This window comes from Corynebacterium sp. MSK071 (assembly GCF_030232125.1).
GTDB classification, from domain to species: Bacteria; Actinomycetota; Actinomycetes; order Mycobacteriales; family Mycobacteriaceae; genus Corynebacterium; species Corynebacterium kefirresidentii.
Genome location: NZ_JASPJA010000002.1, coordinates 1 through 230686 on the forward strand (window position 1 = coordinate 1; position 230686 = coordinate 230686).

Sequence of the window (230686 nt, forward strand, 5' to 3'; positions counted from 1 at the left end):
CGCATCCTGGTCAAATTTTCTTGGCATATTCCAGATTTTCCCATCTACTCAGACGGAACAAAACCTGGGACACTTCAATACGCAGTCGTCAGGCCTGCCGTATGGCGCAACATATGTCCCGCCATATGCCTCAACATATGCTTTAGCATATGTTTAATTACATATAGTTCTACCTGCATTTATATAGTCCTACCGAGAAATAAGAATCACTCCGCGAGAGGGATACGAGCGTTCTCCACTACGCGCATAAAGTAGAAAAGCAGGTCCCTGAGGGCGCTTTTAGGATTGGAGGAGATTTCTTCGAAAACGGGAAAACTTCCCGCGCGGTTGGTTTTATTTTGAATAATGGCGCTATGGACATGGACAAGGTACAGAAGATAAAAATCGGAGTTTTGCTCGCCTTGGCGGTTGCCTCTTTAGTACTCCTCGTTTTGTGGCTGACTGATGTAATAGGGCTCGGCTTAGCGGTTGTTCTCGTTATTGTTCTGACTGCTGCTTCTGTGGGAGTGCGTGTGCGGGCAGAAAACGCAGGGCGCAAGCCGGAGTAAGCGAGATACCGCAGTGGTAGTAGATGCGCCCCCTTTTTTCTTCTACAACTACCACAAGACGCGGGGCATGGGCGCGGCTCCTTCACCGGTACCGCCTACCCGCACCGGCCCGCGTGACATATCTCGCCATATGGCGGGACGTATGTTTAGGCATATGTTATAGCGTATGTTCCGCCATAGGGCCTAACCCTGACGTGTCCACTGTCCGGGGGTTAGGCCCGCGTTCACAACGTCGCGGGAAGTACGCGCCCGAACCATCGATAGGCTCGAGACGAATGCTAGTAGAGCACGGCAGTCATCGGGGAGTTGTTAATTATGGCTGTCTTGGCTTCTAACTCAGCATGTGAAGGGGAAACCTCGATAGGGGAGCTCTTACATCTAATTTTCGTATCATGGAAAATACGATAACTAAATCCAACCGTAACCGTCCCACCATCCCTCACTAACGCTTTGTTTCTTCCCCAGTGACAATTGCTTACGATCCCATCGCACTCAACACGCGGGAACGTAAAAATCTTGTGGAACCACCAGCTCACCCAAGTTGGTTTGAAAACCGTGCGGATTTCGCGGCAGTCCACAAAGTTCTCTACGTTTTTATCGTCTTTCAACTCTAGGTACCCTTTCTCAACAGGAATGGTCGAAGCACTCACATCAGCTACACTGACCAAAGCAGCATAGCTAACCCCCGATGTGTCCACTGTCCGGGGTCAGGCCCGTGGTTGTTGTGGGGTGTTTTGGTGGCAACCAAATCTATTGATTTGGGCGGCAGCCCAACGAGCCGCAAGGCGAGGCGGGAGCAAGAACCGCACCCCGTAGTGAACGGTTTGTTGGTTGATCGACTGAGGATATAGATCTACAGGGATATAGTTATAAGCCACCTGGGAAAATAGATAAACCCGCAGGTGAACCCCTGTGGATAACTAGCTCTGTATGCGTAAATCTGCGCACGCGTGAGGGTAAATATGCGCAGCCCGACCAGCAAGAGGGAAAGCACCCCGAGGGGTGCTGCCTTTGTTTGTCTTGTTTGGGGTTAGTCGTTGAGAACGATCGAGACTGGAGGGCCGTAGAGCGATGCTTGACGTAGGTCGATCGTGGAGTAAAACTCGTATTCCTTGTTCAGCGTGGCGTCTGCGAGGTTGCCTCTTACTGCGGCGTCCTGCTCCCCGCTATAGCGTGCCAAGATGAACCCGGTTGCGCATGCCCAGGCTTCGGCGCGAGTCCTGAAGCATGGAGTGGTGAAGTACTCCTCATTGGTGGTGGGGTTGAAAATAACTGCTGTCGTCACAGTGATCCTTTCTCTCGGTGTGACTCTTTTAGTGTATGAGCGCTGTGTGCATACCCCGGTGGGCTGAGGAGCATAGGTGACTACGAAAAGGGACTGCTCTCTTTTGCGCGTGCGCGCCCTAACGTTTTGAGCGCGCTCTGTTGCTCATACTGGTCAGACAATGCGCCGGCGCATTGCCTGACACAAGCGACCTGCTATCTGGTCACCGGTGTTCATACTCTCTGACCATGGCCTATGGTCGCTGGCGCGCCTAGTTTCATGGTACAAAGCCCTAGGCGACTGTCCTCAGGGCTACAAGCCTTGCAGCGCGCCTCGGCTGCCTATGCATGAGAACGAAACTCCTGGAGCGTCCAGGAAAGACGCACTCCGGAGCGTTCCTCGCCGAGACAGACCCGTACAGTGTCATTAGTTCGCCGGTGGTTTGCCCCAGTCAGGGCGCTTGGTTAGGTGCCACGACCCGCACGAGGGCATTCGTAGATCCGCAGCGGCCCTGCCCGTCGCGACCGTTTCAGTGCTACATGCACGGCGTCATCATAGTGCTCGTGTTCGCGTTTACCAGTTTCGGAGCACAGTACGCGTTCGACTGGCGGCTTCTTCGACCTCCTCCGATGGTGCTTCATCACACAATGATTCTAAACTTCAGGTGTAACTGGCTCCTGTAGGTGACTGATGATGGTGGCAGCAACTACGAGCGCTGCGGCACCGAAGACTCCACCGGCGACCGCGACGGCTGTGTGGAAGCCTGTGAGGAACGCTCCACTGGCGACCATTCCGCCGAGGACTGCGACGCCGACGACGCTGCCGGTCTGGCGGGCGGCATTGATGACTCCTCCTGCGATGCCGACATGTTCCGGCGGGGCCGAGTCCACCGCGGCCGAGGTCGCGGCCGGCATCGCGAAGGCCATCCCGAATCCAGCCGTGAAGGTCAACACCGCGACCACCACGTAAGGGGTTTCTGCGGTGAGCAGCACGAGGCTGCTGAAGCCGATCGTGCCGACTACCAGGCCGGTGAGCATGGTGGGGAACGCGCCCCACCGGGCGACGGCACGGCCGCCCAGCGGTGACGCGACCACGGCGCTGCACGCCTGTGGTGCCAGCGCGAGGCCTGCCAGCCACGGCTCGTATCCCAGGTACTGCTGGAAGAAGAGGGAGAGCACGAAGAGTTGTCCGAAGAAGCTGATGTTGAGCGCGAGCCCTACCATTGCGGCCACGGAGAACCGGGCACGAGTGAACAAGGCCATCGGCAGCATCGGGTCCGGGTGTCGTCGCTCTGCGATGATGAACAGGGCGAGGAAGACGCCCCCGGCGATCAGCACGGCTACCTGCCAGGGTGACCATCCGTGTTCGCCTGCGGTGATGACTGCATAGGTTACTGCCACCAGCGTGAGCATGGAGAGCACCTGTCCGGGTAGGTCCACCCGTCTCGCGCGACTGCCCGTGAGCGCGGGAATTGCCCACAAGGTGAGCAGACAGCCGATAGCGACGATGGGGAGGTTGACCCAGAACACCGCCCGCCACCCGATCGTCGACACCAGCGCTCCGCCCAGGACCGGTCCGATCGCGGCGGCAACACCTCCTGCGCCGCCCCACAGCCCGATGGCGCGTGCTCGTTCCTTCGGATCGTCGTACACAGCCGACAGCAATGCCAGAGAGCCCGGCACGATTGCTGCCGCGCCCACGCCCTGGACGGCGCGACCAGCGACGAGGAACCCGCCTGTGGGAGCCAGGGCGCACACGGCCGAGAGCACAGCAAAGACCACCAGGCCAGCGAGGTAGACCCTGCGGGCCCCGAGACGGTCGCATGCGGCCCCAGCTGTGAGAAGGAACGCGGCGAACACGAGGGTGTAAGCGTCGACGACCCACTGCAGTGAGCCCACCGTCGTGTCGAGGTCAGTGCCGATCTCGGCGAGGGCGACATTGACGATGGTCGTATCGAGCATGACGATGAAGAAACCGAGGAGGGTCGCGACCAGCGCCGTGCGCCGATGCGCGGTCATACGCGAGACTCCAGCGAAGCCTCGGCGGGCGGGTGGCCGAAGTAGGTGCGCTTGCTCAGGTCTTGATCCCAGGTCCGGTAGGACCGGTCCAGCAGTGTCGGCAGCACCAGATCGAACAGGCGCCAGGACGCGGCGAAGTGCATGTCCCGGATCTCCCTGGCCGTCTCTCCCCCGGTGAGCGCGAGGAGTTGCTGGGCGACGAGGGGGCCCTCGTCGAGCCAACCCAGGTTGCGGTCAACGCGTTCCCAGTAGAAGTCCTCATCGTAGTGCCCGCGTAGCCGTTGGCGGTCCCCGTTCATCGCGATCGCTCCCTTCGTCTCCTGATGCAATGAATCTGGTGAGTTCAGACTATGCCTGCGATTGTTCGGTCGTCACCGAACAGTTCCGGGTGCATACTGGAGGCATGGTTGCGCGCGTGTTTCCTGAAGCGGTCCCGGATATCTCGACAGTCGCGTCGGCTCTGGCTGACTCGTCGCGGGCGGCCATGTGTGCTGCGCTCATGGACGGGCGGGCCTGGACGGTTGGTGAACTGGGCAGGTACGCGGGCCTGGCCCGGTCGACGGCGAGCGAGCATGTTGACGTGCTCGTCACCCACGGTCTCGTCCACGACATTCGGCAGGGCCGGCACCGCTACATTCGCCTGGCCGGGGAAGACATCGCACGAGTGGTCGAGAGTCTTGGCGTGGTCGCCCGCTCGCCCCTGCCCACTCCTCACAGCCTCAGCGCGTCACGGGCGAATGCGAACCTACGTGAAGGCCGCACCTGTTATCAGCACCTCGCCGGTAAGCTCGGGGTGCGCCTGGCTGAACAACTAGAAGAGCACGAGTTCATCGACTCGCACTGTCAGGTCACTAATCAAGGTCATCGCTTGTTCATACAGTGGGGTGTGCCCCCGAAGATGCTCGACACGGGCAGGTCGTGCATGGACTCCACCGAACGCCGCTTCCACCTCGCCGGCCCTCTCGGCACGGGAATCTGCAAGACTCTGCTGGATAAGGAATGGCTTTCCCGCAGGGGTCGTACTCGGGCCGTGCGTCTCACTCCCGCCGGGCGGGCAGCGCTCAACGACGCGGGGATCTCCCTCAATTGCCCGACAGCCGTCCCTGAGGGCTGAAGTCGTTCTTTGGCACCGACGTGACCTTTCGGACGATCGAAAGCCGGTCGGAACAGCACCAGAGAGAGCATAAAAGAAGCGTAGCGGTTAACCGCTACGCTGTGTGTGGGAGTCTTTTAGCTTTTTTACAGTGCATGTGTTCGAGTTAGTGGTTCGTTTCTTTCCTCGGGTGGCTGCGACGGTATTCCTCGACCAAATGAGCAATACCTGGCACAGCCTGGGATAGCATCCAGGTCATAAGCGCTATAAGGATGCCTATGGTGATAAGGGTTAGCACCAACCATCCCAGTGTCGGGCCGATGCCGTTAGCCTCCTGGACGTGGCTCCACAGAGCACCCATGCCTTCAGGTATGCCGAGCATACTTAGCAGCCCTTTCCCCAAGGCGCCGACAGCAACGAGTGCAATAGTAACGAAGAGAACACTGGCTGCAATCCACGAGGCAGACATGCAGGCCTTAATGAAGTGAGTGTTTGATTTTGCCATGTCCTCGTTATACTGCTTGCGCTCTGCGCGTATCTCCTCCAGCAGCTTTTCGTTGGATTCCTTCTCCTGGAGCAAGGCGCTGCGGGCCTTCTTAGAGGCTTCTGCTGCCTTGTGCAGGCTTTCTGACTCTTTCGACATTGCCTCAGAGACCGCTACTGCTACCAGTGGCTCCAGGTCAGTAGTCAGGCTGGCCGTCATCTGGTTGTTGAGGCTCTGGGCTACTGCTTGGCTGGAAGCCCGGTCGAGCTGGATGGGGCTTTGTGCTGCCCTGATTACCTCCCGTTGCAGCTTTACGAGCTGCGACATCTGCTGATTTAGCTCGAGTAGAGTTCCCTTGACCCCGTCCATGCCGCTGGGCAGTGCCTCGATATTCCTTATCAGGCCGGTGATCATCTGTTGCACTCCCATCATCGTTACCTGGAAGTGACTGCTGCTCACGTAGTTCTTGTTCTCGGCGAGCTTGCCCCTTACGCTTCCTAATTCGGTCTCCACTTTCGCTAATCGCGTTGAGAAGTCGCTGGGCAGACTGTTGATAATCTCCCCCGCGTTCTCCGGCAGACTCTTCAGTTTCTCCTGCGTCGCCTTGATAGCCCTCTCCGCCTTGTCCAGGCGCGGGCTGACGATCTTCAAGACGCTTTCCGCCTTGCCCTTGGCTGCTGCCTGGGCCATCTGTTTCATCTCGGTCACTGAGACCATAATTAAATCCCTCCTGGGAGTAGTAGTTATCCTCTTCCTCCTCGTCATCGAGAAGGCTGGAGCCGTATTTCGCCTCCAGGTCATCGTCAATTGCATCAGCTTGGAGTTCCACCTCCTGTCGCGCAACGAGAGCTGCCTGAGCTTCGTTAACGCGCTCGGTCACACCCTCTAGCGAATAGCTGCGGCCTAATTTCGAGCCGGCCTTAGCTGCTTTACGCTTTCGGGTACGCCCGGCCTTAGTGGTGTTCGTAAAATAGGCCTCCTCTCCGTCGTCATCGACCAGGGCCACGGTTAACGACTCGCCCTCGGTCTTTGAGTTAGGCTGCCCTTTCAGGGACAGGTTGTAGTCGCCAGCAACCTCTAGCGCCTTGACCAGCGGGTCCTCAGCATCGGCTACTCGTTCATCAGCACACAGCGCGTCTATGCGCTTGCGAGCGAAATCAGCCCAGGTGATTGCTGTTAATTCATCCACGCCCAGGCCCGTCGAGTCGGTGGACTGGCCCTCTTTGCGTGCCCTGCGCTCGGCAGGAAGTAGCGATATTTCCGGCTTTATCGGCTTGCTTCCATTGCCTCCCTGCCGGCCTCCCGGCTTGCCCAGGACACGCATCCCCAACTCGCGCATCAACTCATCGTTGACGTTGCGCAACTTAAACCAGTTACGCATGTCCCTCGGCGCAGCCTTCTTTGTCTGCGGGTCGTGATTGGCAAAGACGATGTGGTTGTGGACGCAGCCGCTTTTACTGTCGGTGTGCGTGGCAACGGTAAACGGAACTCCCGTGCCTTTAGTCAGCCGCATCGCCAGCTCTGAACCGGCTGCATTAGCCCGAGCTACATCAGCCGGGTCATCCTTATCCAGCTCGTCTTTCGCCCACGACTGGATATAAATAATTGCTTGGTCAGTGCGCTGAGCCGGAGCATAACGCTCCATCTCGTCCACACTGGCCTCCATGAAGTCCACTCCAGACCAGCGGCCAGATGTCGCCGACGGCGAGAACGATTCAGCATTAGGTTGAACCGTGCATAAAGCATCAGCTCGCACCCGACCCTTGCGGGCATTGTCTGCCGTTCCGTAGACGGCATACACCGTCGCCGCGCGGAGGTTCTGACTGTAGCTAATCTTGATTGTGGACAAAGTCTTTCACCTCCTGGCGGAGAGAATCGACTTTATCAGCGATGCCTTCTACCAACTCGGACACCGATTCAGTCCCGTCGATATTGGCGCGCCGAGCCAGCTGGTTCAGATTGATGCCAATCCGACGCAGCTGCTCGTTCATCTCGTCCCACCGGCGCAGCGTCTCCGGGGCCAAACGCTTCTGCGTTAGCACGCTCTCCTCCTCTGCGAGGACATAGAGAGCTTCCCGGAACACGACTGCTTTTTGCACACCTGCGAACCGTGCGACCTCCTCGACAAATTTGTCCAAATCCTTGTCGAGGCGCACGGTTGTCCGCGAATATGTCGAGAACTTGTCTCGCATATCCACCTCCTACATTCCATACTTACTGTGGCAGGGTGGCCCCGACTGCTGACGCAGCCAGGGCCACAGTCTGTTAGTGAGGGTCACGCTTCTCCGGTGTCGGCCCCCTGAATCTGCTGCGCATCTTCAGGCGTACTCGCCACCGTCAAAGACGGCCCTCCCTAACAGGCGGCCAGCAAGCCACTCGGGCACCTCCGGTGCCTCGTGGCGCTGGCGAGGGAGATTCTCTCCCTCGACCCTCTGGCCCTACGCTCACTGACCGTAGTAGTCAGTTTGCTCCGGGCCTGCGGGGGATTCCTCCAGCTCTGGGGAGCCTTCGGAATCTGCCTCAGAGGCTTCGTCAGCCTCTTCGTATTCCCCGCCGTGGGAGTCCTCAGAACCCTCCGACTCCTCCGACTCTGTAGAGTCATCGGAGCCTTCATCGGCTTCTTCGTCCTCCGACTCCTCCGGCTCGGTAGAGCCTTCGGAATCGACTTCGGAGCCTTTATCAGCTCCTTCGTCCTCCCCGCGATGAGCGCCCTCGTCCTCCTCGGACGCTTCGCGGGAGGGGGCCACCTGTGCGCCGCATTCCACGAGCAGTTCCCAGACAGAACGGTCGAGAAATGCGGCCCATTTGCTCGACGGTTCATAAACGCAGGCGGCGAGAACTTTGCCTAACCTACGCTCAATTTCCTCGAACTCCGCAGCCAATTCGGCTTCCTCTCGCTTCTGCTTCTCCAGGCGAGCTTCAAACTTTTTTATCGCAGAAGCGGTCTGAGACTTCGTAATCATAGTTCTGGTTCCCATCCTTTATCTGTGTCGTTTTCTTCTGGTTCATTCTGGAAAAGAGGGGCAAATCGCGGGTCTTTAACCGTGACGTTACGGGGCTTGCGCTCGGGCTGGCCCGGGGGATTGCCGTTGGGCTTGCCCTGCATTTTCCTGTCGCGTTCGTCAAGCTCTCGTGACAGCTGGTCTATTTCGGCATCGACCTTTTTCCTCTCCTCCCTAAGCTGCTCCAGGGACACGCCCTCTGCGGGAGCGTGTTGGGCAAGATCCTCGAGAATCTCCTGGACGCGATTAGAACGACGAATGATGTCGGCGCAGTCTAGGCCGACTAAACCTGCGATAAGACCTTTTGCAGATTCCTCGGCTTCGTAGCGTTCCTTCGACCCGCCGCGAGGTGTCCGGGGTGGCTGCGGTGATTGTGGCTCCATGGCCAACTCCTTTCTTTAGGTTGCGGTATTTCGGTGCCATCGGGCACTTGGGTTAAGCGCCCGATGGTTCAAGGCTTCCCCGGGGTACTGTGTTTCCTGCGTTGTTAACGTCTCTGTGACGATAAAAGTGCCTAGGGGAGGGCTGCGAGAGAGCTGCATGCAAACCGCCTACTTACACTCAGACCAGTTGTCGCCAGGGCCAGCTGAATCCGAGAGCACAGGGACAGAGACCCCACCAGAGGAAGGCAGCTCGACAGCCTTAAAGGCGGCTACCACACACTCCTTAATCCCCTCAGCACGCTCGCGTGGCACCGAGAGAATAATCTCGTCATGGACGAAAATGCGTACCATCTCCAGGACTTCCCTCGGGAGATTGAGAACGCCCTCCAGGAATACGTCTCGGGCCGTGCCTTGACCGTATGCAGCCGGTGCTTGGGTATAAGCCCTATCTCGTGCGACAGCTACACGGCGACCGAAGCCGGTGGAAACCCAGCCACGAGTCTCGGCGCTTTTACGCAGAGACTCTTTGAAGGACTCCAGCTCCGGGAACTCACGATGCAGGCGATCAAGCTGAGACCGAGCCTCAACAACAGAGATGCCAGCATGGTCGGCAAACGACTTTGGCCCCATGCCGTAGTTTGCCGCATGGCCGAGAGCTTTAGCCTCAGACCTGCGGGACTTATCGCCAAATACACGGACAGCCATCTCTGTATGTGCGTCACGACCAAGCGCGAATAGCTCTGAGTAGCGCTCGTCACCGCTGCCAGCAGCCATGCACCTAGCATCAATCTGGCTCAAATCCACGCTGATAAGAACCTCGTCAGCACTATCCGAGAGGATCATCTCGCGTTGACGGATAAGCCTTTTATCACGAGAACCGAAAACCGTCATACCTGGATCTTTGGTGCTCAAGCGTCCAGTGTTCTGACTGGACTTAATAGACGGGTACACACGGTCACCGTGCAGATACTTTTTAATCGTCGCAGCAGGCGTCGAGGCTTGCAGCAGTGTTTGCATCCTGGTCGCCAGCTCGACTACCTCGGGGGTGCCTGCATGTTGCTTAGCAAGCTCCTGCATCGCCTTACCGCTAATCGAGATTCCACCTTTCTTTGTACGCGGCACTTCGGCACCGAATCGGCCAAAGTAGTCTGCAATAGCCTGCTTGCCATCTACCGAAGCCCATGGCGACGTACCTTCGTCGGGCATACCGACAGTGTCTACTAGCCACTGTCGGATATTGCTTTTCGTCTGTTCTTCCTCCGCGAAAAAAGCCTCGACCTTACCGGTGTCTACACGGATACCTTTCGCTTCCACGACGGATAGAGCGTACGTCTTTTCGTGCTCACGCTGGAGATATTCCTCGCTCACTGCGTCGATGGTCTCAGGCAGAAGCTTGCTGTATACGGCAGTGTTCGCCCGCACGTCCTGGAGCGCGTACTTGACATAGTCAGGGTGATCGGTGGGTATCTTGTCGAAGCCACCAAACTGCTCCGCCTGCGCGTCAAGTACTGTTTTCCCATCTTTGAGCAACTTTCCACCAACGCTGTAACGCGACGCGACAGCATTGAGGTCGTACTTTAAGTTCTTAGCACCACCTGCAGCCAGCCGCGCCATGACGAGAGTGTCATGCACACGGTTAGACTTCACCAGAGCCTCAACATCGAGACCATAAAGACGCTGTAGCGCAGCCAGGTCGTATTGGACGATGTTGTGGCCTACGACCACGCCTGCACGCTCGATTAGAGGTAGCAGCTCACCTGCAATATCGGTTGTAGCTACAGGTTCTGCACCATTGATGGAGTAAGTAGCCAGCCGGACAAAGCCAGGGTCATCCGTCACGTGCAGGTCATCGGCACTGCCGGTCTCCAAGTCGAATACCAGCGTGTCAACACTATCTGTATCCGAAGGCTCAGGTGTTGCAGGCGTAGAAGGCTCTGGCGGCACACTGTTATCGGGACCAGCACCAGGGCCGGGGCCACCACCCCAGTCATCCTCGCACACCACATGAAAAAGCTTCGTGTGGTGCTTTACACCAGCGCTTTCAAGACAGTATCCACCAATCCACGCGCCTTGCAGACGGGAGTAGACACGCCCGAGGCGGCGTGCTGAGACCTCGTCCAAAGAAACCAGACCCTCAGGCAGAGGGACATAGTCGCGGGAGTCAGCGATCTTGCATTCTGCGTCGAAGGCGCGAAAATCGTCGCCCTCCATTGCTTCATAGAGCCACGCTAGGTGCTCAGCGTTTTCCTGCTCAGAAGCGTTATACCGTGCTCGGATCTCCTCCAAGTCTGTCGTGAGATCGGCATACCCGACGTGCTCCAAGGTGCCACCGACCACGTGATACCAGCCCTCGAAAGAGCCGAACGGGCCGGCCACATTAGGCGATGGCCTGCCAGCCACAGCCCATGCACGGATTAGTGTCAGTGCCGCTGCCAGCAGTTCACGCCGGTGAGCACGCACATATCGGCGCAGGTGAGGATGCCGGAAACCGCTGCGAGATTCAGGCCTGGAGCACTTCGGGTCGAGAAGAATAGGAACGACACGGCGGGCCAGGTCGCCGTCAACAGCGATATTATTTCCGGCTGCGTACACGCACAGGTTGTTTTGTACCGAAATCATGCGCGACTCACCAAGGATGCGGTCGGTATAAGACTCGGCTGTCAGCAGGGCAGATAGAGCTTTACTATCCACACCGACGCTACATTCGTCGAGGAAAAGTGTTGCAGCACCAGCAAAAAGCTTCGACGCAATTACCTTCCGCATCTCTGTCTCAGTACCAGGCAAGTCCTGCACCGCAGCAGTCTCGCCTGTTGCGATCAGATGGAAAACATCTGTGAGCAGACCTTTTCCAGAGGATCGGCGCACGGCAGAAATCACGTGCATGGGTGCTGTAGTAAGCATCGGGCGCGCCAAGGGAGTTAGCAGAGCACCGAGAGCACGGGTGCGATCAGCAGGAGTTACCCACGGAAAATCGTAGAGAACATTCTCAAGCAGCACCTTTGCATTCTCCACGTCCTGATCACTTGGTTTATCTGGCACAGAGATACCGGTAAGGGAATCGTCGAGGTCTACATAGACACCCGTGCCCTTGTGGTAACCCGAGCGCGTGATAATTTCGCCAGTCTCTGTAACCAGCGGCGACCGCGTCACGCTGTGCAGCGGCGGCAGACTATCGGTATAGAAAGGAGTGAAAATCACGTCGATATCTTTGTCCATCGGTGCCACGACAGTGGTGGAATCGTCAGTTTCACGCACCAAATCGAAAGCAGCAGCAGCCAGACGCCGCCCCGTTGCACGGTCTACCGGCACCAGGACAGCCTGGCCATCACGCCGAGAAATCATTACAGGACGAGAATCCTGGCGAAACAGTGTCACACCTGCATGTTTACTCTCAATTGCCTCCCAAGCTCGATCCCATAGCGTTTCAGGCGGCAAGTCGGTATGAAGCTTCGGACGCGAGTCGTTGCGAGTCTCGTCAGTGTTGCTGCGCTGCTTCTTGCTAGCACGCTTCGGCATCTTGCTGGCAGGCTTAGCCTGCGCCTGGCGAATCCACAGCTCAAGCATCTCCGAGCGCTCGCCATCGTCCACAGTGGCAAGGACATCATCTAACCCTTGCGACCCGTGGCCTGGCATACGCACGAAACGGACAGGGGATGCACCCCACGCCTTACAGTGTTCACCAAGGCCTTGCGCACCGTCGTAGACAGCACGGTTAGAGCCAGCATCAGCATCAGGGATGATGTAGACAGACTGCCCTTTAAGACGGGCAAAAGCAGGGTTAGGCCCGTCCTCGCCACCCATCCATGTCTGAATACCAGGGATGCAGTACACAGCAGTCGTGTCATCAGTCCAGGTCATCGCAGCAAGAGCCTGCTTCGTACCCTCGACCACCAGCACGCGACGTGTGGCACTCGTAATCGGTCGCCGCTCGATAAACGACGGCGAGATATTCGACCCTTCTTTCTTCGGGCAGATGTATTTACGGGGTCGCCCCTCCTCGTCCACCAAAGAACCAGGTTGTGGCTTTACTTGCCACGTCACACCGCGCCCGGCCTCAACCATTGGATAGACCAAAGCCGGAAGGGTGTCGTTTCTATCTGCAATCCAGCGCAACGGCTCAGGCAGCTCGTCACGGGTGGAGGCAGTATAGACACCAGTTGCAGCGATTGTTTCATCGCTAATAGCAGAGGCATGAAGCTCAGCTAGATGGTCTGAATTAAGGTCAATGTCTGGACTTATGACAGTCGAGGCAGTAGAATCAGAGTTGTTCAGATTATGAGAGGCGCTCTCCGGGGCGCTTTTCTTATGTGTCACGCCGCTGCACCCCCAGACAGAACAGTTGTAAGGCGGCAACGTTGCTCCTCACTTAAAGCAGGCGCAACAGCTACAATGGCATCGACGAAATCCTCGACAGTCGCCGGGCGGTGACATGCCGCTAAGTAAGCATCGAGATCGGCGCGGCTTACTCGGTACGTGCCGCCGATAAGATGTGCTCCCAGCTCGCCACGCTTAATCCTGTCGCGCAGAACGTCAGCGCTGCCGAGACCCATGTCGGTGAGGTCAGCGAGGGTATAAAACGAAAGACGGGGGTTGACCGCAGGAGCGGTAACAGAGGAAGACAAAGCGTACTCCAGACAGCATTAATCGCTATCCGGAGAGGGGTGCGTTCCCGGCTTATATCTGGGCGGTCTGAGAGCACCGTGCGCAGCTTCGCTTTACGGGAGCGCTAACTCCCTACCCAACCTCTGTCCCCAGCCTGGCTTGCCGTTCCAGGACTTACGCGGATGTATCTTTTATCGTCGGAGAAACGGCATGCTCGTGCCGTCGGGGCTACCCATTTTAAGCATTGTTCTCGGGGTTATCCCTGCCGACTCCCTCGCATAACGGAAAATCGACACTGATGACAAGTATAGGGAGCAACCCGCCAGCCGTCAAGAAAAAAGAGCACTTTTTCGGCACAGGTCGCCGCCGTTAGGTACGGGACATGTAGGGGTTGGCGCGGCCTAGGTACCGTCCGAGATTGCTCCGGTGCTATCAGTCTTACTGCGTGCTTTTTGGTGGGGGTTATGGGGCTTATGGGGCTTGGATTTCGGCCCTCTATGCAAAACATGAAAAAATGGAAGCTTAGGTACACAAAACCTTTTAAATTTTCCTATTTTCTAGCGCAGGGTTAAAAGTAGGCCCCCTAACCCCCACCTGCTGCTGTACCGTGCTGCTGTGCTGCCGTGCTGCTGTGTATGGAAATGCTATATAGTACCCACAACCCACATTCATTTAAGTCGGAGCTCCTACGCACCCTCGTCACCGCGCTTGCAGCTACCCATAGTCCGGACGAGCTGAACCTCGTACTGGTGGATTTCAAAGGCGGCGCTACTTTCTTAGGATGTGACCACCTGCCGCATACCTCTGCAGTGATTACTAACTTGGAAGAGGAATCTACGCTGGTAGAGCGCATGTACGATGCCATCTCCGGCGAGATGAACCGCCGCCAAGAGTTGTTGCGCACCGCCGGAAACTTCGCCAACGTCAGCGAGTACAACGCTTCCGCCGCTGCAGTACGCGAGCACGGGCCACTGCCCGCCTTGGTCATTGTTGTTGACGAGTTCTCGGAGCTTTTGGGCCAGCACCCTGATTTTGCGGAACTTTTCGTTGCCGTTGGCCGCTTGGGGCGCAGTCTCCACGTGCACCTGCTTTTAGCCTCTCAAAGACTTGAAGAAGGCCGGTTGCGGGGGCTGGATTCCCACCTGTCCTACCGAATCGGGCTAAAAACCTTCTCTTCGGCGGAATCCCGTCAAGTATTGGGCGTGGCCGATGCCTACCATTTGCCCGGCCAACCCGGCGCGGGCTACCTCAAGTCTGATGCCGAGGCGTTGATTCGTTTCCAAGCCTCCTATGTTTCTGGGCCCGTGCCGCGCCGGGCGATAGCTGAAGCTCATGGGGACGGACCCGCCGTAGCCCGCGGCCGCGTGCAGTTCTTTCGAGGTTGGGCAGAGGAGGAAGAAAGCACTAGCCCTGTGGTTGTTCTCGATGACACCACCACTGTGCTTAGCGAGGTCGTGCGTGCCGCGGCAGAAGAAGCCCGATTGCGTGATCAATCGGCGCACCGTATCTGGCTGCCGCCGCTACCACCGGTCATTGAGCTATCTGCATTACCCGGACTGTCTAGCGGAGCGGACGTGGGCGCCTCGTCGTTTGTTGCAGGTAACGGGACGCTGCTGGCTCCCGTCGGCATTATCGATAGGCCGTATTATCAACGTCAAGATGAACTGATAATTGATTTCCACCAGCACGGCGGGCACATGGCCCTATGCGGCGGCCCGCAGTCAGGAAAATCAAGTGCGCTGCGCACCATCGTCTCGGCTCTGGCGCTACGGCATAGCCCCAAGGCGGCACGCTTCTACGTCATCGATTTGGGTGGCGGTCAGCTAGCGTCTTTGGAGAGACTTCCCCACGTTGCCGGAGTTGCTGGACGAGATGAAGGGGAAAAGGTGCGGCGAATCGTGGACGAAGTAGCCGGCTTTATTCGCCGCCCGGAACAGTGCGCAACCTTCCTCGTTATCGATGGCTGGCACCACATTGGCACCTCCAATGCAGAGTTTGAAGACATAGCGGAGAAAGTTACAGAGATCGTCGCCGATGGCGCCTCTGCCCACGTACATGTCATCATTGCCACCTCGCGGTGGACCACGATGCGCCCCGCCATTCGCGATCTCATAGCCAACCGACTTGAGCTGCGTCTTGGTGAGTCCTTGGATTCGCTAATTGACCGCAAGTTGCAGCAGAAGCTACCCAGCGCGCCGGGCCGCGGGCTTACCTTGGCCGGAGAGAATATGCTTTTGGCTCGCACATCAAACCAGGACATCGCCCACATTTGCCGCGTTCATGCCGCAGCCGATCCAGTTCCGCAACTCAAGATGCTGCCCGCGGTACTCACCCCGTCTGCCCTTGCTACTCAAGGGAACGTTCCCGACGGCGAGATCGCCTGGGGTATCGGCGGACGGGATCTCGATCCGCTGACGTGGAATCCATCGCGCGAGCCGCATCTAGTGGCCATAGGAGCGCAGGGTTGCGGCAAGTCCACCTTCTTGGCGCAGATAATGCGCGGCATCTGCGCCTTCGCGCGGGAAGACGCTCGCCTTGTGGTCATCGACCAGCGGCGGGCTCACTTAGGAACCTTGAACCAAGACATGGTTGCCGCTTATGCCGCAACGCAGACAAGTGCACAAGAGACCATTCTCGATACTGTCCGGACACTGGAATCCCGCCTGCCGGGCCCGGATATTACCCCAGCGCAGCTCGCCGCACGAGACTGGTGGGAGGGCCCAGATATCTACTTAGTCATCGACGATGCGGACCTGCTGAGCGATATTGCCCTTTCACCGCTCCTGGAGCTACTCCCGCACGCCCGCGACATTGGCTTGCATCTCATCGTCGCTCGCAAGTCTGGTGGCATTGGCCGCGCCCTTTTCGGCCAATTCTTCTCTGCAGTGCGCGATCTTCAACCAGCGTTGCTGCTTTTCGACGCCGACCGGGACGAAGGCACCATCTTTGGCCTTAAACCCAGCCAACAACCACCCGGTCGCGGTCAGTGGAGCATCCGCGGTGAAAACCTTGGCGTCGCCCAAGTGGTGTACCCAGAAGGAGAGAAGTAAATGACCACCAACCTCAGCGCGAATTCGCACACCGACGCCCCAATCACTGACGGTGGGGAGACTAACGCCGTACCAATTACCGTCACGATCCTGGACGCGGTCACCATTTTTGAAGGGCCTGATTCGGTATACCGCTACGACCTGCCGGGTACCGGCATCGTGGAAGGTTGGGCTTTGGGCCAGGTCATGGATCAGATTTCAAAGTTGGCCGGACCGTCCTGGCCCGACGTGGAAGCTTGCGTGGTGGCAGACTCGTCCGGCACGGACATTGCGCAGGAAGCCACCACCATCGTCAGCCGGCAATTGGAAGTCACCGGGGTGCGGCTCATTGACCCAGAACCAGCTATCTCCTCGTTAGCTACGTCAACCTCATTTGGAACTCCTACTCATCCGGCTACGGAGATTGCGGAACCAGCTTCTCCCACCAGAGTGATGGAAGCGCCAGCCTATGATGAGCCAGTAACACCAAGCTGGTCCGACCGGCTGCGCGGTTGGCTCGGGGCTATTGATATCTTCCACCTCGCAATTGCAGTGGTCATTATTGCCGTTGCCGGAGCTTCCTGGTGGGCTATCGGCGCACGAGATTCAGCAGACAGTGATGCCGCCTCAGGTGATTCCCGCCCACAACCACGCGCTGCAGAGCCGAGCCGCGATACCGCGGTGGAATCCGTACCCAACTCGCCAGAGTCTGGTGCCACGGGTGCTGCAGAACCGGGTGGTGATGAATTACATCCGGGAGAAAAGCGCTTAGATATTGAGGGAATGTCTGTGGTCGTTCCCACCGGGTTTCATACCAAGGTAGAAGATGGGTTGGTTACCGCCACCGGGGAGGATCCGAACCTGCGTATCCTATTGGCGGCGGATGAAATGTTTAACGTTCCGGCGGATGCACTTTTTAAAGAAATCCGCGCGCAGGTCGACGAAGACCCGGCGCTACGCGATGCTACCGATAAGGCCGGGCGCCTGAGCTATACCGAAGACCCAGGGGACGGCTCTTTGGTGGAGTGGACTACCTGGGAAGACCGTGGGCATCAGATGTCTGTGGGGTGCCATACCCGCCACAATTCCAATGCTGTCCAAAAGGCAGCCTGCCGCATGGCTACGGAAAGCCTGGTCAAAAAATAGTCTTAAAAACTTTGTCCCAGACGGGAACCGTTTGGCAGAAAGTTCAGTCCAATAAAGGTGAGAAAGCACAGATGCTTTTTCGGGGGAATATACACAATCTCATCCGCCCTAAGGAGGGGCGCACTCTTATGTCTCAGACTTTCAAGACACAAGCCGATGTCATGGTTGCCACCGCCGGCAAAGTCGATAACACCAATGATGAAGTCCAAGGCGAGCTCACCCGCCTGCAGGGAGTCGTCGACTCTGTGCGCGGAAGCTGGGTAGGCCAAGCCCAGGTCTCATTCGATGACCTGATGCAGCGCTACAACACCTCTGCACAACAGCTGCGCGAGGCATTGGCCTCTATCTCTGACAATATCCGCAGCAACGCCCACAACTTCGACAACGTGGAAGCAGAAAACGCCCAGGCATTCTCCAATGTTGGTGGCGGCCTCGCCCTCTAAACCGCACTGCACAGTTCTCTAGTCCACTGACCAAAACCTATAGATTCACAGAAGGGAATCCACCACCACATGTCCGAGATCAAGTACGAATTCGGTGCCATTTCTTCCGCCGCAGCTGATATCAACGCCACCTCAGGTCGCATCAACAGCACCTTGGCAGACCTGAAGGCGCGGCTGCAGCCGATGGTGAGCACTTGGGAGGGCGAGTCCGCAGTGGCTTATAACCAGGCACAGGCCAAGTGGGACAAGGCATCTCAGGAACTCAATACCGTGCTCGCGACCATCTCCAAGACCGTCTCTCAGGGCAATGATGCAATGAGTGACGTTAATCGTCGCGCCGCCGCAAGCTGGGGTTAGATCCGCGCCTCGCCTGCACTGTTTCAGGCTGTCTTGGCCGAGCTTGCGGTGCCACTGACCACACCCGAGTGGCAGGAGGCGGACGCAGCCGCAGTCTTGGCAAAAGATTGCAGCGTGAGCACTTTTTGACCAATACCTCTTTTCCTCTCTTCCACCTTTTCAAGTCGTACCTTTCTAGTCCACACCCACGAGCCGGTACCTTCCGTTTGAGCCGCGGAAGGTACCGGTTTCGGCGTTTTGGTTTTCGAGCAGGTGAGCAAGTAGGGTAGGAGACCTATGTGTTCGCTCGTCGGTTAGCAGCTGGCGAAGCGCTCCCTGCAGGTCTCCACCGGCCGCTGTACGGGAGTGGATGGATGCTTAGCGCTGGCCGGCAGTTCCGAGACAGACTTTCAAGGAGTCAAATTGTCTACTTTCCACCCAAAGAGCGGTGACATCACCCGCAAGTGGTACGTCATCGACGCTACTGATGTGGTGCTGGGCAAGCTCGCTTCCACCGTTGCAGACCTGCTGCGCGGCAAGCACAAGCCACAGTTTGCACCGAACGTTGACGCTGGTGACCACGTCATCATCCTCAACGCTGACAAGATCCACGTTTCTTCCGTTAAGCGCGGCCGCGAGATGCGCTACCGTCACTCCGGCTACCCGGGCGGCCTGAAGTCCATGACCCTGGGTCAGTCTTTGGACGCCAACCCGGTTCGCGTTATCGAAGAAGCCGTTGCCGGCATGATGCCGCACAACAAGCTCTCCCGCGCTTCCATCAAGAAGCTGCACGTCTTCGCAGGCGAAGAGCACCCGTACGCCGGCCAGAAGCCGGAAACCTTCGAGTTTAAGCAGGTGGCACAGTAATGTCTGAGCAGAACATCGACAACAACGTAGCCGACGCTGCTGACATCGCTGCAGCAAGCGCCGCTACCGAAGAGTTCACCAACACCATCGGTGATTCCATCGCACCGGCCGAGACCGAAGAGGTTGAGGCTGCCGCTCCGGTACACGAGGGCCCGATCCAGACCGTCGGACGCCGTAAGCGCGCCGTCGCTCGTGTTCGCCTTGTTGCTGGCTCCGGCCAGATCGTGGTTAACGGCCGCGAGTTCGGCGAGTACTTCCCGAACAAGCTGCACCAGCAGGACATCCTGTTGCCGCTTACCCTGCTGGAGCGCGAGAACCAGTTCGACCTCAAGGTCACCGTCAACGGCGGCGGCCCAACCGGTCAGGCTGGCGCCCTGCGTCTGGCTATCGCTCGTGCACTGAACATCTACAACCCAGGTGACCGCACCGCCCTCAAGAAGGCTGGTCTGCTCACCCGAGATGCTCGTGCAGTTGAGCGTAAGAAGGCTGGTCTGCACAAGGCACGTCGCGCACCGCAGTACTCCAAGCGTTAATCTCGCTTCTACTGCGCGCGCAAGCGCTACGAAAGCCGCTGCTTCCTTTTGGAGGCGGCGGCTTTTGTCATTTCGAGTTTCAGTCGTGTTGCTTCTTGGGGCCCTAGGAGGAAGGTCTAGGTAGGAATAACAGAGCCCGTCTGCCACCGCGGACGTTATGGGAATCGGGGTGGGCCAGACGGGCTTAGCGGTGAAAGTGAAAGTGAAAGTGGATGAGACTATTCCTCGTGTGCCGAATCCTTTTGATGCTTCTCTTCGAATTCTTCGAGCTCAGCTCGTTGCCGATCCCGCACGGATGCTTGGTCTGCTAGGTACTCGTCCGTTGCGGATTCGGTGTACCATTCGTGGAGGTACGGATCATCGCTTTCGATCTTTGCTCCGGCGCCTTGGCTTTCGGGAACGGCAGACGAGCCGAAAATGAAGTCACCGTTATGCTCTTGCAGACCGTGCTGGACGCCTCGGGCGATGGCGGCAGTGGCGTAATTCCTCCGTAGCATTAGCGGATCTCGTGCTAGATCTTTGCCCCACGCGACCATCACGCCGATGAGGATAAAGGCAAAGGGCAAAGAGCAAGACACCATGATTGACTGCAGACCACTTAGAGCATCTTGGCCAGCGATGAGAAGAAGCGCCAAGGAGATCCCGCCCAGGGCAGCTCCCCAAATGATGGAGATTGGTGTTGCAGGCACGGGGCGGCCGGATTGGGACATCGAGCCCATCACATTGGTGGCGGAATCGGCGGCAGTATTAAAGAATACGACCACTGCTACGAGAACGGCGATTGTACTGATGCTAGAAAGCGGCAGCGTTTTCATGACGTCGAACATGACGTTTTCACCGGAATCTTTGATTTCGATGCCGTGTCCGTCGAGGTGAGTTTTGATAGCTGTGGCCCCAAAAATCACGTACCAGAGCAGCGACAGCGACGTTGGCACGAGCATGATGACCAGTACAAATTCGCGGATAGAGCGGCCGCGCGAGATTTTTGCAATGAACATACCGACGAAGGGCGACCAAGAAATCCACCATGCCCAGTAGAGCATTGTCCAAGCGGTAACAAATTCTTTTTCTGTCTCACCTTGCGAGGGAGCAACGGACATCATGTCAGCGAAGTTGTTGAAAAACTGCAACAGTGACGCTGGAATCAGATCGAGAATATACATCGTCGGTCCCGTAATTAGGACGAATATGCCCAAGCCGATAACGAGGCCCATGTTGATATTCGACAGAATGCGAATACCTCGTTTGATGCCGGACATCGCCGAAATGATGAAGATGACGGTGAGTATGGAAATGATCACAACGATTATTCCGTCGCCTTCCAAAGGCTTTCCGGTGACAATCGATGTTCCAGTACGGATCTGTAGCGCGCCAATTCCTAGCGAGGTCGCTGTACCAAAAAGCGTGACCAGGACAGAAAAGATGTCGACGATCTTTCCTATGACGCGGTTATTGGAGTTGGTTGCGATGGGCTCGAAAAGGGAGGAAATGAGCGGTAGACGCCCGCGACGGTAGGCAGCATAAGCGAGGGACCCGCCGACTAGCGCATACACCATCCACGGCAATGTAGCTTGGTGGAGAATAGCTTGCGAGAAGGCTGGCAGGACTGCTGCCTCGCTGGCTGGTTCCACATCGGAGAGATACGGCGGTGGGGTCAAGAAATGGGATAGCGGCTCCATTGGGCCGTAAAAGACCAGCCCGATTCCCAATCCTGCGGCGAATAGCATTGCGATCCACGAGGAACGGGAGAAGTCAGGTTCCGAATCATCAGAACCTAATTTGATCTTTCCTGTGGGAGCGATTGCAATGGACAGTAGAAAAATCGTAGTCGCGATCATGACAATCGTGAAAAGCCAGCCGAAGTGTTGGACCACCCATGCCTGCAGGTTGGTTCCCGTGCTGGCCAGGTTTTCTGGTGCCACGATCGCCCACACGATGATCGCGATGGTCGCGGCAAGTGCTACTGCGAAGACAGTTTTATTCGTCTTGAAATTGGCACGCGTATCTTCAACGCTGACGCCGGGAATGAGCGCAGGATGGATAGAGCGCTCGCCCGAAGCCGCCTTGGCTATAGCCGATCGTGCCTTCTGCGAAGCAGAATCAAGTGAGTCATCACCTATTGAGCGAGATCTCGTCATGAGAAGTTCCTCTCTAAAGGGTAAGAGCGAAATGTCACTTACTAGATAGTTACATACTTCATCCGAAATGGAACACTTAATTATGTCTTCGGGGTTAACAAGGAAGGACTGGTTGGGGGTTAAACCTGCCTAGGGCCGCCCCAACATGCAATCGCTGGGCACAGGCGTGCATAATTGACTGCATGACTCGACTTTTTGGAACCGATGGCGTTCGCGGCCTCGCGAACAAGAAGCTGACTCCGATTCTGGCCTTGCAACTAGGCCAGGCCGCTGCGGAGGTATTCACCGCCCAGCGGGAATCCTATGAGCGTCGGCCGTTGGCCATTATTGGTCGCGACCCGCGCGTTTCCGGCGAGATGCTGGATGCGGCGATTGCCTCCGGTTTGGCCTCCCGCGGCGTTGACGTGGTGCGCGTGGGCGTGTTGCCGACCCCGGCGATTGCCTACCTGACGGATGATTATGGCGCGGATCTCGGCGTAATGATTTCTGCCTCCCACAACCCTATGCCGGATAACGGCATTAAGTTCTTCTCCGCCGGCGGCAAGAAGCTACCGGACGAAATAGAAGACAAGATTCAGGCCACTATGGAAAACCTCACTGAAGACGGCCCGACTGGCACCAAGTTGGGGCGCATCATTTCGGAGGCGCCAGACGGACGCGAGCGCTACCTCAACCATTTAAAGGAAGTGGTCTCCACGGATTTGAGCGGCATCAAGGTGGTCGTAGATACCGCCAATGGTGCGGCCTCCAAGGTTGCTCCCATCGCCTATGAGGCGGCCGGGGCTGAGGTTATTGCTATCCACAATGAGCCGAACGCCTTTAATATCAATGAGGACTGCGGTTCGACGCATATTGAAAAGGCACAGGCGGCCGTCGTCGAGCATGGCGCCGATTTGGGCCTGGCCCACGATGGTGACGCCGACCGTTGCTTGGCTGTGGACGCCGAGGGCAATGTGATTGACGGCGACCAGATTATGGCGCTGTTGGCCGTGGGCATGAAGGATGATAATGACCTGCGCTATAACACCTTGGTAGCAACCGTGATGTCCAACCTAGGCCTGAAGCTGGCGATGCAGGAACAAGGCATCGAGGTGCGTCACACCGCAGTAGGCGACCGCTATGTTCTAGAAGAGCTCAACCGCGGCGATTTCTCCTTGGGTGGCGAGCAGTCCGGCCACGTGGTGTTGACGGATGATTGCACGACCGGCGACGGCACCCTTACCGGCCTGTCTATCATGGCGCGCATGGCCAAGTCCGGGAAGTCCCTAAAGGAATTAGCATCGGTAATGACCGTGCTACCGCAGGTGCTCATCAACGTGCCGGTTTCTGATAAGGGCGTCATCATGGATGCCCCCGAAGTACAAGAAGCCATCGCTCAGGCCGAGGAAGAACTCGGCGAGACCGGCCGCGTCCTGCTGCGACCTTCCGGCACCGAGGAAGTTTTCCGCGTCATGGTAGAGGCTGCGGACAAGGAGCAGGCCCGCAAGGTTGCAGGGAGGCTTTCCGCCATCGTTTCTTCGGTCTAGAGTCACCGCTTAGTGTGGAAGATTTTTATAATCCGAGGGAACCATTTGGCGCAATCCCCAGTCCAATGAAGGTGAGAACTTTTACCGCATATGGATTTGGGGGAATACACAAGTGTCTGAGGTTTTTCTTCGCCCCTTGGAGGCGATGTCCGCACTACGGCAGGTCGTAGCCGATAACGACGAGCAACGCGATGCCCACCGGGCCGAGGTACCGGATTTTCCGGTGGCCGCGGCTGGACGCAATTTTGGCGGCCACGGTGAGCGCATTCGTGATGTCTTGGCGCGCATCCATGAGCGCGGCGGGCAGAGGTTGGATAATTTATCCGCCACCGCCCACGCCGCTCATGAACAGGTGCGCGCCTTCGCCGATTTTGATGAGTCCTTTGGCAGCTCCTTTGCACGCGGTAGGGAGGCTGGCAGCAAGTGAGTACGCTGACAAAATCCCTGTTGGGGGACTACTCTAACGCTATTTCTCAATTCCAATTCGCCTGCCTGGGCAGCTACTCGGGCCCCAGCATGCCGATGAATCTACTAGGAGAGTTAGTCGGTGCGGTTGATGGCATTGCGCCCGAAAATTTGGTGAAAAATACCGTTGCGGCCGTGGGCGGCAATCGCCCGAAGGGAGGCGGTGCTGAACTAGCGGGCTATTTGCAGCAGGATGATTCCGAGGTTGCTCAGGGCGCCATGCGTGAGCACCTGTGCGGCGTGCAGGAAGACTTCGACATTGACCGCCAAGATGCCGCACATCTGACTAGCTCGGCGGAGCAGTGCTCAGGCGCTATTGCTGACGTCGTTGATGTCTCTGACACGGCCCTTACCGAGCTCGTCTCTGCGGTCATCCCACTGTTAAATATTTTGTCCATGGTCGCCACCAAACACCCTTTAGCCAGGTTCATCATCCCGATTCTTTCCACGATCGGGGGGCAAATTATTGAGGAGACAAATCACAATATCGCCAGCACCTGCCGCGACCGCGATGATGCGATCGAATCCTGTTATAGCGAGTTCGAATCGCGCTGTGAGTGCGTCTGTGAGCGCCCGATGCCGGAAGAATGCCCGACGCCGGCTAAACCTGCAGATGAAGCCTGCCCGGCACCCGTAGAGAAGTGCCCAGACGCTCCACCTCCCACGAATCCGATGCCAAAGGATGAGTGCCCGCCATCGCGGCCCACCGAGCCTGCGCAAGTGGAGTGCCCACCTGTGCCCAAACCGATGCCGGAGCCTGATTCCAAGCCGGAATCACACCACGCCACCTCCGTTCCACCACAACCGACGCCTCTTTCACCAACGCCTACTCCACCTGAGGCATGCCCTGCACCGGAGCCTGCAGCCGAGACGGAAATGCACACGGAGACCTCATCAGAGCATGGTGCTGGGTGCCACTGCTGTGAGTGCACCGAGCAATCAAACACCGAGCGGCCAGTACAGTCGGAGCGCGAAGTAGAGACCACTAGGCCGGCGCAGGCGGAGATCATTCCGCCGCAGGAAGCACCGGAACAGCCGCAGCAGGTAGAAGAGCCGTGCCCGGAACCAGAATCTCATCCAGAGCCGAAGCCCAAGCCAGAAATGGAAACCGAACCCGCTTCTGAAACGGACACAAGCGAAGAACCACTGTGCCCAGAGAATACCGGGGAGAGTACTGAAGAATGTGTCACTACTACCCAGACCAGCTCAGAAGTCTGTGAGATCGAATCCTCCTGTAGCGGTAGCCTCGGCTTGGTCGGAGCCGGAATCGCATTGGTGGGCGTGGGCCTCATTGTGGAAGGCGCTGCACAGTGCTTGGAGAACATGTCCGAACTGGATTGTCCGGTGCAAGAACCCGAACCCGATCCCGTACCTGAGCCAGAACCTGATCCCTGCTCTGAGCCTAAGCCAGAGCCCGAACCGGAGCCTTGCCCTGAACCTGAACCGACTGGTGATGACGGAGTCATAACACCGCCCCCAGAGCTGTCTCAGGTAGAGGAGCCAACGCCGCCACCGGAAAAGGTGGCGCACCTCCAAGCCGCTGGTGCAGCGGAGACACCAGCCCCAGCACCGGCGCCTGAACAGGCACCTGCGCCAGCGCCTCAGCCGGGCCCAGAACCGGCTCCTGAGCCAGCACCAGCTCCCGACCCAGCACCTGCGCCGGCGCCAGCGCCCCAGCCAGAGGCAGGACCCGCGCCAGAAGAACCATCCATTAAGGCACGAAAGGCAGGGCAGTGGTAATGAATAATGATTTCGCAGAGTTTGCGCAGGGCTTTCGAGAAAGGACGGCTAAACGCTTGCTGGAATTTGAAAAAACGCTGGCGAAAGCGCAAGACGAGCTTGAAAAATCCGCGGATAAGGCCATGCAGGAGGCACGGAGGGAGAAGGGGCAAGTGGGGCGTCGACAAGCAGCGGCGCCCAGGCCCCGATATGGCGCTGCCCCGGCGCGTTCACGAAACGCGTCGGGGCAGGTGCAATCAGTGCTGCGGCGGGGCTAAAGCCTTAGGCGTCGCGGGTTACGCCGGCGCGCTCGGCCAGGTCTTCGCCTACCAGGCTTTCTACCTTCTTCGCGCTTGCCTCTGGATCTGCAAAGGCGGCGTAGGTGGAATCATCATTTAGGGTGGCCAGCAGGAAGCCGGTGAGCAAACCGCGGGTGATTTCGGTAGGGCCGGACTGGAAAGCAGCCGTTCCGATGGCCAACTTGCGCAGGCGATCCTCGGTAAAACCAGCCTGGCTGCCCTTGTCGATGGCGCGGAAGCACACCGGGCCACGCCAGTTATAGGCCAGCTTGGCGGGGTTGCCAGCATTGAAGATGTCTTCTTGGCCGGAACCGATGACTAGGCCCGGGGTGTCAATGCGGCGGGCAGCCTGCACCGCAGAGGGGGAGGTGACCGAGGGGTAAATAGCGGCGACGGCGGCGACTTTCTTATTGTCCAAGGCCCCAAGCACGGCGGTGCCACCGCCCATGCCGTGGCCAATCATGCCGAGCTTGCCCGGGGAGACCGTAATGTTTCCGGAGCCTAGCTTTACCCCGGCGGCAATCTGCAACGCGGATTCCATATCCGCAGCTAGGTTGCGGTGGTCGGGGAAGGGGCCGGTCTCAGAATCGGGGGCTACCACGACGATGCCCCAGCTAGCCAGGTGGCGCAGGGTGGCGTGGTAATCCTTAATTTTGTGCATCCAGTCATGGCCAAAAGCCACCGCGGGCAGGCTCTGGCCCTCCGCGGGGGTATAAACCTTGCCGGTGATTCCGGCATAGTCAAGGTCGCCAACCAAAACTCGGTTGCGGCCACGCTTCGACAACGTTGCTAGATGTTTTTTCAAATTCGCAGACACGCATTCCAGGATAGATGAAGATCACCCGCCAGGCGGGAAAGGGTGCGGGTTTATCTGAGAAAAATCTACGCAGTATCCGGCCGAGGAGCGGGTGTGGCGGCGAGCTTTCCTAAGCCCCTCCTAACTTGCGACGCTAAGCGCAGGGGAGTGCAATGTGTGAACAACTACGTACTCTTTTTCTGGGAAGGCAGGCTGCGGTACATGACTACCGGCGTCGTTGATGTGCAAGAACTTTCTACTCGCTATGGGATGGAGGTAAAGACCGAGGTCATTGACCGCGTGGCACATGCCTCCGATGCCTCGCACTACCTGTACACCCCCAAGGCAGTCATCGAGGCTCGCTCCGCCGAGCATGTGGCGGCCATCTTCCGTGCGGGCCGGCAGCAGAATGTTCCGGTAACTCTGCGCTCCGGTGGCACCTCTCTGGCAGGTCAGGCTTCCGGCGATGGATACCTGGTGGATGTGCGCAAGCACTTCCGCGGTATAGAAGTTCTTGATGAGGGCAAGCGCGTGTGCGTTCAGCCCGGCGCGACGGTGCGTCAGGTCAACGCCCGCCTAGGCCTGCGCAACCGCAAACTGGGGCCGGATCCGGCCAGCGAGTCTGCCTGCACCATCGGCGGCGTGGTGGCTAATAACTCCTCCGGCATGGCCTGCGGCACTGAGCTCAATACGTATAACACTCTGGAATCGCTGACCTTTGTGCTGCCTACCGGCACCGTAATTAACACCGCCGATCCGGATGCAGACCGGCAGTTCCAGGAGCAGGAACCGGAGCTGGTGGACACGCTTATCCGCCTGCAGCGCCGTGTGCGCGATAACCAGGAATCCGTGGATATTATCCGCCGTCACTTCCAGCTGAAAAACACGATGGGCTATGGTCTCAATTCCTTCCTCGACTTTGATAGCCCGGTCAAGCTTTTTGAGCACCTGCTTATCGGTTCGGAAGGAACCCTGGCCTTCATTGCGGAAGCGGTTTTCCGCACGGTGCCGATTTCTAAGCTGACCACCACCACGGTGGCCGTATTTGATGATCTCAGCGCTGCCACCAAGTCCCTGCCGGCACTTTTGGAGACCGGAGCGGCCACCCTGGAGCTGATGGACTCTGCCTCTATTCGCGTCGGTCAAGGCTTTGATAAGGTGCCGCAGGCCATTACCGGTTTCGATGTGGATAAGCAGGCCGCGTTGCTCATTGAGTATCACGCTGATGCCCAAGAGGAACTGCAGGAGAAAGAAAGCAAGGGATCGCAGCTCTTGCGCGAATTGCCGCTGCAGTCCCCGGCAGCCTTCTCGGCTGATGCCACAACGCGCACTACCGCTTGGAATTTCCGCAAGGGTCTGTACGCCCAGGTAGCAGAGGCGCGCCCGTCTGGCACGACGGCCCTTTTGGAAGACATCGTCGTGCCTGTCGGCGATCTGGCAGATACTTGTTCTTCGCTGCAGGAACTCTTTGCCCGCTATGGATATGATGATGCCGTCATTTTCGGCCACGCCAAGGACGGCAATATCCACTTCCTGCTTACGGACCGCTTTGAAGGCGATGATGCCATCGGTCGCTATAACGGTTTCAACGAGGGCATGGTGGACTTGGTCCTCTCGGCCGAGGGCAATCTCAAGGCGGAACACGGCACCGGCCGCGCCATGGCGCCGTATGTGCGCCGCCAGTACGGCGATGAGCTCTATGAGGTAATGCAGGAACTCAAGCGGGCCTGCGATCCCACCAACACGATGAACCCCGGCGTCATCTTGGACGATGACCCCGATGCACACATCAAAAACATCAAGCTCAATCCCACCGTGGAAGAGGAAGTAGACCGCTGCGTGGAGTGCGGCTACTGTGAGCCGGTCTGCCCGTCGCGCGACCTCACGCTTACCCCACGCCAACGCATTGTGGTGCGCCGCGCCCGCAAGCGCGCGGAAGAAGCTGGCGATAGCCAACTCGTCGCTGAGCTAGATCGGGCCTACGAGTACATGGGCGTCGAGACCTGCGCCGTGGATTCGATGTGCCGCACTGCTTGCCCAGTAGGCATCGATACCGGCAAGTTCATCAAGCGCTTGCGCCGCGAGGAAGCCCAGCCAGCGCAGCAAAAGCTGTGGGGTGCTGCCGCCAAGAACTGGCAGGTAGTCAGCCAAGGCGCCGGGGTAGCGCTTACCGGCGCGCACCTATTGCCCACCGAGCTAGTCAAAAAGGTTACCGATGTGGGCCGCAGTCTCATCGGTGCCGATAATCTCCCGCAGTACCAGCCAGAGTTGGGCAAGGGCGGCAAGTCCCGCGGCCGCTTGGCCGGCCGCGTAGGTGATCGCTATGCCCAGACCACCGGAATCTATCTGCCCGCCTGCGTGAACACCATGTTCGGCCCGCAAGGCGGCGGCAAGGGTGCTACCGATTCCTTTGTGGCACTCTTGGAGCGCGCCGGGGTCGCGCTGGAGGTTCCGCAGGGCATCGACAAGCTTTGCTGTGGTACACCATGGTCTTCCAAGGGCATGCAGGCCGGCCACGATGCAATGGAGCAGCGCGTGCGGGATATCGTCATGGACGCTACTGATGGTGCGCGCCTGCCGGTTATCGTGGACGCCAGCAGCTGCACCGCTGGCTTTAAAGATATGTTGGAGTCGGTGGGTATCACCGTTATTGACGCCATTAGCTTTACGGCCGATACCTTGCTGCCGCAGCTGGAAGTAAAGAATCCAGTGGCTTCCGTGACTGTGCACCCTACCTGCTCTGCTTTCCAACTGGGCATGATGGATGATGTAGAAAAGGTGGCCCGCGCCGCCGCGGCCGAGGTACACATTCCCACCGAGTGGAATTGCTGTGGCTATGCCGGCGACCGCGGCATGCTTCACCCGGAGCTTACCGCTGCCGCCACCCGCGCCGAAGCGGCACAGGTCAGGGCAATCGGAGCGCAGTATCACGCCTCGACCAACCGCACTTGCGAGCTTGGTCTCACCCGAGCCACCGGCGAGGATTACCACCACATTTTGGAGCTTTTGGAACAGGCATCGCGCTAGTTTTCCCAGCACAGTAGCGGGTGGGGTGCCGTGCCTTGCTTGCCGACGCCCCGCCCGCCTAGAGCTTTGCCCCTTGTGCTGTAAAATCAGCAACCATGTGTGGAATTGTTGGATATATTGGTCACGCTGGTGGTGGCCGTGATTACTTCGCCCTCGACGTAGTTCTAGAAGGGCTGCGCCGTTTGGAATACCGCGGTTATGACTCCGCTGGCGTAGCAATGTACGCCGATGGAGATATCAGCTGGCGCAAGAAGGCCGGTAAGGTCGCTGCGCTGGATGCTGAGATTGCAGCCCGCCCGTTGCCTGACTCCGTGCTGGGTATCGGCCATACCCGCTGGGCTACCCATGGTGGCCCCACCGACCTGAATGCGCACCCGCACGTGGTCGATGGCGGCAAGCTGGCAGTGGTACACAACGGCATCATCGAGAACTTTGCGGAGCTCAAGTCCGAGCTTTTGCACAAGGGCTATAACTTCGTTTCCGAGACCGATACCGAGGTCGCTGCCACCTTGCTGGGAGATGTCTTCCACAACGAGGCAGCCGGTGACCTGACCAAGGCTATGCAGCTAACCTGCGCTCGCCTGGAGGGCGCGTTTACCCTGCTAGCCATCCACGCCGAGCAGGCCGATCGCATTGTTGCCGCTCGCCGCGACTCCCCGCTGGTTATCGGCTTGGGCGAGGGCGAGAACTTCCTCGGCTCCGATGTATCCGGCTTTATTGATTACACCAAGTCTGCCGTGGAGATGGACAACGACCAGGTTGTGACCATCACCGCGGACGAAGTGGAAATTACCGATTATGAGGGCAACCCTGCACAGGGCAAGCCTTTTGAAATCAAGTGGGATGCCGCCGCTGCGGAAAAGGGCGGCTTTGATTCCTTCATGGAAAAGGAAATCCACGACCAGCCTTCCGCCGTGCGCGATACCCTGCTGGGCCGCTTCGATGAGCAAGGCCAACTGACCCTCGATGATCTGCGCATCGATGAGACCGTGCTGAAGTCCATCGACAAGATCATCGTCATTGCCTGCGGTACCGCCGCCTACGCCGGCCACGTGGCGCGCTACGCCATCGAGCACTGGTGCCGCATTCCTACCGAGGTCGAGCTCGCCCACGAGTTCCGCTACCGCGATCCGATCGTGAACGAGAAGACTCTCGTTGTTGCGCTGTCCCAGTCCGGCGAGACCATGGATACCTTGATGGCCGTGCGCCACGCCCGCCAGCAGGGCGCCAAGGTCATTGCCATCTGCAATACCCAGGGCTCGTCCATCCCGCGCGAATCCGATGCCGCGCTCTACACCCACGCCGGCCCGGAAATCGCCGTGGCCTCCACCAAGGCCTTCCTCGCGCAGATTACCGCCACCTACCTGCTTGGCCTCTATCTGGCTCAGCTGCGCGGCAATATGTTCGCCGATGAGATCCAGGGCGTTCTTGCTGAGCTGCGCCACATGCCGGATAAGGTCCAAAGCGTCATCGACGAGGAAGACCAGGTGGCCAACCTGGCCAATTCCATGAAGGACGCGGAATCCGTGCTCTTCTTGGGCCGCCACGTCGGCTTCCCGGTGGCTCTCGAGGGCGCGCTGAAGCTCAAGGAGATCGCTTATCTGCACGCCGAGGGCTTTGCCGCAGGTGAACTCAAGCACGGCCCAATTGCGCTTATTGAGGAGGGCCAGCCGGTCTTCGTTATCGTGCCATCCCCACGTGGCCGCGACTCCCTGCACTCCAAGGTCGTCTCCAATATTCAGGAGATCCGTGCCCGCGGTGCCATCACCATCGTGATCGCGGAAGAAGGCGATACCGCCGTGGAGGATTACGCAAACCACGTCATCCGCATCCCGAAGGCCCCGACCCTCATGCAGCCGCTGCTGGCTACCGTGCCACTGCAGATCTTCGCCGCCCACGTAGCCAAGTCCAAGGGCTACGACGTGGACCAGCCGCGCAACCTGGCCAAGTCCGTGACCGTGGAGTAATCCACTCCAAGCGTCCGCCGTTAGGCCCCCTTACCTGCCGCGTTTCTTGCGTGGTAGGAAAGGGGGCGTCCTTTTTGTTTGTACAAATCTGTGTAGGCACGTTGCTCGCTCACCGGCCGCTACCCGCCCGAATTCAGCAAAAGGGTGAGCAGTGGCACAATGGTGGACATGCTGAAAACCACCATTGATCTCTCCGCCATCGCGCACAACGTCCGCCTCATCAAAGAAAAGGTAGGGCCTGAGGTCAAGCTCATGTGCGTGGTCAAGGCCGATGCCTATGGCCACGGCGCGGCCAAAGTCGTGCCGGTAATGGCGCGTGCAGGCGCGGATAGCTTTGGCGTGGCCACTCTGCGGGAGGCGGTGGATTTGCGCCGCGCGGGTGTGGAGGCACCCATCGTGGCGTGGATTTGGCAGACGGACGAAATCCTCGAAGAGGCACTTGCCTGCGGCATTGAGGTAGCAGTTAACTCTCTTGAACAGGCACATAAGCTGGTTAAAGCCGATTTTCCTGCTGAGATATATGTCAAGGTAGAAACCGGCATGCACCGTTCCGGTGTGGATGAAGAGGATTGGGCGGACACTTTTAAGGTGCTGCGCGACGCCCCACAAATCAAGGTCCTCGGCCTTATGTCGCACTTTGCCTGTGCTGATGAGCCGGATAATCCACACAACGACGCCCAAGAGGAGGCGTTCCGCAAGGCCCTGCGGCTCGCGCGCGAGATTGGGCTGGAGTGCCCAGTCAATCACCTGGCCAATTCACCAGCTGTGCTGACGCGTCCTTCCTCCTATTTTGAGCAGGTACGTGTAGGCGCCGCCTGCTATGGTTTGGAGCCTATTGACGGCCGCGAGCATGGTCTGCACCCAGCCATGACTTGGTCCGGGCAGATTTTTAACGTAAAGCCGATTCAGCCAGGGGAAGGCACCTGTTATGGACTGACCTGGAAGGCGGATAAGCCGGGATTTTTGGCCACCGTGGATTGCGGATACGCCGATGGTCTACCGCGTGGTTATCAAGGCGACTTGCATGTAGGCATCGGCGGGCACCTGTATCCACAGGTAGGCCGAATCTGTATGGATCAGATTGTGGTGGACTTGGGCGACAACCCCCATGGCGTGGACACGGGTCAAGCTGCCGTGATTTTCGGCAACGGGGGAGTATCGGCTACGGATCTCGCCGCGGCGGCAGGAACCATCAACTACGAGGTGGTCTGCTTGCCCGATGGCCGCACCGAACGCGAATACATAGGAGAAGAAGATGCGCAGTAGCTTTCCGGAATCCGGCAGCCGTGACCTATCCACGGTGGAAGAAACCTATGCTTTCGGCGAAGAGCTGGGCGCGGCGCTCGAGGCTGGCGATGTGGTGATCCTGGATGGGCCATTGGGGGCTGGAAAGACGACGCTAACGCAGGGCGTCGCCAAGGGCATGCAGGTCAAGGGGCGGGTAACCTCGCCGACCTTCGTGATTGCCCGGGTGCACCGCTCAACCGTAGGTGGGCCGGACCTCGTTCACGTTGATGCCTACCGTTTGCTCGATGAAGGCGGCGCTAATTCCGGGGATCCGCTAGGGGAGCTCGATGCTTTGGACTTGGACACGGAGCTAGAAAACGCCGTGGTCATCGCCGAATGGGGCGGGGGACTGGTAGAGCAGATTGCGGAACGTTACCTGTTTATTAGCATCGACCGCGAGCCGGCGGAATATGCGGGCGCAGACGAGGATGTTCGCCGCTTCACATGGTCGTGGCGGGGAGGTCTATAACACATATGCCCACCTTAAGGGCGGATAAGTGATGAATATCCTAGGTGGAGAACTTGCTCCGAGTATAACCAGTACGTAATTCTATTGAGGTGTTGAATTTTCTCGCCTCTAGTCCTTTGCTATCTCTCTTCGTCATCATGGCGGTGGGTCTAGCGATTGGCAAGATCAAGATCTTCGGCATCTCCCTCGGTGCCGCGGCTGCGATGTTCGTAGCTTTGGGTCTATCTACCGCTAATCCTGATATCCAAATCCCGCCTTTGGTCTATCAATTTGGCCTGGCGATTTTCGTTTATGCCATTGGCCTAAGCTTTGGGCCTTCCTTCGTCCGCGAGTTTAAGACCCGTGGCTGGAAGCTCACGGTATTCATGCTGGGAATGCTGGTTATCCTGGTCGCCGTAGGCTTTGGCCTCATCCGCGCCTTTGGCCTGAGCGTGCCAGAAGCTACCGGTATGTTCGCTGGTTCGCTTTCCTCCACACCGGGTATGGCCGCCGTGGTGGAAATGGTGGGCGATTCCACCCCGGTTGTCGGTTACTCCCTGGCCTACCCGGGTGCGGTTATCGGCGCGATTCTGGTCGCAGCTATCGGCGCCAAGGTGGTTAAGGTCAACCATGAGGAAGATGCCCGCGCGGAGGGCATGATTCCCGCCGAGCTCGTGGCCAAGGGCGTGCGCTTGACCAAGAACTTTAATGATACCGCTGGTCATATCTACCGTGTAACCGGCCAGACTGTCGTTGCTACTCGTATCGTTTCTGACGAAGAGCGTCACCGCCTCGCCGTCCCAGAAATGCCGCTATGCGAGGGCGAAGCATACCTCCTCAATGGCTCCGAAGAGGCCGTCGATAAGGCCATTGAGATTTTGGGTGAAGAATACCCGGTGGAGCTGACCGAGGAAGCCGGTCTAAAGTACGCCCGCGTTACCGTGTCTAACCCGGACATTGCAGGTAAGTCGCTTCGCGAGATCAAGGCCCTAGACAACGGCTTTATCATCGCTCGTATTCGTAAGGGCGATAAGGACCTCGTCCCGCATCCAGATACGGTGCTTAACTATTCGGATCGTGTTCGCGTAGTAACCAGCCCGAGCCGCTTGTCTTATGTACGCAAGTATCTCGGTGACTCTGAAGCTGCTTTGGGTAACGCGGACCTGCTGTCCATGGCTATCGGCCTGACGCTGGGCATGTTGCTTGGCCTCATTCCGATTCCGATGCCAGGCGGTTCCACCTTGCAGCTAGGCTTCGGTGGCGGCCCCGTGGTCGTCGGCTTGCTGCTGGGCTACCTCAACCGGACAGGTCCGCTTAACTGGCAGATGCCATTCCATACGCGCGAAACCATTTCTAATATGGGACTGACCCTCTTCCTCGCTGGCGTGGGTACTTCGGCCGGCGCTTCCTTCCGCGATGCCCTAACGGATCCGTCCTCCCTGACCATTATGGGCGTGGGTCTCATTATCACCTTGACCTCCGCTATCCTGATTGGCGTCATCGGCATGCTGGTGCTGAAGCTGAAGTGGGACGAGGCCATGGGCTGTGCGGCTGGCATGACCACCAATCCGGCGGTCTTTGCCTATATTCGCGACCAAACCGGCACCGAGCTGGCCGGTCGTGGCTGGGCCACGGTGTATCCCACGACAATCATCGGCAAGATTATCGCCTCGCAGGTGCTGCTTTTGCTATTGCTATAGCGTCAATACATCGCGTTAATTACTCACCCACAGGGGTGCCCGCCTACACTGGCAGGCACTACCCTGTGGGTTTTGTGTTGCGGCTAACCAGGTAGCATCGGTTGCCAGATAAACCGCCCACCGCCTGAAATCTAAAACTTTTCAAGGAGCTTTACTCACCCCATGACTAAATTCGCTCGCAACCTTACCGCCGCCATTATCGCCATCTTTATTGTTGTCATGATGGTTCTCCTCGCCTCGTCTACCTTGCGCGAGGACAATCCATTGGAGGGAAACCTCAGCTCCACGCTGTCTAAGACGCCGAAAAACCTGGAGGCGATGAGCCTTATTCCGTCCGATGTCTACGGCAAGGACTATGCCGCTATTGGCTTCATCTGCCCGGGCATGCAGGAAGAGAAGGTCAAAGAGGCACAGATCGATACCAAGGACATCACTTTTGAAGATGGCAAGGTCCCAGAGGGCAAGAGCTACGCGGTTGCCATCTCCCAGAGCACTGAGCCCTTCATCGAAGAGCTGGACCCGGAAAAGGTCGAAGTCTGTGAAATGATCAATACCCAAATCAAGGCCATGGAGCAGCAGGGCCAGAGCCTGGATGGCGGAGTACCGATGGTCCAGGGTGCTCAGCCTTTGGCGTTCCAGCGTCAGGATGGAACCTGGAAGCTGGTTGGCTAATGCGCGTCCTCGCGATCGACACGGCAACTACCGCCTTGGTCACCGGGGTAGTAGATACCGCCACTGGGCAGACCACCGAGCGCGTATTGGAAGATACCCGCGCTCATAATGAGCTGCTCATCCCCACCATCACCGAGGTCCTCGCCGAGGCGGAAATGGAGTATTCCGACCTCGATGCGGTGGTCACCGGCGTAGGTCCAGGTCCATTCACTGGCTTGCGCGTGGGTATGGCGACGGCCTCCGCGCTTGCCGACGCCCTGTCCATCCCCCTCCACGGCGTATGCACCCACGATGCAATCGCCCATGCTGCCGGCCTCCCCGCGAGCCCCGCAGACGCGGACGGCGAAGCCACCGCCTTGGTGGCTACCGACGCACGCCGCAAAGAGATCTATTGGGCCACCTACCGCGCTACCGGCTCGGGCGTGCAGCGCATCTCTGGTCCTGAGGTAACTAAGCCGGCAGAAGTTGAGGTGGGACTTAACGCTACGGCCGAGGTCATCATCCCCGAGCGCCTCGCCGCACAGCTACCGGAGGAGCTGACCGAGCTGCCACACCGCGCGGCCCATCCCACCGCAGCAGCCCTAGTGGCCGTAGCTGACCTCACTGCGGAACCAGCCCCCGTTGTGCCGCTCTACCTACGCCGCCCGGATGCGGTTCCGCCGAAGCAGCAACAGCTGTCTGCCGCCATCCCCAAGGTGGAACTGTGAAGCTGCGCGAGTTGACCCCGGCCGACGCGCCTCGGTGCGCCGAGCTGGAAAAGGTCCTTTTCCCCGGAGAGACCCCATGGTCCAGCGGAATTTTTTACCAGGAAATGGCCCAACCCTTCAACTTCTATTTCGGGGTAGAAGGCGCGCTAGACCTCGCGCACGAATCTACAGTGCTGCTAGGTTATGCGGGAATCGGCATGATGGGCCCGGCTGCGGACCCGGAATTTGAAATCCACACCATCGGCGTTGACCCCGCCGCACAGCGCCGCGGCATCGCTCGCATGATGATGGACAATATTTGCCATATCGCGGATCTTAAAGACGCCCCGGTCTTCCTCGAGGTACGGGTAGGCAACGAACCTGCTATCGGTCTCTATGAGCGTTATGCCTTTGCCAAGCAGGGGATCCGTAAGAAGTATTACCAACCTTCCGGAGCAGATGCGCACGTGATGGTGCGCCCGCGCCAGTCCGAGCGTTAAAGATAATTAAGGAGCAGTCATGAAGATCATGGGCATCGAGTCCTCCTGCGATGAAACCGGCGTGGGCATCGTCGAGCTTAGCGAGGACGGTCACATGGAGATCCTCGCAAATGCCGTCGCCTCCTCCATGGAGCAGCACGCCCGTTTCGGCGGCGTCGTCCCGGAAATCGCCTCCCGCGCTCACCTTGAAGCCATGCCGCAGGTCATGCAGGCGGCGCTCAAAGAGGCCGGCATCGCCAAGCCAGATGCCATCGCCGCCACCGTGGGGCCCGGCCTGGCCGGCGCGCTGTTGGTGGGGGCCTCGGCAGCTAAGGCCTATGCCGCAGCCTGGGGCGTGCCTTTCTACGGCGTGAACCACCTTGGCGGCCACGTTGCCGTGGCCAACCTGGAAGGCGAAGAGCTGCCGCACTCGGTGGCCCTTTTGGTCTCGGGTGGGCATACACAGCTGTTGGAGGTAGAGGCCGTCGGCAAGCCTATGCGCGAGTTGGGCTCCACGCTTGATGACGCCGCCGGTGAGGCCTACGACAAAGTCTCGCGCCTGCTTGGCCTCGGCTACCCGGGTGGCCCGGTGATTGATAAGCTCGCCGCGCGCGGTAAAGCCACCATCGACTTTCCGCGCGGTATGTCCCGCGCCGAGGACCTGCGCGGCCCTCATCGTCACGATTTTTCCTTCTCTGGGCTAAAGACTTCCGTGGCTCGCTATGTCGAGCGTGCCGAAAAGGCAGGGGAGACCATCAGCGTGGAAGACGTCTGCGCTAGCTTTCAGGAAGCCGTGGCCGATGTTCTGACTGCCAAGGCCGTCCGCGCCTGCGCAGATACTGGCGCCCGCGTCCTGCTGCTGGGAGGAGGGGTGGCCGCAAATTCCCGCCTGCGCGAGCTGGCTAGCGAGCGCTGTGCCGCCGCTGGGGTCGAGCTGCGCGTGCCGCGCTTTTCGCTGTGTACCGACAATGGCGTGATGATCGCGGCCATTGGTGCGCAGCTTATTCATGAAGGTGCCCAGCCCTCTGGCCTCGGAGTTGGCACCGATACCCAGCTGGATGTGGAAGAGCCGCAGTTAACCTAAAGTTCTTCTTTCTCGCTCTGCAGGCGGGGTGCGGGGCCGGTACTCTAAAAGGCGTTCATGCCCTCTCGGCTTTGTGAAGGAGCTTTCTCTCATGACCGTCGGTTTCCTTGTCAACCCTGATCTCACCCGCCGCAAGCTGGAATTCGAGCTGGAGCACGCCAACCAGTTCTTGGGCGGCACCACTGAGGACCGCGTCTCCGTAGTATTCCAAGAAGACGGCACCACCTATGCGGCGCTCTACAACCCCGAAGCCAAGGCTGAAGGCGCCGAGCCCAACCCAGTAGCCTCCTTGGCGCGCAACGCCGCCGCCACCGGCAATGCCGCTTTCTTGCAAGACCCCATCCGCTCCATTTGTGGTCCGGTCATCTTCGTTGATGCCGAGGGCGAAGATAAAACCATTGACGCCGTCATCGAGTCCGTGGAGCAGGGCATTCGCGCCGTCAAGAACTACCGCGAAGATAACCCAGAGGAGTACACGCTCTGGCGCGCGGCCGTTATCAATTCCACCAAGAGCCTTTAAACCTAGCCCCTCACAGGTAGGGTTCAAGCGCTTTTCGCGCGCTCGTAATACGGTGTTCACATTCTTATGGTGTCCTAGGGAGCCGTACTGCTTTTTCTAAGACTCCAAAAGGTGAAAACTGTATGCTTCGATCATCGCGCTTCGTCGCCTCCTTCGTTACCGCCCTTGCCGTGGGCGGTGCCGCCACCATCGTGCCCGCCACCCCGGCGCTGGCCGCTGATTCGCCCATCTACCGCACCATCCTGCAGCCGGGCGAGGATGAATCCCAGGTAATGGTTACGTGGCGCACCAAGTCCAAAGCCGACGAAGTCCTCGAGGTTACCGGCCCGGAAGGCACCAAGACTTTCCGCGCCGAGGAACGCGATTACGGCGCCCTGCTTTATAAATCCCAGTTCGCCACCGCCACCGATCTGCAGCCGGATACCGAGTACTCCTATCGCGTCGGTTCCGAGGAAAGCGGCTGGTCCGAACCAGAAACCTTCAACACCGGCTCCAACGGTGATGAGTGGTCTTTCCTCACCGTTGCGGACCCACAAATCGGCGTGGACCTCAAGGTAGATGACCAAGCGGAGCAATGGCGCAAAACCATCGCTCACGCGGCTTCCCATGTGCCCAATGCCAACATGATCTGGTCCCTAGGGGATCAAGTAGAAGGCTGGGGCGCCCAAGTGCCGCAGTACGATGCCTACTTCTCCGCCCCGGAAATTCGTCACATCCCGACCAATACCGTTCCGGGCAACCACGAGACTTATAACCTCACCATGAAACATCATGATGAGCACTTCTCTAACCCCCACCAGGCCGAAGATATCCGCGACCACTACTTCGAGCGCAATAACGTGCTCTTTATTGGCCTGGACTCCAATGCTTCTTCCGACGCCGATATTGCCCGCCACGAGCAATTCCTGCGCGAGGCCGTGGAATCTCGTGGCGCGGATAATGACTGGATCGTAGTTGGCATGCACCACGGTCCGTATTCACAGGGCTCGCACCACTTTGATAAGGACGTCACCAACCTGCGCGAGAAGCTCACCCCGGTACTCTCTGAGCTCAACGTGGATGCCGTGCTCTCCGGCCACGACCACATCTACACCCGCAGCCACCTGATGAAAAACAACAAGCCAGTCCTGCCAGAAAAGAAGCCGCAGCGCGGCGATGTCCTCGAACCCAAGGATGGTGCGGCCCTGTATCTGACCACCACCACCGCGGGTGGCGGCAAGTACTACGACTTCACTGACGTTAATAATCAGAAGCACAAGGGCGCACGCATGGAGACCATCGATCCGAAGCTCGCCCATGAGTCCACCGCCATGTGGCGCCAGGACTACACCGAGGACTACATGCGCGTGGATGTCTCCGATGACAAGCTCACCTTCGCTACCTTCAACGAAGCCGATAACACCCTGGTAGACAAGGTTTCGCTGAAGAAGAAGGACCGTGGCGCTGCGCCTGCCGACGCCTCTACCGACCCCGACACCCCAGAGGTGCCACAGGATCCGGAAGGCGGCAGCTCCCTGAGCTCCAGCGATGCTTTGAGTGGACTCAGCTCCAAGAAGTAGCTCGCGTCGCCGGCGTTATTAGCGCTCGGTGTGGCGCAGCCACGCCAGCACGGCCTTGACCCGTCGGTTAGAATCCTCGGGCAGGAACCCGAGCTTCGTAAAAACATTGGAGACATGCTTGCTTACCGCGCCAGCGCTAAGAACGAGCGTGCCTTCAATTTCTTTATTGCTCAACCCCTGCGCCATCAGTCCCAGCACCTCCCGTTCGCGGGCGGTGAGTTCGGCGAGGCCAGTGCGCTTTGCAGACAGCAGTGCCGTAACCACCTCTGGGTCCACCACGGTGCCGCCGCGGGCGACCTCGTCGAGCGTGCGCACGAATTCCTCTACATCAGAGACGCGCTCTTTGAGCAGATAGCCAAATCCCCCGTGCTCCAAGAGGCGGTCGAGGTAGCTTGCCGCTACGTATTGGCTTAGCACCACCACTGGTTGGGTAGGGTTTAGCGCTCGCAGGTCATGGACGGCTCGCAGGCCGTCGTCAGTCATGGTGGGCGGCATGCGCACATCGCTGATAATGAGGTCGAAGGCTTCTCGCCCAGCGATTGCGCGCAGTTCTTCGGCATCCGTGGCGGCTGTAACTCTATGGCCCAAAGAGCTGAGTAGCTGCTCGAGCCCGGCGCGCAGCAGCGCGGAATCTTCCGCGAGTAATAGTTTCATTCCGCCTCCTTCAGCGGCAGCTCGACTAGTAGTCGGCCGCCGCGTTCGCCCGCGGCAGTCTCGTGTGCCGCGGCAAGTTTTAGCGTGCCGCCCAGTGCGGCGGCGCGCTCGCGTAGCCCGGCTATGCCGGTACCGGCCCCCGTCGTGGCGTCTGTCGCTGCGCCGGAAGCGGCTGCCTCGGCCGAGGGGCGGTCGGGGCCGGTGCCATTATCAACGATGTCCAAGCGCAACATGTCCTCAAAGGTAACCATTACTGTGGCTTCGGTGGCCGCGCCGTGCTTGGAGGCATTGGTAAGTGCCTCGGCCACCGCATGATAGGCCAGCAGGGCAGTGGTCTCGTCCACGGAGCGTTCCGGCCCGTCCACGTGCAGTTCAGTCTCCAGCCCGGAGTGGGCGAGTAGCTCGTCGAGGGCGGGGATAAGCCCGGCGTCGAAAAGCACCTGCGGGGCAATGCCGCGCACCGTTGCGCGCAGGGAAGCCAGGGCCAAAGAAGCATTATGTTCCGCATCGGCCAAAGCAGGCAGCGCCTCGGACGGGGCCTGCAACTTCGCCGCCGCCAAGTTGAGCTTGAGCGCGGTCAGGTACTGCTGCGGTCCATCGTGCAGCTCGCGCTCGATGCGGCGGCGCTCGCCGGAGAAGGCATCGATAAGCGTGGCGCGCGAGGCCGCCAACTCCTCGGCCGAGGGGCTCAACGCCAGCCGAGTCAACGAGGTCGACGCCAAGACCAACAGGCGGTTGAGCCCCACCAATAAAGCCACCAGCAACGGCGCGGTGAGCCAGCAGGTAAAGAAAATGAGCGGCCGGTTGGTGGTAGACCACTCGCCAAAGGAGAATTCGGTCTTTGGCACGAATGGCGCAATGACCAGCACACCCGCCGTAAAACCCAAGGCAGTCCACGCGGCAAAGCAGGCAGCTGAAAGCAATAGCTGCATAATAAGGTGATAAAACTGCTGCCAATCAAACCACCGGCCCGCACGCCGGGAAGGGATCTCCACGCCCATCCACCGTGCACCCAACCGGCCGACAAATTCCGCGGCGCGTCCCACCAGCGGAACCCACGGCAGCATCAGCACCGAAACCACCAACGCCGGGATAAATAGCGCGCCAAGGACAAGGCTCCACGCGCAGGCTTTGAGGGTTCGCATAACCCAAGAGCCTAGCCGCCTTACCCGGCGTGGAGCAGTAGAGCTAGCTCTACCATTTTCTGGGCAGCCCGCCCCATGTCTTTCTTCTGCGCGGCCGAGTGGAATCAAAGGCATGTTAAAAGCAGAAAATCTCACCAAGCGCTACGGCCGCCGCACTGTGCTCAAGCGGGTCACTGTTTCCATCGCCCCGGGCGAATTCGTCGCCATCATGGGGCCTTCCGGTAGCGGTAAAACCACGCTCCTAAACCTGCTATCCGGGCTGGATAAACCCACTTCCGGACAAGTCAACGCGCCGGGGCGCAGGCAGCGTGCCTTTGTATTCCAGGACTATAACCTCTTGGAATCCCTCAATGCGCAGCGCAATGCCACCTTGACCGCGCGATTTTCCGGCCGGCGCCCGTCACGCAGCCGGGTGGCGGAGGTCTTTGATTCGCTCGGCCTTGCTGGTCTGGAGCGCCGCCTGCCCGCACAGCTTTCCGGTGGTCAGCAACAACGCGTGGCTGTAGCCCGGGCCCTGCTGGCTCAAGCGCCCTATATCTTCGCCGACGAACCCACAGGCGCGCTTGACGACGCCACCGCATCCACCGTCCTTTCCCACCTGCGCACCGCCGCCCGCGATGGCGCCAGCGTGATTATGGTGACCCACTCGCACCTCGCCGCTGAAGCGGCCGACCGCGTTATTTCCCTTGAGGAGGTAGCCCATGCTGGTGTGGCTTAAGGACTTACAGTCCAATTGGTTATCGTGGCTGGCCGTGGCGCTGACGTTGGTGGTCTCTTCCACCTCGTGCACCCTGGCGCTAGCCATGCTGGTCGCCTCCTCCGGGGCCGAAGAAAACCCCGCCGGCCCGGTGGGCGGCACGGTACTCGGCATGGCCCTGTGCGTGGTGGTGTTGGTGACGCTATCGCAAATGCGCCTTATCATCGCCGAGCGCGAGCCGGTCTACCGTTCCTGGCGCATGGTGGGCATGCCGGGGTGGATGATTATTGCCTTCATTCTAGGCCAGGTCGCCGTAGTCAGCGCGGCCGCAGGGCTCCTTGGAGTACTGCCGGCCGGCCCGCTGCTCGCTCCGTGCGTACGCGCGCTACGCAGCGATGGCATCCCCATGCCGGACCTTGCCATTACCGGCCAGGTCACGGTCATTGCGGTCATAGTCTGCATGTCCGCAGCGCTAGTTGGCGCGCTGCCTCCACTGCGCCGAGTCTTCCGGCCGCGCACCACCGCACACCCGGCCTGGACCGTGGTGAAATTCTTGCTCGCGTCCGCGGCCATCGGCAGCACGGTTTACGGGTGCCTGCACATTGCCGATCCCGGCGATCTTCTCTCGGCCGAGATGGGCTTGGTCATCCTCGTCGCCCTCTTTTGGCCCTGGCTTATGCCCGCTATCGACCAATGGACCCGCGCGGCCGGCATCGCTGGGGCCAATGTACGCGTGCGTCGCAACTTTTCTACCCCGCACATCGTGCCGTGGGTCCTCGTCGGCGGATTTATCGTCGCCGTAGGCTCTGGCCTGCGCTTTGAAAGCGCCGCAGGCGCCGGCGGCACCCTATCGTCCTGGCAGGTCTTCGTCGCCCTTTTAGGGCCTGTCTTTGCCCCCAGCATCGTGAGTGCCGTGCTCACCTCGCTGCTCATGCACGGGCGCATTGCCTCCGATATCCGCGGCCTCACCCTCGCCGGCGCTACCCCCGGGGCCTGGGCGCGCATACAAGTGGGGGAGGCGGCCTGCCTCACCCTGACTGCGGCCGGCGTGGTCTGGGCGCTGTGCTTGGCGACGCTCCTCCCACTCCACCACCTGCTCACCCCACAGGTTCCTTTCGGCCAGACGTTGGTGGAGCAGCTGTGGTGGCCGGCCTTCGCCGTAATTTTTGGTGCGATGTCTATCGCCCTGGGCGTCGTCAAGCTGGCGCTTGCCGGCTTTGTACGCGCGGGGAATCGGGAGCGCTGAAAGGATCGCTGAGGGCTTAAGAATGTGGGCCGGGTCATTGTTGAGGGTTAGCAGTCGCGAGGGTAGAGTGCTAATCAGGTTGTTTGACCCACAGTTGTTCACCCGCGACGACGGCTGTGCTGGACATCCACAACCGGCACGCGCGTGCCATACCGGCGCGCATACGAACACTACGGAGGAAACATCATGGCAAACATTAAGCCTCTCGAGGACCGCGTCCTCGTACAGATCGTAGAAGCTGAAACCACCACCGCTTCCGGCCTGGTTATCCCGGATTCCGCTAAGGAAAAGCCGCAGGAAGCTACCGTCGTTGCAGTAGGCCCAGGCCGCACCAACGACAAGGGTGAGGTCACCCCGGTAGGCGTCAACGAGGGCGATACCGTGGTCTTTTCCAAGTACGGCGGCACCGAGCTGAAGTACAACGGTGAGGAGTACCTGCTGCTGTCCTCCCGTGACCTGCTCGCCGTCATCGAGAAGTAGGCCTCACTATGGCAAAGCTTATTGCATTCGACCAAGAAGCCCGCGAGGGAATTCAGCGCGGCGTCGATACGCTGGCTGATGCCGTCAAGGTCACTCTCGGCCCGCGCGGCCGCAACGTCGTGTTGTCCAAGGCTTTTGGCGGCCCCACCGTCACCAATGATGGCGTGACCATCGCCCGCGATATCGACATCGAGGAACCATTCGAGAACCTCGGCGCCCAGCTGGTTAAGTCCGTTGCAGTCAAGACCAACGACATCGCAGGTGACGGCACCACTACCGCCACCTTGCTGGCCCAGGCACTCATCTTCGAAGGCCTGCGCAACGTCGCAGCTGGCGCTAACCCAATCGAGCTTAACCGCGGCATCGCGGCGGCGGCCGAAAAGGCCGTGGAGGAGCTCAAGGCTCGCGCCACCGCGGTCAACTCCTCGTCCGAGATTGCCCAGGTAGCCACCGTCTCTTCCCGCGACCCGGAGGTCGGCGAGATGGTTGCCGGTGCTATGGACAAGGTGGGCAAGGACGGCGTTGTCACCGTCGAAGAATCCCAGACCATCGACTCCGCCGTCGATGTCACCGAGGGAATTTCCTTTGACAAGGGCTACCTTTCCCCGTACTTCGCTACGGAGGAAGAGACCTACCACGCCGTGCTGGACGACGCCGCTGTGCTCCTCGTCCGCAATAAAATCTCCTCCCTGCCGGACTTCCTGCCGCTGCTGGAGAAGATCGCCGAGACCAACCGCCCAACCCTCATCATCGCAGAGGACGTTGAGGGCGAGCCGCTGCAGGCGCTCGTCGTCAACTCCATCCGCAAGGTGCTCAAGGTCGCGGCCGTGAAGGCCCCGTACTTTGGCGAGCGCCGCAAGGGCTTCATGGATGACTTGGCTGTCGTTACCGGCGCCACCGTCATCGACCCAGAGGTGGGCGTTAACCTCAACGAGGCTGGCCTCGACGTTTTGGGTTCCGCTCGCCGCGTGACCATCACCAAGGAAGACACTGTCATCGTCGATGGTGGCGGCACCGCTGAAGCGGTAGAGGAGCGCCGCGAGCAGATCCGCCGCGAAATCGAGCGCACCGACTCCACCTGGGATAAGGAAAAGCTGGAGGAGCGCCTAGCTAAGCTCTCCGGTGGCGTGGCCGTCATCCGCGTCGGCGCCGCCACCGAGACCGAGGTCAACGAGCGCAAGCTGCGCGTCGAAGACGCCATCAACGCGGCCCGCGCGGCCGTTGAAGAAGGCGTCATCGCCGGCGGTGGCTCTGTGCTGGTCCAGATCTCTAAGGAGCTGGAGTCCTTCGCTGAGGGCTTTGAGGGCGAAGCAAAGGTCGGCGTCCTCGCCGTCGCCCGCGCGCTGACCCGCCCGGCGTTCTGGATCGCCGAAAACGCCGGTCTCGACGGTGCTGTCGTCGTCTCCCGCGTTGCCGAGATGTCCAATGGCGAAGGCTTCAATGCCAATACCCTGGAGTACGGAAACCTCATTGATAACGGCATCATTGACCCAGTCAAGGTCACCCACTCGGCCGTGGTCAACGCCACTTCCGTGGCCCGCATGGTTCTTACCACCGAGGCCTCCGTGGTGGAAAAGCCACAGGAAGAGCAGCCAGCTGACACCGGTCACGGCCACCAGCACTAAACTGGCTACCAACATCACCCGCCCCGCTTCCCGCGAGGCGGGTTTTGTTGTACCTGGACTAGGGCCGTGGAATACATCAAGGTCACCGGTGATACCGACCCCGTTCGCAAGGCCTTCGCCAAGGCCAATGGCATCAAACCCGCACTCTTATTCCGCGAGTTTCGAGGGTGCCTGCCTCAAGCGCAACGGCGCGGGTGTGGTCTACGTGGAGCCGGGCGTGATGAGCAGGTGGACTCCGGCCATACCGTCATCCGTATCGACCACAACCTGGCTGTGCTCGCGCACGCGGACTACGCCATCGATTTGGGCCTCGGAGCCGGTTTGGCCGGCGGCCAGGCGGTCTTTAGCGGCACGCCAGCAGACTTAGCCGAACAGCGTGACTCGGTGACGGGGCGTTTTTGCCGACGCCCTCGTCTCCCCCTAACTTTCCTGCCTTAAGCGTTGACCGGCGCGGCGGCGCGGCGACGCTGGCGAAGCTCTACCACGCGTTCGGATTCGCTCATTCCGCCCCAGACACCGTAGGGCTCGGCGGATTGCAAGGCATGCTCGCGGCACAAATCAATGACCGGGCAAGAATTGCAGATGGCTTTGGCGCGATTCTCGCGCTGGGCGCGGGCGCGGCCGCGCTCGCCATCCGGGTGATAAAATACGTCCGAGTTTTCTCCGCGGCAGGCGCCTTGTAGCTGCCAATCCCACAGGTCAGCGGTGGGACCGGGAAGCAAATGAGGCTGAGACACGTTATTAAGCTCCTTTGTAAGGGCGAGAATTCTTGTGTGGCTTCCGCAGCGTCGCGGAAAGCAACCTCACGTAGTGTTTCGCGCGTGGGTAAACGGTGGGTTACCGATTTTTGACTTTTAAGTATTATTCTCGCACTTCCTCTTCCTGCACCATGGTTTACCAGCGCAAACGCCGAAGGTTAACGGTTTGTGAATTTTCTGCCGCTCAGCTTGCATAGGTAATGGGGGTGCGCGTTGCCTTTGCATAAACTCCCCGTGTGCCAATATGGTTAGTTACCGGTCGAAAACATCTCAGAGGGTGCATACGTGAGCGATAGGGAACAGGAGCTAGCGGATCTCGTTCCGCATGCCGTCGACGGCAGCCGTCGAGCGCTGCAAAAAGTCCTGCAGATCATTCACCCGCAGGTCCTGCGTTACTGCCGCGCCCGCATCGGGGGCGGCAGCCAACCCACCGCGGAAGATGTGGCCCAAGAGATTTGCCTAGCAGTGGCTACCTCGATTGGTTCCTATGAGGACAAGGGCCGTCCTTTTATGGCCTATGTTTATGGCATCGCATTTAATAAGGTCACTGATGCTCACCGCGCGATGGGCCGCGATAAGTCCACGCCTACCGAAGAAATTCCGGAAGACTCCGCGCGTGAAGCCACTCCTGAAGAGTGGGCGCTAGAGGCCGACGGTAGTAACAGAATGCGCGCCTTGCTCGATACATTAAGTGATAAGGCGAAAAACATCGTTATTCTGCGCGTGTTCAACGGGTTGTCAGCAGAAGAGACTGCGGAAATTGTGGGTTCCACTCCAGGCGCGGTCCGTGTGGCACAACACCGAGCACTAGCTCAATTGCGAAAGACCCTCCAAGTCGCGCAGGAAACTGCACACTAAGGGGCTTGTGGCCCAATCTCACAGCAGGTATTTCATAACAGAAAGGAAGGGGGAGAGACACCATCATGGCTTCTAAGCACCACGGCGATAACGACGACCTAGCGGACCAGCTCCAGCCCTTGGTCGATGATGATGCATTCCTCACTGAGCTTTCGAAAGGCAACGACCCTTCCGACCGTCAGGATGACCTGGCGGGGTTGCTGCTGGAGTTAAAGGGGGACGTCGACAAGCACATGCCTCCGGCCCCGCTGGTAGAAGGCGCTGAGGCGGAGCCTCAGGTTATTGATCTTGGTAAGGCGCGCAAGCGTCGCCGCGGCGGGCCTTTCGTGCATGGTCTCATTGGCGCGGCCGCTGCAACCCTAGTCATTGCTGGAGCCGGTGGCGCAATGCTGCATGCCGGAACTTTTGATAAAGGGGATAAGACCCGCAATGTAGAGCTGGCCGGAACGCTGGAAGAGATGGAATCTCGCGCGGCCGAAGGCGATATTGAAGGTGCTCGGGAACTGATGAGGGATGCCCGAGCCAAGCTGGACGCGGCCGAAGGCAAGGAAGAAAAGGCCATCGCCGCCAACAGTGAGGCGGAACACAAGCGCTCTGCGCACCCGAAGCCCGCCCCGCACACCGTGACGGAGACCGCCACCGAAACCGTGGCGGAAGAAGCTTCCCAACCGGAACAGCAGCCGGAGCAGGTTACCGTGACCGAAACTCAGTACGCCACCGAAACCGTGGTGGTCACGGAACAAGGGCAGCCAAACCCGCAGCCCAACCCCAACGTTGAGGATGAGCCGACGACCACCATCGAGTTGGGCCAGCAGCAGTAGAAGCTAGCGGCCCTCTAGGCCATCCAAGTAACCCAGGGCGTAGTCCCAGGGAACATAGCGGGAGGGATCCGGCTCGGCGCCTGGCTCATGCACTGGCGCTAGCTCCCCTTCGAGCGTGGCGCGCATATTTGCGGCCATGATATCCCACTCATAAAAGTGATTTTCCTGGCAATCCTCGCAGAGGAAGAAGATGCCGTCGATGCCGCGCGGGCCGAGGATGGACGCGAATTTCTGCACCAGCGCGAGGTCGTGGATGATGGCGATTCGGTCGTCGTCGGTAAGCGGCATGACTTGCTCGTCCTCCTCCAAGAAGGAGGCGGGGTCATTCGGGTCATCGGCGAAAGGATCGCGGGGCATATTGGCGAAGAAGTTCACGCCTGCGAGCCTATTGAACTTACCCTCCCGAGGCAATTTACCCCTGCCCAAATGGTGTCGTCGGCCGGCAAAGCACTACAGTTGTGGTAGCCGCTAAACCTGTTAAGGAGAGACCTCGATGAGCGAGAACCGTATTCATACTGGTGGAGATGACCCGAACAAGGTAGCCCTGCGCGGCCTGACCTTTGACGATGTGCTTCTGTTGCCCGCCGAATCCAATATCGTGCCCTCCGAGGTCGATACCGGCGCGCAGTTTACCCGCAATATTCGCCTCGGCGTCCCGCTTGCCTCGGCCGCCATGGATACCGTGACTGAGGCCCGCATGGCCATTGCCATGGCGCGCCAGGGCGGCATCGGCGTGCTGCACCGTAACCTGTCTACCGAGGACCAGGCCGAGCAGGTAGAAATAGTCAAGCGCTCCGAGTCCGGCATGGTCACCGACCCCATCACTGCCCGCCCGGATATGACCATTGGGGAGGTAGACGCGCTGTGCGCCCGCTTCCGTATCTCCGGCCTGCCGGTGGTAGATGAGGACGGCACTTTAGCCGGTATTTGCACCAACCGCGATATGCGCTTCGAGCCTGACTTTGATCGCAAGGTCAGCGAGGTTATGACGGCCATGCCGCTCGTCGTAGCGCGCGAGGGCGTATCCAAGGAGGAAGCCCTCGAGCTGTTGTCGGCCAATAAGGTGGAAAAGCTGCCCATCGTCGATGCGGATAATAAGCTCACCGGCCTGATTACCGTCAAGGACTTTGTAAAGTCCGAGCAGTACCCTAACGCGTCGAAGGACTCGGCCGGCCGCCTGTTGGTTGCGGCCGGCATCGGTACCGGCGAGGAGTCCTACCAGCGCGCCGCCGCGCTTGTCGACGCCGGCGTGGACGCCCTCGTCGTCGATTCCGCCCATGCCCACAACAACCGCGTGTTGGAAATGGTTTCCCGCGTCCAAAAGGACTTTGGCTCCAAGGTCGATGTCATCGGCGGTAACCTTGCCACCCGTGAGGCCGCCCAGGCAATGATTGATGCCGGCGCGGATGCCATCAAGGTCGGCATTGGCCCGGGCTCCATTTGCACCACCCGCGTCGTCGCTGGCGTGGGAGCGCCGCAGATTACGGCCCTGATGGAAGCCGCCGCGGTAGCTGGCCCGGCCGGTGTACCGGTGATCGGCGATGGCGGCATGCAGTACTCCGGCGACGTCGCCAAGGCCCTAGCGGCCGGCGCCGATACCGTCATGCTGGGTTCCATGTTTGCCGGGACCACTGAGGCGCCCGGTGACATCGTGGTCTACCAGGGCAAGCAGTACAAGCGCTACCGCGGCATGGGCTCCATGGGTGCCATGCAGGGCCGTGGACTTTCCGGCGAAAAGCGCTCCTATTCCAAGGATCGCTACTTCCAGGCCGATGTTCGCAGCGAGGACAAGCTGGTTCCAGAAGGCGTCGAGGGCCGAGTGCCCTTCCGCGGCGATATCGATGCCATCGTGCACCAGATTATCGGCGGCCTGCGCGCTTCCATGGGCTATACCGGCTCCGCCACCCTGGCCGAGCTGAAGACCAAGCGCTTCGTTCAAATCACCGCCGCGGGCCTGAAGGAATCCCACCCGCACCACCTGCAGCAAATCGCAGAAGCACCAAACTACCGCTAGGAATATCATGCGTGAATACGCCGAAATTGGCATCGGCCGCGAGGCCCGCCGCACCTTTGATCTAGAGCAACTATCCATCGTGCCGCAACGCCGTACCCGCTCCTCCAAGGACGTGGATACCACCTGGCACATCGATGCCTATACCTTCGACATCCCTTTCCTGTCCCACCCCACCGATGCGCTCGCCACGCCCGAGTTCATCATCGAGATGGGCAAGCAAGGTGGCCTGGGCGTCATTAATGCTGAGGGGTTGTGGGGCCGCCACGAGGATCTCGAAGGCGCTCTAGCTCGCATTTACTCGCAGCCGGGCGATAACTCCATCATTCAGGAGTTGCACGCCGCCCCGCTTGACGACGCCCTCCTTACCGAACGCATCTCCCAAGTCCGTGACTCCGGCGTCACCGTTGCTGTGCGCGTTTCTCCGCAAAATGCTCGTGAGATGGCCCCGAAGGTGATCGCGGCCGGTGCCGAGCTGCTGTTTATTCAGGGCACCCTGGTCTCGGCCGAGCACGTAGCTACTGGTGGCGAGCCGTTGAACCTCAAGGAGTTCATCGGATCGCTGGATGTGCCGGTCATCGCGGGCGGAGTTACCGACTACACCACCGCGCTGCACCTGATGCGCACTGGCGCGGCCGGCGTTATCGTGGGCGCGGGCGTGACGACCAACGCCGAGACCGTTGGTATCGACTCGGCCATGGCCACCGCTATTGCCGACGCCGCTGCCGCCCGCCGCGACTACCTCGACGAGACTGGCGGCCGCTACGTGCACATCATCGCCGATACCGAGTTTGAAAACTCCGGCAATATTGCCAAGGCTTTTGCTTGTGGCGCCGACAGTGTCGCTCTCGGCCCACTGCTTGCTCAGGCCCGCGAGGCCGGCGGTAAAGGCTGGTACTGGCCCGCCACGGCCGGTCACCCGCGTTTCCCCCGCGGCTTCGTCCAGTTCTCCGGAGCTGATGCCGACTTGGATGTTGATTTCCTCACCGCCGGTACCCCGGCCGAAGCTGCAGAAGAGTCTGCCGCTCCTTCGCTTGAAACGGTGTTGCACGGTCCCTCCAGCGAGCCCTTCGGCCGCACCAACTTGGTCGGCGCGCTACGCCGCTCCATGGCAAAGTGCGGCTACACCGACCTGAAGTCCTTCCAGAAGGTTGAGCTCGCCGTCCGCCACTAATCGGCAATCTCGAACGCGGCTGTGCTTTCTTGGCGCAGCCGCGTTTTGTCTTCAAGCTTTCTTTTCCTCTGGAGAGGTAGAGCGTGGCGGAGAAGGAGGGTGGTCAGGAAACCAACTGCCAACCGCCTTCCCTCCTCCATGTGGTCTCGCGCGACATCGGCCGCCATTGTCCTGCATCGTGGACTGGGCACACGCGTGCTCCCGCAGGATTGAGTTCTACAACCTTCTTTTCCTCTTTCGCGCGCAGCACTACCGAATTATGCGCTACTTCTGGGTATCCCATGCGCTCTGCCTGCTGAGTGCCGCATAAGGGAGCCCACTCGTCCCACTTGCTTCCAAAGACTTCTGCGGCTGGGAGTGTTACCCGTTGTGGACCTTGTTCATCCAGCGCAGACGTCACCTCGGCCGTAGTTGGGGTAGCGTCACAACCGCATAACAATAGCCCGGTGGTGAGCACAATAGCCAAGCGCTTCATAAGCTATCAGTTTAGTGGGTTAGACTATGGGGCGTGACTAAGCCAAACACTACCCCGCGCCCCGTCCTCGTTGTGGACTTTGGCGCTCAGTACGCGCAGCTTATTGCCCGTCGCGTGCGCGAGGCCAAGATTTACTCCGAGGTTGTCCCTCACTCCGCGTCTGTGGAGGAAATCAAAGCTAAAGATCCCGCCGCGCTTATCCTGTCGGGTGGCCCGTCCTCCGTCTATGCTGACGGTGCCCCGGCCCTGAAGCCGGAGCTGCTTGAGCTCGGCATTCCTGTCTTCGGCATCTGCTATGGCTTCCAGGCCATGAACCACGCTCTTGGTGGCACTGTGTCGTCGACTGGCGAGCGTGAGTACGGCCGCACCGATATGAACGTTAAGGGCGGCGTACTGCACGCTGGCCTGGAGACTACCCATAAGGTATGGATGTCCCACGGTGATGCCGTATCTGCCGCTCCCGAGGGCTTTGAAGTTACGGCCACTTCGGCCGGTGCCCCGGTTGCAGCGATGGAGTGCCTGGAAAAGAAGATGGCCGGTGTGCAGTACCACCCTGAGGTGCAGCACTCGCCGCACGGCCAAGAGGTACTTACCCGCTTCCTGACCGAGATTGCCGGCCTAGAGCAGAACTGGACGGCCGATAATATCGCCGAGCAGCTCATCGCGGACGTTCGCGCTCAGGTGGGCGAGGACGGCCGCGCCATCTGTGGCCTATCCGGCGGTGTGGATTCCGCTGTAGCGGCGGCACTGGTGCAACGTGCCATCGGTGATCGCCTCACCTGTGTCTTCGTCGACCACGGCTTGCTGCGTGCTGGCGAGCGGGAGCAGGTGGAAAAGGACTTTGTCGCCTCCACCGGCGCGAAGCTGGTGACTGCGGATGAGCGCAGTGCCTTCTTGGAGAAGTTGGCCGGCGTTGACGACCCAGAAGCAAAGCGCAAGGCCATCGGCGCGGAGTTTATCCGTGCCTTTGAGCGTGCGGTTGCGGGCGTGCTTGACGACGCCCCTGCAGGCTCCACCGTCGACTACCTCGTCCAAGGCACGCTGTACCCGGACGTGGTCGAGTCTGGCGGCGGCGACGGCACGGCGAATATTAAGTCTCACCACAATGTTGGCGGTTTGCCAGATGACGTGGAGTTCGAGCTGGTTGAGCCGCTGCGTCTGCTGTTTAAAGACGAGGTACGCGCCGTTGGCCGCGAGCTGGGATTGCCGGAAGAAATCGTTAACCGCCAGCCATTCCCAGGCCCAGGTTTGGGTATCCGCATTATCGGTGAGGTAACCGAGGAGCGCTTGGAGACGCTGCGTGAGGCGGACCTCATTGCCCGCACCGAGCTGACCAATGCCGGCCTGGATGACCAGATTTGGCAGTGCCCGGTCGTGCTGCTGGCCGACGTCCGTTCCGTTGGTGTGCAAGGTGATGGCCGCACCTATGGCCACCCGATCGTGCTACGCCCAGTGTCCTCGGAGGACGCCATGACTGCGGACTGGACCCGCTTGCCATACGAGGTACTGGAGAAAATTTCTACCCGCATCACCAATGAGGTGAAGGACGTCAACCGCGTGGTCTTGGACTGCACTTCCAAGCCACCGGGAACCATCGAGTGGGAGTAAAACGGCATGCGTAGAAGGCGCTCAGGCTATCTCTGAGCGCCTTTTCGCGCGTTTGAGGAGCGTGTTTACTCGCGCGGGGTAAACGGTGGACGCCACACAATGCGCCCGCCCACCCGCTCGAGGCGGCCGCGCCGGGGCGGAGCGTTGGGGTCATCATCGTTGACGCCGTTATGGTAGGCGCAGCACATGACCAGGTTTTTCATATTCGTCTCCCCACCGTTACTCCACGCCTTGAGGTGGTGGACCTGGGAGAGATCGGCCGGTTGGTTGCAGCCCGGCCAGGCGCAGCGTGGGTTTTCTGCAGCGGCCATGATGCGCTGTTTGTCATTGGCCACGCGCGCCGTGCGGTAGAGGTTGACCGGCCCTTCTTCGGGGTGCACGAGCGTGACGTAGCCGGTTTCTCTATCGCCAGAAAAGCCGACGTCGTTGAGTACGCGCCGCAGATATTCGGTGCCGGTAATGGTGGCGCCATTGGTCAGGTCGAGCTCGATATCGTCGCCGTGGCCGTCGCGGATGCGAATGAATTTGTCTAATGGCACGATGGCATTGGTTATCACCTCTGCCCGCGCGGCCGCTGCCTGGTCAAAGAAAATTTTTTCTACCGCCTCGAGCGATTGCTTCCCGGTCGCGGCCAGCGCGGCGTTGAGATCCGCGATGAAACTAGAGGTTCCGGTGATGGCAAGCGTCCAGTAGTCATTGGGGCGTCGGTAAGTGCGCACACCTGGAGTAACGGTGTTGTCTTTCATCTCGTGCAGGCGCCGGCGGGCGTGCTTGAGAATATGGCTCATCGCGCCGGTCATTGCGCAGCACTCCGCGCGTAGCTCCCAGGCCTGTTTCTTGCTCGGGGCGCGGTTAACAATGCGCTCTAGGGCGGTGAGTGTGGCGATAGAATGGGTGTTGCGACGGGCGTCGGCAATAGCACGGCGCTGTAGCCGGGTAAATTTGGTGCGGCCAAAGTAGCTCTCACACAAAAGAAGCAGATCGGCCGCGATGGCATCGGGCGCGCCGTGGTCCATAAGCTCGGACCCGGACATGCCCTGGCACCCGGCGATGATGTCCATGCCGGGGCCTAAGGCAGTGAGGTAGGTCTCGAGTGCGTTCATGCCTGCAACGCTACGACGCGCACCTACACCGGCGCACGGCCGGCGCAACCGCTGCGGCCAGTTGTGTGGATAACCCGGCCTACATACCCGAGGCGGGGCGGAAAAGCTGTGGATAACCCCGAAAAGTGTCGTATAGATTAGGCAAACGCGAGCCGTCGCGTGCCATCCACGTGGGGGAAGACGAGAAAGCTCAGGCCAAAAACCACCAGCCATACCAGGCCGGCGCCCCACGCGGGTAGGGCCACGATGGGGGCGAGCATCACCATAAGCCACAGAATCATCAGCGGCACGAGCTGTGCGATGCTAGGAACCAGAGTGACATTGCGCTTGGTGGCATAATCGCGCATCGTGTGGCGGTAGGGGTGGGCAAAGACGAGAACGAAAGCCGCCACGAGGCACACGAGCGCCCCGATTAGTGCAGCAAAAATATGTGCGCGGCTGGCCAAAAGCGCCACGGCCGCACCGATGAGGATGGACGAACCCAAACGCACCCATGGCGGAGTGGGAATGGGGGTGGTGTGCTCGCGCATGGCACCGTAGGCAGCGTTGAAGTTCATGCCGCTAAGGCTACCATTCGAACATACACTTGCATGTGTCCGGGTGAGGGTTCATACTATTCGGGTGAATCAAACGAGCGTTCGCCTAGAAAAAGCGGTGGCCGGACTAAGTAGGTCGGACCGTGTGGCGATGCTGCGTACTCGCATGCGCGCTATGGAGCGTGGCCCGGAAGAGGAGCTGGTAGATACGCTTCCTGGCCTGGCACGTCTGCTTCCTGCGGGCGGCTTGGCGCGCCGGCACGTGGTGCACTGTACTAACTGTCCAGCGCTTGTGGTGGAGCTTATCTGTCACCTCACGGCCCGCGGTGGGCATGTGGGTGTAGTGGGGTGGCCAGATCTTCTACTCACACAAGTGGCCGAGGAAGGTGTTATCGAACGTGTGGTAACCGTCCCAGATCCGGGCGTGGATTCCTGGATGGTGACAGGGGTATTGGCGGAAGGACTGGACCTAGTCATCCATCATGGGCCGCCCGGTGAGGTGAGCCCAACCAAGGCCCGGCCGGTGCTGGCGAAGGTGCGCGGCGGGCGCGCGGCGGTGCTGACGGTGGGCACGCGCTTGCCCGGCACGGCGGTGGAGATAGGGGCGCAGGTGAGTGCCTATCGGGGCGTCGGCAAGGGCAGTGGGCGCATTCGCGGCGTGGACATGGACGTTGAGGTGACCTCGAAGCAGGCTAGCGTGCATGGGGTGCTCACGGTGGGCCAACACCGCAGACTGGAGGCCGTATGAGGGTAGCGGCCGTGTGGTTTCCGGATTGGCCCATCCAGGCCGTCGGCGGGCAGGGCCCTATGGTCATTGCGCGCAATCACGCGGTTGCGGTATGCGATAGGACGGCGCGCCGGGCGGGGGTGCGGCGGGGGATGCGCCTGCGTCAGGCCCAAGCGCTGTGCCCCGAGGCGACGGTGGTGGAGGCCAATCCGGATCGGGATGGTGCGGCGTTTGCGGAGGTTGCGGCCGGTTTGGATGCGGTGGCGTCCTCGGTGGAGGTGCTGCGCCCTGGTTTGGCCATTGTGGACGCGGGCGCGGCGCTGCGCTACCACGGGGAGAAAGCATTAGAGATGCTTGTCGACGCCTCTTCGTACGCCGGCTTCGATTCCACCCTCGGCGTCGCCGATGAGATTGCTACGGCTGTCATCGCGGCCCGGCACCGTGGCATGGGTGCGGTGGTGCCAGAGGGCGGCTCGCGAGAGTTTTTGGCCACCCAGCCCATAGGAGTGCTCGCCGCCGATGAGGCCTTGGGCTTTGATGCTGGGTTTGTTGCGCAGCTCGATAAGTTGGGTGTGCGGCGCCTGGGTGACTTAGCGGCGCTGCCGTTTAAGCAGGTAGCCACCCGTTTCGGTGAGACCGGGCGTCGCGCGCACGAGTTGGCCCAAGCCCGTGCGGATAGGCGCGTAGCTCCAGAAATGGCACGCCCAGACCTGGCCGTGGAAATGGAAGAGCGCATCGAGCGCGTGGACGCGGCGGCCTTCGCGGCCCGTCAGCTAGCGTCCCGGCTGCATGCCCGCTTGGAAGAGGCCGGCAAGGTCTGCCTGCGGCTGCGCGTGGTGGCGGAGTTTGGCACCGGCGAGGAGTTGGCGCGGGTGTGGCGCACACAGGAAGCACTGACGGAGCAGGCCACCGCGGACCGCGTGCGCTGGCAGCTCGATGGCTGGCTCTCGCGTGCCACTGGTGGGGGCGCGGCTATCCGCCGCCTCGCACTGGAGCCGGTGGAGGTGGCCACCCCGTCCGCCACCGGGCTCTGGGGCGGAGAGGGATCTCAGGAGCAGGTCAAACGTGTGATCGCTCGCGTGCAATCGCAGCTGGGGGTTGACCGCGTGCTGCAGCCGCGGGCGGTGGGCGGCCGTGGGGTGGCCGAGCGCATCGAGTACGTGCCCTATGGCGAGCAGCGCGACGCACCGCCACAAGGCGAGTGGCCTGGCCGTATTCCGGCACCCCTGCCTGCGCGGCTGGGCGGTGGGCCTAATCATCCGGCCGCGCGCATCCGGCTTATCGACGCCGCTCGTCGCGAAGTATTCGTCACCGCCGAGGCTCTCCTTTCGGGGGCGCCGGTGGCATTGAGCTGGGGCGCTCATCGCTTCCGCGTGCTGGGCTGGGCCGGTCCCTGGCCGGTGGATACGCAGTGGTGGACTAGTAACCCGCAGCACGTAGCGCGCCTGCAGGTGGTGGGCCAAGCCGACCACGAAGAGCACCAGCGGGCCTGGCTTTTGGTATGGTCCGGCGGGCGCTGGCGGGTGGAGGCGACCTATTAATCGCGAATATCGACTACGAGGCGGGTGGGGTTATCGAGCACCTGCACGGAATAGGGCTTGCGCGAGGTCATGCCGATGACGAATTGGCAGCGGCCCTCGTAGGTACCGCCATTGACCACCTGGGTGACGACTCCCTCTACGGGGGCATCCACCACGCCGATGTGGGGATCGTCCTTCCCCGCCTCGAAGGGGTAGACCACGCCGTCGATATTGACATTGAGTGCGGTCTCGCCGGAGTGGTCAATAGTCTTGCCAGAACCCTGCTGCGTGGGCGTGTCGGCATAGTCTACGAACCAGCCGGGAGAGCCGCTGCCGTCGAGTTCGAAGACGACGCGCTCGAAACCCTCGTGCTGGCCGATGCGCACGTTGGTCACCGTGAGCTCGGAGGGGGCCTGCGGCCGGAGGGTTTTCATTTCCATATTGGCCTGGCCTAGTGGATTGAGCCGGGAGTTATCCGCAGATGCAGCCATGGTGGTGCGGTCCGTCTCTTGGGCGGCGCAGCCGCTGAGGGAAGCAGCGACGAGGAGTGTTGCGGCGAGACGGACTTTTAGCATGCCCCCTAGGTTATAGTTTCGGCCGTGAACTGTATAGCCGAGGGGGTATTTCGTGGCCGAATTGTGGCCAAGGGTGTGAGCTGAAATGCAGAAAGGTTAGGCTTAGGTATATGACCGAGTTCTGTTCAGATATCCAGGTAGAGCCGCTGCCAGGCACGGCGAAGAAGGAATCCGTCTATGTGCTTTTTGAGTGGCCGGGCGGATGGTCGCGAGACGTGCTCGATGGCGATACCTTTGGGCCGGATCTCACGGCGCAGCTCAAGGCCAAGCTGAAAGGCGTGGCGGGGCTGCAGCTTATCCGTCGGCCGGGCCGCGACGGCCGCCAGGTAGGCAAGATGCACCGCTGCTACCTGGTGTGGGCCGAGCAGGGAGTGATGGAACTCGTGCTGCTGACAGAGCCAGAGAAAATCCTCGATCTGGATCTGACCGGGCCTGGACGCAATGGAGGCGGCGCAGTGGAAACACCGCTGGTTTTGGTGTGTACGCACGCGAAGCGCGATACCTGCTGTGCGGTCAAGGGGCGGCCGTTGGCCGCGGAGCTGGTGGAGGATTACCCGGATATGGTCTGGGAGACCTCGCACACGAAGGGACACCGGTTCGCGCCATCGGTCATGCTCATGCCGTGGGGCTATTCCTTTGGACGAATGAATAAAGAAGCCGCCGCGCAGATGATTGCGGCGGCGGCGCGGGGAAAGTATTTTTACCCGGTAAATCGCGGGCGCGGTATTTTCGGCCCGCGCGGCCAGGTGGCGGAGTTGGCGGTGGCCCGAGCGCTTATCGACGCCGGCGAGGAGCTCTCCTACGGCCAGCTCACCGCCACTGATAGCGGCGAGGTCAGCCACATTGACGGCCGGCGCTGGCGCGTGACGCTCGAGGAGCGCGAGGTAGAAGGTGTGGTTTCTTCGTGTGGTGACGCCCCGAAGACGGGCCAAGCCATCGTAGCGACCGGCGTGGAGCCGGTCGCGGGGTAGGGCGCCGTCGGCAAGCGGGGGCTAGCGGCGCATGACCTTGGAGGAGAGCCAGTTGCCGAAGAACTGGGCGGCCTGCACCAGCACGATGATGATGAGCGTGGCCACGACGGTGACTTCCCATTCGAAGGCGCGGTAGCCGTAGACGATGGCAAAGTCACCCAAGCCGCCGCCGCCGACGTAGCCGGCCATAGCGGACATGTCCACGATGGCGATAAACAGGAAGGTGTAGCCCAAAATCAGTGGGCCGAGGGCCTCCGGGACGATAACGGAGGTAATGATCTTCCACGGCGAGGCACCCATGGAGCGGGCGGCCTCGATAACGCCGGGGTCGATGGACACGAGGTTTTGTTCCACCACGCGGGCCACGGAGAAGGTCGCGGCGATCACCATGACGAAGGTGGCCGGTCCGCGGCCGATGGACCCGCCCATCACTATGACGGTCAGTGGCTGGGCAAAAGCCAGCAAGATGATGAACGGGATGGGGCGGACGAAGTTAACCAGCAGGTTGACAATGAAATAGACGAACCGGTTTTGCAGGATGCCGCCCGTGCGGGTGGTATAGAGCAGCATGCCTAGGCCAAGGCCGAGGATGCCGGAAACGATGAGGGTAGTCGAGACCATGATGAGGGTATCGACGATGGCATCGGCCAGTGAAGGGCCGAGGCGGTCCCAGTTGGCTTGGGCGAGGGTGGTGACGGTCATCGTGCAATCTCCTCAATCTGGGTGGTGGTAGAAAGCGTGCGGTAGAACTCTTCGATGGCGTTATTGTCGCCGCTAAGTCGCACGGTCAGCTTGCCAAAGGAATGCTGTTGCAGCGTGGTGATGCCGCCGTGGACGACGGCGATGGATACGCCGGCTTCCTTGAGCCGGGCGGCGGCGGTGAAAAAGCCGGATTCCTCGGTGAGGTTGATGGTAAACAGGCGGCCTTCGTGCGCGAGCAGATCGTCGGTTTCAACGACGTCGGGCTCGTTGCGCAGCGAGGTGGCTACGAACTTGGCGGCCACGGAGGTCTGTGGGTTGGAAAAGACCTCGTAGACGCTGCCTTGTTCCACGACGCGGCCGTTTTCCATCACGGCGACCTTATCGGCGATGGAGCGTACGACTTCCATCTCGTGGGTAATAACCACGATGGTGATGCCAAATTCCTTGTTTACCTGACGCAGTAGGTCGAGGACTTCCTGCGTGGTGGTGGGGTCGAGGGCGGAAGTTGCTTCGTCGGCAAGCAGCAGCGAAGGGTTGGTGGCCAGCGCACGGGCAATGCCGACGCGCTGCTTCTGGCCGCCGGAAAGCTGCTCTGGGTAGCTCTTGCCCTTGTCTCCTAGGCCGACGAAATCCAGCAGCTCTTGCACGCGCTTGGCGCGCTCCTGCTTGCCGACGCCCTGCAGCTGCAGCGGGTATTCAATATTGCCGGCTGCGGTGCGCGAGTTCATCAGGTTGAACTGTTGGAAAATCATGCCGATATTGCGGCGAATGCCGCGCAGCTTCTTTTCGGACATGCCAACGATATTGGTGTCATCAAGCAGCAGCTCTCCCGCGGACGGGGTGTCCAAGCCGTTGATCATGCGTACAAGGGTGGACTTGCCGGCGCCGGAGTAGCCAATGATGCCGACAATTTCGCCGGGCTCAATGGTCATGGAGACATGGTCGAGTGCCTTAACTCGCGCCTTTTTCTGCTTAAAGATCTTGGTGATCTCGCGGAACTCGATGCGGGTGCCGCGTTGAGTGGAATCTGCCACGTGTTTGCGTCCTTAGTTAGGAAAGTGCCAAACCCCGCCGGGGGTTCCGGCGGGGTAAAAGCAAGGGTGATTAGTCCAGATCTGCTTCGAGCTTATCTAGGATCTTCTGCAGATCCTCCTGGCTGCGCTCCACCTCGACGGAGGTGCCGGCGGAGTCTTCATCGACGCCCTCCTGGACGGCGTCGGAGTGCCATAGCTCGGCAAGCTTCTTGATGTCTTCGTTATCGGCGTCCTCCTCGCGAACGGCGAAGACGTTGATGTACGGTTCTGCTTCTTCAGAATTTGGATCGTCTTGGAAGATGGCAGTCTTCGGATCGATGCCGGCGCGCTCCAGGAAGGAGTTATTGATGATGGCTGGCGTGCCCTCGCCGTGCGCGGACGTGGTCTGTGCGGCGTCTACCGGGGTGACCTTGACCTTGGACTTCTTTTCATCAATGTCCAGCGGGGTGGGCTCCAAGTTGTCCTTGTCCTTCAGGGTAAGAAGGCCGGCCTGGACTAGCACGTTAATGGCGCGGGCCTGGTTGGTGGAGTCATTCGGGATGGCGACCTCTTCGCCCTCGATGCCGTCGAGGGAGTCGTGGTCCTTCCAAAACAGTGCTAGCGGCACGATTTCGGTGGCCACGATAGGCACCAGGTTGGTGTCATTGCCGTGGTTGTACTCCGCCAAGAACTTCAGGTGCTGGAAGTTATTGGTATCCAACTCGCCTTGATCCAGAGCCTGGTTCGGGGTGTTGTAGTCCGCGAATGGCTGGATATCAATGTCATAGCCAGCGTTTTTCGCTTCCTGCTCGAATGCTACCCACGCCTTCTTGGCGTCGTCGGTGGTGCCCACCTTGATGGACTTGGAATCATCGGAGGAGCAGGCCACCAAGCTGGTGGAAGCGATAGTTACAGCGGCGGCAGCAGCCACTACGCGACGGATCTGCATGGGGGTTCCCCTTCTTGTAGGAGTTGAAATAATTTGTCTGTTTAGCAACTTAGCAATCAGCGAACCGCTTTGTCTATTGTCGGCATCACGTCTTACGGGGTTGTATAGAACAATGATTCGATATTACGCTGTGCGGGGTGGAATTTAATGGCGGAAAAGCACTGTCGTGGTCGCGGGTGGAGCGCATTCTCTCTGGCCGCGAATCTGCCGCGCCCGTGCCGGTTAATCACCTTCATGGGCCAGCCGATTCTGCTCAGCGCGGCCATTCTGCCGTCCCCTTTGCGGAGTTGCACGCGGTAAGTTCGTATAGCTTTCTCGACGGCGCTGCTGAGCCGGAAGAGCTGGTTGGCCGGGCTGTGGAGCTGGGGCTCGAGGGGCTGGCAATCGTGGACCGCGATGGCTTTTATGGGCTCATGAAATTCGCTGAAGCCGCTGCTAAAGCGAATCTTCCGGCCGTATATGGCGCGGAACTATCGCTCGCGGAAGCGCCGGTGACCGTGTTGGCGCGCACCCCGGAAGGCTATCGCCGTTTATCGCGCCTTATTGCACACGCGCGGATGGAAGCTGGGGAGAAGGATCGGGTGGATTATCCGCCACTAGATGAGGTGGCGCGCGAGTTGGAAGGGGAGTGCTTCTTTCTGGTGGGGCCGGAAGCGTTAGCAGAAATCGATAACCTGCTCGAAAGAATAAAAATAGACAGCATAGTTCTCGAATATTCGTGCAGCATGTCCCCTGAGGATGCGGATCGGCACCGGTTCCTCGATAAATACAATAACCTGCGGGCCATCGCAACCGCACGGCCCGCGGCCGCGACTCGTGATCAGGCTCGGCTCGCCGCCGCCAAGCGCGCCTTGGCTCGCCGCGAATCCCTCGCGGCCGCTGCGCCGCACGCCCACCCCATGGGCGCCGGCTGGCTACGATCCGGCGAGCAGATGGCACAACTTTTACCTGACCGGCCGGAGCTTATTGCGGAAACTGTGCGTCTGGCTCGCGAGTGTTCCTTTACCTGGGATGCGCTTGCCCCGAACCTGCCGCACTTTCCCGTTCCGGAGGGGCATACCGAGATGAGCTGGCTGGAGCATGAGGTCTGGCGCCGTGCCAAGGAGCGTTATGCCTCGCGGCCGGCCGAGATTAAGCAGGCGGCGAAGAAGCAGATTAGGCATGAGCTGGGCGTCATCAAGCAACTGGGCTTTCCCGGCTACTTCCTAATTGTGTGCGACCTGGTGGATTTTTGTCGCCAGGAAAATATTTTGTGCCAGGGCCGCGGCTCGGCCGCTAACTCTGCGGTGTGTTTCGCACTGGGTATTACCAACGCCGAGCCCATCTCCGCGCAGCTGCTTTTTGAGCGCTTCCTTTCCCCGGACCGCGATGGCCCGCCCGATATTGATATTGATATTGAGTCCGGCCGCCGCGAGGAGGTAATCCAGTATGTCTATCGCACCCACGGCCGGGAACGCGCAGCACAGGTGGCCAATGTCATTACCTATCGCCGCAAGGGCGCGACCCGCGATGCCGCCCGCGCGCTGGGGTATCCGCAGGGCTCGGCCGATGCGTGGTCGAAGGGTACCTCCGAGCCGCCTGCCGATGTTTCCTCACTGGCTGAGCAATTCCTCGGCCAGCCCCGCCACCTAGGAATCCACTCCGGCGGCATGGTGCTGTGTGACCGCCCCATCGCGGACGTCGTGCCGATGGAATGGGCCCGCATGGAAAACCGCTCCGTGCTGCAATGGGATAAGGACGATTGTGCGGCCGCCGGCCTAGTGAAATTCGACCTGCTCGGCCTTGGCATGTTGGAGGCGCTGCACCACATGATTGACGCCGTGCGCGCTACCACCGGCCGCGAGGTGCACTTGTGGGAGCTCGACCTCGCCGAGCCGGAAGTCTATGACATGCTCTGCCGCGCCGATGCGGTGGGTGTCTTCCAGGTGGAATCTCGCGCGCAGCTAGCCACGCTGCCGCGCCTGAAGCCGCGCCGCTTCTTTGACCTGGTGGTGGAGGTCGCGCTTATTCGGCCCGGCCCCATCCAAGGCGGGTCCGTGCATCCCTACCTGCGCCGCCGCGATGGCTTGGAGGAGGTCACCTATGACCATCCCGTGTTGGAGAAATCCCTGGGCAAAACCCTGGGCATCCCGCTTTTCCAGGAACAGCTGATGCAGATTGCAGTCGATGCCGCCGGCTTTTCCGGCGCCGAGGCCGATGACCTACGCCGCGCCATGGGGTCGAAACGTTCCCCGGAAAAGATGGACGCGCTGCGCAGCCGTTTTTATGCTGGTCTGCGCGAGACTAATGGCATCGAGGGCGAGGTAGCCGATAAGCTCTGGACCAAAATTGTGGCTTTTGCCGCCTATGGTTTCCCGGAATCGCACTCGCAGTCCTTTGCCTCGCTGGTGTATTTCTCTGCGTGGTTTAAGTATCACTACCCGGCGGAATTCTGCGTGGGCCTGCTGCGCGCGCAGCCGATGGGCTTTTATTCCCCGCAGTCGCTCATCCAAGATGCCCGGCGCCACGGTGTGCGGGTGCTGCCGGTGAGTATCAATGATTCTGGTGCGCAGGCCCGGGCGACAAGGTCGGGCGAGATTCGGTTGGGCCTGAACCTCATCAAGGGGCTGGGGGAGTCTGCCGCCGAGCGCGTGGAGGCGGCCGCGCCTTTTGCTAGCGTGTCCGATCTTTCGCGCCGGGCGGATCTCAGCGTGGAGCAGGTGGAAGCGCTGGCCACGGCTGGAGCATTGGAGTGCTTGGGGCTGGATCGTCGTCAAGCGTTGTGGCAGGCCGGAGTTGCCGCCACCGAGCGCGAGGGAATGCTGCCTGGCACTTCCGCGCTGGCTGCACCGCACCTGCCTGGCATGTCCGCCTTCGAGCTTATGGCTACCGACGTCGCCTCCACCGGCGTGACCCATAACCAGCAGCCCATGGAGCTGGTGCGTGCCTCGCTTGCCGACGTCCTACCTGCTTCCCAACTTCCCCATGTTCCCGATGGCACCCGCGTGTGCATTGCCGGCATTATTACCCACCGCCAGCGCCCGCGTACCGCATCTGGCCTGACCTTTTTGGGTGTGGAGGATGAAACCGGCCTGATGAATGTGATGGTTTCACCTGGATTGTGGTCGCGGCACAAGGTGTTGGCCCGCACCGCCCGCGCAATGATTATTCGAGGCATCGTGCAAAATGCCACCGGGGCGGTCAGCGTGGTCGCGGACAAGCTCGAGCCGCTGGACTTTGGCGAATTCCTCTCCCGCGGCTCCCGCGATTTCCGCTAGTTTCCTCCGCTGCGCAGCTCGTCCGCGTTGAGCTTATTGGCCAATTCCTTGGCTACCGCAAAAGGGATCCACAGCAGTTGGGTATAGATGAGCTTGGCAAAGAAGATGGCGATACTAGCCCCCGAGGTCGCCTCCTCCACTGCAACCTGCTCCGCCCCGAGAAAGCGCAGGCCGAATGCGGTGGTGACGGCGACGAGGAAGAGCACTATAGAAATAACCACTGCGGTCTTAAGTCCTGTGTCGCGGGCGTCGGTATGCAGGCGCAGTTCGTACTCATCCATCTCCGTGGTGGGTGCGTCGAGGTGACGGATGGACTGCCGGAGCGACGTGGTGTAGATGGTGGCCGCGATACCGGCAATCGGCCATAGCAAGTTAGACAAGCTGAGCGTGAAGAAGTGCAGGGCCGCAGCCACGATGGCCAGGCCGAGGAAAATGTCGCCGGCCAGGACAAGGCGCTTGCGGCGAGAAACGGAGGCGGGGATTGGGCTAGCCATTAGGAATTCTTCCTATAGATTTCAGTGGACATGGGAGAAAATTCCTGGCGGGAAAAGATAGCCTCCACGGGGAGATCAAAGACCTCGCAGACGCGGAAAGCTAGGTCCAGGCTGGGCGAGTGGTCGCCGCGCTCAAGCGCGCCGACGGTCTGAGGATTGACGTCGATGGCCTCGGCCAACTGTGCGCGCGACATGTCCCGCTCGGCGCGCAGCACACGAACCCGGTTATAAATGGGTGCGGAGGGCTTCTTCTTTGGGGACATAAGTCAAAGTATTGCATAAACCCAACGACCTGGCAAGGGTTACTACTCGACGCCGAAGATATCCCCTGGCTGGCAGTCCAGTGCCGCGCATAATGCTGCCAGAGTGCTAAAGCGTACGGCCTTGGCCCGATTATTCTTCAGAACGGAGAGATTAACTGGAGTGATGCCGCGCTGGATGGCCCACCAATCGATGTCGAGCTGACGAGGGTACCAATGGTTTTCCGTTAAGGAAACGGTAAGTTGCCCAAGGGCTTCTCCTGATTGTTACTGTCAATAACTATGAGCGAAGAAATGAATCCCGTCTCGCCGCGGCTGGTGACCTCGCGCTATATCCACCATTTGAGCTGGATGTTTCTGCTCGCCGCGGCCGCCGCTGCAGCGGGGTTTTGGTGGACCCCGTGGTTCTACTGGGCGGCCGGCATCTTCGTCGGTCTTTTCTTCTGGCTGCTCTGGCTCATTCCCGCTCAAGTGCGCAATATGGGTTGGCTCGAAACCGACGACGAGCTGCTTATCACCCGCGGCAAGCTCTGGTACACCTTCACCGTCGTGCCCTACGGCCGCATCCAATTCGTCGACGTCACCTCCGGGCCCATCGATCGCGCCCTCGGGCTGAAAAAGCTGCAGCTCCACACGGCTTCGGCCAGCACGGATGCCACCATCAAAGGCCTAGAAGCCCCGCTTGCCGACGCCCTCCGCACCCGCCTTGCCCACCAAGCCCGCGAACGGATGAGCGGCCTATGAGCCCCCAGCCGAGCTTCCGTCGCGTCCACCGCCTTACCCCACTGTTGCGTCTGTGGTCGGTCATCCTGGCCCTCATCGCGGGCTTCGCCCTCAACGCCAACATGGAGGCCCTGCGCGATATCTTTGCCTTTATTACCGGCGAACACCGCGGCGAGGCCTTGCGTGATACCGCCCTTGCCCTCGCCGGTTTCATCGCGGTCTGCGCGGTGGTGTGGCTCGCCTCCGGCCTATGGTGGCGCCGCATGGGTTATCAGCTCGGCGCGGAAGAGCTTTCCCTGCGCCGCGGCCTCTTATCTGTCCAATTGCGCACCGCGCGCTATGACCGCACCCAGGCCGTTGACGTCGTGGAACCCGTCATCGCCCGCCTCTTTCGTCTTGCGGCCGTGCGGGTGGAAACCGCAGGCGGCCAATCATCTGTCATCGAAATCGCCTACCTCAAAAAGTCTGACGCCGAGGCCCTCCGTGATGACATCCTCGCCCGCGTTCACGGCGCTCCCACCTCCCAAACCGAGGCGCCGGCCGAGGAATCGGCTGAAGAAACGGCCGAGGAACCAGCTCTCGTGCCCGAGATCCCCATCGCCCGCTCCCTTATTGCTGCCGCGTTGCGCACGTCCACGCTTTTCCTCGTCGGCTTCCTCATCCTGGTTGTGGTTACGCGGCTGCCGCTCTCGGCCGCGCTGCCCATCCTCGTCGGCGCCCTGCCCAACGCCTGGAACGTGCTCGATTCTTCCTGGCGTTATACCGCCCGCACCGACGGCGAGGTACTCAATATCACCTACGGCCTGGCCGATCGCCGCCGCCAAAGCATTCGCCTTGACCGCATCCACGCCGTGCAGATAACTCAGCCCTTCCTCTGGCGGCCACTAGGCTGGTACGAGGTACGGGTCTCGGTGGCGGGGTATGGGGCGTCGGCAAGCGGAAAGGCTTCTGGTTCCACCCGCATCCTGCCGGTGGGCACCCTCGCCCAAGCCCGGCAATTCCTGCCGGCCGACGCCGCGCCCACCTACGCCTCGCCAGCCCGCGCCAAGTGGGTCTCCCCGCTGGACTACCGCCAACAAACCGTGGCACTTACCGGCGGCTACGTCATAGTGCGCAACGGCCGGCTCAATCGCCGCGTCAAAGCCATCCACACCTCCCATATCCAGGAGCTGACCTACCGCCGCGGGCCGATTTCCCAGGCGCTCGGCCTAGCCACCGTCGGCCTCGACCTAGTCCAGGGCCCGGTACGTATGGACGCGCGCAACCTCACGCTTGCCGACGCCACCGCACTCCTTACCCAGCTACGCTCCCGCCAACTGCCGGAGCTTAAACCGCCCCGTTAAATCCCAATTGGCGCCACGCCTCAAATACGGCCGTCGAGGCCGAATTCGACAAGTTCATTGAGCGCCTGGCCGGCACCATCGGAATGCGCACGTGGTCCGTTACGCGCGGATGATTGATGTGCTCCTCTGGCAGGCCGGTCGGCTCCGTGCCAAAGAGTAGGACATCGCCTTCTTGGTATTCGATATCCGTAAACCACTTATCCGTATGCGTGGTAAAAGCGAAGACGCGCGCGCCCGGCACCGCATCCATGCAGGCCTGGAAGTCCTTGTGAATCTGCACATCGGCCAAATCGTGATAATCCAGACCGGCGCGCTTTAAGTGCTTATCGTCGAAATTGAAACCCAGCGGCTCAATCAGGTGCAGGCTCGCACCCGTCACCGCGGCCGTGCGAATCGCGTTGCCCGTATTAGTAGGGATGACTGGGTTATCAAAGACAATGTGCAGCTGGCTCATGCCTTCAGTCTAGGATGGTGGCTATGAGCGCTACCAAACTAGATGGCACACTGTACCGCGACGAGATTTTTTCCGACCTTGCCCAGCGCGTGTCCGCGCTGAAGGAGAAGGGGATTACCCCTGGCCTGGCGACCGTCCTCGTAGGTGAGGATCCGGGCTCCCAATCCTATGTGAAGATGAAACATCGTGACTGTGAAAAGCTTGGCATCAACTCCATCCGCAAGGACCTGCCGGCCGATATCACCCAGGAAGAACTAGAAGCCGTCATCGATGAGCTCAACGCCGATGATGCCTGCACCGGCTACATCGTCCAGTTGCCGCTGCCTAAGCACCTGGATGAAAACGCCATCCTCGAGCGCATTGACCCCGCCAAGGATGCCGATGGCCTGCACCCAGTCAACCTGGGCAAGCTCGTGCTCAACGAGGAGGCGCCCTTGCCGTGCACCCCGAACGGCTGCCTGCATCTGCTGCGCCGCTTCGGCGTCGAGCTCAACGGCGCCAAGACCGTGGTCATCGGCCGTGGTGTTACCGTAGGCCGCCCCATCGGCCTGATGCTTACCCGCCGCAGCGAGAACTCCACCGTCACGCTGTGCCACACCGGCACCAAGGACTTGGCCGCTGAGACCCGCGAGGCCGATATCGTCATTGCCGCCGCCGGCCAGCCCCACATGCTCACCGCGGACATGATTAAGGAAGGCGCCGCGCTTCTCGACGTCGGAGTCTCCCGCGTCGACGGCAAGCTCACCGGCGACATTCACCCAGATTGCTGGGATAAGGCCGGGTTCGTCTCTCCGAACCCAGGTGGCGTCGGCCCGCTGACCCGTGCCTTCCTGGTACGCAATATCGTCGAACGCGCGGAAAAGTTGGCGTGAATCTAGATAATCCGCACGACGCCGAGCTCGCGCCCTCCCCACTGCCGCCTGCCGCGCAGTGGGCAGCAATTGGCATCTTCGTGGCCGGCGTGGTTATCTCCGGCGGCTATGCTGTCTTCGAATACTGGCGCCGGGCCACGTTCCTCCTCGGCCTGGCCTTGCTGTGGCTCACCGTGGTCCGACTGACGTGTGATTCCAGCCGCGTCGGCGTGCTGGCCGTACGCTCGCGCCGCTTTGACGCCTGCTTTACCGGCTTAGTCGGCGCCGTGATGGCCTTTCTGGCCTTTTCTGTGGACGCGCTCGGTAGCTAGTTATCCACAGGTTTTTGTAGAGCCTTCACCTAACTCGGCCCGAAAGGGTGTGGTTCGGGCGGTTATCCACAGGCTCTGGGCCACCACCGCGCGCCGTTATGCACGGCCGGCTTAGGTTCGGTGCCATGATTTCGAACTACCTGGCTGCCGTGAACTCCCCGATGGTGCTCATCGAGGAGTGCGTTGGGCTGTCGGTAGAAGAGCTCGTCGATAAGGGCTTTAGTGATCGCGAGGCCGCCGAGTTTGCCCGCCTGGCCGATACTTACTTCGGCCGCACCGCCTTTGGTGCTAAACAGCGCGCCGCCCGCCGCACTTCGCTGCCGCTCGACGCGCTGAAAATTATCGAGCACTTCGCACAGAAGATGAAAACCCAGCGGGCGGCCTGGGCATTGCGCGAGGAACTATGTGCCCTGCGCCTTTCCACCAGCGAAATTGATAAGCACGCCCGTCGCCTAGTGCGCGAGGAGCGTACCACCAAGCGCTCCGAAGGCGTGCGCCTGACCCGCCGCCGCGATGACCTGTGGACCCTGACAATTACCGCCGAGTCCGAGTTGGTTGCAGAAATTAATAACCACGTCTCCACCGTCGCCGATGCTCGTCGCGTCTTTGCCGAGGGCGCCTCTACCTCCACAATCACCACCAATGTGGTGCTCAACCTGAATGAGATGGTGAAGGTCACCCACGGCGAGGACGTCACCTTGCAGCTGACCAACGGCGCCCAGATATCTGGTGCGGATCTTGTCCGCCGCGCGCTTGCCGACGTCGGCCTTATCACCCTCATTCACCCCGTCACCGGCCCCGTCAACCTTTATCAATCGCGGCGCTTGGCTACATGGAAGCAACGCCAAATGGCGATGGCAGAAAACCCGGTGTGCCCGTGGCCCGACTGCCACACGCCGGCGGATGAATGCCAAGTCCACCATCTCACCCCGTGGCTGCTCGGCGGCGATACGAATCCCGAAAACCTCACCATCGCGTGCAAGTATCACAATGCTGTGAACGACGATGACCCGAATGCGCCGCCGCGTCGCGGCCGGCTCGAGCGCCGTCCTAGAGAAGGCATCGTGTGGCGCCCGCCTTGGGCGAAGCCACCCGACGATCGCTGAGCCGCTTCGTCCCTTCGCCGCCCCAGCGCAGCGCATAGTGCGCGCTGCGCGGCTTTGGCGATCCTTGCTGCCGCGAGTTTTTTAAATCGAGTACTCGGTGGGATCGCCTGCCGCTGCATCAATGCGTGGGTCCGGCTGGGAAAGTCTAAGGAAGTTGCGCAGTTTGCGATCCATTTGGCGTGACTCGGTAAGGAAGGCGTCGTGGCCTACCGGGGAGACCACCTTGGCCATAGCCAATAGATTTCCCAGATTGCGCGAGATATGTTCTTGCTGGTGATACGGGTACAAGATGTCCGTGTCTACTCCTACGACCATTGTAGGTACCTTGGATGATCCCAGCGCGCGGTTGAGCCCACCGCGGTCACGGCCGATATCGTGGCGGTTGAGCGCCTCGGTGAGAGTGACATAGGAGCCGGCATCGAAGCGGTCGGCCAGCTTGATTCCTTGGTAATCCAGGTAGGAGTTAACGGCAAAGCGATTATCGCGGCGACGGTAAGGCCCGAGCGGGTTCTCGCCGGTCTGTGCATGAACGCCGAAGCGCTCGTCAATTTCTTGTTCGCCGCGGTAGGTCAGGTGCGCAATGCGGCGCGCGGCCGCCAGCCCCTCGCGCGGGCGCTGGGCGGAAGCGTAATAATCGCCGCCGTGCCAGAACGAATCTTGCTCGATGGCCGCGATTTGCGCCGACTGGATGCCAATCTGCCAAGCAGAGGCGCGGGCCGAAACGGCAATGACGCAGGCTGCGTCGAGGAAATCGGGGTGCATCAGTGTCCACTCCAGCGTGCGCGCGCCACCCATTGAGCCGCCGATGACGGCATGCACGTGGGTGATGCCAAGTTCATGCAAAGCGGCACGCTCGGCCGCAACGAGGTCGCGCACGGAAAGCGCGGGAAAACGCGAACCCCAAGCACGGCCATCGTCTGGGTGCGGAGAAGCCGGGCCGGTAGAGCCTGCGCAGCCGCCCAGTGCATTGGTAGCGATAATGCACCACTTCGTCGTATCCAGCGCCTTGCCGGGGCCTACTAGGTCGGCCCACCACTCGGCCACATTCGAGTCCCCGGTTAGCGCGTGTTCGACCAGGATGACGTTATTGGCCCCATGCGGATCGCCGAGAAGGTGGCCGAAGCGGTGGTAGGCAATGTGGGCGTCGGCAAGCGTGGCGCCGGCTTCGGTGTGGAAATCGCCGATGCTAACTAGCTTCATACCAGCGCGTTAAAGCCCAGCTCGAGGTCCGCGATGATGTCATCGATGTACTCGATGCCCACGGACAGGCGGATAGTGGATTGAGTAATGCCGGCCGCTGCCAGCGCAGGTTCATCGGATTGCGAGTGCGTGGTGGTTGCCGGATGCACGGCCAGGGAGCGGGTATCGCCGATATTGGCGAGGTTGGAGTGGAGCTTGAGGGCGTCGATAAACGCCCAGGCTTCTTCGCGGCCGCCGTCGATGTCGAAGGAGAGCACGGAGCCGGTATAGGCATAGCCGAGCTTTTCCTTGGTGGCCTTATACGGCGAGGAGTCGAGGCCGGCGTAGTTGACCTTGGTGACCTTGGCGTGGCCTTCCAGGTACTCGGCGACGGCTTGGGCGTTGGCATTGTGCTTTTCGACGCGCAGCCCCACCGTCTCAATTCCATTCAGCGTCAGCCAGGCGTTGAAGGGGGAGATGGCGGCGCCGGTATCGCGCAGCAGGCCGGCGCGGGCCTTGAGCGCGAAGGCCGAAGCGCCGAGGTCGGCGTATTTGAGTCCGTGGTAGGCCTCATCCGGGGTGACGAAGTAGGGGAATACGGGCTCGCCGTTGCGGGTGACGGTCCAGTCGAAGGAGCCGCCGTCGATAATCGCGCCGCCGACGGCCGAGCCATTGCCGGTATAGAACTTGGTGGTGGAGACCACGACGATGTCCGCGCCGAGGTCCAGCGGCCGGGCGAGGGCGGCGGTGGCGATGGTGTTATCCACGATGAGCGGGACCTGGTTATTGTGGGCAACCTCGGCGATGGCGGGAATATCAAGGACATCAGCCACGGGGTTGCCGAAGGTCTCGCCATAGAATGCCTTGGTATTTGGCTGAACGGCGTCTTGCCAGGAGGCCGGGTCGTCCGGGTCCTCGACGAGGGTGACGTCGATGCCTAGGCGCTTGAGCGTGACGGTAAAGAGGGTGGAGGTGCCGCCGTAGAGACGCGGGGAAGTCACGATGTGGTCGCCGGCCGAGGCGAGGTTCAAAATGGCCGCGGTTTCGGCGGCCTGGCCGGAAGCGAAGGCAACGGCCGCGACGCCGCCCTCGAGGGAAGCGAGGCGTTCTTCCAGCGCGTCCTGGGTGGGGTTGGTCAGGCGGGTGTAGATGGGGCCGGCGTCGGAAAGATTAAAGCGGTTGGCCGCGTGCTCGGCATCGTTAAAAACGTAGGAGGTGGTCTGGTAAATCGGCACATTGCGGGCGTTGTGGTGCCCGTCGAGGTTTTGGCCTGCGTGTACAGAGCGGGTAGCGAAGGACCAGTTGGAATTGGAGTTATCGTATTTCGTCGTCATGCTTGGCAAGACTAGACCAAGCGGTATATATAGCGAACGATTTTGTGGAAACGCGCTGGCAGCCGTGAGAATAAAAATAGACCAAGCGGTCGGTGTGGAGCTTGGTCTGGTGGGGTGTCTTTCTTAGCTGCGGCGGTCGTGTTCCTCGAGCTGATTAGCAATGCGGCTAGTATTCGCGCGGGTGTCATTGCTATTGCGCACGAGCTTGACCACGAGGGCGATAATTCCAGCGAGGATAAGGACGAAAACGAGGATGAGAAGGAGCTCAATCGGACCTAAAGACATCTATTACCTTTCGTTTATAAACGTGGGCTTTACGGTATCACCCCTGTAAAGCCGCCGCGACTGCAGAAAGGCTTTCGCGTAGCTCGGTATCGCTGAGGTGGCCGAAGCCGAGTACGACGCCGTCTTCAGCTTCGGCCCCGCCCCAATAATCGCGCAGCGGGGTGAGTTTGATGCCGCGGGCGGCGGCGCGGGGGACAACGGCCGGGTCGCACAGTAGGACCGCGTGGAGTCCACCGTGGATGGGAAGGAGCTGGGTGCCATCAATGGAGCCAAGCGCTTCGGCCACTAGGTTGCGGCGGCGTTTATAGGTGCGGCGCATGCGGCCGGTGTGGCGTCGTAAAGCGCCGCTGGCAAGGTAGTGGGCGAGCGCGGCCTGGGGGATGGAGCCGACGGGTTGGCCGAAGATATCGCGCACACGGTCCACGGCCGGGCGCAAGCGTGGCGGGAGGACGAGGTAACCGCATGCAATCGAGGGGGAAATGACGGAGGAAAAAGTCCCGAGTAGCACGGTGTGTTCTGGGGCGAGCGCGGCCAGGGCGGGAAGTGGCTGGCCGACGTAGCGCAGCTCGGAGTCGAAGTCGTCCTCGATGAGGAGGGCGTCATGTGCGCGGGCCCATTCGACGAGCTCTGCGCGCCGGGCTGCAGGCAGGGAGCCGCCGTAGGGATATTGATGGCTGGGGGTGACGATGAGGGCGTCGAGGTCGGCGGTGGGAACAGTGACGCCGTCGCGGCCGGTGGGGATTTCCAGCAGCGTGTGGCCGAGGGCCTGGGGGACTCGGCGCAGGCTAGGGTAGCCGGGTGATTCCACGCCCACACGTAGCTGGCGGCCGAGGGCGCGCAGGAGTACCGAAAGGCCATCGCGGGCACCGGCTGTGATGAGGATGCGGGTTGGGTCGACGTTAAGCCCGCGCATGTGGCGCAGGTGCGCGGCGACCTCGCGGGGAAGGTCGCCGGAGGGGTCGACGGCCGCAGCGCGCCACGCGGCCCTCCATTCAGGGGTGAGGATTCCCGCGGTGTCGGGCAGTCCGGGCGTCAGTGACACCAGCTCGGGCTCGGCGGCCGGTATGGGGGCCGGCTCCGGGCGCGGGGCGCGGGCGTGGGGGAGCAGCGGGTTGATGACGGTGCCGGAGCCAACCTCGGCCGTAAGGTATCCCTCGGCCGTGAGTTGCTCGTAGGCGGTGACTACGCTGCCTCGGGAAACGCCGAGCTGCGAAGCCAAGTTGCGGGTCGAGGGAACGCGCTCGCCGGGCCGGAGGACGCCGGCGGCAACCTGGGTGCGCAGGGCCGCGGCGATTTGCACGGGCAGCGGCCGCGTATCAGAGGGAACGAGGCGGAGAGGCACTCCTTCATCATAAGTGGTCTAATCCAACACGCTGAAAATGGCTCTTGTCTTGTACCAATTGTGTGGGCCACTATGTGACCTATGACTGAACAGGTAAATGAACAAGGACGCGCCACTACGCGCGTGAAGCGAGGACTAGCCGATATGTTGAAAGGCGGCGTCATCATGGACGTCGTCACGCCGGAGCAGGCGCGCATCGCGGAGGATGCGGGTGCGTCGGCAGTCATGGCGCTCGAGCGCGTGCCGGCCGATATCCGTGCGCAGGGCGGGGTGGCCCGCATGTCGGACCCAGAACTAATTGAGGGCATCGTCGAGGCGGTGGACATCCCGGTCATGGCCAAGGCCCGCATCGGCCACTTTGTGGAGGCTCAGATCCTCGGCGAGCTGGGTGTGGACTTCATCGATGAGTCCGAGGTGCTCAGCCCGGCCGATTATGTCAACCACATCAATAAGTGGGACTTCGACGTGCCATTCGTGTGTGGCGCGACCAACCTGGGTGAGGCGCTGCGCCGCATCACCGAGGGTGCGGCCATGATTCGTTCCAAGGGCGAGGCCGGCACGGGCGATGTCTCGGAGGCCGTGAAGCACCTGCGCACGATTAAGGCCGAGATTGCCCGCCTGCGCCACCTGGATCGCGATGAGCTCTACGTCGCGGCCAAGGAGCTGCAGGCGCCGTACGACCTGGTCGCAGAGGTTGCGGAGACCGGCAAGCTCCCGGTTGTGCTTTTTGTTGCCGGTGGCGTGGCCACGCCTGCCGACGCCGCCCTTGTCCGCCAGATGGGCGCCGAAGGTGTCTTTGTCGGCTCGGGCATCTTCAAGTCCGGCGAGCCCGCCAAGCGTGCGGAGGCCATCGTCAAGGCGGCGACCCTCTACGACCAGCCCGCCGAACTAGCCAAGCTCTCCCGCGGCCTGGGCGAGGCCATGGTGGGCATCAATGTCAACGACGTGCCCGCGCCGCACCGCCTGGCTGAGCGCGGATGGTAGCCACCGTTGGGGTGCTGGCGCTGCAGGGCGGCGTCGAGGAGCACCTGCGCATTCTTGATGAGCTCGGTGTTGCTACTCGCCGGGTGCGGGTGCCGCGGGACCTGGACGGGCTCGACGGGCTGGTGATTCCGGGCGGCGAGTCGAGTGTCATCGACAAGCTGGCGCGCAGCTTCGATCTGGCCGAGCCGCTGCGCGACGCCGCAGCTGCAGGCCTGCCCGTGCTCGCGACCTGCGCTGGGCTCATCTACTGTGCCCGCGAGCTCGATAACCCCGCGCCGGGCCAGCAGACCTTGGGCCTGCTGGATGTGACGGTGCGGCGCAATGCCTTTGGCAACCAGCGTTTTTCCGCCGAGCGGACAGTGGACGTGGTCGTTGCTAAAGACCAGTCGCTGCCGATTGAGGCGAGCTTTATCCGCGCACCGCTGGTCACCCGCGTAGGCGAGGGCGTCGAGGTCATCGCGACGGCGCCGGGCGAGGACGGCGACGCGGTGGTCGGTGTGCGCCAAGGCCGCGTGACGGCGCTGAGCTTTCACCCAGAAGAAAATGGCGACGCTCGCGTGCACGCCGCCTGGCTCGATAGCTTCTAAATCTGCGCGCATACCAAAGCCGCCCCGCAGCGAATTGATGAACGCTGCGGGGCGGCTTTTGCCTGGGAAGAATTACTTCTTCAGTCCGTCAATGATCTCGTTGAACCTAGCAACTGGGCGCATGACGGCAGAGGTCTTCTCGTCATTTGGCCAGTAGTAGCCGCCGAGGTCGGCGGGGCTGCCCTGGGCGTCTACAAGCGCCTGGGCGATCTCGTCTGCCTGGGAGGACAGCTGGGAAGCCACGTCCTTGAAGGCTGCGGCGAGATCGGCATCATCGGTCTGGTTAGCCAGCTCTTCGGCCCAGAAGGTGGCCAGGAAGAAGTGGGAACCGCGGTTGTCGATTTCGCCTACCTTGCGGGACGGGGACTTGCCCTCATTGAGTAGGCGCTCGGTGGCCTTGTCCAAGGTAGCGGCTAGGACGCCGGCTTTCTCGTTGCCGTTGGTCTGCTTTTCGTGGCGGAAGGACTCGGCCAGGGCCAGGAACTCGCCGAGGGAATCCCAGCGCAGGTGGTTTTCTTCTTCTACCTGCTGGACGTGCTTCGGGGCGGAGCCGCCGGCACCGGTCTCGAAGAGGCCGCCACCTGCCATGAGTGGAACCACAGATAGCATCTTGGCGGAGGTGCCCAGCTCGAGGATGGGGAAGAGGTCCGTGTTGTAGTCACGCAGCACGTTGCCGGTAACGGAGATGGTGTCCTCGCCGCGGCGGATGCGCTCGATGGAGGTCTTGGTAGCGGTTACCGGGTCCTCGATGGAGATGTCTAGGCCCTCGGTGTCGTGGTCCTTAAGGTACTTCTCCACTAGGGACTTGATGTTGCGGTCGTGGCCGCGCTCTGGGTCGAGCCAGAAGATGGTCTTCATGCCGGACAGGCGAGCGCGGTTGACGGCGAGCTTGACCCAGTCCTGGATCGGGGCATCCTTGGTCTGGCAGGCGCGCCAGATATCGCCTTCCTCCACGTCGTGGGAGATGAGGACCTCGCCCTGGGAGTTGCGAACCTCAACAGTGCCCGCGGCCGGGATCTTGAAGGTCTTATTGTGGGAGCCGTACTCCTCGGCCTTCTGCGCCATCAGGCCAACGTTCGGCACGGTACCCATGGTGGTCGGGTCGAAGGCACCATTTTCCTTGCAGTCCTCGATAACAGCCTGGTACACGCCAGCGTAGGAGGAATCCGGAATGACGGCGAGGGTGTCCTGCTCCTCGTCGTTCTTATTCCACATGTGGCCGGAGGTACGGATCATGGCGGGCATGGAGGCGTCAATAATGACGTCGGAAGGCACGTGCAGGTTGGTGATGCCCTTGTGGGAGTTGACCATGGCAAGGTCGGGGCCGTCGGAAAGCGCGGCATCGAAAGCGGCCTTGATTTCTTCGCCATTGTCCAGGTTCTTCAGGCCCTCGTAGATAGCGCCCAAGCCGTTCTCGCCGTTGAGGCCGGCAGCCAGCAGCTCCTCGCCATACTTGTCATATACATCAGCAAAGAAAGCGCGGACGACGTGGCCGAAGAGGATGGGGTCAGAGACCTTCATCATGGTGGCCTTCAGATGGGTGGAAAAGAGCACGCCCTCTTCCTTGGCGCGCTTGACCTGTGCGATGAGGAACTCATCCAGAGCCTTGGCGGACATGAAGGTGCCGTCGATGACCTCGCCCTTGAGAACCGGCAACTCCGGCAGCAGGGTCTGCTCGCCGTCGGCGGTCTTAAGGACGATGGACAAGGTGTCCTCGTTTTCCAGGATGACGGACTTTTCATTGTGGCGGAAGTCGTTGTCCGCCATGGTGGCAACGTTGGTCTTGGAGTCCTTGGACCACTCACCCATGCGGTGCGGGTGCTTCTTGACAAAGTTCTTCACGGCCTCCGGTGCGCGGCGGTCGGAGTTGCCCTCACGCAGCACCGGGTTAACAGCGGAGCCCTTGACGGAATCGTAGCGGGTAGCGATGTCCTTTTCTTCCTCGGTGGAAGGGTTATCCGGGTAATCAGGCAGGTCGTAGCCGGCAGCCTGCAGCTCCGCGATGGCCTTCTTCAGCTGCACCAGGGAAGCGGAAATATTCGGCAGCTTGATGATATTTGCTTCCGGAGTCTTGGCCATCTTGCCCAGCTCTGCCAAGGCGTCTTCGACCTTCTGCTCTTCGGTCAGGCGCTCTGGGAACTGCGCGGCGATGCGGGCGGCCAGCGAAATATCTCGGGTTTCTACGTCAATGCCCGCAGTAGAAGCGAAGGCCTCCACGATGGGCTTGAGGGAGTAGGTCGCCAGCAGCGGCGCCTCATCGGTACGGGTCCACGTAATCTTTGCCATGATTCTCCTAATTAACGTTGGAAAATTGCTCAAGTGCCCAGAATACCGATTTTGTGGGCGGCATGTGGGCCAGTTTGCTGATAGTGATCCCCCATTTGTTCCCCTTGAAAAGGGTTGCGTGGCTAGCATCACCCACTGGCTGGCGGGGTGGAGATATTCACGGCCTCCCGCTGCGGGCATGCTGCAGATAAACGCGGGGTGTACCCTCACTCTCCATGAAAATCATCGACGAGCTAAGCCCGCGCAGCGCCCATGAACCCCGCATTCGGCGTCGTCCGTTGCCTTTACAAACGGAGATTACCGCTGGTCGCCGCGCTATTGTCATGGTGGCGATGGCGCTTGGTGCCTTTGCCATTGGCACTACGGAGTTCGTGTCGATGGGCCTGCTGCCGCTTATCGCGGATGATTTTGGCATTTCGGAAGAAAACGCCTCGACTCTCATCACCATTTACGCGATGGGCGTGGTGGTCGGTGCCCCGCTGATTGCGGCCTTTACCGGCAAGCTCCCACGCCGTCGCTTGATCCTGCTGCTCATTGGATTCCTCGTGGTGGGAAACCTGCTATCGGTGGTGGCACCGAATTACGCCATCCTCATGGTGGCGCGCTTCATTGCGGGTATGCCGCACGGTGCTTATTTCTCCGTGGCGAACCTTTCGGCCGCATCCATGGCGCCTCCAGGCGGCCGCGGCAAGGCCATGGCCTACGTAGGCATGGGTCTGGCCATCGCCACGGTCATTGGGGTGCCGGCCGCGCAGGCGCTTGGCTCCGCGTTAGGCTGGCAGGCGGCCTACCTTGTGGTTGTGGCGCTGGGCATTATCACCGCCATTGCGTTGTTTTTCCTGATGCCGCACATGACGGAGATGAAGCAGACCGATATCCGCACGGAGTTCGGGGCGTTTAAAAACAGCCAGGTGTGGTTCACCGTCATCATGGGCGTGGTGGGCTTCGGCGGTATGTTCTCCGTCTATACCTATATTTCCTGGACCATGACCGAGGTCGCCGGCATGGATCAGAGCCTCATCTGGGTGGTGCTCATGGCCTATGGCATCGGCATGACCATCGGCAATGCCTTCGGCGGCTGGCTGGCGGACCGCAACCTGGAGTTTGGCATCATCTTTGCCTTGGCCTGCCTTATCGTTATCCTTACCGCTTTTTACTTCCTCTCTGGACACGCCATCCCGGCCACGATTTGCTTTGGCTGCGTGGCATTTATGGGCTCGACTCTGGTGCCTTCGCTGCAGCTGCGCTTGGTGCATGTGGCTGGCGACGCCCAGACTTTGGCCGCCGCGCTCAATCAGTCCGCGCTGAACATTGCGAATGCAGCGGGCGCGACCATTGGCGGTGCCGTCGTGGGTGCTGGCTTGGGCTACTCCGCTCCGGCACTGGCGGGTGCTGGCCTGGCGGCTGCGGGTTGCCTGGTGTGGGCTGCGACGATGTGGGATAAAAAGCGTCTTGCTCGCCATTCATAAGCGGACCGATATGCTGTTGGCATGACCCTTACCATCGCGAGCGTTAACGTCAACGGAATCCGCGCTGCGTGCAAGCAGCGCAATGAAAATAACCCCGGCATGAATGCCTGGTTAGAAGAGACTTCAGCCGATATCGTGCTCATGCAAGAGGTGCGCGCTACCCCGCAGCAGGCCGAAAAGGCCTTGGCCCCGGCCCTGGAGGCGGGCTGGCATTTGGCTCTTGCCGACGCCGCCGCAAAAGGCCGCGCCGGCGTGGGCATTTTGTCTCGCACCCCGCTTGCCGACGTCGAAGTGGGCTTCGGCTCCTTTAGCGACGCCGGCCGCTGGGTTGCGGCCACCACCCGCGATATCCGCGTCGCTTCTCTGTACCTGCCTTCCGGTGATACGGATTCGCCGAAGTTGGATGAAAAGTACCGCTTCTTGGACGAGTTCCAAGACATTCTGGCGGATAACGCGGCGCGCACCAATCCCGATGGCAGCCCGGCCGAAATGGTGATCGGCGGCGATTGGAATATCTGCCACCGCGCCCAGGACCTAAAGAATAATAAGGCCAATGAAAAGAAGGCCGGCCACCTGCCCGAAGAGCGCGCCTTCATGGACCATGTCTTTGGGGCGTTCCCGGATGATGAGCCGCAGGAAAAGAAGAACCTGGGGCAATGGCAGGGCGTCGTCGACTACGCCGGCGGCGAGCCGTGGGCCCCAACCACAGAGCCACAGTGGTTCGACGTAGCCCGTCGCCTCCATCCGGACGAAGACGGACCCTATACCTGGTGGACCTACCGCGGCCAGGCCTTTAATAACAACGCCGGGTGGCGCATCGATTACCAGGCGGCTACCCGCCCGATGCTGGAGCGCGCGCAGCGCACCTGGGTGGAAAAGGCCCCCACCGTGGAGCAGCGCTGGTCCGACCATTCCCCACTAGTGGTGGAGTACAGCTGATGACGCCACTATTTAGCGTCCTTTATGTAGTCGGCATTACGGCCGAGTCCATGACTGCCGCATTATCCGCTGGACGCCAAAAACTCGACCTATTTGGTGTCACCATGATCGCCTCCATGACTGCGCTAGGCGGCGGCACGGTGCGCGATATGATCCTCGATGATCCTCCATTTACTTGGGTAGAACACCCCATTTATCTGGTGATTGTCATCGTGGCAGCAGTGGTGACGGTGGGCATGTCCTTCCTTATGCACTACTTCCGCCATCTCTTCCTCATCTTGGATGCCCTAGGGCTCGCGGTCTTTTCGGTGCTGGGCACCCAAATCGCAGTCCACCTGGGCCACGGGTTCATTATTGCCTCGGTGTCTGCGGTGATTTCCGGCGTCTTTGGTGGCGTGCTGCGTGACCTGCTGTCAGATCGCATTCCGCTGGTCTTTTCCGGCGAGTTCTACGCCGCTATCTCGGTGCTGGCCGCGGTGCTCTTTATGACGCTCTACCACGGCGGTCTGGCCGAGGAACCGGCCGCGATCATCACCGCCTCTGTGTGTTTCATTGCCCGCTTGGCTGCGATTTACTTCAAGAAAGGCCTGCCCGTCTTTGAATATCGCGATGCCGAACAGCAGATGGACCCGCGCCTGCGGTTGTCCGCGCGCATCGTGCGCGATGGCGCCCGCAAAGCCAAGCGCAAGGCAGGCGCGGCCACGCGTTACGCCAGCCCCATCACGCGTCCGTTGACTAGGCCTTTAAGCCGCCCGTTTAAGAACAAGACACGAGCTTTTTCTACTGCGGCAGAGGGGGCGGACTACGACGATGTTTCCAGCAACCGCATCGCGCGCCGCCCGAAGCAACAATCGATTACCCGGCCGAGTGGCCGGCACTCGCCAGGGGCGAGGGGAGTAAACGTGGAGCAGCAGTGGAGCTTCAATAAGGGGGACGTCGGCAAGCGCAAGGCGCCTAAACACAAGCAGTAGTGCTACCATAGGCAGGTCAAAAAAATCAGTAATCTGCAACGGAGAAAGTTCATGGCTCGCGCAATTATTTCTTTCGTCCTCGGCGCTGTAATCCTCGGCCTGAGCATTTGGTGGTGGACCATTGTTGGTCCGTCCTTCGCTTTCCTCGGCCCCATCGTGCTCATGGGCGTAGGTGGCGCGCTGATGGTTTCCGGTTGGGCCATCCTGATGGACGTGGTCAGCCCCACCTCCCGCAAGATTTAAAATCTTTGCGTCGCATTCCCTCTGCCCTCCGGGCGGGGGGGAATTTTTCGATCCGGGAGGGGCACTGCTGGGGGAAGGATGTGGACCGCGCGCCGGAGCTAGGGGGTAGGATAAAGCACCATGACTGCAGACAATTCCACCGTTTCCCGCGTCCTGTCCGGTATCCAACCCACCGCTGATTCCTATCACCTGGGTAATTACCTGGGAGCGCTCAAGCAGTGGATTGACCTGCAGGACGGCTATGATGCCTTCTACTTCATCCCTGACCTGCACGCGATAACCGTAGAACAAAATCCCGAGGAGCTGCGCAACCGCACCATCGCGGGTGCCGCCCAGCTTATTGCCCTAGGCATTGACCCGGACAAGTCCACGCTCTTTGTCCAGTCGCACGTGCCTGCGCACACGGAGTTGACCTGGGTCTTTCAGTGCCTGACCGGTTTTGGTGAGGCCTCCCGCATGACCCAGTTCAAGGACAAATCCGCCAAGCAGGGAGCGGACCGCACCTCGGTAGGCCTATTTACCTACCCGATCCTCATGGCCGCAGATATTTTGCTGTACTCGCCGGATTATGTGCCCGTGGGCGAAGACCAGCGCCAGCACCTAGAGTTGACCCGCAACCTGGCCGAGCGCTTCAACAATAAGTACGGCGATACCTTCAAGGTACCGGAGCCGTTTATCCCAGAGGGCGCGGCCAAGATTTATGACCTGCAGGAGCCGACCTCCAAGATGTCTAAGTCCGGTGCCAACCCCAAGGGCTTGGTCAATCTCTTGGACGCGCCGAAAACCTCAGCCAAGCGCATTAAGTCCGCCGTGACGGATGACTTGGGTTCGGTAGCCTTTGACCGCGAAAATCAGCCGGGTGTGTCTAACCTATTGGTCATCCAGTCCGCGCTGACCGGTGAATCCATCGATTCCCTGGTGGAGAAGTACGCCGACCAGGGCTATGGCCACCTCAAGGTCGATACCGCAGATGCGCTGCAGGAATTTACCACTCCGCTCAAGGCACGCTACGACGAACTGATGGCGGATCGCGGCGAGCTCGAGCGCATCCTGGCCAAGGGCGCAGAAACGGCGCAAGAAATTGCCCAGCCGCTTGTCGACGACGTCTATGAAAAGGTCGGCTTCCTTCCCCGCCTGCGCAAGTAGCAAGGGGGCTGCTTCCCCCGTGCTCCACCCTACAAAGGGACAACAGGGCATTTGCCAGTTACTCTAGGTGGGATAAATACTGTGCGAGCAAGAAGGGAAGCACGTGCCTACCACCACGCAATCCTCCTCGAAGAAGACGGACCACTACGGCATCGAACGCGCCAATGCCGACGATCCTGGTGCGGTAGATAAGATCCGCGCCAAGTCCGGATTCGTTGATCATCTGATGCGCATGAACGAGCGCTATGGTGCAGAAGGTGGCAATCAGTTTGCCGCCGGCATCACCTATTACTCGGTGCTATCCATCTTCCCGCTCGCGATGCTGATCGTGGCTACCGTTGCCGCCGTCTTGGCTAACCGCGAGGACTTGCTCAATGATTTGCAGTCCCAGATCACCAGCTCGCTAGATGGAGATATGGGCGATACGGTCAACGAGATTCTCGATACGGCCATTGAGCAGCGCGGGGCCATGTTTGGTATCGGTGGTTTGACCACCCTGTGGTCCGGACTGGGCTGGATGAATAACCTGCGCATCGGCATCTCGGCTATGTGGGGCATCGACGCCAACGAAGGCGGTTCCTTCCTGAAGAAGAAGCTTTCTGACTTGGTAGGCCTCATCGGCCTGATCCTGGCGTTCCTCATCGCCTTTGGCGTGACTGCCGCCGGTTCCTCTGGTCTTACCCAGAAGATTTTTGAGAAGGTCGGCATCGAGTCCTTCCCGGGCATGGATTTTGTGATTTTCTTTGTCGGCTTGGCAGTGGGCCTCTTGGCTAACTTCATCGTCATGTGGTGGATGATTATGATCCTGCCGCGCACCAAGGTGCCGAAAAAATCTGGCCTCATCGGTGCGGCCATCGGTGCGGTGGCTTTCGAGCTGCTCAAGCAGCTGTCTACGGTCATCATGTCTTCTGCTACCGGCAGCCCGGCCGGCGCGGTCTTCGGTCCGGTCATCGTGCTCATGGTGGTCATGTACCTGATTTGGCGCGTGGTGCTGTATATCTCTGCGTGGACCGCCACCACCGCCGAGTCCCTGAAGTTTGCGCACCCGCCCGTCCCAGAGCCAGCCGTTATTCGCGTGCGCAATGAGGTCAAGGAGGGCGCACCGGCAGGCGCGACCTTTGGCATTGGTGCTGCTTTGGGTGCTGCGGCCGTGGGTGCGTTTAGCTTGCTGCGCCGCAAGTAAATCTCCTCCTAAGGGGTGAGGACGCCGCTGCTATTCGGCTTTAAGATAGAACATTATGAACGCCAATGACATCGCACCGAATCTTTATGAAGAATGGGGACTAGACCGCCGCGATGGCGAGCGGGAACTCTTAGTTTTACTGGAGTCCAAGGATTTGTCGCTAGAGCAGCAAGGTCAAGACATCGAGGACCCGCGGCGTGCGCAGCTCCGCATCGCCGCCAGCGTCTTGGGGTCTGCTGCGAAGCGCGCGGAATACGATAAGGCGTGTGAGACGGGTCTGCGCCCCACGTGGGGTGACTTGGGACAGCTGGGCGCGATAGGCCAGTGGAGCCCGCGGCCGCAGCAACAGCACGCTCAGTCCTTCCAGCCCGGTCAGCCGGCAGGACCGGGGCACCAAGCGCACCAAGAACCACGATTTGCGCAGACTGCTAGCCCTTATGGGTCGCCGTATTCACGCAACCCCTTTGCCCCGCAGCACAATCCTTTCCCTCCGGCGGCGGCGAATGCGTCCATGCCCGCACCGCAGATACAGCACCCAGCGCCTGAAATTAGTCAGCGCGCCGGTCAAGATGCGCGTATCGGAATGGCCATTTTGGATCTATTCTTTTTCTCACTTATCAGTGGTAGCTTCGGCGGCGCGCTGCTTTCTGGTGGTGTGGATGAACTCTCGACGTTTATCGGTGGTGTCATCATCTTGCTGCTCTACGTTTTGGGCACTGAGTGTTGGCTCGGCGCCAGCCCGGCCAAGCTGCTGATGGGCTACACAGTGCGCGATGTCGATACCAAAGAGCGGCTTAGCCTCACCCAGTCCGCAAAGCGTCAGTGGTGGCGCCTAGTCAATATTGTGCCGGGCCCCGGCACCTTCGCCAGCTGGGTGGGTGCCGGCGTGCACACCTTCACCATTACGGAGAAAAATAACCGCCGCGGCTCCCACGATGAGTGGGCTAACGCCGAAGTAGTGAAAAAGCACCCACGCAAATAGCCAGCAAAGCTACAGCGCCAGCGATGACCCAGCCAAGCCACCCCTGCACCCCAGCTAAAGAGGAGTTTGCAGATTGTTCCTGGGTATCGGGCGCAGGTGTGGGTGCGGGGGAGGCAGGGGAGTCGGCGTCGGAAAGCAGCTGGCCTACGCCATCCCCAGGGGAAACCTTATAGGCCTCGTACAAAAGCTTTTGGGCCTGTTCCCAGGCACGCGGGCCGTGCTCCACGGTGGTATCGAGTAAGACCGCCTGCAAGCGCCGGCCGTGGCGGTCGAGCGCACCGACGAAGGTATGGTGCGCATCATCGGTAAAACCCGTCTTGCCACCAATGCCGTCCGGATCGTTGAGGAAGAGCCCGTTATCGTTGCCTAATTGGTAGCCGTCAAAATCTCCCCAGCCGGGAAAATCTACGGACTCCGTATCGACAATGCGCGCAAAGGTCGGGTTATGGAAGGCCGCGCGGTAAATGAGGGAAATATCCTTGGCCGAGGTAGACATGCCGGGGGCGTCGAGCCCAGAGTAGCTGGCCGCAAAGGTGGAATTCGTGCCAATCTCGGCCGCCTTGTCATTGACCTTGCGCAAAGTGACCTCGTCGCCACCCAATTCCTGAGCCAGCGCGTGCGCGGCATCGTTGCCGGAGGCCATAAGCAATCCTTCAAGGAGCTGCTCCACCGTGTATTTGCCACCGGGACCGATGCCCACCGCAGAGCCGTCAATCTGTGCAGATTCTTCGCCTACCTCGACCTTCTTGTGCAGATCCAGTTCGTCGATGACCACGAGCGCCAGCAGCGCCTTAATGATAGAGGCCGGCCGGTAGCGGCCGTTAGGGTCCTTCATCGCGATAATCTCGCCGGTATCGATATCGGAGACCATCCATGCTGCGGCCACTACATCCTTGTCCACATGGAACCCCGCAGGCAGGGTAGTGCCACAGGCCTCATCGCTATCCACCGGCGGCAGCGGGGTGGGAGAGGCTTGCCCGGGGGCGAGCCGCTCCGAGGTGGTAGTGGCCTTTTCCGGCCGCTCGGCGTGGGGGCACCTATCGGTATCCGGGGCAGTGGTTCGCGTGGTGGTAGGAGTAGTCGGCGCTTCCGCCAGCGCGAGCGGTGGGCCGCTCAGCAAGACGGCGGTGAGAGAACTAGCGAGAATTCTTTTCATGACATGACACATCTTAGGCCCGTGCCTACGATGGGACGCATGCATGACGCGCCTTTGATTAGCCCTGAAAACAAGGACTCCGCCGCCGACGTGGTGGCCAAGCTTCCTAAGGTCTCCCTCTTTGAGACCATTACCTCCACGGCCGCTACGCCGGAGGAGCTTACCGCGACCATCCGTGAGCGCTACGAGGCCTTGGCCGCAGACGGCGTGGTCTACGCAGAGGTGCACCTAGACCCCGCAGAGCTTGGCCTCGACGCTGCCGCTGTGGTGGAGGCCGCCGCAGCCGCCTGCATCGCTGGTCTTGACTCCCGCCTTGTCCTCGCTGGCTCGGCCCCAGAGGAAGCAGTGCCTGATGATGCCCCCGTGGTGGGTTATAGCCTGCCGCAGGGCCAAGCGAGCGGGGCCGCAGATTTTCGTGCGGCTTACCTGCCCACCCAGATCCAGGTGGGAGAAGACTTCGCAGAAGTAGAACGTGCCGCCCAGGCAGGCGTGAATCGCCTGATCCATCCGGTCAATATGATCGATGACTTCAGCGCGAATATTGAGGGCATTGTGCCCGGCCAGGCCTCTGGATACATCCGCGACCGTCACATCCCGCTCGTCTTTACTCCCCTTGAGGAAACCGAGGACCTCAATGACCACCCGCTGCCACTGTTGCAGCAACTGGGCTTTACCTGCACTATTTCCTCTGGTGATACCACGCTGACCAAGCAGTTCCTCGCGCTAAGCGAGGCCTTTGGGTATGGGCTGGAGGAATTTTTCGATCTCACCGTCAAAGCGATAGAGAATTCCTTCGCTGACCAGGAATTACGGCAGCATCTGCTAGAAACGGTTATCCTGCCAGCATACGAGGAACTATCTGATCCGGAGCTTGCCGGCCCGGATACGGAGGAATCCCTCGCTGATGCGGCAGAAGCCGCTGAAGAATGAAAACGATTAGAGGAGATTTAGATGCCTTCTGTACTTTTTGTTGTTACCGCCGCTGAGGAATGGACGCTGGCCGATGGCACTAAGCGCCCTACCGGCTACTGGGCCGAGGAGCTTATTGCTCCGCACCGCGTCTTCCAGGGCGCGGGCTGGGATATCCACTTCGCTACTCCGGGCGCGAAGGCTCCTGTAGTAGACGAGTACAGCCTGGAGGTTCTGCCAGACAATGTGCGCGAAGCGCAGGAAAATTACCTCGCAGAATTGGGCGTAGCACTGGAAAACCCGATGAACCTGGCCGATGTCAATGAGGAAGACTATGACCTCATCTTCTACCCAGGCGGCCACGGCCCAATGGAGGATCTGGCCTATGACCAGGATTCCGCTAAGCTTCTGCAGGCTCGCATGGATTCTGGCCGCGCCCTCGGTTTGGTCTGCCATGCCCCGGCTGCGCTCTTGGCAGTAGATAACGAGAATTGGCCGTTCAAGGGTTACAAGATGACCGCCTTTAGCAATGCCGAAGAAGGCGAGGAGATGGTGGCCGCAGCTAAGTGGGCGCTGGAGACCCGCCTGCGCGAGCTCGGCGCGGATTACCAGGAAACCGATCCCATGTCCCCGAACGTCATCGTGGACCGCAACCTCTACACTGGCCAGAACCCGGCATCTTCCGAGCCGCTGGCACAGCGCATCTTGCGCGACTTCTAAATGCGCATGCCGCGATTTCTCAAGGCCGGGGCAGCCCTAACCGGGGTTGCCGCGGCCGCTGGGGCGGTGGCATATGCACTAAGTCGGCGGCCGTACCTGCGCGAGGTAGCACCGGGGTTGCGCAGCCCGGTTTTATATCTGCCGATGCACGTGCTTCCCGACGCCACCTTTGCCCGCGCCAGCCGCTTCTTCGCCACCATCGACTTTTCTCGGCCGATCCGGCATGCGGTGGACATTACGGAGCTTTCCGCCTCCTTCGATGGCCACGCTTTTAGCGCCCGCGTACTTACCCCACGCAGTGCTTCCGCAGGAGCAGCCGCATCAGGACCGCGCCCCGTGGTGGTGTGGACGCACGGCGGCGGCCATCTCATCGGTGGTCCGGCCATGTATGACCCGCAAAATGCTCGTATGGCGGCCGAGCTGGGCGCGATCGTGGTAGCCCCGCGCTACCACAAATCCACCCAGGAGCCGTTTCCAGCAGACCATCATGAATGCTATGCCGCGCTGCGTTGGGTACAAGAACACGGCGATACCTTGGGCGGAGATACCTCGCGCATCGCCGTCGCCGGTGATAGCGCAGGCGGCGGACTCGCCGCAGGCTTGGTCCAGCGTGCTTTCGACGAGGGCCATCCGGTCCGCGCACTCGGCTTGGTCTATCCCATGCTCGATCACCGCACCACGGATAAGTCCGGCGCGGTGGGCCAGTTCATCTGGACGGCCGGCTCGAACCGCGGCGCGTGGTCCATGTACCTGGGAAACGATCACCTGGATGTTGACCTGCCGCGCTATGCTTCGCCGGCCACGCGAGCCGATCTCTCCGGCCTGCCGCCGACCTGGATCGGAGTCGGTGGCATTGATCTTTTCTGCGATGAATCCGTCGCTTTTGCTCGAACCCTCGACGCAGCCGGCGTGGAAACCACCCTCGATGTATGGGCCGGTGCCTACCACGGGTTTGACCAGATTAAACCCAAAGCCCCGCAATCGAGTGAGCTTATCGACGCCCTCATTGACCACCTCCGCCGCCACCTTTAAAGTCACACTCAGGGAGGTCAAGCGGTGAACTACAACACGCACGTATCGTGGGTCGTATTCTTCGTCAGCGCTATTGTGCTCGGCCTGATACTGGGCGGGGTCTTTGGACTAGGGACCCTGGCCCGGTCCATTGTCGGGCTCGGCTTGTTTATCGTATGGCTGCTTTTCGATAAATACATGCGCGACCGGAGCCGACGCCAAGAAAAAGAAGAACGGGGCCACTAAACGCAGAAAGCCGCCCCGCTCCTCCCACCTGTTGTGTGGTAGAGAAGAAGTGAGGCGGCACAGACCGTGCTGGTTTAGAACTTGGAGAAGCGCTTGATGAGCATGTCTTCCAAGCCCTTCCACGACTCGGCGTGCTCGGTATAAGGCTTGGAGGGAACGTAGCCGGCGTGCTCGGTAGAGCCGAGCATGTAGCCCAAGTAGTCCTGCAGGCGGGGGTTGGCCAGCATATAGGAGTTAATGGAATCGTCGCCGGCCCAGTCGGCGGCATCGGCGCATACTTCGTAGCAACGCGCCATCTGATCGGAATCGACAGCCTCTGGGCCCTTTTCAATATCGCGCACAATGCCATTGAAAGAGTACTGGTTATCCGGGTGGACCTGTACCTCCAATTCGCCGGCGTTGGCAGCGGAGACAACCTCTTCCCAGGTGGATACGCGGGCTAGGTCGTGGTCATCGTTGTCCATGATCCAGCGCACCAAGGTCTTCGGAGAATCGAAGGTGAAGATTTCGCCCCACTTGCCCAAGAAGATGGGTTTGCCGTCCAGGTAGGTGCGCAGGGTGTAGACGGACTTGGATTGCGCGGTGATCTTGATGGGATCGATGCCGGCGGCGGCCCACGGGGAGTTGTCGTACGGGTCGGCTGCCTCGGCGGCGGCCTTGCGCTTTTCTTCGGCTTCCTTAGCCGCTGCTGCGGAGGCGGCGGCAGCAGAAGAGATGCGCTCCTTGGCATCGGAAACCTTGGCCGCGTCAAAGTCATCGGTGGAGACCACGCGAACGTGCTGATCCAGATCCTCGATGACTCCCTTCCAATTGCCGGCGATGACGTGGCCCACGCCGGACCACTCGCTCATGCCCTGCTCGCCGGAGTAGTGGTCGGCGCCGCGGGAAACATTGCGCAGGATGGAGTGGGAAGCGAAGAAGATGGTGGTGTGTTCTGCACCGGCGACGTCGGCAAGCGCGGAGGCAATCTCCAAGTTGCGGGCCACGGTGGAGACGTTCTGGTGGCTCGGGCGACCAGCCAGAGCCTCCGGCATGCCGATGAGGTCATACTCATGGCGCTCGGCAGGGGTAACGCGGTCCGCATCGCGGCCGGCGAATTGGTCCCACTGCGGATGGTCCAGCAAATCGTGCTTGGTGCCAGACTCCACGAAGCACAGCAGCTCGGCCGGCGAGTTAAAGGCTAGGACATCCTCATCATCGCCCAGAAAGGCCTGCCACTCGGAGCCATTTTGGCGCCACTTGGGTGCCCAGAGGGTATAAAAATCGCCCTCGGTCAGCGAGAGCTTTACAGGTACAATTGCGCGGGTGCTCATGGCGTTTTAGTCTACCCAACGCCCCAAGTAGCGCGCGAGAGAGCATCGGCCTTAGGCCGTAGGGCGCCAAAAGCCTTTGAACTGCATACCCATATTTGTAGTGCGCAGCGGGTTAGTTTGCACCGGATCTCCAGCCTCCACGATTTCGCCATTGCCGGAATACATTGCCACGTGCCCGTCCCATACCACCAGGTCACCAGGCTGGAGTTGGTCCGCGCTGACTTGTTGGCCCACCGCTTGTTGATCCGCGGTGCGGGGTAAGTCCACCCCGGCCTGCGAATAGGCCCATTGGGTAAGTCCCGAACAATCAAACCCGCCGTTTCCGGTACCGCCCCATACATAGGGCTGGCCCACTTGGCTCTTCGCGGCGGCGACGGCAGCCTGACCCGCGGCCGAACCACCTTCGGCCGCGGGCTCTGGTGCGGGGGAGGGAAAGGGAGCCTCGTGTGCCGTGGCGTCGGCACCAGCGCCCGCCGCGGATTGTTCCGGAAGAGCGGTGGCTTGCTGGGCGCCGGTGGGGCTTACGGGGGCGTCGGCAAGCGCGGAGTGCACCGGCCGTTGCGCTACCGGCTGCAAGGATTGAGCGGCAGCGCTGAGATCACCCATCAGGCGTTGCACGCGAGCAGAGGCCATGCCCAGGTGCTGGGAGATAAGTGCGCGAAGCTGAGCCAGAGCGGCTGCACGCGCCGACGGATCCAGCGAAAGGAGACCCAGCGCGGTGGGAAGTCCCTGGCGCAGCAATTGTGTCGCGATGCCCACCAGATCCCGGATGGTGCCTGTCACTAAGGTGCGGGCCTGGCCGAGCGCAGCCGAGATGGTTTCCTTATCGAGGTCGATGTTTTTCGCTGACTCGAGTAAAGGAGCGGGATTGCCGTGGGCGATGGCTGCCAAAGGCGCGGCGGCGGAAAGGTCCGGTACGCGGGGAAGCTCTACCTCCGGAAGCTGCGCCGGTTGCATGGTGGCCATCTGCTTGAGCGCGGTATCGAGCATCTACATCGCCGCCCCAAGATGCTGGCCTAGCGCGGCATCGGTATCTTCTGCCTCGCGCGACATGCGGAAACCGGAGTGGGCTACCTGCCCCATATCGTTGCGTAGCACGCTCATGCGCGCGCCCACATTATCGAGCGCGGCATGCACGGCCTCATTAAAAGCAGTGAAAGTGGAATCTTCAGGCAAAACGGGATGGGGCGGATTCTCTCCTTGGGACTGGGCATGCAGGTCGCGGGCGAGGTGGCGGGCATAGTCGGTATCGATCGTGAAAGGTCTCATGCCCTATTGGACTGCCCAATGGCCCATTTGGTTCCCAAAAAGTTTAAAGTGGTGGTCATGGACATCCACGTAGTAGACCACCCGCTAGCCGCCGCCCGCCTGACACTCATGCGCGATGCGCGCAGCGATAACTCCGCCTTCCGCGCCGCTTTAAAAGACTTGGGCGCCATGCTCGTATACGAAGCATCCCGCGACCTTGCCGTGGAGAACTTCGACTGCGCCACCCCGGTTTCTACCGCACAAGGCACCCGCCTGCAGGACCCGCCCATTATCGTGCCGATCATCCGCGCCGGGCTGGGCATGGTGGATCCGGCCCTGTCCATGATTCCGGATGCACAGGTCGGCTTTATCGGCATGGCCCGCAATGAAGAGACACACGAACCGGTGCCGTACTTGGAAGCACTGCCGGAAGATCTCACCGGCCGCACTGTGTTTGTGGTGGATCCGATGCTGGCTACCGGTGGTTCTCTGCTGCACGCATTGCGCCTACTTGCTGACCGCGGCGCCACCGATATCACCGCCATTTGCATGGTCTCGGCACAGCCAGGCGTGGATGCACTGGCCGAATCCGGCCTGCCGGTACGTTTGGTTACCGCCGCCATCGATCCTTCCCTGAATGAAGATGCTTATATCGTGCCGGGATTGGGCGATGCTGGCGACCGCCTCTACGGCCCGCGCAATATCGACCTTTAAGGTAGTGTTCTCCCTGGAAAGGCGACCGCACTTTCCAGGGGGAGTATATGAGTTTCATTCATTTAATGTGGTCGAGTTATGGCCACGGATTTTCACAGCAATTGCGGCGCGTGCGGAAACGTAGGGGGATTTCGCAACAGGCGCTCGCGGAGATTTCTGGGGTCTCCCGCAGCCAAATTTCCAATTTGGAGCGCAATGAAAATGGCGTGCATGCCATGGCCGACCCGCAGCTTTCTACGGTATATAAGCTGGCCCTAGCCCTAGAGATCCCGCCGGCGGTATTGCTGCCAGCCGGCGGAGACGTGGTGGAAGGGCACTTAGCTGATTCCGCGGTGGCGGCCGCCGAGGATGTCGCGCCCTTCCCACAAGGCTATGTGGATCAGCGTCGGTTTGCCGCTACGTGGAATGGGGCCTCGGCCTAGCGCGAGCCGTATCACCACCTGAGTTACTGAACCGCATGGTCTAGTTGTAGACTTTGCACCCAGACGTATTTCAACGACAGGGAAGGCACGCGGATGATCTCGGAATTCATCAACGAGTGGTTCAATGCCCACCGTGCGGAGGTCATCGCGTGGCGGCGCCATATCCACCGCCACCCGGAAACCGCGAACCAAGAGGTAGAAACCACCAACTTTCTCGCCTCAATCCTGCAGGACTACGGTCTGGTGCCCCAGCGTTTCCCACAGACCGGCCTCATGGTAGACATTGGCCCCGATACGGAATTAGGCCGATTAGCTTTCCGCGCGGATATTGATGCCCTGCCAGTCACCGAGGTCACCGGCCTGGAATATACCTCTGAGGTGCCCGGCAAGATGCATGCTTGCGGCCACGATGTACACACCACCGTGGCGCTCGGCTTGGCCTGCGCGTTGGCGGATTTTCAGCGTGTCCACGACCTGCCGCTGGGTATTCGAGTCATCTTCCAACCCGCCGAAGAAGTATGGGTCGGCGGTGCGACCGACGTTATTGAATGGGGCGCGTTGGAAGGCGTGCATTCCATTTTTGCTATCCACGCCGAGCCCAAGCTGCGCGTGGGCCGAATTGGCATTCGCGCCGGGGCGATAACCTCCGCTACTGACGTAGTGGAGCTCAATATCAAGGGTCCGGGCGGGCATACCTCCCGTCCGCACCTGTCCGCCGACGTCGTCTATGCCCTGGGCAAGGTCATCACCGAACTGCCCGCGCTGCTCTCGCGCCGCGTTGACCCGCGCACCGGCACCGTTTTGGTCTTTGGCCAGGTCAACTCGGGGTATGCACCCAATGCCATTCCAGAGACCGGCAGCCTGACTGGCACCATGCGCACGGCCGATATTGGCATCTGGCGCGATATGCAAAGCCTCTTTACCGAACTGGTGGATCAAATCCTCGCGCCGGTAGGCGTAGAACATGAGCTGACCTATAACCGCGGCGTACCACCGGTGCTTAACGACGACGTCGCAACCGCCCTGCTTGCCTCCGCCGCCCAATCCATCGATCCGCAGGCCGTGGTCCAGGCCCCGCAGTCCTCCGGTGGCGAAGACTTTTCTTGGTACCTGGAAAAGGTCCCTGGTTCCATGGCGCGGCTGGGCTGCTGGTCCGGCGAAGGCGAGCAGCATGACCTGCACATGGGCGATCTCATCGTGGACGAGCGAGCCATCGGCGTGGGCATCAAACTCTTCGGCGCCGTGGTTGAGCAGTTCATAGGGGAGAATGCGGAGACAGACTAACGCGCTTTAAGGTCCCACACGTTAGACTCGTAAGCGACTTTTAAAGTGGAGCCGATAAAGGAGCAAGTGCGTGTTGAACCAGACCAAGCGAATCGTCATCATCGGCGGCGGCCCAGCCGGCTATGAGGCCGCGTTGGCAGGTGCTAAATATGGTGCAGAAATCACCATTATTGAAGACCAGGGCATGGGCGGCAACAGCGTTATCTTGGACTGTGTTCCTTCCAAGTCCTTCATCGCTGGTGCCAATATCAAGACCGACCTGCGCCGTGCCGAGGATATGGAACTTAACCAGGGCATTGGTCAGGCCCATCTTTCCTTGACCGCACTGAATAAGCGCGTGCAGGATCTGGCAAGCAAGCAGTCCTCCGATATCCGCGCCACTGTGGAGTCCCTGGGCGCACGCGTTATCGATGGCCGCGGCTATTTCCCAGAGGATCAGGAAGCCGATGCCTTCGGCGGCCATAAGGTCACTGCCGTATTCAATGAGGATGGCCACGAGGAAACCATTAACGCAGATCTCGTCTTGGTAGCTACCGGCGCCACCCCGCGCGTGCTACCTGGTGCGCAGCCGGATGGCGAACGCATCCTTACCTGGCAGCAGGTTTATAACCTCACCGAGCTGCCGGAGCACCTCATCGTCGTCGGTTCCGGCGTCACCGGTGCCGAGTTCGTCTCCGCCTTTGCGGAGCTGGGCGTTAAGGTCACCATGGTTGCCTCCCGCGACCGCATTTTGCCGCATGACGACGCCGACGCTGCCGACGTCCTCGAGACCGTGCTTAGCGAGCGCGGCGTTGAGCTGGAAAAGAACTGCCGCGTGGAAACCGTCAATCGCACCGAGGACGGCAATGTGCTGGTGACCACTCAAGACGGCCGCGAAATTACCGGTTCCCATGTCATCATGTCTATCGGCTCCATCCCGAATACCAAGGACTTGAAGCTGGAGAACGTTGGCGTGGAAACCGCCAAGTCTGGCCACATTCAGGTTGACCGCGTCTCCCGCACTAATATCGCGGGCATCTACGCCGCTGGCGACTGCTCTGACCTCTTCCCGTTGGCTTCCGTTGCTGCAATGCAGGGCCGCGTAGCTATGTATCACGCCCTCGGTGAGGGTGTGTCCCCTCTGCGTCTAAAGACCGTGGCTAACGCCGTCTTTACCCGCCCAGAGATTGCCGCTGTAGGCTTCACCCAGGCAGAAATCGAGGCCGGTGAGGTAGCCGCCCGCACCATCACCATGCCGCTGAATACCAACCCGCGCGCCAAGATGCGCTCGCTCCAGCACGGCTTTGTCAAGCTCTTCTGCCGCGCGACCTCCGGCCGCGTTATCGGTGGCGTCATCGTTGCACCGACCGCCTCCGAGCTCATTCTGCCCATCGCCATGGCCGTGACCAACCAGCTCACCGTAAATCAGCTGGCCGATTCCTTCGCCGTTTACCCGTCTCTGTCCGGCACCATTACCGAGGCCGCGCGACGCCTCGTGGCTCACGACGATCTGGAGTAAAGTTTCTTTCGGTTCCTTTCTTTTGCGCCCGCCTTGGTAACCAGCCTAGGGCGGGCGCTTTTGCATGCGTTGCTAGAAGGTGGAGTAGGAATGCTCGGCGGTGCGATTGAGCGAAACCTGGATGGGGCGATCTGCTTGTGGAAGGGCACGCTGGGGACAATGTTCACGCGGGCACGCGATGCAACCAGGGCCGATAGGGGTGGCGGCGGATACATCTAGATTAAGAGCATCGGCGTAGACGATGCGGTCGGCCTCAGAGATATCGCAGCCTAAGCCCACGGCGAATTCCTTGCGTGGGGTGCCCCAGGATTTTGCGGTTCCTTGCACAAAGCGGCCTATCCACAGGTAGGCATGGCCATCTGGCATGGCGGCTACCTGGCGAGTGATGCGGTTGGGCGTTTCAAAGGCGCGGTGGACTACCCACAGCGGGCAAGAGCCTCCTGAGCGGGCGAAGTGGAAGGCGGTGGAGGATTGGCGCTTGGAGATATTCCCAGCGCGGTCAGTGCGGATGAAGGAAAAGGGAACGCCGTTAAGGCCTGGGCGCTGGAGAGTAGCCAAGCGTTGCGCGGTGGTTTCGAAACCGGTGCCAAAGTAGTTGCACAAAAGGTCGATATCGTAGCGGGTTTCCTCAGCCATCGAGAGGAACGGTTGATAGGGCATGGTGACCGCAGCAGCGAAGTATTGCGCGAGACCTAAAGTAGCTAATTCTTGGGCTTCGCCTGCCGGAAGTTCGGAGACGAGGCTATCGCAGACATCGCGGTAGGCAAGCAGGCAATATTGGAGCGCCATTTCAAAGACTAGCTGGGCTTCGGAGAGGCCGTCGCGAAGCGCAAGCTCTCGGGTGTCAGGGTTGAAGCTGCGGCGTGGGCCCGGCCGGGAAAAGCGGACGGTAACGCCAAGGTCCTCGTGCATGCGGGAAGCTAGGCGGCCACGGCGTAGCACCCGGTCACCGAGCTGGCCGGCGAGCTCTTCTGCCAGCACATCGAGCTCGTGAATGTAGTTATGGGCGTCGTAGAAAAAATCTCGCACGAGCTCAAAGGGGGAGCGCTCGCGCGCCGGAGCGCGGGTGGCGACATCGACGAAGCGTGGCATGAGCTCCGGAAAGCGCGAGGCGAGGTCGGCCAAGGAGTCTTCGGTGGCCTCGGGGAAGATCCGGCGCAGGTCGGTAATGGTGCGTGCATCGCGGTCGTTCGCAAAATAGCCGGGGTCCAGGTTAAAACGCTGGGCTAATTGCATAAGCACGGTGACGGTAAGCGGGCGCTGGTCGTTTTCGAGCTGGTTGAGGTAGCTGGTGGACAGCCCCAATTGTTTGGCCATCGCTACCTGTGTGAGTCCCCGTTGCTTGCGCAGTGCATGGATTCGTGCCCCCGCATAATGCTTGGTCATCGGTTGCTATGCCGCCTTTCACCGCCATGAGCAGTTGAAACCACAAACTTTGCAGATTTCACTGACTCATTCCGCTAGATTACACACACCATACTTATAGCGCGCAGCACATTCAAGCATTTAGTGTGATCCACAACGCATTTACAGAGTGGAGGAGGATCCATCTAGTGAAGAACCACGAGGTAAGAACCCATAAATCCGCTGAGGATTTCCCCTATGAGGAGCACCTGGCGTACAAGGTGGCAGAAGTAGCCGCGGATCCGGTAGAGGTTCCCGCCGAGACCACCGATATGATCATCAACCGCATTATTGATAATGCGGCCGTGGGGATGGCGTCCGTAGCGCGTGGCCCGGTAACCTCTGCCCGCGTCATGGCTCAGGCACACCCAGTAACTAAGGGAGGCTCCACGGTATTTGGTGTGGATGGTACTTACTCGGCCGAATGGGCCGCGCTTGCCAATGGCACTGCAGTCCGCGAGCTGGATTACCACGACACTTTCCTGGCTGCTGAATACTCGCACCCCGGGGATAATATCCCACCTCTGCTTGCTACCGCCCAGCATAAGGGGCTTAACGGTCGAGACCTTATCCGGGGCATCGCTACCGGCTATGAAATCCAGGTCAACCTCGTGAAAGGCATGTGCCTGCACGAGCACAAGATTGATCACGTGGCACATCTTGGCCCCTCCGTGGCCGCCGGCATCGGCACCATGCTTGGACTAGATAGGGACACCATCTACCAGGCGGTGGGCCAGGCGCTGCACACCACTACCGCCACCCGGCAATCCCGTAAGGGCCTGATTTCCTCTTGGAAAGCCTACGCCCCAGCCTTCGCGGGAAAGATGGCTATTGAAGCCGTTGACCGGGCGATGCGCGGCGAAGGTGCGCCGGCGCCCATCTGGGAAGGCGAGGATGGATTCATCGCGTGGATGCTGCATTCGCCGGAGCGTACCTACACGGTCCCCTTGCCAGAACCTGGTGAGGAAAAGCGCGCCATCTTGGATACCTATACCAAGGAACACTCGGCGGAATACCAGGCCCAAGCGCCCATCGATATGGCCTTTGCGCTAAAGAAAACTCTGGCGGAAAAGGGCCTGAAGACTGCGGACATCGAGTCCATTGTTCTGCACACCTCGCACCATACGCACTATGTCATCGGTACCGGTGCCAACGATCCACAAAAGATGGATCCCTCTGCTTCTCGCGAGACGCTGGATCACTCCATCATGTACATCTTTGCCGTAGCCCTCGAGGATGGCGAGTGGGACCACGAGGCTTCCTACGCGTCCGAGCGCGCCAACCGCCCGGAGACTATCGAGCTGTGGCACAAGATTTCCACTGTCGAAGACCCTGAGTGGACCCGTCGCTATCACTCCAACGACCTGTCTGAAAAGGCCTTTGGCGGCAAGGCGGTTATCACCTTCAAAGACGGCACCGTGGTAGAAGATGAGCGCGCAGTTGCAGATGCCCACCCGCTGGGCGCGCGTCCTTTTGCCCGCGAGCAGTACATAGAGAAATTCACCAAGCTTGCGGCCGGCATCGTGGAGGAGGCCGAACAAGAACGTTTCCTCAATGCGGTCCAGAACTTGGAAAACCTCACCGACCTGACCGAGCTCAACGTTCGGGTGACTGATGCTCACGTGGCCAGCGCGCCTGAGAAACCGAAAGGAATCTTCTAATGGCAGGACTATTTGGCTCTATAAAAACTGCCGCGGAAAAGCGCCAGCACTTCCGCGCTGACCTTGAATCCGGCACCATCACCCGCTTGCCGGGCGCGTTTAATCCCCTGACCGCGCGCCTAATCCAGGATATCGGTGGTTTCGGCGGCGTTTATGTCTCCGGTGCGGTGCTGGCTAATGATTTGGGTCTTCCCGATATTGGCCTGACCACCCTGAGCGAGGTGGCGCAGCGCTCCGGGCAGATTGCTCGTGCGACGGATTTGCCTGTGCTTGTCGACGCCGACACTGGCTTCGGCGAACCCATGTCCGCCGCCCGCACCATCGCCGCACTCGAGGACGCTGGTCTTGCCGGCTGCCACCTTGAGGACCAAGTTAACCCGAAGCGCTGCGGGCATCTCGACGGCAAAGAAGTGGTGGACAAAGACATCATGGTCCGCCGCATTAGCGCCGCGGTCAACGAGCGGCGCGACCCGAATTTCATTATCTGCGCCCGCACCGACGCCGCAGGAGTAAACGGCATCGATGATGCCATCGACCGTGCCAAGGCTTATGCCGATGCCGGAGCAGACCTCATTTTCACCGAGGCTTTGTACCGTCCGGAAGACTTTGAGAAATTCCGCGCCGCGGTGGATACCCCACTGCTGGCAAATATGACCGAGTTCGGCAAAACCGAGCTGCTTTCGGCGCAACAGCTAGAAGACCTCGGCTATAACGCGGTTATTTGGCCCGTTTCCTCTTTCCGCGTGGCTATGGGGGTGACCGAAGACTTCCTGCGCGATATGCAAGAAACCGGGATTCAAACCGATTGGCTTGAGCGCATGCAACACCGCTCCCGCCTTTATGAACTGGTGCGCTACGAGGAATACAACGACTTCGATAAATCCGTATTCACCTACTCCAAAGACACCTACCAGCCCACTTTTGAAAGCTAAGGAGATTTCCCACCATGTCTGATAAGAACCACACCCCCGAAATCCGCAAGGGCCTATACGGCGTCGTCGTCGATGAAACTGCCGTTTCCAAGGTCGTTCCTGAAACCAACTCGTTGACCTACCGCGGTTATCCCGTCCAGGAGCTGGCTCGTTACTGCTCCTTTGAGGAAGTGGCCTACCTGCTGTGGAACGGCAAACTACCAGGCCAAGAATCGCTTATTCGATTCTCCGCCCGCGAGAAGGCCTTGCGCCACCTAGAGCGCCACGTCATCGACCTCATCATGTCCATGCCGCTCTCGTGTCACCCGATGGATGTACTGCGTACCGCCATTTCCTATATCGGTTCCCAGGACCCAGAGGAATACACCAAGGATTCCGAACATATCCGCCGCACCGCGCTGGAGCTTATGGCTAAGATTCCCACTATCATTGCGCTTGATATCCGGCGCCGCCGCGGCGAAGGCTACATCCAGCCCTCTCGCAAGAAGGGCTTTGCGGAGAACTTCCTCTGGATGGTCTTCGGTGATGAGGAAGGCTCCCCAGCTACCAACCGCGCCGATATCGAGGCCTTTGATAAGTCCCTCATCCTCTATGCGGAGCACTCCTTTAACGCCTCCACCTTTGCAGCCCGCGTGGTGACCTCGACCATGTCCGATACTTATTCCGCCATCGTCGCGGCCATCGGCGCGCTCAAGGGGCCTCTGCATGGCGGCGCCAACGAGGCTGTGATGAAAAACTTCCTGGAGATTGCTGATCCTGCCAAGGCAGAAGAGTGGACCAAAAAGAAGCTGGCGAACAAGGAATTGGTCATGGGATTTGGTCACCGCGTCTACAAAAATGGCGACTCCCGCGTGCCAACAATGGAGGCAGCGTTTAAGGAGCTGGCCGAACAACACGACCAAACTCAGTGGGTTGAGATGTATGACGTCATGGCCAAGACGATGGAGGAAAATACCTCCATCAAGATCAAGCCCAACCTCGACTTCCCGGCTGGACCTGCCTATCACATCCTGGGCTTTGACATTGAATTCTTCACACCAATCTTTGTCATGGCCCGCATTACCGGTTGGACTGCGCACATCGTAGAGCAGAACGAGAATAACTCGCTTATCCGTCCGCTTTCCGCCTATAACGGCGAGGAGCAGCGTTCGGTTCCACCGAAGTCCTTCTAAAACGTGTCAGCTCCCCCAGACTCCGGCACCGTCAAGTTGGCCGGAGCGGGGGAGCCGACATTTCTGTCGTGGTTTTTCTGCAGTCGGGCTATGGCTGGATACGCCGCGCCAGGATGTGAATTGCTGCGGTGCAGATAAGGACAGCTAAACCAGCGAAGAAAAACATGCCGGGCCATGGGGCGCCGATTTCTACAGCTCCAAATGATTCAGCGAGAGTAATCACGATGCCATCCGCTAGGAATAAGCCGATGATGATGCCGGCGATTAGCAGGAGCCGAACGAATAGGGAGCTTTGGTTTGCGCTACTTACTACCACACCGATGAGTGCGCCAATGTATCCGGTTATGAGGTGACCACAGGCGAAGCTACCGAAGGTTGCCGCGTAGCAAAACGGAAGGCTGGCTTCTACTGCGCCGGGGGTGATTGCCCACGAAGAATTCGCGTACGCACCCGATTGCAGCGCGATGTAGTAAGCGGTCCAGGCGACGGCTCCAAAAATGAGCGCGGCTAGCCACAGTGTCGCGTGCATGCTGCTAAGCCATTGCCGGGGTCGCATCCCCAGGCCACGCAAGGAACGGTATTCGGTTGCGGCGAAGGCGCAGTAGAGACCCCATATAAAGACTGCGAAGATTCCCCAGCCAGTCGGATTGGCACCGATGGCAGAGGGATCGCTGGGGACGGCATACGGGAGAACCCACAGCAAAATGACGATGATGCTAATAACGATGAGCGCTTTGGTGGCGTTGAGGTTGAAGGACTTCAATAGCTTCATGACTAGGACTCCTCTTGTGAGGTGCGGGTGGATTCATGGGCGCGGGAGACAAGGGAATCAATGAGTTGACCATCGTCGAGGTAGGAAACAGTGACGTGGGCGGCGGCTGCGGTATCAGCTGGAAACGGTACTGGGGACCAGGCATGAACCTTGGCGGTGGAGCCGAGGGAGGATTGGTGGAGGGGGAGGGCGTCGGCAAGCGCGAGTGCTTGCTCAACGTCTTTTGCGCTGCCGGTGAGCACGGGGTAGTGCGGCCGCTGAGATTCAAGATCGGTGGGCTTATTAACAGTGCCGTCGTGCACGGTAATGACCTGGTCAACCAAGCCGACGAGGTCTTCGGCGCGATGAGAAGAGAGCGCGAGTAGCCAATCCGGAGTGGTGGCGGCATGGGCGATGATGAGCTCTCGCAGGCGCGTGCGCGTCGGTGCGTCCAAGCCATTGAAAGGCTCATCGAGCAGAGTGACCGGGGTGCGCGCTGCCAGGGCAGTGGCACAGGCAACCAGCTGGCGCTGGCCGGTGCTGAGAGAGCGATTCTTGCTGCGCTTGTCGACGCCCAAACTATCCAAAAGCTCCTCCGCATACCCCACGTCGAATCTTTCGCGGACGTGCTCTGCGGCCCGCAGGTGTTGGGCCACAGTAGAACCGGAAAGCAAGATATCGGCGCCGGTGCGCGCGATCGCCACCTGTGGGGTATCGATGCTGCCCTTGGTAGGCAGGAACCCCGCTACCGTGCGCAAAAGCGTGGTCTTGCCGGCGCCATTGGGCCCGATCAATCCGTACATGCCGGAGTTGAGAACGAGGTGCGGCACGTGCAGGCGGCGCTTGCAGGTAACGTTCTGCAACTTAAGGTGCGTCATGATGGTCTCCTTCGGCTTCGATGAGGTCAGCGATGTCACTAGCGCTTAATCCCAATGCGGCCCCTTCTTTCAGGAGGGGAACGATGAAGTCTTCCCTGAGTGATTCTTGGCGTTGATGGCGAACCTTCTCGCGCGCGCCTTCGCGTACAAACATGCCCAAGCCGCGGCGCTTTTCTAGCAGCCCTTCCTCGAAGAGGACAGTGAGAGCCTTGGCAGAGGTAGTCGGATTGACGGAGTGGAATGCGGAAAGCTCGTTGGTGCTGGGGGCGCGTGTCCCCTCTGACAGCTCGCCGCTGATAATCATGTCCCTGATTCCTCCTGCCAGTTGCTGGTAAATAGGCCGGGTGTCACTCATGATGTGGCCCCTCTGATTCGTGGCATATGGTTCCCTTCCTGGTGTATGGGTTATCCACCTATGTGTGTAACCATATAACGAAAAGTGACCACGGTCAACGGTAGGCGTGATACGAGGTGGAGCTGCGGTGTAAAAGCGGGTGTCCCCGTTGTGTAAGTTGTTGAATCAAAAATTTGCAACATTTACAGAATCGCTAACCTTGTTATTACTGGTCGACCTGTAGAAATATCCGCAAGGCGGCTCCGTGGCTGGTAAGTGTGGCGAATTAGGCGTCAAAAAGGGCAGACATTTGAGGAGTGGCCCTCTAGACTGAGATGCGGATCACCCAACAGGAGGCGTTGCATCGCGGCGTCTTCCGAGCTGAAAGGAACACAGAAGTGGCTAATCCCGCGCTTCCATCGTTCAAAAAGATTCTGGTAGCCAACCGCGGCGAAATCGCCGTGCGTGCATTCCGCGCTGCCTTTGAAACTGGGGCAAAGACCGTCGCGGTCTACCCTCGTGAAGACCGTAACTCCTTCCATCGTGCCTTTGCAGATGAAGCCGTCCGTATTGGTACCGAGGGGCAGCCGGTAAAGGCTTATCTCGATATCGATGAAGTTATTCGCGCCGCGAAGAAGGCGGAAGCGGATGCTATTTACCCCGGCTACGGTTTTCTTTCGGAGCGCGCGGATCTCGCTCGTGCCTGTGAGGACAATGGAATTAAGTTCATTGGCCCGACCCCATCCACACTGGATTTGACTGGTGATAAGGCTGCAGCGGTAAGCGCGGCGAAGGAAGCTGGGCTGCCGACGTTGCAGGATTCGGAGCCATCGACGGACGTCGATAAGCTGGTGGAATACTCCAAGGATTTCAATTTCCCCGTATTCGTTAAGGCCGTTGCCGGTGGTGGCGGGCGCGGAATGCGCTTCGTAGAATCCGAAGATCAGCTGCGCGAGAAGGCTGCCGAGGCCTCCCGCGAAGCGGAAGCCGCTTTCGGCGATGGCAGCGTCTACCTCGAGACCGCGGTAATCAAGCCACAGCACATCGAGGTGCAGATTCTGGCTGATAGCCAAGGCAACGTTATTCACCTCTTTGAGCGTGACTGCTCCGTCCAGCGCCGCCACCAGAAGGTAGTGGAAATCGCCCCAGCGCCGACGCTAGACCCAGAGCTGCGTGACCGCATCTGCCAGGATGCGGTGAAGTTCTGCGAGCACATCAACTATGAGGGCGCGGGTACCGTGGAATTCCTCGTGGATGAGCGCGGCAACCACGTCTTTATCGAGATGAACCCGCGTGTGCAGGTTGAGCACACCGTGACCGAGGAAATCACCGGCGTCGACATCGTGAAGGCCCAGATGAATATCGCAGCCGGTGCCTCGCTGGAGGATATTCACCTCTCCCAAGACAAGATTTCCATCACCGGGTCTGCCCTGCAGTGCCGCATTACCACTGAAGATCCGAATAATGGTTTCCGCCCGGATACCGGTACGCTGACCGCGTATCGTTCGCCGGGTGGCGCTGGCGTGCGTTTGGACGGTGCAACTTCTGTGGGCGCAGAGGTATCGCCGAACTTCGACTCCCTGCTGGTAAAGATGACCTGCCGCGGCGTCAATTTCGAGCAGGCCGTGCAGCGCGCCCAGCGCGCGCTCAACGAGTTCCACGTCTCCGGTGTGGCCACCAATATCGGCTTCTTGCGCGCCCTGCTGCGCGAGCCGGACTTCACTCAGACCCGTGTGGACACCGGCTTCATCAACGCGCATCCGCACCTGCTCAAGGCGCCGCCCGCCGTCGATGAGTCTGGTCGAATCCTCGAGTACATTGCGGAGACCACCGTTAATAAACCCAACGGCGAGCGCCCGACGGCACTTCGTCCCTTTGACAAGCTCCCCGAGCTGGACCTTTCCGAGCCGCTGCCACGCGGTTCGCGTGATGATCTGCTCGAGTTTGGTCCACAGAAGTGGGCAGAAAAGATCCGTAAGCAGCACGCACTCATGGTTACGGACACCACTTTCCGCGATGCCCACCAGTCCCTGCTGGCCACCCGCGTGCGTAGTACTGCGCTGGTTTCCGCCGCCGAGGCTGTCGCTCGCATGACCCCTAATCTCTTCTCCGTGGAGGCATGGGGTGGTGCGACTTATGACGTCGCCATGCGCTTCCTCCACGAGGACCCCTGGGTACGCCTAGACATGCTGCGCGAGGCTATGCCGAACCAGAATATCCAGATGCTCCTGCGCGGCCGCAATACCGTGGGCTATACCCCATACCCGGATTCGGTCTGCCGCGGCTTCGTCCAGGAAGCAGCCAAGTCGGGCGTCGATGTCTTCCGCATTTTCGATGCACTTAACGACGTCTCCCAGATGCGCCCCGCCATCGAAGCCGTCCTCGAGACCAATACCACCGTTGCTGAGGTGGCCATGGCGTACTCCGGCGACCTTTCCTCACCGAAGGAGAACCTGTACACGCTGGATTACTACCTCAAGCTGGCCGAGCAGATTGTGGAGTCCGGCGCCCATATCCTCGCCATCAAGGATATGGCCGGTCTGCTACGCCCTGAGGCCGCTTCCAAGCTAGTTATGGCGCTGCGCAAGGAATTCGACCTGCCGGTGCACGTCCACACCCACGACACCGCGGGCGGGCAGATGGCTACTTATTATGCGGCTGCGCTCTCTGGTGCCGACATCGTCGATGGCGCCTCCGCACCACTGGCCGGTACTACCTCGCAGCCATCGCTGTCTGCGCTTATTGCTGCCTTCTCCCAATCCAATCGGGATACCAGCATTGACCTGCAAGCGGTTTCCGATCTCGAGCCGTACTGGGAGGCCGTGCGCCAGCTCTACGCCCCGTTCGAGAACGGCATCCCTGGCCCGACCGGTCGCGTGTACAAGCACGAGATTCCAGGCGGTCAGCTCTCCAACCTGCGTGCCCAAGCCGTTGCTCTTGGCTTGGCGGATCGCTTCGAGGTCATCGAGGACACCTATGCAGCGGTCAATGAGATGCTGGGCCGTCCGACCAAGGTCACCCCGTCTTCCAAGGTTGTAGGTGACCTTGCCCTGCACCTTGTGGGTGCAGGCGTAGACCCTGATGACTTTGCTGCCAACCCGACCAAGTTCGATATTCCGGACTCGGTCAACCAGTTCCTGCGTGGCCAGCTCGGTACTCCTCCGGGCGGTTGGCCGGAACTGCGCGATAAGGTGCTCGACGGTCGCGAGGCGACCGGCGCCCAAATCAGCGAAGTTCCTGCTGAGGAGCAGCCACACCTCGAGTCCGATAACTCGGAGGAGCGCCGTGCCTGCCTGAACCGTCTGCTTTTCCCGAAGCAGTTTGAAGAATTCAACGAGTTCCGCCGTAAGTACGGCAATACCGAAGCACTTACGGATACCACCTTCTTCTACGGTCTGACTGAAGGCGAAGAAAAGGTCGTCCACTACTTCCCAGAGGACTCCACCGATCGCGCAGACCTCAAGCAGGTCGTGGTGCGTCTCGACGCCGTGGGTGAGCCGGACGAGAAGGGCATGCGTAACGTGGTTCTCAACGTCAACGGCCAGATCCGCCCAATGAAGGTGCGCGACGAGAACGCCGAATCTACGGTCGCCACCGTAGAAAAGGCCGACCCCTCCAACGAGGGCCACGTCGCCGCACCATTCGCCGGCGTGGTCAACCCGACCGCCAAGCCTGGCGACGAGGTAAAGGCCGGCGACCAAATCGCCGTCATCGAGGCGATGAAGATGGAAGCATCCATCTCCGCCACCAAGGATGGCGTGGTCGAGCGCGTGGCCATCGGCCAGGCCACCAAGGTTGAAGGCGGCGACCTCATTGCCGTAATCAACTAGTCTGCACACTTAAACGCCCCGCTTCCTTCGATTTATCTCGAGGCAGCGGGGCGCTTTGGTGTCTAGCTGTGGTGAAAATCAACGATTTCGCCCGTCCAAATGACCAAAACCGTCGACGAAACCGTTGGTTTAGATGGACGAAATCGTTGATTCGCGATGATATCGGAGGCTTGTCTTAGTCTAAGATAGCGGGCAATGCTAAAGAACCAACCAAGATGAGTGCTACGAGGCTGAGAAAGACTTTGGCCTGCCACCGGGCATAATTGAAGGACATTCCCGTACCGAAGCGCTTGTCTACCAGTACCGCCGGATCATCCGGGTTGTAATACATCACACCCCATTTATAGAGGTGGTCATTGTCCGGCGATTCATTGTCTTCATCGGGAAAGCGGATTCCACGCAGTTGCTCAGACAATTGAGATTGCTTGTAGAGAAGAAACGCAACCAGTCCGATGCTGCCACCGACGGTAAGAACCAACATCGTGATAACGGCGGCGCCGGTGAACCGTTGAAATTGCGGTACAGGGCCGGTTACTTGTAGGAAGGTCATGCCGGCACACACGAGCAGGGTGAGAACTCCCATTCCGGTGTTCGTGAAGGCGAGGTTTGCTTCGTTGCGCAGTCGCGCTTTAATGCTGCGTTCTGAACGTGGGGATACCTCACTATGTGCGATAAAAGAGCAGATGACGGCGAAAAGAAAGAGCATTCCTAAGGCGGTGAATGAGGTAAAAAATACGCTGCCGATATTCTTTTCGCTCCAATTATCTGCCTCCATGGAAGAATTCCAGTGCACTGGAACGGGGGCAGGAATATCGGACCAGTGGGAAGCGACGATGATTACACCGGCCGCGATGCACAACAGGGAAGAGAGCATGGTTACCCATGGAAAAGTCGGCGTAGGGAAGCCGTCGAAGTTGGGCGTGCCAATGGATTTGTGGGAAACACGGGCAGCGATGGTGGTTTCCACCTCGTCGAACCAGCCGCCCGCTTTTTAGCGGCGATGATGCGGCGGCGCTGGGATAGATAAGCCCACATGCCACCGAGCGCTACCACGAGGGAAGGTACGGCGGCTAATAGCGGTAGTTTCCAGGCAAAGAGGGACAGGACCGTCGCCGCAATGCCACAGGTCCACGTTCGTACCTTGAATCCGGCAAGGGCGGAGGTAACGGCAGGATCGGAAAGATAAGCCTTGGGTACGCGGACGCCGAGCGGTGTGCCAGGTGAGGCCAGGGAGGGCGTTTGGGCCATAATCCAAGTGATAGCAAGGGTGGTGGCGGCCATTAAAAGTGTGAAAATCATGACGATACTTCCAGGTCATTAAGGGTGGAGCTGAGTCGAGCGTGTAGCTCATCTGGGCTAAAGCCCTGTGCGCGGGCTAGTGCGACTATGCGGCTTAATTGCTCTTCCAGTTGTTTTTCTTGCGCGGTGGTGCGAGCACCAGGCCGGACGATGGAGCCGGAGCGGCCAGCGGTTTCTACGAGGCCATCGGAAACCAAGAGGTCGTAGGCCTTCTTCACGGTGGCGGGGTTAATGCCTATATCCTTGGCAACGCGGCGGACGGGATCTAGCTTGTCGCCATCGGAAAGTTGTCCGCGAGCGATAGCCACGACGATTTCATCGTGAATTTGTTGAAATACGGGGACGTCAGATTCGGGGTTGAGGTTAATAAACATGTGTCACCTCCAATCTCTTTTGTATCACTTACAGTAACACAATCTGTATTGCTTAGTGTAATACAAAATAAGATCACAAAGAAACCCCAGGTATGTGTGACTTAAAGCAGTGATATACCTGGGGCGTTGAGGCGAGGAGACTAGAGGAAAAGGGCTACTGCGATGGCAGCAATACCGTAGCTCCCGCGCATGAAGTAACCGAAGACCTCGGGAGAGAAGGAGGCGCCGAAGCCGCCGGTATCGATGATATTCATGGTGGTCACACGTGTGGGGCGGGAACGTTTAAAGGCGGCGTAGGTAAGCCCTAAACAACACGCTGCGAGCGTGATCAAAGACAGCTTCCACACCAAGGCGATGAAGGTGGTGCCAAGAACTGCGGCACCTGCGGAAGCAGCCAAGGGTAGCCCCCAGTCGGGCCAGGTGCCGTCGGTGATGCGGCCAAAGGATGCAGCGCGGCCGGTGGCGGCGCCGACAATTGACCATGCGGCAGCGAATCCTATGAGCGCCAAGCTGCCGAGTTGTGGGGCAAGCGCTAGGGTCAGCCCCATGACGGCGACCGCACCGAGGGGGATGTACCACCGGCGATACAGGCGCCAAGCAAAAAGGAGACTGAGCGAAGCCGTGGCACGCGAGCGCGGGCGCAGGCGCGCGGATTGGGAGGCGATGGCATCGGCAGAAACCTCAGAATCCAGTAGCCCAAAGGAGGACGAGCCGATGGCACGGGTACGGCCCGCGTGAAGGAGCGAGGCGAGATCGAAGGACCGCCAGCCGATGACAAACCGCAGCAGGGGTAGGGTTATCGCCGCATAGAGTGGAAGATGCAGTGACGTGCACAGGGCGAGGCCAAGGAGGCTTATGCCGGCGAGTTGCGCAATAGACAGCTTATCGACGCCTCCCATGCGCCCCCGCGGCCTATCCGCATAGACCCAACGCCCGAGCGAAAGGCTGCGCAGCGGATAGAGCGCCTCGAGGAGAACGATGAGGGCGATCGAGCCGAGCCCGGCGCCAATGGTCGCGGTTGCGGGCAGAGCAGCGGCCGTGCGCTGTGTTAGCGAGGGCAGAAGCGCTGCAGCATTGTGCCAGGCGTAGACGCTGACGCTCGCGATAAGTGCCGCGATGAAAGTGTAATAGATGGCTGAGGAGGCTGTGGAGAGAAGTTTCATGAAATCTCCACCACCTCGTCGCAGGCATCGAAGATGGCTGGAGAATGGGAAGCAAGTACAACACAGCGGCCATCGGCTGCGAGGTGGCGTAGCTCCTCGGCCAAAAAGTCGATCCAGGTGTGGTCGAGGTGGCGTTCGGGCTCGTCGATAAGCAGGGCTTTGGCCGGCTGATAGAGCTGGGCTGCGAGGTAGACGCGCTGGCGCTGGCCCGAGGAAAGATCGCTGACCGCAGAATTCAGGATGGCTTGGTCGAGGGCCCAGAGCTCATGGATCTCGGTAAAGTCCACGCCGGTCCGGCGGGATAGCACACTAAAGTGCTCACCCACGGTGAGGTCGGGGAGAAAGACTGGGTCCCCGACGGAGATGACGGAACCGGCCGCCGCAGCGCTACCGGGCGCGGCACCGTCGATGAAAACGGTGCCATTTAGTGGGGCAATCTCGCCGCTCAACGTCTGCAGCAGCGTAGATTTACCCGCACCATTCGGGCCTTTCAGGCCGTATACGCGACCGACATCAAAGCTGCGATTTAGGTGCCCCAAGGCGGCGGAATGTCCGTAGTCTGCATCTATTGTCAACATTGTTGCCAGGTTAGCAGACAGGCGGCTGGACCCTGGGGGGGGGCTAAAAGCGGCGGAAGAATTTACCTGGGGCAAGCTCCTCGAAACCAGGTAGGGGCGTGGCCGACGAGATACCAGGAGCGGTCTGCTCGGCCGCGAGGTCGATGGCGTTGCTAATGAGCAGGGTGCGGGCGGCTGGATCGTCGGTGGCGACGACGAGCTCGGGGATTTCCTCGGGATCGAAGGGGGTGAGCCAGGCGGCGTCGTCAAGCGGGTGGGCTAAGGGATCGCCCAAGAAAGCTGGGCCTTTGTCAGCGGCGGGGTAGTAGCGCAAAAGCGCGGCGCCGCGGGGAGCAGTGGTGGGATCCTCGTTCGCGGACATGGGCAAGGCGAGGACACCGCCGTCCACGATGGGGGACCACTCAGAGATATAAGAAGGGAAGAGGACCGCGAGATAATCACGATCCTCTTCCTTGGCCAAGCGTACGCCGAGGGAAGAAGCAGTCATTCTTCCAAGGCTAGCGGGGTAGGCTACTTGATTTCCAGCAGCACGCTGCCCTTGGTGGTAGAAGCGCCTGCTTCTACTGCCAGACCGGTAACGGTGCCGGCCTTATGCGCCTTGACGGGATTTTCCATCTTCATGGCCTCGAGAACGAGGAGGACCTCACCTTCGGCGACCTCCTGGCCCTCTTCCACATTGACCTTGATGACCGTGCCCTGCATTGGGGAGGTAACCGCATCGCCGGAAACGGCGGCCTTGGCGCCGGAACCCTTGCGCTTTTTCTTTTTACGTGGGGTGCCGTTGGCACTGAAGGACGCGGGGAGGGCTACCTCGATACGTCGGCCGTCGATCTCCACGGTGTGTACCTGGGAAGGTTCTGCCTCGGCGGCTTCGGCATCAGTGGAATCATCGTGGGCGGGAAGCTGGTTATCCCCTTCCTCTTCGATCCACTTGGTGTAGACGCCGAAGTTGCCATCTACTGCAGTGAAAGCTGGGTCAGCAACGATAGCCTGGTCAAACGGGATAACGGTGGGCAGGCCCTCAACCGTGTACTCGGATAGGGCGCGGGCGGAGCGACGCAGTGCGGTCTCGCGGTCTGGCCCCCAGACGATGAGCTTGGCCAGCATGGAATCGAACTGTCCACCAATGACGGACCCCTGGACGACGCCGGAATCTACGCGCACGCCCGGACCAGCTGGTTCGGAGTACTTCACGATGGTGCCGGGGGCTGGCATGAAGTTTGCGGCGGCATCCTCACCGTTGATGCGGAACTCGAAGGCATGGCCGCGCGGGGTGGGGTCTTCCTGCAGGGAGAGCTCGTGGCCCTCAGCGATACGGAACTGCTCGCGCACGAGATCGAGGCCGGTAGTTTCCTCGGATACGGGGTGCTCCACCTGCAGGCGAGTATTGACCTCCAGGAAGGAAATGAGGCCATCGGCGCCCACCAGGTACTCAACGGTGCCGGCGCCGTAGTAGCCGGCCTCGCGGCAGATGCGCTTGGCAGACTCGTGGATGGAGGTGCGTTGCTCATCGGTAAGGAAAGGCGCGGGGGCTTCCTCGACTAGCTTTTGGAAGCGGCGCTGCAGGGAGCAATCGCGCGTGCCGACGACCACTACGTTTCCGTGCTTATCTGCCAGCACCTGGGCCTCGACGTGGCGGGCCCGATCCAGGTAGCGCTCTACGAAGCACTCGCCGCGGCCGAAGGCGGAGGTTGCCTCACGGGTAGCGGATTCAAAGAGCTCGGGGATTTCCTCTGCGGAGTAGGCCACCTTCATGCCGCGGCCGCCGCCGCCAAAGGCAGCCTTGATGGCAACGGGAAGGCCGTATTCCATGGCGAAGGACTGCACCTCATCGGCGCCAGCCACCGGATCCTTAGTACCCGGGGCCATAGGGGCTTCGGCGCGCTCGGCGATGTGCCGCGCGGTGACCTTATCGCCCAAGTTGCGGATGGACTCAGGAGAGGGGCCAATCCAGGTCAATCCGGCATCAATGACGGCCTGAGCAAAGTCGGCGTTTTCGGATAGGAAACCGTAGCCCGGGTGGATGGCATCCGCGCCGGATTTTTCTGCGGCCTCCAGAATCTTGTCAAAGACGAGGTAGGACTCGGCAGAAGTGGTGCCCCCGAGTGCAAAGGCTTCGTCGGCAAGCGAGGCAAAGGGTGCCTGGGCGTCTGGCTCGGCGTAGACGGCGACGGAAGCAATGCCAGCGTCGCGGGCCGCGCGGATCACGCGAACGGCGATCTCACCGCGGTTCGCTACGAGAACCTTTGAGATCTTTTTGGTTTCTACTGCCACGGCAGCAACCTCCTGAACACATTAGGTTGAATACGCAATCTATTCTTGCACACAAAAGCATGAGTTAATTTTCACGCACGCAAGGGGGACATTTTTGAACAAAAATAAACCCACATCCAGTGTGGACATGGGCTTATACGGCTAAACCGAAAAACTAACGCTCAATCGGCATTTTCACCATATTGCCCCACTCAGACCACGAACCATCGTAGACCTGCGCCTTTGTGAATCCCAAAAGATGCGTGAGCACAAACCACGTATGCGCGGCTTGGGCGCCTACGTGGGAATAGAGGATTGTGGCAGATTCAGGCTCCAACATTCCGTAATTGACCTGAAGCTCTTCGGCCGAGCGGAAGCAGGAGTTGGGGTAGGTGGAACGATCCCACTCGAGGTTGATCGCGCTAGGGATATGGCCGTGGCGCATGGTGGTGCCGTAGGCGGAATCGCCATTGGGATCGTGTTCGGTGGCCTCGCCCGCAAACTCTTCTGGGCTGCGGGTGTCTACGAGCGTGCCTTCGGTCTCGCGCACCTGATCTACGAAGGCGCGCAGCATAGAGTCATCGCGGCTTACTTCGGGATATTCGGATGCTGGGAAGTCTGGAACCATGAAAGAGGTATCGCGTTCCTCGGCCATCCACGCATTGCGGCCGCCATCGAGCAGGCGAACGTCCTTGTGCCCGAAGAGGGTAAATACCCACAGGGCGTAGGCAGCCCACCAATTGGACTTGTCGCCGTAAAGAACAATCGTATCGTCGGCGTTAATGCCCTTCTCTCGCATTAGGGAAGTGAATTCTTCTCCGTCGATGAAATCACGGGTAAGTGGGCTAAGTAGTTCCGTGCGGAAGTTAATGCGGGTGGCAGTGGGGATATGGCCAATGTCATAGAGGAGCGAGTCTTCATCCACCTCAATAACGCGCAGGCCTTTGATGCCTAGGCGTGCGGACAGCCACGGTGCAGACACGAGGCGTTCGGGATGTGCGTATTCCTGGAATGGGGGATAGGGATCAACGTCAGCCACTGTCCGCCTGCCTTTCCTATAAGGGTTAATAATTCGCTCCCACCACTTTAACCCGATTTTTCCCGTGATGATCACTCGGGCATTATTCCTGTGGCCTGAGATACAGGTTTTAACCGGTGATTGGGGCTGCCGGCCGGCGGGGTTAAAGGGAGGGGGCAGTTGGGCGCGCGGAGGAAGAAGAGCTGGGATAAACTCGGGATATGGTGCGACAACGTGCTATGAACACCACCTATGAAGGGAACTGCAAGTGCACAAGGCAATTGTTGTATTTGAGGTAGAAGGCGGCTCGGATAAAGGCGCAGATGGCCACCGCAAGGACACCATGCCAATCGTCAATGCGATCAAGGAACAAGGCTGGGAGGCAGAGGTAATCTACTTCCATCCGGACAAGTCTGAAGAGATCTACACTCAGGTTTCTGAAAACTTTGATGCCTATATCTCCCGCGTCAACCCCGGCAATATCCCCGGCGGTGAGAAGGGCTACTTCGAATTGCTGAGCAAGCTGGCAGATGCCGGCCTGGTAGGTATGTCCACTCCGGCGGACATGATGGCCTATGGCGCCAAGGACGCACTGGTCAAGCTCAATGACACCCCGCTAGTGCCGGACGATACTGCGGCGTACTACGAGGTGGAAGAGCTGCATAATACCTTCCCCACCTCCTTGTCCTATGGCGAGCGCGTGCTCAAGCAAAACCGCGGTTCCACGGGTGAAGGCATCTGGCGCGTGCGCCTCGCGGACCAGGATCTTGCCCAGTCCGTTGAACCGGGGACCGCACTTCCGCTCGATACCGCTTTGAAGTGCACTGAGGCAGTGGATAACCAGACCCATGACTACAAGCTGGGCGCTTTCATGGACTTCTGTGACCAGTACATTGTGGGCGATAACGGTATGCTGGTGGATATGCGCTTTATGCCGCGCATTGTAGAGGGCGAAATCCGCATCCTGCTCGTGGGCAATGAGCCGGTATTTATCGTGCACAAGAAGCCGGCGGAGGGCGGCGATAACTTCTCCGCTACGCTCTTCTCCGGTGCCAAGTACACCTACGATAAGCCGGAATCGTGGCCGGAACTGCTGGAGATGTTTGATAAGGCGCGCCCCGTTATCGCAGAGAAGCTCGGCGATACCAAGGATGTTCCGCTGATTTGGACTGCGGACTTCATGCTTGATGACGCCCCCGATGGCACCGACACCTACGTCCTCGGCGAGATCAACTGCTCCTGCGTTGGCTTCACTTCCGAGCTGGACATGGGAATCCAAGAAAAGGTTGCCGCCGAGGCGATTCGTCGCGTGCAGGACGCGAACGCCTAGCGCACGCTGTATCCTGCCAAGTAGCCCCACGGGAGACCGTGGGGCATTTTCCTACCATCCCTAAAACATTTTGAGGACCGCATAATGGCTGATAATGACTTCAATTCCGACGGTTTCCCGAAGGATTTTTCCCCGCGCGATTTTTCCGAAACTCCGCACCACCGCGCTGGGGATGTTGCGAAAAACGCTGAGGGAGCCAGCGCTGCCGAGGTGAATGAGACCAAGGAGTTTGGCTCTTTCGATGTAAATGAAACGAAGTCATTTGGTCACACTGATAAGTTTGGTGATTCTGGAAACTCGCGGGATCTTTCCTCTCAGAAGCCAGCCGAGGAGGACAGTTCGACTGCTTCTGCGGCATCTCCAAGTACCGGCAACTCCGATTTCTGGGCCATGCAGTCCTCCGCCGCAGGTCAGGGCGCTGCCTCCCGTGCGCATAACCCATTCACGGATTCGGCATCAACGGACGCTGCTGCGAACGGCAACCAATTCGGTTCCGTCCAGTCCACGAACGAGCAACCGGCTTTTGGCGGTTACGCTCAACAGCAGAGCACGGGCCAAGGAATCGGAGAGTTCCCTTCGGTTAGCGCTGCTCCTGCCGATTCTGGCCAAGATCTGGGTAATAAGAACAGTCGCATGAGCGGTGCTCTCAAGGGCTTGGCCAAAAAGGATGGGCTCTTGGGCGGACTTTTTGAATTCGAGTTCAAGCACTTCTTGACCATCACCCACGTGAAGGAGATCTATAAGGTCGCCATGATTCTTGGTGGAATCATGTGGATTCTGCACCTTCTCGGTGCCTTCTTATTCGCTACCGGCATGGGCATTTATGGCATCCAGGAGGACTCCGCGTCCGCCATCTTCGGAAGCATTTTTGCTTTCATCTTCCTAGCGGTCCTGAGCACCATCATCTTCTACGCTTTTATGGTGGCTATCAGGCTGTTTCTAGAAGCCATGGTGGCAAACGTGAGGATCGCCCAAAACACCGGCGATATCCTCGACAAAATGGACTAATCTTTTGTGATGAGTGGCTCGCTGAACAAAGCGAGTGGCAATGCGAGAAATGAGGAACGCCCCAGCAGATTGCGCTGGGGCGTTTGGCGTAGAGTCCTAGGCCTTTTGCGGGCTGGCTAAAGGCTAGTCGTAGGTTCCGAGCTGGTAACTGGGAAGATCAACCCACATCTTGTTGAATTCCTCGACTTCACCAGAAATTGGTTCAACGGTGTCGCCTTGTGCCTGTAGGCGCACGGTGTGGTGCGCGGTAATGCCCTCCGCGGTGGAGCGACTGCGCTCTCCCCAGGTGAAATCGACTTGGTTGTCGGAGACTGGGGTGACGCTTTCTACCCTGTCGAAGACGGACATGTCCTTGGCCGGGGCGCCGTTGACATAGAGGGCTAGCCCATCAGCAATCGAGGCACCGGTGCCTGTTGGGCCCTCCACATCGCCCATTGAGCCGCGGAAAATGATCCAGCTGATCGTGGCGCAGGGGTCGTAGGAGTTGTCGATATCGGCGATCCAGTAGTTGAAATCGCTGCCATCGTCAGCGGGCATGCGCCCAGGTGCGGTGCCAGAGGCATAGACCGTGCGCGGGTCGTTGGGCAGTTCTGTGCATGTGCGGTCTTTGCCTTTTTCCTGTTGCTGCGTGGTGGCCTTTTCACCTTTGTCGGTTGAGTCTGACGGGGATGACGCCTTAGTAGCAGCGGCCTCGTCTCCTGCGGATGCTTCAGTCTCGGCCGGTGCTTGGCTGGAAAAGACTGGCTGTTCGGAGGAAGAAGAATCTTCTTGGGAACTGCAGGCGCTAAGCGCTAGTGGCAGGGAGGTGGCAAGTAGTAGGGCGGCAGAGAATCGCCGTAAGCGGCGAGGAGGCACGGCAGGCATGGCGGCTCTCCAACTCTAGTCGAGGAGGGTGGCGACGCTGTCCGGGTCGGCGTCGGAAAGCATTTGGCGAATGCGGTCGTACTCATCGTCCTCGCCGATGGCCTTAGCGGCATGGCCGAGGGCGGCGATGGCGCGCAGCACGCCCTGGTTCGGTTCGTGGGAGAAGGGGACCGGGCCCCAGCCCTTCCACCCATTCCCGCGCAGGCGGTCCAGGCTACGGTGGTAGCCCGTGCGCGCGTAGGCGTAGGCGGTGATGAAAGCGGCTGGCTCAGCGCCCTCCTGCTGCTTAAGCTCTTGCTCAGCAAGCAAGGCCCACAGCAGCGGAGAATCCGGATGGGCAACGATGCCGGCGGCGAGATCCGAGGTGGAGTCCGCACCGGGATCGGCTGGCAGCTCAATGGGTTTCGGGGCAAGCATGTCTTTCATTTCCATGCCACCCCACTGTAGCGACGCCGGCGCGCAGCTACCAGAAATCGGAGACGTTAAGGTCAAATGAATACAGCGCGCGGCGCACCACCGGCAGGGAAAGCCCAATAACGGAGGAAGGATCGCCTTCGATGCGGTCAATGAACCAGCCGCCCATTGCCTCCAAAGTAAAAGCACCGGCGCACTGGAGTGGCTCACCGGATCGGGCATACGCTGCGATATCGGCTTCGCTGGCGTGGGCAAAGTGAACCGTGGTGGTAGATGTTTCCACATGGCGCCTATCGCCAAAGAGGAGGCAGTGGCCGGTAAGCAGCTCGGCCGTGCGGCCGGCTTGCTGGTGCCAGCGTTCGATGGTGGCTTCCTCGGTGTGCGGTTTGCCTTGTAACTCGCCGCCGAGCAACAGCATAGAATCGCCGCCGATGACGGGCTCGGTGGGGTAGCGCTCGGCCACCTTTTCGGCCTTGGCTGTCGCTAGGGCCGCCACGATATCGGCCGGTGGGCGGCCGGCGAGCGAGGCTTCAAGGGAGCGTTCATCAATGTCGGCCGGTTCCAAGACAGGTTCTACGCCCGCGCCGCGCAAGATGGACGCACGCGAGGGCGATTGGGAGGCGAGGATGAGCCGCATTAGAAGTACCGCACTGTATGGAAAGCGGAGGGATTATAAATGCGCTGCGACCCAAAGCGCTCGAAGCGCTCAGCCGGGTTGCCCCATTCATTGCGCTCGCCGGTAGCACCCGAGTGCTTTGCACTCATCTGCGCCAACACCGTGCGCAGGGCCGCGAGCTCGTCTTCAGTGGGATTGCCCTTTACTACCTTGATTTCAGGCGTAGACATCTCGCCTCCTAAACAGTTCCGTGCTTCTTGGGTACCTGCGCCACGGCCTTGCGCTCTAGCAGACGCAGGCCTTCCACCAGGTAGTGGCGGGTGGCGGAAGGCTCGATGACATTATCGGCCAGCCCGCGCTCCGCAGCGGCATACGGGTGCAAGAAGAGCTCGTCCATCTCTTCTTCCTTTTCCTCAGAGCCATAGATGGCCAGGGAAGCCTGGGAGGCTTGGGTGACGGCAATTTCTGCGGTGGGCCACGCGTAGACCAGGTCCGCCCCCAGGTCTTTTGCACCCATAAATACGTAGGCCGGGCCAATAGCCTTGCGGGTAATTACAGTGAGCTTGCCGACGCTCGCTTCGGCCTGCGCATAGGCAAACTTCGACGCCCTACGAAGCAGGCCTGCCTTTTCCTCTTCCGGGGTAGGCACAAAGCCTGGGGAGTCCACGAATTCCACGATGGGAGTATTGAAGGCATCGCACGTGCGCACGAAGCGCGCGGCTTTTTCTGCGGCGGCGGAATCCAGTGCACCGGCCAATGCTAGCGGCTGGTTGGCAACGATGCCGACGGTGCGGCCATCGATGTAGGCAAAGCCAGTGACGATATTTTGGGCCGCTTCTGCAGAGAGTTCGAAGAATGACCCCTCATCGACTACAGCCTTAATGACATCGTTTATGTCATAGGCCTGCGCGGCGGTATCCGGGATGACGCTATTGAGATCAAAGTCCGCGACGCTACCGGCATCCACACGCGGCGCCTCTGCGCGGTTATTGGCGGGGAAGTAAGCCAAAACGTCGCGCACGAGGGACAAAGCCTGCTTGTCGTCGCTGGCCACCAGGTGAGCGGTGCCGGACTCTGCGTGGGCTGCGGCGCCGCCAAAGGTCTCTGGCTCCGCGCCGGCCACGTGGCTGGCAGCCTGGTGGAGGGCGGTGCCTTGGGTGACTATGAGCACATCAGCAAACGTCGGCGCGAACGCCGCAATGCCGCTGGTATTGCCCGCGATAACGGAGATCTGCGGAATGAGGCCCGAGGCTTGGGAGACACGCGCCATGAGGCGGGCGTATCCAGCCATGGTGACGATGCCTTCTTGTACACGCGGGCCGGTGGATTCATAAATGCCGATAACGGGAACACCGGTCTTGATGGCGAGGTCATAAATCTTGGTGAGCTTTTCGGCATAAACCTCACCCATCGTTCCATCGAAGATTTCTCCGTCCTGGCTAAAGACGCATACGCGGCGGCCATCGATGGTGCCGTAGCCGGTAACCACGCCATCTGTATAGGGGCGGTCATGCTCGCGGCCGAAGTCGGTGGAACGGTGGCGGGCCAGTGCGTCCGTTTCCACAAAGGAGCCCTCATCGAGCAGCTGCGTCACGCGGGTGCGGGCGGCCGGCTCGCCTTCTCCCAGCGGTGCGCGGGACTCGGCAAGCTTGGCGTCCAGGTCCTCGATCTTGCCGGCGGTGGTTTTCAGGTCAGTCATAGGCCCCCACACTACTAGCGCACCCCGGTCAATGCGGAATGAAAGGCAGCAAGAGCGAGGAGTGAAAATCGTTTATGTGGTACTTGCCACCGCACCGTGGACTAAGCATTAAACCTGGGAATTCCTTGAATGGCACCCCGCTCGCTTACCCTATTGTGGGGGTGGTGACCAGTGTAAACATTTTAGGGCGCTGGGCAGGTGAGCGCTAATTGTTGCACCTCAAGGGAGGTAAAAAGATTAGAAAAGTTTTCATTCAACTATTGATGTGAGTCTTGTAATCCCTTATTATTATCTGAGTCTTCATGAATGTTTCCCCTGTTTTTTAACGATCTATTAAGGACGGTCTTCTGGTGATTAAAAAGGGACTGCGCTTGCTCGCACCGCTCGCCGTAGCGACTCTCTTCACGCCAGTGGCGCACGCGGGAGATATTCCCCCGATGCCGCAGGCATATCCCATTTCCAACCTCTATAAGAGCTGCAGTGCCGCTGGCGACAATGTCGAGCGCGAATGGCGCTTTGCAGAAACCGGCCGCCGCTACATGAGCGATGGCACCCTGCAGTTCAAAAACACCACCAATCAAGAAGTGCCCTACACCGCCGAGGTAGAAACCGGTACCAATCACGAGATTGATGCCAATTCTAAGGCCAAGCTGCCTTCTGGTTGGGACACCACCGCCAAGTCCGATATTGGTCTGAAGATGACCAATGGTTGGCGCGATAAAGAAACTTTCGGCCCAGTGAAGCTGAAGCCGGGTGAGTCCTTCCGCGTCGAGTACGGGGTCATCGAAAAGGACTTCATCTCCATGTTCGTGGGCTGCAATGATGACCGCCTGGAAAACATCCCGGGTGCCAACGTCATCCGCGGTAAGGGCCCGGCCGAGCGTTACGCCTTTGCCTACATCATTAAGGCAGATGGCTCCGTGTCCGATCTGGCCATGGAAATTCCTTCCCGCTCTCCGGGGGCAAACTCCAAGCCGATCGAGGGTAACTACACCTCCGTATCCGGCCCGAGCCTAGAAAAGATTGCCGATCCTAAAAAGGATGAGATCATGCAGCCGGCCGCGGAACTGCAGCGCGATCCATCCTGGCCAAAGGAAGGCGATAAGTGTGAAGCTGGCGATACCTCCTGGTACCCGCTGGACATCACCGCTGTAAAGCCGACCTACCGCAAGGCCGGCTACTCCACCGACTTCCTCAACTGGTCTAAGGGCGATTATGAATTCGCCCCGGTGACTGACTTCGTTGTTGGCGCCGAGCACGCCCCGTACACCAACTGGCAGGGCAACCGCGGCGATATTCCGAAGGGCTGGCTTGAGTCCGTCGGTGCCGTAAAGCGCGCCTACATGCCGGTCGGCACCGAGCTCAAGCACGTTGACCTCAAGCCAGGCGAGCGCGTGCGCGTGGAGTATGGCACCACCATGACCCGCATCAACTACCGCGAGATTCACTGCGGCAAGAGCGGAAACTACGACCTCACCTCTAACTACAAGCAGACCTCCGCCCCGAGTGGGTTCTGGGCAGAGGCCAAGATCACCGATAAGGCCGGCAATACCCGTACTGAGGACGTCACTCCGGACGAATTCCGCGACCTGCCGGTTCCGACCCAGACCATCTACTAAACCCCACCACACCTACACAAGGAGAAAGTTCCATGTTCAAGTCCAAGATTGCTTCTACCACCGCGGCTCTCGCCGTTGCCTCCGGCCTGATCTTCGCTCCGGCCGCTAACGCCCTACCACAGCGCGACCTAAGCCCAGCTAACCCGACCACCATCGGCGAGCGCTGCTCCAACCCAGGTGACACCGGCCAGACCGTAAAGATCAAGCGCACCTATTTTGATGGCTCCGCCGGTTCCTGGACTGTGTCCAACTACAACGATGAGCCATTGCCTGTCACCCGTTCAATCAAGGAGACCAAGACAAAGACTTGGAACGTGTCTGCTGGCGTCGATTTCAAGCTGTTGGATCTCATTAATTTCACCTTCTCTTCCAGCTACACCGATAGCCAGTCCTACGAGGTAGGCGAACAGGTTGGTCCGTACGACATTGCTCCGGGCAAGACTGCCGTGCTGCGCGCCGGTTGGCTTGTTTCTGATTTCGAAGGTCAGAAGACCGTGTGTGGCTCCGACCACAAGTGGCAGGCTAATGGCGGCACCTTCACGGCTTCTCTGCCGAAGGAACGCCACGTCGAGGTTTCCACTCGCGATAACAACGATTGGGGCTAAACATGAGCAAGACGTCCATCGCCAGCGCCCTTGCGGCGCTGAGCCTGGTGGCCGCTCCTGTTGCCCACGCCGCTGATTTCGGTGGGGACTTCGAGCTGCCCCAGCGCTGGAACGACGATTATAAGCCGGGCACGCATTGCTCGACACCGGGTGAAAACGGCACCTACGTCACCGCAAAGCGCCGCTGGTTCAAACAGACTGATGCCACCAGCGTGGCCAACCGCAACGACGAAGAAGTGCCGGTCAAGCACACCGTCACCAAGGCCCGCACCCAGACCATCGAGGTCTCCGGCTCCGTTGAGGGTACCGGTGATCTGGCCAAGGTGTTGACCAAGACCTATGGCTTCAACTACGTCAGTGAGCAGCACTGGAAGCTAAACCAGGTGGTTGGTCCGTACACCCTGCCAGCGAATTCGCAGGGCAAGCTGGTGTGGGGCTTTACCATGCTCGATACTGACGGTCAGGACGTTCGTTGCAACTCTGACCAGCAGTGGGAAGCCCAGGGCAAGCCGTACTCGGCCTCCGTGCCAGAAGCGCGCTACTCTGAGCTGCGCTTGGAAGACGCCCCTGAGTGGAACTAATCCACCCCATTAAGGAAGCGCCTCGCCAATCTGAAAGGACTGGCGAGGCGCTTTTCTTTCGGCTAGGCGCTTTCGGAAGCTTGAGTCGAGAGGACAGGGGTTAGGCAGGTAGCCAAGCGTAGCCATAAGGGCCAAGCTCCACCGGTCCGAGATCGATGGAGCGATCGCTGAAATTGTGCAGGCACAGCAGATCGCCGCGTTGGTAACCAAGGACGGCCTCTTCGCCGGTCTCAACCGGCTCACACGGCGCGGTACCGAGATCAGAGTGGGCATGGCGCTCGGCGATCATGGAGCGCACAGTATTGAGCAACGAGGCGGCGTCTTCAATCTGGGCGGCCACAGACGTTCCGCCTACAACCGGCAGCCGGGATGGCGCATTGATGCTGAAACCGGCGTGTTCGGAATCGTCCCACTGCATGGGGGTGCGCACCGCATAGCGGTCTGGGAGTGTCGTGTCATCGAGCATGCCAATCTCATCGCCGTAGTAGATAAACGGTGCGCCCGGCAGGGTCATCAATAGGGAGAACATCAGCTCCACCTTGCGGCGGTCGCCGTTCATCAGTGGCATAAGCCTGCGGGCAATACCCACGTGCGCGCGCATACTGTCTTCTGGCAGGTACTCCTGGTACATCAGATCTCGCACGGTATCGTCCACCATTTCCAAGGTGAGCTCATCGTGGTTGCGCAGGAAGGTACCCCACTGGCAGCCTTCCGGTAGGGAAGGCAGTTCGTCGAGGATGGAGTAGACCGGGGTGGCGTCGCCAAGCGCCAAAGCCTGATACAACCGCGGCATGACCGGGAAGTTGAAGACCATGTGGAAGCGCTCGCCCTGGCCGTAGAATTGCATGGTTTCGGCCGGCGGCTGGTTGGCCTCCGCGATGAGCACGGCATCCGGGTAGTGCGCGTCCATGAAGGAGCGAATCTTTTCCACAAACTCGATGGTCTCCGGCAAGGATTCGCCGCCTATACCATCGCGTTCAAAGAGATAAGCAATAGCATCGAGGCGCAGACCGTCCAAGCCCTTGTCCATCCAGAAAGACAAAATTTTGAATACTTCCTCCTGCACGGCCGGGTTATCGTAGTTCAAATCCGGCTGGTGGGAATAAAAGCGGTGGAAGTAGTACTGGCCGCGCTTGTCATCCCAAGTCCAGTTGGAAGTCTCCACGTCAGTGAAAATGACGCGGATTTCGGGGTAGCGCTCCGTGTCATCGCCCCAGACGTAGAAATCGCCATAGGGGCCTGTGGGATCCGTGCGGGAGGCCTGGAACCATGGGTGATCGGAGCTGGTGTGGTTGAGCGCCAAGTCCGTCATAATGCGCATGCCGCGGCGGTGCAGCTCCGCAATGAGCTCTTCAAAATCCTCCATCGTGCCATAATCTGGGTGGATGGAGTAGTAGTCCGCAATATCGTAGCCATCATCGCGCAAGGGGCTGGCATAAAACGGCGAAAGCCACAGGCAGTCCACGCCGAGCCATTGAAGGTAGTCCAGCTTATCGATGATCCCGCGCAGCGTTCCTACCTCCTTATCACCATCGGCCTTAAACGAGCCGACGAGGGCCTGGTAGAAGACTGCATTGTGGTACCAGCTCATGAAAGGTCCTTTCTTTTGGCCCGCCAGGTTAGGTAGGTAAGAAGGCACAGTACTCCGGCCACGAGACCGGGCCAGATGGCGGGGGAGTCGTGAAAGAGGTTGATGATGGCCTGAATAACCGCGAGGATGCTGAAGAAACCAAGGAAGCCCAGCGCGGTATCCCACAGCATGGCCCTGCGCATTAGGCCTTGACACCACCTGCGGTCAGGCCAGCGACGATGCGGTGCTGGAAGATGAGCACCATGATGACCAGTGGGATGGTAACCAGCGCGCCAGCGGCCATGGTCGCGGCATAGGGGTACTCAAAGGCCGAGGGGCCGGAGAAGCGTGCAATGGCCACGGTCACCGGCTCAGTATCGGTGGTGGAGAGCTGCTTGGCCAGCATGAACTCATTCCACGTGGTGATAAAGGCGATGATCGCGGTGGTAAACAGCGCTGGCGCCGCCAGTGGCAATAGCACCAAACGGAAAGCTTGAGAACGCGAGGCTCCATCTACCCGGGCTGCTTCTTCCAGTTCCCAGGGAAGTTGGCGGAAGAAGCTCAGCAGCGTATAGACCGTGAGAGGAAGCGCAAAGGAAATATTGGGGATGATCATTGCGCGGTAGGTACCAATCCACTCCAGGTTGCCAAAGAGCTGGAAGAGCGGGGTGACCAAGGCAATGGCCGGGAACATGGAGGCGGCCAGAATAATGCCGGTCACGATTCCCTTGCCAGGAAAGTCATAACGGGAGAGCGCATAGGCGGTAAAGACACCGATGAGCACGGCCACCGCGGTGGTAATCAGTGAGATGAGAAGCGAGTTACCGAGCGCGGCAAGGAAGTCATTTCCCTTATCGGTAGCCAAGGCATCGCGGAAATTATCCAGCGTGACATGGGTAGGCCATGGCGTTGTATCAAAGGTGAATCGCTGATCTCGCAGCGCGGTTACCAGCATCCAGTAGAAGGGAGCGAGGCCCCAGAACATGATGAAAATGATGCCGGCGAAGTGTCCGAATTTACGCATTATTTAGCTGCCTTCCTGCCGGAGACATCCGCACCAAGGAAGCGAATGAGGATAAAGGCGACGACGAAGATAAGAAGGAAAATGAGGGTGGAGAGCGCGGAGGCGGAATTGAAGTTGCCTTGGCGCATATCCTCCACCACCAGCTGCGAGATGGTCGCGGTAGGGGAGTTGGAGGAGCTAGAAATCATGATGACCGGCAGGTCATACATGCGCAGTGCGTCCAGGGTGCGGAAGAGTACGGCCACCATGAGCGCCGGGCGCACCAGCGGGAGGGTGATCCGGAAGAACGTCTGGATACGATTGGCGCCGTCCACGCGGGCGGCGTCGTAGACGTCCTTAGGAATCATCTGCAGGCCCGCCAGGATAAGCAGTGCCATAAACGGGGCGGTCTTCCACACATCCGCGATGATGACGGCCAGGCGGGCGTAGAACGGGTCCGTGGTCCAGGCGATCTGTGCTCCAAGCAGCGAGTTGACGATGCCATCCGGGGCAAACATGAACTGCCATAGCTTGGCCGTGACGGCCGTTGGAATGGCCCAGGGGATAAGTACCGCCGCACGCACGAGGCCGCGGCCGCGGTACTCACCATTCATGATGAGAGCCATCAGCATACCCAGGATGGTCTCCAGCAGCACGGTAACGACGGTGAAAAAGAGCGTAATCTTGACTGCGGGCCAGAAATCTGTGGCGATAACCCCCGGTGGGCAGGTGGAAATCTGGCCGGTACCGGAAACGCATCGGTTATTGATCCAGTACAGGTAATTTTCCAGTCCGGCAAAACCGCCTTCCTCAAAAAGCCCCGTCTGCGGGTTGAGGTGCCTATTGCCTTGGAAGGACAGGAAGATGGCGCGGATGATGGGGTAGCCGATGATGACGGCGAGCACGATGAGCGCCGGAGCAATCAGCCCGGCCACGCGCCCGTAATTTTTGCGCTGGGGTTTCGGCGCTCTTGCCGACGCCCCTTTCGGCGTCCCCTTGGACGCAGTCGGCGAAGCTATAGCCACGCTGGTCCGCCTTTCTGTTAAAGAAATGCTGTCTATTGGCTAGATTCTATCCCCAATAGGGGAGTGAAAACCACAAAGGGTGAGGCGGCGGTATGCCCGCCTACCTCACCCGGATTGGGAATTTAACCCTGGGAAGCCGATTCGATGGCCGCCTTCATATCGGCGGTGGCATCATCGACCGACTTGTCATCCGTCAATGCAGCGTAGGCATTGTCCTGGATGGCCTTAGAAATCGCCGAGTAGAACGGGGAAACCGGGCGCGGTGCCGCGTTCTCCAAGGACTCCTTGAGCGCCGGCAGGTATGGGAACTCCTGCTGTAGCTGCGGGTCATCGTAGATGGAGGCCAAGACCGGTGGGAAGGACTGCTCCGCGAAGGACTTCTGGTTGTCTTCGTTGATGATGAACTTCATAAAGTCGAGCGCAGTGCCCTTATTCTTGGAGTTGATATTGATACCGTTGTTGTAGCCACCCAGCGTGGAAACGCCTACGCCGTCCTTGCCCAGTGGGGCCTGGACCTCGACGTCGACGCCGGCATCAACCGCATTGGAGTACATATATGGCCAGTTCACGGCGAAGGCGGTCTTGCCTTCGGTGAAGGCCATATTGGTTTCTTCCTCGGTGGCGGCGGTGGAGTCCTTGGAGATGGTCTCCTCCTTGTACGCATCCACCATGGCCTGCAGGCCGTCTTTGGCTTCCTTGGAATCCACGGTGACATTGCCGTCCTTATCCAAGACAGAGCCGCCCCAGCCTTCCATGAAGTCAGCGGTATTGAGCGCAAGGCCTTCATACTGCTTGAGCTGGGTGGTCAGACAGTTCTTGCCGTCTTCCAGCGCCTTACATGCAGATTTGAGATCTGCGAACTTCTCGGGAGCCTTATCCGCGAGCTTGGTATTGCGGAAAAGCAGCTGACCATTGGTGTTTTGCGGCAGCGCGTAGAGGACGTCGTTATAGGTGGCGGACTCTACGGTGGCCGGCAGTAGCTCATCCGTATTGGTTTCAAAATCACCATTGAGCGGCTGGAGCCACTGGTTGGCAGCGAACTCCGCGGTCCACACGACGTCCAGCGCCATGACATCGTAGTCATCGCTGCCCGCCTGCAGGGACTGCACGAGGGTCTCGCGCTGGGCGTCAGCCTCGCCGGCCAGCTCCTTGAGCGTGACCTTCTCGTCTGGGTGCTGCTCGTTCCACTTTTCGATGATGGGGGTCACCTTGTCCGTGTCATTTTTGCCCATGGCAAAAGTGATGGGGCCGTGCGCATCCGCCCCGCCTTCGGAGGAACCGCCCGCAGCGGAATCGGAGGAGGACGAAGAGCAGCCGGCCAGGGCCAGAACTGCAGTAGTCGCAACGGTGGTGCGAAGCAGGAATCTCTTCATGGAATTCACCTTTCGGAAAACTTTCGGTTCTTTAAACCTAAAATACGGAAATCGAAAGGTGGATAATTTTGACCTATTTAACTCTAAATGGGGGTAGTAAAGGGGCGGCGGGAGGTTGGACTACGTACCTGCGGCACTGTGGCCCAGTGTCCGCCGTGGGGCTAATCCTGTGAGATACGGCGCCCCGTTTCTGGGTCAAAGCGGAGTGCTTCGCGCGGGTTGAATGTCAGTACTACATCTTCGCCGCGCTGTGGTGGGGTACCTTCGGCGCGAGCAACAAAGCGGTTTTCGCCCACGGTGACGTAGACGTAGGACTCGGCGCCCAGCTCTTCCACAATGTCCACCACACCCTGAAAACCCACTGGACCCTTGTTGATAAACATCTTTTCTGGGCGTACACCTACGCGGCCGCCGTTGTAGTCAAAGATATTCATGGCTGGCGATCCGATGAAACCGGCGACGAATTCGTTTGCGGGGGCGTCATAAAGCTCGCGCGGCGGGGCAACTTGCTGCAGCTCGCCGTCCTTGAGCACCGCCACACGGTCACCCATGGTCATCGCCTCTACCTGGTCGTGGGTGACGTATACCGTCGTCGTACCCAGTCGCTGCTGCAGGCTGGCCAACTCGGCGCGGGTCTGAACGCGCAGCTTGGCATCCAGGTTGGATAGTGGCTCATCCATGAGGAAGGCCTTCGGCTCGCGCACAATGGCGCGGCCCATGGCCACGCGCTGGCGCTGGCCACCGGAAAGGTCCTTGGGCTTGCGCTTGAGGTAATCGGTCAGACCGAGTGTCTCCGCAGCTGCGTGTACCTTGGACTTGATGTCGGCCTTGGGCAACTTTGCCAGCTTCAAAGCAAAGCCCATGTTTTGTTCTACTGTAAGGTGTGGGTAAAGCGCATAATTCTGGAAGACCATGGCGATATCGCGATCGCCTGGCTCTAAGTTGGTCACGTCCTTGCCATCAATGGTGATGCGGCCGCTCGATGTCGGCTCTAATCCCGCCAGTGCGCGCAGCGTCGTGGATTTACCGCAGCCCGAAGGACCAACGAGCACCAGAAACTCGCCGTCCGCGATTTCGAGGTCCAAGTCCTTTACCGTGGGCGCGCTCGCGCCAGGGTAGGTGATATTGACCTTTTCAAAAGTGACCTTTGCCATGCGCAACACACTAGCACCATTGATGGCCGGTATCCTTAAAGCTTATGACTGCACTTGATTTGGAACGCATTCGCACCGCATTGGCCGATGATTTCACCACCATCGATTTCGTGGAAAAGACCGGCTCCACCAATACCGACTTGATGCAGGCCACCAACGTTGCGGATGGCACCGTGCTGCTTGCCGACGAACAACTTTCCGGCAAGGGCCGCCTCGGCCGCTCCTGGACCGCGCCGGCCGGTTCGCAAGTCATTTTCTCTGTGCTTTTGCTGCCGGAATCCCTCGATCACTTGGGCACCCTACCTCTGGCCGCGGGCTTGGCGGTCACCGATTCCATCGAGGGCACCGTGCTCAAGTGGCCGAATGATGTGCATATCGACGGCAATAAGCTGTGCGGCATCCTCGCTGAGGCTGGACCCGTGGGCCAGGCTTTCAAAGCCGCGCCAAAGACCGAGCTCACCAAGGTGGAAGTGGGCAAGGCTGAACTTAATAAGGCTGAGGTCAACAAGGCGGAAGTAAATAAAACCGAAGTCAATAAGGCGGAGCTCAATAAAGCCGTAGGCGGTGCCGCGCCCTCTGCGCGCGTCGTCGTAGGAATGGGCATCAATGTCACCTTGACCCGCGAGGACCTGCCGATTGAAAAGGCCACCTCGCTCGCGCTCGAAGGCCGCGATACCGACCGCACCGAGCTCGCCATTAACGTGCTGAAGAACCTGCGCCGTCGTATTGTGCAGTGGGAGAACCACGATCCGCAGCTCCTGCGCGATTACCGTGCGGTGTGTTCCTCACTGGGACAACAGGTGCGCCTAGAAACTCCATCCGGCGATGTTATTGGGCACGTGGATGAAATCGGCGAGGACGGCCGCATCATGGTCGCTGGTGAGTACTATTCCGCGGGCGATGTCACGCATCTGCGCCCACAGCAGTAGACCGCACAAGAGACACGGGAGGTAGCATCCATAGCTATGGGATTAATGAAGATGGGCCAAGGCGAGATCAAGCGCGCAGATGTCTCCGCGCCTTTTCGCGCATTGATTTTCCCTTTTCTCGAGCTCATCCTCATTACCGGTCTACTGTGGATTGCCATCGGTTGGTGCGATGTCCAAGCAGTAGACCCGATGCTGCGCAATGGACTGGTCGCGGTGTGGGCGCTGTTGGGAATCTGGCGCTTTGTCATCCCGCTTTATAAGGCCCGTCGCAAGCGCTTCATAGTGACCAATAGGCGCGTCATCGCGCGCGAGGGGCGCACTATCGATTCGATTCCGCTGCAGGATATTCGCGGTGCTCGAAAACGACGCGGCGGAGTGTCTCTAGCCATCCATGGTTGGGACCGCGCCATGTATTTCCCTAATGTTGCTAAGCCCAAGCGCGTGGCTGAGATTATTAATGATCGCCCTTGGTTTTAACCTCGGTGGTGTGCAGCTGGCTATCTAGGTCCTCCGGCGAGAGGTTGGCGCGGCTAAATTCCTGCGTCAGCGGCAGGCGCAGCTCTAAATCAGAGGCGGGGCAAAGCTCAACCGTTGCCTTATCTACTACGTAGTCCAAAACGTGCCCACCGGAGGTGCGGGCGGCGTCGATAAAGTGCACGTGACAGCCTGGCACCGAAATTCCTTTTTCATAAACGGGGGTGCGGAAGCCGCCGATGACTCCTTCGACGTTCTGAAAGTGCAGCTCTTTATCTCCGCCGACGGCCTCTGACATCGGTGGGTAGGGCTTTTCCTGCTTGACCACCGTGCGGGTGGTGACCTCCTTAAAAGTGCCCACGATGCGCACCGCATACATGTAGTTGGCGGAAGGCTCGAGCCTATCGATAAAGGCGGAGAGCTGATCGCGGCGCAGGCCCGCGGGGGCGTCGGCAGTAATGCGAGGAACAAAATTGGTGGCTACCGCATAGGGGGTGCGCTGATCCAAATCTGCAATCTGTGCGGAACCATCGCCCCGCAGTTGGTAGCAGGTGCCGTCCAAAATGATCATCTCACCGTCGAGGCCATCGAAGGTGCCCAAGCCGAAGTTTCCCTTACCTAGCAGCTCTGAAATGGTCATTTCGCCGTCATAAATGCCATCAAGCAAAGCGGTCATGAGTGAATTTTGGAAGATGGTATGACGAGTGAACATAGTATCCAGGCTAGTATTGGGGGACGTGAGTGACTTAAAGCCTATTGTAACTGTTTGTGGCGACGGCCAGCTGGCCCGCATGATGCAGCCGGCCGCCGCGGAGCTCGGTATTCACCTGCGGATTCTAGCCAGCAAGCCGGATTCTTCCGCGGCGCAGGTCACCCCGGACGTGGTGCTGGGGGACTATACCTCCCTGGAGGAGCTGCGCGGCGTGGCCGAGGGCGCGGATGCCATCACTTTCGAGCACGAGCACGTGCCCAATGAACACTCCGCCGCGCTTATCGACGCCGGTTTTAACGTCCAACCTCAGCCCACCGCCCTCATTTACGCGCAGGACAAGTTAAAGATGCGCGAAAAGCTTGCCGCATTTGGTGCCCCCGTGCCACGCTTTGCTGCGATCGACTCGGTGGCCGATGCCCGCGCCTTCTTCGACGCCGTCGATGGTCGCGTCTGCCTCAAGGCCCGCCGCGGTGGCTACGACGGCAAGGGCGTGTGGTTCCCCACCGCCGATAATTGCTTTGAGCTGGTTTCCGAGCTGCTCGAGGCCGGTACCCCTCTCATGGCTGAGGAAAAGGTGGACCTGACCCGCGAGCTTTCCATCCTCGTTGCCCGCCGCCCCTCCGGTGAGGCCAAGGTGTGGCCGATTACCCAATCCCGCCAGGAAAACGGCATCTGTGCCGAGGCCATCGCGCCCGCCCCCGGCCTTACCCCGGAACTTTCCCAGCGCGCTTCCGAGCTGGGACTATCTATTGCCGAGTCCTTGGGCGTGACCGGCGTGCTCGCCGTAGAACTCTTCGCCTTTGACGGTCCCGACGGCGAGGATATCTCCGTTAACGAACTGGCCATGCGTCCGCATAACACCGGTCACTGGACTCAGGACGGCTGTGTTACTTCCCAGTTTGAGCAGCACCTGCGCGCCGTGCTCGACCTCCCGCTAGGTGCGGTCGATGCGCTTGCCCCCGTCACCGTCATGGCCAATGTCTTGGGAGCCGACGAAGATCCTGCCATGCCCATGCCGGAGCGCGTTCGTGAAGTAATGAAGCGTTACCCGCAGGCCAAGATTCACCTCTACGGCAAGGATCACCGTCCCGGCCGCAAGATTGGCCACGTCAACGTTACCGGTGAGGACACCGACGAGACCCTGACCATCGCCCGCAAGGCAGCGCACTTTCTCGTGCACGCCGAATGGGCATAAAACTCTGCTTATAGAAAGGACAGCATGCAACCACACGTAGGCATCATCATGGGCTCTGATTCTGATTGGCCCACCGTTGAACCCGCCGCCCAGGTCCTCGCAGACTTTGGCATCCCCTTCGAAGTTGGCGTGGTCAGCGCTCACCGCACCCCAGAAAAGATGCTCGCATACGCAAAAGAAGCCCATACCCGCGGCCTGAAAGCGATTATCGCCTGTGCCGGTGGCGCCGCGCACTTGCCCGGCATGGTTGCAGCGGCCACGCCGCTGCCAGTCATCGGCATCCCGCGCGCTTTGAAGGAGCTCGATGGCCTCGATTCCCTTCTTTCCATCGTGCAGATGCCTAGCGGTGTGCCGGTCGCCACCGTTTCTATCGGCGGTGCAAAAAACGCCGGCCTGCTTGCTGCGCGCATTCTCGGGGCAGGTGACCCCGCTATACAGGACAAGATGGTGGACTACCAAAAGCAGATGGCCGAGGAAGTCGAGCAGAAGGATAAGAACCTGCGCGACAAGCTGCTGGGAGAGTAGCTCTTAGGAAAAGAAGTAAATAAAACAAGCACGTTTAGCCACAACCGCGGAGGTTTCGGCAAAACGTGCTTGTCTTCTGCGCGGTGACGTCGACGAACGCTAGAAGGGCACGCCGGAGCGCAAGATGACATTGGCAAACGGCGTGGTGGAACCGGTGCGCACGACAAAGGAGGCGCGGGCAACTTCGCGTTTGAGGTCGTCATGGGAGACCTCGGTGAGGGGTACTGCGGGAAGCAAGGAACGCACCTCGGTCGGGGTGGAATCGGCGATGGTGGCGGCTTCGACTACGACTTCGTCGAGGAGGGCGGCCAGCGTATCGGCAAAGGTGGGGATGCCAAAAATCAAAGTGAGGTCGATGACCGGCACCTCGTGGGGAATGGGCAGGCCGCAATCAGCGATGACAAAGGTATCAGTGTGGCCAAGGCGCGCAACGGCACCGGCGAGCGCGGGATTAAGGAGACCGGACTTACGCATTGGTGACCTCCGGCAAAGTGGATGCGGTCGTGGGGTAGGAGGGCTGCGCGCCGTTACCGGTGGCGGCGAAGGCGCCGACGCGGGCGGCGAAGGTGGCGGCATCGACAAGCGAGGCTCCAGCGAGGAGCTGGGCGCAAAAGGCACCTGCGAAGGCATCGCCGGCGCCGGTGGTATCCACGGCGGTCACGCGCGGGGTGGGGATATCCGCGCCGCCATCCGGGGTAGCAACGTGGGCGCCGTGGGCGCCAAGGGTCAGCACGACGGAACGGAAGCCTGCCTCTACCAGGCGGTGGGCGAGTTCGCGCGGGGCGCCGTCTGCAGGTAGGCCGAGCTGGTCCAAGATGAGCCCCGCTTCGTGTTCGTTGGCCAGCAGGGGATCGGCCTGCAGAAGCGAGTCACGGTCGACCTCGACTACCGGAGCGAGGTTAACCACCACGCGACCTTGCGCAGCGTCGACTGCCGCCTGAAAACCAGAGGCAGGGATCTCGCCTTGGAGGAGCACCACGTCGGCATCGGCGATGGTGGAGGCGCGGGCGGTGACAAAGGGGGCGTCGACAAGCGCATTGGCGCCGGGGGAGATGACGATGGTGTTCTCGCCATCGGCCGAGACGGTAATGACGGCGAGGCCGGTATTGGTATCGGCCTGCTCTACAGCACCCAGATCGATTCCGGAGGTGCGCATATAGTACATGGCGGGCTCAGCATAAGGATCGGAGCCCACCGCGCCCACAAAAGCCACGTTGGCGCCCAGCTGCGCCGCCGCAACTGCCTGATTGGCGCCCTTGCCTCCAGCTAAAATCTCGCCGCCGGAGCCCAGCAGGGTCTCGCCGGGCTGCGGGTGGCGCTCGGCGTGGACGATGAGATCGGCATTGATGGATCCGACGACGGTTAGCTTGCTCATTGGAAATCCTCTACATTGTCGCGGGTGACGGTGATGACCTCGACGGGGACGTTCTTCTCCGCCGTGCCACCGTGCAGGAGCGCTGCGGCTTGTTCGATGGCGCGGGCACCGAGCTCTGCGGGCTGCTGGGCGATGGTAGCTTCCAGCTTGCCATCTTTGACCGCCTTGAGGCCATCGAAGGTGCCGTCAAAAGCCACCACCTTGACCTCAGTACCGGCGCGCGAGCCCAAGGCTTCGACCGCGCCGAGCGCCATTTCATCGTTTTCTGCAAAGATCGCCTTGATATCGGGGTTGGCTTGCAGCAGGTTGGTGGCAACGTTGAGGCCCTCCGTACGGTCAAAATTCGCCGATTGCTTGCCGACGACCCGAATATCCCCGTACTTCGCAATCTGCTCTGCAAAGCCTTTGCCGCGCTCGCGCGAGGCGGAGGTACCGGCGGTTCCCTGCAGGATAAGTATCTCTCCCTTTTCCCCGATGGAGTGGGCGAGGGTATCCGCCGCCTGTGCGCCGCCGGCGACGTTATCGGAGGCCACCATGGAATCCAGTTCTACGCCGTTGACGTCGCGGTCCACGCCGATAACCGGCACGCCGTCATCCCTGATGCCGCGCACGGCCGGGGCGACGGCATCGGAATCGGTGGGGTTAACCACGACGACCTTGGCTCCCATCGACGTGGCATTGCCCAGTTGATTGACCTGTTGGGCGGGGTCATCGGAGGCGTCTTGGATATCCAGCGGAACGCCGAGCTCCTTGGCCTTATCTTGTGCGCCGTGGCGCAGCTCAATGAAGAAGGGGTTGGTCTGTGTCGACAGCGCTAGCGTGATGCGGTTGCGGTCTTCTTCCGAACGATTGCAGGAGGCAAGGCCAAGCGCGAGGGCGGGCACGAGAAGGGTGGCGATGAGCTTCTTCATGGTGGGTGCTCCTTAGCTGGCCGTCTTATTACGGATAACGTCGAAGCCGACGGCCAGCGCAATGACCAAACCAATGACGATCTGCTGCCAGAACGAGGAGACATTGAGCAGATTCAGACCGTTGCGGATAACGGCCAAAAGAATTGCGCCGACCAGCGTGCCGGTGGCCTTGCCCTGGCCGCCGGAGAGCGAGGCGCCGCCGATGACGACGGCCGCGATGGCATCCAATTCATAGCCGGTGCCGGCCTGAGGTTGCGCAGATTCGAGGCGGCCTGCCATGACCATGCCGGCCCAGGCGGCAAAGAAACCGGAGAGTGCGAAGACGGCGATCTGGATGCGCTTGACCGGCAGGCCCGAGAGACGGGCGGCCTCGAGGTTGCCGCCGATGGCGTACATGGAACGGCCGAGTACCGTGCGCTCTAGGATGAACCAGCACATGAGCCCGGCGATGACCATCATGATGATTGGAACTGGAAAGCCCGCGATATCGCCGCCAAAGGCGTTGACGGCTGGGGCGGTTTCAATGGGCGAGCCTTGGGAGATGACCAGGGTAAGTCCGCGGGCGATGGACATCATGGCCAGCGTTGCGATGAAGGACGGAATCTTGCCCCACGCGGTGGCCATGCCGCAGATGGCGCCGGCCAGCGCTCCTACGATAAGGCCGATGAGCAACGTGAGCCAGCCAGGTAGACCAGCGGTGGAGAACATATAGGCCGAGACCATGGCACCGAGCGCGGCGACCGAACCTACCGAAAGGTCGATGCCAGCGGTGACGATGACAAAGGTCATGCCGAAGGCCAAGATTGCCACCGTGGCGGCCTGGATGCCGATATTGAGCAGGTTCGCCACGGTAAGAAAGTACGGGGTGGCGATAAACAGCGCGATGCACAGGGCAATAAGGCCAACGAGTGCGCCATTATTCATCGCCCAGTTAACTACTCGATTCTTGGTCAAGCTTCATCCTTGGGGTCAGTTCCGGCAGGTGCGGCAGCAGCGGCGGAAGTAGCGGAGGTCACATTGGATACGGCGAAGGCCATGACCTCGTCTTGGGTGGAGTTCTTGGGGAGTTGGCCGGCGAGTTGTCCACCGGACATGACGAGGATGCGATCGGACATGCCGAGCACCTCGGGTAAATCGGAGGAGGCCATGAGCACGGCGCCACCGGCTGCGGTGACCTCATTAATAATGTTGTAGATTTCCACCTTGGCGCCGACGTCGACGCCGCGGGTGGGTTCATCGAGCAGAAGGACCTTGGAACCGGCCAGTACCCAGCGGCCGAAGACCGCCTTTTGCTGGTTGCCGCCGGATAGGTTGCGGATGGGCTGGGAGAGATCCGCCATGCGGATGCGCAGCTTTTCTGCTACTTCTGTCGCGCGGCGGTGCTGGCCGCTGCGGTCTGCAAGCCCCGCCTTGGCGGTGGGGTAGAGGGTGGCAAACCCCAGGTTATCGCCCACGGAGGCGTCAAGGACGAGCGCCTGGGACTTGCGGTCTTCCGGGATATGGCCCACGCCGGCGCGGATGGCGGCACGTATATCGCCGCTGCGCAGCTGCGTGCCGCCAACGCGGATGGAGCCGGAATCGTAAGGATCGGCGCCTGCGATGGCGCGAATGACCTCGGTACGGCCAGCACCCACGAGTCCGGCTAGGCCGACGACTTCGCCGGCATGGACGGAGAAGGTGACGTCGTGAAAGGCGCCGTCGGAAGTCAGCTCGGAGACTTCTAGTAGGGCCTCGCCGTGTTCAGGGGGAACCTTGCGCGGGTATTGATTTTCAATCTCGCGGCCAACCATGAGCCGGACCAGCTCGTCCTCGTCCGTATCGGCAGGGACTTCGGCAATGAAAGAACCATCGCGCAGCACGCTAATGGTCTCTGCAATTCGCGCTAGTTCCTCCAAGTGATGGCTGATAAAAATCATGGCCACGCCCTTGGCCTTGAGCTCCTCAAGCACGGCAAAGAGGGCATCGACCTCCTTACCGGTGAGCGCGGCCGTGGGCTCATCCAGGATAAGAATTCGCGCATTCATGGACAGCGCCTTTGCGATTTCTACGAGCTGCTGCTTGGCGACGCCGAGCTCACCCACCGGCATATCCAGGTCCACGTCCAAGCCGATGAGATGCAGCGCGGCTTGGGCCTGTGCCTTGAGGTGTTTGTGGTTGACCAACCCGAAGCGGCGCGGGGTGCGCCCGAGCATGATGTTCTCGGCCACCGATATGGTGGGAACGAGGTTGAGCTCTTGGTGGATGGTGGCGATGCCCAACGCCTCGGAGGCCTTGGTGTCGGGGATTTTAACCTCTGCGCCATCCACCACAATGCGGCCGGAATCTGGTTGGTGGACACCGGCAATCATCTTGATGAGCGTGGATTTTCCGGCGCCGTTTTCACCCAGCAAGGCTTGGACCTGACCCCGGCGGACGGTGAGATCCACGCCTTTAATGACTTCTACCTGGCCAAAGGATTTGGTTACGCTTTCTAAGCGCAATACGTGGTCACTCATGGCGTGGCCTCATTGAGGTGGTGGGCGGTGGACATGCGTGGGATGTAGCGGGTGTCTAGCACTTCGCCCTCTGGCTGGCGCTTTTCGTTAATAGCCGCGATGAGCTTAGCCGTGGCGGTCTCGCCCATCCGTGCAACATCCTGGTCCACTACCGAGATGGGGGAGGGCTGGAAGCGCAGGTAGATAAAATCATCGAAGCCCACGAGCGCGATCTCTTCTCCGATGCGCTTACCCGCATTATGGCAGGCCTCTAGTGCACCGGCAGTCATCATGGAATCGCCGGCAATAAGCGCGGTGACGCCCTCCTGCAGGAGCGCGATGGCTCCCTTATAACCTTCGCGGTGGCGGTAGCTGCCGTGGTGGATGTGGGTAGGCATCCCACGCGTGGCGGCCTTGAATGCTTCGAGTCGCTGCCGGCCGGTGGAGGTTTCCTGAGGGCCGGACAGGTAGCCGATATGCGTGTGCCCTTTCTCCTTGAGCTGTTCCACGGCCTGTTCGATTCCCTTGTGTGGATCTGATAGCACTGCGGGAATCTGGCTCAGGGTCCGGTCAATGAGCACGAGCGGCCGGTAGGTGCGCGCCTGCTCGAGCGCTTCTTCGGCACCTTCGAGCGGTACGGCGATAATTCCGTCCACCTGGCGTTCCATGAGGGCATCGAGGGCCTTGACTAGCCGCTGTGGTTCCTCGCCGCAACTGGTAATCATTGTGGCTAGACCCTGTTTATCGGCGGCCTCTTCAACGGCTGCCGCCATCGCGGCGAAATAGGCATTATCCAGGCTGGGGATGACTAGACCGATGGCATTCGACCGGGAGCTACGCAAGGCGCGGGCCTGGGCGTTGGGCCTATAGTTCAGCTTGACGGCCGTGTCCTTGACACGTTGGCGCGTGGATTCAGAGATAGCAGGGTTGCCCGAGAGTGAGCGGGACGCGGTAGAAATGGATACTCCAGCAGCAGCGGCCACGTCTTTAAGGGTGGTTCCGGCCATGCTGACCTCCTTGGGTTTTAAGGCGTATGAGCCATCGTCTGGCCCTACGGGGTGCAATCGATTGCATGCTCGAGTTAAACCTAAGGCCTTTTCTATCTTTCTGTCAAGGTGTGGCGAGTCTATGCTGGTATCCATGTCTGACCCGCTCCTCGTGTTGGGTTCCCGCGTAACCCACGGCTATCCCGGCGCTATGTTGCGTTCGCGTCTGGATAAAGCGCTGGCCCTTTATCATGGCCAGCAGATTATTGTCTCTGGTCGCGGCGAGGCAGGTCCGATGGCCACTTATCTTATTGAGCGCGGCGTACCTGCTGAGCGAGTAGTGGTGGAGCCAGACGCCACGAGTACCAATGAGAACCTGGAAAATGCACACCGCTTGGCCCCGCACGCCGTTTTGCAGGTGGTGACCAATGATTTTCATGTCCTGCGCACAACGCTGTGGGCCCGGCACCTAGGTATTGCTGTGCGCGTGCATCCCGCGCGCACCCCGTGGCGGTTAATGCCGCGTAACTATCTGCGTGAAGTTCTAGCTACCCCGCACTCCGCAGCGCGAATAGCGTGGCGGCGGGTGTGTAGATAGCACTGCCGCTTAGTTGGGGGGCTGTTGAGTCCCTTTCAGGTGTCCTCAACCCCCGAAAGAGGTTAACTGCAGGTTAACTCCATGGCGGTGAGCTGGTGAAACGGTAGATATACGCTCCTTATTATGCAAACGATTGACCGGCGCTTTGCCGTGCTCCTAGGCTAAATCCAACGAAAGTTATAGCCAGAAAGGTCTTTGTTATGACCAGTGGAGGAGCGGCTGGCTCTGACGCTGAATACCCCAGCGTCGCCATTTCTCATGGCGATTACGCGGCCGAGATTGCCCTTTTCGGCGGTGCAGTAAAGGCGCTGACCTATCGCGGCGCACCCTTGGTAGAAAGCTATGAGGGCAAGCCACCACTGATGGCCGGTGTGGTGCTGGCGCCGTGGCCCAATCGCACCGAAGATGGCTGGTTTGAATGGCAGGGGACTGTCCACCAGCTAGAAATTACGGAGCCGGAGCGCAATAACGCCATCCACGGCTTCGCGGTGGACTGGTGGCGGGTAAAAGAACGCACAGAAAGCCGAGTGATCCTCGCTTTTGACATTGAGCCGCGGCACGGTTGGCCATGGGCCATTCAGCTGGAGGCTACCTATGCTCTCGATGAGCAAGGATTGCACCACCGGCTGACCGCCCGCACCGCGGACCCCGGCGAGGTTCCCTTTGCCTATGGCCTCCACCTCTACCTTTCCCCACAGGGAGCTGGGGCGGAGGAAGCGGTGCTGAGTGTGGACGTCGGCAAGCGCCACGTGCTAGACGCGCGCAACCTGCCTACGGGCAAGACGGAGCAGGTGCGCATTGTCCACCAACCCATCGCCGAGGTGGATTGGGACGATTGCTTCCACGGTGAAGGGCCGCTGACGGCCAGATATACAGCCGGTGGAAAAGGTGTGCGGCTGGAGATGGGCGAGGGCCTGAACTGGGTGCAGATGTTTACCCCAGCCAACTTCCCGCGGGAACAAGGCCCAGGCAAGGCGCTTGCGGTAGAGCCCATGAGCGCGCCGCCGAATGCGCTGCGTAGCAGGGAAGACCTCGCGCGCTTGAGTGCTCAAAATCCACAGACTTATACGCTGCTGCTGGCAGCAGAAAATAATAACTAGAAAGGTCAGCCATGGAGACTGCTGAATCCGTATTGAGGCTCGATGCCTCTTGGGCGGATTACTTATTGGTAGCCATCTACTTCCTCTTCGTTCTAGGCATTGGCTGGGCCGCCAAGGCCAGGGTGTCTAGCTCTATCGACTTCTTCCTCTCCGGTCGAGGCTTGCCCGCCTGGGTGACCGGACTGGCCTTCGTCTCGGCCAACCTAGGCGCGGTAGAAATCATCGGTATGTCCGCCAATGGTGTGGAGTATGGCTTCCAAACCATGCACTACTTCTGGATCGGTGCCATCCCCGCCATGGTCTTTTTGGGCATTGTGATGATGCCGTTCTACTACGGCTCCAAGGTCCGCTCGGTGCCGGAATTTATGCGCAAACGTTTTGGCAATGCCGCGCACTTGGTCAACGCGATTTCCTTTGCCGTAGCCCAGCTGCTCATTGCAGGTGTGAACCTGTACCTGCTGGCCACCATCGTAGAGGCCCTATTGGGCTGGCAGATGTGGGTATCGCTCTTGGTCGCCGGGTTTATTGTGCTGTCCTATATCACCTTGGGGGGCCTTTCGGCCGCCATCTATAACGAGGTGCTGCAGTTCTTCGTTATCATCGCCGCGCTTGCCCCACTAACCATTATTGGGTTGAACCGCGTGGGCGGCTGGAGCGGGTTAAAAGACGCCGTGGCCAATGACTCTCACTTCCACACCTGGCCGGGCACGGACATCTCCGGCTTCGAAAACCCGGTGTGGTCTGTCATCGGCATCGTCCTAGGCCTAGGCTTCGTGCTCTCCTTCGGCTACTGGACCACCAACTTCGTAGAAGTCCAGCGCGCCATGGCCTCGGATTCTATTTCCGCGGCCCGCAAGACCCCGATTATCGGTGCCTTCCCCAAGATGTTCGTACCTTTCCTGGTGGTTATTCCGGGCATGGTTGCTTCCGTGTCCGTGGCTGACTTGATGGAGGAGCGCGCCGAGCCGAACGACGCCATCCTGCTGCTCATGCGCGACCTGCTACCCAATGGCCTATTGGGTGTGGCAATTGCCGGTCTCTTGGCGTCGTTCATGGCCGGCATGGCGGCAAATATCTCGGCTTTTAATACCGTCATTTCCTATGACATCTGGCAGACCTACGTGGTCAAGGACCGCGAGGATGCCTACTACTTGAAGTTCGGCCGCATCGCTACGGTTATCGCCACCGCTATTGCCATCTTCACCGCGCTTTTGGCACAGAACTTTGGCAATATCATGGACTACCTGCAGACCCTGTTTGGCTTCTTTAATGCGCCGCTATTTGCCACCTTCATCTTGGGTATATTCTGGAAGCGCATGACCCCGCACGCTGGTTGGTCCGGACTGGTGGCCGGTACTGGTTCCGCCATCGTTTTCTGGTACGTCGCTTCTTTCACGGACATGATTAACCTTCCAGGCCAGGGCACCGCCTTCGTCGCGGCCGGCGTGGCCTTCGCCGTGGATATCGTGGTCTCCATCGTGGTTACCTTGTTTACCCAGCCCAAGCCGGATGCCGAGCTGGTCGGCTTCGTTTCCTCCGTAACCCCCAAGGACCACTTTGAGGACTACACCGAAAAGTCCTTGCCGTGGTACCAACAGACCGTCCCGCTGGGCATTATCTGCCTAGTTATGGCCGTAGCACTCAACGTCATCTTTGCCTAAGGAGCCCAACATGTCTGAGAAAAAGCGCGCGGGCGCATTCGACCTGCGCAACGTCATCGCCGCACTCCTCGGCCTCTACGGCCTCATCTTGCTCGGCTGCTATTTCTTCCTTGACCCAGGCATTAACCCAGATACCGGGCAGGCCAAAAACGTCAGCGATAACCTATGGGCAAGCCTTGCTTTGCTGGCCGTGGCCGCCGCCTTTGTGCTGTGGGCGCGCCTGAAGCCCATCACCATCCCAGGAGAAGACTAATGGTTGAGATTACCTCCGCCACGCTTGCCGACGGCCGCGAAATCCTCTACTTCGACGACCAGCCCCACCCTGACCGCGTGCTCGTTGATTCCCGCGATATCCCTACCGTAGCCCCTGCTTCCGAGATGCGCCGGGATCCCCTGACAGGAGACTGGGTGGCCTTTGCCGCCCACCGAATGAACCGAACCTTCCTGCCACCTGCCAATGAGAACCCGCTAGCGCCCACGCGCGAAGGCCAGCTGCCCACGGAGATCCCCAGCCCTAGCTATGACGTGGTGGTCTTTGAAAACCGCTTCCCGTCTTTTGCTACCGCGGCCGACATCGAGCACCCCGAGGAGGATAACCTGTTTGGCATGGTGCCGCGCCTTCCTGCGCGCGCCCGCTGTGAGGTGGTCTGTTTTACCGAGGATCCCGCCCTTTCTTTCAAGGATTTGCCCGAATCCCGCATTCGCACCGTTATTGAGGCGTGGGCTCATCGCACCGCCGCGTTGTCCCAGATTGACGGTGTGCAGCAGGTTTTCCCCTTCGAAAACCGTGGTGAAGAAATCGGCGTGACCCTCCAGCACCCGCACGGCCAGATTTATTCCTATCCATTCCTCTCGCCGCGCCTGCGCTCCATCGTGGATTCCGCCCGGGCCTACGACGGCGACCTCTTTCAGGATCTCCTCGATCGTGAGCGCGCCGCCGGCACCCGCATCATTGCTGAGACCGAGCACTTCACCGTCTTCGTCCCCGCCGCCGCCAAATGGCCGTTGGAAGCTATGGTCTTGCCCAATGAACACATCCCTGACTTCGCCGCGCTTAGCGACGCCCAACGTGCCGACCTCGCACCCTTGCTTAAGAAGCTGTACTCCGCGGTGGACCGCTTCTTTGATGGCGTGGACAAGACCCCCTATATCGCCGGCTGGACCCAGGCACCGGTGGACAAGGCACTGCGCCCAGGCATCCGCATGCACCTGCAGCTCTTTTCGCTTATGCGATCGCCCGGCCGCATGAAGTACCTCGCCGGCTCCGAGTCTTCGCAGGCGGTGTGGATTAATGACACCACCCCGGAGCGCATTGCCGCCCGGTTCAAGGAGATCTGGGATGCTTAACTGGATTGAGACCCGTACCGATGAGGAGCTCGCTGCCGCTGCGCGCGCCCTCTTCGCCTCTGCCTTCCCGGATTCGCCCGAGCCCGCCGGCGTGTGGGCCGCTCCCGGCCGCGTGAACCTCATCGGCGAGCATATCGATTACGCTGGCGGCGCCTCCATTCCCTTTGCGCTGGAGCAAAATACCGCCGTTGCTGTCGCGCCTCGCAGCGATGGGCTTATCCGCATAGCTTCCGAGTTCGACGGCTCCATCGCCCATGCAGAGCTTCCGCTTGCCGATGTTCGTCCGGGCCACCCCGCCGATTGGTCCGGCTACGTTGCTGGCACCGTGTGGGCCGCTACCGCGGCGGGCACGCTGTCATGCACGGGCCTTGATATCACTATTGTCTCCGACGTCCCCGTCGGCTCTGGCCTGTCTAGCTCTGCCGCCCTCGAGTGCTCCACGGCCGTGGCCGCGTATGAGCTCGCGCACGGGCATTCTCCCGATGACGCTGCCCGCAGCCAGCTGGCGCAAGCCTGCATTCGCGCCGAAAACGAGGTGGTCGGCGCCTCTACCGGTGGATTGGACCAAAACGCCAGTCTCTTTGGCCAGCGCGGCAAGGCCCTCTTTTTGGACTTTTCCACTGGCGCCGTCGAGCGCGTGCCTTTCAATATCGAGGCCCAAGACATGGTGCTGCTCATCGCGGACACCAATGCCCCGCACACGCTTTCCGACGGCCAATACGCCTCCCGCCGCGGCATCATCGACGCCGTCCAATCTGCCGCCGGTTGCTCCATCCGCGAGATCTCGAATGCCGTGGACTTTGCCGCCACCGTCAATCCCGCCGAGGCGGAACTCTATCGCCGCCGCGTGCACCACGTGGTGGAAGAAACCAACCGGACCCTAGATGCCGCTACCGCGCTGGCATCTTCCGATCTAGATACATTCCGGCGTCTTATGCGCGAGAGCCACATCTCTCTGCGCGACCTTTATGAGGTCACCACTCCGGAGCTCGACTCCGCTTTTACCGCGGCCGGAGAGCTGGGCGCTCGCATGACCGGTGGTGGTTTCGGCGGCGCGGTTATCGCGCTCATCCCGCACTCCTCCGTCGAGTCCACCGCCCAAGCCATTTATGATGCTGCGGTTTCGCGCGGCTTTCCGGAACCTACCTTCTTGGTTGCGCGTCCGGGTGAAGGCGCCAGGCGCTTGGTCTGACTCCGCGGCCCGGCTCGGCTTAGCCGCGACCCTCCCAGCGCGCCTCTTGTCGTTGGGTCCATACTGATCAGGCTGATCTGAAGGCCGGGCCGCCTCAGATCGGCCTTAATTCCCTCAATTCGGCCTGATCAGATCAGCCCCAAAGCCCTAAGCGTTCGGGTCACAACGCCAAGAGAGCTTTCTGGATCCCCTCGCGCAGAGTCTCGCGAGACTGCTTCATCGGATGCGCAATCGCGCGCAACCCCATGTACGCAATCTGGTCGGCCGCCCGATTCAGCGGATCACCCGCATGCCCAAGTACACGGCGAATGTCGACCTCGCATTGGCCTTGGATATCGCCCCAAGCTTGCTGGAATCGGGACCGCGCACCCGAAGACACCCCTCGCCACGTGCGTCCCGGCCGCGACGCTTTAGAGCCGCGCTTATGCACAATCTGCTCGACCGCCTCCAAAGCGGCTACGGAATCGGACTCAATAACCGCCTTGCGCGCACCCACCTTGAGCAGGTATTTCAGCGCGAGCGTCAGTGCTTCGAGCTCGAGCTCATCCGTGCTCGCCTTGGTTTCTCGAGTTCGTAACCGGTAGTCGCCGTTGCCCGCAACGAAGCACATCGACCCCTTGAATACGGTATCCGAGGAAGCGTCGGTGGCTATGCGAACCACGTCGCCCTTGGACCATGAGGAGGCGCGCGAGAAGTTCGGCCACCAGTGTGCTTTCGGCGTCTCTACCTGTGCCGCTTGCTTCTTTTTCGGTGCTTCACCCATCTTGCGCGCCTTCCGTGCAGTAAGGCCGGCTTGTTTTCGGCGCACGGAGCTCGCGCTCTTCGAAGCCCTATTTTCTTCCGCAAAGCTTCCCGTCACCGTGAAACCGTCTGCCGTGAGTGCCGCTCGCAACGCATTCTGCCTGCGACCAGTGACAATCCACACCCGTCCGTCGAGTCCCTTGAGTGCGCGTTTGACCTCCCGTACGGCGATATCGACGATATCGCCCTTCTTAGTCTGGCCGCGGCGCACAAAACGCGTCTGCTTAGTATTGACCGCGATGACCCAGCCTTCGATGGTGCCGTTGGGGGCGGAATCCCAACGCTCGTCCCAGAGCGCGACCGCAACATGGATTGGTGCCGAGACCATGCCCGAGGTGATCTTGCGGGTACCGTAGGTGCGCGATTGCGTACCGGTAAGTTCTGAGAGCTCGATGGGTTCCATTATCTCTAGTAAAGCACGGTTAACCGCGCTGCTGAATTATCCCCGCACACCACCGCATTGAACTACTTCCCCTTAGGTCGAATGTGATCGAGCCGATCTGAGCACAACCCGCCCTCAACTCAGCCTCAACGCTCTCAATTCGGCCCGATTACCTTGGACCTAAAGTTCCGCCTCTCACTGAAGGTTCTCGGAAGTTCACCTTCCTGAGCCCCATGACGCGTGCTCCGCCCCTCCAGTAGTGAAGATGAAACCATGATTACAGATCACTTCATCAACCTTCGTTACGCCGGAGCCGAAAGTCCGCACCACTTAGCCCTCCAGTGCGGTGAGCTCACCCAGATAGCGCCCTGGGTCGCCGTTCCCACGGCCACCTGGAGGCAATGGGTGCGCCATAAACAACAATTCGCCAAAGTAGTCGCTGCCGGGTGGAGCACCCACCGCGCCGTCCTCATCAGTAAATCGGCCGCGCGGCTGTGGGGAATGTGGGTAATTTCCAGGAAAGGGGAGGAGGTGGAGTTAGCGGTGCCTTCGGGAAGCGTTCCCCCACGCAGGCTCACCGCGAAGGGCTATCGGTACCGCCGGGTAAAGTCCCTCCAGGAATCCACGGTGACGGTAGCAGGTGTGCGCACCACGCATCCCGCCCGCACCTGCCTCGAAATCGCCCGGCTACACGGCTTCCCAGATGGCCTGGTAGCTACCGATTCTGCTCTCAGGCAACACGGCGTCACCACCTATGACTTGCGCGAAGAACTGGCAAGAATGCAGCGCACTAGGGGACAAGCAGCCATGCGTAAGGTTATCGAGCACGCGTATGGCGGATCGGAATCGCCCTATGAGTCCTATCTGCGAGCCCTCATTATCGAGCGTTTCCCGCAGGTGAAAATTGAGCCGCAGAAACCGCTGCTCGGGAAGTATCGGGCGGATCTCTGTCTCGATGGCTGGCTGGTGGTCGAGGTCGATGGCGATGCCAAATATGACGGTACCTACGGCAAGGAGCCCGTCCACGTGGTCAAGCAGCAGATAAAAAGGCAGCGAGCGCTAGAAAACCGCGGATACGTGGTGCTGCGCTTTGGTTCCAGCGAGGTGAAAGCGTCGGACGAGGCATTGCGGATAATCGCTAGCCACTTGGGAAAACGCGGCAGGAAAGTAGCCTAGATCACCCCCGCGCCACCCCACAAAGCATAAAAGTTGTTGAACAAAAGGCATAGCAACCCTTAAGATGATGCGCATCACAAATTTAATGCGACCTGCATCACGAAAGGTAAAATCTAGTGAGTGCTGAGACATCACACGCCACTCCGGCGCGGGCGGAGGATAAGACCCCGCCAAAGGGCCTCGGCGCCATGGCCGGTGCCATGTTCCTCATGGCCACCTCCGCCATCGGTCCGGGATTTTTGACCCAGACCTCGGTCTTTACCGTGCAGATGGGGGCTTCTTTCGCGTTTGCGATTATGCTGTCCATCCTCGTTGACATTGCCATCCAGCTCAATGTGTGGCGAGTGCTGTGTGTAAGCGGTATGCGCGCAAATACCTTGGGTAATACCGTTCTCCCCGGCCTGGGCTGGGTCCTCGCCGTATTCGTCTTTATCGGCGGCGCGGTCTTCAATATTGGCAATATCGCCGGTTCGGGCCTCGGTATCAACGCGATGCTGGGCATCGATGCGCGCATCGGCGGCGTCATCGCCGCAGCTATCGCCGTTTTTATCTTCCTCTCCCGCAAAGCCGGCATGGCACTTGACCGCCTTGTTGCCGTCCTCGGTGCGGTCATGATCCTGCTCATGCTCTACGTCGCGGTGGTCAGCCAACCACCGGTGGGCGAGGCACTAAAGAATACCGTCGCGCCAGGCGAGATTGACTTCTTCGTCATTACCACCATCATCGGTGGCACCGTGGGCGGCTATATCACTTTTGCCGGCGCGCACCGACTCATTGATTCTGGCCACACCGGCGTGGAAAACGTCAAGAACATTACCTATACCTCGGTCAGCGGCATCGTGGTAACCGGCATCATGCGCATGCTCCTCTTCTTGGCGGTGCTCGGCGTGGTAGCCACTGGGGTGGCGCTTTCCGATGACAACACCGCGGCCGATGCGTTCTACCATGCCGCTGGCGAGTTCGGCCTGCGTGCCTTCGGCGTAGTCCTCTTCGCTGCCGGTTTGTCCTCCGTTATCGGTGCGGCCTATACCTCGGTGTCCTTTGTGACCTCCCAGGAGACCTCGACGCGCACCCGTAATATCCTCACCATCGTCTTCATTGTGGTGTGCACGGTGGTCTTCGTGGCCATTAACTCCGCTCCGCAGAAGCTGCTCATCTTCGCTGGTGCCATCAACGGCCTTATCCTGCCCATTGGCTTTGCCCTCGTGATGTGGGTGGCCTGGCGCCGCCGCGACCTTTTGCATGGTTATAAGTACCCCAAGTGGCTTCTGGTCATTGGCGCCTTGGCGTGGGTACTGACCATCTTTATTGGTTTCAAGGCCTTTTCCGGCATCACCGAACTATGGGCTTAATGCGGACCCCGGAGCAGGTGCGCGAGTATGCGCGCACCCATGAAATGGCCACCACCGCTGGCCATGCCCGTGGCTTTATGCAGGCTAATCTGCTGGCGGTGCCGCAGGAATACGCCTTCGATTTCTTGCTTTTTGCCCAGCGCAACCCCAAGCCGTGCCCAATTGTGGGCGTGCTAGAGGCGGGGCAGTACACCTCCGAGCTACTTCCAGGTGGAGATATCCGCACCGATATCCCCGCCTACCGCGTCTTTGAAAACGGTGAGCACAGTGCCACGCTTGGCGACGCCACCTCGTACTACACCCCAGACATGGTCAGCTTCCTTATCGGCTGCTCCTTTACCTTTGAAACTGCCCTGCAGGATAACGGCATAGAGGTCGCGCACATTGCCCAGCAGCGCAATGTGCCGATGTTCAAGACCTCGATTCCTACCACCCCGGCCGGGGTCTTTTCCGGTCCCATGGTGGTGTCCATGCGGCCGATTCCGGCCGCACAAGTCTCCGATGCCGTGCGCATTACCTCCCGCTACCCCTCGGTTCATGGCGCCCCAGTGCACGTAGGTGACCCAGCGGCCATCGGCATTGCGGATCTCTCGTGTCCAGACTTTGGCGAGCCGGTAGAAGTACCAGACGGCTGCCTACCGGTCTTTTGGGCCTGTGGTGTCACCCCACAAGCCATCGTGATGGAATCCAAGCCGCGCCTGGCTATCACGCACGCGCCGGGGCAAATGTTAGTGACAAATGCCCGCGATCAAGATTTTCTCATTCCTTAATCCTCGAGCACGGCGAGGATCTTGCCGCACGTATTCATGAGGCTGTCATGTGCAAGCGTGGCAGCCTCATCCCGTTTTCCATCTGCGATGAGCGTGGCCAAGGTGATATTTCCTTGAATATGGTCCGCATGTAGTTGCGGGTAGCGCGGGATGGCCAAGAGGAAGGTAAGCCGCATGCGGGCGAGTAGATTATCCATCTGCTCATTCAGGGTGGGGGAGCCTAGCGCGGCCACCAGCGTGCGGTGGAAACGCTGATTGATGGCGGAGACTTCCTGGTGCTCGCCGCGCGCCGCGTAGTCGAAGGCGGAGGAAGTGAGGGTGACGAGTGAGGGGGCGTCGGGAAAAGCGCCCCAACGTACCGCGGCCGGTTCAATGGCTGCGCGGGCGGCGAAGAGATCACGGATATAGTCTGCATCTGGCATTGCGAGGAAGACACCCCGGTTAGGGATGCGCTCGACAATGCGCTCCGCGGCGAGCCTCGTGAAGGACTCACGCAGGGTATTGCGCGAGCAGTTGAAGCGTTCGGCTGCCTTGACCTCGCTGAGGCGCTCGCCGGGCTGGAATTCGCCTGCGGAAATGGCTTCGCGCAACGCGGAGGCGACAGACTGGGAAAGCATGCTCACAACTGTACTAAAAAGTTGTGCACCTCACATTGAATATGAGGTGTACAACCCCTACACGAGCATTAATCGATGGTCGCAATAACCTTCGAGGAATCCAGACGGTCTCCCTCAGCAGCCAAGAGCTTGATGGTGCCGCCGCGCGGCGCCTTAATAGCAGATTCCATCTTCATGGCCTCTACAGTGGCGATGGCATCGCCTTCGGCTACGGTATCGCCGTCCGCGACGTTCCACGCCACAAGGTTGGCCTCGAATGGGGAGGTGACTGCGTTGTCATCGGTGGACTGCGCACCAGCCGAAGATGGTGCCGTGGATGCAGAGCCGCCGGCCGAGGCGGCGCCCGGTGCGGCAAGGAAATCTACTGGAACGCCAACGTTGACCAGCTTGCCATCGATCTCCACGGCAACATTGCGACGCTGGGTGTAGATGGCTTCGACCTTTTCCACCTGGTTGGCAGCAGATGGGCGGTAGTTGTGGTCAACCCAGTCAGTAAAGACACCAATCTCGGAAGCCCCCGCGGCAGCGGCATCCTCTGCCGGGGCAGCGGTACCGATGAGCGCAGGCTCGTCCATCATGTCGCGGTGGAACGGCAGCACGGTGCGCACGCCGGTGACGGTGAATTCGCGCAGGGCAAAGCGGGCGCGGGCCAAGGCGATCTCGCGGGTCGGGCCCCACACCACCAGCTTGGCAATCAGCGAATCATAGTAGGGCGGGATGATGGAGCCAGAGCGTACCGCGGAATCAACGCGGATGCCCGGGCCGGTCGGCGGCTCGAAGGAGACAATGGTGCCAGGGCACGGAGCGAAGCCATTGAGGATGTCTTCGGCGTTGATGCGGAACTCAAAAGCATGGCCGTGGGATTGTGGATCCTCATCGAAGGACAGCGGCTCGCCGGCCGCGATGCGGAATTGCTCAGCGATGATATCGGTGCCGGTGACCGCCTCGGTAACGGGGTGCTCGACCTGCACACGGGTATTGACCTCGAGGAAGGATATGGTGCCGTCTTCGGAGACGATGTACTCGACAGTGCCGGCACCGACATAGCCCACCTTGGCGCAAATGGAGCGGGCGCCTTCGATGATGCCGTTGCGTTGGGCGTCGGAAAGCGCGGGTGCTGGGGCTTCCTCAATGAGTTTTTGGAAGCGGCGCTGGGTGGAGCAATCGCGGGTGCCGAGCACGCGCACATTGCCGTGCGTATCGGCCAGCACCTGGGCCTCGACGTGGCGCGGGTGGGTGAGGAACTTTTCTACGTAGCACTCCGCGCGGCCGAAAGCCTCCATGGCCTCGCGGCCAGCGGAGTTGAACGCGCCCTCGATTTCTTCCATATTGTCTACGACCTTCAAGCCGCGTCCGCCGCCGCCATAAGCGGCCTTGATGGCAATGGGCAGACCGTGCTCTTCGGCAAAGGTGCGGGCTTCTTGCCAATCATCGATGGGATCAGAAGTACCAGGTGCCAGTGGTGCGCCGACCTCTTCGGCCACGCGGCGGGCAGCAATCTTGTCACCGAGTAACTCAATATGCTCGGGCGAAGGGCCAATCCAAATCATTCCGGCTTCAGTCACCGTGCGGGCAAAGTCGGCGTTTTCGGACAAAAAGCCATAGCCTGGGTGAATAGCATCTGCACCGGCACGCACCGCGATATCAAGCAGCGCGGGTACGTTCATGTAGGTATCGGCAGCCGTATTGCCCGGCAGCGCATAAGCTTCATCTGCTACCTGGGTATGCAAAGCACCCGCATCTGCTTCGGAGTAAATGGCGATGGACTTAATGCCTAGGTCGCGGGCGACGCGGGCGATACGCACGGCAATTTCGCCGCGGTTAGCAATGAGGACGGTTTTAATCTGCATTTTTATCTCCAGTGTTCAAGGCTTGAGGTGCTACGAGTTCAAAATTCACGCGTGCGCCGGGCGGCAGCTGCGCGGCAATATCAATATCTTCTTCCAAAACGGTGGCGATGACGGGGTAGCCACCGGTCACAGCGTGATCGCGCAGGAAGACTACGGGTTTGCCATTGGGCGGGATTTGGATGGATCCGGCGACCATGCCCTCGGACGGAAGTTCGCCGTCTTTAACGCGCTCAATCGGCTCATCGCCATCGAGGCGCAGGCCCACGCGGTTGGAATCTGAGGTGACGGTCCATTCAGCATCCAGGAAGGCGGAGACATTATCGCCAAACCAGTCATCGCGGAGACCGAGCACGCAGCGCAAGGTAGCGCGGGTCTTGCCATCGGAGCTTTCGCGTACTCGTAGTGGGTTGGAAAGCTGGGCATCGGTCATGCCGGTAGAACGCGGCAGCACACCGATGACATCGCCGGTGGTGACGGGGTCTGGGCCGAGGCCCGACAGGACGTCGGTGGCTGCGGAGCCAAGCTCGGATTCGGCGATGATGCCGCCGCGAATAGCGACGTAGTTGCGCATGCCTACCGTTGCGGGATCCACCGTGACGGTTTGCCCGGCCGTGACCAGGACAGGACGGGCGAGGTGAACCGGCATCTCACCAAGGCGGACACGGGCGGTCGCACCGGTGACGCAAATGACGGTATCGGTGAGCGCGTGGAGCTTAATGCCGCCAATATTTTCCAGCACGGTTGCTCCGCGCGGGTTGCCCACGGCCACATTGGCGGTCGCGGCGGCGGCGCGGTCCGCAGCACCCGATGGGGTCACGCCGAGGTCGCCCACGCCTGGGCGCCCCAAGTCTTGGTAGAGAGTGAGTAGGCCGGCATCGATTACCTCCATGCGCGGCAGGCGGGCAGGAGCGCGTTTAGAGCGCGCAGAGTGATCGACGAGCTCCGGTAGCTTATCCACGCTGCGGTAGCGCACGCGGTCGCCCGGCTGCACCAAGGCTGGCGGGTTGGCATTGGAATCCCACATCGGCGTATTGGTGGTGCCCAGCAGCTGCCAGCCACCTGGGGAGACGCGTGGGTAAACCGCGGAAAACTCGCCTGCAATGCCTACGGCACCGGCCGGTACTGCGGTACGGGGGCTGGAGCGGCGCGGCACGGCGCGGGCCAAGGACGGATCCGAAGGCGCGCAGTACGTAAACCCTGGGGCAAAGCCACCGAAGGCGGCAGTCCACTCGGTGGAGGTATGCCAGTTGATGAGTGCCTCGCGCGAGAGGCCAAGTAGGTCTGCAGCCTCATCGACATCTTTTCCGTCATAGAGCACATCGATTTCTACCGTGCGCGCCTCTGCGGTCGCGGCTGTGGCAGGGGAAAAGTGTTGCAAAAATTCCGCCGCATCGCGCGCCGAATCGGGTGCCTCAAAGGTCAGCAGCAGGGTAGTGGCGGCCGCAATGCAGTCCACCTGATTCTTCAAAGGCTTGGCAGACAGCGCAGCGTGCCAGTCCATGACTTGGTTTAATCCCTCCAAGTCAATGAGCAATGCGCGAGTGCCCACAAAATTAATGTGCATTAGATGAAGCTCCGAATCTCGATACCCTCAGCCCGCAAGCGCTCCACTACGCCGCGTAGCAGCTTCACCGCGCCGGGGGAATCACCGTGGGTACATACGGATTGCGCATCTACCTCGAGCTTCGTGCCATCCACGGCGGTAATCGAACCGGTTTGTGCTACCTCGAGCACTCGCTGTACCACCTCATCGGCGCTATCCAGCACCGCATTGGCTTCCTTGCGTGAGACGAGCGTGCCATCGGGGTTGTAATTGCGGTCCGCAAAAGCCTCACGGATGACGGTGAGCCCGCTTTGCTTGGCGACGTCCACTGCTACGCCCCCAGGCAGCAACATTACCGGCAAGTCACCAAAGGCCTTGATGCCCTTGATGACGCCCTCTGCCTGTGCCTTATCCTTCACGATCGCGTTATACATCGCACCGTGTGGCTTTACGTAGGAGACCTTAGTGCCATTGGCGCGAGCCAAAGCATCAAGTGCACCGATTTGATAAGTCACCTCATCGGCGAGTTCGTTCGGGTTGTAATCAATAAAGCGGCGACCGAAGCCTGCGGCGTCGTTATAACCCACGTGCGCGCCTACGGTCACGCCGGCCTCTGCGGCTGCCTTCAGTGTGCCAGCAATAGAGTGTGGGTCACCCGCATGGAACCCGGTGGCCACGTTTGCTGAGGACACCATCTCCAGCATCGCCGCGTCATCTGCGACCGGGTTGCCTGCAGTGGTCTCTCCCAAATCCGCATTGAGATCGATATGGAGCGCGGACATTCAACACCGTCCTTAAGATTGTTGAACAATTCGAATGGGCTTAAGTGTAACCCTCGACACTGACATTTGTGAAGCTGATTACGTTTGCACTACCCGCGTGTACACCCCCACCCGTATACGGGAAACCGCCCCGTCTCGGAGAAGGGATCCGAGACGGGGCGGCATAGCTCGCTAGAGTCCAAGAGTTCCTAGGCCCTAGCTTTATAAATCTTTAGCGTCCGTAGTTCTGGACGGCGTAGAGCTTGCCTTCAGAGTTGATGGCAACGCCAACGCCGATGGTCTTGGCGCGTGGGTCCAGCATGATCTTGCGGTGGCCCGGGGACTCGTACCAGAGCTTTACTAGCAGCGCATCGGAGTAGTCGCTCCATGCCTGCAGCACGTTCTCACCGCCGGCCGGGATATTGGCTGGGTAGTAGTTCCAGTGCTGCGGGCGGTGGCTGAGCTTATCGGCGCGAACCAGCTGATTGGCCCAATCCTGGGCTAGGCCATTGAGCGCACCGTTGGCGCGAACCGGGCGCAAGCCGTGTGCCTTGCGGTAGTCGTTGGTGTAGTTGATGATGTTCTGGACGCGGCTGGAAGCTGGAGCGACCGGTTTTGCAGCGGCAGCCGGAGCAACGGGAAGATTGGCGGAAGGTACCGGAAGGTTCACGCCACCGAAGCTACTCAAGGAGCTCGATGCCTCTGCAGGAGCTACGCCAACGCCGAGGGCGACGGCTGCTGCAAGTGCAGGAGCGACGAACTTCTTGGCGCAGAAGTGAACTTTGGGGGTAAACATAAGCGGTGCCTTTCTGCTGGAACCTAGCGGGTATCACAAGGGTGGAAATCGCGGGGTGTTCACGGCGAATTTCCGTTCCTCTTCACTTAAAATTTAATCAATTACCACGGGGTAAAAGCCAACTGACCAGCAATTATTAGGATTCCTAAAGATGATTTCCCGGAAAACTAATTACTTCTTAGTTATTTCTCGATTTGAGCTAGGAAACCCCTAAATTCCCTCAGTGACGGCGTTGAACGCCTCGCCCCACGGGGGTAATTTCCAATCCATATCTCAGGTTCCCGGAGAAATGAGGTTGATTTAAGGTATATGGGTCTAGTTTTAAGCCAGCCACCGGCGAAACTGGCCAGTTTCTTGCTAGAGCCTATGAAGAACCTTGTGGTTTCTGGTTGTCATAAGATTTATGAGATTCCACCATGTCGGCACATAGTCTCGCCGGAGCCTTTTAGGCGCATTGCCCCGTCCGTGGGGGCAGCAGAATCGCGGTATCTTCGCGCTGTTTAGGCATAAAAGAGCGCTCAGCGGAGAAATCGCTGAGCGCTCGCAAAAGTAAGGCTTTTTAAGCCTGGCTGGTCGCGGCCGCCTTGTTAGTAGAGGGGGCGGGCGAAAGGGCCGAGGAAATGATGTCGGCGGCTTCCTTCCGGTTCCGTGCTCCGTGGAGTTGGGCGCGGAAGTCTTCCTTCATGATGTTGCGTGCGAGCTTGGATAATAGCTTGAGATGCTGCTTTCCGGCATCGTCGGGAACGGCGATAAGGAAGGCGAGGGTGGTTGGGTCCTCGCCCTCGGCCCACGTGACACCTTGGGGTAGGCGGGCGAAGGCAAGGGTGGGTACCTTTACCCCGGCAGACCGCGCGTGAGGAATGGCTACGCCGTGTCCCACACCGGTGGAACGGGTAGATTCGCGCTGCAATGCGGCGCTAGCGACCGCTTCCGCATCGGACATTCGCGGAGAGGTGAGCTTCACTAGGGAACGAATGACCTCTTCGCTGGAAGAGCCCAAGTCCTTATCCAGACTGATCGTGTCCACGGCTACCAGCGGTTTATCCTTGCGCTGCGTCAACCCTACTAGCAGGAGGATAAGGCCGGCACAGACCGCGATGCCGGCGAGCATGGCGATAAAGAAACCTACGACATTGTCTACGGCGCCGAGCGCCGCGACGATTGGCCCGCCGTGCATCACGTGGTCTTGCGCGCCAAATGCTCCGGCAAGTGCACCGGCTACGGCACCACCAGCAACATTGGCGGGAATAACCTGCAATGGACGTGCGGCAGCGAGCGGAATAGCGCCCTCAGTAATGCCGAAGAATCCCATGAACAATGCCGCGATGCCGGCATCATTTTCCGCTTTGTTAAACCAGCGGCGACGCAGAAGCGTCGCTACGCCCACGGCAAGAGGTGGCACAGCAATGGCGCAGGCCGCCATGCCCATCGGCGCCGCGTTGCCAGCCGCGATCATGCCGCCGCCAAAGAGGAAGGCTGTCTTATTGAAGGGGCCACCCATGTCGAAGGCAATCATGGCGCCAAGGATGAGGCCCAACACGATGACGGAGGATCCCTGCATGCCGGCGAGGTACTCAGTCATTGTTTCGAAAGCGGCCGAGACAGGTGCGCCAATGAGCAAGATAAAGATAAGGCCCACGATGAGTGTGGTGAAAATCGGGATGACAATGATGGGCCAGATCGGTGCAATGAATTTGTGCACTGGAATCTTCTTAATGGCCAGGGCCACATAACCAGACAAAATACCGGTGACAATGCCGCCCAAGAAGCCGGCACCCGTTTCAGACCCATATAGTGATCCGGTGGTGGCGATGAGGCCGGTGATAAGGCCAGGCGCAAGGCCCGGTCGGTCCGCGATGCCCACAGCGATGTAGCCGGAGAGAACTGGAACCATCAGTGAAAACGCCAGAGCGCCGAGTTCATTGACAGTGTTCCAGAAGCTATCTTCTGGAATCGCCATGCCCTCAGGCGTGGGGGTGCCACCGATAGAGAGGGCTACCGCAATGAGCAAACCGCCGGTAACTACGAACGGGATCATGTGCGAGACGCCGTTCATCAGCGCTTTGTACAAGGTCTGGCCAATACTATTTTTGCGGGGCGCTTCTTCTTCCTGGCTGTCTGTAGATCCTTCCCAGCGCGCAGCGCTTAAGGACCTGCTTAGTAGTTCCTTTGGGTGTTTGATGGCCTCGTCCACGCCGGTGGCCTCGAGGCGTTTGCCATGGAAGCGGTCTTTGGAAATTACAGTATCGGCACCAATGACAATGGCATCGGCGTCTTCGATATCTTGCTTGCTAAAGGTTCCTTCGACGCCGATAGAACCGTGAGTTTCAATCTTGATGCGGTAGCCCAGTTCTTGGGCTGCGGCCTCAAGGTTCTCGGCCGCCATATAGGTATGCGCGATGCCCGTCGGACACGCCGTGATGGCGAGGATGAGGGGCGATGACTCTGAAGTGCTCATGAGTCTTATTAAACGGCAAACGTTTGCGTTGGCACAATAGGGGATTGTCATCTAATGCGCCGGTACGCTGGAAGCACCCGACCGCAGAAAGGGACGCCACGCCGTGAGTAAAGCATCGCCGGATAATATCTTGCTCTACCTGCCGCAAAAGCAGGAAGACCAAGTACGCGAAATCTTTGCCGGCCTTGCCCAGCGCGGCTTTCCCGTCCAACATCAACGCCCGCACATTACTGTGACCTTTTCACCGCACATGCAGCCAGAGGTCGTGGATTTAGCGGCGCAGCTGCTGCCGCCTGTCATGCCGGCAGATTTCCGGCGGGTAGGAAACGTCGTTTTCGGCACCAAGCGCAAGCAGACGGTGGCTTGGCTGCTTGAAACGACCGACGAGCTAGAAATTGCCGCGCGAAAAATCAGTGCCGCCAATCCGGACGGGCGCGGGCCGCGGTGGACCCCGCATCTGACCATGGGGTTGCGCCTGCCGCGCGAGGAGGTTCCTGGCTATATCCACGCAATGGATGAGCTCACCTCAGCGCATTTCAAGGAGCTTAGCGCCGTAGAAGCCGCCTATTGGCGGCCGCGCACGCAGGAAAAGACAGTACTGGCCGAGGCCTAGAGCAGGGCTTGTAGAGCACGGGCAACGCGCAGCACGGTCAGGTCCTCGCCCGGCTTGCCGACGACCTGCACCGCATCACCCACGCCTTTTTCCTCTTCGCCGCGCAGCGGCACCGTAATCGCCGGCCATCCAAGCACATTGAAAGGCTCGGTCCAGCGTCGCAGGCTCGCGGCCGATTCCGCGGTATTCTCCGGGGTGATATCGGACCACTTGAGGGGGCCGGAATCGAGGGTAGGGGTAAGAATAATGGGGGCATCGCCAAGCAGGGCAAGAGCCTTTTCGCGCAGCTCTTTCACGCCCTGTGCAGCTGCGTCATAATCTTCCTGGCTGATATTTTCTCCGCCCAGCACTCGCTGCAAAATGACATCCTGGTACCTTTCGCGCTGGTCCAGCAATGGCCGGTGGACATCATAGACCTCTTTCAAGCGCATCGGCTCGTAGAGCTCGGCCGTGGCGGCGATGGTGTCTTCCAAGTCCACGCCCTCGGTGAGCTTAAAGTCCGAGTGCTCTAGCACCGCCAAAAGATCTGCGAAGCGCTCTCCCTTGGCCTTGAGGGCCGTGACATCAAGAGCAGAAACATCCTGCGCCGCGGCCGGTTCCTCATCTGCGGTAGCAATAAAGGCCTGCTCAATGAGGTCAATTGAGCTGGCAAAGAATCCAATGCAATCAAAGCTCGGGGCGAAGGGGAAGACACCTTCTACCGGAATGAGCCCGAAGGTGGGTTTGAACCCCAGCACGCCCTGGCAAGCAGCAGGCACACGCACCGAGCCGGCGCTATCAGAACCCACCGTAAGCTGCAGCGCGCCGCAAGCCACCAAAGCGGCAGAACCAGAGCTAGAACCACCGCCGCAGATTTCGGGATCGCGTGGGTTGATAACGCGACCGTAGGCCGAGGCATCGCCCAAAATGCCATAGGAAAACTCCTGCAGGTTCGCCTTCGCTACCGGCAGCGCACCCTTCGCCGTCAAACGCTGCACCACTGGTGCATCCTTAACCGGTGCGCGCCCAACTTTGACCTTGGTGCCGCAGGTAGTAGCTACGCATGCCACATCCACGATGTCCTTGAACGCCACCGGTTGCCCCATGAGCGTGGGTGATTCATCCACCGCGTGCTCATCAAACGGGATGACGGTAATCACCGCGTTAAAATCCTGCTGGGCTCGGTGCAGGCGATCAGAAAGTGTAGCCATAACGGAAGCTAAGTCCTTTCAACGTCGGCGTCCTCTGCTGTTTACTATGTATTAGAAGAATGCAGATGTTACTACCGTACATCAGGAATCGGTGAACAATTTCCCGTTTCTAGGCAAAGCACCGCTTGCATGGTGTTACCCAGCAAAAATCCCCAGTGCATCCCATGCCAGCCAGCCTCCTTCGCGGAGGGTGAAGACGAGCTGGTTCTCTCCTTCCTTCAGGGTGTCTTCGGCGAGAGCAAACTCGATTGCTGCCGGTCGCAGCGGGGTCGGTTCCCCGCTGGCATCGCCTTGGCGCGAACCTTGCGTTGCGCCTTGCGGGAGCTCTATTTGTTTATGAAAATCATTAACCGTGATATCGAGAACACCGCCGAGCTTGGTGGTATCAATGAGCCACAGTGCCAGTGCCGCCTTTGAGGCAGGCTTATCCAATTTCACCGTCCACTTCAGCGTGTAGGATTTGCTGCCGGCCCATTTATCGCCGGGGCCGGGGAGGAGATAAGGGACGTCGGCAGGCGTAGCATCCGGTCCAACGGTGATCGTCTGGTCTGGGTGCGCAGTGACGATCTTCTTGTAGTCCTTTGGCGAGTACTGGAACTCTGTGCCTTTTCGATCAAAGGAACCAATCGTGGCTAGCGCTTGGCCAGCAGTGACCGAAGGCAGGGAGGTAGACGTTGCCTTGCCAGAAGGAGCGGACTCGGTACCGGAAGCATCTACTACCTTGACGTAGTAGGACCACTTTTCACCGGCGACGTCGCGCCGGGAGTGGTGGAAAAAGGGGAAGATGGTCTTGCCCAACAGCACGTCTACACCATTGGGATCGGTGCCGATGACACGGTAGTGATCCAAGACGACGTCCCAGGAAACAGGCTCCCAAGTGACGTAATTTTCCATGAGCTGCGGTTCTGCCTGAATGTTAGCTACGGCCGGTGGAGCAGCACTCGCGGTAGGAGCTGGGGTAGAGGACCCTTGGTCAGAGGAATGTTTGCGGGAAGAACCGTGGCGAGAGGAAGAAGAGGAAAGCGAGCTAAAAAGTCCCATGATGAATTGTCCTTTCGGGGTTTAGAGGGAGCGCAGCGTGTGCTCGCCGGCATTGGTACGGAAGGAGAAAGCAGTCTCGCGCGGGGCGGTATCATCGCGCTCAATCCAGGGCACGACGACGAATTCGGAATCGAGGTGCTCGCGGGTAGCGTGCACTTTGATGTAGCCACGGCGCTTATCCATGGCCTTCACATATGGCTTTTCCAACCACTCGGTGCTCTTGGAACCGGCAAAGCCATCGCCATCGGAAGCAATGGAGGTCGCGACCAATTCCACGCCGACGGGCTGGCCCGATTCGGATTGAATCTCGGCAGCGCAGTGTTGGTGAATATCGCCGGTAAAGACAACGGGATCGCTTACCTTAGATAGGGACTCGATAAGGCGGCGGCGCGCTGTTGGGAAGCCGTCCCATTGGTCGGTGCTATCGGCGATTGGTACGACGACCACGCTATTGACCACCACGTTCCACTGTGCCGGGGAGGTGGCGAGCTTATCGTTGAGCCACTGCTCCTGTTCCGCGCCCAAGATGCTGGCATCCTCCGCGGATTCCTCGCGGTATTGGCGGGTATCGACCAGGTTGAAACGCATTAGCGTGCCCACGTCGAAGGAATCATAAATGCGGTTATTGGGGCCTTCGGGAAGCGCGGGCGGGGCGACCGGAAGATTCTCATAAAAGGCACGGTAGGCAGCTGCGCGCTGGTAGAGGAAGTGCTCGGCCTTGGTGCCAATCTCGGACCATTTGCCGGCGTAGTTATTTTCTACTTCATGGTCATCCCACACAATCGCCATCGCGGCGCGCGCATGCGCGGCCTGCAGGTGCTCATCAGATTTGAAGAGCGAGTAGCGCAGGCGATATTGCTCCAGAGTCTCCACCTTTGCCTTGAAAACATCGGGCACGCTTGCGCCCTGGCGCCACAAATTATCTCCTTCCACAATGCCGTATTCGTAGATATAGTCGCCCACGAAAATGGTCATATCCAGGTCTGGTTCCTGCGCAATATGCTTCCACGGGGTGAAATAGCCGTGATACCACGCTTGACACGAAGCTACGGTGAAGGTGAAATCATCCACCTTCGCGCCGGGTGCGGGCAGAGTTTTAAACCGACCTACTGGGCTTACCTTGCCATCCACGCGGAAGCGATAAAAATACTCAGTTGCCGGCTCCAGCCCAGTGACCTGCGGATGTACCGAGTGTGCCAGCTCGCGTTGGGCTAAGGCCTCGCCCTGCTTGACGACGTCCCCAAACCCCTCATCCTTCGCAACTTCCCAACCCACGCGGACATCGCCGCCGGTCATGCCGCCGTGACCATCCTCAGCCAGCGGTTCCGGGGCCAAGCGGGTCCACAGGATCATGGAATCATGCCGCGGCGTACCCGCCGCTACGCCCAAGCCAAAAAGCTCCGAATCCTGCGGCAGATCCCCACCTCGTGACGATCCCCATGAGCTTAGGCTCGACTGCGCACCCGCCTTTGCTGGTGCATTAATACCCGCAGCCACCGCCGCGGCCGACACACCTGCAATCTGCAGGAAGTTACGACGATTAAAAGAAGAACGACTATTTGAATAAGGCATACAAAGCTCCACAAAAGGTTTAAAAGGAACTTTTTCAGCCTAAGCAGCCGCGGTGAATCGCTGGTTAAATCAGCATGAAATCTATGGACTCCAAGGATCGTTCTCGAGGCAGTATTCAGCCGAATGTTCTGCCTGGCAGTTAAACCACCACTTCTGGTTTTCAGCGCGCATCTGCTCAACCTCAGCGGAACGTGTCATATAAGCCGGGATGCTGGGATCATAATCCGAATCTGAGCCGCCAGTACCGTTGCCTACCGGGGACGAGCACTGAGACGGATCGGAGACGTAGTGATCTGTTTGCGGGCACCGGTAGGGGTATTTTGCCATTTGCTCGTCGTGGAGGTTTTGGCATTCTTGCGCCCAGCGGATAGTTCCATCGCTGTACCAACCGTTGGTAGTCCAGCTACCGCCGCCGTAGACGCACTCGGTCAGGGTGGGTTCTGAGGTGGATTCGGTGGTGTTCGCTAGGGGAGCGTCGGCAAGCGAAGGCTCAGCTTCCGCTGTCGGTTGCGGCTCCGAAGAGGACGGCTCGGGCGCAGAGCTTGTGGAACTAGAGCTGATAGTTGAACTATTGGCCGTGCTGGAGGAACTAGTTGCGGTTGCTCCTGACGGCTGCGAATCCGGAGAGGAACAGGAAGCCAAAGAAAGCATCACCGTTATGAGAGCGACGAAGTAGGAGAGAGTTTTCATAATCTATGGATAGTAGACAATGAGAAAATATCTGGAGCGCAGGATTCATCAACTACATTGAAAGCCATGACTTCCACCACCTCTGAGCCCCCAAAGCTCCAGCCAAGCTCCTATATCCCGTTGATGTTCGCACTGCTTACTGCGGTGTTTGCGTTCCAGCTCAATGCGTCGATGCTCTCGCCAGCCTTGGCGACGATGGAAGATGAGCTGGGAGCTACCACCGCGCAGATCGGCCTGACGCAAACGGCATTCTTTACGGCCGCAGCATTGTTCTCACTGTTCCTGCCGCGCTGGGGTGACCTCATCGGACGCAGGAAGGTCCTCGTTGGCATGATGGCGGTAGCTGCGCTGGGCTGCGTGGTATCAGCCATTGCACCGAACGTCGCTGTGCTGCTTATCGGCCGCATCATTCAAGGCGTGGCAGGGCCTACGGTCCCACTGTGCCTGATTATGCTGCGCCAGCAAGTGCTCAATGAACAGCAGTACGCCCTGTTGCTGGGCATTGTGACCTCGGTAAACGGTGGTATTGCCGGTGTGGATGCGCTGGCCGGCGGCTGGCTGGCAGGCAACTTTGGCTACCGCTCGGTCTTTTGGACCATGGCAGTTCTGTGCGTCATTGCAGTAGTAGCGGTGCAGGTATTTACCAAGGAGTCCACGGCCGCCGAAACCCCGCGCATGGATTGGGCAGGAGTTCTACCTCTGGCCGTGGCGCTGGGTTGCGTTCTTACCGCATTCAACGAAGCCGGCAAGCTTGCTGAGGCCAATTGGCTCCTCGTCATCATCCTTCTCCTCATCGGTGCCGCCGGCTTCTGGGCCTTCTGGAATGTGGAGAGGAAGGTCGCCGATCCGCTCGTACCGGTGGCCTACCTCAAACAACGCCGCACGTGGGCACTGCTTTCTACCACGCTGCTCACCATGACCGGTGTCTTTGCCGTGATGAATGGCCTTATCCCTAACCTTGGCCAGGATGCAGATGCCGGCGCCGGAATTTCTGCCAGCGCCATTTCTTGGGTCACGCTCACCCCATACGCCCTCGCCGGCTTGGTCTTCGGCCCGATTGCCGGCTGGATGGCCTCCAAGTTGGGCTATAAATACGTCTTGCAAACCGGCCTCATCGGTACCGTCGTCGGCCTGATTATTTCTATCTTCGTGGTTGGTGCCCCGAACGCGTGGACCCTGCTTCTCGTCTCTATTTTCTTGGGCGTGACCTACGCGGGCATTGCCAATATCATGCTCAATGGCTTAGGAATTGTGCTCTCGCCGGCCGATAACCAGGGCTACCTGCCCGGCATGAACGCCGGCGCCTTCAACCTAGGCGCGGGCTTGTCCTTTGCAGTGCTGTTCGCGGTTTCCGGGTCTTTCGAGCATGGTTACCGCGCGGGCATGATTGCCGGCGTCATCATTCTGCTTGCAGCCCTAGCTTTGTCCTTCCGCATTCCACGACCGGAGTCCATCGGTGACACCGTGGCGGCCGTCAACGCCCGAAAGTAGGCTCGTGGCATGACGCGAAAAATCATTCTGGACTGCGACCCCGGCCACGATGACGCGGTGGCCCTGCTTCTAGCCATGGGCAACCCCACCATCGAGCTGCTGGGAATTACCACCGTGGGCGGCAACCAGACCTTGGATAAGGTCTCCCATAATGCCCTGGTGGTCAAGGAAATCGCTGGTCACCCGGAGATTCCCGTTTATGCCGGCTGCGACCGCCCACTCGTGCGCCCCGTCGAGGTTGCCGAGGCCATCCACGGCTCCACCGGCATGGACGTGGAAGGCGTCCAACTTCCGGAACCAAGCACCGCGCTTGCCGACGCCCACGCCATCGACTTCATCATCGACACCATCATGTCCCACGAGCCCGGCACCATCACCCTCGTGCCTACTGGGCCGCTAACTAATATTGCGATGGCCGCGCGCAAGGAGCCGCGCATCGTCGAGCGCGTCAAGGAAGTAGTCCTCATGGGCGGCGGCTACCACGAAGGCAATTGGTCCCCAGTCGCCGAGTTCAATATCAAGATCGATCCTGAGGCCGCCCACATCGTCTTTGAAGAGCCTTGGCCCGTCACCATGGTTGGTCTCGACCTCACCCACCAGGCGCTTGCCACCCTGGAGGTCGAAGCAGAAATCAAGGCTTTGGAGACCCCAGTCTCGGAGTTCGTCGTCGGCCTTTTCGGCTTCTTCCGCAAGGCCTACCAGGCCAACCAAGGCTTTGATAACCCGCCGGTCCACGACCCGTGCACCATCGCCTATCTCATCGATCCGAATATCGTCCAGACCCGTAAAGCACCCGTCCACGTCGAGCTTGCCGGCACCCTTACTACCGGCATGACCGTCACCGACCTGCGCGAGCCTGCCGACGCCTCCTGCCACACCCAAGTCGCCACCACCCTCGACCACGCCGGTTTCTGGCGGCTGGTTACCGAGGCCCTCAAGAACCTCGCCTAGGCCACTTTCGTCCCGCGAGCCACCCAACTTTCAGCCACGTTATCGCCCCTAAGCCCTCAGTTAGGGGCCATAGCGTGGCTGTTTTCTCTTGGCAGAGGCTCCCACCGAGTGGTTTATGCGAAATCACGTAGTCGGTGAACCAATTCAGCCATGGAACCGTCCTTAATTTTCTGGTGGAAGTAGCTTCCGCCGAGCATCTGCGACACCTTGATGTGCTGAGTTAGAACAGCTAGCACTTGGGCATCGTTCATTTCAGAAGGCACGGTGGTGGAGATGAAACTATCGAACTCTTTACCATCAAATAATGCTTCAGGATTCGTGGTGCTGAATTCTTCAAAGTCCTTGATGAATTCTTCGCGAAGCGACTCAGTATTTTCGGGTGCATCCGTCAGCTCTCTAGCTTCAACCAGTTGATCAAAGAATTTGGTTAGCTCTGCGTATTTGCCAACAGGGGTTTCGTTATTCTGGTCATCTATGCCTTCCGCTGGGTCCGTCTTGGAAGCGGGGAAGGTAAAAACGAGGTCTTCAGTATTTAGGTCGAGGTGTTCGAAAAGAGCGCGCAGGAACCAGATTTTAGCGGAGGTGTTGTTTCCCACTTGAGCATAGAGACCTTCCTCGATTTTTCTATAGGAGCGGGTCTTCTCAGTCGCAGGCTTTTCAAAGCGCAAAAACTTCGAAGATTTCGCGAAGGAGAAAATTTCGGTGCGATGCTCGTGGAGTAGATAGCTTAGTACCGCTTCGACCATATCAGCCCAGGATTTCGTGGTCTTTCTAAAATCGCCGAACTCGAACCCACTTATTTTTCTGCCACTGAAATCTTCGCTGTCTCCCATTGGCTCCTTGGGGAGAATGGCTTTCGGCGGCGTGAAGTCAGTGGTTTTAGAGGTCCAGAAGTTGAGCGCCTTATCGGTGAGAAGCTCGTTTCTCTCTTCAAGCTGGATCAAGGTCCAGCGGTCGGACTTCTTAAGAAGATCATTAAGGCGATACGGCGAGCTATCGAAACCATTCTCCATTGACTTCTTGGCCTTGAATGGAGAATTCGAGTAAGAGGAGTTGTAGCCCGTGACAGTTAGATTGCCAATTCGGTTTATCCAGGTCTCATGAATTTCCTTGGCTTTGTCACCAAGTTCTTGGCGCCAAGTCTCAGTAAGTGTTTGGGGCATGATGTGCTCGATGGAAATCTTGTTTTCGGCCAGAGCAGAGGAGACATCACGAATATCTTTTGAGCTGCCGTTTTCTAGACAATTGAAGAGATACTGACGCCAGTATGCTCGAATATTGTAGAAATCCTTTGTTGCGAAGGACTCTCTAAATTCAGCGTCGGTTGGGAAACGTCCGCTGCCCGAACGCCTATTGAGCTGATAGATGACGATTGGTGCGAAAGGAGCCCCGTCAGTATGCAGCTTTCTGACCTCTGAGTACATAGTCGCGAAGATCTTATTGAGCGAGTTGGTGGCGATACCAGTGACAAAACGTCGGACAATGTAGGACTCAATTGTGAGCAGTACCTCGAGGAAATCCTCGGGCGTGGTTTTGTGCTCGTGGGCGTCACGCAGAAGCGGCATGAGGAACGGGAGTACTACCGCACCCATAATCTCGTTCATCCGCTTAAGTTGCGTGTCTACTGCAGGATATCCGGTATCGGATTCTCGAATTTCTCGGAAATACTTGGAATAGGCGTACAAGTCATCCAGTAGTTCTGGCATGCTCGTTTTTCGCTTGGAAGCGAATGCTTTAAAAGCCTCGTATACGTCCTGTTCACGTGGGGTTTTAGTGGTGTAGGTAGTGAGGTACCAACGAATGAATGAGTCAGTCTGAAAGCGACAGTTAGCTTCAGTTGGATTCCAGCGATCGTTATACAACTGCTCTTGTTTGGCTGAATCCAACCCCATGAGCACGTAGTTGCGGACCTTGTCAGCTTCCTTAAGCTCTAGGCCGGTGGAATTGAGGCTTTCGAAGATGCGCTGCGGCTCGTCGTACTCTTCGAGATCCAAGTGCATTACTTCAAGGCGGCAAATCGCATTCCAAACTTGGTCAGCGTTTAATTGAGTAGAGCGCAGCTTTTTTCGGAAAAAGCGGTAATTAGCCGTTACGTTGGAGGAGCTGATGAATTCGCTTTCAGGGCCAAATAGTTTCCGGTAGGCCTTGTCATCATCTTTCACCGGTTTAAGTTTGAAGCGCGGGTTTTCTTTGTTTTGGCCGATCCGAAGGTAGTCCGAAATGATTTTCTCGGCCAGCGTGGGATCTTCACTTTGTATTTCGCCCTCTTGGAGGGCGTGCGCGAATGCAAGCATGAGGATACTGACGGTTGTAAGTCTTTGTTGGCCGTCGATAACAATCCAATTCCAAGAATCTTGGTTCTTTCCCACCACCGCACCGAAGAAGTGTTTCTTTCGCTCGCTGCTAATTATTTCTTCCAGATCATCGAATAGCCGAGCACACTGTTTATGCTGCCAGTCGTAGTTGCGCTGGTAAACGGGAATGAGAAGACAGCGATTATTACCATCATAAAGCGTATAGATTTCACGGATACTGCCGCGCATGAAAGGCCTTTCGCGAGAGAGAATAGACGACAGGGCCATAATAGATGACATAAATGGTGTTATTCGGGCAGAGGTGAGTACGTAGTCAAGTAGGGCAGCGCTCGATTTCTGCATAAACTCGAGGGGTAGACACCACTAACCCAAGGAGCCACCATGAAGCAGCACCCTTTCCGCCACGTCGTTGTCATGGGAGTATCAGGCTCGGGCAAGACAACGGTGGGGGAGGCGCTCTCGCCGCTGGTTGGGCTGGAGTATCGCGATGGCGATGATATGCATCCGCAGGCCAATATCGACAAGATGGCGGCGGGAACTCCGCTCAATGATGCGGATAGAGAGCCCTGGCTGAAACAGATTGGTCAGTGGTTGGCGGATAGGCCGGAAGGCGCGATGGTGGGCTGTAGCGCGTTGAAGCGGAAATACCGGGATCTTATTCGCCAGTACTGCCCGGGTGTGGTGTTTGTCCACGTGCACGGGGACTTTGATGTGCTGTATGAGCGCATGCAGCATCGGCCGGGGCACTTTATGCCGGCATCGCTTTTGCAATCGCAATTCGATACCTTGGAGCCGCTGGAAGATGACGAAACCGGCCGGGTCTTTGATGTGACACGGCCTGCGTCGGAAATTGCGGGCGATGCCGCAGCATGGATTAAAGCGGGTACTTAAAGCTGGCGCTAGAAGGCGGCTGCGGCGCCGTACATGACCAGGACTAGGGCGAAGCCGATAACGGAGATGAGCACCTGGTTGACAGTCCAGGTCTTAAGCGTGGTCATGGTGTCCATGCCCATGAGACGGCCGACGAGCCAGAAGCCGGAGTCATTGACATGGGAGCCGAAGACGGAACCGGCGGCGGTTGCAACAACGATAAGAGCGAGCTGGAGCTCGTTGAAGCCACCAGCTTCTACGGCTGGGACCATGAGGGCGGCAGCCGTAGTTAGCGCAACGGTCGCCGAGCCTTGGGCCAGGCGCAGGGCCACGGCGATGAGGTAGCAGGCCAGGATGACGGGGATGCCGAGGCCGGAAAGGGAATCAGCAAGCGCATCGCCAATCCCGGAGGTACGCAACACACCACCGAACATGCCGCCGGCACCGGTGATAAGCACGACCGAGCAGATGGGGCCGAGGGAGGAATCGACAAGCTTTTCCAACGCGGTCTTTTCTACGCCACGGCGCAGGCCCAAGACCACGAGCGCGACGAGGAGGGTAATCAGCAGGGCAATGGGGGTTTGGCCCAGCATGACAAAGAACCGTACCCACGCGGCGTCGGCGTCGATGGTGCCATAGGACGCCAAAGCATTGAGACCGGTGTTAAAGAAGATGAGCACCATCGGGATGAGCAGGATGGAAATCACCGTGGCGGCAGAGGCAGGCTTGTGAGGTTGCTCGTCCTCCGTGAGGAGGGGACCGGCGATGGCATCGGTTACCTTGATGGGGAATTTCTTACCGGAGAGCAGTCCAAAGCGGTAGCCGGAGATATACCAGGTGGGCAGGGCTAGGATGAGTCCGACTAAAAGAACGAGACCCATATCGGCGCCGTAGAATTCGCTGGCTGCAACGGGGCCCGGGTGCGGCGGCAGGTAGACGTGCATGACCGAGAATGCGCCAGCTGCCGGCAGACCGAAGGCAAGGACAGGGCCATTCAAGCGGCGAGCGACGGCGAAGATAACCGGCAGCATCACAATCAGGCCGGCATCGAAGAAAATGGGAAAGCCCATAATGAGCGACGCTAGGCCGAGTGCTAGGGGTGCTTTGGATTCGCCGAAGCGGCGGACCATGGCGTCGGCAAGCGATTTAGCGCCGCCGGAAGCCTCCACCAGCCGGCCGATCATGGCGCCCAAGCCTACGAGCAGTGCCACCGAACCTAGGGTGGAGCTAAAGCTCTCTGTCATGGTGGGCACGATTCCGTCGAGGGGAATGCCCGCAGCCAGCGCCGTGAGTGCCGAGACCACCAATAGTGTGAGGAAGGCGTGAAGCTTGAAATAGATGACCAACACCAAAGTTACGGCGATGGCGGCCACCGCAATGCCCAGCAGCGGGCCGGTCGACAGGGTGGGTTCCCACGTATCCATGGGCGGACTCCTTTTCTAATGCAAACCTTTGAATAACGGCAACGTTAGCAGTAGGCCTGTGTGCCGCCTAAAACAATCGGATGAATGCGACCTACCCAACACGTAGCCGGGTAAAGACAGAAAAATCCCCTAGACACAGTGCTGGGCCTAGGGGAGAGGAGTCGTCGGGCGTTTAGTCGAACTGATCCTGGATAATAGCCGCCGCATCCAGCGGGGTCACATGGTAGGAGATGGGGTTCTGGTTAGCGCCGGCCATGAGCGCGCCGGCGCAGGAGTGACCGGCGCCCATCATGTGGCCCAGCTCGTGAGCGATGGTGCCCTGGACTGCTTCTGGGTACTGGGCATTAGGAATCTTGATGAAGACCATCTTGTGATCCGGGTAAGCGGCACCCTGGACGTAGCCATTTGGGTCGGGCTTGAAGATGATGGCGATGGTGTCATCATCAGCCTCAGAAGGCTTAACTTCCTTCAGGGAAGCCTTGCCCTTGAGGGCCTTGTTCCACTCGGCAACCGCGGCATCCAGCTGCTTGCGGTACGGGAAGTTTTCGACCACCTTGTACTCCAGCACGCCATCTTTGAAGTACGGCTTTACGGAGTCTTCATCGTGGAGAATGGAAGGATCCGGGACCGGCTTGCCATCGTTGGCCAGCTTGGTGATGGTCTTGCAGGTGCCCGGAGAAATAAGGGAGCGAACTGGGTCGCTCTTGGCGCTGGCGGCCGGTGCGGCGACGGTGCCGAGGATGGCTGTTGCAGCCAAAGTGGCGGCAGATAGCTTCTTGAAAGAAGGCATAGGCAGTGAATTACCTTTCGGTTGATTTTAAGGTTCGCTGAGTGCAATATTCCGAGCAATATCCGTGGTAAACGGCACTGCACGGGCGTCTTATGTGTGCGAGCATATATCAGTTTCTTATCTTCTGCAAAGGGAAAAATAAGAATCTAAGGTGTCAACTGCCTATTTGCTGCTTCTAGTTCAGGCGCTGCCCGGTGGTGGTGCTAAATAGATGCACTCGGTCCGGGTCGGGGGAAACGTAGAAAGTATCGCCCACCGCATAGCGGCCGCGGGCATTGACCAGGATGCCGGTCTGACCGCCCATGCGGGTAGAGGACTTAAGGATGCCATCGGCGGAGCTGCTGCCCGCGGCGTCGTTCAGGTCGCCATAAACGTAGGTCTGGTTACCCAGTTCCTCGATATGCGCGACAGTAAACTTTGCCCCACCGTTGCCGGTATCGCTTAACTGCCAGTCTTCAGGGCGGATGCCCACGGTGACAGTCTCAACGCCATCGAAGTTGTAATTGGCCAAGTTGATGGGGGTAGAGCCGATACGCAGCTCCGAGGAGTTATGGGATAGGTCGTAGATATTCATCGCCGGGGAGCCAATGAATCCGGCGACAAAGACGTTCTGCGGGCGGTCATAAATGGTACGGGTGGTATCCACCTGCTGTAGGACGCCGGCGTTGAGAACTGCGACGCGGTCACCCATGGTCATCGCCTCCGTCTGGTCATGGGTGACGTAGACGGTGGTGGTGCCAAGGCGGCGCTGCAGGTTAGAGATCTGCGCGCGGGTGGATACGCGCAGCTTGGCATCCAAGTTGGACAAGGGCTCGTCCATGCAGAATACGGCTGGCTCGCGCACGATGGCGCGTCCCATAGCTACGCGCTGGCGCTGGCCGCCGGAAAGATTGGCGGGCTTGCGGTCCAGCAAATCTTCCATCTGCAGGATCTTCGCAGCCTCTTGCACGCGAGACTTAATCTCGCTTTTAGGGACCTTGCGGTTTTCCAGTGCGAAAGACATATTCTGCGCTACGGACATATTGGGGTAGAGCGCATAGTTTTGAAAGACCATGGCCACGTCGCGGTCCGAGGGGCTCACCCCGGTGACGTCCTTACCACCGATACGAATGGAGCCGCGGTCGGTGGGCTCGAGGCCGGCGAGCATACGCAGGCTGGTGGACTTACCGCAGCCGGAGGGGCCGACAAGGACCAAGAATTCGCCGTCAGCAATATCGAGGTTGAGGCGGTCAACGGCGGGGCGCTTAGCATCCTTGGAGTAGATGCGGCTTGCGCCATCGAAGGTGACAGTAGCCATGGTTACCTTTCAGAATGTAGTGAGGGGAGGAGGGCGCCAGGGGGAGCCTACTTATTGATGACGGTCTTGACCTGGTTGTCATAAATGGACTGCAGGGTCTTTTGCAGGTCTGTAAGCACCTTGGTGACGTCATCGCGGTTGGTGACAATCTTTTCGAAAGCACCACCAATCTCCTGGTCCGCGCCGGGCAGGAAGACACGGGCATTATCCTGCGGGCGAGTCTCCGGAAGTTGCTTGATGGCGGTTTCGAAGTTCGGGTTTTCCTCCATGAACTTCTTCTGATCCTTGTTGTCTACCGCGGTGGAGCGCACCGGCATATAGCCCACGTTCTGGGACCAGTAGCAGGTGTTTTCCTCATTGGTGATGAAGTCGATGAGCTTAATTGCAGCCAACTGGCGGTTCTTGCTGATGCCAGCTGGGATGGCAAGGCCAGCACCACCGGTAGGGCAGGCGCCCTCGCCAGTCGGGTTAGGCAGGAAGGCGGTACCGAGCTCGAATTTGGCGGTATCGGTCAGGCCTGCCAGGTCACCGGTGGACAGCACAGTCGCGGCTGCGCGGCCGGTGCCGAACTCCATGGCCATGTCATTGCCCACGTAGGAGTAGCCCTTCTTTTCATCGGTGATGTCTTTGAGCCACTCGACGGCCTTGATGGTCTTGTCATCGGTGAACTTCAAGTCCCACTCATCGGAGTAGGCACCGCCCTTGGACCACAGTGGGCCTTGGAAGATCCAGCCCAGGTAGTCCACGGCATCGCCCCAGCCAAATGGCTTCATCTTGGAATCGGCCGCGGCGAGCTTCTTGGACCACTCGTCCATCTCATCCCAGGACTTCGGGCCGCGGTCAGGCAGACCGGCCTTCTTCCACGCATCCTTGTTGTAATAGAACAACGGCGTGGAACGAGCGAAAGGAAGCGCAAAGTGGCCGCCGTCGTAGTTGTAATCCTCGTAGAGTGGCTGCACATAGGTAGACAGGTCGATGCCGGCTTCCTTCGCCAGGTCATCCACGTTGGCGACCTGGCCGTTGATGGCAAAGTTGTACCACCAGACGTCGGAAAGCACCACGATGTCCGGTAGATCTTGGCCGGTGAGCGCGGCGTTGAATTTCTGTGCAGCCTCTTCGTAGTTCTTGCCGGCATCAACGAGGTTGACCTTGATATCAGGATTCTCCTTTTCAAAGCGGGAGATGATTTCCTTCTCAATGTCCTTAGAAGTGCCCGGGTGGTTGGACCACCAGGTCAATTCGGTGACTTCACCATCGCCGCCTTTGTCTTTACCGCCTTGTGGGTTAGTAGAAGAGGTGCCGGCGCAAGCGGCGAGAGTGGTGGCAGATGCGGCTGTGGTAGCAAGGGCGAGGAATGTGCGGCGTAGCATGTAGTTCTCCTGAAAATTCCTGGTTAAGGGGGAAAATAAAGTATGCGGAAACGGCGAGCGTGGGTGGGGTAGAACTCCTTCTATCCCTTGACGGCGCCAGTGGTCAGGCCTTGAATCATGTACTTTTGCAAGGCTAGGAAGATGATCACCATCGGGATGATGGTGAGGATGGTGGCGGCCATAACCGGACCCCAGTTGGTCACGCCATCGTTGTTTTGCAGCATGGTCAGACCCACCTGCAGTGGGGCAACGTCCTCAGTATCGGCCATGAGGAATGGCCACAGGTAGGTATTCCATTCATTGACCATGGTGATGACGGAAAACGCGGTCAGCGTTGGCCAAGAGACCGGCAGGAACACCTTGGTAAGCAGGCGGATGGGGCCGGCGCCGTCCATACGGGCGGCTTCCACCAGCTCATAGGGCAGGGATAAAAAGTGGTTGCGCATGAGGAAGGTGCCGAAAGCCACGCCGGCCAGCGGCACGATGATGCCCACGAAGGTATTGCGCCAGCCCAAGGAATTGACCAAGGCGTAGTTAGAAATGACGGTGATCTCGCTGGGCACCATGAGTGAGGAAATGACCAACAAGAACACCAGATGGCGGCCTGGGAAGCGCAGGATGGCTAGCGCATAGGCAGAGATGACACCAAGCACAATCTTGATGATGGACAGCACTGCGGTAATGACTACCGAGTTGCGCAGGTAGGTCCAGAAAGGCACGCGGGTGGTGGCATCGGAGTAATTCTCAGTCTCCCATACCGGCGGCAGCCAGTTGACCGGATCTGTATAAATATCGCCCTTGGCCTTGAAAGAGGTCATGAGGATCCAAAAGAGCGGGAGACCAATAAGGAGCAGTACCGCGAGGATGCCCAAATAGCCGCCTACGAGCTTGGCGCGACGGGTGGTGGGGGATTCATCCGTGACCATGTGAAGGGTTGAAGTAGCCATAGTGGGTTAACCTCGCTTATCCATGATGCGTACCTGGATCAGGGTGATGATGAGCAGGATCAGGAACAAGATGGTGGCGGCAGTCGCACCGTAGCCGGCGCGGAAGTTGACGAAGGTCTCGTTATAAATCTGGAAGACCAACGTCTGCGTGCCATTGCCCTGTGGGCCGCCACGGGTCATGACGTTGATGATGTCGAAGACCTGCACGGAGTTAAGAAGCACCGTGATGGAAAGGAAGAAGGTCGTATTGCGCAGCTGCGGCATGGTCACACGCCAGAATTTGCGCCAGCGTCCGGTGCCGTCGATAGCGGCGGCTTCATCCAGTTCCTTGTCTAGGCCTTGGAGCGCGGCTAGATAAATGACAAAGGTATATCCAAGGTTTTTCCACACGAAGGTGAACGTCACCATGAACATCGCCCAGCCTGGCACGGCATAGAAATTCGGGGAGTCGATGCCGAACCAGCCCAGCATGTCCTGGATGAGGCCAAAGTTCGGGTCAAAGACGAATTGGAAGGCGATACCAATGGCCGCGCCAGAGATGGCATAGGGCGCGAAGACCACCGAGCGTGCAAAGTTGCGGCCCTTAATGTTCTGGTTGAGCAGCAATGCCAGTGCTAGACCGATGATCATGGAGCCAATGACCGCAAAGAATGTAAATACCACAGTGTTGAGCACGATGGTCTTCGTATCCTCGCGGCTAAACCACTCCACATAATTGTCCAAGCCTACAAAGGTGGAGGTAGGGCTGGAAATATTCCAATTGAAAAAGGATAGCCGGATATTATCTAGCAGCGGCCGGTAAGTAAATACAGCCAGCAGGATCAGGTTCGGCGCTAAAAGCGCTGCGGCCAGCAGCCATTCCTTGTGGCGATTGCGCGCTGCTTTGCGCACCAGCGCCGCAGAATCACTGGGGATTTCCGTGTGGGCGTGACGGGCGATGGTAGTGCCTGAGTTGCCGCCACTGAGAGAGTCTTCCTGAAAGGTCACTCGGTCAATCTAGGGTGGACGGGTGAAGCCCAGATACATGAAAAACAAACAATCAGTGAATTATTAATGTCCGATGGGTTAAAAGTGGATGCGTCATCAAATTTTTTTAAAAACTCCAGCTCAGCAGGCCGTGGTGCCTGTCTCTTTTCCATAAAACTATGGCTGGCATTACAAAAATGCCTTGCTTGCCGACGCCCACCTTCCTCCCACCCTTCTACACTGGCACCCATATTCCACCGCGATTCCACAAGGAGGAAGCAATGTCTGTCCGCACTGTCTGCAGCAACTATGACTCCGTCAAAGTTTGGCAGGAGCCACTTTATAAGGACCTGCATCAGCACCCGGAGCTATCAATGCAGGAGGAGCGCACGCTTGGCATCATCAAGGGCAAGCTTGCTGACCTCGGGTTTGAACAAGTGGATGTAGGCGGTGGCGTGGTTGGCATCTTAGAAAATGGTGCCGGGCCAACTGTCATGCTGCGCGCGGATTTTGATGGCCTACCAGTCAAGGAGGACACTGGCCTGGATTATGCCTCCACCGATACCGCTCTTGACCCGGATGGAAACCCCATATCCGTCATGCACGCCTGCGGTCACGATTCGCACGTGGCCAGCCTGCTGGGCATGGGTGCGCTCATGGCGCAGGCCACCGACCAGTGGTCCGGCACCCTGCAACTAATTTTCCAACCGGGCGAGGAAATCGCTGCCGGTGCCCAGTCCATGGTGGATGACGGTCTGGTAGATAAGGTAGCAACTCCCGATGTTGTCCTAGGTCAACATGTTTTTGCTAGCCAATTTCCTGCTGGCACCGTTGCTCTTGCCGCAGGACCCTTCATGTCCACCGCGGTAAGTCTGGATGTCAAGGTTTATGGCCAAGGCTCGCACGGTTCCATGCCACACCGCAGCGTCGATCCAGTGGTGCTGGCCAGCTCCATTGTGATGCGCCTTCAGACAGTCATTTCCCGCGAACTAAGCCCTTCCGAGTTTGGGGTGTTGACCGTGGGTGCTATCAATGCCGGTTCGAAGGCAAATATCATTCCCTTTGAGGCTAACCTGAAGATCAACGTGCGTGCCTATAGCGAGCAAGTACGCGATAAAATCTCCGGCGCCATCGAGCGCATCGTCAACGCTGAGTGCCAGGCTGCCGGTAGCCCTCAGCCTGCTGAATTTAACTATCACGATGCCTACCCGCTTACCAGCAATGATGACGAGACCACGGCGCGGCTCCAGAAAGTCTTCACATCCTACTTCGGCGCCGACCGCGTTCTTACCGCAGAACCCCTCACAGCCAGTGAGGATTTCTCCACCATTGCGCGTGCCTTTGGGGTTCCCTATTGCTTCTGGGTATTTTCCGGCCGCGAAGAGGGAAAAGATGTTCCCAACCACAGCCCGCACTTCGCCCCGCTGCTCCAACCCACATTGCGCACTGGCACCGAAGCACTTGCTGCCGCTGCATTGAGCTATCTGGGCAACGACTAAGCGGGAAACTGTACATGGCCGCACGGTTCTTAAAAGATGTGCGGCCATTGCTGCTGGCATCCGGGCTGTGGGGGAGTAGTTCATAGCCGCCAATTCTGGTGAGTTTTCTCTATGCAAGGTTTTCCTGCGTCCACCGTTTCTTAGTGCAATTAACCGGCAGACCCCTAAAACAGCTCCAACGCCCGGGCCTCACTTGGGGCCGCAGGGCGCTGGAACTGGTTCTCTCTATCTCTCTTGCGTTCTCTCAAACGCATGAACTTAAGATAACTCCCTAGCCTGTTACAGGCCTGCGTTTTACCTGTGAGTATTGTGGTAATGGGGTGGAAATCGCCATATAAACGCGCAGACCAGCCCACGGTGTAAAAGGCGGCGACCTCTAGGTCGATGAAGAACTATTCATAGGGGTGCGGTTCTGCGTAGGATTCTAGGTAAAACTAAAAGTGTGTTCTCGGGCTTCGGTTGGGGTCGAGAAGCCTTTAAATAGGCGCTAAAACCGTGTCAGAGGAGGAGATGTGTCGCAACAATTTGATCCAGAATTGCACCGGCAAATGGGCGTGGAAGCGGATGTTGTCTTGCGGGTGGGAATGCTCCTAATGGGTGCCGGCACTTCTGGTTACCGTGTTTTAAGGGGGATGAAACGCAGTGCGCGAGCTTTGGGGTTTGACCACTTAGATGCCACAGTGGGTTTGACGCAGATTACTTGTACGTTCCACCGCGGGGAATATTTCAGGACAGTGATTGCCCGGCAACATTCTCCTGCGGTTGATGCTTCGCGGATAGAAGCCTTAGAAGACCTGACCCATAATCGGCTCTATGCGGGGATTACTGCCCAAGAATTGGCCGCAAAGCTGGATGTTATTGAGTTTGGAGTCAAAAAGCGCTGGAGCGGTTTAGTTCTTTCTTTTGCCGCCGCGATCGCGTGCGCGGCGTTTGCGTATCTTAACTGTTTCCCGCTAGAAGCGGTGGGGTTGGTGGCTCTAGCGGCGTTTGCAGGCCAGTTTGTGCGGTACACGGTTCTCCACCGGCACGTCCATCAAATCGGGGGAGTAATTGCTGGCGGGGCAACGGCAAGTATCGTTTTCTTCCTTTTAACGGAATTTTTTGGTGCGATAGGCTCAGTGGCTCCGAGTGAATTGTCCTCGGGCGTGGTAGCAGCGGTTTTATTCTTGATCCCCGGATTTCCTCTTTTCTCTGCTTTGATCGACATTGCGCGTTTTGATTTGGACGCAGGAATAGTCAGGTTAGGGTACGCCTTCACTGTTATATTTACAGCGACTTTCACAGTCTCGATGGTTAGCTGGTTGACACAACTTACCCCTGATCCGCCCGCCCCTGCACAGGATATGAAGTGGTTTTTGTTGGCGCCGGTCGCAAGTTTTCTGGGAATTGCTGGCTTTGCCTTTCTTTTCAACTCTTCCCGCCGCATGGTTTTGGTCGCAGCGTGTGTCGGAACGGTGGCAAACGAGCTCCGTTTGATCCTCATTCACGCAGGTACAACTATTTTCTTTGCGGCATTCGTGGGAGGACTATTGATTGGGCTGTTAGGTGCGGTTGCTTCTAAAAAGGCGCGCCTTCCTCGTATTACAACGACCGTTCCGGCTGCCGTGATTATGATTCCGGGGGTTACAATGTTTCGAGCAGTGTTTTATTTGAATGACGGTCAAATGGATCAAGCTTTGGCAAACGTTGCGACAGGAATGATGGTGGTTGGTTCTATTGGCGCCGGATTGGTGTTTTCTCGCCTGCTAACTGATAAGGATTGGGCATTGGGCCGACTTATTGATTTTGATAAAAAAATTCCGCAGAAGCCCTCTACAGCATGAAGTTAGGGTCTTAACTGGGAAAACGCCTGTGGCCCCCACTTCCTTTCGGAACTGGGGGCCACAGGCGTCTCTCTCACTGTTTCCATATATCGGCATGTGCCGCCCTGTGGAAACTGCAGGGGGTTCTCTCTATCTCTCTCATATGCGCTCTCTCAAACGCACGATCTCAGTATGGGGCACTGTGCTGTAGTGTCCATGAGGCTCGGCTGTTGGGTGGCTGTTAATGGCTGGGAGGGGATGGATAAGGCGCTGACAAGCGTAACACTTGTGGGGGAGTGCAATATTGGCGCATAAAAGTGACGTACACCATAAGTTGATTCTGTAGGGTTGAGGGCATGCGCGCAGCGGGCCTGCGCCGTTTTCAACTGCTTGTATAGCTACAGAATTGAGGTGAGGAGCATGTCTCCTCTCACTTCCCAACCCCCAGCCAATGATGCCGTGCCGGCACAGGTGGAAGATACAGAAGAAACAAAACGCCAGCATCGCTCGGCCATAAAGGCAGCGTTTATAGGCACCTTCATTGAGTGGTTCGATTACGCAGCCTATATCTATATGTCCGCGATTATCTCCCGAGTCTTTTTCCCGGAGATGGAAGGCCGCCGTGCCCTGATTATGACGTTTGCGCTCTTTGCGCTGTCATTCTTGGTGCGGCCTTTGGGTGGCATCGTATGGGGTCACTTCGGTGATAAACACGGACGCATCCAGACCCTAACGGTCTCCATTGTGATGATGTCCCTGGCTACCGCGTGCATCGGTTTCCTTCCTGGCTATGCCACCATCGGCTTCGCCGCGTCCCTTTTGCTGCTGCTGTGCCGCATGGTGCAGGGCTTTTCGGCAGCCGGTGAGTATGCAGGCGCGGCCACGCACTTGGCCGAGATCGCTCCGGCCGGCAAGCGCGGCATATATTCCGCGGTGGTGCCGTCCGCTACGGCTTCCGGCTTGTTGCTGGGCTCGCTCATTGCCTCGTTGCTGACGGGCGTGCTCGACGATGCCGCCTTGGATTCCTGGGGCTGGCGCGTGCCTTTCTTGATTGCGTTGCCTTTGGGCATGTACGGTCTGTGGATTCGCCGTCATACGGAGGAGTCCTCCCACTTTGAGGATCAGGATGAACCGGAAGAATCTCCGTTGCGGGAGGTGCTCAAGTATCCCAAGGCCTTGGCCATTGCCTTTGCTGGTGCGGTGCTCAACGCCATTGGCTTCTACGTCATTTTGACCTACCTGCCCACCTACCTCTCAGAAGAGTTGGGTATGGCCGCAACCCCGGCGTTTATAGCGTCCTCTGTTGCCTCCGCATTCTATGTGGGCTTTGCCTTGCTTACCGGCATGCTTTCGGACCGCCTGGGCCGCCGCACGACCATGCTGTGCGCGGCCGCTTTTATGGGCGTGACTATCATTCCGGCCTTTATGCTTCTCGACGGCGCCGGAATCCTCCTCGTCATTATCATTCAGGTCTGCTTGGGTGGCGTGCTGGCGCTCAACGACGGCGTCCTGCCCTCCTTCCTTTCCGAGCAGTTCCCCACGCACGTCCGTCTATCCGGTTTCGCTCTGACGTTTAATACGGCCAATGCTGTCTTTGGCGGTACTGCTCCGATGATCGCCACCTGGCTTATTGATGTCACTGGTCTGCAGCTTGCCCCTGCTTTCTATTTGGTGGCTGCGGCGCTGGTGACTGGAACCGCGGTGCTATTCGCGTCGAAAAAGAATAAGCTGCACCAGTAGCGTTTCGCTATAAAAGGATAAAACGCCTGCGGCCCTCGGAACCGGAAGGAACCGAGGGCCGCAGGCGTCTCTCTCTACAAGGTGTTTCCATGTATCGGCCTAAGCCGCCCTCTGGAAACTGAGGGGTTCTCTCTATCTCTCTCGTATGCGCTCTCTCAAACGCATGATTTAAGTATGGGGCACGGGGCTGCTACCACAATGGATTGTGCCTGATAGGTCCCTGCTAGTTGCTGAAAGTTTACTGCTAGCCCATTTGTAGCTTAATAGTCATAACTTTCGGCAGTATTTGCATCCGCGCCAATGCGTTGCAAGTGTGTGCGGCGCCTTTTCCTGTTCTGACATGTTGTCTCCCGCCTTGTCAGACAGGAAAAGTAATTGTCGAACCACTTTTTTATGGGATTATTGGAACATTCCCCAGATGGTGGCAAAGAGCACGATAAAGCCCATGACCGCCACGAAATAGTTGGTCTTTTTGCCACGGAAGCGGGCTAGGGCGTCCACTCGGTAAATGACCCAGATGGGAAGCAGGTAGGTCATGAAGGCGAAGAAGACGCCGCCCACGACAGAAATCATGTCCAGGATGGAGGGGTTGAAAATTCCTACCAGTGACGTGGCGATGAAGATGAAGAGGTAGGTCCATAGGTCGAGCGTGCGGGCAGACATCTTCTTTGTGGATTTCGGTGCGGCCAGGTTGAAGAGGTACTGGGTGCCCTCGATGGTGCCAAGGGCATGGCCGAAATAGGAAGAAGCCACCGCACAAATAACCACGATGGGTGCCATGTAGGCCATAAATGGGGTGCCGGTTTCGTTGGCGAAGTAGGAAAGTACCGGCAGGTTCTTGTCATTTGCCTCCTCCATGCCGTCTGCGCCCATGGCCAGTGCGCAGGACCAGACAAAGAACATGGTGAAGACGGTCAGCAAGATGGCGGAATTGCGGATAACCTTATCGGACTGTGCGTGGTGGTCCGCTCCGTATTCCTTTTCCATGCCCAGCGAGAATTGGGAAATCGCAGCAACGAAGGAGAAGGAGAACACCAAGACGGGAAGGATAAGGATAATGGCCTTGATAGCCCCGCCAGCGGTGTGATCGCCGGCCTCCATGAAGGAGCCGAGGTCCCATTGCGGACTGAGGTAGAGCGATACTGCTGCCAGCGCCACGATGAGCGGATAAACCACGAACTGGGCAATCTTCAACATGATGGCATTGCCAAAGGCAAGTGCCAGCGTCATCAGTCCTACGCACAGCGGTGCCAAGATATAGCGAGAAATTTCCGGCCCACCTAGCTGGTTGACGATGAAACTATCGACCGTATTAGTAATCGATACGCCGTAAATGAGCACCACCGGGAAGATGGTGAACCAGTAGATAATCGCGAGGATAATGCCGTTGCCCCGGCCAAAGAAGTGGGTGAGTACTGCAAGGACGTCTTCGCCATGCAGCGGCGAATAGCTAATGATCCAGGAGAAAGCACGGTGGGCCAGGTAGGTCATCGGGAAAATGAGCAGGGTGGCTACCAGTAGCGGGATGAAGCCGAAGCTGCCGGCGGAAATCGGCAAGAAGAGGATACCTGCGCCCACGGCAGTGCCGAAGAGCGTGATGGTCCACTGGCTATTGACGGCCTTATTGGTAGTCACCTGGCTGCCGCTTGGGGTGTCTGCGTTGCCGGTAGTGGGTGAACTGGCCGGTGAAGCAGGCGCATTCGCAGTCGTGTGAGACATAGAATTCATCCTTCAGTATGTGTGAATAAGACAACATAAACAATCTATCTGAAGGTTTTGGCGAACGAAAGTAAAAGTGTGATCTAATTTAAAGAAATATTAAAGACCGCCGCACCGAGGGTGGTGCAACGGTTTTTGGGAATCTTGCTAAGGCTTGGCAGCTAGTCCGCGATCAGGTTTTCTTCCTTCAAAAAATCGAGTGCCACGGTGGTGTAGTCCTCACCGTCGACGTCGACGCGGGCATTGAGTTCCTGCATCTTTTCGTCGTTAAGCAGCTGTGAAACGATCAAGAAGAAGGCCGCCGCACCATCAGTGGTGCAGCGGCCTTCTCTTTGAGACTGGCTAGGAAACTATGTTCCTAGGGAAGAAGTAGGGGTTCTTAGAACAGACCCTCAGCCTTCTTGCCAAAGTCATTCAAGGTGTGCTCGCGGGAATCAACGTTCTGGTCGTTGTGCTTGGAGTCATCACCCTTGATGCGGGAGGTCTGGGTTACCTCGATGTTATTGATGAGGCGGCCTTCCTTGGTCTTGCCATCGCCGAAGTCCAGGTTCGCAATGCGAGCCTCTTCGCCAGCGTTAATCGGGTTAGCCAAGGTCACCTCGAAGGAACGGGTAGAGGTCTTCTCGTTGAAGCCCAGGTCACGGATGTGAGCGCCGTTGGAGGAACGCGGAGTGATGAGACGGTCAACGCCCTTCGGGCCCTTGGCGGTCTTTACATCAACGCGGAACTGGGTAGCTGGGAACTCGCCGTAGTAGCGCTCGGAGCCAACGTTCTTGGCGCGGACTGCAACGGTGCCTGCGAAGCCAGCGTGCTTAGCGTCGGAAACGGTCATGTAAGGTTCGAGGTCGAGCTTGTGCTTGGAGTCCTTCTTGTCCTCCTTGGCATCAACCTCTTCCTGCTTCTTCTTGTCAGCAGCCTCTTCGTTCTTGCCCTCTGCCTCAGAAACCTTCTCGGCATCTTCCTTGGCGGTGCCCTCGGTGTCCTTGATTACCTCTGCGTCAGCCTCGAGGTTCTTGTCCTCTTGCACAACCTTCGGGTCGTTGACGTCGGTGGTGTTCTGGGCATCCTTGTTAGGAGCGTAGGAATCAGACAGCTTGTCGTACAGTTTGACGCGAACTTCGTTCTTAACCGGCTGCATTGCATTCCAAGCGGTCGGGGTGGACCAGGTGCCGTTTGGCTTGCAGTACTGCTGGGTACCGGTCATGTTCAGCACGCGGAAGCCGTAGGTAGCTTCACCGGTGTGGTTTGGCGGAACGTCGTAAGGTCCGATGGACTGGCCAGCCTCCCAAGACAGGGAGTAGGAGGCGCTAGCACCAATCTTGGTTGCGATCTCGTGGGAGATGCCTGCGGAGCCTTCAGCATTCTTGCCGGAGCCCTTGCCGCCCAGGTTCATGGACGTGGTCTCGGTGCGGTCACCGTTGACGGAAACGGAGATGGACTGGGACTTGGACAGATCCTGCTGCAGCGGGATGTCCTTCTTGGTCTGGTTGGTGGTGGAGATGGTGCCGGCCGGCAGGAAGCGATCGGAAACCTTGTAGACCACGGTGCGGTGGTCCTCCCACGGGTTACATACCGGGCGAGGGTTCAGGACGTTCGCCTTCATGTGATCGGAACCGTGGGTGGTGTGGATGATGGGCAGCTGCGGGTTCAGGGCCGGGGTTTCCGGGTAGGACTCGGTCTGGGTGGTTGCGCCAGCCAGCGGTGCCGCGAATGCGGTGCCGGCGACGATGAGGCCGGCGGTCAGGCCGGTCATGCGACGACGAATCGACATCTAGAACTTCTCCTAATGCAGGTAGAAAATGAATGAACTTATGAATGAAATCCAGCAACTCTCGACGTTGCGCTAAGAAAACGCTAAAACACGCTTAAAGTTACGTCATCTCTTAGATGTCTATATATCTTCCCCAAAGAAAGGTCAATATGTTTTATATAGACCGAGCTGTTTAATGGGGGTTGTTCCCGCTAAGTGGTCGATAGTGCGTCAAAAATTATTGATGAATAGATGTCTATACATCGCTCGTTTGAGACGAATCGACGTATCCCCTATGTGGGGGTATTTTGCTATTTTCTAAAGTGGTGCACGAGTCTTGTAGGGAAATTGTAGGTGTGTCACTGTATGCGTCGTGCGCTGCATTTGAGCGGGTGAAAGGCGGTTATAAAATGCCTGCTGGTGAATGTTACATGTCATAAGTTATAGGCGTTTACATGGCAGAGGTTGGTGCTTTTCGCAACCGGAACTGTCCAGGATGTTCCGAAGAGGGTGGGGTGCAGGGCTAGAAGAGGGCGGATTCAACGATCAGCATGAGGGCTGCAGAGATGGCCACAATGATGACGATGCGGTTGAGCAGTTTCCTATCTATAAATCGGTTGAGGTAGTTCGCTGCGATAAGTCCAATGACAATAAGGGGGAAATAGGCCGCCGCAGCGGTTACTTGGGTGCTGCTGATCTGTCCATTGAGCGCCAAAATTATAAGAGAAATTAAGGTTCCGAGGACGAAGGTGCCCGCCAAAGTGCCGCGGGTACGGTTCGGATCAAAACGCTTCATAATCAACGCCATGGGCGGGCCGCCTATGGAAGTGGAGGTGCCCAGGATGCCGGAGGCTACGCCGGCGATGAGCGTATTGAGGGTGGTCGGCCGCGGGCTCCATCCCAAACTGGATAGGGTCATGGCAAAGAGTACGGCGGAACCGATGAAGATGGATAGTCCATTGGGGGACAGACTCGCGATTGCCCAAGCGCCTATTAAAGAACCGGGGATGCGGGCAAGAGAAGAGATTCCCACCACGCGCCAAGAAGTCTCGCGGTAGGAGCGCGATAACGTATAGCTAGAAATGCACAACGCGAGCAACAGAATGAGCGTGGGTAGGAGCTCAGGCCGAATGAGCGCGATGATGGGCGTGGCAATGGTCCCTAAACCAAAACCGATGGCGCCCTGAGTGATGGTGCCGGCAAGGATGAGGAGGCCGATGAAGATATAGGACCATGCGTCCGCGGAGATTCCCAGAAACATAACGAGTGCTAAGTGTATCTGGGCTCAATCCTGCCGACTAAACCTAGGAAAGGCGAGCTGTCACTTTCTCATTGGAGGCGATTTCCTCCAACCGCTCTGCTGGGCACACGCCGGCAACGATGACGGCGGAACCTCCCGCGGCGAGGGGCTCGAGCACGGCGCGGGAAAAAGACTCATTATCAGACCAGCCGGTAGATAGCAGGCGCTCGGCGCTCGCAGGAGTATTGACGAGTTGCGGCAATGGCTGGGTTTCACCAAAGTACTGATCGCCGTAGAAGCGCACGGTAGGGCCGAAATCAATAGCGCCAGTGGGTAGATCGCCGCCGGATTCTACGACGCCGCGGCCAAAGGGGTCCTCGCTGATGAGCACGATATCGGCTTGGGGTTGACGATCATGGGCGGCGGGGTAGCGGGAGGGGGAGGTAAAGACGACGTCGGCAAGCGCGGCAGACTCGCCAAAGCTATAGGAAGGGCCGGAGCCGAGCGCACCCAAGGCCACAACGGCCGCTTGCCACGAGGAGGGCAGATCGATGGCAATGGTGGAATCTGCCTCTAGGTCGAGCTCTTCTTCCAACATATTGGCGATCTTCGCTACCCAATTGTCGAGCGTTTGCCCGGAAAAATCCATGCGTGCGCCGGTGGTCTCGTTATATACGGTAAGGCGCGGAGAGGCGGCATCGGCATGCAAAAGATGGGCGAGTAGTTCCATACTCGCCCATCGTAGGGGAGAAGTGCTAGTTCACGCAGCGCGGGCCATCGCCACCGGCGTCGATTTCTGGGGAAACCTTGGCGGTACCGAAGTCATCGCCCGGGGTGCCTACCGGCTGGCTGGACTTGTCTTCCTCCGGCTCTTGGGCGCTGGCCTCCTTATCGGAGGGGCCCTGGTAGTCATCGGTGGCCACGACGATGAGGGTGTCATTATCGAGCTGCGGGTTCTCTGCCACCGGCAGGCCACCCAGTTTCTTGGCTAGGGATTTCGCCTCCTTGCTCGTCGGATCAGCGGCTACCACTTGCGACTCACTGTAGATGCCCGGTTGCGCGTTAGCGGAGCGCTCTACCGTATAGCCCTTGCCCTCAAGCCAAGAGCCGATGCCGGAAGCTAGGCCGTCAATATTGCCGGCGTTGAGGACGTGGATATTGATATTAGGATCGACGTCCTTGTCCTTGTCCGCCTTTTTCTGCTTGTCCTTATCCTCGGCCTTGGCCTCATCGGTGGCTTCATCGTGGGACTTAGCCAAATCGTCCATGAAACGGTGAACCTCGGCGGCGTCGATAGTGACGATAGATTCGCCATAATCGCCCTGGCCGTCGATGGAGGTAACAGGGATGGTGGTGAAGGTGACATTGCCGCCTGCCAGGCCGGCAAGCTGGGTAACAAAGCCCATAATGTCCCAGCCCTCATCGATGACTACGGAGCGTTCCACCGCCTTGGCAATCTTGGAAAGCTTGGAGGGATTAGCCAGGGTGTCATTGTCCAAGATCTTATTGACCAGGGAAGCCATAAAAGCCTGCTGGCGCACGATGCGGTCGAGGTCGCCGCGCGGCAGGTTGTAGCGCTGGCGCACAAAGGCTAGGGCCTTGGCGCCATCGAGGGTCTGCTTGCCCTTGCTGAACTTAGCGCCAGACATATCGTCATTGACGTCATCATTGAGGCAGACTTCGACACCATCGACGGCGTCGGTAAGCAGGGTAAAGCCCAGCAGGCCCACCTCCGCGTAGTGGTCGATGGACACACCGGTCAAGGACCGCACCATGGCCAATAACCCTTCGCGGCCGGCCTCGACGCCCTGCTTTTCGATGTCCTTATCCGAGTGCGGCTTCTTTTTGCCCTTTGCTTCTGCCTCTGCGTTTTCCTGCTTGAGCTCGTCCACCTTGGCGTTCTTGTGAGAGGCGAAGACAGCATTCATCTTCATATTGCCGTACTCCGGATCCTTAACATAGGTATCGCGCGGAATGGACACGGCGGTAGCACGGGAACCATCCTCCGGAACGCGGATGAGCATCATGGTGTCGGTATTTTCCTCACCATCGGCCACGCCCGCGTGCAGGTCTGCTAGTTCCTTATCGGAGAGGGGATCGCCCTTAGCATCGGTGCGCGAATCCTTGCCCACCAGCAAGATATCCACCGCGCCATCGAGCGAGTCACCGGAAAGTCCCTTGCCGCCTAAGGACAAGTCCTTGGCAGAAGACATACCATTATCAAGCCGGCCGACGGTGGCATAACCCACGCCAGATACCACCAGGATCAGGGCGGATAGCAGGGCTACGATCGTCTTTATGGCCGTGGAACCTTTTTGCTTTACCGCACTAGCGGCAGAGGGCGCCGGCTGAATGGTGCGCGCCCGGCGAGTGTTCTCAGAAGTCACAAGTGGAGGCTTTCTAGATTGGTGGGGATCTGGAGACAGTTTAGGGCAGAACGTTAAAAACTTAGTGATCCGCGTCCGATTTCGCGTGTTCGGGCAGTGTCCCTGCCCAGCGCGAGGAGTGCTTGTGACTAAGCTCGTGGCCATTGTGACTACTCCAACTCAACTCCCACTGGCCGTGATCACCGTGACTTATAGTCCCGGACAATACCTCGGTAGTTTTTTAGACTCCCTGCCGAGTGCGTACGCCCGCGGCACCAAGGTGGTGCTTGCGGATAATGGCTCTACCGACGGTGTTCCCGAGGCTGCCGCCCGCGAGCGCGCCGGGGTAGATTTCCTCGATACCGGCGGGAATATCGGCTATGGCGCCGGCATGAACGCCGGTGCCCGCTTCGCCCGCGAGCGCGGCGGAGTAGATGAGGAATTTTTCCTGATTTCCAACCCGGACGTTGCCTTTAGACCGGGATCTATCGATCGGCTCATCGAGTGTGCCCGCAAATGGCCGGACGCTGCGGCCGTGGGCCCGCGCATAGTAGAGCCGGACGGCACCAATTACCCCTCTGCCCGTGCCGTGCCTACCGTCGCCACCGGCATTGGGCACGCCCTCTTTTCCTCGATCTGGCCCTCTAATCCGTGGTCGCGCGCTTATCGCAATGAAACCGATATGACTACGCAGCGGCCGGCTGGTTGGTTATCTGGTTCCTGCCTTCTTGTGCGTTGGGAGGCTTTTGAAGCCATCGGCGGATTTGATGAGCGTTACTTCATGTACCTCGAAGACGTAGATCTAGGCGATCGCTTCGCGCGCGCCGGCTACCAAAACATTTTCTGCCCAGAAGCAGTCATCAGTCACGCCAAGGGGCATTCCACACAAGCACACGCCGGCGCCATGCTACGCGCGCACCATGACTCCGCCTACCGCTTCCAAGCAGACCGCCACCCCGCCTGGTGGCAGGCCCCATTGCGTGGTGCACTGTGGCTGGGGCTGCGGGTGCGTGGGTTAATTGCCTCGGCATCGGCAGGTTCTTAGGCCGCGGTGCGCGTGCCGTTGACCTAGATTGCGCTTTTAAGCTCTACACTGTCCCTCAGAAAATCACCGAATAAAACTGTCTGCATACATAAGGAAGACTATGACTGAAGCAGTCACCACTCACGGTGCCAGCACGGATGCAGTGATTCTCGTTGGCGGTCGCGGTACCCGCCTGCGTCCACTAACCATCGGTACACCGAAGCCGATGCTGCCGACGGCCAACTATCCGTTCCTGCAGCATCTTCTCGCCCGCATCAAGGCCGCCGGCATCGAGCACGTGGTCATGTCTACCTCATATAAGGCTGAGGTCTTTGAGGAGTACTTCGGCGACGGTTCGGACCTAGGCCTGGAGATCGAGTACGTGGTGGAAGAGACCGCACTCGGTACCGGCGGCGGTATCCGCAATGTCTACGACAAGCTGCGCAATGACACCGTCATGGTCTTCAACGGCGATGTGCTGTCCGGCATGGACCTGGAGGGAATCCTCACCACGCACCATGACAAGGACGCCGATGTCACCATGCATCTGCTCAACGTGGCTGATCCTCGTGCCTTCGGCTGCGTGCCTACCGATTCCAATGGTCGGGTAACCGCCTTCTTGGAAAAGACTGAGGACCCGCCGACCAATCAGATCAACGCCGGCTGCTACGTCTTCAAGCGTTCGGTCATCGAGTCTATTCCGGCCGATCGTGTCGTCTCCGTCGAGCGCGAGACTTTCCCGGGACTGCTGGCAGAGGGTCGCCTCGTTGTCGGTCACGTGGACAACTCCTACTGGCGCGACATGGGCCGCCCAGATGACTTCACTCGCGGATCGTCGGACTTGGTGCGCGGCATTGCGCCTTCCCCGCTGATTGAAGGCAAGACCGGCGAGTCCTTGGTGGATCCTTCGGCCGGTATCGCTGGTGGCGTGCTGCTGCTGTCCGGTACTGCCGTGGGCCGTGGTTCCGAGGTAGGCGCCGGATCTCGCCTCGAGGGCACCGTCGTCTTCGATGGCGTGCGCATTGAGCCAGGTGCCATCATTCATAACTCCATTATTGCCTCCGGCGCACATATTGGCGCCAACGCGGTCATTGAAAACTGCGTCATTGGCGAGGGCGCCCACATTGGAGCGCGCTGCGAGCTTCTCGACGGCATGCGTGTCTTCCCCGGCGTTTCCATCCCGGACGCTGGAGTGCGTTTTAGCTCCGATGCTTAACGCTCCTGCCGTGGGCTGGGCCATGCGATAAGTCTGACTGGGATAGGCCGAACTGAGGAAAATGAGTCCTTGGTTCGGCCTTTTCCATGCGGAATTACTCAGCCTGTCCTTCTAAAGCTGCCACCATAATGCGAAATCTGTGCAGCGTTGGTGAGTACGTAGATCCCTTCTTTGAGAGATTGTGCGCGCGACACGCCGGAATTTTCTGAAAATTGTTGACAGAAAAACGGGGTGCCACTACATGTAGTACCCCCTACCTATACCCCCAGTGGGGAGTAGTTGTTACAGATGTGACGCGTGGGGATCGTGTGCTGCGTTTTTGCCGAAAAGTGCGAAGAAGCCGCTAATTCGGGTTGACGATATTTAGTGATCCGGTGTGAAATTACATCAGTGAAAGAAACAGCGGCCGACGCCGTTACTTCCACACCGGCCCAGCGGGGTTACCCAAAGGGAATGTGGTGTACGGTCGGTTGCACTGATTAGAATTACCCAACCTCGGAGAAAGGAAAAGGCGTGGACAAAATGGCTAATAACAACGCCATTCTCCGTGGCGGTGCTGCTGCAGAGATGTCACTCGATGAACTCTTCGGTGCCGTCGAGCAGGAGTGGCAGGACCAAGCGCTGTGCGCGCAGACGGACCCTGAAGCATTCTTCCCTGAAAAGGGAGGTTCTACCCGTGAGGCTAAGCGCATTTGCCAGGCCTGCGCGGTGCGTGATGAATGCTTGGAGTACGCGTTGGAGCACGACGAGCGCTTCGGTATTTGGGGCGGGCTATCGGACCGTGAGCGCCGCCGCCTCAAGCGCGAGATTGGATAATTAAGGTGTCCAGAAAGGCCCCGGGCAAGCACATGACGTGCGGCCCAGGGCCTTTCTGCTGGGTCATATCGTGAAGGTGGCTACCAGCTATAGCGTGGATCCACTTCCTCCGGGTCCAAGTTGAGATAATTCGCCACGAGCGCGGTAATAACCGTACCTAGAAGCTCGGAACGCTCGGACGGGGTGGAAGCGCGCTGCTCGATGGGCATGCGGAAAATGACCAACCGGGCGCGCGTGGGGTGGCCGGCGGAGTCTACGCCGGCAGGAACCACGCGCCCGAGGGGGACCGGCCCATCGGCGATAATCTCATCCGGGAGCACGGTCATATCGGGTGAGAGCCGCATGCGCGGAATGGTGTCTACGGCTAGGTCGAGGCCACGCAATTGCGGGGCGAAGGAGTTTTGGATGGGGGCATAGGCCTCCAAGACGGCCATGTCGAAGTGCTCGCGCGCGCTGCGGTAGCGCGGAGTCTGCTGGGGGAGGAGGGGTCCGCGCATGCCGTGGCCGTGTCGGTCGCGGGCGGGGCGGATGTGCGGGCGAGCGGCGGTCATGCCCTGATTCTAAGGCGCAGGTGGTCTGGATTTAGCGGAGCCACGCCGGGGCGAAGACTATCTAAATCTCAACTAAGGGTTTAGACTTATGCGCTGTGACTATTTCTCGCCATTGCTCCCGCCCAGGCTGCGGCCGCCCCGCCGTGGCGACATTGACCTATGCGTACGCGGACCAGACGGCCGTGGTCGGCCCGCTGGCGGAAGAAGAGAACCCGCACAGTTGGGACCTGTGCGCCACGCACCGCGATCGCATCTCGGCTCCGGTGGGCTGGGAGCTGGTGCGCGTCGATCGCATCGAGCTGGATGAGGAAGACGATCTGATGGCCCTGGCAGAAGCGGTCAAGGAAGACGGCCGCGTGACCACCGGCTTGGTCGATGACGGTAGCGCCGGTTCGGGGGCAGACCCTATCGACTATTCCGCGACCTTTGATGGCGCTGACCCAGCTAATTCGAATCACCCGGTCTTTCGTACCCGTCGCGTGGCTTATGCCAAAAAGGCCCGCCGTGCCCACCTTTCGGTTGTACCCGATGAAATAACGCCGGCGGAATCGGAACTGGACTGACACGGACCCCGCAGTGCAGTAGTTTCCCTGCGGGCGAGAGTACTATTGCTGGGTATGCGAACTCGTGAGCAGCTTGATGCAGTAATTAAGGCCTATGACGTCCGTGGCGTGGTGGGCGAAGACATCGATGAACACTTCGTGCGCGATACGGGCGCTGCGTTTGCCGCCATCTTGCGTGAGGAAGGCGAAAATACCGTGGCCGTCGGCCACGATATGCGTCCCTCCTCACCGTCTTTGGCGCGCGCCTTCGCTGAGGGTGTGACCTCGCAGGGCCTCAATGTGACCCTGTTGGGGCTGACCTCTACCGACGAGCTTTACTACGCCGCTGGTTCCCTGGAGTGCGCGGGCGCTATGTTTACCGCCTCCCACAACCCAGCCAAGTACAACGGAATTAAGCTCTGTCGTGCCGGCGCAGTGCCTGTGGGCCAGGAGACTGGTTTGGGGCAGATTAAGCAGATGCTTATTGAAGGCACCCCTGAGTACACCGGCACTGAAGGTGCGATTGCAGAGCAGGAGATTCTGGCTGGCTATGCGGACTTCCTACGCAAGCTGGTGCCGTTGGAGGATTCCAAGCCTCTCGTCGTGGCTGTAGATGCCGCCAATGGTATGGGTGGCCACACCGTGCCGGCTGTCTTCGATGGCCTGCCTTTCGAGGTTCGTGATTTGTACTTCGAACTTGACGGTACCTTCCCGAACCACGAGGCTAATCCGCTGGACCCGAAGAACCTGGTGGATCTGCAGAAGTTCACCGTGGAGCAGAAAGCCGATATTGGCTTGGCTTTTGATGGTGATGCGGACCGCTGCTTCGTCGTGGATGAAAAAGGCCAGCCTGTTTCCCCGTCTGCCATTTGCGCGTTGGTGGCAGGACGCTACTTGGATAAGTTCCCCGGCGCTACCATCATCCACAACTTGATTACCTCTAAGACCGTGCCGGAGCTCATCAAGGAAAAGGGCGGCACCCCAGTGCGCACCCGCGTGGGTCACTCCTTCATTAAGGCGCAGATGGCTGAGCACAAGGCCGCCTTCGGCGGTGAGCACTCCGCGCACTATTACTTCCAGGAGTTCTGGAATGCTGATTCCGGCATGCTTGCCGCTATGCACGTGCTGGCAGCGGTCGGACAGTCCGATAAGCCGCTAAGCGAGCTCATGGCAGAATACTCCCGCTATGAAGCCTCTGGTGAGATCAATTCCACCGTGGAGGATCAGAAAGCCGCTACCCAGGCAGTGCTGGATGAGCTGGCGGATAAAATTGAGTCCGTCGATGAGCTGGATGGTGTGACCGTCGAGCTCAAGGGAACCGAGGCATGGTTTAACGTACGTGCCTCCAATACGGAACCGCTGCTACGCCTCAACGTAGAGGCAAAGACCGCCGACGAAGTTCAGGCCATCGTCGACGAAGTCCTCGCCATCATCCGCCGTTAAACCTCGGCGCGCGAGTGGGAGACCATGTCCTCCCACTCCACGAACTTCTTGCGTTCGCGGCCCTCGCGTTCGCCCAGTGCGCGCTCGGCCGCGTCTAAACGCTGCCAGTCTTGCCACGTCAAGTATTCGATTCCCCGCTCGCTAAGGACCTCGGTGATATCTGCGTCGCTGGAAGGGGAGGGGAGGGTGCCGGAGGCGGCGTCGGCAAGCAGCATGCCAATCGTTTCCGTGGCATCGGACTTGGTATTGCCAATGAGCCCCACTGGCCCGCGCTTAATCCATCCGGTGGTGTACAGGCCCGGAACTACCTTGCCGGCCGCATCGATGACATGGCCACCATCGTTATTGATGACGTTTTTGTCCTGGTTGAAGGGCACGCCATCGACCGCATCGGAGCGGTAGCCGGTGGCGAAATAGACCGCCTGCGCCGGCCATTCGGTGAACTTCCCGGTACCGTGCACGCTGCCATCCCCATTAAGGGCGGTGCGCTCGGTCTTAATCCCGCTGACTTTGCCGTCCTTACCCATGATCTCCACCGGCTGCTCAAAAAGGTGAATCTGCAGGGTGTGCGGTGCCTTTTTCGGATCTCGAATGGCGTACTGCTCGAGCACCTGGCACACCAAGTCAGTGGACTTGCTTTCTTGGCGCGCGGCCAGCGAAGCCTCGTCATAGTCAATGTCCTCCGGGGAAACCACGACATTAATGGACTCGGAATGGTCCAGCTCCTTGAGCTCCTGCGGGGTGAACTTGGCCTGCGCCGGGCCGCGGCGGCCGAAGACGCGCACGGTCTCGGCCTGGTTCTGGGCCAGGGAATCGTAGACATTATCGGGGATTTCGGTCACCTTGAGCTCGTCACCAGTCTTGGCCAGGATGCGGGAGACATCAAGGCCCACGTTACCCACGCCGATGACTGCGACCTCTGTGGCGGAAAGATCCCAATTGCGCTCGAAGCGCGGGTTGCCATCGTAGAAGCCCACGAACTCGCCGGCACCATGCACGCCGTCGAGGTCCGCGCCGGGGATATCGCGGTGGCGGTCGCCCACGGCGCCGGTGGCAAAGACCACGGCATCATAATGCTGCTGCAGCTCATCGACGGTGATATCCCGGCCGATGTGCACGTTGGTCAGCAGGCGAATCTGCTCCGTATCGAGTACGCGGTGGAGGGATTTAATGATGCCTTTAATGCGCGGATGGTCCGGTGCTACGCCGTAACGGATGAGGCCAAAGGGGGCGGGCATCTGCTCAATGAGGTCAATCTGTACCTCACCACCGGTCTTTTTTACCAAGATGTCGGAGGCATAGATGCCGGCTGGACCGGCACCGATCACGGCTACTTTTAAGGGCTGATTCATGTTGTGCGAAGGCCTTTCTCTTTCTCGCGGGGCTAGACCGCTGGGTTCATTTTCTTAGCTTTATCTTTCTGGCAATTGAACCGTCTGGTCTAGATTGCGGCAAGGCTAAGAATTAGTTTCTAAAATTATTCTGACTTTTGCGCAGTTTATGGCGATTTTTTACTTGAAAATAAAAAAGACCGCTTTGTCTGTCTGATTTAGACGGGTAGGTTGTCTTTCAATACTTAGGAAAGGCAGGTTGAGATCTACACCATGACCACCGCGACTAATACCAAGCGCACTCCCCGCGCCAAGAAGCCCGAAGGCCAATGGAAGATTGACGGTACCAAGCCCCTCAATAACGATGAGGTAATTAAGCAGGAGGATGGTGGGCTTTCTGCCAAGCAGCGCGTCATCGATATCTATTCCAAGCAAGGATTTTCCTCGATCCCTTCTGATGACCTAGCTCCTCGGTTCAAGTGGTTGGGCCTTTATACCCAGCGCAACCAAAACTTGGGCGGTGAGATGACCGCTAAGCTTTCTAACGCTGAGCTGCAGGATGAGTACTTCATGATGCGCGTGCGCTTCGATGGTGGCCGCGCCGATCCCGCCAAGCTGCGCGCTGTGGGTGAGATCTCGCGTGATTATGCCCGCTCTACCGCGGACTTCACGGACCGCCAAAATATCCAGCTGCATTGGATTCGTATCGAGGATGTGCCCACCATCTGGGACAAGCTTGAGTCGGTGGGGCTGAGCACGCTTATGGGGTGCGGCGACGTGCCCCGCGTTATCCTGGGCTCGCCTGTCGCGGGCGTGGCAGAAGATGAAATTATTGACGCCACCCCGGCCATTGAAGAGATCAAAAATAACTATCTGCCGCGTGAGGAGTTCCATAACCTACCGCGCAAATTCAAAACCGCCATCTCTGGCAACTCCCGTCAGGACGTCACACACGAGATACAAGACGTCGCCTTCGTAGGCGTGAACCATCCAGAGTACGGCCCTGGATTCGATTGCTTTGTTGGCGGAGGCCTTTCTACTAACCCGATGCTCTCGCAGTCCCTCGGCGCCTGGGTTCCCCTAGAACGCGTGCCTGAGGTGTGGGCCGGTGTGGTCGGCATCTTCCGTGACTACGGCTTCCGCCGTAATCGAAACCGAGCCCGCCTGAAGTTCTTGGTGGCTAAGTGGGGCATTGAAAAGTTCCGCCAGGTGTTGGAAGAGGAATACCTAGATGAGCCGCTGCTGGATGGCGTCCCGTTGGAAGTCGAGCCCGGCTCTCGCGATCATCTTGGCGTGCACCGCCAAAAGGACGGCAAGTTCTACGTGGGCGTGAAGCCTACCGTGGGCCATGCCACCGGCGAACAGCTCATCGCTATCGCAGACGTGGCTGAGAAATTTGGGATTAGCCGTATTCGCACTACCCCGATGAAAGAGCTGCTTTTCCTCGACGTCGATGAAGAGGACATCCCGAGCCTATCCCGTGCGCTCGACGAGACCGGACTGTATTCCCAGCCATCCGAGTTTCGCCGTGGCGTCATTTCCTGCACCGGGCTGGAGTTTTGCAAGCTCGCGCACGTGACCACCAAGGCCCGCGCCATCGAGTTGGTGGACATCCTGGAAGACACCCTGGGTGATCTGGATGTGCCGATTTCCATCGCGCTTAACGGCTGCCCCAACGCCTGTGCGCGTTCACAGGTAGCAGACATGGGCCTGAAGGGGCAGATCGTCACTGATTCCGAGGGCAACCGCGTCGAGGGTTTCCAGGTCCATCTAGGCGGCGCCCTTGGCCTGTCTCCGGACTGGGGCCGCAAGCTGCGTGGCCACAAGGTCGTGGCCGATGAGGTGCCCGAGTACGTCATCCGCTTGGTCAACAAATACAAGGAGCAGCGCGAGGAAGGTGAGCAGTTCCGCCACTGGGTTTTGCGCGCAGCTGAGGAGGACTTGCAGTGAATTTTCGCCGCCAGCCCAATCCCAACCGCAACCATCCCAGCTTCTGCCCGTATTGCGCCGGAACCGACCTCTTTCCGGACGAGGAAGACGATTTTGCCTGGAAATGCCAGGAATGCTTGCGGATTTTCTCCGTGCGTTTCCACGGCCAGGACGATGCCCCGGTAGCCCCTGCACCGGCTGTGTCCTCCAACGAAGCACTGAAGCGCTCGCTTGCCCGCCGCGGCCACACCACGGCGCCAAAGGCTTAAGGATGCCCCATGCCCGCACTCATTACCCTGTCCCACGGTTCACGGCATCCGGGTGCTGCGGCCGGAATTGAGCGTTTGACCCAGGCCACGGGCTTGCGTCCAGCTCGCGCGGCGCACCTGGAATTCAACGAGCCCGACCTCACCGCGGCCGCGCTCGAGCTTGCCCAGATGGGGGAGACCGAGGCAATCGTGGTTCCCCTGCTTTTCACCCAGGGTTATCACCAGCGCGTTGATGTTCCGCGTGCGCTTGCCGCAGCCTCCCAGACCTCACACTTGTCCCTCCACCTCGCCGCAGGCCTCGGCACCGGCGAGGACCTCGCCCGTGTGCTCGCCTCTCGTACCCGGCCTGGCGACGCCCACGTGGTCATCTATTCCGTTGGTTCCTCCGATTCAGCGGCGAATGATGCCATACGTGAGCTCGCCCACCGCACCTTCGCGCTCACCGGCGTACCCGCGACGGTGGAATTTGCTACCCGCGGTGGCCGCGAGGGGATCGTGCGCCTGTGCCGCGAGCATGCGGACCCTAAGCGCGTGCGCGTCATACCGCTCTTTGTCACCGAGGGGCTGCTCCTAGACCGCTTGGCGGGTGTTCCCGCGACCGTTGAGCACCCGCTCGGCACTGATATTTCAGGCCTCGTCGCAGATCGTTTTCATCATGCACGCCGCGGTGCACAGGAGGTATTCGCGCCATGCTAACTCTCATTCTCATCGCCCTCGCCGGTGCGGCCGCCAACCTCGTGGACGGTGGCATCGGCATGGGGTTCGGCGTCACGTCTACCACGATGCTGCTCCTTGCCGGCCTAGGTCCCGCGCAGGCCTCTGCCGTCGTGCACACCGCTGAGCTTGGCACCACTGCCATTTCCGGTTTGAGCCACGCACGCTTCGGCAACGTGGACTGGAAGACGGTGGTCCGCCTTGGCGTCCCCGGCGGTATTGCCGCGTTTGTGGGGGCCACGTTGCTTTCGAATATTTCCACTGCCGCTGCTGCACCGGTGACCGCACTCATCCTGGTAGGCATTGGTGCTAACCTCATCTGGCGGTTCTCCCAACCGCGCCGCCGCGGTTCCGCCTACAAGCGCTCGCATTCCACTCCGTTTCTCGCCGGCCTTGGCCTGGTGGGCGGATTTGTCGATTCTACCGGTGGCGGTGGCTGGGGTCCCGTGTCGACCTCCACGCTTATGGCCATTGGTCGGGAGCAGCCGCGCCGCATTGTGGGCACGGTCAACGCCGCCGAATTCCTCGTGACCTTGGGTGCCACCGCGGGCTTTATCGTCGGCCTCTGGCACGACATCGTCGGCAACCTTGCCGCCGTTATCGCGCTTCTCATCGGCGGCGCCATCACTGCTCCGATCGCTGCGTGGCTCATCTCCCGTATCAACCCAGTCCTGCTTGGTGGATTGGTGGGCACGGCCATCGTAGGGCTTAATATCAGCAAGGTTATCGGTGGCGCCGAGACCTACTTTGGCTGGTCAGTGCCATCAGCAGTTACCTCGATAGTCATCGCCGTCGTGGTCGCTGCTGGTGCGGCCGCAACAGTTCGTGGCACGCTGCGCACTACGCGTGCCCGTGCAGCGGAATTGGAAGCAGAAAACGCTGAGGAAGCCGCCCACGCGGACTTTCATGCCCCGGATTACCCAGAGCGTGTCGCCGCCGCCCATCACTTCCACGGTTCGCGCAGGTCAGGTGTCACCATCGTGCAGGATAAGGCGCCCGAAAGCCCCGCCTCGGACCGAATGTAGCGCATCGACTGCGGCCTTTGGCCAGGCAATAGACCAAGGTTTGGCTGCAGTAGGCGGAACGCGGCCGAAAGTGGGGTTAGGGCTTATGCGAGTCTTGCTACCCTGAACCCGCTAGAGGCCGGCCACCTCGCCGATGACATAGACCGCCGGCGAGGAGATATCGTGCTCTGTTATCGTCTGCGCCAGTGTGGCCAAGGTGCAGCGGTAAGCGCGCTCGGTAGAAAGCGTGCCTTCTTGGATGATGGCGCAGGGGGTGGAAGGGGAGAGGGAGGCTGCAATAAGCGTGCTAGCAATCGCCGGTGCATTCTTAACCCCCATAATGACCGCCAGCGTGGCGCCAGAACGGGCGAGAGCTTCCCAGTCCACCAAGGATTTCTCGTGGCCGGGTGGTAGATGCCCGGAAACCACCGTGAAGCCGTGGACGATGCCGCGCTGAGTTACCGGAACGCCAACGGCTGCGGGAACGGAAATAGCTGAAGTTACGCCCGGTATGACCGTGGTGGGAATCGAAGCTTCCGCCAGCGCTTGAACTTCCTCAAATCCGCGCCCAAAGACGAAGGGATCGCCTCCCTTAAGGCGGGCTACCTTGCGGCCAGAGCGGGCATGAGTGATGAGTAACTCGTTGATCTTTTCCTGCGAGATTGACTTCTTATAGGGGAGTTTAGAGACGTCAATGAGCTCTTTGGAAGAAATATCACACAGCCTATCGAGCTGCGCTGTAGGTCCCAGGTGATCGGCGAGAATAACCTCTGCATCCTGCAAGGCGCGCATGCCGCGTACAGTAATGAGGTCCCACGCGCCGGGGCCGCCGCCAATGAGGGTCACGGGATGGATCTGTGCCGAAGTCATGGGACTCCATCTTAGTGGGTGCCCGACTATGCTTAAGCCACATGGATACCGGTAATTATGATGCCGAAACCGTGCGCTTTTTTGATGTCGCGCACGAAGGCGCTCAAATCCGCCTATTGGCCGGAGAAGTGGAGCTTTGGAGCGAGGCGCTCCGCGGGCTTAATCCTCGCTCGCTGGTCATAATCCCCACCGATGCGATTGCCAGGGAAGCCGCCCACTTGGGTGTCGGCCTTGCAGAGCCGCTGCGAATCCCGCTCGTCGTCACCGAATCGCTCCCGCGTTACGTGGGAGCATTGGACGTGGTTGTTGTCGTAGGCGAGACCGGCGAATGCGATTGGGCTTCGCGCGCATTAATTGCCGCCAGCCAGCGCGGCGCCACCACCGTTTTGATTGGCCCGGCCAAGGGCCCGCTCGTGGAGGACTGCCCGGACGATACCCTCATCGCCCCCTGCCTACCTACGGCAGAGGGCAGTTCGCCTGCCCACAACATCGCCGCACTGCATGCTCTGTGCTGCCTGCTCTACCAGGACCCGACCGCGGTGAAAGAGATCCTGGAGGATCTTGCTGCAGCCGTGGACCGCGAACTCGCGCAGCTTTCCCCTGAGCGCGATGCCACTACCAATCCGGGCCGCCAACTGCGCGAATTTATCGAAGGCGCCCGCATCATCCACTCCTGCGTGCTCGACCCTTATTCCTTTTCTGAGCGGCGTGAGCACGTGCAGATCGACGCCCTCGTCGCTCGTATGGCTGCGACCATCTGGGCGGTGCATGGCCTGCCGAGCGCTTTCGTGGACCCTGCGGAATTGCGACGCGCACTCGACCGAGATTCCGATAGCTCCCGAGCAAATGATCTCTTCTTTGACCCCTTCATTGATGGCGATGGCACTACGGATGCTTTGGTACCCTTGAAGGTGATTTTCTGGGGGCAGGAAGAGGCGAACCTGCCCAACTCGCTTGCAGTCCGCAGCATTGACCCGGAACCGGGCCTCGGGCATCTTGCCCGCTCACTGCAGCTTATTACGCGGAGTTTCTCCGCGACCGCCTACGAGATTTCTAAAGGATAGAAACACATGCAGCTGTTGCACAGCGCCACCCGCAACTATTCCTGGGGCTCGCGTACCCTCATCCCACACCTGCAGGGTCAGCCCGATTCAGAAAAGCCCGTCGCAGAGCTGTGGTTCGGCGCCCACCCCGGAGACCCGTCTACGGTGGATGACCGCCTTCTCAATGAGGTCATTGCGGAGGATCCAGCAGGGCAGCTAGGCAGCCGCGTTTCCGCCGAGTACGGTGAACGCCTGCCTTTCCTCCTCAAGGTGCTAGCGGCCGAGGAGCCGCTATCCCTACAGGCGCACCCGTCGAAGGAGCAGGCAGAGGAAGGTTTTGCCCGCGAGAATGCCGCTGGGATTGAACTCACCGCACCCAACCGCAACTACAAGGACGATAACCACAAGCCCGAGCTTATCGTTGCGCTCACGGATTTCTATGCCATGGCTGGCTTCCGCCCGCTGGCGCGCACTCGCGAGCTTTTTGCTGCCTTGGAGTGCCCCGAGCTGGATCATTACGTTGCCATGCTGGACGAGGACCCCTCGGTAACCACCGAGTCCGCCAACCTTCGCGTTCTCTTTACCACGTGGATTACCATCCCGTCCGCCAAGCGCAAGGAACTCATCGCCGCCATAGTCTCCGCTGGTGAGCGCCTTATTGCCGCGGACCCGGCCGATTGGAAGTCCCGTGTAATGTCCACGGTGCTGGAACTCAACCAGCGTTACCCGGGCGATATCGGTGTATTGGGTGCACTGTTGCTTAACCACATCGAACTTTCTCCCGGCGAGGCCGTCTACCTAGATGCGGGCCAGCTGCACGCCTATGTCTCCGGCCTTGGCGTAGAGATTATGGCCAACTCCGATAACGTTTTGCGCGGCGGCCTTACCCCCAAGTTCGTTGACGTTCCCGAACTAGTCAAGGTTCTCACCTACGCGGCTGCCGATGAACCGCGTGTTCAACAGCAGGATAAGTCCGCTCAGAATAATGTGCACGATGCCGCCGCATGGTCTTACCCGGTCCCGATTGAAGAATTCCTGCTAGACCGTGTAGAGCTTAGCGGAGCATCTTCTGTGGATTTTGATTACGATGGCCCGACCATCGCCCTGTGCACCGCAGGCTCCGTTACCTTTACTGATGCCGCCGGCAAGACCCTCACCGTGACCCCCGGCCAAGCCGTCTGGTTGCCTGCCTCTGAGGGGCGAGTCACTGCCACTGCGGCATCCGACGCCGCCGACCTCTTCGTCGCCCGCGCTTAGCCCGCCTGCGCTTGGCTCGCCTGCGCACCAGCGCGCTTTGCCGAACCCCTCTTCGCCGGGGTTCAGGCGAGGTGTGGAATTTCAATTCCGGCGCGCTGCCGCCGCTTTCGTCGCTGCGCGAGTGCCTCATATGGCTGTTTCTTTCACAGCTCTAATGGTCCGGCGCATACAAAAGCACGTTTCCTCGAAATTCGCGTTCAGAATCGAGGAAACGTGCTTTTTGTATTCAGCTAATTGCGCAGTGGGCTATGGATTAGTGCGAAGCGGCTGCTTTGCGCGGCGCCTGCTTGGTCGGCACGAAATCGGTCGGCTCTTGGTTCTGCTCGGCAGAAGGCTGCTCTGCGGCGGCTTGATCGTCGCGTGGTACTTCTGCCTCTGCGACCTCTTGCTGCTTGTTTTCGGTTAGTTGTCCCCGGTCCGGGTTGGGCTTGTTCTCACCAGTGGTTGTGCCCGTCCCATTTTGCTCCGAAGGCTGCGTCGGGGAAGGCTGCGGAGCGGACGGGGCAGTGGTGGTTTGCGGAGCGGTGCCGCCACTGCCGCCGTTGTTGCCCTGTGGGGAACCGGTAGCCTGCGAGCCGTTTTGATTGCTTGGGTAATCAGGCGTCGGGCGCAGAACGCCTTGGCCGGTGTCTTGTTCACCCTGGATGCTGCCCATACCCTGCGAGGAGGCTCCTTGTGGGGAAATATTCTCCGGACGATAAACCTTGGTGGGCTGGGTAGCCGCCTGCGGGTGCATGACCGCATTGGGGGCTAGATACGGATCACTGTTATGCGGCTGGTGGTGCTTCGAATCGCCGGACGAAGCTGTAGAGCTTGTCGCATGTGCAGAGCGCTTGTTTGAAGGCGAATGGTCCGTGGGAGAAGTGGTGGTTTCCTCGGCCGCAGTGTGCGTCGGGGAGACGGAGGTGGTCCCGGACTGATCCGCGGCATTGGAATAGTTAGCGCTCGGCGAGCTCATGCGCCAGACTGTGAATCCGACGACGGCCGCGGCTATCAGTCCGGCCACAATGAACACGTAGACGCGGCGCGAATCTGGCTTCATCGTGGCTGTCCTTTCTGTGAGGTGGGCTGATTTAACCCCATAGGAGGTGGCGGTATAGCACCGCGGTAACAAGTTGGTAACGAGACTATCATGTTTAGGAAACATTGCTACGGCGTTGCGATTCTGTGATACGCCAACAAAACGCCAGTTCGCGGATGTAGGATGCCCTGCAAACCTTTTCATTGCGTGCTTTCTTTAGCTGGGAAAGCGTGTATAAATGGCGCTGAAAGCACCGAAGGAGTCAAAAAGTGAGTACTTGGGACGAAGATATTTTCAGCACGGACCTCAACGTCGATTTCTTGGAAGAAATGGCAAACCTCGATGAAGAAGGGGTAATTCGCGCCGTTGAGGATGCCTGCGAAGTAGCACATAGCAAGCCACAGCTCAGTGAAGAAGAGGAACAGAACGCGCAAGCAGCAGCCACCATCGCTGCCATTTGGGCTGGCGCGCCCTTCAGTGCGGGCGAGGTTGTTGAAGACTACCCCTATATTAGGGAGCTGGTGGGGTCTGGCAGCGAAACCTTGACGGAAAATGCCCTCGAGGTACTAGAAAATGTCGAGGAAGAATATGACCTCGAAGCGTTTATAGAGGCCCTGTCCTAAGCCATACCTACTGCCCGCAGCAGTGGCCTCATGCCAGACAAAATAGAAGGGAAGGTACCCCACACCTATGCTTATCAGCATCGAAGGCATCGACGGTGCCGGTAAGAATACGCTGGTCTCCACAATCAGGGAGTCGTTGGATCGACCCGTGGAGGTCATCGCCTTCCCGCGCTATGCAGAATCGATTCACGCCCAGCTCGCCCAAAAGGCGCTCTACGGAAAAATGGGTGACCTGACAGATTCGGCATATGCCATGGCAACTCTTTTTGCCTTGGATCGTTACGGCGTAAAAGACCAATTGCAGCGAGCTAAGGGTACGGACGCCGTGGTGCTATTGGATCGGTATGTGGCTTCCAATGCGGCATATTCGGCGGCGCGACTCGAAGACGATGCCGTCATGGACTGGGTGCATGATCTGGAATTTGGCACTTTAGGCCTGCCGCAAGCGGATCTGCAGGTTTATCTGGATACTGCGGTAGAAGTGGCGTCGGAAAGAGCGCAGGCAAGAGCCCAAGCAGATGCCAACCGGGAGCGTGACCGCTACGAGCGCGATGGCGGATTGCAGGAACGCACCGCCGCGGCCTACCAGCGCCTAGCAGATGCGGGCTGGGGTGGACGCTGGATTGTCACCGCCGATGCGGATACTATAATTTCAGCGATAAAAGACCTTGTAGGAGAATAAAACGTGGCGCCCAAGATTTTGGTAGTCGATGACGATCCGGCTATCTCGGAGATGCTGACCATTGTGCTCGAGTCTGAGGGACTTAAGCCCATTCCGGTCATGGACGGCAATGACGCCGTGCCCGCCTTTGAGCAACACGAGCCGGACCTCATTCTGCTGGACCTTATGCTGCCGGGCATGAACGGCGTGGATATCTGCCGCGCCATTCGCCGTGAATCCTCCGTACCCATCGTTATGCTGACCGCCAAGACGGATACGGTCGATGTGGTGCTAGGCCTTGAATCCGGCGCGGATGATTACATCACCAAGCCATTTAAACCCAAGGAACTCATCGCCCGCATTCGCGCGCGCTTGCGCCGCACCGATTCCGCGGAGTCTGAAATTTTGGAAGTAGCGGACCTCATCATTGACGTGCCGGAGCATACCGTGCGCCGCACGGATGGTACCGAACTGAACTTGACTCCTTTGGAATTTGACCTGCTGCTGGAGATGGCGCGCCGCCCTGGCCAAGTGCATACGCGTGAGTCGCTGCTGGAGTCCGTATGGGGCTACCGCAATGCCTCTGATACGCGCTTGGTTAATGTCCACGTGCAGCGCCTACGCGCCAAGATCGAGCATGATCCGGAGGATCCGCAGATTGTGCTGACCGTGCGTGGCGTGGGGTATAAGACCGGTAAGCCCGGCGCCGGGGAGTAAGAACCATCGGCATCATTGAGCGTTTAAGGCGTATTCGAGACGCCTTCATTACAACGTGGCGTACCTCTTTGCAGGCGCGCGTCATTGGCATGATTTTGGTCGCTTCCTCGGTGGTCATGATCATCTTGGCCTACGCGTTGGTTTCTGTGCTGACTCAGCGCTTGGTTAGCCAAAAGGAAGACGTGGCGCAGCAAGAGCTGGAGCGTGCCCGCACGGCCGTGGAACAGCAGATTGATGCCACCAGTTCCGCCAATTCGGTGCAGGTACGCATCAATTCTGCACGTGCGGCACTAGGCCAGCTCTCTGCCCAGCAGGGCGATGCCCAGGCGGTTTATGAACCGGTCATCGTGGTGGAAAACCAGGATGGCTCGGTTATTACCTCGCCAGAAGGTTTCCCCGTGCCGGATCAGTTGCGGGAGATGGTGGATCAGGGTCAGATTGCGCAGCAGTATTTCCCGGCTCCGCGGGAAAACGGTGAGCATTACAACGCCCTGCTGGTAGGAACACCTACCGATACCGATATCCCGCATACCCAGGTCTACTTGGCACTGTCCATGGAATCGGAAGAATCCACCATGGCGTTGATGCGCGGCCTGCTTTCAGCGGCCGGTGTGGTCGTCGTGGTGCTGTTGGTAGGCATTGCCTGGCTGGCGACCCAGCAGGTTATTACGCCGATTCGTTCGGCCTCGCGCATTGCACAGCGCTTGGCGGCTGGTCACTTGAAGGAACGCATGGCCGTCGATAGCGACGATGAGATGGGGCGCCTAGCCGCGTCCTTCAATAACATGGCCGATAAACTTTCTTCCCAGATTGCGCAGCTGGAGGAATACGGCGACTTACAGCGGCAGTTTACTTCCGACGTCTCCCATGAGCTGCGTACCCCATTGACCACCGTGCGCATGGCCGCGGACATGATTGAGGCCGAAAGCGATAGCTTGCCGCACGGCGCCCAGCGAGCTTCCCGCCTGATGTCAAGCGAGCTCGATCGTTTCGAGGAATTGCTCGCGGACCTGCTAGAGATTTCTCGCCACGATGCCGGCGTGGCGGACCTGTCTACCGCCGCCATTGATCTGCGCTCCTGCGTGGAGTCCGCCTATGAGCAAGTCGAACATTTGGCTCGCGAGCTCAACGTAGAGGTCCAGCTCAACCTGCCGGATGAGCGCATCGCCGTCGAAGCCGATTCACGCCGCCTTGAGCGCATCTTGCGCAATCTTTTGGCCAATGCCATCGACCATTCGGAAGGCAATCCGGTAGCGGTGGATGTCGCCACCACGGAAACCGCGGTGGGCGTTACCGTTACAGACCATGGCGTGGGCTTGAAACCGGGCCAGGAAGAGCTGGTATTTAACCGCTTTTGGCGCGCGGATTCTTCCCGTAAACGCCACTCCGGAGGCACCGGCCTGGGGCTGGCTATCGCCCGCGAGGACGCCGTCTTGCACGGTGGCACGCTGGATGCCAACGGCTACGAGGGCTTTGGCTCGCGCTTCCGGCTCATTATTCCGCGCACTCCAAATACCGAGGTGGGAGAAGAACCCATCTCCGTGGAGATCCCTGGCGCACCCGTAAACAACCCTGCGGAAGGCGGCTCGTTGCCGGAATCGACCCCAGATGCCGGAGTTGAACTTCCAGAAGCGCAGGACTCTAGCACCGATAATCCGGGTGTCGAACCCGCCTCTGCTACGCCTGCCATTGCATCCGGGATGAGCTCACCGCGCGTCGAAAAGAGCGATAAGACTACCACTGGCCAGGCGGAGGGGGATGGCATCCTATGGCCCTCGGAACGAGAGCTCAACCGTGGTGCGGCCGCCCCAGATAGGCGCGCCTATAAGGCCCCGGACTTTGAGGGGAGGAGGAAGTGAGCGTGTTCAGCAGCAACTATTGCAAAACCGCGGTCTTTAGTACCGCAGCGGTCGTGCTTTTTGTCAGCGGTTGTTCCACTCTGCCGAGTGACACCGGGCCGCAGGTGGTAGGGACCTACCAGCGACAGGAAGACAGTCCTGGGGAAGTTATTGCACCGCAACCGGGCGATGACCCGGATCTGACGTTGCGAGATTTCTATCAGGCTTCGGCCGTGCCCGGAAATGATCACGAAGTCGCCCGTGGTTTTCTTACGGATACTGCCCGTGGTGCATGGGACGCCAGCGGCGATGTGATGGTGGTCGATAGCCTGGATATCGTTACTGCGCCCGCCAATAAACAAAGCTCGAAAGATAATGAACGCGCCTTTACAGTACGTGGCACTATTATCGGCCGCCTGAAATCCGGTGGCGCGTATGTCCCGGAAAATGAGGGCTATGAGGCAGTCATCTACATGAAGATGCAAGACGATAGGTGGCGCGTCGATGGCCTGCCGGCCGGAGTGGTGATGGAGCGCAATGAAATGCGCAACCACTACGCCCCGCAATCGCTGTACTTCTATAAGCAGAGTAACGATGCGCTGGTTCCGGATCGTCGCTGGTTGTATAAGGGGGGCGAAGAATCGGAGTCGACGCTTATCACGTTGTTGATGGAGGGGCCTTCGGCCAGCATTGCCCCTGCCACCCGCCGTGCGGCGGGGGAGAATGTTACCTATGCCGGCTATGACCGCGAGCAAGGCTACCAATTCGAAGGCCTAGTGGACTTGGACGCCCACGACCGCACTCTCTTTGCCGCCCAACTGGTGTGGACGCTTAGCAAAGCCGGCCATACCGGTCCCTTTAAGGTCAAGGCCGATGGCGGTGACCTGGTGGAAGGTATGGATAGCTTGAGCGTGGATGACTTTGCGGACTATAACCCGGAAGAAAGCAGCACCGCGTTGTCTAAGCTCTACGCCCTTAATGAGGGCAACCTGCTGGAGGTAGACGATGGCGTGGCCGAGCCCGTTCAATCCACCTTGGGCAGTAGCGGAGACGTGCAGTCCGTGGATGTGGCCGATAGCGGCCTCGTTGCGGCCGTGCGCCGCAAATCCAATAATGATTTCTCCCTGCAGATAGGCGAGCTCGATGGCCAGCTGCAGGATGCGGTGGATGGTCCCACGCTGGCACGGCCGACCTTTGAATACAACGGGCAAGCCGCGTGGACTGTGGTTGACGGAGATCGCATCGTGCGCGTGGTGCGCTCCAAGACCACGGGCCGCATCTCCAAATCCGAGGTGGATGCCCGCAGCATTGACGATATTGAGGGCGAAATCTCCGTCATCCGCTTGTCCCATAGCGGTGCCCGCGTGGCCATGGTTATCGATGGGCACGTGTATATCGCGGCGGTTGCCCAATCCAGCAGTGGGGATAAGCGCATCGTCAACGCCCGCGAGGTCGGCCCAGAAGTTTCCGGTTCGGCGCTATCGTTGGACTGGAATATGGATGGCTCGCTCATCGTTGGTACCTCCTCGAGCCAGTCACCCGTCTGGCGCATCGAGCAGGATGGTTCCTCGGCTTCGACCATGCCTACCGGTAATATCACCGCCCCCGTGGTGGCTGTAGCTTCCTCGCCCACCAAGCTTTTCATCACTGATTCTCACGCCATGCTTGAGCTACCTTCCACCGTGATGGATGAGACCAACTGGCGTGAGGTCTCTGGGCTGCAGGGCCGGCGTTCTTCCCCTATCGTTTCTAACTAGCCGTCGGAAGGCTTGTGCGGCTAGGGGGGAGGCAACACGATGAGCTTGGGGGAGCTTATTTTTCCGCGCGCGTGTGCTGGATGCGGCGCGCCGGGCGAGGTGTTGTGTGAACACTGCCGCGAGCACTTGCGGCACCCGCCCTACTTGGTAGCACGGCCCCGGCTGCTGGGGGCGCCCGTGTATGCCCTTGGCTCTTATTCCGATATTCGCCGCCGCATCATCATTGGCATGAAGGAGCGCGGCAACCAGCCGGTTCGCGAGTATGTCGGGGCCGTCTTTGCAGCTGGGCTGGCCTATCTGAGTGCCCGTGGTGATATCCCGCGCGAGTTCACCCTTGTTCCTGCGCCTACCCGTCCGCGCTCGGCGCGGGCGCGCGGGGGAGACCCTGTGGCCGCTGTGTGCCATACAGCGGCGCAGCTGCAGCGCGTGGGCGTGTGCGCGGCTCTTTCCATGGGGCAGTCCACCGCGGATCAGTCCGAGCTTAACGCGCAGGATAGGTGGGCTAACCTGCAGGGGCGAGTCCGCGTTCATGCTCCCATTGCTCGCGCCCCTGCGCTGCTTGCCGACGACGTCGTTACCACCGGCGCCACCCTAGCCGCGAGCATTGCTGCCCTGCAGGCCGCGGGCGTAGAAGTATGTGGAGCATTGGTCTTTGCGGATGCCTAGATAAAGGCGGGATCTACCCTCGAGGTAGGGGAGCGGGAAAAAATTTCGCCCTGTCAGGTCATAACCAGTGATACCATGAGGAGTGTCACAGAGAGATAGCTACTGTGATTGAATCCAGTCCCCACTACTCAAGGGAGGCATTTCAATGTCCCAGCCAAACAAAGCTCAGGTAACGATTACGGGCCGTAATGTCGAGGTCCCTGATCACTTTCAAGAGCGAGTCAATGACAAGCTGGCCAAGATTGAACGCCTTGACCCCACCCTGACCTTCTTCCACGTGGAGCTGCAGCACGAGCCGAACCCGCGCCGCGATTCTGAAGCGGATCGCATCCAGATCACCGCTACGGGTAAGGGACACATCGCCCGTGCCGAAGCAAAGGAAGATTCTTTCTACGCTGCGCTCGAGACCGCCTTGGGCAAGATGGAGCGCTCCCTGCGCAAGGTGAAGGTGCGCCGCGAAAACGTCAAGAGCGGTCACCGCGCGCAAAAGGGCACCGGAGAGATTGCCGCTGAGATGGTGGCACAGGCTGAGGCACAGCGCGCCAAGGAAGAGCGCTACGTTGACCCTTATGCTGAGACCGTCGAGGATGTTCGTCCCGGCCAGATTGTGCGCACCAAGGAGCACCCGGCTACCCCGATGAGCGTGGATGATGCCTTGAGCGAGATGGAGCTGGTTGGCCACGACTTCTTCCTCTTCGTTAACGAGGAGAATAATAAGCCCTCCGTGGTTTATCGCCGCCACGCCTTCGACTATGGCCTTATCTCCCTGGCTGAAGACGCGGAGGCCTAAAGCGCTCGCACTTTCCTGAGGTAATGACCCCGCTGCATAACTGCAGCGGGGTCGAATTCGTATCAAGGGAAATGGTGTCTTGGTGGGGGGGAGGTTCGACGTCGGCAAGCGGCTTTAAAGGCTTAGATATGCCAGATGAAGGTTGCGCGCATGCCCTATGCGCTAGGCGGAAGGTGCTTTGTGAATGCGAGTGAGTACAATAGCGACGAGTTAACTTTATTGTCGCGACTAGAAGGACTAACTAACCGTGTTTGGACTTTCCAAGCTGCTGCGCGCGGGCGAGGGCCGTACGGTCAAGCGCCTGGGCAAAATGGCAGACGACGTAATTGCCCTTGAGGATAAGTACGCGGAGCTTTCGGACGAAGAACTTAAGGCAAAGACCGATGAGTTCAAAACTCGTCTTAAAGACGGCGAAGTGATGAATGACATCTTGCTCGAGGCATTTGCCACCGTCCGCGAGGCTGCCTGGCGCGTCCTCGATCAAAAGCACTACCGCGTGCAGATCATGGGTGGCGCGGCCCTGCACTTCGGCAACGTTGCCGAGATGCGCACCGGTGAGGGCAAGACCCTGACCTCACTCCTGCCTGCCTACCTTAATGCGCTTGAGGGCAAGGGCGTCCACATCGTGACCGTCAATGATTACTTGGCAAAGCGCGACGCGGAGATGATGGGCCGTGTCCACCGCTGGCTCGGCCTGTCCGTAGGCGTCATCCTGTCTGAGATGCGCCCACCAGAGCGCAAGGCTGCCTACGATTGCGACATTACTTACGGCACCAATAACGAGCTAGGTTTTGACTACCTGCGCGATAACATGGTGCGCTCCCTCAATGAAGTGGTGCAGCGCGGTCACAACTTCTGCATCGTGGATGAGGTTGACTCGATTCTTATCGATGAAGCCCGAACCCCGCTTATCATCTCCGGCCCAGTAGACGGTTCCTCCCAGTTCTACAGTGTCTTCGCCCAGCTGACACCGCGCATGCGCGAAGGCATCCACTACGAGGTAGACCACAAAAAGCGCACCATCGGTGTGCTGGAAGAGGGCGTGGAATACGTAGAGGATCAGCTCGGCATCGATAACCTCTACGCCCCGGAGCACTCCCAGCTGGTGTCCTACCTGAACAACGCCTTGAAGGCCAAGGAGCTTTTCACCCGCGATAAGGACTATATCGTCCGCAATGGTGAAGTCATGATCGTCGACAGCTTCACCGGCCGCGTGCTGGCCGGCCGCCGCTACAACGAAGGCATGCACCAGGCCATCGAGGCCAAGGAGCAGGTAGAGATCAAGAACGAGAACCAGACGCTGGCTACCGTTACCCTGCAAAACTACTTCCGCCTCTATGAGAAGATCTCCGGCATGACCGGTACGGCAGAGACCGAAGCCGCCGAGCTGCATTCCATCTATGGCCTGGACGTAGTGCCGATTCCTACCAATAAGCCAAATCAGCGTGCGGACCACTCTGACCGCATTTACAAGACGCAGGAAGCCAAGTTCGCCGCCGTGGTGGACGATATTGCTGAGCACGTCGAGGCCGGTCAGCCAGTACTGGTAGGTACCACCTCTGTGGAGCGCTCCGAGTACCTGTCCCAGCTGCTATCCAAGCGGGGAATCAAGCACAACGTGCTCAACGCTAAGCACCACGAGGAAGAGGGCCAGATCATCGCCCGTGCCGGCCGTCCTGGCACCGTAACCGTGGCTACCAACATGGCCGGCCGTGGTACGGATATCGTGCTTGGTGGTAACCCCGAGGTCATCCTCGATGAGAAGCTGCGTGAGCGCGGCCTAGATCCATTCGAGGATGAGGAAAAGTACCAGGAGGCCTGGGAGGCAGAGATCGATGCCGAAAAGGAACACTCCAAGAAGTTGGGTGACCAGGTCCGCGAGGCCGGTGGACTCTACGTGCTGGGTACTGAGCGCCACGAGTCGCGCCGCATTGATAACCAGCTGCGTGGTCGTACTGGCCGCCAGGGTGACCCGGGTGAGACTCGCTTCTACCTGTCCATGCGCGATGAGTTGATGGTGCGCTTCGTGGGACAGTCCATGGAGAACATGATGAATCGCCTCAATGTGCCGGACGATGTTCCAATCGAAGCCAAGATGGTCTCCAACTCCATTAAGGGCGCCCAGGCGCAGGTGGAGAACCAGAACTTTGAGATGCGTAAGAACGTTCTCAAGTACGACGAGGTGCTTAACGAGCAGCGCAAGGTGGTCTACGCTACCCGCCACGATATCCTCGATGCCGGCGATATTCAGGACAATATCCGCGGCATGATTGATGACACCGTTTCCGCTTATGTCGCCGGCGCTACCGCCACCGGCTACGTGGAGGATTGGGACCTAGATGCGCTGTGGAACGCATTGGATTCCCTGTACGGTCCCACCATTCCCCACGAGGAACTGGTCGAAGGCTCCGAGTATGGTTCCCCAGGCGAGCTTTCCGCTGAGCAGCTTCGCGACGCTTTGGTAGAAGACGCCAATAACGAATATGACAAGCTCGAGGAATCTGTAACCGCAATTGGCGGCGAGCAGCAGATGCGCAATACCGAGCGCATGGTCATCCTGCCGATTATTGACCAAAAGTGGCGTGAGCACCTCTATGAGATGGACTACCTCAAGGAGGGCATTGGCCTGCGCGCGATGGCGCAGCGCGATCCGCTGGTGGAGTACCAGAAGGAGGGCGGCGAGATGTTCAATGCGATGAACGAAGGCGTCAAGGAAGAGACCGTCCGCCAGCTCTTTATGCTGCGCAAGCAGTTCAAGCAGCAGGAAGAGGAACAGGCCGGTGAGTCTTCGACCGCTGCGAACAACAACGGTGGGGATACCGTAGAGGCCTAAAACCCGGTGTTCTTTCTCAAACTCCGCCCCGCACCCACTCTTAAAAGTGGGAGCGGGGCGGGTTTCTTTTTAGGGAAAAATGAGTAGAATATAAGAATCTTGTCCAATCTGCTTTTTTCCTGTGAGGAACTCCACTGACGATGCGTCGCCGTTCTTTGCGTCTAGGAATTACGACGCTTCTGTCTGCTACCTTGCTTGGTGGCGCCACCCCAGCCGTGGCGTATGAGATGCAGCGCGACTCTGCGTCTTCTCTGCGCATCATCTTGGACTCGGGCGAAAAACTAGAACAGGACAACGCGGCAGCGGCCATTTTGGCTATCGCTACCCAGCGTAAGGAAGCGTTGGTGGCAGATGGAATTTTGTCGCAGGAGAAAGCGGATGCTGCCTTTGACCATTATTTTGGCGCATCCCGGCTCAATACTGCGCGCGCCGATGGCAATATCTATGCCACACCGCTCGATTTCCCGTGGGAGCCCGAAGCGCGTCCACAATCGCGGGAAGGCAAGCAGTTCACCGAAGCTGCCGTGCTGGATTACCTTGACGTGCTGGGTGCCAACTATGCCCAGGCGGTGATTCGCGCCGAGCTGGGTGAATTCACTAAGGATCTGCCGCAGTCCACTGCAGGCAATGCAGAGTCTTCTCCGCGGCCACAGAGGCCCGCCACCGGGGATACAGGCTCCGCCTTCCCGGATGAGTTCTCGGATTACGCGTCAGCGCTGCGCGATATCGTCACTATCACCAAGCAGGTCAATGCTCCCTTGGAAAAGGCCGCAGCAACCCACCGTGGTGTGAATACCGTACTCGCGGATGGCACTGCTGATGACAATTCCGGGCTATCCGTCCTGGAAGGTGGTCTGCTGACTACCGGTATTGCGGCGCTAGCAAGCGCTGCCGGAATTGGATGGTCCGCACTGAACTGGTCCGATATTCTTTCTCAACTCGGCCAGTTCATTTCCTAGGCGGTGAGGTCCGTTCGCATAGCTTAGAGCAAGCGGAACGAGGTTAATCCCGTGTGACTGGCTGATCCTGTAAAAGCATGCTGCTGTTGACCTATATAAACAGAGCCGAAATACTCTCCGTTTGAGCGCGCGTGCAGGCTTGTCAATTGCAATCTGTCCGTGGTGTAGGGGCTGGAGCGTTGGCGCACCCACGAGCCAATATGCAGCCGGATTGCGTCCGAATAGCGCGCGGAATTGAGGTGAGCTAGCGGCCGATAGCCGGCAGCAACCTCGAGTGCGAAGATTACCCAGCCTTGGATGCGGTGTTGGGCGGCGACCTCCGCGGACGTCGGCAAGCGGCCGTAGCGCACGCGATGAGGCGCGAGGAAGAGTTTGAGGTGTGAGTAGCCAGGGATGGGCTCGTACATGATGGGGAAGTAGTGCTCCTGAATAAGGGCAGGAGGCGGACGCGTGATAATTGTCTCATGCCCGGCTCGCGGCCGCCATTTCTGAGGGTTTCCTGAAAGGGGTGGCCGCGAATGCGCGCGCGGTTCGCTATACTCTCGGGGAGTTAAAGAGAAAATCGTAACCAAAGGATTTAAGTACATGCGTGGTCTGATCGTTGACTATGTCGGCGTCCTCGACGGCACCGAAGAAGATAACCGTCGCTGGAAGGCGCTGCTGGCCGCCGCCAAGGCAAATGGCGCGGCAACCGCCATCCTCTCCAATGACCCGGGCGGTCCAGGCGCGGAGCACATTCGCGAGTGGGAGTACCGCGGAAACGTAGATGCAGTTATTCTCTCTGGTGAGGTTGGGGCGGAAAAGCCAGAGGTCGCTGCATTTCAGGCGGCCGCAGATGCCCTAGAGCTTCCGCTCAATGATTGCGTCATGGTTGATGATTCTATTCTCAACGTCCGCGCCGCCGTGGAAACCGGCATGGTGGGCTTTTTGTACACCAGCTTTGATCGCGTTTCCGTAGAAATCCAGGCTGTCTTCGATATTGAAGGTGAGTTTTAGTGGCTAAAGCCCGCGTCTACATTCCCGCAACCTACGCCATGCTGGCGGAATTGGAAGAAACCGGTTCCCTTTCTGCGCGCTCCGGCTGGGGTTTCATGGTGACACCAGCGCTGCAGGATTTCTATACCGAGGGCGATGAAGAAGAGATTGCCTACTCGGCATTCCTCGAGGCATCTATGGCCTCTATGCGCCTTCTGGCCATCGGCGATGAAGAAAAGTTCCCGCATCGCCGCGTGGTCATCTCCGTGGACTTGGATGATTCTGTCATCACCCCGCGACCGGATATGGGCGAGCCGGTGGTAGAACTCCAGCCGGCGCAATTCAGCAAAGACGATCTAGCGGCCATCCACGTGGATATTGCGGAATCCGAAGAAACCACCGCGAAGGCCATCGAGGCTATTGACACCGCAGACCTTGGCGATGAGGACGCGGAGCTGGCCGTGGGAGATGCGCTGGATAAGTTTATGGCCTTTTATCACCCCAGCGAACTGCCTTTCCTCGTAGAATTGCTCTAAAACTGAAGGAGAAAACATGACTCAGCGTTTCAAGAACCTGGCTGCAGCTACCGTTACCGCAGGCGTAGCCCTCATTTCCGCGCCAGCCGCTCTGGCGGCCGATACCACCCCGGCCGCAGATGCCGCTGCCGATGCCGTGCCCACCACCCCGTGGCTAGCGCTGCTAGAGACCTCGTCCCAGGGCACTTGGGGCCAGATCCTGGATGTGGTCTTTGGCATCGTAGATGTCCTGCTAGGCGTGATGGCCGATACTGGCTTCCACCTTTAATTTTCCCAGTCCACGTTGGTGCGCAGGGCCTCGAGCAGGCCGCGCACCGCGTCGCGCCGCCGCGCACTGGCGGTATCCGGGGGGATAAGCGCAGGGTCATCCAGCCCGCATTCTGGGTCCGCAGGCGGGCCCATATGCGTACAACCACGGGGGCAATCCTCGACGGCGGCCGCAAGATCTTCAAAGACACCGAGCACGTCATCAGCATCCACGTGTGCGAGGCCGAAGGAACGAATGCCGGGGGTATCGATAATCCAGCCGGCAGAGTATGCATCATCGGCGGGGAGGGGAAGCGCTACCGATTGGGTAGAGGTATGCCTGCCTTTGCCTACGCCCGATACTTCCCCCGTCTCCCTATCCGCATCCGGAACCAGGCGGTTGACCAGGGTGGATTTGCCCACGCCGGAGTGGCCGATGAGCGCGGTGACGTGGCCATCGATGTGCTGGCGCACGGACTCGAGGCCGTCTTCGACGCCGGCTTTCACCACCGTGACATCAAGATCAGCAAACTCGGCCGCGAACGGCTCAGGATCCGTGAGATCTGTTTTAGTCAGGCACAAGATCGGGTGGATATTGCCCACGAAGGCGGCGATGAGGGCCCGCTCGACAAACCCGGAACGCGGTGGTGGATCGGCCACGGCGGTGACGATGAGCATCTGGTCCGCATTCGCCACCACGATGCGCTCATAGGGGTCGGTGTCATCGGCGGTGCGCCGAAGGACGGAGGTGCGCTCTTCCAGCTTCACTATGCGCGCTAAGGTGTCCTTCTTGCCGGAAGTATCGCCCACGACACCTACGCGGTCGCCCACCTCGATGGCGGTGCGGCCGAGTTCGCGGGCGCGCATGGCGGTGACCCGTGGGCCGTCATCTAGCGCGACGCCCCATCGCCCACGGTCTTTGGTGATGACCATGCCGAACTTGGCATTTTTATGTTTGGGACGGTCCTTGGTGCGCGGCCGCGAACCCTTGCCAGGGCGCACGCGCACGTCGGATTCATCAAAGGAACCGAAACGCCTAGCCATTGCTCTCCTGTTGTTCGGGGTCCAGCATCGTCTCCCACATGCGGTCGAAGCCAGGAAGGGTCTTCGAGGTGGTAGAAATATCCTCGATCTCTATGCCCGGCACCTTCAGACCGAGGATGGCACCCGCGGTGGCCATGCGGTGGTCCGCGTAGCACGGCCATTCTCCACCGTGGAGAGGGACGGGGTCGATGTGCAGGCCGTCGGCAAGTTCGGTGACCTTACCACCGAGGGCGTTGATATTATCCGCCAGCGCCTTCAAGCGGTCGGTCTCGTGGCCGCGCAGGTGAGCTATGCCGGTAAGGGTAGAGGGGGTGTCTGCCAGGGCGCACAACGCAGCGACGGTAGGGGTGAGCTCGCCAATATCACCCATATTGCGCTCAATACCCTGCAGCGCTCCGTCTTTGGAGCCCTTTGCAGTGACAAATCCCGGCTCTTGGGTGACCATAACGCCCATATCCACCAAGATATGGCGAATAGCGTCGCCCGGCTGCGTGGTATTGGCGGGCCAGCGCTTAATGGTCACGCGGCCGCCGGTGACAGCAGCGGCGGCAAGGAAAGGCGTGGCATTGGACAAATCCGGCTCGATGTTCCACTCTCGGTCGGCGATCGGGCCAGAGTGCACGGTCCACGTATTCTCGCCGGAGTCTACGCGCACGCCTGCCTGGCGCAGCATGCCCACGGTCATTTCCACGTGCGGCAAAGAGGGCAAGGGGCCGCCCTCATGGGTTAGGGTGATGCCCTTTTTAAACCGTGCACCGGCTAGCAGCAGTCCGGAGACGAACTGCGATGACCTAGAGGCATCGATGGTGACCTCGCCGCCTTCTGGCACCCCGTGCGAGCGCACGGTGAAGGGCAGGCTATCGCCGTCCACCTCTACGCCAAGGTGGCGCAGCGCATCGAGGGTGGTGGACATGGGGCGGGCGTAGGCCTGCTCGTCGCCGTCGACAAGCACGGCGCCATCAGCCAAGGCTGCAACCGGCGGGATAAAGCGCATCACCGTGCCTGCTAGGCCGCAATCTACCGTTGCGCCCTTGAGCGGGCCTGGGGTGACGTGGATGTCCTCGCCGTCGTGCTCGAAGCGCACGCCCATAGACTCCAACGCCTTTTCCATCAACTGCGAATCCCGCGAGACCAGCGGAGCGCGCAGGGTAGAGGGGCCATCGGCCAACGCGGCCAAGATGAAGGCGCGGTTGGTAATAGACTTCGAGCCCGGCACGTGCTGGGCCCACGTAATGGGGCCTGCCGCTTGCGGGGCGGACCATGGTTGAGACATATCGTCCATAATAGAGGGCATGTGCGGAAGATTCGTTCTTTTTACCGAGTCCCTCCTTGATGAGGTGGGAGAGCTGCCCGGAGTCACCGAGGTACATGCCCCGCAAGGAACCCCAGGGCCCCGCTACAATATTGCGCCTACCCAGCCGGTGGCCATCGTGCGCGTGCGCGAAAGCCTTGCTCAAGTCGATCCTGCGCGGTGGGCGCTATTGCCGCACTGGAAGAAAGATCTTGAGGGCCCGCCGCTGTTTAATGCGCGGGCGGAGACCGTGGCCTCCAAGCCTTCTTTCCGGCACGCTTTTAAGGGGCAGCGCTGCCTCATCCCGATGAATGGTTACTACGAGTGGCGCCAGGAAAAGGGCGGCAAACAGCCCTACTTCGTGCGCGCGGAGGAAGGCCTGTTGTGGGCCGCAGGCCTCTGGGACACCGGCTTAGACCGCCTGTCCGCCACGATCATTACCACTGCAGCCACGGAAGAAATGGAGTGGCTGCACCACCGCCTGCCGCGCTTTTTGGCGGCCGAGGAAATGCGCACCTGGCTAGAGGGCAGCCCCGAGGAGGCCGCCGAGCTGCTCTTGCCGACGCCCCTGCGGGGCTTCCACACCCACCCCGCCGACAAGGCCGTGGGCACTGTATCCAACGACTATCCAGAGCTACTCGGCGAGTAGATCGGCAAAGCTGGCGTCACACAGCTGCGCGAGGTCCTCCGCATTGAGTTCGATATCTAGCCCGCGGCGCCCGCCAGAGATGAAGACGGTATCGAAAAGGATGGCGGTTTCCTCGATAATGGTGGGCAGTGGATTCTTCTGCCCGAGCGGGGAGATGCCGCCGGGAATATATCCGGATGACTTAGAGGCGTCGTGCGGATCGGCCATGGCGGCTTTGGAAACATTGTGTGCGACTGCGGCTTTTTTCAAGCTCAGGTGGTGGGTAGTAGGGATAACGCACACCGCCAATTTGCGCTTTGGTCCCTTGCCCGCGGTTAAATCGATGACCAGGGTTTTGAGCACGCGCTCCGGCTCTACGTCTAGAGCTGCGGCGGCGTGATCACCGAAGTGATCGGTGCCCGCTTCAAAGGTGTATACGTGGTGCTCGATACCGGCGTCTTCTACAACTTTGAGCGCTGGGGTGGCTGCGTGCGGGGACTTTTTAGACATGACTGGGATTCTAACGCTAGGCGTTAGTATGGAAATTGTGGCTAAAGAAACAATCAGCGAAAAGGAGCTGCAGCGCCGCTTTGAAGCGGAAGCGCTGCCCTTGCTAGATCAGCTCTACGGTGGTGCCTTGCGCATGACGCGCAATCCCCAAGACGCTGAAGACCTAGTGCAGGAGACCTACCTCAAGGCCTATAAGTCCTTCCATTCCTTTACTCCGGGTACGAATCTCAAGGCATGGCTTTATCGCATCATGACCAATAACTACATCAACTCCTACCGCAAGGCGAAGCGCCGGCCAACGGAGTCCTCGGCTGATGACTTGAGTGATTTTCAGCTCTATACCACCGCCGGACATGATTCCACCGGTCTGGAATCCGCCGAGGTAGCCGCGCTCAAGGACATGCCGGATTCCACCATTTCAGAGGCCATGAATGACCTGCCCGATGATTACCGCATGGTGGTTTACTACGCGGATGTGGAGGGCTTGGCATATAAAGAAATTGCGGAAATCATGGACACTCCTTTGGGCACAGTGATGTCTCGGTTGCACCGGGGAAGAAAACTACTCCGAAAAGCGTTGAAAGACGTGGCACGAGAACAAGGTATTGGATTAGAACACCCAGACATGGAGGAGAAGTAATGGAACGCGCAACGGAACACAACTGTGGTGCGTGTAGCTCCCCAGAGGTACAGGCCCTCCTGTGCGAGCTTCTCGATGAATCCACCACCTATGCCCGCGCGCTCGCCATCCGCGAGCACATCGCCCAGTGTGATTTTTGTCAAAAGCGCCTCGAGAGCGAGGAGATTATTCGTTCGCTGGTGCGCAACTGTTGTAACGGACAGGCCAAGGCGCCGCAGGCGTTACGCCGCCGCATCTCGGTTGAAATCACCCGCATCGAGACCACCTGGTAGTGCGGACATACGGCACGGGCTGCTAAGCGGCCTGCGCCGATTCGGCAAAGCAAAAGCCCGGCTCCTACGGTCTGTGATGACCGAGGGCCGGGCTTATGTGCTGTGCGTTATGCGCCAGGACGCTTGCCGTGATTAGCGGACTTCTTGCGGCGATCCTTGCGCTTGCGACCACGCTTGCTCATTGCGCACTCCTTCGTTGAGGGTAACTGAACTTTATTCAACTTTAGCGGCTAAGGGCGCCGAAACGAAAATTGGGGGCCGATGATTAAGCGGAAACGCGGGCGCGTCCACGGCCGCGGTTACGGCGGCGCTTGAGGGCGCGGCGCTCCTCTTCAGATAGACCGCCCCAGACGCCGGCGTCCAAGCCGGACTCCAGTGCCCACTTCAGGCAGGAAGAGGCAACGGGACAACGGTTGCAGACCAACTTGGCCTTAGCGATTTGGGTAAGTGCAGGACCAGAATTGCCTACTGGGAAGAACAGCTCGGGGTCTTCGTCGCGGCAAACAGCTTCGTGGCGCCAATCCATGATTGATATCTCCTAACAAAAATTCGACAGCAGAAAGCACAAGCACTTTTCATAAATGAAAAGCAACCAATGCCATGGGTGGGTGGTTGTGTGAACTGGTCTGCGCGCAGTGGGACCCGGTCTCGAGGTCGGGCCAGCGTCGCCGCCGCCAATGGTCCACATTGTGGTTACTTGAAGTTTCCTTCAAGTTAAGAAGAGGTTTACGTCCTCTTTCTTTTTGCTACCCAAGAATCATGACATGTTTACTCAGGCTCCGCTAGGGGTAGAGGCGAAAATGTGGTAAACATCACTGAATGGAAAGTGATGTGGGGGTCATTTAGATAGACGCTGGAGTTGAAAGAAGCCTGTGAGAAACGCGCTGAACTGGCGCATTGACTGAAACTACTTGAGTGTGGTGACTGGAGAAGCGTCAAATCTGTCCGGTTAGCCCTTGCCCCCGCGAAACCTGAGTGGCGCACAAGAAAATGGCGTTGCCCGTGAGTAGACTGTGGGCTTGTGTCCAAACAAAACAAGAAGGTAAACACAAAGCAAAATGCTGCCTCCACGCGGTCGATTAGTGGGGAAAAAAAGACCCAGCACGGTGCGCCGCAACCAGTCCTCGTGGCCGCAGCACTCGCCGTGATTCAGTCCATCGCCGTAATCTGTTTTGGCATCTTCCTGATCGTGCGCGAATTGACCGGTGCGGAAAACGGCTCCATGGTGTCGGATTCGGGCTCTGGAAGCTTTGTGGGGCTAGGCACCGCACTCTTTATCTTTATCGTGTTTGGTTTTGTCATCATTGGCGCTTGGGCCATGGTCAAGGGAAAGCGCTGGGGTAGGGGAGCCATTATTTTGGTGGAGCTAATCTTGGCGGCTAGCTCCTTCCAAATGTTTAGCGGTGGATCGCCGCTACTGGGCGCGGTGACATTGCTGAGCGCCGCAGTGGTCATCTTCTTGCTGATGTTCGTACGCGCCTCCACTGAGTGGGCGGCAGCAAACTTCTAAAGTCATCTTCACGTGTAAAAGGCCGCGCCCGGGAAAACCCGAAATGCGCGGCCTTTTTATGCGATGGTGGGGTACTAATCGGCGCTAAGGCCCACTACCTTATCGCCGCGGGCTTCCACAATGGTCTCGCCCGCTAAAGTGAGATAAACGGCACCGTGGTAGGCGCCGCGGTCAACCGGGATGGTTCGCAGGGTCTTGCCAGTGGACCAGTCCATGACTGCAATTCCTTCTTTGGTAGGCACCAGCATCTGCTCGTTGACAGCGATGGGGGTGCCGATGGCCTCTTCCACGATGCGATCAACCGAGAGGTCGCTCGGCTTAAAGAGGTAAAGCCGGGAGCCATCAAACCAGGTCATATGGTGCGGCAAGTCCGCAGTTGCCGGCGCGAAGGGGGAGTCGCCGGTGTCTATAGCCGGAGAAGGCTCTGCTGGGGAAGAGTCGAGCTTTTTACCTTCATTGTTATATGACTCGATGGAGGGGTGTGGTCCTGGCCGGTATACGGCGGCGGCCTTTTGGCCTACGGCGACAAGGCGGGCGCCATCGGTAGCAATGTCCACATCGGCGGCGATGTCCGGTTGACGGGAATCATCGGGGGTGGTGTCTTGGAAGCGCAACCAGGTGGTATTCGGCTTATCGGGGCAGGACTCGGTCAGGGCTAAGTTCTCGGTACGGGTAAGGGCCGAGCTGAGCGTGCAATCCTCATGCGGTTGCTTGTCCGGTTCTTGTTTTGCCTCCACGTCACCGTATTCAACGGTACGCACCATATCCGAGCGCCACAGATCGATGCGGTCGGTGGAGGCCGTTCCTACCCGGTCATTGGAGGATATGGGTACTACCTCGTCCGAATTTATGGCACTACGGGTGCTGTCATACTCACCAGTCGCGGCATCAATCGCCACGGTATCTCCGCAGCCCAGACCGGTCTTATAAGTAGCTACTATCTTGCCCCATGCAGCAGACAGTGAGCACAGTTCGGCGTCAGTGCGCTCATAGGTCCATGCTTCGGAACCGTCCGGATTGGTAGCCGTGAGCGTGTGATCCGCATGCGTGATGGTCAGGCCGTGCGCCGAAACCGCCCGGTATTGGCCAGGCACCGGTTCATTGGGGAGGCTGAAGGACTCGTGGAGGTTAGTCGGAACTGTGGAAAGTGCGGGTGCATCCTTTTCCCCAGGAACGGCCGCCTGGCTCAAATGTGCCTGATTGATATTGGCAGTGACGGCTGCACCGCCTACCGCGATGGCGCAGACCACGGCAATGATGCCGGTGGCCTTCCAATCAGAGAGCGTGGAACGCAAAATGGGAGCCTTAGTCATCGGCGGCCTCCTCGTCGGCGCCGGGAGCTGCCGCGGCGCGCAGTGGTACGGGTGGGGGATTTCTCGCGGACTGAAACCTGGCCTACAACCTTGGTCTCGGGGCCTACGGTCTCCTCAGCATCCGCGGGGATGTCTAGCGCTTGGGCCAGCTCTGGGGAAGTAGAAAACCATTGTGGCGGCTCCGGCTCTCCCAAATCCAGCTCATCGTTAATGACTTGCCATTTGCCCAGCTCATCGTAGCCCACCAAGGTGATGGCGGTACCGGTATGCCCGGCGCGACCCGTGCGACCAATACGGTGGACAAAGGTCATTGGATCATCTGGTACCTGGTAGTTGATGACGTGAGTGACATCATCGACGTCGATACCGCGGGCAGCAATATCGGTGGCGACCAGGATGTCTACCTGGCCGGAGCGGAAGGCCTGCAGGGATTTCTCGCGGGACTTTTGCCCAAGGTCGCCGTGGACGGCTCCCACGCGGAAGCCGCGCCGGGCGAGATCATCGGCCAAATGGGCGGCCGCTCGCTTGGTACGGGCGAAGATGATGGTGCGCCCGCGGTCGGCAGCCTGCAGGGCGTGCGCGACGATGGCAACCTTATCCATGCGGTGAGCTTGGAAGGTGACCTTGCGGGTGGAGGAATGAGTGAAATCCTGCTCGCCCGATTCGGCGCGGATATGGATGGGCTTATCCATAAAACGGCGGGCCAGCGTTAAAATCGCGCCCGGCATCGTAGCGGAAAAGAGCATGGTCTGGTGCGCATTGCCATCCAGAGCCTGCAGGATGGCCTCCACCGAGGGTAAAAAGCCCAAATCTAGCATCTCGTCGGCTTCATCGAGTACCAAGATGGCCACGCGGTCTAGTTGCAGATTGCCGCGCTCGTGGAGATCGATCAGGCGGCCAGGTGTACCGATGATGACATCGGCGCCCTTATTGAGCTTTGTGATCTGTTCCTCGTAGGGCCGGCCTCCGTAGATGGAAACCAAACGCACCGGTATGTCAGCGGCGGCTACCTGCAGGTCTTTGGTGACCTGCTGGGCAAGCTCACGGGTGGGGACCACCACGAGGGCGCGCGGGGTGCCATCGAGCTCTTCGATATCGGCATCATCAAAGACACGATCCAAAAGCGGCACGCCAAAGCCGTAGGTTTTGCCCATGCCGGTGCGCGCTTGGCCAATCAAATCCTGACCGGACAAAGCGATGGGCAGGGTTAATTCCTGGATTGCAAAAGTACGCGTGATGCCACGGGTGGCGAGTCCATCGCAGATTTCGGCCGCAACGCCGAGTTCCGCGAAGCTCGGTGGCTGGGATTTTATGTCAGACACACCTTGATAGTAGCCGGGATGGTTATAGTGGGGCCATTGACAATAAAACTCTAGTTAGAGGAGGAACCCTCATGGATATCAAGTTTGGCTTCGCAGACACCGCTCGCGAGCTGGTCATTAGCGCTGCAGGTGACCAGGCTGACCTGACGCAGAAGATCAATAGCGCCCTGGCGGATAACTCCACCTTGGAACTGGAAGATGACAAGGGCCGCAAGTACCTCGTGCGCACTGACCGCGTGGTCTACGTTGAGGTGGGCATTGCGAAGAAGCACGCCGTGGGATTCGCCGGCGCCTAAAGACGAGCGCACCGGTCTGCTGATTCAGATTTTTAAAAATAAACGGGTAACCTAAGGCCCCATGGAAGACAGGGAGACTCGCCACGCTCACCGGAGCCAGGGCCATTCGCCGGACCACCCTAATGCGGTGGTCCGGTTTGCGCGTCAATATGGCTGGTGGCGCGTGGTGGCTATCCCTTTGATGATCGCCTTGACCATCTGGTTCATTGTCGATATCGCCACCGCTTCCTCCTCTGAAGAAGGGGCGGAAGAAACTACCACAGCTGCCCCGACGAGTGCCGAGAAAATCGGGCCTGATCCGGCTGATGCGGAAGCGGTCAAACGGGAAATTAGTGAGATGCCGCCCGGTGGGGCGTTTACCAAGCAGGGAAAGGGCACTTTCCATGAGGTGGGCGAGCCCGGCGCCGTAGCCGGTAAGGGTGGCGCGCAGAAGGTGCGCTATTCCATCGAGGTGGAAGATGGCCTCAATACCGCACCGTATGGCGGCGATGATTCTTTTGCAGCCATGGTGGAGGCCACCCTTTCTGATCCGCGCGGCTGGACCGCGCACAAGGACTTCGAGTTCGAGCACGTGGCCTCTGATGCGGATCCAGATACCCGTATCCAGCTGACCTCCTTGGGTACCGCCGCGGAGCGGTGCGGGGAGAAAATTGAAACGGAAACCTCCTGCCATACCACCATTACTGGCGAGTCCACCACGGTTATTAATGAGGCTCGCTGGGTGCGCGGTGCGACGCCGTTTGAAGGCGATATGGGTAACTACCGCCAGTACGTTATTAACCACGAGCTGGGCCACGCCATTGGCTATGCGGCCCACCAGCCGTGTGGTGGGCAGGGCAAGTTAGCTCCGATCATGATGCAGCAGACCTTGGATCTCAATAACAAGGCATTGCACGATCGCAAGCCCAGCGAGGTCTATCCTGATGAGGACGTGACCTGTGCAGCTAACCCGTGGCCTTTCCCCAACCCGGATAATAAGGATCCCCACCAACCCGAATAGGAGTTAAGGATGCCGCTTCCCCCAGAGCATGTTTTAAGCGCCTTTCACGCGGAAACTGGTGCTACCGGTACTCGCCGCGCTCAGGGCGATCAATTAGGCCCGGTGTGGGATAACGGCATCAAGGTGGGGGACGTGGTCTATTCGCAGGCCAGTCCTTTTGCTGCATGGTCCGCCAAGACGCGCGAGCGCCTAAGTGTGCAAGGCGCCCGGGTTTCCCGGCCAATTTTATCTAGCGATGGCCGTCATACGGCCGCTGGCTGGAAGGCCACGCAGTTTATTCCGGGGCAGGTCCGGGGGCGCATTGATGAAACCGCACAGATGGCGCTGCGCCTTGATACGGCTATGGCCGAGGTGGCACTTCCCACCGGGCAGCGTGACGATGTCTTTGCTCGCGCGGAGCGCGCCGCGTGGGGAGAAACGGGGGAGGCCTATCGCCCAGCTCTGCTTGCCGACGTCCCTCTTATCCCCGCCCACACCGCTCTTCTCACCACCACGGTCTATCACGGCGCCAACCCGCCGGGAATCGTGGACATTGTGCCGAGCGAATTTCCGCGCCCAGCCGGTTGGAGCGCCGCCCTAGTCATCGTCGACGGGCTTATTGCTCAGGCGGTTGATGATGAGATCTGCCAACGCTTTAGCCACGTGCCGGGCATGCAGGAGCTGCTCTTGCGTGCAGTGTCGTATCGTCGTCATATCAACGATCTGCATCCTGCTTCGCGTTCAAACGCGCGTTCGCACATTGAACGGGTGGAGCAATATCTGGTGTCGCGGGCATCTGCCATACTGGAGCGGTGAGTTACGACCCCCATTCCACCGCGCGTGCGGGAGTGGTCCTCCCACCGTCCCCGCAAGTGCGCCTCGTTCCCCGTACCCCGTCCGCCACGGCCCGCAGCTGGCCGGTTGACCTGCCCGAATCCGGTTCCTGGAAAGTAACCGGTGCGGCAGGCAGTGGCGTGTCGAGCTTCCTTATCGATACCGTCATTCATGCCCTGGACAGAGCCCAGGAAACTGGCGCGGATCCCTCCGGCATTCTCGTTATTGCGCCCTCGAAGGAATCCGGTGCCCGATTGCGCCGCGAACTTTCTGAACGCCTCGAGAATTACGCCGCACAGACCTCAATGGTGCGGTCTGTGCACTCCTTGGCTTTTGCGTTACTGCGCACGGCGGCCGAGGAGGAGTTACGGCTCATTACCGGTGCGGAACAAGATGCCGTCATTCGGGAGCTACTTATCGGTCAAGCAGAGGACGGCCACGGTTCCTGGCCAGAAGAGATGCGCCCCGCGCTGGAATATGTGGGCTTTGCGCGGCAGTTGCGCGATTTCCTTTTGCGCTCCATTGAACGAGGTCTGGGCCCAGGAGACCTGGAGCGCCTAGGCCACGAATATGGCCGCCCTATGTGGTCCGCCGCGGGCGAATTTCTGCGCGAGTATGAGCGCGTGCAGCTCCTCTCCCGTTCCCATTCATACTCTGCTGCAGAGTTGGTTACCGCGGTTCTCCAACGCCCTGAATTACTGCGCGATCATCCCTTCCACACCATTGTCGTCGATGATGCTCAACTGCTCGACCCCACCGCAGGAAAGCTCATTCTTGGGCTAGCTGCGCAGGCCAACCTCGTAGTTGTGGGTGGAGATACAGCCCAATCTGTCTTTGCCTTTCGTGGTGCTAGCTCGCGCTTTTTGCAGGACTTTCCAGCCGAGCATGACATTGAGCTCACCGAGTCCTACCGCAGGCCCACACCGGCGTGCATCTCTATCGTGGATTCGGACGGTCGGCTGCGCGACGTCGTAGCTAATACCGTGCGCCGCCGCCACTTGGAAGATGCCGTGCCCTGGCGCGACATCGCTGTCATTGTGCGCTCTACTAGTGACATTGGCCAAATGCGCCGCACCCTCCTAGCCGCCGGTGTGCCCGTACATATCAATCCCACCGACGTTGTCTTGGCCGAACAGCGTTTGGTCTCCGCTGTGCTGCTTGCACTGCGCGCCTTGGAGGAGGAACTATCTAACTCTGAGTTGGAAGAACTACTCACCGGACCTGTGGGTGGCGCCGATCCTGTCACCCTGCGCCGACTGATCCGTGGCTTGCGCCGCTGGGATTCCACCACTCGGGGCATCGATAGCCTCCGGGGCCTTCTCTACGGCGAGCTCCCAGACTTCAACGGACAGCTCACTGAACGGGAATATTCGATCCTCGAACGCGTTCGTGCAGTGCTCAGTGCCGGCCGGGAAGCGCTCACTTCCGGCGCTTCGGTGGAGGAGATTCTGTGGGCTGTGTGGAGTGCTACCGACCTGGACAACCGTCTACAGGCCTCGGCCTTGCGCGGTGGTGCAACGGGCTCGCAGGCCGACCGCGACCTAGATGCAATGATGGCGCTTTTTGACGCTGCTGGAGACTACGTAGAACGCCGCCCGGATTCTTCACTGAGCGCGTTTTTGACCCATATCACTGAACAAGAACTTCCCACCGGCGTGCGTGACCGCCGTACCGCCATTCCGCAGGCCGTAGAAATCCTGACCGCGCACGGTGCAGTGGGCCGCGAATGGGATACCGTCATCGTGGCCGGCGCCCAGGAAGGCAGCTGGCCTTCGCTAGGAGAGACTGGCTCCATCTTCGGGCAAGAAGATCTTATCGATCTCCTCGACCACGATATTGATCCCGATACTCCCGTCAGCCACATCGCCTCCCGCTTGGCAGAGGAGCGTCGTCTCTTCCACGTCGCTACCACCCGCCACCGAAAGCGCTTGCTCATTACTGCCGTGGAGAATCCAGAGGGCGATACGGTCTCCGAGCCTTCTCGGTTCATCGACGAATTCGCCGGACGTGGTGTCGATGTTCCCGGTCAAGCTGCGCGTCGCCAAGCAAAGCGGGCGCTGCGCCGCGCCCAACTCCCGCGCGAATTGGGCCTCGATGTGCCCGAACCCGCACCCGTTTCTTTGCGCGATGGTCTGGAGATTGATCCACTCGATGTTGCGGTGTTGTCCGTGCCGGCCTTTGTCGCGCAGCTGCGCCGGGTAGTTAGCAATCCGGAATCTGGTGAGGTTGAACGCAAGCAAGCTGCCCGCCAGCTCGCGCGGTTAGCGGCGGCCGAGATCCCCGGCGCCCACCCGGAGCAGTGGTGGTCGGCGCGTTCCGTTGCGGCTGAACTGCCGTTGCATACTAGCGGCAGTTTATCGCCCTCTCGCGTAGAAGCGTTGCTCAACTGCCCGCTCAAGGCTGTGCTGGGCAATGTGGCTGAGGATCCAAGTACCGAGGAACACCTGCTCCGCGGTACGTTGGCCCACGCCTTCTTTGAAGCCATTGGCCGCGGTATGGATGCGGAAAAGGCCAAGCTTTTGGTGATGGAGGCTTTCGAGCGCATCCAGGACGTGCCGCAGTGGCAATTGCGATTCAAACTCGATGAGTTTTCCGCGCTATTGGACCGCGCCCGCGAATGGGCGCGCCAATCTGAGGTCAATCAAGAACTAGTGGGCGTGGAAATTCCTGTGGGCGTACATGTCGGTGAAGGCGTGCGCATCGGCGGCTATATGGACCGTCTCCTTCGCGATGAAGAAGGAAACTACTTGGTCGTGGACCTCAAGACCGGGAAAACCCAACCGGCCAAGAAAGAAGCCGAAGACCATGTGCAGTTAATGACCTATCAGCTCGCGCTTGCCCATGGTGCATTCGACGGCCATCAGGTCCACGACGGTGAAGGAATGCCGCGCCAGGGAGGGGTGCTGGTTTACCCGGGCGCAACCACTAAGAAGATTGGCGAGATTTGGCAAAGCGATAAATCTCCGGAAGCACTCGAAGAATTCGCCGCACTTCTGCCCCCGCTGGTGGAGGAAATGCGTGGTCCGCGCATTACTGCGCGTACCAATAAAGACTGCGATAAATGCCCAATTCGCTCCATCTGCCCCGTGCAGGAAGAAGGAAGGATGACCACCGATGCCTAAGAGCAACTTTTCCCCACAGCAAATCGCTGCGGCCTTGGGCAAGGATTTCCCGCCTACCGACGAACAAGCTCATGTCATTGAAGGCCCATTTAGCCCCAAACTCGTGGTTGCCGGCGCTGGTGCTGGCAAGACAGAAACCATGGCCTCGCGCGTGGTGTATTTGGTGGCCAATGGTTATGTGCGACCTGAACAGGTTCTTGGCCTGACCTTTACCCGCAAAGCCGCGCAACAACTGGAGCAACGCATTCGCAGGCAGCTGATTCAACTGCGCGATTCCGGTCTCATCCCACCAGGCAGCGATGTGGCAGAAGCATTAGAAAACATTGCGCCGAAGGTATCCACCTATGACTCCTACGCCGGAGAACTCGTTCGTGAATACGGCCTATTAGTTCCGGTTGAGCCCACCGCGCGCATCATTACTGAGGCCGAGCGCTATTCCTTAGCCTACGATGTGGTGCGCAATTACACCGGCCAACTAGAAGACGATCGCACCCTAGCCACAATCACCGAGACCCTGCTGAGCCTCAGCCAGGATATTGATAACGGTCTCAAAGACACGAGCCATATCGCTGAGCATGCGCGCGATTTTCGCGCAGATATCGATAACCTTGACAAATCGAAGAAGAATGGCCCCGAATACTCTCAAAAGCTGCTGGGCTATATCCAGACACAGGAACGCCGTGTGCAGTACGTACCGCTGCTGGAGGCCCTGAAAAAGGAACAATCCGAGCGACAAGTCATCACCTTTGGCGAGCAAATGTCTGTCGCCGCCCGAGTAGCGCGTGATTATCCTGTTGTGGGCAGGCAACAATCCCAGCGCTACAAGGTTGTCATGTTGGATGAGTACCAAGACACCTCCTATGCCCAGCGCGTTCTACTTCGAAGCCTTTTCGGCGGCGAGAAAGATGAATTGTCGGTTACGGCTGTAGGCGATCCAATGCAGGCCATCTACGGCTGGCGCGGCGCGACCTCTGAAAACCTCACCGCCTTCGTGGAGGATTTTCCAGTCGAGTCGGGCACACCTGCTCCGAAGGACCAATTGACTACCTCGTGGCGCAACCCTTCTGGTGCGCTGGATTTGGCTAACTCAGTGGCGGAGAGGGTATTTGAAGGTGTTGAGCGTCCCGTGGATGAACTTTCTGCCGCCCCATATAAAGGCGAGGGTGAAATCCAGCTGGCCTACTTTGAAAGCGAAAATCGCGAGCGCGAATTTATCGCCGAGCATTTGAAAAAGCAGTGGGACAAACGCGAGGGAGACACCTTCAGCGCAGCGGTTTTGGTGCGTAAAAATAGGCAGTCCGCACCTATCGCTGCGGCTTTAGACAAGGCGGGCGTACCTAATGAAATCATCGGTCTCGGTGGTTTGTTGTGGCAGCCAGAAATCCAGGATCTCGTGGCGATTGCCACGATGCTCGTACGCCCAGAAGATCTGTCTGCAGCAGTGCGGGTACTGGCTGGCCCTATGTGCGGTTTGGGGATTAGCGATATTCAAGCCCTCGCTTCGCGTCAACGAAACCTCGCCGGAGCAAGGGAGGAGCGCTTGCGTTGGGAACCAGGAATGGACCCGGAAGATTACCTGCGAGCGCAGTTGGAAGATGTCACCGCAGAAGAACCGGATCAGCGCGTTGGCCTTGCCGACGCCCTGGCTGACTTGGGGGAGAGGGACCGCTATACCCCACAGGGCCTTGCCCGCATGGAAGAGGTATCTGCCAAACTGCGGCACTTGCGCACCTATTCGCTATCCAAGCCGCTGGTGGACATCTTCGCTGATATTGAGGCATTGTTTAACATCCGTACCGAAGTCTTGGCGCGCGGAAGCGCGGGGGGAACGGCCCACTTGGATAAATTTGCCGATATCGTCGCTAGCTTCCACGGTGATTCTTTGTACGCACTCTTGGACTATTTTGCGCTTGCACTCGAAAAGGAAGATGGCCTTGATCTGGGTGAGGTTCCTTCCGCCACGGACCGTGTGCAAATTATGACTGCGCATAAGGCCAAGGGCTTGGAATGGGAGCATGTCTGCGTGGTGCATGCTGATTCTTCTAGCTATAACGCGCAAGCGGAGACCTTCCTTAGCAGGATCGACAAGGTCCCGGGGGAGGACGACTATATTGAGGTCCCAGAGGATGCCGAAAAGCGCTCGCAGTTCCAAAACGCCTGCGAAGAATTTAAGAAAGCAGATAGTGCCCTAAAGGCGGAAGAATCTGCGCGCCTTTTTTATGTTGCATTGACCCGTACCGAATCCACGCTGACCGTTACTGGCTCGGGAACCAATAACGCTTCTGGGAAGAGCAAGAAGGCGCCCTATGAATACCTAGAGCGCCTGAAAGAGCAATTCCCGCAGTACGTGGTGGAATGGTCCGTGCCAGATGAACCGTCCGAGGAGGACTTTGGTGAGAGCGCACAGTTCCCAGCGCTGAAGGCTAACCCTGAGGCAGTTGCCGGTGCCGATGCGGTGCTTGAGGCAATGGAAGAACTTCCAGACCTCAGCCACGGTGAAACCTTTGAGTTGTGGGAGCAGGAAGCTGGCGCTCTTATTGAAGAATACAGGGCTCTGCAACAGCCGGTGGTAGACGTTGAGCTACCCAGCGAGCTGACTGCTTCTGACATGGTTGCGCTGCGGGCAGATCCACTCCAGTTCGCACGCAGGCAACGCCGTCCAGTGCCGTTTAAGCCGAATGCTTATGCCAAGCGCGGTACCGCCTTCCACGCGTGGTTGGAGGACCGCTTTGGCAGCCCTGCACTATTGAGCGAGGAAGAGCTGCCGGGTACTGATGAGGCGGCGGACTATGACTTGGAAAAGCTGAAAAAAGCTTTCTTGAGCTCGGAGTGGGCACAACGTCAACCGGAATACGTAGAAGCGCCCTTTGAAATCACCATCGGTGAGGCCGTGGTGCGCGGGCGCATGGACGCGGTATTCCGCTTGGACGACGGCACGTGGATGGTGGTGGACTGGAAGACAGGCCGCCCACCCCAAGGGGAGGCTATGGACGCCGCCAAGATACAGCTTGCGGTTTATGCAGAGGCATGGCGGCGTATCCATGGCGGAGAGAAGATTCGCGCTGCTTTCTACTATGTGCACGATGGTTATACCTTTGAGCCAGCCCGCCTTCCACGTG

Annotated in this window: 217 protein-coding genes and 3 pseudogenes (1 of these 220 cut by a window edge); 119 read left to right on the forward strand and 101 right to left on the reverse strand. The window is 59.4% G+C overall.

The window, feature by feature from the left end:
• Positions 1-359 precede the first annotated feature (359 nt).
• Entirely contained in the window at positions 360-548 is a 189-nt protein-coding gene (locus tag QP990_RS01390) for a hypothetical protein (RefSeq protein WP_034661183.1), read from the forward strand.
• Positions 549-1578: 1030 nt separating this feature from the next.
• Here QP990_RS01390 and QP990_RS01395 read toward each other — a convergent pair.
• The 3 genes from QP990_RS01395 to QP990_RS01405 all read right to left on the reverse strand — a co-directional run bounded on the left by QP990_RS01395 (position 1579) and on the right by QP990_RS01405 (position 4129).
• Positions 1579-1833 carry a hypothetical protein gene (locus tag QP990_RS01395; protein ID WP_239275682.1) on the reverse strand — a complete coding sequence of 85 codons (255 nt, stop codon included), beginning with the start codon at positions 1831-1833 and terminating at the stop codon, positions 1579-1581.
• 632 nt (positions 1834-2465) lie between these two features.
• On the reverse strand, positions 2466-3830 hold the full coding sequence (locus tag QP990_RS01400) for an MFS transporter (RefSeq protein ID WP_284798095.1): 1365 nt from the start codon (positions 3828-3830) through the stop codon (positions 2466-2468).
• Positions 3827-4129 carry a hypothetical protein gene (locus QP990_RS01405; protein ID WP_197712571.1) on the reverse strand — a complete coding sequence of 101 codons (303 nt, stop codon included), beginning with the start codon at positions 4127-4129 and terminating at the stop codon, positions 3827-3829. Before QP990_RS01405 ends, QP990_RS01400 begins: the two co-directional genes overlap by 4 nt.
• A gap of 29 nt (positions 4130-4158) precedes the next feature.
• Between QP990_RS01405 and QP990_RS01410 the strand changes: the two genes are divergently transcribed.
• Positions 4159-4944: a helix-turn-helix transcriptional regulator gene (locus QP990_RS01410; RefSeq protein ID WP_200895294.1), complete on the forward strand. Its 786-nt coding sequence runs from the start codon at positions 4159-4161 to the stop codon at positions 4942-4944.
• Between the two features lie 145 nt (positions 4945-5089).
• Here the strand turns inward: QP990_RS01410 and QP990_RS01415 are convergent, their stop codons facing one another.
• The 7 genes from QP990_RS01415 to QP990_RS12310 all read right to left on the reverse strand — a co-directional run bounded on the left by QP990_RS01415 (position 5090) and on the right by QP990_RS12310 (position 13342).
• Positions 5090-5626, reverse strand: coding sequence for a hypothetical protein (locus tag QP990_RS01415; RefSeq protein ID WP_236881326.1), 537 nt, complete (start codon positions 5624-5626; stop codon positions 5090-5092).
• Positions 5604-7208, reverse strand: a complete 1605-nt coding sequence (locus QP990_RS01420) for a relaxase/mobilization nuclease domain-containing protein (protein ID WP_396127269.1) — start codon at positions 7206-7208, stop codon at positions 5604-5606. The genes QP990_RS01415 and QP990_RS01420 overlap by 23 nt, the downstream gene beginning before the upstream one ends.
• A gap of 28 nt (positions 7209-7236) precedes the next feature.
• Complete coding sequence (gene mobC, locus QP990_RS01425; protein WP_284798100.1) at positions 7237-7449, reverse strand: plasmid mobilization relaxosome protein MobC; 213 nt, start codon at positions 7447-7449, stop codon at positions 7237-7239.
• Positions 7450-7851: 402 nt separating this feature from the next.
• Entirely contained in the window at positions 7852-8370 is a 519-nt protein-coding gene (locus QP990_RS01430) for a hypothetical protein (RefSeq protein WP_052723096.1), read from the reverse strand.
• Complete coding sequence (locus QP990_RS01435; RefSeq protein WP_046203532.1) at positions 8367-8792, reverse strand: hypothetical protein; 426 nt, start codon at positions 8790-8792, stop codon at positions 8367-8369. Before QP990_RS01435 ends, QP990_RS01430 begins: the two co-directional genes overlap by 4 nt.
• Before the next feature lie 168 nt (positions 8793-8960).
• On the reverse strand, positions 8961-13106 hold the full coding sequence (locus tag QP990_RS01440; RefSeq protein WP_284798107.1) for a DNA polymerase: 4146 nt from the start codon (positions 13104-13106) through the stop codon (positions 8961-8963).
• Positions 13103-13342, reverse strand: a complete 240-nt coding sequence (locus QP990_RS12310) for a helix-turn-helix domain-containing protein (protein WP_396127270.1) — start codon at positions 13340-13342, stop codon at positions 13103-13105. The genes QP990_RS01440 and QP990_RS12310 overlap by 4 nt, the downstream gene beginning before the upstream one ends.
• Before the next feature lie 720 nt (positions 13343-14062).
• On the opposite strand from QP990_RS12310, the pseudogene eccCb reads away from it, so the two are divergent.
• The 6 genes and pseudogenes from eccCb to rpsI all read left to right on the forward strand — a co-directional run.
• A pseudogene (gene eccCb / locus QP990_RS01445) lies at positions 14063-16444 on the forward strand (type VII secretion protein EccCb); the annotation flags it as partial.
• On the forward strand, positions 16445-17569 hold the full coding sequence (locus QP990_RS01450; protein ID WP_023020601.1) for a type VII secretion-associated protein: 1125 nt from the start codon (positions 16445-16447) through the stop codon (positions 17567-17569).
• A gap of 128 nt (positions 17570-17697) precedes the next feature.
• Entirely contained in the window at positions 17698-18012 is a 315-nt protein-coding gene (locus QP990_RS01455) for a WXG100 family type VII secretion target (RefSeq protein ID WP_023020602.1), read from the forward strand.
• Positions 18013-18081: 69 nt separating this feature from the next.
• On the forward strand, positions 18082-18369 hold the full coding sequence (locus QP990_RS01460; protein WP_005322746.1) for a WXG100 family type VII secretion target: 288 nt from the start codon (positions 18082-18084) through the stop codon (positions 18367-18369).
• Positions 18370-18771: 402 nt separating this feature from the next.
• On the forward strand, positions 18772-19215 hold the full coding sequence (rplM, locus tag QP990_RS01465) for a 50S ribosomal protein L13 (RefSeq protein ID WP_023020603.1): 444 nt from the start codon (positions 18772-18774) through the stop codon (positions 19213-19215).
• On the forward strand, positions 19215-19748 hold the full coding sequence (rpsI, locus tag QP990_RS01470; protein ID WP_023020604.1) for a 30S ribosomal protein S9: 534 nt from the start codon (positions 19215-19217) through the stop codon (positions 19746-19748). The genes rplM and rpsI overlap by 1 nt, the downstream gene beginning before the upstream one ends.
• A 218-nt stretch (positions 19749-19966) precedes the next feature.
• On the opposite strand, the gene QP990_RS01475 is transcribed toward rpsI, so the two are convergent.
• A complete protein-coding gene (locus QP990_RS01475) occupies positions 19967-21886 on the reverse strand; it encodes a BCCT family transporter (protein WP_023020605.1) in 1920 nt (639 codons plus the stop codon).
• A 182-nt stretch (positions 21887-22068) separates the two neighbouring features.
• Here QP990_RS01475 and glmM point away from each other — a divergent pair, with 182 nt between their 5' ends.
• The 4 genes from glmM to QP990_RS01495 all read left to right on the forward strand — a co-directional run bounded on the left by glmM (position 22069) and on the right by QP990_RS01495 (position 25874).
• Positions 22069-23412, forward strand: coding sequence for a phosphoglucosamine mutase (glmM, locus tag QP990_RS01480; protein WP_023020606.1), 1344 nt, complete (start codon positions 22069-22071; stop codon positions 23410-23412).
• A gap of 112 nt (positions 23413-23524) precedes the next feature.
• Positions 23525-23839 (forward strand): hypothetical protein, encoded by a 315-nt coding sequence (locus QP990_RS01485; protein WP_023020607.1) that lies wholly within the window; start codon positions 23525-23527, stop codon positions 23837-23839.
• Positions 23836-25617 (forward strand): hypothetical protein, encoded by a 1782-nt coding sequence (locus QP990_RS01490; protein ID WP_023020608.1) that lies wholly within the window; start codon positions 23836-23838, stop codon positions 25615-25617. Before QP990_RS01485 ends, QP990_RS01490 begins: the two co-directional genes overlap by 4 nt.
• Positions 25617-25874: a hypothetical protein gene (locus QP990_RS01495; RefSeq protein WP_034655755.1), complete on the forward strand. Its 258-nt coding sequence runs from the start codon at positions 25617-25619 to the stop codon at positions 25872-25874. The genes QP990_RS01490 and QP990_RS01495 overlap by 1 nt, the downstream gene beginning before the upstream one ends.
• Positions 25875-25878: 4 nt before the next feature.
• On the opposite strand, the gene QP990_RS01500 is transcribed toward QP990_RS01495, so the two are convergent.
• Entirely contained in the window at positions 25879-26712 is an 834-nt protein-coding gene (locus QP990_RS01500; protein ID WP_023020609.1) for a dienelactone hydrolase family protein, read from the reverse strand.
• A gap of 201 nt (positions 26713-26913) precedes the next feature.
• Between QP990_RS01500 and QP990_RS01505 the strand changes: the two genes are divergently transcribed.
• From QP990_RS01505 to QP990_RS01555, 11 genes are all read left to right on the forward strand, one after another.
• Complete coding sequence (locus QP990_RS01505) at positions 26914-29718, forward strand: FAD-binding and (Fe-S)-binding domain-containing protein (RefSeq protein WP_034655758.1); 2805 nt, start codon at positions 26914-26916, stop codon at positions 29716-29718.
• Positions 29719-29813: 95 nt separating this feature from the next.
• Positions 29814-31685, forward strand: a complete 1872-nt coding sequence (glmS, locus tag QP990_RS01510) for a glutamine--fructose-6-phosphate transaminase (isomerizing) (protein ID WP_023020611.1) — start codon at positions 29814-29816, stop codon at positions 31683-31685.
• A gap of 162 nt (positions 31686-31847) precedes the next feature.
• The gene (gene alr / locus QP990_RS01515; RefSeq protein ID WP_034656247.1) at positions 31848-32951 is read left to right on the forward strand and encodes an alanine racemase; all 1104 of its coding nucleotides are present in this window, start codon (positions 31848-31850) and stop codon (positions 32949-32951) included.
• Positions 32941-33441 (forward strand): tRNA (adenosine(37)-N6)-threonylcarbamoyltransferase complex ATPase subunit type 1 TsaE, encoded by a 501-nt coding sequence (tsaE, locus tag QP990_RS01520; protein WP_023020613.1) that lies wholly within the window; start codon positions 32941-32943, stop codon positions 33439-33441. The genes alr and tsaE overlap by 11 nt, the downstream gene beginning before the upstream one ends.
• 89 nt (positions 33442-33530) lie before the next feature.
• Entirely contained in the window at positions 33531-35120 is a 1590-nt protein-coding gene (locus QP990_RS01525; RefSeq protein ID WP_023020614.1) for an aspartate:alanine exchanger family transporter, read from the forward strand.
• A gap of 162 nt (positions 35121-35282) precedes the next feature.
• The gene (locus tag QP990_RS01530) at positions 35283-35792 is read left to right on the forward strand and encodes a hypothetical protein (RefSeq protein ID WP_023020615.1); all 510 of its coding nucleotides are present in this window, start codon (positions 35283-35285) and stop codon (positions 35790-35792) included.
• A complete protein-coding gene (gene tsaB / locus QP990_RS01535) occupies positions 35792-36499 on the forward strand; it encodes a tRNA (adenosine(37)-N6)-threonylcarbamoyltransferase complex dimerization subunit type 1 TsaB (protein ID WP_023020616.1) in 708 nt (235 codons plus the stop codon). Before QP990_RS01530 ends, tsaB begins: the two co-directional genes overlap by 1 nt.
• On the forward strand, positions 36496-36978 hold the full coding sequence (locus tag QP990_RS01540; protein WP_023020617.1) for a GNAT family N-acetyltransferase: 483 nt from the start codon (positions 36496-36498) through the stop codon (positions 36976-36978). Before tsaB ends, QP990_RS01540 begins: the two co-directional genes overlap by 4 nt.
• A gap of 19 nt (positions 36979-36997) precedes the next feature.
• Positions 36998-38041 (forward strand): tRNA (adenosine(37)-N6)-threonylcarbamoyltransferase complex transferase subunit TsaD, encoded by a 1044-nt coding sequence (gene tsaD / locus QP990_RS01545; protein ID WP_023020618.1) that lies wholly within the window; start codon positions 36998-37000, stop codon positions 38039-38041.
• A gap of 91 nt (positions 38042-38132) precedes the next feature.
• A complete protein-coding gene (locus QP990_RS01550) occupies positions 38133-38561 on the forward strand; it encodes a hypothetical protein (RefSeq protein WP_023020619.1) in 429 nt (142 codons plus the stop codon).
• A 122-nt stretch (positions 38562-38683) separates the two neighbouring features.
• Positions 38684-40120 carry a metallophosphoesterase family protein gene (locus QP990_RS01555; RefSeq protein WP_023020620.1) on the forward strand — a complete coding sequence of 479 codons (1437 nt, stop codon included), beginning with the start codon at positions 38684-38686 and terminating at the stop codon, positions 40118-40120.
• 18 nt (positions 40121-40138) lie between these two features.
• Here QP990_RS01555 and QP990_RS01560 read toward each other — a convergent pair whose 3' ends face one another.
• Positions 40139-40774 carry a response regulator transcription factor gene (locus QP990_RS01560; RefSeq protein WP_023020621.1) on the reverse strand — a complete coding sequence of 212 codons (636 nt, stop codon included), beginning with the start codon at positions 40772-40774 and terminating at the stop codon, positions 40139-40141.
• Entirely contained in the window at positions 40771-41919 is a 1149-nt protein-coding gene (locus QP990_RS01565; protein ID WP_023020622.1) for a sensor histidine kinase, read from the reverse strand. Before QP990_RS01565 ends, QP990_RS01560 begins: the two co-directional genes overlap by 4 nt.
• Before the next feature lie 112 nt (positions 41920-42031).
• Here QP990_RS01565 and QP990_RS01570 point away from each other — a divergent pair, with 112 nt between their 5' ends.
• From QP990_RS01570 to QP990_RS12315, 5 genes and pseudogenes are all read left to right on the forward strand, one after another.
• Positions 42032-42637, forward strand: a complete 606-nt coding sequence (locus QP990_RS01570; protein ID WP_023020623.1) for an ABC transporter ATP-binding protein — start codon at positions 42032-42034, stop codon at positions 42635-42637.
• On the forward strand, positions 42621-43862 hold the full coding sequence (locus tag QP990_RS01575; RefSeq protein ID WP_023020624.1) for an FtsX-like permease family protein: 1242 nt from the start codon (positions 42621-42623) through the stop codon (positions 43860-43862). Before QP990_RS01570 ends, QP990_RS01575 begins: the two co-directional genes overlap by 17 nt.
• A 186-nt stretch (positions 43863-44048) precedes the next feature.
• Positions 44049-44342, forward strand: a complete 294-nt coding sequence (gene groES / locus QP990_RS01580; RefSeq protein ID WP_005322702.1) for a co-chaperone GroES — start codon at positions 44049-44051, stop codon at positions 44340-44342.
• A gap of 8 nt (positions 44343-44350) precedes the next feature.
• The gene (gene groL, locus QP990_RS01585) at positions 44351-45967 is read left to right on the forward strand and encodes a chaperonin GroEL (protein WP_023020625.1); all 1617 of its coding nucleotides are present in this window, start codon (positions 44351-44353) and stop codon (positions 45965-45967) included.
• 84 nt (positions 45968-46051) lie between these two features.
• Positions 46052-46405, forward strand: a pseudogene (locus QP990_RS12315) (hypothetical protein); the annotation flags it as partial.
• Here the strand turns inward: QP990_RS12315 and QP990_RS01595 are convergent.
• A complete protein-coding gene (locus QP990_RS01595; protein WP_023020627.1) occupies positions 46402-46704 on the reverse strand; it encodes a WhiB family transcriptional regulator in 303 nt (100 codons plus the stop codon). The pseudogene QP990_RS12315 and the gene QP990_RS01595 sit on opposite strands and share 4 nt — an antisense overlap.
• A gap of 306 nt (positions 46705-47010) precedes the next feature.
• On the opposite strand from QP990_RS01595, the gene QP990_RS01600 reads away from it, so the two are divergent.
• On the forward strand, positions 47011-47583 hold the full coding sequence (locus QP990_RS01600) for a sigma-70 family RNA polymerase sigma factor (RefSeq protein ID WP_023020628.1): 573 nt from the start codon (positions 47011-47013) through the stop codon (positions 47581-47583).
• Between the two features lie 65 nt (positions 47584-47648).
• On the forward strand, positions 47649-48404 hold the full coding sequence (locus QP990_RS01605) for a hypothetical protein (RefSeq protein ID WP_023020629.1): 756 nt from the start codon (positions 47649-47651) through the stop codon (positions 48402-48404).
• Positions 48405-48407: 3 nt separating this feature from the next.
• On the opposite strand, the gene QP990_RS01610 is transcribed toward QP990_RS01605, so the two are convergent.
• Positions 48408-48779 (reverse strand): DUF5319 domain-containing protein, encoded by a 372-nt coding sequence (locus QP990_RS01610; protein ID WP_005326826.1) that lies wholly within the window; start codon positions 48777-48779, stop codon positions 48408-48410.
• A gap of 118 nt (positions 48780-48897) precedes the next feature.
• Here QP990_RS01610 and guaB point away from each other — a divergent pair, with 118 nt between their 5' ends.
• Both guaB and QP990_RS01620 read left to right on the forward strand, forming a co-directional pair.
• A complete protein-coding gene (gene guaB, locus QP990_RS01615; RefSeq protein WP_023020630.1) occupies positions 48898-50418 on the forward strand; it encodes an IMP dehydrogenase in 1521 nt (506 codons plus the stop codon).
• Between the two features lie 7 nt (positions 50419-50425).
• Positions 50426-51589, forward strand: a complete 1164-nt coding sequence (locus QP990_RS01620) for a GuaB3 family IMP dehydrogenase-related protein (RefSeq protein ID WP_023020631.1) — start codon at positions 50426-50428, stop codon at positions 51587-51589.
• 103 nt (positions 51590-51692) lie between these two features.
• Here QP990_RS01620 and QP990_RS01625 read toward each other — a convergent pair whose 3' ends face one another.
• On the reverse strand, positions 51693-52064 hold the full coding sequence (locus QP990_RS01625; protein WP_023020632.1) for a hypothetical protein: 372 nt from the start codon (positions 52062-52064) through the stop codon (positions 51693-51695).
• A gap of 33 nt (positions 52065-52097) precedes the next feature.
• Between QP990_RS01625 and guaA the strand changes: the two genes are divergently transcribed.
• Entirely contained in the window at positions 52098-53672 is a 1575-nt protein-coding gene (gene guaA, locus QP990_RS01630) for a glutamine-hydrolyzing GMP synthase (protein WP_023020633.1), read from the forward strand.
• Between the two features lie 65 nt (positions 53673-53737).
• Here guaA and QP990_RS01635 read toward each other — a convergent pair whose 3' ends face one another.
• Both QP990_RS01635 and QP990_RS01640 read right to left on the reverse strand, forming a co-directional pair.
• The gene (locus QP990_RS01635) at positions 53738-54775 is read right to left on the reverse strand and encodes an HNH endonuclease signature motif containing protein (RefSeq protein ID WP_023020634.1); all 1038 of its coding nucleotides are present in this window, start codon (positions 54773-54775) and stop codon (positions 53738-53740) included.
• Positions 54776-54912: 137 nt separating this feature from the next.
• Entirely contained in the window at positions 54913-55332 is a 420-nt protein-coding gene (locus tag QP990_RS01640) for a hypothetical protein (RefSeq protein WP_023020635.1), read from the reverse strand.
• Between the two features lie 130 nt (positions 55333-55462).
• Between QP990_RS01640 and QP990_RS01645 the strand changes: the two genes are divergently transcribed.
• Both QP990_RS01645 and QP990_RS01650 read left to right on the forward strand, forming a co-directional pair.
• Entirely contained in the window at positions 55463-56059 is a 597-nt protein-coding gene (locus QP990_RS01645; RefSeq protein ID WP_023020636.1) for a hypothetical protein, read from the forward strand.
• Positions 56056-57579 carry a DNA polymerase Y family protein gene (locus QP990_RS01650; protein ID WP_023020637.1) on the forward strand — a complete coding sequence of 508 codons (1524 nt, stop codon included), beginning with the start codon at positions 56056-56058 and terminating at the stop codon, positions 57577-57579. The genes QP990_RS01645 and QP990_RS01650 overlap by 4 nt, the downstream gene beginning before the upstream one ends.
• Here QP990_RS01650 and QP990_RS01655 read toward each other — a convergent pair.
• Positions 57576-58133: a hypothetical protein gene (locus QP990_RS01655; RefSeq protein ID WP_023020638.1), complete on the reverse strand. Its 558-nt coding sequence runs from the start codon at positions 58131-58133 to the stop codon at positions 57576-57578. The two genes, QP990_RS01650 and QP990_RS01655, sit on opposite strands and share 4 nt — an antisense overlap.
• 110 nt (positions 58134-58243) lie before the next feature.
• Here QP990_RS01655 and QP990_RS01660 point away from each other — a divergent pair, with 110 nt between their 5' ends.
• Positions 58244-59104: a sucrase ferredoxin gene (locus QP990_RS01660; RefSeq protein ID WP_023020639.1), complete on the forward strand. Its 861-nt coding sequence runs from the start codon at positions 58244-58246 to the stop codon at positions 59102-59104.
• Between the two features lie 21 nt (positions 59105-59125).
• Here QP990_RS01660 and QP990_RS01665 read toward each other — a convergent pair whose 3' ends face one another.
• The 3 genes from QP990_RS01665 to QP990_RS01675 all read right to left on the reverse strand — a co-directional run bounded on the left by QP990_RS01665 (position 59126) and on the right by QP990_RS01675 (position 61768).
• Entirely contained in the window at positions 59126-59806 is a 681-nt protein-coding gene (locus QP990_RS01665; protein ID WP_023020640.1) for a methionine ABC transporter permease, read from the reverse strand.
• On the reverse strand, positions 59803-60840 hold the full coding sequence (locus QP990_RS01670; RefSeq protein ID WP_023020641.1) for a methionine ABC transporter ATP-binding protein: 1038 nt from the start codon (positions 60838-60840) through the stop codon (positions 59803-59805). The genes QP990_RS01665 and QP990_RS01670 overlap by 4 nt, the downstream gene beginning before the upstream one ends.
• A gap of 70 nt (positions 60841-60910) precedes the next feature.
• Entirely contained in the window at positions 60911-61768 is an 858-nt protein-coding gene (locus tag QP990_RS01675; RefSeq protein WP_023020642.1) for a MetQ/NlpA family ABC transporter substrate-binding protein, read from the reverse strand.
• Between the two features lie 137 nt (positions 61769-61905).
• Here QP990_RS01675 and QP990_RS01680 point away from each other — a divergent pair, with 137 nt between their 5' ends.
• Positions 61906-65025: an error-prone DNA polymerase gene (locus QP990_RS01680; RefSeq protein WP_023020643.1), complete on the forward strand. Its 3120-nt coding sequence runs from the start codon at positions 61906-61908 to the stop codon at positions 65023-65025.
• On the opposite strand, the gene QP990_RS01685 is transcribed toward QP990_RS01680, so the two are convergent.
• From QP990_RS01685 to QP990_RS01695, 3 genes are read right to left on the reverse strand one after another with little or no spacing between them, the layout of a single operon-like run.
• Entirely contained in the window at positions 65022-65519 is a 498-nt protein-coding gene (locus QP990_RS01685) for a hypothetical protein (RefSeq protein WP_023020644.1), read from the reverse strand. The two genes, QP990_RS01680 and QP990_RS01685, sit on opposite strands and share 4 nt — an antisense overlap.
• Complete coding sequence (locus QP990_RS01690; protein WP_023020645.1) at positions 65519-65782, reverse strand: helix-turn-helix transcriptional regulator; 264 nt, start codon at positions 65780-65782, stop codon at positions 65519-65521. The genes QP990_RS01685 and QP990_RS01690 overlap by 1 nt, the downstream gene beginning before the upstream one ends.
• Before the next feature lie 42 nt (positions 65783-65824).
• Positions 65825-65974, reverse strand: coding sequence for a helix-turn-helix transcriptional regulator (locus QP990_RS01695; RefSeq protein ID WP_080972300.1), 150 nt, complete (start codon positions 65972-65974; stop codon positions 65825-65827).
• 87 nt (positions 65975-66061) lie between these two features.
• Between QP990_RS01695 and QP990_RS01700 the strand changes: the two genes are divergently transcribed.
• Both QP990_RS01700 and QP990_RS01705 read left to right on the forward strand, forming a co-directional pair.
• Positions 66062-66523, forward strand: a complete 462-nt coding sequence (locus tag QP990_RS01700; RefSeq protein ID WP_084278972.1) for a PH domain-containing protein — start codon at positions 66062-66064, stop codon at positions 66521-66523.
• Entirely contained in the window at positions 66520-67845 is a 1326-nt protein-coding gene (locus QP990_RS01705; protein ID WP_023027814.1) for a PH domain-containing protein, read from the forward strand. The genes QP990_RS01700 and QP990_RS01705 overlap by 4 nt, the downstream gene beginning before the upstream one ends.
• Here the strand turns inward: QP990_RS01705 and QP990_RS01710 are convergent.
• Entirely contained in the window at positions 67829-68299 is a 471-nt protein-coding gene (locus tag QP990_RS01710; protein WP_023020648.1) for a tRNA (cytidine(34)-2'-O)-methyltransferase, read from the reverse strand. The genes QP990_RS01705 and QP990_RS01710 overlap by 17 nt on opposite strands.
• A 23-nt stretch (positions 68300-68322) precedes the next feature.
• On the opposite strand from QP990_RS01710, the gene QP990_RS01715 reads away from it, so the two are divergent.
• The 3 genes from QP990_RS01715 (at position 68323) to QP990_RS01725 (ending at position 70588) form a co-directional block, all read left to right on the forward strand.
• The gene (locus QP990_RS01715) at positions 68323-69171 is read left to right on the forward strand and encodes a bifunctional methylenetetrahydrofolate dehydrogenase/methenyltetrahydrofolate cyclohydrolase (protein WP_023020649.1); all 849 of its coding nucleotides are present in this window, start codon (positions 68323-68325) and stop codon (positions 69169-69171) included.
• Positions 69168-69482, forward strand: coding sequence for a DUF3017 domain-containing protein (locus QP990_RS01720; protein WP_023020650.1), 315 nt, complete (start codon positions 69168-69170; stop codon positions 69480-69482). The genes QP990_RS01715 and QP990_RS01720 overlap by 4 nt, the downstream gene beginning before the upstream one ends.
• Before the next feature lie 125 nt (positions 69483-69607).
• Entirely contained in the window at positions 69608-70588 is a 981-nt protein-coding gene (locus tag QP990_RS01725; protein WP_023020651.1) for an HNH endonuclease signature motif containing protein, read from the forward strand.
• Positions 70589-70669: 81 nt separating this feature from the next.
• On the opposite strand, the gene QP990_RS01730 is transcribed toward QP990_RS01725, so the two are convergent.
• The 4 genes from QP990_RS01730 to QP990_RS01745 form a co-directional block, all read right to left on the reverse strand.
• A complete protein-coding gene (locus QP990_RS01730) occupies positions 70670-71788 on the reverse strand; it encodes a homoserine O-acetyltransferase (RefSeq protein ID WP_284798135.1) in 1119 nt (372 codons plus the stop codon).
• On the reverse strand, positions 71785-73101 hold the full coding sequence (locus QP990_RS01735; protein WP_023020653.1) for an O-acetylhomoserine/O-acetylserine sulfhydrylase: 1317 nt from the start codon (positions 73099-73101) through the stop codon (positions 71785-71787). The genes QP990_RS01730 and QP990_RS01735 overlap by 4 nt, the downstream gene beginning before the upstream one ends.
• Positions 73102-73224: 123 nt before the next feature.
• Positions 73225-73386, reverse strand: a complete 162-nt coding sequence (locus tag QP990_RS01740) for a hypothetical protein (protein ID WP_023020654.1) — start codon at positions 73384-73386, stop codon at positions 73225-73227.
• Positions 73387-73423: 37 nt separating this feature from the next.
• On the reverse strand, positions 73424-74728 hold the full coding sequence (locus QP990_RS01745; protein ID WP_284798138.1) for a PLP-dependent aminotransferase family protein: 1305 nt from the start codon (positions 74726-74728) through the stop codon (positions 73424-73426).
• 81 nt (positions 74729-74809) lie between these two features.
• Between QP990_RS01745 and pdxS the strand changes: the two genes are divergently transcribed.
• Both pdxS and pdxT read left to right on the forward strand, forming a co-directional pair.
• Complete coding sequence (gene pdxS, locus QP990_RS01750) at positions 74810-75712, forward strand: pyridoxal 5'-phosphate synthase lyase subunit PdxS (RefSeq protein ID WP_023020656.1); 903 nt, start codon at positions 74810-74812, stop codon at positions 75710-75712.
• The gene (pdxT, locus tag QP990_RS01755) at positions 75706-76299 is read left to right on the forward strand and encodes a pyridoxal 5'-phosphate synthase glutaminase subunit PdxT (RefSeq protein ID WP_023020657.1); all 594 of its coding nucleotides are present in this window, start codon (positions 75706-75708) and stop codon (positions 76297-76299) included. Before pdxS ends, pdxT begins: the two co-directional genes overlap by 7 nt.
• 72 nt (positions 76300-76371) lie before the next feature.
• Here pdxT and QP990_RS01760 read toward each other — a convergent pair whose 3' ends face one another.
• Entirely contained in the window at positions 76372-78585 is a 2214-nt protein-coding gene (locus QP990_RS01760) for an NADP-dependent isocitrate dehydrogenase (RefSeq protein ID WP_023020658.1), read from the reverse strand.
• A gap of 215 nt (positions 78586-78800) precedes the next feature.
• Here QP990_RS01760 and QP990_RS01765 point away from each other — a divergent pair, with 215 nt between their 5' ends.
• The 7 genes from QP990_RS01765 to QP990_RS01795 all read left to right on the forward strand — a co-directional run bounded on the left by QP990_RS01765 (position 78801) and on the right by QP990_RS01795 (position 85518).
• The gene (locus QP990_RS01765) at positions 78801-80054 is read left to right on the forward strand and encodes an MFS transporter (protein ID WP_023027815.1); all 1254 of its coding nucleotides are present in this window, start codon (positions 78801-78803) and stop codon (positions 80052-80054) included.
• A gap of 21 nt (positions 80055-80075) precedes the next feature.
• Complete coding sequence (locus QP990_RS01770) at positions 80076-80993, forward strand: exodeoxyribonuclease III (protein WP_023020660.1); 918 nt, start codon at positions 80076-80078, stop codon at positions 80991-80993.
• Entirely contained in the window at positions 80993-81964 is a 972-nt protein-coding gene (locus tag QP990_RS01775; protein ID WP_023020661.1) for a trimeric intracellular cation channel family protein, read from the forward strand. Before QP990_RS01770 ends, QP990_RS01775 begins: the two co-directional genes overlap by 1 nt.
• A 51-nt stretch (positions 81965-82015) precedes the next feature.
• Positions 82016-82207, forward strand: coding sequence for a hypothetical protein (locus QP990_RS01780; RefSeq protein ID WP_023020662.1), 192 nt, complete (start codon positions 82016-82018; stop codon positions 82205-82207).
• Positions 82208-82327: 120 nt separating this feature from the next.
• Positions 82328-83353, forward strand: a complete 1026-nt coding sequence (gene trpS, locus QP990_RS01785) for a tryptophan--tRNA ligase (RefSeq protein WP_023020663.1) — start codon at positions 82328-82330, stop codon at positions 83351-83353.
• Between the two features lie 103 nt (positions 83354-83456).
• Complete coding sequence (locus tag QP990_RS01790) at positions 83457-84536, forward strand: YhjD/YihY/BrkB family envelope integrity protein (protein ID WP_023020664.1); 1080 nt, start codon at positions 83457-83459, stop codon at positions 84534-84536.
• A gap of 55 nt (positions 84537-84591) precedes the next feature.
• Positions 84592-85518, forward strand: a complete 927-nt coding sequence (locus QP990_RS01795) for an RDD family protein (RefSeq protein WP_023020665.1) — start codon at positions 84592-84594, stop codon at positions 85516-85518.
• Here QP990_RS01795 and QP990_RS01800 read toward each other — a convergent pair.
• Positions 85481-86674 (reverse strand): D-alanyl-D-alanine carboxypeptidase family protein, encoded by a 1194-nt coding sequence (locus tag QP990_RS01800; protein WP_034655769.1) that lies wholly within the window; start codon positions 86672-86674, stop codon positions 85481-85483. The two genes, QP990_RS01795 and QP990_RS01800, sit on opposite strands and share 38 nt — an antisense overlap.
• 39 nt (positions 86675-86713) lie before the next feature.
• On the opposite strand from QP990_RS01800, the gene QP990_RS01805 reads away from it, so the two are divergent.
• The 3 genes from QP990_RS01805 to QP990_RS01815 are packed head-to-tail and all read left to right on the forward strand — an operon-like array spanning position 86714 to position 89335.
• Entirely contained in the window at positions 86714-87604 is an 891-nt protein-coding gene (locus QP990_RS01805) for an adenosine deaminase (protein WP_232212576.1), read from the forward strand.
• 21 nt (positions 87605-87625) lie between these two features.
• Positions 87626-88303 carry a type 1 glutamine amidotransferase domain-containing protein gene (locus QP990_RS01810; protein ID WP_023020668.1) on the forward strand — a complete coding sequence of 226 codons (678 nt, stop codon included), beginning with the start codon at positions 87626-87628 and terminating at the stop codon, positions 88301-88303.
• A gap of 6 nt (positions 88304-88309) precedes the next feature.
• The gene (locus QP990_RS01815; RefSeq protein ID WP_232212577.1) at positions 88310-89335 is read left to right on the forward strand and encodes an alpha/beta hydrolase; all 1026 of its coding nucleotides are present in this window, start codon (positions 88310-88312) and stop codon (positions 89333-89335) included.
• Positions 89336-89634: 299 nt separating this feature from the next.
• Here QP990_RS01815 and QP990_RS01820 read toward each other — a convergent pair whose 3' ends face one another.
• The 3 genes from QP990_RS01820 to QP990_RS01830 are packed head-to-tail and all read right to left on the reverse strand — an operon-like array spanning position 89635 to position 92142.
• Positions 89635-90873 (reverse strand): hypothetical protein, encoded by a 1239-nt coding sequence (locus QP990_RS01820; protein ID WP_023020671.1) that lies wholly within the window; start codon positions 90871-90873, stop codon positions 89635-89637.
• 51 nt (positions 90874-90924) lie between these two features.
• On the reverse strand, positions 90925-91863 hold the full coding sequence (locus QP990_RS01825) for a C40 family peptidase (protein WP_023020672.1): 939 nt from the start codon (positions 91861-91863) through the stop codon (positions 90925-90927).
• A complete protein-coding gene (locus tag QP990_RS01830) occupies positions 91864-92142 on the reverse strand; it encodes a hypothetical protein (RefSeq protein ID WP_023020673.1) in 279 nt (92 codons plus the stop codon).
• 57 nt (positions 92143-92199) lie between these two features.
• Between QP990_RS01830 and upp the strand changes: the two genes are divergently transcribed.
• The 4 genes from upp (at position 92200) to QP990_RS01850 (ending at position 96039) form a co-directional block, all read left to right on the forward strand.
• A complete protein-coding gene (gene upp, locus QP990_RS01835; RefSeq protein ID WP_034656252.1) occupies positions 92200-92835 on the forward strand; it encodes a uracil phosphoribosyltransferase in 636 nt (211 codons plus the stop codon).
• 110 nt (positions 92836-92945) lie between these two features.
• Positions 92946-93257 (forward strand): helix-turn-helix domain-containing protein, encoded by a 312-nt coding sequence (locus QP990_RS01840; protein ID WP_396127266.1) that lies wholly within the window; start codon positions 92946-92948, stop codon positions 93255-93257.
• Between the two features lie 93 nt (positions 93258-93350).
• Positions 93351-94541: a M20 family metallopeptidase gene (locus QP990_RS01845; protein WP_023020676.1), complete on the forward strand. Its 1191-nt coding sequence runs from the start codon at positions 93351-93353 to the stop codon at positions 94539-94541.
• A 70-nt stretch (positions 94542-94611) separates the two neighbouring features.
• Complete coding sequence (locus tag QP990_RS01850; protein ID WP_023020677.1) at positions 94612-96039, forward strand: NAD(P)H-quinone dehydrogenase; 1428 nt, start codon at positions 94612-94614, stop codon at positions 96037-96039.
• Positions 96040-96111: 72 nt separating this feature from the next.
• Here the strand turns inward: QP990_RS01850 and QP990_RS01855 are convergent, their stop codons facing one another.
• A complete protein-coding gene (locus tag QP990_RS01855; protein ID WP_284798156.1) occupies positions 96112-97425 on the reverse strand; it encodes a short-chain fatty acyl-CoA regulator family protein in 1314 nt (437 codons plus the stop codon).
• A gap of 167 nt (positions 97426-97592) precedes the next feature.
• Between QP990_RS01855 and prpD the strand changes: the two genes are divergently transcribed.
• The 3 genes from prpD to QP990_RS01870 are packed head-to-tail and all read left to right on the forward strand — an operon-like array spanning position 97593 to position 101208.
• Positions 97593-99104, forward strand: coding sequence for a 2-methylcitrate dehydratase PrpD (gene prpD / locus QP990_RS01860; protein WP_023027816.1), 1512 nt, complete (start codon positions 97593-97595; stop codon positions 99102-99104).
• Entirely contained in the window at positions 99104-100036 is a 933-nt protein-coding gene (gene prpB / locus QP990_RS01865; protein ID WP_023020680.1) for a methylisocitrate lyase, read from the forward strand. Before prpD ends, prpB begins: the two co-directional genes overlap by 1 nt.
• A gap of 14 nt (positions 100037-100050) precedes the next feature.
• Positions 100051-101208, forward strand: coding sequence for a bifunctional 2-methylcitrate synthase/citrate synthase (locus tag QP990_RS01870; RefSeq protein WP_023020681.1), 1158 nt, complete (start codon positions 100051-100053; stop codon positions 101206-101208).
• 88 nt (positions 101209-101296) lie between these two features.
• Here the strand turns inward: QP990_RS01870 and QP990_RS01875 are convergent, their stop codons facing one another.
• Genes QP990_RS01875 through QP990_RS01885 form a run of 3 tightly spaced genes read right to left on the reverse strand, consistent with a single transcriptional unit; the run spans position 101297 to position 103192 of the window.
• Complete coding sequence (locus QP990_RS01875) at positions 101297-101980, reverse strand: hypothetical protein (protein ID WP_023020682.1); 684 nt, start codon at positions 101978-101980, stop codon at positions 101297-101299.
• Between the two features lie 2 nt (positions 101981-101982).
• Entirely contained in the window at positions 101983-102837 is an 855-nt protein-coding gene (locus tag QP990_RS01880; RefSeq protein WP_023020683.1) for an ATP-binding cassette domain-containing protein, read from the reverse strand.
• Positions 102824-103192 (reverse strand): GntR family transcriptional regulator, encoded by a 369-nt coding sequence (locus tag QP990_RS01885; RefSeq protein WP_034655774.1) that lies wholly within the window; start codon positions 103190-103192, stop codon positions 102824-102826. The genes QP990_RS01880 and QP990_RS01885 overlap by 14 nt, the downstream gene beginning before the upstream one ends.
• Before the next feature lie 377 nt (positions 103193-103569).
• On the opposite strand from QP990_RS01885, the gene QP990_RS01890 reads away from it, so the two are divergent.
• The gene (locus QP990_RS01890) at positions 103570-107001 is read left to right on the forward strand and encodes a pyruvate carboxylase (RefSeq protein ID WP_023020685.1); all 3432 of its coding nucleotides are present in this window, start codon (positions 103570-103572) and stop codon (positions 106999-107001) included.
• A 175-nt stretch (positions 107002-107176) separates the two neighbouring features.
• Here the strand turns inward: QP990_RS01890 and QP990_RS01895 are convergent, their stop codons facing one another.
• The 8 genes from QP990_RS01895 to QP990_RS01930 all read right to left on the reverse strand — a co-directional run bounded on the left by QP990_RS01895 (position 107177) and on the right by QP990_RS01930 (position 113707).
• The gene (locus QP990_RS01895; protein WP_284798165.1) at positions 107177-107875 is read right to left on the reverse strand and encodes a DUF5808 domain-containing protein; all 699 of its coding nucleotides are present in this window, start codon (positions 107873-107875) and stop codon (positions 107177-107179) included.
• 2 nt (positions 107876-107877) lie between these two features.
• Positions 107878-108282, reverse strand: coding sequence for a hypothetical protein (locus QP990_RS01900; protein ID WP_284798167.1), 405 nt, complete (start codon positions 108280-108282; stop codon positions 107878-107880).
• 14 nt (positions 108283-108296) lie between these two features.
• Positions 108297-108674 (reverse strand): GntR family transcriptional regulator, encoded by a 378-nt coding sequence (locus tag QP990_RS01905; protein ID WP_023020687.1) that lies wholly within the window; start codon positions 108672-108674, stop codon positions 108297-108299.
• A 140-nt stretch (positions 108675-108814) separates the two neighbouring features.
• Complete coding sequence (locus tag QP990_RS01910) at positions 108815-109837, reverse strand: ABC transporter permease (protein ID WP_284798170.1); 1023 nt, start codon at positions 109835-109837, stop codon at positions 108815-108817.
• Positions 109834-110415: an ATP-binding cassette domain-containing protein gene (locus QP990_RS01915; protein WP_023020689.1), complete on the reverse strand. Its 582-nt coding sequence runs from the start codon at positions 110413-110415 to the stop codon at positions 109834-109836. Before QP990_RS01915 ends, QP990_RS01910 begins: the two co-directional genes overlap by 4 nt.
• 43 nt (positions 110416-110458) lie before the next feature.
• Positions 110459-110902, reverse strand: coding sequence for a hypothetical protein (locus tag QP990_RS01920; protein ID WP_023020690.1), 444 nt, complete (start codon positions 110900-110902; stop codon positions 110459-110461).
• 23 nt (positions 110903-110925) lie between these two features.
• Entirely contained in the window at positions 110926-112689 is a 1764-nt protein-coding gene (locus tag QP990_RS01925) for an acetyl/propionyl/methylcrotonyl-CoA carboxylase subunit alpha (protein WP_023020691.1), read from the reverse strand.
• 154 nt (positions 112690-112843) lie between these two features.
• A complete protein-coding gene (locus tag QP990_RS01930; RefSeq protein WP_023020692.1) occupies positions 112844-113707 on the reverse strand; it encodes a sulfurtransferase in 864 nt (287 codons plus the stop codon).
• Positions 113708-113954: 247 nt separating this feature from the next.
• On the opposite strand from QP990_RS01930, the gene QP990_RS01935 reads away from it, so the two are divergent.
• Positions 113955-115016 (forward strand): Cj0069 family protein, encoded by a 1062-nt coding sequence (locus QP990_RS01935; protein ID WP_023020693.1) that lies wholly within the window; start codon positions 113955-113957, stop codon positions 115014-115016.
• 84 nt (positions 115017-115100) lie between these two features.
• Positions 115101-116024: a DUF4282 domain-containing protein gene (locus QP990_RS01940; protein ID WP_023020694.1), complete on the forward strand. Its 924-nt coding sequence runs from the start codon at positions 115101-115103 to the stop codon at positions 116022-116024.
• A gap of 123 nt (positions 116025-116147) precedes the next feature.
• On the opposite strand, the gene QP990_RS01945 is transcribed toward QP990_RS01940, so the two are convergent.
• Genes QP990_RS01945 through QP990_RS01965 form a run of 5 tightly spaced genes read right to left on the reverse strand, consistent with a single transcriptional unit; the run spans position 116148 to position 119617 of the window.
• Positions 116148-116888: a hypothetical protein gene (locus QP990_RS01945; RefSeq protein ID WP_023020695.1), complete on the reverse strand. Its 741-nt coding sequence runs from the start codon at positions 116886-116888 to the stop codon at positions 116148-116150.
• Between the two features lie 15 nt (positions 116889-116903).
• A complete protein-coding gene (locus QP990_RS01950) occupies positions 116904-117320 on the reverse strand; it encodes a DUF3151 domain-containing protein (RefSeq protein WP_034655777.1) in 417 nt (138 codons plus the stop codon).
• 31 nt (positions 117321-117351) lie between these two features.
• A complete protein-coding gene (locus QP990_RS01955; protein ID WP_023020697.1) occupies positions 117352-117939 on the reverse strand; it encodes a nucleoside triphosphate pyrophosphatase in 588 nt (195 codons plus the stop codon).
• A complete protein-coding gene (locus tag QP990_RS01960; protein WP_023020698.1) occupies positions 117939-118148 on the reverse strand; it encodes an acyl-CoA carboxylase subunit epsilon in 210 nt (69 codons plus the stop codon). The genes QP990_RS01955 and QP990_RS01960 overlap by 1 nt, the downstream gene beginning before the upstream one ends.
• Before the next feature lie 8 nt (positions 118149-118156).
• Positions 118157-119617 carry an acyl-CoA carboxylase subunit beta gene (locus QP990_RS01965; RefSeq protein ID WP_023020699.1) on the reverse strand — a complete coding sequence of 487 codons (1461 nt, stop codon included), beginning with the start codon at positions 119615-119617 and terminating at the stop codon, positions 118157-118159.
• Between the two features lie 350 nt (positions 119618-119967).
• On the opposite strand from QP990_RS01965, the gene QP990_RS01970 reads away from it, so the two are divergent.
• The 3 genes from QP990_RS01970 to QP990_RS01980 are packed head-to-tail and all read left to right on the forward strand — an operon-like array spanning position 119968 to position 122422.
• The gene (locus tag QP990_RS01970; RefSeq protein ID WP_023020700.1) at positions 119968-121236 is read left to right on the forward strand and encodes a hypothetical protein; all 1269 of its coding nucleotides are present in this window, start codon (positions 119968-119970) and stop codon (positions 121234-121236) included.
• Between the two features lie 32 nt (positions 121237-121268).
• On the forward strand, positions 121269-121841 hold the full coding sequence (locus QP990_RS01975) for a hypothetical protein (protein ID WP_023020701.1): 573 nt from the start codon (positions 121269-121271) through the stop codon (positions 121839-121841).
• Positions 121842-121843: 2 nt separating this feature from the next.
• Positions 121844-122422: a hypothetical protein gene (locus QP990_RS01980; RefSeq protein ID WP_023020702.1), complete on the forward strand. Its 579-nt coding sequence runs from the start codon at positions 121844-121846 to the stop codon at positions 122420-122422.
• Between the two features lie 100 nt (positions 122423-122522).
• Here QP990_RS01980 and QP990_RS01985 read toward each other — a convergent pair whose 3' ends face one another.
• The 5 genes from QP990_RS01985 to QP990_RS02005 form a co-directional block, all read right to left on the reverse strand.
• Entirely contained in the window at positions 122523-124013 is a 1491-nt protein-coding gene (locus QP990_RS01985) for an alpha-amylase family protein (protein WP_023020703.1), read from the reverse strand.
• A 181-nt stretch (positions 124014-124194) separates the two neighbouring features.
• Positions 124195-125016: a carbohydrate ABC transporter permease gene (locus QP990_RS01990; RefSeq protein WP_023020705.1), complete on the reverse strand. Its 822-nt coding sequence runs from the start codon at positions 125014-125016 to the stop codon at positions 124195-124197.
• Positions 125016-126020 (reverse strand): carbohydrate ABC transporter permease, encoded by a 1005-nt coding sequence (locus QP990_RS01995; protein WP_023020706.1) that lies wholly within the window; start codon positions 126018-126020, stop codon positions 125016-125018. Before QP990_RS01995 ends, QP990_RS01990 begins: the two co-directional genes overlap by 1 nt.
• 122 nt (positions 126021-126142) lie before the next feature.
• Positions 126143-127393 carry an ABC transporter substrate-binding protein gene (locus tag QP990_RS02000; RefSeq protein WP_023020707.1) on the reverse strand — a complete coding sequence of 417 codons (1251 nt, stop codon included), beginning with the start codon at positions 127391-127393 and terminating at the stop codon, positions 126143-126145.
• Between the two features lie 161 nt (positions 127394-127554).
• Complete coding sequence (locus QP990_RS02005) at positions 127555-128547, reverse strand: ABC transporter ATP-binding protein (RefSeq protein WP_023020708.1); 993 nt, start codon at positions 128545-128547, stop codon at positions 127555-127557.
• Between the two features lie 44 nt (positions 128548-128591).
• Between QP990_RS02005 and QP990_RS02010 the strand changes: the two genes are divergently transcribed.
• Both QP990_RS02010 and QP990_RS02015 read left to right on the forward strand, forming a co-directional pair.
• Positions 128592-129476, forward strand: a complete 885-nt coding sequence (locus QP990_RS02010) for a biotin--[acetyl-CoA-carboxylase] ligase (protein WP_023020709.1) — start codon at positions 128592-128594, stop codon at positions 129474-129476.
• Positions 129477-129512: 36 nt separating this feature from the next.
• Complete coding sequence (locus QP990_RS02015) at positions 129513-129953, forward strand: hypothetical protein (protein WP_023020710.1); 441 nt, start codon at positions 129513-129515, stop codon at positions 129951-129953.
• Here the strand turns inward: QP990_RS02015 and budA are convergent.
• Complete coding sequence (gene budA / locus QP990_RS02020) at positions 129931-130662, reverse strand: acetolactate decarboxylase (RefSeq protein ID WP_023020711.1); 732 nt, start codon at positions 130660-130662, stop codon at positions 129931-129933. The genes QP990_RS02015 and budA overlap by 23 nt on opposite strands.
• A gap of 79 nt (positions 130663-130741) precedes the next feature.
• Here budA and QP990_RS02025 point away from each other — a divergent pair, with 79 nt between their 5' ends.
• Together QP990_RS02025 and purE are read left to right on the forward strand one after the other, a co-directional pair.
• Entirely contained in the window at positions 130742-131857 is a 1116-nt protein-coding gene (locus tag QP990_RS02025; RefSeq protein WP_051139247.1) for a 5-(carboxyamino)imidazole ribonucleotide synthase, read from the forward strand.
• 24 nt (positions 131858-131881) lie between these two features.
• Positions 131882-132382 carry a 5-(carboxyamino)imidazole ribonucleotide mutase gene (gene purE, locus QP990_RS02030; RefSeq protein WP_023027818.1) on the forward strand — a complete coding sequence of 167 codons (501 nt, stop codon included), beginning with the start codon at positions 131882-131884 and terminating at the stop codon, positions 132380-132382.
• Between the two features lie 99 nt (positions 132383-132481).
• On the opposite strand, the gene rbsD is transcribed toward purE, so the two are convergent.
• The 6 genes from rbsD to QP990_RS02060 are packed head-to-tail and all read right to left on the reverse strand — an operon-like array spanning position 132482 to position 138149.
• A complete protein-coding gene (gene rbsD / locus QP990_RS02035) occupies positions 132482-132856 on the reverse strand; it encodes a D-ribose pyranase (protein ID WP_023020714.1) in 375 nt (124 codons plus the stop codon).
• Positions 132849-133757, reverse strand: coding sequence for a ribokinase (locus QP990_RS02040; protein WP_023020715.1), 909 nt, complete (start codon positions 133755-133757; stop codon positions 132849-132851). The genes rbsD and QP990_RS02040 overlap by 8 nt, the downstream gene beginning before the upstream one ends.
• Positions 133754-134668 carry a substrate-binding domain-containing protein gene (locus QP990_RS02045; protein ID WP_023027819.1) on the reverse strand — a complete coding sequence of 305 codons (915 nt, stop codon included), beginning with the start codon at positions 134666-134668 and terminating at the stop codon, positions 133754-133756. The genes QP990_RS02040 and QP990_RS02045 overlap by 4 nt, the downstream gene beginning before the upstream one ends.
• Before the next feature lie 12 nt (positions 134669-134680).
• Complete coding sequence (locus QP990_RS02050) at positions 134681-135622, reverse strand: ABC transporter permease (protein ID WP_023027820.1); 942 nt, start codon at positions 135620-135622, stop codon at positions 134681-134683.
• Positions 135619-137163, reverse strand: a complete 1545-nt coding sequence (locus QP990_RS02055) for a sugar ABC transporter ATP-binding protein (protein WP_023020718.1) — start codon at positions 137161-137163, stop codon at positions 135619-135621. Before QP990_RS02055 ends, QP990_RS02050 begins: the two co-directional genes overlap by 4 nt.
• Entirely contained in the window at positions 137160-138149 is a 990-nt protein-coding gene (locus QP990_RS02060; protein WP_023020719.1) for a LacI family DNA-binding transcriptional regulator, read from the reverse strand. Before QP990_RS02060 ends, QP990_RS02055 begins: the two co-directional genes overlap by 4 nt.
• A gap of 133 nt (positions 138150-138282) precedes the next feature.
• On the opposite strand from QP990_RS02060, the gene QP990_RS02065 reads away from it, so the two are divergent.
• The 6 genes from QP990_RS02065 (at position 138283) to galK (ending at position 144026) form a co-directional block, all read left to right on the forward strand.
• On the forward strand, positions 138283-138726 hold the full coding sequence (locus tag QP990_RS02065) for a YdcF family protein (RefSeq protein WP_198010445.1): 444 nt from the start codon (positions 138283-138285) through the stop codon (positions 138724-138726).
• Positions 138727-138926: 200 nt separating this feature from the next.
• On the forward strand, positions 138927-139826 hold the full coding sequence (locus QP990_RS02070; RefSeq protein ID WP_023020721.1) for a hypothetical protein: 900 nt from the start codon (positions 138927-138929) through the stop codon (positions 139824-139826).
• 11 nt (positions 139827-139837) lie between these two features.
• Positions 139838-141487, forward strand: coding sequence for a sodium:solute symporter family protein (locus tag QP990_RS02075; RefSeq protein ID WP_023020722.1), 1650 nt, complete (start codon positions 139838-139840; stop codon positions 141485-141487).
• Positions 141488-141497: 10 nt separating this feature from the next.
• Entirely contained in the window at positions 141498-141740 is a 243-nt protein-coding gene (locus tag QP990_RS02080) for a hypothetical protein (protein WP_023020723.1), read from the forward strand.
• Positions 141740-142834: a galactose-1-phosphate uridylyltransferase gene (galT, locus tag QP990_RS02085; RefSeq protein WP_023020724.1), complete on the forward strand. Its 1095-nt coding sequence runs from the start codon at positions 141740-141742 to the stop codon at positions 142832-142834. The genes QP990_RS02080 and galT overlap by 1 nt, the downstream gene beginning before the upstream one ends.
• On the forward strand, positions 142827-144026 hold the full coding sequence (galK, locus tag QP990_RS02090) for a galactokinase (protein ID WP_023020725.1): 1200 nt from the start codon (positions 142827-142829) through the stop codon (positions 144024-144026). Before galT ends, galK begins: the two co-directional genes overlap by 8 nt.
• Positions 144027-144186: 160 nt before the next feature.
• On the opposite strand, the gene QP990_RS02095 is transcribed toward galK, so the two are convergent.
• Complete coding sequence (locus QP990_RS02095; RefSeq protein WP_023020726.1) at positions 144187-145230, reverse strand: RNase H family protein; 1044 nt, start codon at positions 145228-145230, stop codon at positions 144187-144189.
• A gap of 252 nt (positions 145231-145482) precedes the next feature.
• On the opposite strand from QP990_RS02095, the gene QP990_RS02100 reads away from it, so the two are divergent.
• From QP990_RS02100 to QP990_RS02110, 3 genes are all read left to right on the forward strand, one after another.
• A complete protein-coding gene (locus QP990_RS02100; RefSeq protein ID WP_023020727.1) occupies positions 145483-146385 on the forward strand; it encodes an endonuclease domain-containing protein in 903 nt (300 codons plus the stop codon).
• A 188-nt stretch (positions 146386-146573) separates the two neighbouring features.
• On the forward strand, positions 146574-147737 hold the full coding sequence (locus QP990_RS02105; RefSeq protein WP_034656254.1) for an NRAMP family divalent metal transporter: 1164 nt from the start codon (positions 146574-146576) through the stop codon (positions 147735-147737).
• Positions 147728-148507: a putative hydro-lyase gene (locus QP990_RS02110; protein ID WP_198010446.1), complete on the forward strand. Its 780-nt coding sequence runs from the start codon at positions 147728-147730 to the stop codon at positions 148505-148507. The genes QP990_RS02105 and QP990_RS02110 overlap by 10 nt, the downstream gene beginning before the upstream one ends.
• On the opposite strand, the gene QP990_RS02115 is transcribed toward QP990_RS02110, so the two are convergent.
• The 6 genes from QP990_RS02115 to QP990_RS02140 all read right to left on the reverse strand — a co-directional run bounded on the left by QP990_RS02115 (position 148504) and on the right by QP990_RS02140 (position 156532).
• Positions 148504-149124: a GntR family transcriptional regulator gene (locus QP990_RS02115; protein WP_284798198.1), complete on the reverse strand. Its 621-nt coding sequence runs from the start codon at positions 149122-149124 to the stop codon at positions 148504-148506. The two genes, QP990_RS02110 and QP990_RS02115, sit on opposite strands and share 4 nt — an antisense overlap.
• A 68-nt stretch (positions 149125-149192) precedes the next feature.
• Positions 149193-150974, reverse strand: a complete 1782-nt coding sequence (locus QP990_RS02120; RefSeq protein WP_023020731.1) for a biotin carboxylase N-terminal domain-containing protein — start codon at positions 150972-150974, stop codon at positions 149193-149195.
• Positions 150964-152538 (reverse strand): 5-oxoprolinase/urea amidolyase family protein, encoded by a 1575-nt coding sequence (locus QP990_RS02125; protein ID WP_284798201.1) that lies wholly within the window; start codon positions 152536-152538, stop codon positions 150964-150966. Before QP990_RS02125 ends, QP990_RS02120 begins: the two co-directional genes overlap by 11 nt.
• On the reverse strand, positions 152538-153299 hold the full coding sequence (locus tag QP990_RS02130) for a LamB/YcsF family protein (protein WP_023020733.1): 762 nt from the start codon (positions 153297-153299) through the stop codon (positions 152538-152540). Before QP990_RS02130 ends, QP990_RS02125 begins: the two co-directional genes overlap by 1 nt.
• A 211-nt stretch (positions 153300-153510) precedes the next feature.
• Entirely contained in the window at positions 153511-154074 is a 564-nt protein-coding gene (locus QP990_RS02135) for a CAP domain-containing protein (RefSeq protein ID WP_023020734.1), read from the reverse strand.
• Between the two features lie 559 nt (positions 154075-154633).
• Positions 154634-156532, reverse strand: coding sequence for a fructose-specific PTS transporter subunit EIIC (locus tag QP990_RS02140; protein WP_023020735.1), 1899 nt, complete (start codon positions 156530-156532; stop codon positions 154634-154636).
• 103 nt (positions 156533-156635) lie between these two features.
• Here QP990_RS02140 and QP990_RS02145 point away from each other — a divergent pair, with 103 nt between their 5' ends.
• Entirely contained in the window at positions 156636-157145 is a 510-nt protein-coding gene (locus QP990_RS02145; RefSeq protein ID WP_023020736.1) for a 2'-5' RNA ligase family protein, read from the forward strand.
• Here QP990_RS02145 and QP990_RS02150 read toward each other — a convergent pair.
• The 4 genes from QP990_RS02150 to QP990_RS02165 form a co-directional block, all read right to left on the reverse strand.
• Positions 157142-158335 (reverse strand): amidase, encoded by a 1194-nt coding sequence (locus tag QP990_RS02150; protein WP_023020737.1) that lies wholly within the window; start codon positions 158333-158335, stop codon positions 157142-157144. The genes QP990_RS02145 and QP990_RS02150 overlap by 4 nt on opposite strands.
• 135 nt (positions 158336-158470) lie before the next feature.
• Positions 158471-159376, reverse strand: a complete 906-nt coding sequence (locus tag QP990_RS02155; RefSeq protein WP_023020738.1) for a polysaccharide lyase family protein — start codon at positions 159374-159376, stop codon at positions 158471-158473.
• A gap of 21 nt (positions 159377-159397) precedes the next feature.
• Positions 159398-160948, reverse strand: a complete 1551-nt coding sequence (locus QP990_RS02160; protein WP_023020739.1) for an alkaline phosphatase — start codon at positions 160946-160948, stop codon at positions 159398-159400.
• Positions 160949-161029: 81 nt separating this feature from the next.
• Entirely contained in the window at positions 161030-161638 is a 609-nt protein-coding gene (locus QP990_RS02165; protein ID WP_023020740.1) for a hypothetical protein, read from the reverse strand.
• Between the two features lie 66 nt (positions 161639-161704).
• On the opposite strand from QP990_RS02165, the gene QP990_RS02170 reads away from it, so the two are divergent.
• The gene (locus QP990_RS02170; protein ID WP_023020741.1) at positions 161705-163129 is read left to right on the forward strand and encodes an MFS transporter; all 1425 of its coding nucleotides are present in this window, start codon (positions 161705-161707) and stop codon (positions 163127-163129) included.
• 9 nt (positions 163130-163138) lie between these two features.
• Complete coding sequence (locus QP990_RS02175) at positions 163139-164080, forward strand: nucleoside hydrolase (RefSeq protein WP_023020742.1); 942 nt, start codon at positions 163139-163141, stop codon at positions 164078-164080.
• A gap of 113 nt (positions 164081-164193) precedes the next feature.
• Here QP990_RS02175 and QP990_RS02180 read toward each other — a convergent pair whose 3' ends face one another.
• Positions 164194-166674, reverse strand: a complete 2481-nt coding sequence (locus QP990_RS02180; protein WP_232212579.1) for a DUF262 domain-containing protein — start codon at positions 166672-166674, stop codon at positions 164194-164196.
• 102 nt (positions 166675-166776) lie between these two features.
• On the opposite strand from QP990_RS02180, the gene QP990_RS02185 reads away from it, so the two are divergent.
• On the forward strand, positions 166777-167286 hold the full coding sequence (locus QP990_RS02185; protein WP_023020744.1) for a gluconokinase: 510 nt from the start codon (positions 166777-166779) through the stop codon (positions 167284-167286).
• 8 nt (positions 167287-167294) lie between these two features.
• Here QP990_RS02185 and QP990_RS02190 read toward each other — a convergent pair whose 3' ends face one another.
• The 6 genes from QP990_RS02190 to QP990_RS02215 all read right to left on the reverse strand — a co-directional run bounded on the left by QP990_RS02190 (position 167295) and on the right by QP990_RS02215 (position 174080).
• Positions 167295-168689 (reverse strand): GntP family permease, encoded by a 1395-nt coding sequence (locus QP990_RS02190; protein ID WP_023020745.1) that lies wholly within the window; start codon positions 168687-168689, stop codon positions 167295-167297.
• 172 nt (positions 168690-168861) lie between these two features.
• Positions 168862-169479, reverse strand: coding sequence for a hypothetical protein (locus QP990_RS02195; protein ID WP_284798213.1), 618 nt, complete (start codon positions 169477-169479; stop codon positions 168862-168864).
• Between the two features lie 175 nt (positions 169480-169654).
• A complete protein-coding gene (locus tag QP990_RS02200; RefSeq protein WP_023027821.1) occupies positions 169655-170776 on the reverse strand; it encodes an ABC transporter ATP-binding protein in 1122 nt (373 codons plus the stop codon).
• A gap of 47 nt (positions 170777-170823) precedes the next feature.
• The gene (locus tag QP990_RS02205; protein ID WP_023020748.1) at positions 170824-172146 is read right to left on the reverse strand and encodes an ABC transporter substrate-binding protein; all 1323 of its coding nucleotides are present in this window, start codon (positions 172144-172146) and stop codon (positions 170824-170826) included.
• An 80-nt stretch (positions 172147-172226) separates the two neighbouring features.
• A complete protein-coding gene (locus QP990_RS02210) occupies positions 172227-173093 on the reverse strand; it encodes a carbohydrate ABC transporter permease (RefSeq protein WP_396127267.1) in 867 nt (288 codons plus the stop codon).
• Between the two features lie 6 nt (positions 173094-173099).
• Complete coding sequence (locus QP990_RS02215; RefSeq protein ID WP_023020750.1) at positions 173100-174080, reverse strand: carbohydrate ABC transporter permease; 981 nt, start codon at positions 174078-174080, stop codon at positions 173100-173102.
• Between the two features lie 260 nt (positions 174081-174340).
• On the opposite strand from QP990_RS02215, the gene QP990_RS02220 reads away from it, so the two are divergent.
• From QP990_RS02220 to QP990_RS02230, 3 genes are all read left to right on the forward strand, one after another.
• Positions 174341-175558: an amidohydrolase gene (locus tag QP990_RS02220; protein WP_023020751.1), complete on the forward strand. Its 1218-nt coding sequence runs from the start codon at positions 174341-174343 to the stop codon at positions 175556-175558.
• Positions 175559-176106: 548 nt separating this feature from the next.
• On the forward strand, positions 176107-177381 hold the full coding sequence (locus QP990_RS02225; protein WP_034656263.1) for a threonine/serine exporter ThrE family protein: 1275 nt from the start codon (positions 176107-176109) through the stop codon (positions 177379-177381).
• Between the two features lie 399 nt (positions 177382-177780).
• Positions 177781-179100, forward strand: coding sequence for an MFS transporter (locus QP990_RS02230; RefSeq protein WP_023020753.1), 1320 nt, complete (start codon positions 177781-177783; stop codon positions 179098-179100).
• A 399-nt stretch (positions 179101-179499) separates the two neighbouring features.
• On the opposite strand, the gene QP990_RS02235 is transcribed toward QP990_RS02230, so the two are convergent.
• The 6 genes and pseudogenes from QP990_RS02235 to QP990_RS02260 form a co-directional block, all read right to left on the reverse strand.
• Positions 179500-180819, reverse strand: a complete 1320-nt coding sequence (locus QP990_RS02235) for an amino acid permease (protein WP_023020754.1) — start codon at positions 180817-180819, stop codon at positions 179500-179502.
• Positions 180820-180980: 161 nt separating this feature from the next.
• Positions 180981-181112 (reverse strand): annotated as a pseudogene (locus QP990_RS02240) (glycine betaine ABC transporter substrate-binding protein); the annotation flags it as partial.
• A gap of 86 nt (positions 181113-181198) precedes the next feature.
• Entirely contained in the window at positions 181199-182590 is a 1392-nt protein-coding gene (locus tag QP990_RS02245; protein WP_023020755.1) for a hypothetical protein, read from the reverse strand.
• Positions 182591-183092: 502 nt separating this feature from the next.
• Entirely contained in the window at positions 183093-183830 is a 738-nt protein-coding gene (locus QP990_RS02250; RefSeq protein WP_023020756.1) for a sulfite exporter TauE/SafE family protein, read from the reverse strand.
• Between the two features lie 43 nt (positions 183831-183873).
• Entirely contained in the window at positions 183874-184539 is a 666-nt protein-coding gene (locus QP990_RS02255; protein ID WP_023020757.1) for a TIGR03089 family protein, read from the reverse strand.
• 25 nt (positions 184540-184564) lie between these two features.
• Complete coding sequence (locus QP990_RS02260; RefSeq protein ID WP_023020758.1) at positions 184565-186196, reverse strand: LCP family protein; 1632 nt, start codon at positions 186194-186196, stop codon at positions 184565-184567.
• 124 nt (positions 186197-186320) lie between these two features.
• Between QP990_RS02260 and QP990_RS02265 the strand changes: the two genes are divergently transcribed.
• From QP990_RS02265 to QP990_RS02275, 3 genes are all read left to right on the forward strand, one after another.
• The gene (locus tag QP990_RS02265) at positions 186321-187220 is read left to right on the forward strand and encodes a glycosyltransferase family 2 protein (RefSeq protein ID WP_023020759.1); all 900 of its coding nucleotides are present in this window, start codon (positions 186321-186323) and stop codon (positions 187218-187220) included.
• Between the two features lie 100 nt (positions 187221-187320).
• Entirely contained in the window at positions 187321-188415 is a 1095-nt protein-coding gene (locus QP990_RS02270) for a sugar phosphate nucleotidyltransferase (protein ID WP_023020760.1), read from the forward strand.
• Between the two features lie 567 nt (positions 188416-188982).
• Complete coding sequence (locus QP990_RS02275; RefSeq protein WP_005528147.1) at positions 188983-189231, forward strand: WhiB family transcriptional regulator; 249 nt, start codon at positions 188983-188985, stop codon at positions 189229-189231.
• A gap of 80 nt (positions 189232-189311) precedes the next feature.
• Here QP990_RS02275 and QP990_RS02280 read toward each other — a convergent pair whose 3' ends face one another.
• Entirely contained in the window at positions 189312-189782 is a 471-nt protein-coding gene (locus QP990_RS02280) for a metallopeptidase family protein (RefSeq protein ID WP_023020761.1), read from the reverse strand.
• 95 nt (positions 189783-189877) lie between these two features.
• On the opposite strand from QP990_RS02280, the gene QP990_RS02285 reads away from it, so the two are divergent.
• Complete coding sequence (locus QP990_RS02285; RefSeq protein ID WP_023020762.1) at positions 189878-190345, forward strand: DUF3499 domain-containing protein; 468 nt, start codon at positions 189878-189880, stop codon at positions 190343-190345.
• A 54-nt stretch (positions 190346-190399) separates the two neighbouring features.
• Positions 190400-191767: a phosphomannomutase/phosphoglucomutase gene (locus QP990_RS02290; RefSeq protein WP_284798225.1), complete on the forward strand. Its 1368-nt coding sequence runs from the start codon at positions 190400-190402 to the stop codon at positions 191765-191767.
• Here QP990_RS02290 and QP990_RS02295 read toward each other — a convergent pair.
• Positions 191764-193119, reverse strand: coding sequence for an FAD-dependent oxidoreductase (locus QP990_RS02295; protein ID WP_023020764.1), 1356 nt, complete (start codon positions 193117-193119; stop codon positions 191764-191766). The two genes, QP990_RS02290 and QP990_RS02295, sit on opposite strands and share 4 nt — an antisense overlap.
• A 252-nt stretch (positions 193120-193371) precedes the next feature.
• On the opposite strand from QP990_RS02295, the gene QP990_RS02300 reads away from it, so the two are divergent.
• Genes QP990_RS02300 through QP990_RS02315 form a run of 4 tightly spaced genes read left to right on the forward strand, consistent with a single transcriptional unit; the run spans position 193372 to position 197035 of the window.
• On the forward strand, positions 193372-195048 hold the full coding sequence (locus QP990_RS02300; protein WP_023020765.1) for a nitrite/sulfite reductase: 1677 nt from the start codon (positions 193372-193374) through the stop codon (positions 195046-195048).
• Positions 195045-195296, forward strand: coding sequence for a hypothetical protein (locus QP990_RS02305; protein WP_023020766.1), 252 nt, complete (start codon positions 195045-195047; stop codon positions 195294-195296). The genes QP990_RS02300 and QP990_RS02305 overlap by 4 nt, the downstream gene beginning before the upstream one ends.
• Positions 195297-195305: 9 nt before the next feature.
• On the forward strand, positions 195306-195992 hold the full coding sequence (locus tag QP990_RS02310; protein ID WP_023020767.1) for a sirohydrochlorin chelatase: 687 nt from the start codon (positions 195306-195308) through the stop codon (positions 195990-195992).
• Positions 195986-197035 (forward strand): sulfite exporter TauE/SafE family protein, encoded by a 1050-nt coding sequence (locus QP990_RS02315; protein WP_023020768.1) that lies wholly within the window; start codon positions 195986-195988, stop codon positions 197033-197035. The genes QP990_RS02310 and QP990_RS02315 overlap by 7 nt, the downstream gene beginning before the upstream one ends.
• A gap of 111 nt (positions 197036-197146) precedes the next feature.
• On the opposite strand, the gene cobA is transcribed toward QP990_RS02315, so the two are convergent.
• Positions 197147-197884, reverse strand: a complete 738-nt coding sequence (gene cobA / locus QP990_RS02320; RefSeq protein ID WP_023020769.1) for a uroporphyrinogen-III C-methyltransferase — start codon at positions 197882-197884, stop codon at positions 197147-197149.
• A 41-nt stretch (positions 197885-197925) separates the two neighbouring features.
• On the opposite strand from cobA, the gene QP990_RS02325 reads away from it, so the two are divergent.
• The gene (locus QP990_RS02325; protein WP_023020770.1) at positions 197926-198948 is read left to right on the forward strand and encodes a hypothetical protein; all 1023 of its coding nucleotides are present in this window, start codon (positions 197926-197928) and stop codon (positions 198946-198948) included.
• A gap of 6 nt (positions 198949-198954) precedes the next feature.
• A complete protein-coding gene (manA, locus tag QP990_RS02330) occupies positions 198955-200184 on the forward strand; it encodes a mannose-6-phosphate isomerase, class I (protein ID WP_023020771.1) in 1230 nt (409 codons plus the stop codon).
• A 253-nt stretch (positions 200185-200437) separates the two neighbouring features.
• Here the strand turns inward: manA and QP990_RS02335 are convergent, their stop codons facing one another.
• Positions 200438-201226 (reverse strand): hypothetical protein, encoded by a 789-nt coding sequence (locus tag QP990_RS02335; protein WP_023020772.1) that lies wholly within the window; start codon positions 201224-201226, stop codon positions 200438-200440.
• 248 nt (positions 201227-201474) lie between these two features.
• Here QP990_RS02335 and QP990_RS02340 point away from each other — a divergent pair, with 248 nt between their 5' ends.
• The 9 genes from QP990_RS02340 (at position 201475) to QP990_RS02380 (ending at position 212049) form a co-directional block, all read left to right on the forward strand.
• On the forward strand, positions 201475-201828 hold the full coding sequence (locus QP990_RS02340; protein WP_023020773.1) for a DUF4259 domain-containing protein: 354 nt from the start codon (positions 201475-201477) through the stop codon (positions 201826-201828).
• Between the two features lie 67 nt (positions 201829-201895).
• Complete coding sequence (locus QP990_RS02345) at positions 201896-202510, forward strand: dTMP kinase (RefSeq protein ID WP_023020774.1); 615 nt, start codon at positions 201896-201898, stop codon at positions 202508-202510.
• Positions 202511-202513: 3 nt separating this feature from the next.
• Entirely contained in the window at positions 202514-203206 is a 693-nt protein-coding gene (gene mtrA, locus QP990_RS02350; RefSeq protein ID WP_023027822.1) for an MtrAB system response regulator MtrA, read from the forward strand.
• Between the two features lie 68 nt (positions 203207-203274).
• Positions 203275-205065, forward strand: a complete 1791-nt coding sequence (gene mtrB / locus QP990_RS02355) for an MtrAB system histidine kinase MtrB (RefSeq protein WP_198010447.1) — start codon at positions 203275-203277, stop codon at positions 205063-205065.
• Between the two features lie 2 nt (positions 205066-205067).
• On the forward strand, positions 205068-206801 hold the full coding sequence (gene lpqB, locus QP990_RS02360; protein ID WP_023020777.1) for an MtrAB system accessory lipoprotein LpqB: 1734 nt from the start codon (positions 205068-205070) through the stop codon (positions 206799-206801).
• A 126-nt stretch (positions 206802-206927) separates the two neighbouring features.
• Positions 206928-207467: a ComF family protein gene (locus QP990_RS02365; protein ID WP_396127268.1), complete on the forward strand. Its 540-nt coding sequence runs from the start codon at positions 206928-206930 to the stop codon at positions 207465-207467.
• 145 nt (positions 207468-207612) lie between these two features.
• Positions 207613-208257 carry a ribosome hibernation-promoting factor, HPF/YfiA family gene (hpf, locus tag QP990_RS02370; RefSeq protein WP_023020779.1) on the forward strand — a complete coding sequence of 215 codons (645 nt, stop codon included), beginning with the start codon at positions 207613-207615 and terminating at the stop codon, positions 208255-208257.
• 247 nt (positions 208258-208504) lie between these two features.
• Positions 208505-211090, forward strand: a complete 2586-nt coding sequence (gene secA, locus QP990_RS02375) for a preprotein translocase subunit SecA (RefSeq protein WP_023020780.1) — start codon at positions 208505-208507, stop codon at positions 211088-211090.
• A gap of 140 nt (positions 211091-211230) precedes the next feature.
• Positions 211231-212049, forward strand: a complete 819-nt coding sequence (locus QP990_RS02380) for a hypothetical protein (RefSeq protein ID WP_023020781.1) — start codon at positions 211231-211233, stop codon at positions 212047-212049.
• Positions 212050-212072: 23 nt separating this feature from the next.
• Here the strand turns inward: QP990_RS02380 and QP990_RS02385 are convergent, their stop codons facing one another.
• Complete coding sequence (locus QP990_RS02385) at positions 212073-212456, reverse strand: hypothetical protein (protein WP_023020782.1); 384 nt, start codon at positions 212454-212456, stop codon at positions 212073-212075.
• Between the two features lie 178 nt (positions 212457-212634).
• Here QP990_RS02385 and QP990_RS02390 point away from each other — a divergent pair, with 178 nt between their 5' ends.
• Genes QP990_RS02390 through QP990_RS02400 form a run of 3 tightly spaced genes read left to right on the forward strand, consistent with a single transcriptional unit; the run spans position 212635 to position 213828 of the window.
• Complete coding sequence (locus tag QP990_RS02390) at positions 212635-213045, forward strand: HAD-IA family hydrolase (RefSeq protein ID WP_023020783.1); 411 nt, start codon at positions 212635-212637, stop codon at positions 213043-213045.
• The gene (locus QP990_RS02395; RefSeq protein ID WP_023020784.1) at positions 213045-213560 is read left to right on the forward strand and encodes a DUF6912 family protein; all 516 of its coding nucleotides are present in this window, start codon (positions 213045-213047) and stop codon (positions 213558-213560) included. The genes QP990_RS02390 and QP990_RS02395 overlap by 1 nt, the downstream gene beginning before the upstream one ends.
• A 16-nt stretch (positions 213561-213576) precedes the next feature.
• Complete coding sequence (locus tag QP990_RS02400; RefSeq protein WP_023020785.1) at positions 213577-213828, forward strand: hypothetical protein; 252 nt, start codon at positions 213577-213579, stop codon at positions 213826-213828.
• Here QP990_RS02400 and rsgA read toward each other — a convergent pair.
• Both rsgA and aroA read right to left on the reverse strand, forming a co-directional pair.
• Positions 213825-214850 (reverse strand): ribosome small subunit-dependent GTPase A, encoded by a 1026-nt coding sequence (gene rsgA / locus QP990_RS02405; protein WP_023020786.1) that lies wholly within the window; start codon positions 214848-214850, stop codon positions 213825-213827. The genes QP990_RS02400 and rsgA overlap by 4 nt on opposite strands.
• Positions 214843-216144 carry a 3-phosphoshikimate 1-carboxyvinyltransferase gene (aroA, locus tag QP990_RS02410; protein ID WP_284798240.1) on the reverse strand — a complete coding sequence of 434 codons (1302 nt, stop codon included), beginning with the start codon at positions 216142-216144 and terminating at the stop codon, positions 214843-214845. Before aroA ends, rsgA begins: the two co-directional genes overlap by 8 nt.
• Here aroA and QP990_RS02415 point away from each other — a divergent pair.
• Complete coding sequence (locus QP990_RS02415) at positions 216143-216790, forward strand: SOS response-associated peptidase (protein WP_023020788.1); 648 nt, start codon at positions 216143-216145, stop codon at positions 216788-216790. The genes aroA and QP990_RS02415 overlap by 2 nt on opposite strands.
• On the opposite strand, the gene ybaK is transcribed toward QP990_RS02415, so the two are convergent.
• Complete coding sequence (gene ybaK, locus QP990_RS02420; RefSeq protein ID WP_023020789.1) at positions 216776-217279, reverse strand: Cys-tRNA(Pro) deacylase; 504 nt, start codon at positions 217277-217279, stop codon at positions 216776-216778. The two genes, QP990_RS02415 and ybaK, sit on opposite strands and share 15 nt — an antisense overlap.
• Positions 217280-217307: 28 nt before the next feature.
• On the opposite strand from ybaK, the gene QP990_RS02425 reads away from it, so the two are divergent.
• Together QP990_RS02425 and QP990_RS02430 are read left to right on the forward strand one after the other, a co-directional pair.
• Positions 217308-217919 (forward strand): sigma-70 family RNA polymerase sigma factor, encoded by a 612-nt coding sequence (locus QP990_RS02425; RefSeq protein ID WP_023020790.1) that lies wholly within the window; start codon positions 217308-217310, stop codon positions 217917-217919.
• Complete coding sequence (locus tag QP990_RS02430; RefSeq protein WP_023020791.1) at positions 217919-218191, forward strand: mycothiol system anti-sigma-R factor; 273 nt, start codon at positions 217919-217921, stop codon at positions 218189-218191. Before QP990_RS02425 ends, QP990_RS02430 begins: the two co-directional genes overlap by 1 nt.
• A 107-nt stretch (positions 218192-218298) precedes the next feature.
• Here QP990_RS02430 and QP990_RS12320 read toward each other — a convergent pair whose 3' ends face one another.
• Together QP990_RS12320 and QP990_RS02435 are read right to left on the reverse strand one after the other, a co-directional pair.
• Positions 218299-218373 carry a 50S ribosomal protein bL37 gene (locus QP990_RS12320; protein WP_100067784.1) on the reverse strand — a complete coding sequence of 25 codons (75 nt, stop codon included), beginning with the start codon at positions 218371-218373 and terminating at the stop codon, positions 218299-218301.
• 83 nt (positions 218374-218456) lie between these two features.
• Positions 218457-218717 carry a WhiB family transcriptional regulator gene (locus QP990_RS02435; protein WP_005322377.1) on the reverse strand — a complete coding sequence of 87 codons (261 nt, stop codon included), beginning with the start codon at positions 218715-218717 and terminating at the stop codon, positions 218457-218459.
• Between the two features lie 495 nt (positions 218718-219212).
• On the opposite strand from QP990_RS02435, the gene QP990_RS02440 reads away from it, so the two are divergent.
• The gene (locus tag QP990_RS02440) at positions 219213-219701 is read left to right on the forward strand and encodes a hypothetical protein (RefSeq protein ID WP_023020792.1); all 489 of its coding nucleotides are present in this window, start codon (positions 219213-219215) and stop codon (positions 219699-219701) included.
• Between the two features lie 74 nt (positions 219702-219775).
• Here the strand turns inward: QP990_RS02440 and QP990_RS02445 are convergent, their stop codons facing one another.
• The gene (locus tag QP990_RS02445) at positions 219776-221014 is read right to left on the reverse strand and encodes a hypothetical protein (protein ID WP_023020793.1); all 1239 of its coding nucleotides are present in this window, start codon (positions 221012-221014) and stop codon (positions 219776-219778) included.
• Positions 221011-222336 carry a DEAD/DEAH box helicase gene (locus QP990_RS02450; RefSeq protein WP_023020794.1) on the reverse strand — a complete coding sequence of 442 codons (1326 nt, stop codon included), beginning with the start codon at positions 222334-222336 and terminating at the stop codon, positions 221011-221013. The genes QP990_RS02445 and QP990_RS02450 overlap by 4 nt, the downstream gene beginning before the upstream one ends.
• Before the next feature lie 71 nt (positions 222337-222407).
• Between QP990_RS02450 and QP990_RS02455 the strand changes: the two genes are divergently transcribed.
• The 5 genes from QP990_RS02455 to QP990_RS02475 form a co-directional block, all read left to right on the forward strand.
• Positions 222408-222632, forward strand: coding sequence for a DUF3107 domain-containing protein (locus QP990_RS02455; RefSeq protein WP_023020795.1), 225 nt, complete (start codon positions 222408-222410; stop codon positions 222630-222632).
• Positions 222633-222693: 61 nt separating this feature from the next.
• Positions 222694-223632: a DUF3152 domain-containing protein gene (locus QP990_RS02460; protein ID WP_023020796.1), complete on the forward strand. Its 939-nt coding sequence runs from the start codon at positions 222694-222696 to the stop codon at positions 223630-223632.
• A gap of 9 nt (positions 223633-223641) precedes the next feature.
• Positions 223642-224427 (forward strand): hypothetical protein, encoded by a 786-nt coding sequence (locus tag QP990_RS02465; RefSeq protein ID WP_023020797.1) that lies wholly within the window; start codon positions 223642-223644, stop codon positions 224425-224427.
• 32 nt (positions 224428-224459) lie between these two features.
• Positions 224460-227567 carry an ATP-dependent DNA helicase gene (locus tag QP990_RS02470; protein ID WP_198010454.1) on the forward strand — a complete coding sequence of 1036 codons (3108 nt, stop codon included), beginning with the start codon at positions 224460-224462 and terminating at the stop codon, positions 227565-227567.
• Positions 227560-230686: the 5' portion of an ATP-dependent helicase gene (locus QP990_RS02475; RefSeq protein WP_023020799.1), read on the forward strand. The gene runs 53 nt beyond the window's last position; the window shows 3127 of its 3180 coding nt (coding positions 1-3127); its start codon is at positions 227560-227562; its stop codon lies off the right edge, out of view. Before QP990_RS02470 ends, QP990_RS02475 begins: the two co-directional genes overlap by 8 nt.

Coding starts and splice junctions, on each gene's coding strand:
- QP990_RS01390 (WP_034661183.1), top strand. CDS start 360: ATGGACAAGGTACAGAAGATAAAAATCGGAGTTTTGCTCGCCTTGGCG.
- QP990_RS01400 (WP_284798095.1), bottom strand. CDS start 3,830: ATGACCGCGCATCGGCGCACGGCGCTGGTCGCGACCCTCCTCGGTTTC.
- QP990_RS01405 (WP_197712571.1), bottom strand. CDS start 4,129: ATGAACGGGGACCGCCAACGGCTACGCGGGCACTACGATGAGGACTTC.
- QP990_RS01410 (WP_200895294.1), top strand. CDS start 4,159: ATGAATCTGGTGAGTTCAGACTATGCCTGCGATTGTTCGGTCGTCACC.
- QP990_RS01415 (WP_236881326.1), bottom strand. CDS start 5,626: ATGACGGCCAGCCTGACTACTGACCTGGAGCCACTGGTAGCAGTAGCG.
- QP990_RS01430 (WP_052723096.1), bottom strand. CDS start 8,370: ATGATTACGAAGTCTCAGACCGCTTCTGCGATAAAAAAGTTTGAAGCT.
- QP990_RS01435 (WP_046203532.1), bottom strand. CDS start 8,792: ATGGAGCCACAATCACCGCAGCCACCCCGGACACCTCGCGGCGGGTCG.
- QP990_RS12310 (WP_396127270.1), bottom strand. CDS start 13,342: ATGGGTCTCGGCAGCGCTGACGTTCTGCGCGACAGGATTAAGCGTGGC.
- QP990_RS01450 (WP_023020601.1), top strand. CDS start 16,445: ATGACCACCAACCTCAGCGCGAATTCGCACACCGACGCCCCAATCACT.
- QP990_RS01455 (WP_023020602.1), top strand. CDS start 17,698: ATGTCTCAGACTTTCAAGACACAAGCCGATGTCATGGTTGCCACCGCC.
- QP990_RS01460 (WP_005322746.1), top strand. CDS start 18,082: ATGTCCGAGATCAAGTACGAATTCGGTGCCATTTCTTCCGCCGCAGCT.
- rpsI (WP_023020604.1), top strand. CDS start 19,215: ATGTCTGAGCAGAACATCGACAACAACGTAGCCGACGCTGCTGACATC.
- QP990_RS01475 (WP_023020605.1), bottom strand. CDS start 21,886: ATGACGAGATCTCGCTCAATAGGTGATGACTCACTTGATTCTGCTTCG.
- glmM (WP_023020606.1), top strand. CDS start 22,069: ATGACTCGACTTTTTGGAACCGATGGCGTTCGCGGCCTCGCGAACAAG.
- QP990_RS01495 (WP_034655755.1), top strand. CDS start 25,617: ATGAATAATGATTTCGCAGAGTTTGCGCAGGGCTTTCGAGAAAGGACG.
- QP990_RS01505 (WP_034655758.1), top strand. CDS start 26,914: ATGACTACCGGCGTCGTTGATGTGCAAGAACTTTCTACTCGCTATGGG.
- glmS (WP_023020611.1), top strand. CDS start 29,814: ATGTGTGGAATTGTTGGATATATTGGTCACGCTGGTGGTGGCCGTGAT.
- tsaE (WP_023020613.1), top strand. CDS start 32,941: ATGCGCAGTAGCTTTCCGGAATCCGGCAGCCGTGACCTATCCACGGTG.
- QP990_RS01530 (WP_023020615.1), top strand. CDS start 35,283: ATGACTAAATTCGCTCGCAACCTTACCGCCGCCATTATCGCCATCTTT.
- tsaB (WP_023020616.1), top strand. CDS start 35,792: ATGCGCGTCCTCGCGATCGACACGGCAACTACCGCCTTGGTCACCGGG.
- tsaD (WP_023020618.1), top strand. CDS start 36,998: ATGAAGATCATGGGCATCGAGTCCTCCTGCGATGAAACCGGCGTGGGC.
- QP990_RS01550 (WP_023020619.1), top strand. CDS start 38,133: ATGACCGTCGGTTTCCTTGTCAACCCTGATCTCACCCGCCGCAAGCTG.
- QP990_RS01555 (WP_023020620.1), top strand. CDS start 38,684: ATGCTTCGATCATCGCGCTTCGTCGCCTCCTTCGTTACCGCCCTTGCC.
- QP990_RS01560 (WP_023020621.1), bottom strand. CDS start 40,774: ATGAAACTATTACTCGCGGAAGATTCCGCGCTGCTGCGCGCCGGGCTC.
- QP990_RS01565 (WP_023020622.1), bottom strand. CDS start 41,919: ATGCGAACCCTCAAAGCCTGCGCGTGGAGCCTTGTCCTTGGCGCGCTA.
- QP990_RS01570 (WP_023020623.1), top strand. CDS start 42,032: ATGTTAAAAGCAGAAAATCTCACCAAGCGCTACGGCCGCCGCACTGTG.
- QP990_RS01575 (WP_023020624.1), top strand. CDS start 42,621: ATGCTGGTGTGGCTTAAGGACTTACAGTCCAATTGGTTATCGTGGCTG.
- groES (WP_005322702.1), top strand. CDS start 44,049: ATGGCAAACATTAAGCCTCTCGAGGACCGCGTCCTCGTACAGATCGTA.
- groL (WP_023020625.1), top strand. CDS start 44,351: ATGGCAAAGCTTATTGCATTCGACCAAGAAGCCCGCGAGGGAATTCAG.
- QP990_RS01605 (WP_023020629.1), top strand. CDS start 47,649: ATGGCTTCTAAGCACCACGGCGATAACGACGACCTAGCGGACCAGCTC.
- guaB (WP_023020630.1), top strand. CDS start 48,898: ATGAGCGAGAACCGTATTCATACTGGTGGAGATGACCCGAACAAGGTA.
- QP990_RS01620 (WP_023020631.1), top strand. CDS start 50,426: ATGCGTGAATACGCCGAAATTGGCATCGGCCGCGAGGCCCGCCGCACC.
- QP990_RS01625 (WP_023020632.1), bottom strand. CDS start 52,064: ATGAAGCGCTTGGCTATTGTGCTCACCACCGGGCTATTGTTATGCGGT.
- QP990_RS01635 (WP_023020634.1), bottom strand. CDS start 54,775: ATGAACGCACTCGAGACCTACCTCACTGCCTTAGGCCCCGGCATGGAC.
- QP990_RS01640 (WP_023020635.1), bottom strand. CDS start 55,332: ATGAACTTCAACGCTGCCTACGGTGCCATGCGCGAGCACACCACCCCC.
- QP990_RS01645 (WP_023020636.1), top strand. CDS start 55,463: ATGCTGCGTACTCGCATGCGCGCTATGGAGCGTGGCCCGGAAGAGGAG.
- QP990_RS01650 (WP_023020637.1), top strand. CDS start 56,056: ATGAGGGTAGCGGCCGTGTGGTTTCCGGATTGGCCCATCCAGGCCGTC.
- QP990_RS01655 (WP_023020638.1), bottom strand. CDS start 58,133: ATGCTAAAAGTCCGTCTCGCCGCAACACTCCTCGTCGCTGCTTCCCTC.
- QP990_RS01660 (WP_023020639.1), top strand. CDS start 58,244: ATGACCGAGTTCTGTTCAGATATCCAGGTAGAGCCGCTGCCAGGCACG.
- QP990_RS01665 (WP_023020640.1), bottom strand. CDS start 59,806: ATGACCGTCACCACCCTCGCCCAAGCCAACTGGGACCGCCTCGGCCCT.
- QP990_RS01675 (WP_023020642.1), bottom strand. CDS start 61,768: ATGCAGATCCGTCGCGTAGTGGCTGCTGCCGCCGCTGTAACTATCGCT.
- QP990_RS01685 (WP_023020644.1), bottom strand. CDS start 65,519: ATGGCTAGCCCAATCCCCGCCTCCGTTTCTCGCCGCAAGCGCCTTGTC.
- QP990_RS01690 (WP_023020645.1), bottom strand. CDS start 65,782: ATGTCCCCAAAGAAGAAGCCCTCCGCACCCATTTATAACCGGGTTCGT.
- QP990_RS01700 (WP_084278972.1), top strand. CDS start 66,062: ATGAGCGAAGAAATGAATCCCGTCTCGCCGCGGCTGGTGACCTCGCGC.
- QP990_RS01705 (WP_023027814.1), top strand. CDS start 66,520: ATGAGCCCCCAGCCGAGCTTCCGTCGCGTCCACCGCCTTACCCCACTG.
- QP990_RS01710 (WP_023020648.1), bottom strand. CDS start 68,299: ATGAGCCAGCTGCACATTGTCTTTGATAACCCAGTCATCCCTACTAAT.
- QP990_RS01715 (WP_023020649.1), top strand. CDS start 68,323: ATGAGCGCTACCAAACTAGATGGCACACTGTACCGCGACGAGATTTTT.
- QP990_RS01725 (WP_023020651.1), top strand. CDS start 69,608: ATGATTTCGAACTACCTGGCTGCCGTGAACTCCCCGATGGTGCTCATC.
- QP990_RS01730 (WP_284798135.1), bottom strand. CDS start 71,788: ATGAAGCTAGTTAGCATCGGCGATTTCCACACCGAAGCCGGCGCCACG.
- QP990_RS01735 (WP_023020653.1), bottom strand. CDS start 73,101: ATGACGACGAAATACGATAACTCCAATTCCAACTGGTCCTTCGCTACC.
- QP990_RS01740 (WP_023020654.1), bottom strand. CDS start 73,386: ATGTCTTTAGGTCCGATTGAGCTCCTTCTCATCCTCGTTTTCGTCCTT.
- pdxS (WP_023020656.1), top strand. CDS start 74,810: ATGACTGAACAGGTAAATGAACAAGGACGCGCCACTACGCGCGTGAAG.
- pdxT (WP_023020657.1), top strand. CDS start 75,706: ATGGTAGCCACCGTTGGGGTGCTGGCGCTGCAGGGCGGCGTCGAGGAG.
- QP990_RS01760 (WP_023020658.1), bottom strand. CDS start 78,585: ATGGCAAAGATTACGTGGACCCGTACCGATGAGGCGCCGCTGCTGGCG.
- QP990_RS01765 (WP_023027815.1), top strand. CDS start 78,801: ATGAAAATCATCGACGAGCTAAGCCCGCGCAGCGCCCATGAACCCCGC.
- QP990_RS01770 (WP_023020660.1), top strand. CDS start 80,076: ATGACCCTTACCATCGCGAGCGTTAACGTCAACGGAATCCGCGCTGCG.
- QP990_RS01775 (WP_023020661.1), top strand. CDS start 80,993: ATGACGCCACTATTTAGCGTCCTTTATGTAGTCGGCATTACGGCCGAG.
- QP990_RS01780 (WP_023020662.1), top strand. CDS start 82,016: ATGGCTCGCGCAATTATTTCTTTCGTCCTCGGCGCTGTAATCCTCGGC.
- trpS (WP_023020663.1), top strand. CDS start 82,328: ATGACTGCAGACAATTCCACCGTTTCCCGCGTCCTGTCCGGTATCCAA.
- QP990_RS01795 (WP_023020665.1), top strand. CDS start 84,592: ATGAACGCCAATGACATCGCACCGAATCTTTATGAAGAATGGGGACTA.
- QP990_RS01800 (WP_034655769.1), bottom strand. CDS start 86,674: ATGAAAAGAATTCTCGCTAGTTCTCTCACCGCCGTCTTGCTGAGCGGC.
- QP990_RS01805 (WP_232212576.1), top strand. CDS start 86,714: ATGCATGACGCGCCTTTGATTAGCCCTGAAAACAAGGACTCCGCCGCC.
- QP990_RS01810 (WP_023020668.1), top strand. CDS start 87,626: ATGCCTTCTGTACTTTTTGTTGTTACCGCCGCTGAGGAATGGACGCTG.
- QP990_RS01815 (WP_232212577.1), top strand. CDS start 88,310: ATGCCGCGATTTCTCAAGGCCGGGGCAGCCCTAACCGGGGTTGCCGCG.
- QP990_RS01820 (WP_023020671.1), bottom strand. CDS start 90,873: ATGAGCACCCGCGCAATTGTACCTGTAAAGCTCTCGCTGACCGAGGGC.
- QP990_RS01825 (WP_023020672.1), bottom strand. CDS start 91,863: ATGCTCGATACCGCGCTCAAGCAGATGGCCACCATGCAACCGGCGCAG.
- QP990_RS01830 (WP_023020673.1), bottom strand. CDS start 92,142: ATGAGACCTTTCACGATCGATACCGACTATGCCCGCCACCTCGCCCGC.
- upp (WP_034656252.1), top strand. CDS start 92,200: ATGGACATCCACGTAGTAGACCACCCGCTAGCCGCCGCCCGCCTGACA.
- QP990_RS01845 (WP_023020676.1), top strand. CDS start 93,351: ATGATCTCGGAATTCATCAACGAGTGGTTCAATGCCCACCGTGCGGAG.
- QP990_RS01855 (WP_284798156.1), bottom strand. CDS start 97,425: ATGACCAAGCATTATGCGGGGGCACGAATCCATGCACTGCGCAAGCAA.
- prpB (WP_023020680.1), top strand. CDS start 99,104: ATGGCAGGACTATTTGGCTCTATAAAAACTGCCGCGGAAAAGCGCCAG.
- QP990_RS01870 (WP_023020681.1), top strand. CDS start 100,051: ATGTCTGATAAGAACCACACCCCCGAAATCCGCAAGGGCCTATACGGC.
- QP990_RS01875 (WP_023020682.1), bottom strand. CDS start 101,980: ATGAAGCTATTGAAGTCCTTCAACCTCAACGCCACCAAAGCGCTCATC.
- QP990_RS01880 (WP_023020683.1), bottom strand. CDS start 102,837: ATGACGCACCTTAAGTTGCAGAACGTTACCTGCAAGCGCCGCCTGCAC.
- QP990_RS01885 (WP_034655774.1), bottom strand. CDS start 103,192: ATGAGTGACACCCGGCCTATTTACCAGCAACTGGCAGGAGGAATCAGG.
- QP990_RS01895 (WP_284798165.1), bottom strand. CDS start 107,875: ATGCTCTCTTCCCTGTTGTGCATCGCGGCCGGTGTAATCATCGTCGCT.
- QP990_RS01900 (WP_284798167.1), bottom strand. CDS start 108,282: ATGGCCGCCACCACCCTTGCTATCACTTGGATTATGGCCCAAACGCCC.
- QP990_RS01905 (WP_023020687.1), bottom strand. CDS start 108,674: ATGTTTATTAACCTCAACCCCGAATCTGACGTCCCCGTATTTCAACAA.
- QP990_RS01910 (WP_284798170.1), bottom strand. CDS start 109,837: ATGAAACTTCTCTCCACAGCCTCCTCAGCCATCTATTACACTTTCATC.
- QP990_RS01915 (WP_023020689.1), bottom strand. CDS start 110,415: ATGTTGACAATAGATGCAGACTACGGACATTCCGCCGCCTTGGGGCAC.
- QP990_RS01920 (WP_023020690.1), bottom strand. CDS start 110,902: ATGACTGCTTCTTCCCTCGGCGTACGCTTGGCCAAGGAAGAGGATCGT.
- QP990_RS01940 (WP_023020694.1), top strand. CDS start 115,101: ATGGCTGATAATGACTTCAATTCCGACGGTTTCCCGAAGGATTTTTCC.
- QP990_RS01945 (WP_023020695.1), bottom strand. CDS start 116,888: ATGCCTGCCGTGCCTCCTCGCCGCTTACGGCGATTCTCTGCCGCCCTA.
- QP990_RS01950 (WP_034655777.1), bottom strand. CDS start 117,320: ATGGAAATGAAAGACATGCTTGCCCCGAAACCCATTGAGCTGCCAGCC.
- QP990_RS01955 (WP_023020697.1), bottom strand. CDS start 117,939: ATGCGGCTCATCCTCGCCTCCCAATCGCCCTCGCGTGCGTCCATCTTG.
- QP990_RS01960 (WP_023020698.1), bottom strand. CDS start 118,148: ATGTCTACGCCTGAAATCAAGGTAGTAAAGGGCAATCCCACTGAAGAC.
- QP990_RS01965 (WP_023020699.1), bottom strand. CDS start 119,617: ATGACTGACCTGAAAACCACCGCCGGCAAGATCGAGGACCTGGACGCC.
- QP990_RS01975 (WP_023020701.1), top strand. CDS start 121,269: ATGTTCAAGTCCAAGATTGCTTCTACCACCGCGGCTCTCGCCGTTGCC.
- QP990_RS01980 (WP_023020702.1), top strand. CDS start 121,844: ATGAGCAAGACGTCCATCGCCAGCGCCCTTGCGGCGCTGAGCCTGGTG.
- QP990_RS01985 (WP_023020703.1), bottom strand. CDS start 124,013: ATGAGCTGGTACCACAATGCAGTCTTCTACCAGGCCCTCGTCGGCTCG.
- QP990_RS01990 (WP_023020705.1), bottom strand. CDS start 125,016: ATGCGTAAATTCGGACACTTCGCCGGCATCATTTTCATCATGTTCTGG.
- QP990_RS02000 (WP_023020707.1), bottom strand. CDS start 127,393: ATGAAGAGATTCCTGCTTCGCACCACCGTTGCGACTACTGCAGTTCTG.
- QP990_RS02005 (WP_023020708.1), bottom strand. CDS start 128,547: ATGGCAAAGGTCACTTTTGAAAAGGTCAATATCACCTACCCTGGCGCG.
- QP990_RS02010 (WP_023020709.1), top strand. CDS start 128,592: ATGACTGCACTTGATTTGGAACGCATTCGCACCGCATTGGCCGATGAT.
- QP990_RS02015 (WP_023020710.1), top strand. CDS start 129,513: ATGGGATTAATGAAGATGGGCCAAGGCGAGATCAAGCGCGCAGATGTC.
- budA (WP_023020711.1), bottom strand. CDS start 130,662: ATGTTCACTCGTCATACCATCTTCCAAAATTCACTCATGACCGCTTTG.
- QP990_RS02025 (WP_051139247.1), top strand. CDS start 130,742: ATGATGCAGCCGGCCGCCGCGGAGCTCGGTATTCACCTGCGGATTCTA.
- purE (WP_023027818.1), top strand. CDS start 131,882: ATGCAACCACACGTAGGCATCATCATGGGCTCTGATTCTGATTGGCCC.
- rbsD (WP_023020714.1), bottom strand. CDS start 132,856: ATGCGTAAGTCCGGTCTCCTTAATCCCGCGCTCGCCGGTGCCGTTGCG.
- QP990_RS02040 (WP_023020715.1), bottom strand. CDS start 133,757: ATGAGCAAGCTAACCGTCGTCGGATCCATCAATGCCGATCTCATCGTC.
- QP990_RS02045 (WP_023027819.1), bottom strand. CDS start 134,668: ATGAAGAAGCTCATCGCCACCCTTCTCGTGCCCGCCCTCGCGCTTGGC.
- QP990_RS02055 (WP_023020718.1), bottom strand. CDS start 137,163: ATGAGTGACCACGTATTGCGCTTAGAAAGCGTAACCAAATCCTTTGGC.
- QP990_RS02060 (WP_023020719.1), bottom strand. CDS start 138,149: ATGGCCGGAACCACCCTTAAAGACGTGGCCGCTGCTGCTGGAGTATCC.
- QP990_RS02065 (WP_198010445.1), top strand. CDS start 138,283: ATGTCTGACCCGCTCCTCGTGTTGGGTTCCCGCGTAACCCACGGCTAT.
- QP990_RS02070 (WP_023020721.1), top strand. CDS start 138,927: ATGACCAGTGGAGGAGCGGCTGGCTCTGACGCTGAATACCCCAGCGTC.
- QP990_RS02075 (WP_023020722.1), top strand. CDS start 139,838: ATGGAGACTGCTGAATCCGTATTGAGGCTCGATGCCTCTTGGGCGGAT.
- QP990_RS02080 (WP_023020723.1), top strand. CDS start 141,498: ATGTCTGAGAAAAAGCGCGCGGGCGCATTCGACCTGCGCAACGTCATC.
- galT (WP_023020724.1), top strand. CDS start 141,740: ATGGTTGAGATTACCTCCGCCACGCTTGCCGACGGCCGCGAAATCCTC.
- galK (WP_023020725.1), top strand. CDS start 142,827: ATGCTTAACTGGATTGAGACCCGTACCGATGAGGAGCTCGCTGCCGCT.
- QP990_RS02095 (WP_023020726.1), bottom strand. CDS start 145,230: ATGGAACCCATCGAGCTCTCAGAACTTACCGGTACGCAATCGCGCACC.
- QP990_RS02100 (WP_023020727.1), top strand. CDS start 145,483: ATGATTACAGATCACTTCATCAACCTTCGTTACGCCGGAGCCGAAAGT.
- QP990_RS02105 (WP_034656254.1), top strand. CDS start 146,574: ATGGCCGGTGCCATGTTCCTCATGGCCACCTCCGCCATCGGTCCGGGA.
- QP990_RS02110 (WP_198010446.1), top strand. CDS start 147,728: ATGGGCTTAATGCGGACCCCGGAGCAGGTGCGCGAGTATGCGCGCACC.
- QP990_RS02115 (WP_284798198.1), bottom strand. CDS start 149,124: ATGCTTTCCCAGTCTGTCGCCTCCGCGTTGCGCGAAGCCATTTCCGCA.
- QP990_RS02120 (WP_023020731.1), bottom strand. CDS start 150,974: ATGCAGATTAAAACCGTCCTCATTGCTAACCGCGGCGAAATTGCCGTG.
- QP990_RS02125 (WP_284798201.1), bottom strand. CDS start 152,538: ATGCACATTAATTTTGTGGGCACTCGCGCATTGCTCATTGACTTGGAG.
- QP990_RS02130 (WP_023020733.1), bottom strand. CDS start 153,299: ATGTCCGCGCTCCATATCGATCTCAATGCGGATTTGGGAGAGACCACT.
- QP990_RS02135 (WP_023020734.1), bottom strand. CDS start 154,074: ATGTTTACCCCCAAAGTTCACTTCTGCGCCAAGAAGTTCGTCGCTCCT.
- QP990_RS02140 (WP_023020735.1), bottom strand. CDS start 156,532: ATGAGCACTTCAGAGTCATCGCCCCTCATCCTCGCCATCACGGCGTGT.
- QP990_RS02150 (WP_023020737.1), bottom strand. CDS start 158,335: ATGGCTACACTTTCTGATCGCCTGCACCGAGCCCAGCAGGATTTTAAC.
- QP990_RS02155 (WP_023020738.1), bottom strand. CDS start 159,376: ATGGGACTTTTTAGCTCGCTTTCCTCTTCTTCCTCTCGCCACGGTTCT.
- QP990_RS02160 (WP_023020739.1), bottom strand. CDS start 160,948: ATGCCTTATTCAAATAGTCGTTCTTCTTTTAATCGTCGTAACTTCCTG.
- QP990_RS02165 (WP_023020740.1), bottom strand. CDS start 161,638: ATGAAAACTCTCTCCTACTTCGTCGCTCTCATAACGGTGATGCTTTCT.
- QP990_RS02170 (WP_023020741.1), top strand. CDS start 161,705: ATGACTTCCACCACCTCTGAGCCCCCAAAGCTCCAGCCAAGCTCCTAT.
- QP990_RS02175 (WP_023020742.1), top strand. CDS start 163,139: ATGACGCGAAAAATCATTCTGGACTGCGACCCCGGCCACGATGACGCG.
- QP990_RS02180 (WP_232212579.1), bottom strand. CDS start 166,674: ATGTCATCTATTATGGCCCTGTCGTCTATTCTCTCTCGCGAAAGGCCT.
- QP990_RS02185 (WP_023020744.1), top strand. CDS start 166,777: ATGAAGCAGCACCCTTTCCGCCACGTCGTTGTCATGGGAGTATCAGGC.
- QP990_RS02190 (WP_023020745.1), bottom strand. CDS start 168,689: ATGGATACGTGGGAACCCACCCTGTCGACCGGCCCGCTGCTGGGCATT.
- QP990_RS02195 (WP_284798213.1), bottom strand. CDS start 169,479: ATGCCTTCTTTCAAGAAGCTATCTGCCGCCACTTTGGCTGCAACAGCC.
- QP990_RS02200 (WP_023027821.1), bottom strand. CDS start 170,776: ATGGCTACTGTCACCTTCGATGGCGCAAGCCGCATCTACTCCAAGGAT.
- QP990_RS02205 (WP_023020748.1), bottom strand. CDS start 172,146: ATGCTACGCCGCACATTCCTCGCCCTTGCTACCACAGCCGCATCTGCC.
- QP990_RS02210 (WP_396127267.1), bottom strand. CDS start 173,093: ATGGCTACTTCAACCCTTCACATGGTCACGGATGAATCCCCCACCACC.
- QP990_RS02220 (WP_023020751.1), top strand. CDS start 174,341: ATGTCTGTCCGCACTGTCTGCAGCAACTATGACTCCGTCAAAGTTTGG.
- QP990_RS02225 (WP_034656263.1), top strand. CDS start 176,107: ATGGGCGTGGAAGCGGATGTTGTCTTGCGGGTGGGAATGCTCCTAATG.
- QP990_RS02230 (WP_023020753.1), top strand. CDS start 177,781: ATGTCTCCTCTCACTTCCCAACCCCCAGCCAATGATGCCGTGCCGGCA.
- QP990_RS02235 (WP_023020754.1), bottom strand. CDS start 180,819: ATGTCTCACACGACTGCGAATGCGCCTGCTTCACCGGCCAGTTCACCC.
- QP990_RS02245 (WP_023020755.1), bottom strand. CDS start 182,590: ATGTCGATTCGTCGTCGCATGACCGGCCTGACCGCCGGCCTCATCGTC.
- QP990_RS02250 (WP_023020756.1), bottom strand. CDS start 183,830: ATGTTTCTGGGAATCTCCGCGGACGCATGGTCCTATATCTTCATCGGC.
- QP990_RS02255 (WP_023020757.1), bottom strand. CDS start 184,539: ATGGAACTACTCGCCCATCTTTTGCATGCCGATGCCGCCTCTCCGCGC.
- QP990_RS02270 (WP_023020760.1), top strand. CDS start 187,321: ATGACTGAAGCAGTCACCACTCACGGTGCCAGCACGGATGCAGTGATT.
- QP990_RS02275 (WP_005528147.1), top strand. CDS start 188,983: ATGTCACTCGATGAACTCTTCGGTGCCGTCGAGCAGGAGTGGCAGGAC.
- QP990_RS02280 (WP_023020761.1), bottom strand. CDS start 189,782: ATGACCGCCGCTCGCCCGCACATCCGCCCCGCCCGCGACCGACACGGC.
- QP990_RS02290 (WP_284798225.1), top strand. CDS start 190,400: ATGCGAACTCGTGAGCAGCTTGATGCAGTAATTAAGGCCTATGACGTC.
- QP990_RS02295 (WP_023020764.1), bottom strand. CDS start 193,119: ATGAATCAGCCCTTAAAAGTAGCCGTGATCGGTGCCGGTCCAGCCGGC.
- QP990_RS02300 (WP_023020765.1), top strand. CDS start 193,372: ATGACCACCGCGACTAATACCAAGCGCACTCCCCGCGCCAAGAAGCCC.
- QP990_RS02310 (WP_023020767.1), top strand. CDS start 195,306: ATGCCCGCACTCATTACCCTGTCCCACGGTTCACGGCATCCGGGTGCT.
- QP990_RS02315 (WP_023020768.1), top strand. CDS start 195,986: ATGCTAACTCTCATTCTCATCGCCCTCGCCGGTGCGGCCGCCAACCTC.
- cobA (WP_023020769.1), bottom strand. CDS start 197,884: ATGACTTCGGCACAGATCCATCCCGTGACCCTCATTGGCGGCGGCCCC.
- QP990_RS02325 (WP_023020770.1), top strand. CDS start 197,926: ATGGATACCGGTAATTATGATGCCGAAACCGTGCGCTTTTTTGATGTC.
- manA (WP_023020771.1), top strand. CDS start 198,955: ATGCAGCTGTTGCACAGCGCCACCCGCAACTATTCCTGGGGCTCGCGT.
- QP990_RS02335 (WP_023020772.1), bottom strand. CDS start 201,226: ATGAAGCCAGATTCGCGCCGCGTCTACGTGTTCATTGTGGCCGGACTG.
- QP990_RS02345 (WP_023020774.1), top strand. CDS start 201,896: ATGCTTATCAGCATCGAAGGCATCGACGGTGCCGGTAAGAATACGCTG.
- hpf (WP_023020779.1), top strand. CDS start 207,613: ATGTCCCAGCCAAACAAAGCTCAGGTAACGATTACGGGCCGTAATGTC.
- QP990_RS02380 (WP_023020781.1), top strand. CDS start 211,231: ATGCGTCGCCGTTCTTTGCGTCTAGGAATTACGACGCTTCTGTCTGCT.
- QP990_RS02385 (WP_023020782.1), bottom strand. CDS start 212,456: ATGTACGAGCCCATCCCTGGCTACTCACACCTCAAACTCTTCCTCGCG.
- QP990_RS02390 (WP_023020783.1), top strand. CDS start 212,635: ATGCGTGGTCTGATCGTTGACTATGTCGGCGTCCTCGACGGCACCGAA.
- QP990_RS02400 (WP_023020785.1), top strand. CDS start 213,577: ATGACTCAGCGTTTCAAGAACCTGGCTGCAGCTACCGTTACCGCAGGC.
- rsgA (WP_023020786.1), bottom strand. CDS start 214,850: ATGGCTAGGCGTTTCGGTTCCTTTGATGAATCCGACGTGCGCGTGCGC.
- QP990_RS02415 (WP_023020788.1), top strand. CDS start 216,143: ATGTGCGGAAGATTCGTTCTTTTTACCGAGTCCCTCCTTGATGAGGTG.
- aroA (WP_284798240.1), bottom strand. CDS start 216,144: ATGCCCTCTATTATGGACGATATGTCTCAACCATGGTCCGCCCCGCAA.
- ybaK (WP_023020789.1), bottom strand. CDS start 217,279: ATGTCTAAAAAGTCCCCGCACGCAGCCACCCCAGCGCTCAAAGTTGTA.
- QP990_RS02425 (WP_023020790.1), top strand. CDS start 217,308: ATGGAAATTGTGGCTAAAGAAACAATCAGCGAAAAGGAGCTGCAGCGC.
- QP990_RS02430 (WP_023020791.1), top strand. CDS start 217,919: ATGGAACGCGCAACGGAACACAACTGTGGTGCGTGTAGCTCCCCAGAG.
- QP990_RS02435 (WP_005322377.1), bottom strand. CDS start 218,717: ATGGATTGGCGCCACGAAGCTGTTTGCCGCGACGAAGACCCCGAGCTG.
- QP990_RS02445 (WP_023020793.1), bottom strand. CDS start 221,014: ATGACTAAGGCTCCCATTTTGCGTTCCACGCTCTCTGATTGGAAGGCC.
- QP990_RS02455 (WP_023020795.1), top strand. CDS start 222,408: ATGGATATCAAGTTTGGCTTCGCAGACACCGCTCGCGAGCTGGTCATT.
- QP990_RS02460 (WP_023020796.1), top strand. CDS start 222,694: ATGGAAGACAGGGAGACTCGCCACGCTCACCGGAGCCAGGGCCATTCG.
- QP990_RS02465 (WP_023020797.1), top strand. CDS start 223,642: ATGCCGCTTCCCCCAGAGCATGTTTTAAGCGCCTTTCACGCGGAAACT.